Origin of the sequence: Streptomyces diastatochromogenes, from assembly GCF_002242805.1 — a bacterium.
Lineage (GTDB): Bacteria > Actinomycetota > Actinomycetes > Streptomycetales > Streptomycetaceae > Streptomyces > Streptomyces diastatochromogenes.
In genome coordinates, this window is record NZ_MCGQ01000016.1 from 1 (window position 1) to 228,565 (window position 228,565).

203 protein-coding genes, 4 tRNA genes and 2 pseudogenes (1 of these 209 cut by a window edge) are annotated in these 228,565 nt (G+C 70.8%); 107 read left to right on the forward strand and 102 right to left on the reverse strand.

Going from position 1 to position 228,565, the window contains the following annotated elements:
• Positions 1–3: 3 nt before the first annotated feature.
• From BEK98_RS50060 to BEK98_RS19525, 11 genes and pseudogenes are all read left to right on the forward strand, one after another.
• Positions 4–478: MMPL family transporter (locus tag BEK98_RS50060; protein ID WP_244201901.1), on the forward strand; the 475-nt coding region annotated here is incomplete at its 3' end.
• Positions 479–480: 2 nt separating this feature from the next.
• Positions 481–1,968: pseudogene (locus tag BEK98_RS19480) on the forward strand (MMPL family transporter); the annotation flags it as partial.
• 15 nt (positions 1,969–1,983) lie between these two features.
• Positions 1,984–3,171 carry a sensor histidine kinase gene (locus tag BEK98_RS19485; protein ID WP_094217865.1) on the forward strand — a complete coding sequence of 396 codons (1,188 nt, stop codon included), beginning with the start codon at positions 1,984–1,986 and terminating at the stop codon, positions 3,169–3,171.
• Positions 3,168–3,833: a response regulator gene (locus BEK98_RS19490; protein WP_094217866.1), complete on the forward strand. Its 666-nt coding sequence runs from the start codon at positions 3,168–3,170 to the stop codon at positions 3,831–3,833. The genes BEK98_RS19485 and BEK98_RS19490 overlap by 4 nt, the downstream gene beginning before the upstream one ends.
• Before the next feature lie 3 nt (positions 3,834–3,836).
• The gene (locus BEK98_RS19495) at positions 3,837–5,018 is read left to right on the forward strand and encodes a sialidase family protein (protein WP_094217867.1); all 1,182 of its coding nucleotides are present in this window, start codon (positions 3,837–3,839) and stop codon (positions 5,016–5,018) included.
• Positions 5,019–5,148: 130 nt separating this feature from the next.
• On the forward strand, positions 5,149–5,469 hold the full coding sequence (locus BEK98_RS19500; RefSeq protein ID WP_094217868.1) for a PadR family transcriptional regulator: 321 nt from the start codon (positions 5,149–5,151) through the stop codon (positions 5,467–5,469).
• Positions 5,466–6,311 carry a hypothetical protein gene (locus BEK98_RS19505; protein WP_094217869.1) on the forward strand — a complete coding sequence of 282 codons (846 nt, stop codon included), beginning with the start codon at positions 5,466–5,468 and terminating at the stop codon, positions 6,309–6,311. Before BEK98_RS19500 ends, BEK98_RS19505 begins: the two co-directional genes overlap by 4 nt.
• 304 nt (positions 6,312–6,615) lie before the next feature.
• On the forward strand, positions 6,616–7,395 hold the full coding sequence (locus tag BEK98_RS19510; RefSeq protein WP_143684136.1) for a hypothetical protein: 780 nt from the start codon (positions 6,616–6,618) through the stop codon (positions 7,393–7,395).
• Positions 7,392–7,979 carry a hypothetical protein gene (locus BEK98_RS19515; RefSeq protein WP_094217871.1) on the forward strand — a complete coding sequence of 196 codons (588 nt, stop codon included), beginning with the start codon at positions 7,392–7,394 and terminating at the stop codon, positions 7,977–7,979. The genes BEK98_RS19510 and BEK98_RS19515 overlap by 4 nt, the downstream gene beginning before the upstream one ends.
• A complete protein-coding gene (locus tag BEK98_RS19520; RefSeq protein ID WP_094217872.1) occupies positions 7,979–12,673 on the forward strand; it encodes a putative T7SS-secreted protein in 4,695 nt (1,564 codons plus the stop codon). Before BEK98_RS19515 ends, BEK98_RS19520 begins: the two co-directional genes overlap by 1 nt.
• 19 nt (positions 12,674–12,692) lie before the next feature.
• Positions 12,693–13,013: a hypothetical protein gene (locus BEK98_RS19525; protein WP_094217873.1), complete on the forward strand. Its 321-nt coding sequence runs from the start codon at positions 12,693–12,695 to the stop codon at positions 13,011–13,013.
• 409 nt (positions 13,014–13,422) lie between these two features.
• Here the strand turns inward: BEK98_RS19525 and BEK98_RS19530 are convergent, their stop codons facing one another.
• Positions 13,423–14,319 (reverse strand): RpnC/YadD family protein, encoded by an 897-nt coding sequence (locus BEK98_RS19530; RefSeq protein WP_094217874.1) that lies wholly within the window; start codon positions 14,317–14,319, stop codon positions 13,423–13,425.
• On the reverse strand, positions 14,319–14,723 hold the full coding sequence (locus BEK98_RS19535) for an ATP-binding protein (protein ID WP_094217875.1): 405 nt from the start codon (positions 14,721–14,723) through the stop codon (positions 14,319–14,321). The genes BEK98_RS19530 and BEK98_RS19535 overlap by 1 nt, the downstream gene beginning before the upstream one ends.
• Positions 14,724–14,925: 202 nt before the next feature.
• On the opposite strand from BEK98_RS19535, the gene BEK98_RS19540 reads away from it, so the two are divergent.
• On the forward strand, positions 14,926–15,777 hold the full coding sequence (locus BEK98_RS19540; RefSeq protein WP_094217876.1) for a helix-turn-helix domain-containing protein: 852 nt from the start codon (positions 14,926–14,928) through the stop codon (positions 15,775–15,777).
• A gap of 2 nt (positions 15,778–15,779) precedes the next feature.
• Positions 15,780–15,980 carry a DUF397 domain-containing protein gene (locus tag BEK98_RS19545; RefSeq protein ID WP_094217877.1) on the forward strand — a complete coding sequence of 67 codons (201 nt, stop codon included), beginning with the start codon at positions 15,780–15,782 and terminating at the stop codon, positions 15,978–15,980.
• Positions 15,981–16,007: 27 nt separating this feature from the next.
• Here BEK98_RS19545 and BEK98_RS19550 read toward each other — a convergent pair whose 3' ends face one another.
• From BEK98_RS19550 to BEK98_RS19580, 7 genes are all read right to left on the reverse strand, one after another.
• A complete protein-coding gene (locus BEK98_RS19550; RefSeq protein WP_244201902.1) occupies positions 16,008–17,129 on the reverse strand; it encodes a PP2C family protein-serine/threonine phosphatase in 1,122 nt (373 codons plus the stop codon).
• Between the two features lie 115 nt (positions 17,130–17,244).
• Positions 17,245–18,171 (reverse strand): dihydrodipicolinate synthase family protein, encoded by a 927-nt coding sequence (locus BEK98_RS19555; protein ID WP_094217878.1) that lies wholly within the window; start codon positions 18,169–18,171, stop codon positions 17,245–17,247.
• Positions 18,171–19,187, reverse strand: coding sequence for an oligopeptide/dipeptide ABC transporter ATP-binding protein (locus tag BEK98_RS19560; RefSeq protein ID WP_094217879.1), 1,017 nt, complete (start codon positions 19,185–19,187; stop codon positions 18,171–18,173). The genes BEK98_RS19555 and BEK98_RS19560 overlap by 1 nt, the downstream gene beginning before the upstream one ends.
• Entirely contained in the window at positions 19,184–21,154 is a 1,971-nt protein-coding gene (locus BEK98_RS19565; protein WP_094217880.1) for a dipeptide/oligopeptide/nickel ABC transporter permease/ATP-binding protein, read from the reverse strand. The genes BEK98_RS19560 and BEK98_RS19565 overlap by 4 nt, the downstream gene beginning before the upstream one ends.
• On the reverse strand, positions 21,154–22,110 hold the full coding sequence (locus BEK98_RS19570; protein ID WP_094217881.1) for an ABC transporter permease: 957 nt from the start codon (positions 22,108–22,110) through the stop codon (positions 21,154–21,156). Before BEK98_RS19570 ends, BEK98_RS19565 begins: the two co-directional genes overlap by 1 nt.
• Positions 22,111–22,114: 4 nt before the next feature.
• Complete coding sequence (locus BEK98_RS19575) at positions 22,115–23,749, reverse strand: ABC transporter substrate-binding protein (RefSeq protein WP_094217882.1); 1,635 nt, start codon at positions 23,747–23,749, stop codon at positions 22,115–22,117.
• A gap of 152 nt (positions 23,750–23,901) precedes the next feature.
• On the reverse strand, positions 23,902–25,281 hold the full coding sequence (locus tag BEK98_RS19580) for a (2,3-dihydroxybenzoyl)adenylate synthase (protein WP_244201903.1): 1,380 nt from the start codon (positions 25,279–25,281) through the stop codon (positions 23,902–23,904).
• Positions 25,282–25,489: 208 nt separating this feature from the next.
• On the opposite strand from BEK98_RS19580, the gene BEK98_RS19585 reads away from it, so the two are divergent.
• A complete protein-coding gene (locus BEK98_RS19585) occupies positions 25,490–25,705 on the forward strand; it encodes a hypothetical protein (RefSeq protein ID WP_094218243.1) in 216 nt (71 codons plus the stop codon).
• 266 nt (positions 25,706–25,971) lie between these two features.
• On the opposite strand, the gene BEK98_RS19590 is transcribed toward BEK98_RS19585, so the two are convergent.
• Complete coding sequence (locus tag BEK98_RS19590; RefSeq protein WP_094217883.1) at positions 25,972–26,976, reverse strand: ArsR/SmtB family transcription factor; 1,005 nt, start codon at positions 26,974–26,976, stop codon at positions 25,972–25,974.
• Positions 26,977–27,100: 124 nt separating this feature from the next.
• Here BEK98_RS19590 and BEK98_RS19595 point away from each other — a divergent pair, with 124 nt between their 5' ends.
• The 7 genes from BEK98_RS19595 (at position 27,101) to BEK98_RS19625 (ending at position 32,790) form a co-directional block, all read left to right on the forward strand.
• On the forward strand, positions 27,101–27,571 hold the full coding sequence (locus BEK98_RS19595) for a hypothetical protein (protein WP_143684137.1): 471 nt from the start codon (positions 27,101–27,103) through the stop codon (positions 27,569–27,571).
• Positions 27,572–27,606: 35 nt separating this feature from the next.
• Positions 27,607–28,062, forward strand: coding sequence for a peptidase inhibitor family I36 protein (locus BEK98_RS19600; protein ID WP_094217885.1), 456 nt, complete (start codon positions 27,607–27,609; stop codon positions 28,060–28,062).
• Positions 28,063–28,082: 20 nt separating this feature from the next.
• Positions 28,083–28,538, forward strand: coding sequence for a peptidase inhibitor family I36 protein (locus BEK98_RS19605; RefSeq protein ID WP_094217886.1), 456 nt, complete (start codon positions 28,083–28,085; stop codon positions 28,536–28,538).
• On the forward strand, positions 28,538–29,506 hold the full coding sequence (locus tag BEK98_RS19610; RefSeq protein WP_094217887.1) for a hypothetical protein: 969 nt from the start codon (positions 28,538–28,540) through the stop codon (positions 29,504–29,506). Before BEK98_RS19605 ends, BEK98_RS19610 begins: the two co-directional genes overlap by 1 nt.
• 302 nt (positions 29,507–29,808) lie before the next feature.
• Positions 29,809–30,558, forward strand: coding sequence for a DNA repair protein RecO (recO, locus tag BEK98_RS19615; RefSeq protein WP_094217888.1), 750 nt, complete (start codon positions 29,809–29,811; stop codon positions 30,556–30,558).
• A 17-nt stretch (positions 30,559–30,575) separates the two neighbouring features.
• Positions 30,576–31,424: an isoprenyl transferase gene (locus BEK98_RS19620; protein ID WP_094217889.1), complete on the forward strand. Its 849-nt coding sequence runs from the start codon at positions 30,576–30,578 to the stop codon at positions 31,422–31,424.
• A gap of 40 nt (positions 31,425–31,464) precedes the next feature.
• Entirely contained in the window at positions 31,465–32,790 is a 1,326-nt protein-coding gene (locus BEK98_RS19625) for a histidine-type phosphatase (RefSeq protein ID WP_094217890.1), read from the forward strand.
• Between the two features lie 85 nt (positions 32,791–32,875).
• Here the strand turns inward: BEK98_RS19625 and BEK98_RS19630 are convergent, their stop codons facing one another.
• The 4 genes from BEK98_RS19630 to BEK98_RS19645 are packed head-to-tail and all read right to left on the reverse strand — an operon-like array spanning position 32,876 to position 36,002.
• Entirely contained in the window at positions 32,876–33,289 is a 414-nt protein-coding gene (locus BEK98_RS19630; protein WP_094217891.1) for a Fur family transcriptional regulator, read from the reverse strand.
• Between the two features lie 60 nt (positions 33,290–33,349).
• Positions 33,350–34,252 (reverse strand): metal ABC transporter permease, encoded by a 903-nt coding sequence (locus BEK98_RS19635; protein ID WP_094217892.1) that lies wholly within the window; start codon positions 34,250–34,252, stop codon positions 33,350–33,352.
• Positions 34,252–34,998, reverse strand: a complete 747-nt coding sequence (locus BEK98_RS19640) for a metal ABC transporter ATP-binding protein (protein ID WP_094218244.1) — start codon at positions 34,996–34,998, stop codon at positions 34,252–34,254. The genes BEK98_RS19635 and BEK98_RS19640 overlap by 1 nt, the downstream gene beginning before the upstream one ends.
• 47 nt (positions 34,999–35,045) lie before the next feature.
• Positions 35,046–36,002 carry a metal ABC transporter substrate-binding protein gene (locus BEK98_RS19645; protein ID WP_094217893.1) on the reverse strand — a complete coding sequence of 319 codons (957 nt, stop codon included), beginning with the start codon at positions 36,000–36,002 and terminating at the stop codon, positions 35,046–35,048.
• 163 nt (positions 36,003–36,165) lie between these two features.
• On the opposite strand from BEK98_RS19645, the gene BEK98_RS19650 reads away from it, so the two are divergent.
• Positions 36,166–37,548 carry a glycine--tRNA ligase gene (locus BEK98_RS19650; RefSeq protein ID WP_094217894.1) on the forward strand — a complete coding sequence of 461 codons (1,383 nt, stop codon included), beginning with the start codon at positions 36,166–36,168 and terminating at the stop codon, positions 37,546–37,548.
• 88 nt (positions 37,549–37,636) lie between these two features.
• Here the strand turns inward: BEK98_RS19650 and BEK98_RS19655 are convergent, their stop codons facing one another.
• Entirely contained in the window at positions 37,637–38,749 is a 1,113-nt protein-coding gene (locus BEK98_RS19655; RefSeq protein ID WP_094217895.1) for an endonuclease/exonuclease/phosphatase family protein, read from the reverse strand.
• A gap of 195 nt (positions 38,750–38,944) precedes the next feature.
• On the opposite strand from BEK98_RS19655, the gene BEK98_RS19660 reads away from it, so the two are divergent.
• Positions 38,945–39,556, forward strand: coding sequence for a LysE family translocator (locus tag BEK98_RS19660; RefSeq protein WP_094217896.1), 612 nt, complete (start codon positions 38,945–38,947; stop codon positions 39,554–39,556).
• 29 nt (positions 39,557–39,585) lie between these two features.
• Here the strand turns inward: BEK98_RS19660 and BEK98_RS19665 are convergent, their stop codons facing one another.
• Positions 39,586–40,251, reverse strand: a complete 666-nt coding sequence (locus BEK98_RS19665; RefSeq protein WP_094217897.1) for a DUF4097 family beta strand repeat-containing protein — start codon at positions 40,249–40,251, stop codon at positions 39,586–39,588.
• 238 nt (positions 40,252–40,489) lie between these two features.
• Between BEK98_RS19665 and BEK98_RS19670 the strand changes: the two genes are divergently transcribed.
• A complete protein-coding gene (locus BEK98_RS19670) occupies positions 40,490–41,221 on the forward strand; it encodes a GbsR/MarR family transcriptional regulator (protein WP_094218245.1) in 732 nt (243 codons plus the stop codon).
• A 6-nt stretch (positions 41,222–41,227) separates the two neighbouring features.
• Here BEK98_RS19670 and BEK98_RS19675 read toward each other — a convergent pair whose 3' ends face one another.
• On the reverse strand, positions 41,228–42,280 hold the full coding sequence (locus tag BEK98_RS19675; protein ID WP_094217898.1) for a chitinase: 1,053 nt from the start codon (positions 42,278–42,280) through the stop codon (positions 41,228–41,230).
• A 176-nt stretch (positions 42,281–42,456) separates the two neighbouring features.
• Between BEK98_RS19675 and BEK98_RS19680 the strand changes: the two genes are divergently transcribed.
• Together BEK98_RS19680 and BEK98_RS19685 are read left to right on the forward strand one after the other, a co-directional pair.
• Entirely contained in the window at positions 42,457–43,467 is a 1,011-nt protein-coding gene (locus tag BEK98_RS19680) for an aldo/keto reductase (protein WP_094217899.1), read from the forward strand.
• Positions 43,468–43,492: 25 nt separating this feature from the next.
• On the forward strand, positions 43,493–44,080 hold the full coding sequence (locus tag BEK98_RS19685; RefSeq protein ID WP_094217900.1) for a TetR/AcrR family transcriptional regulator: 588 nt from the start codon (positions 43,493–43,495) through the stop codon (positions 44,078–44,080).
• On the opposite strand, the gene BEK98_RS19690 is transcribed toward BEK98_RS19685, so the two are convergent.
• The 4 genes from BEK98_RS19690 to BEK98_RS19705 form a co-directional block, all read right to left on the reverse strand.
• Entirely contained in the window at positions 44,073–45,194 is a 1,122-nt protein-coding gene (locus BEK98_RS19690) for a PQQ-dependent sugar dehydrogenase (RefSeq protein WP_094217901.1), read from the reverse strand. The two genes, BEK98_RS19685 and BEK98_RS19690, sit on opposite strands and share 8 nt — an antisense overlap.
• A gap of 127 nt (positions 45,195–45,321) precedes the next feature.
• Positions 45,322–46,467, reverse strand: a complete 1,146-nt coding sequence (locus tag BEK98_RS19695; RefSeq protein WP_094217902.1) for a serine hydrolase domain-containing protein — start codon at positions 46,465–46,467, stop codon at positions 45,322–45,324.
• Positions 46,468–46,548: 81 nt separating this feature from the next.
• Entirely contained in the window at positions 46,549–46,773 is a 225-nt protein-coding gene (locus tag BEK98_RS19700; protein ID WP_094217903.1) for a hypothetical protein, read from the reverse strand.
• Between the two features lie 113 nt (positions 46,774–46,886).
• Positions 46,887–48,314, reverse strand: coding sequence for an MFS transporter (locus BEK98_RS19705; RefSeq protein WP_094217904.1), 1,428 nt, complete (start codon positions 48,312–48,314; stop codon positions 46,887–46,889).
• A 101-nt stretch (positions 48,315–48,415) separates the two neighbouring features.
• On the opposite strand from BEK98_RS19705, the gene BEK98_RS19710 reads away from it, so the two are divergent.
• Positions 48,416–49,300 (forward strand): helix-turn-helix transcriptional regulator, encoded by an 885-nt coding sequence (locus BEK98_RS19710; RefSeq protein ID WP_094217905.1) that lies wholly within the window; start codon positions 48,416–48,418, stop codon positions 49,298–49,300.
• A 67-nt stretch (positions 49,301–49,367) separates the two neighbouring features.
• Here BEK98_RS19710 and BEK98_RS19715 read toward each other — a convergent pair whose 3' ends face one another.
• Positions 49,368–50,819, reverse strand: a complete 1,452-nt coding sequence (locus BEK98_RS19715) for an MFS transporter (protein WP_094218246.1) — start codon at positions 50,817–50,819, stop codon at positions 49,368–49,370.
• A 104-nt stretch (positions 50,820–50,923) separates the two neighbouring features.
• Between BEK98_RS19715 and dusB the strand changes: the two genes are divergently transcribed.
• Entirely contained in the window at positions 50,924–52,090 is a 1,167-nt protein-coding gene (gene dusB / locus BEK98_RS19720) for a tRNA dihydrouridine synthase DusB (RefSeq protein ID WP_094217906.1), read from the forward strand.
• Positions 52,091–52,108: 18 nt separating this feature from the next.
• Here the strand turns inward: dusB and BEK98_RS19725 are convergent, their stop codons facing one another.
• The 3 genes from BEK98_RS19725 to BEK98_RS19740 all read right to left on the reverse strand — a co-directional run bounded on the left by BEK98_RS19725 (position 52,109) and on the right by BEK98_RS19740 (position 57,833).
• Positions 52,109–53,719: a sulfatase-like hydrolase/transferase gene (locus BEK98_RS19725; protein WP_094217907.1), complete on the reverse strand. Its 1,611-nt coding sequence runs from the start codon at positions 53,717–53,719 to the stop codon at positions 52,109–52,111.
• Between the two features lie 683 nt (positions 53,720–54,402).
• A complete protein-coding gene (locus BEK98_RS19735) occupies positions 54,403–56,340 on the reverse strand; it encodes an amylo-alpha-1,6-glucosidase (RefSeq protein WP_094217909.1) in 1,938 nt (645 codons plus the stop codon).
• Positions 56,337–57,833 carry an MGH1-like glycoside hydrolase domain-containing protein gene (locus tag BEK98_RS19740; RefSeq protein ID WP_094217910.1) on the reverse strand — a complete coding sequence of 499 codons (1,497 nt, stop codon included), beginning with the start codon at positions 57,831–57,833 and terminating at the stop codon, positions 56,337–56,339. The genes BEK98_RS19735 and BEK98_RS19740 overlap by 4 nt, the downstream gene beginning before the upstream one ends.
• Positions 57,834–57,953: 120 nt before the next feature.
• Here BEK98_RS19740 and BEK98_RS19745 point away from each other — a divergent pair, with 120 nt between their 5' ends.
• Positions 57,954–59,174 (forward strand): ROK family transcriptional regulator, encoded by a 1,221-nt coding sequence (locus tag BEK98_RS19745; RefSeq protein ID WP_208643159.1) that lies wholly within the window; start codon positions 57,954–57,956, stop codon positions 59,172–59,174.
• Positions 59,175–59,633: 459 nt separating this feature from the next.
• A complete protein-coding gene (gene ppdK / locus BEK98_RS19750; protein ID WP_094217912.1) occupies positions 59,634–62,354 on the forward strand; it encodes a pyruvate, phosphate dikinase in 2,721 nt (906 codons plus the stop codon).
• A 155-nt stretch (positions 62,355–62,509) separates the two neighbouring features.
• On the opposite strand, the gene BEK98_RS19755 is transcribed toward ppdK, so the two are convergent.
• The gene (locus BEK98_RS19755; RefSeq protein WP_094217913.1) at positions 62,510–63,469 is read right to left on the reverse strand and encodes an NAD(P)H-dependent flavin oxidoreductase; all 960 of its coding nucleotides are present in this window, start codon (positions 63,467–63,469) and stop codon (positions 62,510–62,512) included.
• 104 nt (positions 63,470–63,573) lie between these two features.
• On the opposite strand from BEK98_RS19755, the gene BEK98_RS19760 reads away from it, so the two are divergent.
• Complete coding sequence (locus tag BEK98_RS19760; protein WP_244201904.1) at positions 63,574–64,038, forward strand: DUF7878 domain-containing protein; 465 nt, start codon at positions 63,574–63,576, stop codon at positions 64,036–64,038.
• Positions 64,039–64,111: 73 nt separating this feature from the next.
• Here the strand turns inward: BEK98_RS19760 and BEK98_RS19765 are convergent, their stop codons facing one another.
• Positions 64,112–64,645: a DUF4232 domain-containing protein gene (locus BEK98_RS19765; RefSeq protein ID WP_094217914.1), complete on the reverse strand. Its 534-nt coding sequence runs from the start codon at positions 64,643–64,645 to the stop codon at positions 64,112–64,114.
• Positions 64,646–64,773: 128 nt separating this feature from the next.
• Positions 64,774–65,241, reverse strand: a complete 468-nt coding sequence (locus tag BEK98_RS19770) for a hypothetical protein (RefSeq protein WP_094217915.1) — start codon at positions 65,239–65,241, stop codon at positions 64,774–64,776.
• Between the two features lie 210 nt (positions 65,242–65,451).
• On the opposite strand from BEK98_RS19770, the gene BEK98_RS19775 reads away from it, so the two are divergent.
• From BEK98_RS19775 to BEK98_RS49060, 5 genes are all read left to right on the forward strand, one after another.
• A complete protein-coding gene (locus BEK98_RS19775) occupies positions 65,452–66,375 on the forward strand; it encodes an oxidoreductase (RefSeq protein WP_094217916.1) in 924 nt (307 codons plus the stop codon).
• 86 nt (positions 66,376–66,461) lie between these two features.
• Complete coding sequence (locus BEK98_RS19780) at positions 66,462–67,709, forward strand: ABC transporter substrate-binding protein (protein ID WP_208643160.1); 1,248 nt, start codon at positions 66,462–66,464, stop codon at positions 67,707–67,709.
• Complete coding sequence (locus tag BEK98_RS19785; RefSeq protein ID WP_094217917.1) at positions 67,706–68,608, forward strand: carbohydrate ABC transporter permease; 903 nt, start codon at positions 67,706–67,708, stop codon at positions 68,606–68,608. Before BEK98_RS19780 ends, BEK98_RS19785 begins: the two co-directional genes overlap by 4 nt.
• Positions 68,601–69,434 carry a carbohydrate ABC transporter permease gene (locus tag BEK98_RS19790; protein ID WP_094217918.1) on the forward strand — a complete coding sequence of 278 codons (834 nt, stop codon included), beginning with the start codon at positions 68,601–68,603 and terminating at the stop codon, positions 69,432–69,434. The genes BEK98_RS19785 and BEK98_RS19790 overlap by 8 nt, the downstream gene beginning before the upstream one ends.
• A gap of 142 nt (positions 69,435–69,576) precedes the next feature.
• Positions 69,577–69,741: a hypothetical protein gene (locus tag BEK98_RS49060; protein WP_167444211.1), complete on the forward strand. Its 165-nt coding sequence runs from the start codon at positions 69,577–69,579 to the stop codon at positions 69,739–69,741.
• Positions 69,742–69,751: 10 nt separating this feature from the next.
• On the opposite strand, the gene BEK98_RS19795 is transcribed toward BEK98_RS49060, so the two are convergent.
• The 9 genes from BEK98_RS19795 to BEK98_RS19835 form a co-directional block, all read right to left on the reverse strand.
• Positions 69,752–70,519, reverse strand: coding sequence for an SDR family NAD(P)-dependent oxidoreductase (locus BEK98_RS19795; RefSeq protein ID WP_094217919.1), 768 nt, complete (start codon positions 70,517–70,519; stop codon positions 69,752–69,754).
• Between the two features lie 73 nt (positions 70,520–70,592).
• The gene (locus BEK98_RS19800; RefSeq protein ID WP_094217920.1) at positions 70,593–71,177 is read right to left on the reverse strand and encodes a TetR/AcrR family transcriptional regulator; all 585 of its coding nucleotides are present in this window, start codon (positions 71,175–71,177) and stop codon (positions 70,593–70,595) included.
• Positions 71,087–72,217, reverse strand: a complete 1,131-nt coding sequence (locus BEK98_RS19805; protein ID WP_208643161.1) for a Vgb family protein — start codon at positions 72,215–72,217, stop codon at positions 71,087–71,089. Before BEK98_RS19805 ends, BEK98_RS19800 begins: the two co-directional genes overlap by 91 nt.
• Positions 72,218–72,437: 220 nt before the next feature.
• Positions 72,438–72,788: a nitrite reductase small subunit NirD gene (gene nirD / locus BEK98_RS19810; protein WP_094217921.1), complete on the reverse strand. Its 351-nt coding sequence runs from the start codon at positions 72,786–72,788 to the stop codon at positions 72,438–72,440.
• Entirely contained in the window at positions 72,785–75,391 is a 2,607-nt protein-coding gene (nirB, locus tag BEK98_RS19815) for a nitrite reductase large subunit NirB (protein WP_094217922.1), read from the reverse strand. The genes nirD and nirB overlap by 4 nt, the downstream gene beginning before the upstream one ends.
• Positions 75,391–76,605: an NAD(P)/FAD-dependent oxidoreductase gene (locus BEK98_RS19820; RefSeq protein WP_094217923.1), complete on the reverse strand. Its 1,215-nt coding sequence runs from the start codon at positions 76,603–76,605 to the stop codon at positions 75,391–75,393. The genes nirB and BEK98_RS19820 overlap by 1 nt, the downstream gene beginning before the upstream one ends.
• A 129-nt stretch (positions 76,606–76,734) precedes the next feature.
• The gene (locus BEK98_RS19825; RefSeq protein ID WP_094217924.1) at positions 76,735–77,355 is read right to left on the reverse strand and encodes a class F sortase; all 621 of its coding nucleotides are present in this window, start codon (positions 77,353–77,355) and stop codon (positions 76,735–76,737) included.
• 153 nt (positions 77,356–77,508) lie between these two features.
• Complete coding sequence (locus BEK98_RS19830; protein WP_094217925.1) at positions 77,509–78,063, reverse strand: hypothetical protein; 555 nt, start codon at positions 78,061–78,063, stop codon at positions 77,509–77,511.
• Between the two features lie 287 nt (positions 78,064–78,350).
• Positions 78,351–79,076 carry a TetR/AcrR family transcriptional regulator gene (locus tag BEK98_RS19835; protein ID WP_094217926.1) on the reverse strand — a complete coding sequence of 242 codons (726 nt, stop codon included), beginning with the start codon at positions 79,074–79,076 and terminating at the stop codon, positions 78,351–78,353.
• Positions 79,077–79,230: 154 nt separating this feature from the next.
• On the opposite strand from BEK98_RS19835, the gene BEK98_RS19840 reads away from it, so the two are divergent.
• Positions 79,231–80,727 carry an MFS transporter gene (locus BEK98_RS19840; protein ID WP_094217927.1) on the forward strand — a complete coding sequence of 499 codons (1,497 nt, stop codon included), beginning with the start codon at positions 79,231–79,233 and terminating at the stop codon, positions 80,725–80,727.
• A 65-nt stretch (positions 80,728–80,792) separates the two neighbouring features.
• Here the strand turns inward: BEK98_RS19840 and BEK98_RS19845 are convergent, their stop codons facing one another.
• The gene (locus tag BEK98_RS19845; RefSeq protein WP_094217928.1) at positions 80,793–82,442 is read right to left on the reverse strand and encodes a M4 family metallopeptidase; all 1,650 of its coding nucleotides are present in this window, start codon (positions 82,440–82,442) and stop codon (positions 80,793–80,795) included.
• A 164-nt stretch (positions 82,443–82,606) separates the two neighbouring features.
• On the opposite strand from BEK98_RS19845, the gene BEK98_RS19850 reads away from it, so the two are divergent.
• On the forward strand, positions 82,607–83,038 hold the full coding sequence (locus BEK98_RS19850) for a gamma-glutamylcyclotransferase family protein (protein WP_244201905.1): 432 nt from the start codon (positions 82,607–82,609) through the stop codon (positions 83,036–83,038).
• A gap of 1 nt (position 83,039) precedes the next feature.
• On the opposite strand, the gene BEK98_RS19855 is transcribed toward BEK98_RS19850, so the two are convergent.
• Complete coding sequence (locus BEK98_RS19855; RefSeq protein ID WP_094217930.1) at positions 83,040–83,870, reverse strand: arylamine N-acetyltransferase family protein; 831 nt, start codon at positions 83,868–83,870, stop codon at positions 83,040–83,042.
• Between the two features lie 274 nt (positions 83,871–84,144).
• Here BEK98_RS19855 and BEK98_RS19860 point away from each other — a divergent pair, with 274 nt between their 5' ends.
• A complete protein-coding gene (locus BEK98_RS19860) occupies positions 84,145–84,630 on the forward strand; it encodes a hypothetical protein (RefSeq protein WP_094217931.1) in 486 nt (161 codons plus the stop codon).
• A gap of 5 nt (positions 84,631–84,635) precedes the next feature.
• Here the strand turns inward: BEK98_RS19860 and BEK98_RS19865 are convergent, their stop codons facing one another.
• Complete coding sequence (locus tag BEK98_RS19865) at positions 84,636–86,819, reverse strand: molybdopterin oxidoreductase family protein (protein ID WP_094217932.1); 2,184 nt, start codon at positions 86,817–86,819, stop codon at positions 84,636–84,638.
• Positions 86,820–86,922: 103 nt separating this feature from the next.
• Complete coding sequence (locus tag BEK98_RS19870) at positions 86,923–87,600, reverse strand: SanA/YdcF family protein (protein WP_094218249.1); 678 nt, start codon at positions 87,598–87,600, stop codon at positions 86,923–86,925.
• A gap of 181 nt (positions 87,601–87,781) precedes the next feature.
• Between BEK98_RS19870 and BEK98_RS19875 the strand changes: the two genes are divergently transcribed.
• From BEK98_RS19875 to BEK98_RS19895, 5 genes and pseudogenes are all read left to right on the forward strand, one after another.
• Positions 87,782–88,642: a sirohydrochlorin chelatase gene (locus tag BEK98_RS19875; protein ID WP_094217933.1), complete on the forward strand. Its 861-nt coding sequence runs from the start codon at positions 87,782–87,784 to the stop codon at positions 88,640–88,642.
• Positions 88,643–88,790: 148 nt separating this feature from the next.
• Positions 88,791–90,065 (forward strand): deoxyguanosinetriphosphate triphosphohydrolase, encoded by a 1,275-nt coding sequence (locus BEK98_RS19880; protein WP_094217934.1) that lies wholly within the window; start codon positions 88,791–88,793, stop codon positions 90,063–90,065.
• Positions 90,066–90,169: 104 nt separating this feature from the next.
• Positions 90,170–91,435, forward strand: a complete 1,266-nt coding sequence (locus BEK98_RS19885) for an NAD(P)/FAD-dependent oxidoreductase (RefSeq protein WP_094217935.1) — start codon at positions 90,170–90,172, stop codon at positions 91,433–91,435.
• Positions 91,436–91,464: 29 nt separating this feature from the next.
• Complete coding sequence (dnaG, locus tag BEK98_RS19890) at positions 91,465–93,369, forward strand: DNA primase (protein WP_094217936.1); 1,905 nt, start codon at positions 91,465–91,467, stop codon at positions 93,367–93,369.
• Positions 93,370–93,512: 143 nt separating this feature from the next.
• A pseudogene (locus tag BEK98_RS19895) lies at positions 93,513–94,752 on the forward strand (RNA polymerase sigma factor).
• 49 nt (positions 94,753–94,801) lie between these two features.
• Here BEK98_RS19895 and BEK98_RS19900 read toward each other — a convergent pair.
• The 4 genes from BEK98_RS19900 to BEK98_RS19915 form a co-directional block, all read right to left on the reverse strand.
• On the reverse strand, positions 94,802–96,730 hold the full coding sequence (locus BEK98_RS19900) for an ABC transporter ATP-binding protein (protein WP_094217938.1): 1,929 nt from the start codon (positions 96,728–96,730) through the stop codon (positions 94,802–94,804).
• Positions 96,730–98,463: an ABC transporter ATP-binding protein gene (locus tag BEK98_RS19905; protein WP_094217939.1), complete on the reverse strand. Its 1,734-nt coding sequence runs from the start codon at positions 98,461–98,463 to the stop codon at positions 96,730–96,732. Before BEK98_RS19905 ends, BEK98_RS19900 begins: the two co-directional genes overlap by 1 nt.
• A 131-nt stretch (positions 98,464–98,594) precedes the next feature.
• Positions 98,595–100,037, reverse strand: coding sequence for a xylulokinase (locus tag BEK98_RS19910; RefSeq protein ID WP_094217940.1), 1,443 nt, complete (start codon positions 100,035–100,037; stop codon positions 98,595–98,597).
• A gap of 73 nt (positions 100,038–100,110) precedes the next feature.
• Entirely contained in the window at positions 100,111–100,416 is a 306-nt protein-coding gene (locus tag BEK98_RS19915; protein ID WP_094217941.1) for a hypothetical protein, read from the reverse strand.
• A 159-nt stretch (positions 100,417–100,575) separates the two neighbouring features.
• On the opposite strand from BEK98_RS19915, the gene BEK98_RS19920 reads away from it, so the two are divergent.
• The 3 genes from BEK98_RS19920 (at position 100,576) to BEK98_RS19930 (ending at position 100,980) form a co-directional block, all read left to right on the forward strand.
• Positions 100,576–100,648: transfer RNA gene (locus BEK98_RS19920), tRNA-Asn, on the forward strand.
• 6 nt (positions 100,649–100,654) lie between these two features.
• Positions 100,655–100,727 (forward strand) — tRNA-Asn (locus tag BEK98_RS19925).
• 176 nt (positions 100,728–100,903) lie between these two features.
• Positions 100,904–100,980 (forward strand) — tRNA-Ile (locus BEK98_RS19930).
• Positions 100,981–101,250: 270 nt separating this feature from the next.
• On the opposite strand, the gene BEK98_RS48580 is transcribed toward BEK98_RS19930, so the two are convergent.
• Positions 101,251–101,607 (reverse strand): hypothetical protein, encoded by a 357-nt coding sequence (locus BEK98_RS48580; RefSeq protein WP_143684138.1) that lies wholly within the window; start codon positions 101,605–101,607, stop codon positions 101,251–101,253.
• 88 nt (positions 101,608–101,695) lie between these two features.
• Between BEK98_RS48580 and BEK98_RS19935 the strand changes: the two genes are divergently transcribed.
• The 6 genes from BEK98_RS19935 to BEK98_RS19960 all read left to right on the forward strand — a co-directional run bounded on the left by BEK98_RS19935 (position 101,696) and on the right by BEK98_RS19960 (position 109,423).
• Positions 101,696–103,426, forward strand: coding sequence for a GMC oxidoreductase (locus BEK98_RS19935; RefSeq protein ID WP_208643162.1), 1,731 nt, complete (start codon positions 101,696–101,698; stop codon positions 103,424–103,426).
• A gap of 2 nt (positions 103,427–103,428) precedes the next feature.
• The gene (locus tag BEK98_RS19940; protein ID WP_094218251.1) at positions 103,429–104,100 is read left to right on the forward strand and encodes a hypothetical protein; all 672 of its coding nucleotides are present in this window, start codon (positions 103,429–103,431) and stop codon (positions 104,098–104,100) included.
• A 4-nt stretch (positions 104,101–104,104) separates the two neighbouring features.
• Positions 104,105–106,042, forward strand: a complete 1,938-nt coding sequence (locus tag BEK98_RS19945; RefSeq protein ID WP_094217942.1) for a GMC oxidoreductase — start codon at positions 104,105–104,107, stop codon at positions 106,040–106,042.
• Positions 106,039–107,211 carry a ferritin-like domain-containing protein gene (locus BEK98_RS19950; RefSeq protein WP_094217943.1) on the forward strand — a complete coding sequence of 391 codons (1,173 nt, stop codon included), beginning with the start codon at positions 106,039–106,041 and terminating at the stop codon, positions 107,209–107,211. Before BEK98_RS19945 ends, BEK98_RS19950 begins: the two co-directional genes overlap by 4 nt.
• Positions 107,208–108,125 carry a hypothetical protein gene (locus BEK98_RS19955; RefSeq protein ID WP_094217944.1) on the forward strand — a complete coding sequence of 306 codons (918 nt, stop codon included), beginning with the start codon at positions 107,208–107,210 and terminating at the stop codon, positions 108,123–108,125. Before BEK98_RS19950 ends, BEK98_RS19955 begins: the two co-directional genes overlap by 4 nt.
• A gap of 80 nt (positions 108,126–108,205) precedes the next feature.
• Positions 108,206–109,423 (forward strand): serine/threonine-protein kinase, encoded by a 1,218-nt coding sequence (locus BEK98_RS19960; RefSeq protein ID WP_094217945.1) that lies wholly within the window; start codon positions 108,206–108,208, stop codon positions 109,421–109,423.
• Between the two features lie 237 nt (positions 109,424–109,660).
• Here BEK98_RS19960 and BEK98_RS19965 read toward each other — a convergent pair whose 3' ends face one another.
• Positions 109,661–110,698 (reverse strand): rod shape-determining protein, encoded by a 1,038-nt coding sequence (locus BEK98_RS19965; protein WP_094217946.1) that lies wholly within the window; start codon positions 110,696–110,698, stop codon positions 109,661–109,663.
• Between the two features lie 127 nt (positions 110,699–110,825).
• Positions 110,826–111,188, reverse strand: a complete 363-nt coding sequence (locus tag BEK98_RS19970) for a CU044_2847 family protein (protein WP_094217947.1) — start codon at positions 111,186–111,188, stop codon at positions 110,826–110,828.
• Between the two features lie 211 nt (positions 111,189–111,399).
• Between BEK98_RS19970 and BEK98_RS19975 the strand changes: the two genes are divergently transcribed.
• The gene (locus BEK98_RS19975; RefSeq protein ID WP_094217948.1) at positions 111,400–115,017 is read left to right on the forward strand and encodes a S8 family serine peptidase; all 3,618 of its coding nucleotides are present in this window, start codon (positions 111,400–111,402) and stop codon (positions 115,015–115,017) included.
• Position 115,018: 1 nt separating this feature from the next.
• Here the strand turns inward: BEK98_RS19975 and BEK98_RS19980 are convergent, their stop codons facing one another.
• Genes BEK98_RS19980 through BEK98_RS19995 form a run of 4 tightly spaced genes read right to left on the reverse strand, consistent with a single transcriptional unit; the run spans position 115,019 to position 119,554 of the window.
• On the reverse strand, positions 115,019–116,371 hold the full coding sequence (locus BEK98_RS19980; protein ID WP_094217949.1) for a carboxyl transferase domain-containing protein: 1,353 nt from the start codon (positions 116,369–116,371) through the stop codon (positions 115,019–115,021).
• A complete protein-coding gene (locus tag BEK98_RS19985) occupies positions 116,364–117,812 on the reverse strand; it encodes an acyl-CoA synthetase (RefSeq protein ID WP_094217950.1) in 1,449 nt (482 codons plus the stop codon). The genes BEK98_RS19980 and BEK98_RS19985 overlap by 8 nt, the downstream gene beginning before the upstream one ends.
• 52 nt (positions 117,813–117,864) lie before the next feature.
• The gene (locus BEK98_RS19990) at positions 117,865–118,470 is read right to left on the reverse strand and encodes an O-methyltransferase (RefSeq protein ID WP_094217951.1); all 606 of its coding nucleotides are present in this window, start codon (positions 118,468–118,470) and stop codon (positions 117,865–117,867) included.
• Positions 118,471–118,480: 10 nt separating this feature from the next.
• Complete coding sequence (locus tag BEK98_RS19995; RefSeq protein WP_094217952.1) at positions 118,481–119,554, reverse strand: MerR family transcriptional regulator; 1,074 nt, start codon at positions 119,552–119,554, stop codon at positions 118,481–118,483.
• Positions 119,555–119,692: 138 nt separating this feature from the next.
• On the opposite strand from BEK98_RS19995, the gene BEK98_RS20000 reads away from it, so the two are divergent.
• Positions 119,693–120,568, forward strand: coding sequence for an ATP-grasp domain-containing protein (locus BEK98_RS20000; protein WP_094217953.1), 876 nt, complete (start codon positions 119,693–119,695; stop codon positions 120,566–120,568).
• Here BEK98_RS20000 and BEK98_RS20005 read toward each other — a convergent pair.
• A complete protein-coding gene (locus BEK98_RS20005; RefSeq protein ID WP_094217954.1) occupies positions 120,559–121,464 on the reverse strand; it encodes a LysR family transcriptional regulator in 906 nt (301 codons plus the stop codon). The genes BEK98_RS20000 and BEK98_RS20005 overlap by 10 nt on opposite strands.
• Positions 121,465–121,562: 98 nt before the next feature.
• On the opposite strand from BEK98_RS20005, the gene BEK98_RS20010 reads away from it, so the two are divergent.
• On the forward strand, positions 121,563–122,393 hold the full coding sequence (locus BEK98_RS20010) for an oxidoreductase (protein WP_094217955.1): 831 nt from the start codon (positions 121,563–121,565) through the stop codon (positions 122,391–122,393).
• Between the two features lie 6 nt (positions 122,394–122,399).
• Here BEK98_RS20010 and BEK98_RS20015 read toward each other — a convergent pair whose 3' ends face one another.
• A complete protein-coding gene (locus tag BEK98_RS20015) occupies positions 122,400–122,987 on the reverse strand; it encodes a hypothetical protein (protein WP_425276614.1) in 588 nt (195 codons plus the stop codon).
• Positions 122,988–123,118: 131 nt separating this feature from the next.
• Between BEK98_RS20015 and BEK98_RS20020 the strand changes: the two genes are divergently transcribed.
• Positions 123,119–123,892 carry an IclR family transcriptional regulator gene (locus BEK98_RS20020; protein ID WP_094217957.1) on the forward strand — a complete coding sequence of 258 codons (774 nt, stop codon included), beginning with the start codon at positions 123,119–123,121 and terminating at the stop codon, positions 123,890–123,892.
• A complete protein-coding gene (locus BEK98_RS20025) occupies positions 123,889–124,734 on the forward strand; it encodes an SMP-30/gluconolactonase/LRE family protein (protein ID WP_094217958.1) in 846 nt (281 codons plus the stop codon). The genes BEK98_RS20020 and BEK98_RS20025 overlap by 4 nt, the downstream gene beginning before the upstream one ends.
• A 151-nt stretch (positions 124,735–124,885) precedes the next feature.
• Here the strand turns inward: BEK98_RS20025 and BEK98_RS20030 are convergent, their stop codons facing one another.
• Genes BEK98_RS20030 through BEK98_RS20040 form a run of 3 tightly spaced genes read right to left on the reverse strand, consistent with a single transcriptional unit; the run spans position 124,886 to position 128,113 of the window.
• Positions 124,886–126,289: an NAD(P)/FAD-dependent oxidoreductase gene (locus BEK98_RS20030; protein WP_208643163.1), complete on the reverse strand. Its 1,404-nt coding sequence runs from the start codon at positions 126,287–126,289 to the stop codon at positions 124,886–124,888.
• The gene (locus BEK98_RS20035) at positions 126,282–127,511 is read right to left on the reverse strand and encodes an MAB_1171c family putative transporter (protein ID WP_094217960.1); all 1,230 of its coding nucleotides are present in this window, start codon (positions 127,509–127,511) and stop codon (positions 126,282–126,284) included. Before BEK98_RS20035 ends, BEK98_RS20030 begins: the two co-directional genes overlap by 8 nt.
• A complete protein-coding gene (locus tag BEK98_RS20040) occupies positions 127,508–128,113 on the reverse strand; it encodes a toxin-antitoxin system, toxin component family protein (RefSeq protein ID WP_208643164.1) in 606 nt (201 codons plus the stop codon). The genes BEK98_RS20035 and BEK98_RS20040 overlap by 4 nt, the downstream gene beginning before the upstream one ends.
• Positions 128,114–128,336: 223 nt before the next feature.
• Between BEK98_RS20040 and BEK98_RS20045 the strand changes: the two genes are divergently transcribed.
• The 5 genes from BEK98_RS20045 to arfA are packed head-to-tail and all read left to right on the forward strand — an operon-like array spanning position 128,337 to position 134,000.
• The gene (locus BEK98_RS20045; protein WP_094217961.1) at positions 128,337–129,695 is read left to right on the forward strand and encodes an extracellular solute-binding protein; all 1,359 of its coding nucleotides are present in this window, start codon (positions 128,337–128,339) and stop codon (positions 129,693–129,695) included.
• Positions 129,692–130,639 carry a carbohydrate ABC transporter permease gene (locus BEK98_RS20050; RefSeq protein WP_094217962.1) on the forward strand — a complete coding sequence of 316 codons (948 nt, stop codon included), beginning with the start codon at positions 129,692–129,694 and terminating at the stop codon, positions 130,637–130,639. The genes BEK98_RS20045 and BEK98_RS20050 overlap by 4 nt, the downstream gene beginning before the upstream one ends.
• Complete coding sequence (locus BEK98_RS20055; RefSeq protein WP_094217963.1) at positions 130,636–131,487, forward strand: carbohydrate ABC transporter permease; 852 nt, start codon at positions 130,636–130,638, stop codon at positions 131,485–131,487. Before BEK98_RS20050 ends, BEK98_RS20055 begins: the two co-directional genes overlap by 4 nt.
• 12 nt (positions 131,488–131,499) lie before the next feature.
• Positions 131,500–132,465 (forward strand): arabinan endo-1,5-alpha-L-arabinosidase, encoded by a 966-nt coding sequence (locus BEK98_RS20060; protein ID WP_094217964.1) that lies wholly within the window; start codon positions 131,500–131,502, stop codon positions 132,463–132,465.
• Positions 132,466–132,479: 14 nt separating this feature from the next.
• Positions 132,480–134,000 (forward strand): arabinosylfuranosidase ArfA, encoded by a 1,521-nt coding sequence (arfA, locus tag BEK98_RS20065; RefSeq protein ID WP_094217965.1) that lies wholly within the window; start codon positions 132,480–132,482, stop codon positions 133,998–134,000.
• A gap of 6 nt (positions 134,001–134,006) precedes the next feature.
• On the opposite strand, the gene BEK98_RS20070 is transcribed toward arfA, so the two are convergent.
• The gene (locus BEK98_RS20070; RefSeq protein WP_094217966.1) at positions 134,007–136,976 is read right to left on the reverse strand and encodes a glycoside hydrolase family 35 protein; all 2,970 of its coding nucleotides are present in this window, start codon (positions 136,974–136,976) and stop codon (positions 134,007–134,009) included.
• A gap of 75 nt (positions 136,977–137,051) precedes the next feature.
• On the opposite strand from BEK98_RS20070, the gene BEK98_RS20075 reads away from it, so the two are divergent.
• A complete protein-coding gene (locus BEK98_RS20075; RefSeq protein WP_094217967.1) occupies positions 137,052–137,510 on the forward strand; it encodes an RrF2 family transcriptional regulator in 459 nt (152 codons plus the stop codon).
• A gap of 4 nt (positions 137,511–137,514) precedes the next feature.
• On the opposite strand, the gene BEK98_RS20080 is transcribed toward BEK98_RS20075, so the two are convergent.
• Positions 137,515–137,979 carry a hypothetical protein gene (locus tag BEK98_RS20080; protein WP_094217968.1) on the reverse strand — a complete coding sequence of 155 codons (465 nt, stop codon included), beginning with the start codon at positions 137,977–137,979 and terminating at the stop codon, positions 137,515–137,517.
• Positions 137,972–140,749 (reverse strand): CHAT domain-containing protein, encoded by a 2,778-nt coding sequence (locus BEK98_RS20085; protein WP_167444212.1) that lies wholly within the window; start codon positions 140,747–140,749, stop codon positions 137,972–137,974. The genes BEK98_RS20080 and BEK98_RS20085 overlap by 8 nt, the downstream gene beginning before the upstream one ends.
• A 257-nt stretch (positions 140,750–141,006) precedes the next feature.
• On the opposite strand from BEK98_RS20085, the gene BEK98_RS20090 reads away from it, so the two are divergent.
• Positions 141,007–141,654: a DUF4360 domain-containing protein gene (locus BEK98_RS20090; protein WP_094217970.1), complete on the forward strand. Its 648-nt coding sequence runs from the start codon at positions 141,007–141,009 to the stop codon at positions 141,652–141,654.
• Between the two features lie 69 nt (positions 141,655–141,723).
• Here the strand turns inward: BEK98_RS20090 and BEK98_RS20095 are convergent, their stop codons facing one another.
• Complete coding sequence (locus tag BEK98_RS20095; protein WP_094217971.1) at positions 141,724–141,909, reverse strand: DUF397 domain-containing protein; 186 nt, start codon at positions 141,907–141,909, stop codon at positions 141,724–141,726.
• The gene (locus tag BEK98_RS20100) at positions 141,906–142,691 is read right to left on the reverse strand and encodes a helix-turn-helix domain-containing protein (protein WP_094218253.1); all 786 of its coding nucleotides are present in this window, start codon (positions 142,689–142,691) and stop codon (positions 141,906–141,908) included. The genes BEK98_RS20095 and BEK98_RS20100 overlap by 4 nt, the downstream gene beginning before the upstream one ends.
• Before the next feature lie 171 nt (positions 142,692–142,862).
• Here BEK98_RS20100 and BEK98_RS20105 point away from each other — a divergent pair, with 171 nt between their 5' ends.
• The 4 genes from BEK98_RS20105 to BEK98_RS20120 all read left to right on the forward strand — a co-directional run bounded on the left by BEK98_RS20105 (position 142,863) and on the right by BEK98_RS20120 (position 147,369).
• Positions 142,863–143,300 carry an ATP-binding protein gene (locus BEK98_RS20105; protein ID WP_094217972.1) on the forward strand — a complete coding sequence of 146 codons (438 nt, stop codon included), beginning with the start codon at positions 142,863–142,865 and terminating at the stop codon, positions 143,298–143,300.
• Between the two features lie 195 nt (positions 143,301–143,495).
• Positions 143,496–144,926, forward strand: coding sequence for a family 2B encapsulin nanocompartment shell protein (locus BEK98_RS20110; protein ID WP_094217973.1), 1,431 nt, complete (start codon positions 143,496–143,498; stop codon positions 144,924–144,926).
• Between the two features lie 5 nt (positions 144,927–144,931).
• On the forward strand, positions 144,932–146,443 hold the full coding sequence (locus BEK98_RS50885; protein WP_279635470.1) for a family 2 encapsulin nanocompartment cargo protein terpene cyclase: 1,512 nt from the start codon (positions 144,932–144,934) through the stop codon (positions 146,441–146,443).
• A 50-nt stretch (positions 146,444–146,493) separates the two neighbouring features.
• Positions 146,494–147,369, forward strand: a complete 876-nt coding sequence (locus tag BEK98_RS20120) for a geranyl diphosphate 2-C-methyltransferase (RefSeq protein ID WP_244201906.1) — start codon at positions 146,494–146,496, stop codon at positions 147,367–147,369.
• Positions 147,370–147,430: 61 nt separating this feature from the next.
• Here the strand turns inward: BEK98_RS20120 and BEK98_RS20125 are convergent, their stop codons facing one another.
• Positions 147,431–148,195, reverse strand: a complete 765-nt coding sequence (locus BEK98_RS20125) for an intradiol ring-cleavage dioxygenase (RefSeq protein WP_094218256.1) — start codon at positions 148,193–148,195, stop codon at positions 147,431–147,433.
• 185 nt (positions 148,196–148,380) lie between these two features.
• Between BEK98_RS20125 and BEK98_RS20130 the strand changes: the two genes are divergently transcribed.
• Positions 148,381–149,337: an arabinan endo-1,5-alpha-L-arabinosidase gene (locus tag BEK98_RS20130; RefSeq protein ID WP_094217974.1), complete on the forward strand. Its 957-nt coding sequence runs from the start codon at positions 148,381–148,383 to the stop codon at positions 149,335–149,337.
• 129 nt (positions 149,338–149,466) lie between these two features.
• Here the strand turns inward: BEK98_RS20130 and BEK98_RS20135 are convergent, their stop codons facing one another.
• The 8 genes from BEK98_RS20135 to BEK98_RS20170 all read right to left on the reverse strand — a co-directional run bounded on the left by BEK98_RS20135 (position 149,467) and on the right by BEK98_RS20170 (position 159,769).
• Positions 149,467–151,188 (reverse strand): pyridoxal phosphate-dependent aminotransferase, encoded by a 1,722-nt coding sequence (locus BEK98_RS20135; protein ID WP_094217975.1) that lies wholly within the window; start codon positions 151,186–151,188, stop codon positions 149,467–149,469.
• Positions 151,189–151,320: 132 nt separating this feature from the next.
• On the reverse strand, positions 151,321–152,484 hold the full coding sequence (locus BEK98_RS20140) for an aldose epimerase family protein (RefSeq protein WP_094217976.1): 1,164 nt from the start codon (positions 152,482–152,484) through the stop codon (positions 151,321–151,323).
• Positions 152,485–152,542: 58 nt separating this feature from the next.
• Positions 152,543–153,787, reverse strand: a complete 1,245-nt coding sequence (gene mmsB, locus BEK98_RS20145; RefSeq protein ID WP_094217977.1) for a multiple monosaccharide ABC transporter permease — start codon at positions 153,785–153,787, stop codon at positions 152,543–152,545.
• Positions 153,784–155,334, reverse strand: a complete 1,551-nt coding sequence (mmsA, locus tag BEK98_RS20150) for a multiple monosaccharide ABC transporter ATP-binding protein (protein WP_094217978.1) — start codon at positions 155,332–155,334, stop codon at positions 153,784–153,786. The genes mmsB and mmsA overlap by 4 nt, the downstream gene beginning before the upstream one ends.
• A 44-nt stretch (positions 155,335–155,378) precedes the next feature.
• Positions 155,379–156,488, reverse strand: a complete 1,110-nt coding sequence (gene chvE / locus BEK98_RS20155; protein ID WP_094217979.1) for a multiple monosaccharide ABC transporter substrate-binding protein — start codon at positions 156,486–156,488, stop codon at positions 155,379–155,381.
• Positions 156,489–156,524: 36 nt separating this feature from the next.
• Positions 156,525–157,493, reverse strand: a complete 969-nt coding sequence (locus tag BEK98_RS20160; protein ID WP_094217980.1) for a hypothetical protein — start codon at positions 157,491–157,493, stop codon at positions 156,525–156,527.
• A 114-nt stretch (positions 157,494–157,607) separates the two neighbouring features.
• Positions 157,608–158,612, reverse strand: a complete 1,005-nt coding sequence (locus BEK98_RS20165) for a zinc-dependent alcohol dehydrogenase (protein WP_094217981.1) — start codon at positions 158,610–158,612, stop codon at positions 157,608–157,610.
• Positions 158,609–159,769, reverse strand: coding sequence for a mandelate racemase/muconate lactonizing enzyme family protein (locus tag BEK98_RS20170; protein ID WP_094217982.1), 1,161 nt, complete (start codon positions 159,767–159,769; stop codon positions 158,609–158,611). The genes BEK98_RS20165 and BEK98_RS20170 overlap by 4 nt, the downstream gene beginning before the upstream one ends.
• A gap of 201 nt (positions 159,770–159,970) precedes the next feature.
• On the opposite strand from BEK98_RS20170, the gene BEK98_RS20175 reads away from it, so the two are divergent.
• Together BEK98_RS20175 and BEK98_RS20180 are read left to right on the forward strand one after the other, a co-directional pair.
• The gene (locus BEK98_RS20175; RefSeq protein ID WP_094217983.1) at positions 159,971–161,017 is read left to right on the forward strand and encodes an SCO2400 family protein; all 1,047 of its coding nucleotides are present in this window, start codon (positions 159,971–159,973) and stop codon (positions 161,015–161,017) included.
• 205 nt (positions 161,018–161,222) lie between these two features.
• On the forward strand, positions 161,223–162,380 hold the full coding sequence (locus tag BEK98_RS20180) for a serine hydrolase domain-containing protein (RefSeq protein ID WP_094217984.1): 1,158 nt from the start codon (positions 161,223–161,225) through the stop codon (positions 162,378–162,380).
• A 184-nt stretch (positions 162,381–162,564) separates the two neighbouring features.
• Here BEK98_RS20180 and BEK98_RS20185 read toward each other — a convergent pair whose 3' ends face one another.
• Together BEK98_RS20185 and BEK98_RS20190 are read right to left on the reverse strand one after the other, a co-directional pair.
• Complete coding sequence (locus BEK98_RS20185) at positions 162,565–162,984, reverse strand: organic hydroperoxide resistance protein (RefSeq protein WP_094217985.1); 420 nt, start codon at positions 162,982–162,984, stop codon at positions 162,565–162,567.
• Positions 162,985–163,092: 108 nt separating this feature from the next.
• A complete protein-coding gene (locus tag BEK98_RS20190) occupies positions 163,093–164,091 on the reverse strand; it encodes an NADP-dependent oxidoreductase (protein ID WP_094217986.1) in 999 nt (332 codons plus the stop codon).
• A gap of 90 nt (positions 164,092–164,181) precedes the next feature.
• On the opposite strand from BEK98_RS20190, the gene BEK98_RS20195 reads away from it, so the two are divergent.
• Both BEK98_RS20195 and BEK98_RS20200 read left to right on the forward strand, forming a co-directional pair.
• Positions 164,182–164,619: a MarR family winged helix-turn-helix transcriptional regulator gene (locus tag BEK98_RS20195; RefSeq protein WP_094217987.1), complete on the forward strand. Its 438-nt coding sequence runs from the start codon at positions 164,182–164,184 to the stop codon at positions 164,617–164,619.
• A gap of 39 nt (positions 164,620–164,658) precedes the next feature.
• A complete protein-coding gene (locus BEK98_RS20200; RefSeq protein WP_094217988.1) occupies positions 164,659–165,450 on the forward strand; it encodes an EI24 domain-containing protein in 792 nt (263 codons plus the stop codon).
• Here BEK98_RS20200 and BEK98_RS20205 read toward each other — a convergent pair.
• Positions 165,440–166,696 carry a pyroglutamyl-peptidase I gene (locus tag BEK98_RS20205; protein ID WP_094217989.1) on the reverse strand — a complete coding sequence of 419 codons (1,257 nt, stop codon included), beginning with the start codon at positions 166,694–166,696 and terminating at the stop codon, positions 165,440–165,442. The genes BEK98_RS20200 and BEK98_RS20205 overlap by 11 nt on opposite strands.
• A gap of 202 nt (positions 166,697–166,898) precedes the next feature.
• On the opposite strand from BEK98_RS20205, the gene BEK98_RS20210 reads away from it, so the two are divergent.
• Positions 166,899–167,231, forward strand: a complete 333-nt coding sequence (locus tag BEK98_RS20210; RefSeq protein WP_244201907.1) for a YrdB family protein — start codon at positions 166,899–166,901, stop codon at positions 167,229–167,231.
• 3 nt (positions 167,232–167,234) lie between these two features.
• On the opposite strand, the gene BEK98_RS20215 is transcribed toward BEK98_RS20210, so the two are convergent.
• On the reverse strand, positions 167,235–167,816 hold the full coding sequence (locus tag BEK98_RS20215) for a TetR/AcrR family transcriptional regulator (RefSeq protein WP_094217991.1): 582 nt from the start codon (positions 167,814–167,816) through the stop codon (positions 167,235–167,237).
• 104 nt (positions 167,817–167,920) lie between these two features.
• Between BEK98_RS20215 and BEK98_RS20220 the strand changes: the two genes are divergently transcribed.
• Positions 167,921–170,359 carry a beta-glucosidase H gene (locus tag BEK98_RS20220; RefSeq protein ID WP_094217992.1) on the forward strand — a complete coding sequence of 813 codons (2,439 nt, stop codon included), beginning with the start codon at positions 167,921–167,923 and terminating at the stop codon, positions 170,357–170,359.
• Positions 170,360–170,441: 82 nt separating this feature from the next.
• On the opposite strand, the gene BEK98_RS20225 is transcribed toward BEK98_RS20220, so the two are convergent.
• Both BEK98_RS20225 and BEK98_RS20230 read right to left on the reverse strand, forming a co-directional pair.
• Entirely contained in the window at positions 170,442–171,413 is a 972-nt protein-coding gene (locus BEK98_RS20225; RefSeq protein WP_094217993.1) for an aldose epimerase family protein, read from the reverse strand.
• Between the two features lie 15 nt (positions 171,414–171,428).
• Positions 171,429–172,325 carry an SGNH/GDSL hydrolase family protein gene (locus BEK98_RS20230; protein ID WP_094217994.1) on the reverse strand — a complete coding sequence of 299 codons (897 nt, stop codon included), beginning with the start codon at positions 172,323–172,325 and terminating at the stop codon, positions 171,429–171,431.
• A gap of 254 nt (positions 172,326–172,579) precedes the next feature.
• Between BEK98_RS20230 and BEK98_RS20235 the strand changes: the two genes are divergently transcribed.
• On the forward strand, positions 172,580–173,074 hold the full coding sequence (locus BEK98_RS20235; RefSeq protein WP_094217995.1) for a DUF3145 domain-containing protein: 495 nt from the start codon (positions 172,580–172,582) through the stop codon (positions 173,072–173,074).
• Between the two features lie 58 nt (positions 173,075–173,132).
• Here the strand turns inward: BEK98_RS20235 and fabF are convergent, their stop codons facing one another.
• From fabF to BEK98_RS20260, 5 genes are all read right to left on the reverse strand, one after another.
• Entirely contained in the window at positions 173,133–174,395 is a 1,263-nt protein-coding gene (gene fabF / locus BEK98_RS20240; protein ID WP_094217996.1) for a beta-ketoacyl-ACP synthase II, read from the reverse strand.
• 87 nt (positions 174,396–174,482) lie between these two features.
• Entirely contained in the window at positions 174,483–174,731 is a 249-nt protein-coding gene (locus BEK98_RS20245; protein ID WP_094217997.1) for an acyl carrier protein, read from the reverse strand.
• Positions 174,732–174,811: 80 nt separating this feature from the next.
• On the reverse strand, positions 174,812–175,843 hold the full coding sequence (locus tag BEK98_RS20250; RefSeq protein WP_094217998.1) for a ketoacyl-ACP synthase III: 1,032 nt from the start codon (positions 175,841–175,843) through the stop codon (positions 174,812–174,814).
• 15 nt (positions 175,844–175,858) lie between these two features.
• Entirely contained in the window at positions 175,859–176,806 is a 948-nt protein-coding gene (locus BEK98_RS20255) for an ACP S-malonyltransferase (RefSeq protein WP_094217999.1), read from the reverse strand.
• Positions 176,807–176,895: 89 nt separating this feature from the next.
• A complete protein-coding gene (locus BEK98_RS20260) occupies positions 176,896–178,101 on the reverse strand; it encodes a PucR family transcriptional regulator (RefSeq protein WP_094218000.1) in 1,206 nt (401 codons plus the stop codon).
• A gap of 74 nt (positions 178,102–178,175) precedes the next feature.
• Between BEK98_RS20260 and BEK98_RS20265 the strand changes: the two genes are divergently transcribed.
• Positions 178,176–178,829: a pirin family protein gene (locus BEK98_RS20265; protein WP_094218001.1), complete on the forward strand. Its 654-nt coding sequence runs from the start codon at positions 178,176–178,178 to the stop codon at positions 178,827–178,829.
• 415 nt (positions 178,830–179,244) lie between these two features.
• On the opposite strand, the gene BEK98_RS20270 is transcribed toward BEK98_RS20265, so the two are convergent.
• Positions 179,245–180,066 carry a serine hydrolase domain-containing protein gene (locus BEK98_RS20270; protein ID WP_094218002.1) on the reverse strand — a complete coding sequence of 274 codons (822 nt, stop codon included), beginning with the start codon at positions 180,064–180,066 and terminating at the stop codon, positions 179,245–179,247.
• 18 nt (positions 180,067–180,084) lie between these two features.
• Positions 180,085–180,555 (reverse strand): GNAT family N-acetyltransferase, encoded by a 471-nt coding sequence (locus BEK98_RS20275; protein ID WP_094218003.1) that lies wholly within the window; start codon positions 180,553–180,555, stop codon positions 180,085–180,087.
• A gap of 95 nt (positions 180,556–180,650) precedes the next feature.
• Between BEK98_RS20275 and BEK98_RS20280 the strand changes: the two genes are divergently transcribed.
• Positions 180,651–181,094 carry a MerR family transcriptional regulator gene (locus BEK98_RS20280; protein WP_094218004.1) on the forward strand — a complete coding sequence of 148 codons (444 nt, stop codon included), beginning with the start codon at positions 180,651–180,653 and terminating at the stop codon, positions 181,092–181,094.
• Here the strand turns inward: BEK98_RS20280 and BEK98_RS20285 are convergent, their stop codons facing one another.
• The 3 genes from BEK98_RS20285 to BEK98_RS20295 all read right to left on the reverse strand — a co-directional run bounded on the left by BEK98_RS20285 (position 181,095) and on the right by BEK98_RS20295 (position 183,946).
• On the reverse strand, positions 181,095–181,943 hold the full coding sequence (locus BEK98_RS20285; RefSeq protein ID WP_094218257.1) for a DUF4429 domain-containing protein: 849 nt from the start codon (positions 181,941–181,943) through the stop codon (positions 181,095–181,097). It lies immediately after the preceding gene.
• A 66-nt stretch (positions 181,944–182,009) separates the two neighbouring features.
• Entirely contained in the window at positions 182,010–183,227 is a 1,218-nt protein-coding gene (locus tag BEK98_RS20290; RefSeq protein ID WP_094218005.1) for an alpha/beta hydrolase, read from the reverse strand.
• Between the two features lie 92 nt (positions 183,228–183,319).
• Complete coding sequence (locus BEK98_RS20295) at positions 183,320–183,946, reverse strand: TetR family transcriptional regulator (RefSeq protein WP_094218006.1); 627 nt, start codon at positions 183,944–183,946, stop codon at positions 183,320–183,322.
• 67 nt (positions 183,947–184,013) lie between these two features.
• Between BEK98_RS20295 and BEK98_RS20300 the strand changes: the two genes are divergently transcribed.
• Positions 184,014–185,633, forward strand: coding sequence for an MFS transporter (locus BEK98_RS20300; RefSeq protein ID WP_094218007.1), 1,620 nt, complete (start codon positions 184,014–184,016; stop codon positions 185,631–185,633).
• Positions 185,634–185,907: 274 nt separating this feature from the next.
• On the opposite strand, the gene BEK98_RS20305 is transcribed toward BEK98_RS20300, so the two are convergent.
• Together BEK98_RS20305 and aceE are read right to left on the reverse strand one after the other, a co-directional pair.
• A complete protein-coding gene (locus BEK98_RS20305; protein WP_094218008.1) occupies positions 185,908–186,651 on the reverse strand; it encodes a potassium channel family protein in 744 nt (247 codons plus the stop codon).
• A 74-nt stretch (positions 186,652–186,725) separates the two neighbouring features.
• A complete protein-coding gene (aceE, locus tag BEK98_RS20310; RefSeq protein ID WP_094218009.1) occupies positions 186,726–189,473 on the reverse strand; it encodes a pyruvate dehydrogenase (acetyl-transferring), homodimeric type in 2,748 nt (915 codons plus the stop codon).
• Between the two features lie 404 nt (positions 189,474–189,877).
• Here aceE and BEK98_RS20315 point away from each other — a divergent pair, with 404 nt between their 5' ends.
• The 6 genes from BEK98_RS20315 (at position 189,878) to BEK98_RS20340 (ending at position 194,528) form a co-directional block, all read left to right on the forward strand.
• Complete coding sequence (locus BEK98_RS20315) at positions 189,878–190,318, forward strand: DUF3052 domain-containing protein (RefSeq protein WP_067314036.1); 441 nt, start codon at positions 189,878–189,880, stop codon at positions 190,316–190,318.
• 161 nt (positions 190,319–190,479) lie between these two features.
• Positions 190,480–190,938 carry a peroxiredoxin gene (locus tag BEK98_RS20320; RefSeq protein ID WP_094218011.1) on the forward strand — a complete coding sequence of 153 codons (459 nt, stop codon included), beginning with the start codon at positions 190,480–190,482 and terminating at the stop codon, positions 190,936–190,938.
• Between the two features lie 140 nt (positions 190,939–191,078).
• Entirely contained in the window at positions 191,079–191,654 is a 576-nt protein-coding gene (locus tag BEK98_RS20325) for a calcium homeostasis/redox stress adaptation protein (RefSeq protein ID WP_094218012.1), read from the forward strand.
• Between the two features lie 105 nt (positions 191,655–191,759).
• Entirely contained in the window at positions 191,760–192,338 is a 579-nt protein-coding gene (locus BEK98_RS20330) for a TerD family protein (RefSeq protein ID WP_094218013.1), read from the forward strand.
• A 163-nt stretch (positions 192,339–192,501) separates the two neighbouring features.
• On the forward strand, positions 192,502–193,647 hold the full coding sequence (locus tag BEK98_RS20335; RefSeq protein WP_094218014.1) for a DUF475 domain-containing protein: 1,146 nt from the start codon (positions 192,502–192,504) through the stop codon (positions 193,645–193,647).
• Positions 193,648–193,793: 146 nt separating this feature from the next.
• Complete coding sequence (locus BEK98_RS20340; RefSeq protein WP_094218015.1) at positions 193,794–194,528, forward strand: TerD family protein; 735 nt, start codon at positions 193,794–193,796, stop codon at positions 194,526–194,528.
• 26 nt (positions 194,529–194,554) lie between these two features.
• On the opposite strand, the gene BEK98_RS20345 is transcribed toward BEK98_RS20340, so the two are convergent.
• On the reverse strand, positions 194,555–195,352 hold the full coding sequence (locus BEK98_RS20345; protein WP_094218016.1) for a TerD family protein: 798 nt from the start codon (positions 195,350–195,352) through the stop codon (positions 194,555–194,557).
• Between the two features lie 175 nt (positions 195,353–195,527).
• Here BEK98_RS20345 and BEK98_RS20350 point away from each other — a divergent pair, with 175 nt between their 5' ends.
• The 3 genes from BEK98_RS20350 to BEK98_RS20360 are packed head-to-tail and all read left to right on the forward strand — an operon-like array spanning position 195,528 to position 200,036.
• Entirely contained in the window at positions 195,528–196,694 is a 1,167-nt protein-coding gene (locus BEK98_RS20350) for an HpcH/HpaI aldolase/citrate lyase family protein (RefSeq protein ID WP_094218017.1), read from the forward strand.
• Between the two features lie 22 nt (positions 196,695–196,716).
• Positions 196,717–199,224: a phosphoribosyltransferase gene (locus BEK98_RS20355; RefSeq protein ID WP_094218018.1), complete on the forward strand. Its 2,508-nt coding sequence runs from the start codon at positions 196,717–196,719 to the stop codon at positions 199,222–199,224.
• Positions 199,224–200,036 carry an HAD family hydrolase gene (locus BEK98_RS20360; protein WP_094218019.1) on the forward strand — a complete coding sequence of 271 codons (813 nt, stop codon included), beginning with the start codon at positions 199,224–199,226 and terminating at the stop codon, positions 200,034–200,036. The genes BEK98_RS20355 and BEK98_RS20360 overlap by 1 nt, the downstream gene beginning before the upstream one ends.
• A 5-nt stretch (positions 200,037–200,041) precedes the next feature.
• On the opposite strand, the gene BEK98_RS20365 is transcribed toward BEK98_RS20360, so the two are convergent.
• Positions 200,042–200,263 (reverse strand): FmdB family zinc ribbon protein, encoded by a 222-nt coding sequence (locus tag BEK98_RS20365; protein ID WP_094218258.1) that lies wholly within the window; start codon positions 200,261–200,263, stop codon positions 200,042–200,044.
• Between the two features lie 237 nt (positions 200,264–200,500).
• Here BEK98_RS20365 and BEK98_RS20370 point away from each other — a divergent pair, with 237 nt between their 5' ends.
• The 3 genes from BEK98_RS20370 to BEK98_RS20380 all read left to right on the forward strand — a co-directional run bounded on the left by BEK98_RS20370 (position 200,501) and on the right by BEK98_RS20380 (position 205,347).
• Positions 200,501–202,729, forward strand: a complete 2,229-nt coding sequence (locus BEK98_RS20370; RefSeq protein WP_425276615.1) for a transglycosylase domain-containing protein — start codon at positions 200,501–200,503, stop codon at positions 202,727–202,729.
• Between the two features lie 50 nt (positions 202,730–202,779).
• Positions 202,780–204,060: a polysaccharide deacetylase family protein gene (locus BEK98_RS20375; RefSeq protein WP_094218020.1), complete on the forward strand. Its 1,281-nt coding sequence runs from the start codon at positions 202,780–202,782 to the stop codon at positions 204,058–204,060.
• 108 nt (positions 204,061–204,168) lie between these two features.
• On the forward strand, positions 204,169–205,347 hold the full coding sequence (locus tag BEK98_RS20380) for an amidase domain-containing protein (protein ID WP_208643165.1): 1,179 nt from the start codon (positions 204,169–204,171) through the stop codon (positions 205,345–205,347).
• Here BEK98_RS20380 and BEK98_RS20385 read toward each other — a convergent pair.
• Entirely contained in the window at positions 205,335–205,883 is a 549-nt protein-coding gene (locus tag BEK98_RS20385) for a DUF4383 domain-containing protein (RefSeq protein ID WP_094218021.1), read from the reverse strand. The genes BEK98_RS20380 and BEK98_RS20385 overlap by 13 nt on opposite strands.
• Before the next feature lie 77 nt (positions 205,884–205,960).
• Complete coding sequence (locus BEK98_RS20390; RefSeq protein WP_094218022.1) at positions 205,961–207,337, reverse strand: hypothetical protein; 1,377 nt, start codon at positions 207,335–207,337, stop codon at positions 205,961–205,963.
• Positions 207,338–207,543: 206 nt separating this feature from the next.
• Between BEK98_RS20390 and BEK98_RS20395 the strand changes: the two genes are divergently transcribed.
• Positions 207,544–207,618: transfer RNA gene (locus tag BEK98_RS20395), tRNA-Val, on the forward strand.
• Positions 207,619–207,667: 49 nt separating this feature from the next.
• On the opposite strand, the gene BEK98_RS20400 is transcribed toward BEK98_RS20395, so the two are convergent.
• Positions 207,668–208,021 carry a hypothetical protein gene (locus tag BEK98_RS20400; protein WP_094218023.1) on the reverse strand — a complete coding sequence of 118 codons (354 nt, stop codon included), beginning with the start codon at positions 208,019–208,021 and terminating at the stop codon, positions 207,668–207,670.
• A gap of 82 nt (positions 208,022–208,103) precedes the next feature.
• Positions 208,104–209,000 (reverse strand): ketopantoate reductase family protein, encoded by an 897-nt coding sequence (locus BEK98_RS20405; RefSeq protein ID WP_094218024.1) that lies wholly within the window; start codon positions 208,998–209,000, stop codon positions 208,104–208,106.
• A gap of 93 nt (positions 209,001–209,093) precedes the next feature.
• Here BEK98_RS20405 and BEK98_RS20410 point away from each other — a divergent pair, with 93 nt between their 5' ends.
• From BEK98_RS20410 to BEK98_RS20435, 6 genes are all read left to right on the forward strand, one after another.
• Positions 209,094–209,327, forward strand: a complete 234-nt coding sequence (locus BEK98_RS20410; protein WP_094218025.1) for a DUF2277 domain-containing protein — start codon at positions 209,094–209,096, stop codon at positions 209,325–209,327.
• Positions 209,328–209,386: 59 nt separating this feature from the next.
• A complete protein-coding gene (locus BEK98_RS20415; protein ID WP_094218026.1) occupies positions 209,387–210,331 on the forward strand; it encodes a MerR family transcriptional regulator in 945 nt (314 codons plus the stop codon).
• Between the two features lie 29 nt (positions 210,332–210,360).
• On the forward strand, positions 210,361–210,939 hold the full coding sequence (locus tag BEK98_RS20420) for a GNAT family N-acetyltransferase (protein WP_094218027.1): 579 nt from the start codon (positions 210,361–210,363) through the stop codon (positions 210,937–210,939).
• 145 nt (positions 210,940–211,084) lie between these two features.
• Complete coding sequence (locus BEK98_RS20425; RefSeq protein WP_094218028.1) at positions 211,085–213,007, forward strand: FAD/NAD(P)-binding protein; 1,923 nt, start codon at positions 211,085–211,087, stop codon at positions 213,005–213,007.
• 117 nt (positions 213,008–213,124) lie between these two features.
• The gene (locus BEK98_RS20430) at positions 213,125–213,580 is read left to right on the forward strand and encodes a DoxX family protein (protein ID WP_094218029.1); all 456 of its coding nucleotides are present in this window, start codon (positions 213,125–213,127) and stop codon (positions 213,578–213,580) included.
• A gap of 199 nt (positions 213,581–213,779) precedes the next feature.
• Positions 213,780–214,382: a DedA family protein gene (locus BEK98_RS20435; RefSeq protein ID WP_167444213.1), complete on the forward strand. Its 603-nt coding sequence runs from the start codon at positions 213,780–213,782 to the stop codon at positions 214,380–214,382.
• 130 nt (positions 214,383–214,512) lie between these two features.
• Here the strand turns inward: BEK98_RS20435 and BEK98_RS20440 are convergent, their stop codons facing one another.
• A complete protein-coding gene (locus tag BEK98_RS20440) occupies positions 214,513–215,157 on the reverse strand; it encodes an HNH endonuclease family protein (RefSeq protein ID WP_094218031.1) in 645 nt (214 codons plus the stop codon).
• 377 nt (positions 215,158–215,534) lie between these two features.
• Between BEK98_RS20440 and BEK98_RS20445 the strand changes: the two genes are divergently transcribed.
• On the forward strand, positions 215,535–216,116 hold the full coding sequence (locus tag BEK98_RS20445) for a TMEM165/GDT1 family protein (RefSeq protein WP_094218032.1): 582 nt from the start codon (positions 215,535–215,537) through the stop codon (positions 216,114–216,116).
• Between the two features lie 145 nt (positions 216,117–216,261).
• Positions 216,262–216,918 (forward strand): HAD-IA family hydrolase, encoded by a 657-nt coding sequence (locus tag BEK98_RS20450; protein ID WP_094218033.1) that lies wholly within the window; start codon positions 216,262–216,264, stop codon positions 216,916–216,918.
• A gap of 86 nt (positions 216,919–217,004) precedes the next feature.
• Here the strand turns inward: BEK98_RS20450 and BEK98_RS20455 are convergent, their stop codons facing one another.
• Entirely contained in the window at positions 217,005–217,940 is a 936-nt protein-coding gene (locus BEK98_RS20455) for a peptidoglycan-binding domain-containing protein (protein ID WP_094218034.1), read from the reverse strand.
• A 161-nt stretch (positions 217,941–218,101) separates the two neighbouring features.
• Here BEK98_RS20455 and BEK98_RS20460 point away from each other — a divergent pair, with 161 nt between their 5' ends.
• Complete coding sequence (locus BEK98_RS20460; protein WP_094218035.1) at positions 218,102–220,141, forward strand: MDR family MFS transporter; 2,040 nt, start codon at positions 218,102–218,104, stop codon at positions 220,139–220,141.
• Here the strand turns inward: BEK98_RS20460 and BEK98_RS20465 are convergent.
• Entirely contained in the window at positions 220,128–220,652 is a 525-nt protein-coding gene (locus tag BEK98_RS20465) for a GNAT family N-acetyltransferase (protein ID WP_094218036.1), read from the reverse strand. The two genes, BEK98_RS20460 and BEK98_RS20465, sit on opposite strands and share 14 nt — an antisense overlap.
• A 92-nt stretch (positions 220,653–220,744) precedes the next feature.
• On the opposite strand from BEK98_RS20465, the gene BEK98_RS20470 reads away from it, so the two are divergent.
• The 3 genes from BEK98_RS20470 (at position 220,745) to BEK98_RS20480 (ending at position 222,556) form a co-directional block, all read left to right on the forward strand.
• Positions 220,745–221,464, forward strand: a complete 720-nt coding sequence (locus BEK98_RS20470) for a helix-turn-helix transcriptional regulator (protein ID WP_094218037.1) — start codon at positions 220,745–220,747, stop codon at positions 221,462–221,464.
• Between the two features lie 88 nt (positions 221,465–221,552).
• Complete coding sequence (locus BEK98_RS20475) at positions 221,553–221,966, forward strand: nuclear transport factor 2 family protein (protein WP_094218038.1); 414 nt, start codon at positions 221,553–221,555, stop codon at positions 221,964–221,966.
• 65 nt (positions 221,967–222,031) lie between these two features.
• Positions 222,032–222,556, forward strand: a complete 525-nt coding sequence (locus BEK98_RS20480; RefSeq protein ID WP_244201908.1) for a hypothetical protein — start codon at positions 222,032–222,034, stop codon at positions 222,554–222,556.
• A gap of 4 nt (positions 222,557–222,560) precedes the next feature.
• On the opposite strand, the gene BEK98_RS20485 is transcribed toward BEK98_RS20480, so the two are convergent.
• Positions 222,561–223,004, reverse strand: coding sequence for a DnaJ family domain-containing protein (locus BEK98_RS20485; protein WP_094218039.1), 444 nt, complete (start codon positions 223,002–223,004; stop codon positions 222,561–222,563).
• A 126-nt stretch (positions 223,005–223,130) separates the two neighbouring features.
• On the opposite strand from BEK98_RS20485, the gene BEK98_RS20490 reads away from it, so the two are divergent.
• Positions 223,131–223,523: an FHA domain-containing protein gene (locus tag BEK98_RS20490; RefSeq protein WP_094218040.1), complete on the forward strand. Its 393-nt coding sequence runs from the start codon at positions 223,131–223,133 to the stop codon at positions 223,521–223,523.
• Positions 223,524–223,541: 18 nt separating this feature from the next.
• Here BEK98_RS20490 and BEK98_RS20495 read toward each other — a convergent pair whose 3' ends face one another.
• Both BEK98_RS20495 and proP read right to left on the reverse strand, forming a co-directional pair.
• Complete coding sequence (locus tag BEK98_RS20495) at positions 223,542–224,213, reverse strand: O-methyltransferase (RefSeq protein WP_094218041.1); 672 nt, start codon at positions 224,211–224,213, stop codon at positions 223,542–223,544.
• 216 nt (positions 224,214–224,429) lie between these two features.
• The gene (gene proP, locus BEK98_RS20500) at positions 224,430–225,812 is read right to left on the reverse strand and encodes a glycine betaine/L-proline transporter ProP (RefSeq protein ID WP_094218042.1); all 1,383 of its coding nucleotides are present in this window, start codon (positions 225,810–225,812) and stop codon (positions 224,430–224,432) included.
• A 334-nt stretch (positions 225,813–226,146) separates the two neighbouring features.
• Between proP and BEK98_RS20505 the strand changes: the two genes are divergently transcribed.
• A complete protein-coding gene (locus BEK98_RS20505; RefSeq protein WP_167444214.1) occupies positions 226,147–228,174 on the forward strand; it encodes a bifunctional glycosyltransferase 87/phosphatase PAP2 family protein in 2,028 nt (675 codons plus the stop codon).
• Here BEK98_RS20505 and BEK98_RS20510 read toward each other — a convergent pair whose 3' ends face one another.
• Positions 228,175–228,565 carry the end of a hypothetical protein gene (locus BEK98_RS20510; RefSeq protein WP_094218044.1) on the reverse strand. Its footprint extends 1,625 nt past the window's final position, so 391 of the gene's 2,016 nt are visible here — the last part of the coding sequence; its start codon lies off the right edge, out of view; it ends in the stop codon at positions 228,175–228,177.

A 228,565-nucleotide genomic window follows, 5' to 3' on the forward strand; every position in this document is an offset into this window, starting at 1 on the left:
GCCCTGCTGGCCGTGGCGGGGCCGTTCGCCGCCAAGCTCGCCGACGTCCAGCACGACCGGGCGACCGACTACCTGCCCGCGTCCGCCGATTCCACCCAGGTGGCCAAGCTGCAGGACCGGCTGCCGGGCGGCGAGACCACCGAGCTGGTCCTCGTCTACCACCGCGCGGGCGGACTCACCGCCGCCGACCGGACGACGGCCGCACGGCAGGTGGCGACGATCGCCCACCGCCACACCCTGACCGCCACCCCGCGGGGCGTCCCGTCCGCCGACGGCACCACCCTGATGTACCCGGTCACCAGCAACGAGCCCGGCACCGACGAGAAGAAGCGCGATGCGCTCGTCGACGACGTTCGTCAAGTCGCCCATGAGCGGGGTGGGATGGCGGTCGAGGTGGGCGGTCCGGCGGCCCTCGCCACCGACGCGTCCGGCGTGTACGCCTCTCTCGGCGGACCCCTGCTCTACACGACGGTCGCCGNNCTGTGGCTGGTCCCGCTCGTCGTCGCCGGGCTCGCCGACTTCCTGGCCAGGGCCGCGGCCTACGCCGTCAACCAGGCCTTCGGCACCGCCGTCTCCGGCCAGAGCGCGGGCATCATGACGATCCTCGTCTTCGGCGCCGGCACCGACTACGCCCTGCTCCTCGTCTCCCGCTACCGCGAGGAGCTACGGCGCCACGAGCGGCCGTACGACGCCATGCGGGCCGCACTGCGCGGCTGCGGGCCCGCCGTGCTGGCCTCCTCCGGCACGGTCGCCGCAGGGCTGCTGTGCCTGCTCGCCGCCGACCTCAACTCCAGCCGGGGCATGGGCCCGCTCGGCACGGTCGGGGTGCTGTGCGCGCTGGCCGCGATGCTGACCCTGCTGCCCGCCGTCCTGGTGCTGCTGGGCCGCCGCGTGTTCTGGCCGCTCGTGCCCGCCTACGGCAGCACGCCCAAGGCCGCCCGCCGCTCGCTGTTCGCCGCGATGGGCTCCTCCGCCGGGCGCCGCCCGCTGACCGTCCTCGCCTCCGGCGCCGCCCTGCTCGGCGCGCTCGCACTGGGCGCGCTCAACCTGCCCGGACCGCTGAAGCAGCTGGACACCTTCGTCGACCGGCCCGAATCCGTCACCGCCATGGAGACCCTGGCCAAGGCCTACCCGCAGCGGTCCGCACAGCCCATCGAGATCCTCACCCCGGCCGACCGCGCCGACGCCACCCTCGCGACGGCCGAGGGCACCCGGGGAGTGGCGGGCGCGACGGAGGGCCGTACCGGCGGAGGCTGGACCGAGATCACGGTGACCGCGTCCGCGCCGCCCCAGTCCGCCGCCGAGACCGCCACCATCCAGGCGCTCCGGCACCGGCTCACCGGCTCCTACGTCGGCGGGCCGAGCGCCCAGCAGCTGGACCTGGCGGACACCAACGCCCGGGACCGGACGGTCGTCGTACCGATCGTGCTGCTCTCCGTGCTGCTGATCCTGATCGCCCTGCTGCGCTCCCTGGTCGCGCCGCTGATCCTGGTGGCCGCCGTGGTCGCCGTGTGGGGTGCGGCGCTCGGCCTCGGCGGGCTGGTCTTCGAGCCGCTGTTCGGCTTCCACGGCACCGATCCCGGCCTCGGCCTGCTCTCCTTCGTGTTCCTGGTCGCCCTCGGCGTCGACTACGGCATCTTCCTGATGCACCGCATGCGGGAGGAGTCCCTCAAGGGCGCCGAGCCGGCACAGGCCGCGCTGACGGCACTGCGCACCACCGGCGGGGTCATCGCCTCCGCCGGGCTCGTCCTCGCCGCCACCTTCGCCGTGCTGACCAACATGGGCCTGGTCCCGCTGGTCGAGCTGGGCTTCGTCATCGCCGTCGGTGTGCTGCTGGACACCTTCCTCGTCCGCACCTACCTGGTGACCAGCGCGAGCGTGGCCCTGGGGCGGTGGGTGTGGTGGCCGGGCCGACTGTCCAGGACGCCCGAGGTGCCGAGGAAGCGCACACCGGAGCCCGTGGCCTGACCCCCGTACCGGAAGATGAACCCCGTGCAGGCAACCATCAGCGCTCCCCGGCCCCGGCTCGCGGCGCTCTCTCCCGACCCCCTGCGGCAGGACGCGTACCTCGCCGCCGGCCTCGCCGCCCTGGCCTCCGCGGTCGCCGTGACCGTCGGCAGCGGACGGCACCCGGACGCGCTGGGCTGGGCCCTGCTGCTGGGCCTGCACGTGCCGCTCGTCTGGCGCCGGCGGGCGCCGCTGACCGCGCTGGCGATCATGATCCCGCTGATCGCGGTCTACCACCAGCAGGACTACAACCACTCCGCGCCGACCGCCGCCTCCATGGTCGTCCTCTACACGGTGGCGGTCACCAGCGGCCCCCGGCGCACGGCGGCCATCGGCTGTGCCGTCGTCGCGCTCATGGTGGTCCTGAAGATCGACGAGGGCATGGCCGGGCTCACGGTGTCCTTCCAGATCACCGGCTGGATCGTCTCCATGCTCGTCCTGGGCGGCTACATCCGCGTCCACCGGGAGAACGCGGCCGCCGCCCTGGAACGCGCCGAGCGGGCCGAACGCACCCGCGAGGAGGAGGCCCGCCGCCGGGTCGCCGAGGAACGCCTGCGCATCGCCCGCGACCTGCACGACCTGCTCGCCCACAGCATCACCCTGATCGGCGTGCAGACCTCGGTCGCCGCCCACGTCCTGGCCGCCGATCCCGGCCGCCTGGACCGGGCCGCCGTCGCCCAGGCCCTCGACGAGATCGCCGAGACCTGCCGCACCTCCCGGGGGGAACTCCGTACGACCCTGGACGTGCTGCGCGACCCCGGCTCCCCGGACGCCCGCGGCCCGCTGCCCGGCCTGCACGGCCTGGCCGACCTCGCCCGCTCGACCGTGGGCGCCCAGGTGAAGCTCACGGTCACGGCGGACGAGGTGCCGCCCGCCGTGGGGGCCGCCGCCTACCGGATCGTGCAGGAGGCGCTCACCAACGCCGTACGGCACGGCGGCCGGGACGACCTGACCGTGCGGGTGCGGGTGTACGAGGACGAGGGGACCCTCCGCGTCCACGTCACCGACGACGGCGCCGGCGCCGCGGACGGCACCCCCGGCTACGGGCTGGTCGGCATGCGGGAGCGGGCGCGCAGCGTCGGCGGCACGCTGGCCGCCGGGCCGCGCGAGGACACCGACGGCTTCGAGGTGACGGCCGTACTGCCGCTGGGAGGAACCAGATGAACCCCGTCCGGGTGCTGCTCGCCGACGACCAGACCCTGGTGCGGGCCGCGTTCGCGATGCTCGTGGAGTCAGCGCCGGACATGGTGGTCGTCGGACAGGCCGCCACCGGCCGCGAGGCCGTCGACCTCGCCCGCACCGAACGCGCCGACCTGGTGCTGATGGACGTCCGCATGCCCGACCTCGACGGCATCGAGGCGACCCGGCTGATCGCCGCCGACGAGGATCTCGCCGGGGTGAAGGTGCTGGTCCTCACCACCTACGACACCGACGAGAACATCGTGGACGCGCTGCGCGCCGGCGCCTCCGGGTTCCTGGTGAAGGACACCCGTCCGGGTGATCTGCTCGACGCGATCCGGACGGTCGCCGCGGGCGAGGCGCTGCTCTCCCCGGGGCCGACGGCACGGCTGATCGAGCGGTTCCTGCGCAGCCCCTCGGCGCCCGTGACGGGCGGCCCTGAGTGCCTGTCGGACCGGGAGCGGGAGGTGTTGACGCTGGTCACCCGGGGCCTCAACAACACGGAGATCGCCGAGGCGCTGGGGCTGAGCCCGCTCACCGCGAAGACCCATGTGAGCCGGATCATGGGCAAGCTCGGGGCGCGCGACCGGGCCCAGCTGGTCATCGTGGGCTACGAGTCGGGGCTGGTGATTCCGGGGAGCATGTGAGGCGTGATCCCGCTGAGCCGCGCGCTTCTCGTCGCCACCGCGTTCCTCACCCCGCTCACCGCCCTGCACCCGGCCCACTCCACGCCCGGCTGCGTCTCCTCCGTGCCGTACGTGGGCGGGAAGGGCGGCTACGCCACGTACCGCATCCCCGCGACCGTCGTCACCCGGCACGGCACGGTCCTGGCCTTCGCCGAGGGCCGGCGCACGAGCGCCGCCGACACCGGTGACATCGATGTCGTCCTGCGCCGCTCCACCGACGGCGGCTGCACCTGGGGCCCGCTGACCGTGGTGGCCGCGGGGGAGGGCGACACCCGGGGCAACCCGGCACCCGTGGTCGACCCGCGCTCCGGCGCCGTCGTCCTCGTCACCTCGTACAACAGCGGGGTCGTGACGGAGGACCAGATCATGCGCGGCGAGGTCACGCCCGAGCAGAGCCGCCGGGTGTTCGTCCAGCGCAGCAGGGACGACGGCCGCCACTTCACACCTCCGCGCGACATCACGGCCGAGGTGAAGCCACCGGACTGGCGCTGGTACGCGACCGGCCCCGGCCACGCCCTGGCCCTCACCCGCGGCCCGCACGCCGGCCGCCTCCTCGTCCCCGCCAACCACTCCACGGCCCCGCTCCCGGGCTCCCCGGACACCGGCCAGGGGCCCGGATACGACGGCGGCCACGCGCTCTACAGCGACGACGGCGGCCGCACCTGGCACCTCGGCTTCGTGGACGACACCTACGACGGCGGGACCAACACCAACGAGACCAGCGCCGCCCAACTCCCGGACGGCCGCGTGTACTTCAGCGCCCGCGACCAGTACGGCAGCGCCCCCGGCAACCGCCTCGACACGTACTCCAGCGACGGAGGCGCGACCCTCGACCGTCCCTTCCGCGTGCAGCACACCCTCGACGCCGTGCCGGTGGTCGAGGGCAGCGTCCTCCAACTCCAGGGCCGTGACGCCCCGTTGATGTTCTCGGCCCCCTCCGAGCCCACGGCCCGCCGAGCCATGGCCCTCTGGTCCAGCACGAACGCCGGCCACACCTTCACCAAGCTGCTCACACTCTCCGGCCGCCGCCCGGCCGCCTACTCCGACCTGGCCCAGCTCGGCCGGGGCACGGTCGGCCTCCTGTACGAGACAGGGGCGAAGGGGGCGTACGAGACCATCGAGTTCCGGCGGGTGCGGGTGCCCTAGGCGTGTCCTGAGTTCTGATCAAGGCGTGGATAGGGATGGGGAGTTGATCGAGCCGTTCTTGATCGATAACTACTACGTACTACGCAGTATCGTATAACGTAGTAGTCGGGAGGAACGAAGGAGGTGCCCGATGCCACGTCAACGGGACCGCGTCGGATGGGCCGAACCCGCGCTGCTGATCCTGGCCAGCCTGGCCGACGGCCCCAAGCACGGCTACGCGATCACCAAGGACGTCGAGGAACAGACATCCATCAGGCTGGGACCGGGCACGCTGTATGCCGCCATCGCGCGGCTGGAGGAACGCGGCCTGGTCGCGCCGCTGGACGAGGACGAGCGTCGGCGGCCCTACCGCATCACCGCGGAAGGCCAGGCCGTACTCGACGAAAAACTCCGGGCGATGGCCCGCTTCGCACGTACCGGGTTGACCCGACTGGGGGTAGCAAACGCGTGATCGACATGGCAGCCCGGCTGGCCTTGCGGGCATACCCTCCCTCGTTCCGGGAGCGCTACGGTTGCGAACTTGAAGCGCTGGTCGAGGACACCGGCGCCCGCCCGAGCGTCGTCGCGGACCTCCTTGTCGGCGCGCTGCGGGCATGGCTTCACCCGGTGATGCCCGATCAGTCCGCCGAACGGCACCGCCGCCGTATGCAGGCAAGCGTCGCCACCACCTGGGTCGCCTGGTGCGCCGCACTGTATGCCCTGCCGATAGTGAACTTCATCCTGTCCGAGGGACCTTGGCCGACTCCGGACCTGGTGCGCCGACTGCTCGACGTTGCGGAGTACGCCATGTACGGCGCTGGGCTCATCCTGCTGGTCGGTGCCCTCGCGCTCCTTGTGGAAACCTCCAGAGCCGGCGACTGGACCGCGTGGCGCCCGCTGGTGGTTCTCATCCCGACGCTGCCCACGTGGCTGATCGCGCCGTTGCTCCTGGCGTTCGCCTCCATCGATCCGATCTCCTATTGGGTCGGGGCCTTGGCGGTGCTCGGGCCGGCAGCGTTCCTCATTTCCGTGGCGGTGACGCCTGCTGTCGTCGTCACCCGGTGCCGACCATCTGCCAAGGTCTTGCGGTTGCTTGCCCTGTCCGGGGTTGCGGTGGCGTTCGCTGTGACGACGACAGGCATCGCCTGTGTTGCGGCGCTGATCACGAATACCGCTGACGCGGCCCAGCTGGTCACGATGCCCATACTCGCCGTCACTGTTGCCGCTTCCGCAGCAGCCCTGGTCAGCTCTGGTCGCGGAGCCAAGGCTGCGCTCCACAGGGAGCATCCGGTGGAACTTGAGGGTGACGTGTGAGTGACGCTGCGATGCTCCCGCTCCAGGGTGCGCTTCGAGTCCTCATCACGTGGCCGGCTCGGGACGCGGGCCGGATCTGCCAATGATCTCAACTGGAGACAGCCCCTAGCAGGTCGGCAGGAGACGCCTTCTGCCCGTGCTCCCTCCGAGACGGACGAGGTTGGGGCGCCAATTAACCGACTTTTGCCCATTGTTGATCGGTTGGGCGTTGCTCGCGTCAACCCACGCATGTGAGTGTTGAAGGTCGTTCACTGAGTGAAAGCAGTGAACGGAACAAGACACCACCGGTGAGGGGGAAGGCGCCGTGGGCAGCGCTGAGCCGACGGGATCGGCGGGGGCGACGGACGAGACCGAGGTGCATCGGCCCAGGTCGGCGCTGTCGGACATTGCGGAGCAGACGGTTCTGCACGCGAGCCGTGCACCATCGCCTCCGGCCGATGTCTCCTCTGAAGCTCAATCGCACCCGAAATTCGCCACATTCGCCATCGCGAGGCGTGCAGCAGCGGCGACGGAAATGACGGCCGGGCCTGCGACAACGGCCGCCCCGGAATCCGTAGCCGCCCAGTCGGCCGACCGGCACAACGCGCCACTCTCCGCGGAACAGGCCGTCCAACTCAGAATTCACCGGCGCCGGTTCCGTACGCGGCTCGGTGAGTTCCGGCGTCGTCGCGTCCTCGTCCCGTACGGGGAGAACGGTGCCGCCCTGACGGTGGAGATGCACGGGGCGCGGTGGCTGCTCGCGTTCACCGATGAGGCGGCGCTCGCGCGGTATGCGAGGGCGCGCGGGGAGGACGGCCGGACCTGGCGGTACCGGGCGGTGTGGGGTGCCGCGGTGCTGGACGCCGGTGTACCGGCGGTGGCGGGGACCGGGCTGCCGTGCGGGGTCTTGGTGGATGCCGGTGACGGCGAGCGGGGCCTGGTGCTGCCGCCGGTCGTCGGGATCGTGCCGGAGACGGTCGCGGTGGATCGGCCGGAAACCGGCACAGGCGGGGAAATCGGAACCGGAACAGGCACGCCTGGCGTGCTGGACAAGGACTCGGGCGCCGAGACCGCAGGACTGACGACGGGGGAGGGGCAGCAGTGACGTCACCGAGCGGGGGCGGGCAGCCGGATCTGCAGGTGCAGGGGCTGAAGTCGATCGCCGAAGGCATCAACAAGGCGCTGAGCGAGATGGATTCGCTGGGTGGGATGAAGGGCTGGGCGGGCGCGGGTCGCGGTTTCACCGGCCTGGAGATGGACGGCATGGACGTCGGCGACGACCAGCTGGGCGCGATGCTGCACACCTTCTGCGAGCGCTGGCAGTGGGGAGTGCGCGATCTGATGCAGGAGGGCAACGCGCTCGCGGAGGGGATGGGGCTGGCAGCCGGCACCTTCCACCAGACGGACGAGTACGTGAAGGGCTCGCTGAAGGTCGCCTACAACTCCGTGGTCGGAGATCCCTTCGCCTCCAACGACAAGGTGGAGAAGCAGAGCCTGGATCAGATCAACCATGCCGCACAGACGACGGGTTACGGCGAGAAGGACCGCGACAACCTGGTGAAGACCGTGAAGCAGACCGGGAAGGGCATGCTCACGGACGTGGAGACGAGTGAGGGCGCGCCGGGGAGCCCGATCCCGATCACACCGTCCATCGTGCGGGACGTGACGGGGACCGGTGACGGCAACTGATGTCTCTCACGGGGAAGTTCAACAGTGCCCTGGGGTCACTGAAGTCCGGCTACGACCACGTCAAGCGGGCAACGGGGCATGTCATCGACGAGGGCGCCCATGGCGTGGGTGACGCGCTCGACTGGGCCGGTGCGCACGGCGCGGCCGACAAGGTCGACGACTGGGGCGACTCCACCGCGTCCAAGCTGGGCGCGCATGTGGACGAGCAGCAGCTGGATGAGACCGAGGACCCGAAGGAACTGATCCACGGCAACCCGGCGAAGCTCCGCGAGACGGCGGGACATCTGCGGAACTTCGCGACGTCCTTCGGCGCTGTCGCGGCAGGTATGCAGCAGCTGGACTCGTCGGACTTCAAGGGCGAGGCCGCCGACGCTTTCCGTAAGAAGTTCGCCACGCACCAGGTCAAATGGCGTCAGGCCGCCGAGGCTTGCGGTGAGGCCTCCTCGGCCCTGGAGAACTTCGCGCACACGGTGGAATGGGCGCAGGCTCAGGCACGGGAGGCGGTGGCGAAGTACCGCGAGGGCAAAGCCGCCTCTCAGACCCATCAGCAGAATGTGCAGACGTACAAGGACGCCGTCGAGGCGGGCAAGAAGGACCCTGGACCGAAGCCCTCGGAACAGGACCCGGGCGACGAGGCCAAGCACGCGGCCGAGCAGATCCTGACCGCCGCCCGACGCCAGCGCACCCACCTCGCCACGGAGGCCGCCGACCGCCTCAAACACGCCCTGCAGCACGCCCCGCATGAGCCGTCGGCCCTCAACCAGCTCAAGCTCGACGGCGCCGACGTCCTGGACGCCGCCAAGACGGAGGACATGCGCTTCTTCGGCGGTTTCATGCGCGGCCTCGGCGACCTGAACAACCTGGCCCGCAACGCGAACCCGCTCGATCCGTACGCGGTCACGCATCCCTACGAGGCGCTCCAGGCCAAGGTGGAACTCCTGGGCGGCGCCGTCCACATGGTCACCCACCCCACTTCGACCGCTGACGGTCTGTGGAAGTCCTTCCTCGAAGACCCCGGCGGGGTCGGCGGCGAGCTCGCTCCCCAGTTCCTGATACCGGAGGCGGGGGCCGAGGGGGTGGCTGCGGACGGTGTCCGGGTTGCGGAGGACGGGGCAACGGGGGCCGAGGAAGCGGCGGCCGGTGAAGGCGGTGCGGCGGAGGGTGCGGGCGGGAACACTGCCCGCGGGGAGGTGGACGACAACCCGCAGGACCACTCCCGCCAAGAGAACGCCGTGGAGGACTGCGGCGATCCGGTCGACGTGGCCACCGGAAAGATGTTCCTGCCGCAGACCGACGTCCCCCTCCCGGGTGTGCTGCCGTTGGTCCTCAAGCGGCGGGTGGAGTCCGGCTACCACCTGGGGCGCTGGTTCGGCCCCTCTTGGTCCTCCACCCTGGACCAGCGTCTGGAGATCGACGCGAAGGGAGTCGTCTTCGTCACGGAGGACGGCCTGCTCCTGGCGTACCCGCACCCGGCCCCGGGCCTGCCCACCCTCCCGTCCCACGGCCCCCGCTGGCCCTTGGACCGCGTGGCCGACGGCTACACGATCACCGACCCGCACACGCTCCGCACCTGGCACTTCGCGGACCGGGGCGAAAACGTGGCGGTGCTGGAGCAGATAGACGACCGCAACGGAAACTGGATCACCTTCGAGTACGACGAGGAGGGAACGCCGCTGGCCGTAGTGACGAGCGCCGGCCAGGGCGTCCGCATCACGACGCACTCGGGCCGCGTGACGGCCTACCACCTGGCGGCGACCGGCCAGGAGCTGAAACGCTTCGGCTACACGGACGGCAACCTCACAGAGGTCATCAACTCCTCGGGGCTGCCCCTCCGCTTCACCTACGACGACTCGGGCCGGGTCACGTCCTGGACGGACACGAACGACCGCAGCTACACGTACGAGTACGACGAGCAGGACCGCTGCATAGCCCAGACCGGCTCCGCGGGCCACATGGCTACGCGCTTTTCCTACGCAGCACCGGACCCGGAGACGGGCCTGCGTGTGACCACGGCGACCAACGGCGAAGGCCACAGCAGTCGCTACCTGGTCAACGACGCCCGACAGGTCGTAGCCGTGATCGACCCGCTCGGCGCCGAGACCAGATACCGGCGTGACCGCTACAACCGCCTGCTGTCCCAGACGGACCCGCTGGGGCACACAACGACGTTCCGCTACGACGAGGCGGGCAACCTCACGTCGGTCGTCCGCCCGGACGGCCGTGAGGCGCGGGCTGAGTACAACGAACTCGGTCTTCTGGTGAAGATGGTGAATCCGGACGGCACGGTGATCCGGCGGGGATTCGACGAGCGAGGCAACCGCACGTCGGTGACGGACCCGGCGGGCCAGGCGACCCACTTCACGTACACGGAGGCCGGCCACCTGACGTCCGTGACGGATCCGTTGGGCAACACGACAAGCGTCGTGTGTGATCGTGCGGGTCTCCCGGTGCAGGTGACGGATCCGCTGGGCGCGGTGACGCGCTACGTACGGGACGCTGTCGGCCGCGCGATCACGATGACGGACCCAATGGGTGCGGTCACGCACCTGGAGTGGACGGTAGAAGGCCACCCGTCGAGCCGTACGGCCCCAGACGGCACGACCGAGTCATGGACATACGACGGTGAGGGCAACTGCACAAGCCACACGGATGCGCTGGGCGGCATTTCACGCTTCGAGTACACCCACTTCGACCTGCTGACGGCACGCACCGGCCCGGACGGGATCCGCTACGAGTTCGACCACGACAGCGAACTGCGTCTGACGAAGGTGACCAACCCGCAGGGCCTGACGTGGACGTATGGGTACGACGCGGCAGGCCGCCTTGCGACGGAAACGGACTTCGACGACCGCACCCTCACCTACACGCACGATGCAGCAGGTCGCCTTACCTCGCGCAGAAACGTTCTCGGCGAGGTGGTGTCCTTCGAGCGGAACGAACTGGGCCAGGTGACTCGCAAGGATGCGGTCGGCCAGGTTACGACGTACGCCTACGACTTCACGGACCAACTCGCTCAGGCCATCGGTCCGGACGGCACGACGCTCACGCTTCTACGTGATCGCTACGGCCGTCTGCACTCGGAATCGGTCAACGGCCGTACCCTGACGTACAAGTACGACGCGCTGGGTCGCTGCACCGGCCGCACGACCCCCACCGGAGCCACGACGACTTGGTCGTACGACGCCGTAGGGCGCCGCATCGGCATGACGGCCTCAGGCCACGCCATCGACTTCGCCTATGACGAGGCAGGCCGCGAGCTGTCCCGTCACATCGGCGGAACGATTGTCCTGGAGCACACCTTCGATACTCTGGGCTGCCTCACCAGCCAGTCGGTGACCGGAGTGGGCGGCCGAGCGGTTCAACACCGGGCGTACTCCTATCGAGCCGACGGCAACTTGATAGGCGTTGAAGACAGCCTCAACGGCTCCCGCCGCTTCGACCTGGACGCGGCGGGCCGGGTAACGGCGGTGCACGCGGCGAACTGGACGGAGCGCTACGCCTACGACGACGCAGGCAACCAGACCCAGGCGAGCTGGCCGACGGACCACCCGGGCCAGGAGGCAGTCGGAGCCCGCACCTACACAGGCACCCGCATCACCCGGGCCGGTAACGTCCGCTACGAACACGACGCCCTCGGCCGCATCACCCTCCGCCAGAAGACCCGCCTATCCCGTAAGCCGGACACCTGGCGCTACGAATGGGACGCCGAGGACCGCCTGACGTCGGTAGTGACTCCGGACGGCACCCGCTGGCGCTACACCTACGACCCACTGGGACGCCGTACGGCAAAACTCCGCTTGGTGCCGGACGGCGAAACGGTAGTCGAGCGAGTCGACTTCACCTGGGACGGCACCACCCTCTGCGAACAGACGACGAAAGCCCCGGAACTGCCGAACCCGGTCACGCTCACCTGGGACCACCAGGGCCTGCACCCTGTCGCTCAGACGGAACGCGTCACCACGGCCCATGCGCCCCAGGACGAGATCGACTCCCGTTTCTTCGCCATTGTCACCGACCTCGTCGGCACGCCCAGCGAACTCATCGACGAACAGGGCGACATCGCGTGGCGCACACGCAGCACCCTGTGGGGCACGACGGCGTGGGCGGCGAACAGCACCACTTATACGCCGCTACGCTTCCCTGGTCAGTACTACGATCCTGAAACTGGCCTCCACTATAACTACTGCCGTCATTACGACCCGTCGACAGCCCGGTACCTCACGTCGGACCCGCTCGGCCTGGAGCCCGCGCCTAATCCCGTCGCATACGTGCTCAACCCACATGCGTGGGTTGATCCGCTCGGCCTGACTCCCTGTCCGCCTCGTATCAAGGACGGCGGCTGGGACCTGAGGAACCACAATCCGCTTGACATCATTCCTGATGACGCCGAGATGCGAGTACTCAAACCGGACCCCAACGGTGGCGCACAAAAAGGGGTCGAATACAAGTGGAAGGATCCCGAGACAGGAAATACGGTTCGACTCAGGGTGCACGACAAGGACGGGACCGCCCCGGCGGGTTCGAATGCGGCAAACGGTGACGTCTATCGCATCTCGATCGGCGGAAAATATCAGGATGAGGCGGGGAACTTGTACCATCGACAGGTCCACAACCCGAACAGTCCGCACTATAATCCGGATGCGGCCAACGGTACGCACATTCCCTGGCCGAGCCAGTTCCCGCTACCGTATTGATCTAACTAGGTGTCTACACGTGAAATCCCTTGAATTCATCGACATGGTTCGCAAGGTCCTGGATGCCGAACCGGCTGTTCGGGAACGCGCCGCTGACGAAGTGACCGACAGGTTGAGCGCCTATTCGCCGGCCCAGGCTTCCGCGTTGGCAACGCTGCTTTCAGCCGCTGCGGCCTCCGAGGAGGATAATTCGGCGCTGGAGTCCGAACTCCACGCGATCCTCGAACTGATGTCGACTGGTCATGTCATCATGGGCCATGTCGCACCACTGCGAGAGATCCGGCTGGGGGAACTGCAGCCTGAACTCCGCGAGTACGTTAGCGACTTGCTTGAAGACTGAGAGGCATCTCGCACGCGAACAGAGAACGGGGATATCTCGATCGGTGACGCAGTGAGTATTGAAACGGTTGGGAATTCGCTACCGTATCCGCGTCGCTCCGACCGCACCCTCGTTCTTTCTTTGAGGCCCGCAATGGGGGATCCCGTCCTATGGAGCCGGCATGACTGGTCCCCTCGAATGCATGGTCCGGGGTACCAGCTCGAGGCATCGACAGACCACTGACGTCAGTGCGGACCGGTGGTCCCCGGGCAACACGGAAACTGTCCCGACCTGGGCGCCCTCGCCTGAGGCCACCAAGGTCTTCGCCCAGTCGGAACGGATAACTGCGCCGAACGCCCCCCAGTAGGAGGTCGACTCCCGCTTCTTCGCCGGTGATCGGCTCTGCGGAATGTCCTCTCACTCAATTCCGTCACCCTTCGGCGAACAGTTCCTCCGCGTCCGTGGCGTGTACCGCTCGCTGAGCCCAGCCCTCGAGCTGGTCCAGGTCCGTGCACGCCTCCACGCGCTCGCGGACCGCGTCTGTCACCTGAATGCCACGCCACTCCAGGATGTGGAGCACCATCTCGGCCTTGGCCTCGACCCGCCCCTGCTCCAGTCCCTGCTCTCGCCCCTCCTCGCGCACTTGCTCTGCGAGCGGGTGTCGCCAGAAGTACTGGATCGCCGTCATCAGGTCCCTCCACATCTGCTTCGCCTGGGGGTCGGCCAGGCATGAATCGACGAACTGCACGAAGACCGCGGCACTGTCGGGGTCGATGGTCCGCAGGGCGGAGGCCAGGGACTCCAGTATGGCTGCGGCTTGCGGGCCACGCCCGTGTGTCATTGCCGAGAGCACCGCAAGGGGTACATCCCGTTCCGCCTGCCGCTCGTCCACGATCACCGGGACGTTGTCCGGGCCCAGGACCAGGGGTCGTACCGTCAACGATTCCCAGCCCGGGAAACCCAGCCGGATCGGGCGGGACGCCCACCGTGCCGTAGCGCTGTTCTGCGTGACCACGATCAGCACCGGCTCGCAGCGGTACTTCTCGTGCAGGTAGGACAGGTAGTACGGCCAGCTGCCCTGTTTGCGGTCGTCCACCTTCCCCTGTGACTCGACCACCAGGAGATACGTCCCCTCGTCCGTCTCCGCCCGCAACAACGTGTCCACCCGCCGCTCGACCGGCTCGATCTCCGTCAGGTCCACGTTCAGCGCGGCGATCTCCCGCGGCTCGGGAAACGGCACGTCCAGCACCTGCTGTAAGGCCCGAGTCAGTAACGCCGGGTCCTTCTGGAAGATCCGGTGCAGCGCCTCGTGTGACGAGCTGACCATCACGCCGCCCCCAGCTCACACCACACGAACTTCCCCCGGTTCCCGAACCTCGCCGACGGCTGCCAGCCCCAGTAGTCCGCGCAAGCCCGGACCAGCGCCAACCCCCGCCCCTCCTCCAGCTCAGCAACCTGCTCCAACGGTCGCGGAGGCTCCGGCGGCCCGGGGTCCGTGTCCCACGCCCCGATCCACACGACTCCCTCCGGGGAGCGGCGCACCCTCAGCGCAGCCGGCCCCTTCGTGTGTCGTACCGCGTTCGAGATCAACTCCGTTGCGAGGAGTTCCGCCGTGTCCACCAGCCCGACCAGTCCGTGCAGCGTCAGGATCAGGCGCAGGGTGCGACGACAGACGGTTACGGCTCTGAGGTCGTTCGGGATGTAGAGCGTGTAGTCCCAGGTTTCAGGCATGCGTCAACTCCGTTCAGAGGGAGGGGATTTCACGCACGGTGGCATTGCCACAACCGTCATGGCAGGGCGAAGCGGTGCACTTCCGTTGCGTGTGCGCTTGGTCACTGACGGTAGGTCATAAATTTCATTCGCTGCAAGCGGGTCGCGTAACCTGACCCCGAACGAGGAGCCTCACCACAGCCGTTGAGGAAAGAAGGACGCCGTGCCAGCACGACGGCACCCCACAGCACGCCAGGTGCGTTTGGGGACCGAACTCCGGAGACTCCGCGAAGCCGCCGGGCTCAAAGCCACCGAGGCGGCCGGCCTCCTCGGGGTGAACTCCGTCCAGATGAGCCAGATGGAGTCCGGGGTCGCAGGGGTGAGTGAGCAGCGTGTGCGGCGGCTCGCCGCCAACTACGCATGTTCGGACGAAGGGTTGATCGATGCCCTGGCGGCAATGGCGACCGACCGCACGCGCGGTTGGTGGGAGGACTTCCGGGGAGTCCTGCCTGCCGCCTATCAGGACCTCGCCGAACTGGACCATCACGCGAGATTCCGCCATGACGTGGCGGTCATCCACGTACCTGGGCTGTTCCAGACAGAGGACTACGCCCGAGCCCTCTTTGCCTACCTGAACCCGGAGTTCCCAGACAGTGAAGTCGACCTCCGAGTGGAACACAGGATGAAGCGAAGGGTCGTCATCAACGGACCTGCCCCTATCCCGTACGAGACCGTGATCCACGAGGCGGCGCTCCGCATCAGGGTGGCCGGACGTGCAGCCTCACGGGCTCAACTGAACCGCATTCTGGAGGTGTCCGAGGCCGCCCATGTCACGGTTCGGGTCATCCCGTTCGGGCTGGATGACTTCGCGGGAGCGGGTAGCACCATGGTTCACCTGGGGGGAGCGGTTCCCCGGCTGGATACCGTCGTGCGCGACGCTCCGCACGGCACGGCGTTCGTCGACTCCGAAGCCCAGCTGGAGCACTTTCGAAAGCTGTTCCATAAGGTGAAGGGGGAAGCGCTGGCCCCGCAGCAGTCGCGCGAACTCATCCACCAGTTGGCCAAGGAGCTGTGAGCATGCCGACCCCATATATCTGGCAGAAGTCGTCCTTCTCCGGTGGAGGTGAGGGCAACGACTGCGTCGAGATCGCGGACCTGGACACCCACATAGCCATACGCGACTCCAAGACCCCAGCCAGAGCAACCCTCACCTTCCCGACCGCGGCCTTCACCCCCTTCATAGACGCCCTGAAGGACACTCGCCCCACGTCCACCTGACCCTGGCCGGGACGCAACGCCCGCCGATCAGAGGCTCGGGCGCCGCCGGGCGACGAGGGCGGCGATGTCGTCGTCGAGGGCGCCGCCGCTGTAGGCGATCAGATCGCGGTGGAGATGGTCGAGGAGCTGGTGGGGGGCGTCGCCGCTCCATGAGCGGACGCGTTCGGCAAGGGGGTAGAAGGTGCCGGACCGGTCGCGGGTCTCGGTGACCCCGTCGGTGTACAGCAGGAGCTGGTCTCCGGGGTGGAAGGGGGTGAGGTCGACGTGGTAACCGTCGCTCACCAGGTCGCCGAGGTTGAGTGGCGGCGAGGGGGCGGCGGGCTGCAGCTCCCGTACCTCGCCGCGGTGCAGCAGCAGTGGGGGAGGGTGGCCGCAGGTGACGGTCCGGACGACCGGTTCGTCGTCCGGGATCTCGGCGAGGAGCGCGGTGGCGAAACGTTCGGCGATCTCCGAGCCAGGGATCTCCGGGGTTTTGGAGGCGTTGCGGTTCACGCTCGTCTCCAGGCGGCATGCGAGGTGGGGTAGGTCGGGCGCGTCGTGGGCGGCCTCACGGAAGGCGCTGAGCAGCATCGCCGCCGCCTGCATCGCGAGCAGGCCTTTGCCGCGTACGTCGCCGATGAGCAGCCGTACGCCGTGCGGGGTGCGTATCGCTTCGTACAGGTCGCCGCCGATCCGGGCTTCCGCCGCAGCGGCCAGGTACAGGCTCTCGAGTGTGACGTGACCGAGGTGTCGTGGAATCGGATGCAGCACCGCCAGCTGGGCGGTCTCGGCCACTGAGCGGACCTGAACCAGCTGATGGGCGCGTCGGTCCAGCAGGCGGTTGAAGAAGACCGCGAATACCGCAATCGCCACGAGGGTGGCCAGCTCGGAGTAGGCGGTCGCATCCTGCAGCGCGTCGAAGTCGGCCATCAGGCCGACGAAGATGCCGCACGCGCCCACTCCGGTGAGCACGGTCCCCCACAGGGGCAGCAGTGCGGCGCCGGCGATCATGGCTGTGGCGAGGAAGGCATCCGGCCTGACAGCGCGGGGTGTGAAGAGGCCGATGAGCAGGCCGATGAGCAGCAGTAGAGCGGGCAGGAAGGGCAGCAACCTGCCCCGCACACCAGCGCTGTGCGGGACTCCGCGTTTCTCAGGAGACCTCGCCGTCATTTGGGTAATTTTATCGCTTCTCGCCCTGCAGTCCCTAAGCATCGCGTGAGCGGTGGTGACGCACAGGCATCACGGGGTGCCGGTACCAAGGGCCGACTGATCCGAACGAAACCGCCTAGAGCAACCCGGACCCCGCCAGGAACTTCCCCACCTTCGCCACCTCGTCACCGGACAGCGGCACCTGCGGCTCCGCCGTCACCGGGCAGTCGATGATCCCGCGCATGTGCAGTGCCGCCTTGAACGCGCCGATCGCCGACGAGCTGCCGCCCATCCGTGCCGGGTCCCCGACGCCGACCATGCCGAACAGTGTGCACAGTCGTTCCTGTTCGCTCCGGGCGCCCTCCCAGTCGCCCGCCCGGGCGGCCCGGTAGAGGCGGACGTAGCCCTGCGGGTCGACGTTGCCGAGGCCCGGCACCACGCCGTCGGCGCCGAGCGCCAGGGCCGAGTCGACGATCAGTTCGGAGCCGGTCAGCACGCTGAATCCGTGGTGGGCGCGGGCACCGGTGACGACTTCACGGAAGGCGGCCAGGTCGCCGCTGGAGTCCTTCAGGCCTGCCAGTACGCCGTCGGAGGCGAGGCCCAGCACCAGCTCGGCGGGGAGCTTGGTGTGCACGGCGACGGGGATGTCGTAGGCGATCACCGGGACCGGGCTCGCGGCCGCGAGCCGGCGGTAGTGGTGGACGATCTCCGAGGGGTGGGTGCGGGCGTAGAAGGGGGCCGTGACGACGACGGCCTCGGCGCCCGCCGCGGTGACGGCGCGGACGTGGTCCAGGACGCGCGGGGTGGTCATGTCGATGGCCCCGGCGAGAACGGGCAGCTGACCGGCCACGTGGCCGACGACCGCCTCGACCACCAGCCTGCGCTGCGCGTCCGTCAGGAAGGCCGCCTCCGAGGTCGAGCCGAGCAGGAACAGGCCGTGCACCCCGCCCTCCACCAGGTGCTCGACCAGCCTGAGCAGCGAGGGGACGTCCACCTCGCGGTCCGGTGTCAGGGGGGTGCAGACGGGCGGGACGACACCGGTCAGCGGGGCGGGAAGGGTCATCAAGGCTCCTGGGGCAGGTTCTGGCGGACCAGGTCGCGGGTCGACCGGTCCTCCTCCACAGGATGGTGACAGCGGTAGCGGTGTCCGGGCTGTGACGCGGCCGAGAACGCCGGCATCGTGTCGGCGCAGCTCTCGTCCGCCTTCCAGCAGCGGGTGCGGAACGGGCAGCCGCTCGGCGGGCGGGTCGCCGAGGGCACCGGGCCGGTCAGCGGGATCGGGTCGATGGGGTCGAGCAGGCCGGGCGTGGCGGAGAACAGGGCGCGGGTGTACGGGTGCCGGGCCTGGTCGGTGACCCGGCCGGCCGGGGTCTCCTCCACGATCCGGCCCAGGTACATGGTGATCACCCGGTCGCTCATTCGCCGTACGGTCTGGATGTCGTGCGAGACGAACACCAGGGCGAGACCGAGGCGTTCCTTCAGATCCAGGAGCAGGTTGAGGATCTGCGCGCGGACCGAGACGTCCAGGGCGCTGGTCGGTTCGTCGGCGACGACGAGACCGGGGTCGAGGGCGAGGGCGCGGGCGATGGCCACGCGCTGGCGCTGGCCGCCGGAGAGCTGGCCCGGCAGTGCGTCGGCGAGGGCTCGGGGGAGACCCACCAGGGACATCAACTCCCGTACCCGGTCCTCCCGTTCTGCCCTGGTGCCGCGCCCGTGGACGTCCAGCGGGTCGCGCAGGACACGGCGTACCGTCAGCCGGCGGTTCAGGGCCGTCGACGGGTCCTGGAAGATCATGCCGGTGCCCGCGCCGACCGTGGCCCGGCGTTCGGCGGGCGGCATCAACCACAGGTCGCGGCCCTGGTACGACACCGTCCCCGAGGTCGGCCGCTCGATGCCCACCAGCACCTTCGCCAGCGTCGACTTCCCGCACCCCGACTCGCCGACCACGCCGACCGTCTCGCCGGGCGCCACGCTGAGGTCGGCGCCGGTCAGGGCGTACACCCGGTCGCGGGTGAACAGGCCGCCGCTGCGGGCCTTGTGGACGACATGGGCGTCCCGGACTTCCACGACAGCGGTCACTGCAGGGCCCCCTCGCTCTCCGCCGACGTGAGGTCCACCGCCGGGTGGTGGCAGGCGGCCGTGTGTGTGGGCGTGCCCGTGAGGACGGGCGCGGTCGTGTGGCACACCGCGGTCGCCAGCGGGCAGCGGTCGGCGAAGCGGCAGCCCGCCGGGAAGTCGGCGGGGGACGGTACGACCCCCTTGATCTGCGTCATCCGCTCCTCGGCCGACTCCAGCGAGAGCACGCTGCCGAGCAGGCCGCGCGTGTAGTGGTGGGCCGGTGCCTCCACCAGGTCGGCGGTCACGCCCGTCTCCACGATCTGTCCGCCGTACATCACCACCACCCGGTCGGTGACGTCGGCGACCAGCGCCAGGTCGTGCGAGACGAGGATCAGCGCGAAGCCCAGTTCCGCGCGCAGCCGCAGCAGCAGCTCCATGACCTGGGCCTGCACGGTGACGTCCAGGGCGGTGGTCGGCTCGTCGGCGACGATCAGGGCGGGGTCGCGGGAGAGGGCCATGGCGATCAGGACGCGCTGGCGCTGCCCGCCGGAGAGTTCGTGCGGGTAGCTGCGCAGGGTGCGCTCGGGGTCGAGGCCGACCAGCGCGAGGAGTTCCCGCGGGCTGCGGTGGCCACCGCGCCGGACGAGCTGCTTCAGCTGGGCGCGGATGGTCATCGCCGGGTTCAGCGAGGACAGGGCGTCCTGGTAGACCATCGCCATCTCGTGGCCGAGCAGCCGCCGCCGCACCCGCATGGGCTCGGCGAGCAGGTCCCGCTGGTGGAAGCGGACCTGGCCGCGCACCCGGGCCTCTTTCGGCTGCAGGCCCATGACGGTGAGCGCGGTCAGCGACTTGCCGCAGCCCGACTCGCCGACCAGGCCCAGCACTTCGCCGGGGTGCACCTCGAAGCTGACCCCGTCCACGATGTCCACGCCCCGGTGCCGGTCCGGGAAGCCGATGGCGAGGTTCTCCACGGCGAGCACCGGTGGTCCGGCCCGGTCGGGCCCGGGGCGGGCCCGGGAGCGCAGGCGGCGGGCGGCCTCCGTCAGGCCGGGGAGCGGGAGCACGTCGCCGGGTTCCGGTGTCTCCAGGCGGTCCTCGGGCGCAGCCACCTCCCGGGCCGCCGGGGCCGCCCAGGCGTCCGAGACGCCCTCGGAGAGGATGTTCAGGGACAGCACGGTGAGCAGGATCAGCAGCCCGGGGAAGACGGTCGCCCACCAGCCGCCGGTCAGCACCATGTTCTTGCCGTCGGCGATGACACTGCCCCAGGAGGGGTCCGGGGGCCGCACACCCGCGCCGATGAAGGACAGCGACGCCTCGAAGACGATGGCCTCGGCGACCTGGACCGTACAGAACACCAGCACCGGGGCGGCACAGTTGACGGCCACGTGCCGCAGCACGATGTGCGGGGTGCGTGCGCCGATCACGCGCTCCGCGGTGACGTAGTCCTCCCCGTACTGGTCGAGCACGTTGGCCCGTACCACCCGGGCGACCGGCGGGGTGAACAGGAAGGCGATCGCGCAGATCAGCACGCCGATCCCGCCGCCGAAGACGGCGACCAGCACGGCCGCGAGCGCGATGCCCGGGAACGCCATCACCACGTCCAGGCAGCGCATCAGCGTCTCGTCCACGGCCTTGCGGGAGGTGGCCGCGAGCGCCCCGAGCAGCGCGCCCACGACCAGCGCCAGCGCGGTCGCGCCCAGACCGATGGCCAGGGACCAGCGGGCGCCGTACATCAGCCGGCTCAGGACGTCCCGGCCGAGGCTGTCCTGGCCCATCCAGTGCGCGGCCGACGGGTGTCCGGTGCCGCCGACCGGGTCCTGCTGGTCGAGCGGGTCGTCCGGGGCGAGCACCGGGGCGAGTACGGCGACCAGGACGACCAGGGCCAGGAAGCAGACGGCGGCCTTCGACAGCGGCGGCAGCCGGCGCAGGCCGCGGAGCCGGACGCCGGGCCGGGAGAGCCGCTCGGTGAGGCTCGCGCGCGTGACCATCAGGCCGCCCTCAGACGTGGGTTGACGAGCAGATAGAGGATGTCGATGACGAGGTTGACGACGACGAACCCGGTGGCCGTGGTGAGGACCACCCCCTGCACCACCGCCGGGTCGCCGTTCTGCACGGCGTCGATCATCAGCTTGCCCATGCCGGGCAGCGAGAAGATCGTCTCGATGACGACGGCACCGCCGAGCAGATAGCCGACGCGCAGGCCGAGCACGGTCAGCGGATTGACCAGGGCGTTGCGCAGCACGTTCCGGCCGACCACCACCCGGGGCGGCAGCCCGCCGCCGATCGCGGTGCGCACGTAGTCCTTGTCCAGCTCCTCCACCACCGACGTCCGCACGATCCGGGTCAGCTGGGCGGCCACCGGCAGGGACAGCGCGAACGCGGGCAGGGCCATCGTCTTCAGCCAGCCGGTGAAGGAGTCGGCCGGGTTGATGTAGCCGCCGGTCGGGAACCAGCCCCGGTCCACCGCCAGGTACTGGATCATCAGCAGCGCCAGCCAGAAGCCGGGCGCGGCGACTCCGACGAGGGAGACGACCCGGATCACCTGGTCCGGCAGCCGGTCGCGGTAGACGGCGGCGGTGACCCCACCCGCCAGCGCCAGGACGACCGCGATGCCGAGGCCGAGGAAGGTCAGCTGGAGGGTGAGCGGCAGCGCGGTGGTGACCTGGTCGACGACCGGGGCCCGGGTCAGGGCGCTGGTGCCCAGGTCGCCGTGGAGCAGGTCGCCGACGAAGTGGACGTAGCGCACCGGCAGCGGGTCCAGCAGGCCGTTGCGCTCCCGGAAGTCGTGCAGCTGCCGCGTGGTCGGGTTCGCGCCCTGGAAGAACGCGGACGCCGGGTCGACGTCCGAGAACCGCATCACCAGGAACACGAACAGCACGATCCCGAGCAGCAGCGGCACGAGCAGGGCGACACGGCGCAGCAGGATCCGTACGACGGCCGTCATACCGTCAGGTCCACGTGGCCTGGAGGAGGTTGATGCCCGGGTAGGGCTGTGCCCTTATGCCGGTGAGTTTGCGCGGGTCCCAGGCGGTCATCAGCTCGTTGTGGACGACCGGGTAGAGCACGGCCTGTTCGGCGACGACGTCGACGTAGTCCTGGATCATCGCCTTCTTCTTCGCCGCGTCCGGCTCCCGGGTCGCCCGGTCCATGTCCTTGAAGAGCTGCTTGGCGACGGGGTCGTCGGCCCACCGCGTGTACTGCATCCACAGGTTCTGGGGGCCGTAGTTGTAGTGCATGATCAGGTCGGCGTCGAGCCCGAACTGGTTGGGGTTCGAGGCCGCGGCCACCACCTGGTAGTCCTGCTTCTGGTCCATCTTGGTGAACACGGCCGTGGTCTCCTGCGGTGCCAGGGTCGTCTCCACGCCGATCGCGTCCCAGGAGGACTTGATGGTCGGCAGACAGTCCACGATCCAGCTGACGTTCACGGCGAGGATCTCGATCTTCAGGCCCTTGACCCCGGCGGCCTTCAGCAGCGCCTTCGCCTTCTCGGGGTCGTAGTCGTAGACCGTCCTGGCCCGCCGGTAGCTGGGGTTGCCCTCGTTGAGGAACGAGGACGCGGGCTTCCCGTGCCCCTTCAGCGCGACCTGCACCATCTTCTCGGTGTCGATCGCGTAGTGCAGTGCCTGCCGCACCCGCACGTCGTCGAAGGGCTTGTGCCGGGTGTTGAACATCAGGAACAGGTTGTTCATCCCGGCGCCGCCGGCGACCTTCAGACCGCCCTGCTCCAGTCTCGGGATGTTGGCGTAGGGGATGTTGTCGGCGATCTGCGCACCGGCACCCGTGCCGGAGATCTTGGCCACGCGCGGGGCCGCGTCCACGATCGTCAGCCAGTTCATCCGCTTGAAGGCGGGCTTGCGCGGGCCGTTGTAGGCGGCGAACGCCTCGAAGGTGGTGTTCGACTTCGGGTGGTGCGCGGTCTGCCGGTACGGCCCCGAGCCCACCGCGAGCCCCTTGATCGCGTCGTCCCAGGCGCCGGGCCGGGAGAACACGTGCTTCGGCATGACCTTGGCCAGGGTGAGCCGGGCGAGCCCGTCCGGGAACGGGAACCTCAGCACCAGCTCGACGGTCTTCGCGTCGACCTTCCGCGCCTCCTTCAGCCAGCTCACGAAGAAGCCCTTGCCGAGGGTCTGGGTCTTCGGGTCGAGGATCCGGTCGAAGACGAAGACGACGTCGTCGGCCGTGACCGGCTTGCCGTCGTGGAAGGTCGCACCGGACCGCAGCGTGAACCGCCAGGTGGTGGCGTTCGGGTCCTTCGGCACCTCGGTGGCGAGCCCCGGATACGGCACCCGGGAGATCGGGTCGGTGTCGAGCAGCCCCTCGTAGATGTGGTTGTTGGCGGCCATGGCGAACGCGGACGCCGTCTGCGTCGGATCCCAGCTGCCGTCGTTGCCGTAGCCGATCACCGCGGTCAGCGTGCGGTCCTTGCCGCTGCCCCCGCTGCCGGTGTCGTTCGTGGACTCCGGGCCGGCGGAACAGCCCGCCAGTACCGGCGGTAGGGCGGCGGCCGCGCCCAGTGCCCCCGTGTACTTCAGGAACGACCGGCGGCGCGGTGCCGGCCCGTCGTGGGTCACGTCGTCGCGCACGGTTCCTCCAGCGAGGTCGGGGGGAGGGGGAGGTACGACGTCCTACGTCCGATCGGTCAGCGTGACCATAAGAGCGGCTGTGGGGGCGGTCAAGAGATCGCACACGAATGGCGTAGTCGCCACAGGTCGCACCAATGACGGCGTGAAGTGCGCTATGGGCAGGGCGAGTTGACGCAGGTGGGGCCGGGCTTCCGGCCGCCGCCGCTGTTGGCGGCGTCCTGGACGCGGCCCTCGACCACCAGGTTGCCCTCGGCGGTGAGCCGGGCGAGGACGCCGGTGCGGTGGAAGCCGTCGGGCGTGAACGCCCGGGCGTTGTGCTCGGGGGACCGGTAGTAGCCGCGCGGGGTGTACGGACCGCGGACGAGGAGTTCGCCGGCCTGGCCCCCGGGAGCGTCGATGCGGATCTCGTCGGCCGGCGAGACCGGGCGTCCCTGGGTCGTCAGGACCACGTCGTCCGGGTCGTCCAGCCGGGTGACGGTGACCAGTCCCTCGGCCCTGCCGAACACCTGCTGCAGCCGGCAGCCGAAGCCGGGCTCGACGCGTGCGGCCAGGTCGGGGTGGAGACGGCCGCCACCGATCTGCATCACCCGCAGGCTGTCCAGGCCGGCCCGCGCGCCGTCGAGGGCGTCCAGCCACCGGGCGGCGACGGTGGGCACGACCGAGGTGACGGTCACCTTCTCCCGTTCGATCGCCCGGAAGGCGGCGTCCGGCGCGGGGTCGTCGAGCAGGACCACGGTGCCGCCCACGGCGAGCGTGCCGAGGATGCCGGGACAGCCGAGGGTGAGGTTCGACTCCGTGGGCAGGGCCGCCAGATAGACATCCTCGGCGCCGAGGGCGAGCGGCTCGGCGGTGGCGCGGAGCTGGTAGGCGTAGTCGTCGTGGGTGCGGCCGATGAGCTGGGGCGGCTCCGTCGTTCCGTCGGACAGCAGGAAGAACGCCACGTCGGAGGCTTCGGTGTGCCGGTCCGGTACGGGCGCCTCGTCGACGGTGTGCAGCGGGAAGGCCAGGCAGCCGCCCGGCAGCACGGAGAAGCCGCCGGTCTGCTCCCCGGGCGCGAGGAGTGTGAAGATCCGCCGCAGCGACGTCGACTCGGCGGCGATCCGGGCGGCCATGGCGGTGTGGTCGAAGCCGTGGTGCACGGCCGGGCCGACGTAGCCGACGGCCTCGGTCGCGGCGACCAGGTGGGCGATCTCCGGGTCGCGACGGGCCGTCGGAGACAGTATGGGGATCGCGCCGGCCCGCATCAGCGCGAACACCGTGATCACGAACTCGGGGGTGTGGGGCAGCTGGACCACCACCCGCCTGCCGGGCTCGATGCCCCGCAGCCGCAGGCCCGCGGCCATGCGGTTGACCCGGCGGTTCAGCAGGGCGTACGTCAGCCGGGTGGCGCCGTGCACGAGCGCCGTGCGCGGGGCGTACGCGGCGGCCCAGTCGTGCAGCAGGTCGGGCAGTGTGCGGCCCTGCCAGTAGCCGGCGCGGCGGTAGGCGGCGGCGGTGTCCTCGGGCCAGGGGGTGAAGCCGTCAAGCAGCACGGGCCGTACCTTCGGGGTCGTGTTCGTTGCAGCGCTTCAACATATTGTTGAAGCGCTGGCCTCGTAAAGAGAAGAGGACGGCGAGGCTGCTGGGAACAGCGGGCCCGTCGGGAACACAGACTCCGGCCGAGTCTAGGCACGCTGGGCCACCAGTGGCATGCGAAGAGTGAAATTGCCGGGGGCAGGGGAGCCACCGGAGGTGGACGCGATGAAACTCCCGGTCGGCTCCTGTGCCGTCGACACCCGTTCCGGACGCCTCGGCATCGTCATGGGACACGAAGGGCCGTATGTGCAGCTGCGGCCGTACGGCGGTGGACGGGAGTGGGACGCGAGACCGGAGGCCGTCCGCCAGGCCACCCCGGCCGAGCGACTGAGCGCCGCGACGGCCCACGCGAATGCGCGCAGCAGGGGAGAGGTGCCTTGAAGAGAGGCCGGCACCCCTGGGATGTGGCACGTCCCGGGCCCGCGATGGAGCTGGGGTGAGGGGCTTGGGGCAGTGAGTGGTGGATCCGTCCCGCCCTTCGGGCGGGCGCATCCCGTCACTGGCCCGACCGGCCCCGGCCCGGAGCGCGGCGCACCCCACACCGCAAGCTCACCTCGGCCCCCACGGCTCCGATGAACCTGTTCGGGCGGCCGACCTGAACAGGAGTGCAGCTCCGCCCGGCATCGGGGCGGGGCGGGTCTCGGCTTCTACCCGGACTGCTCGGGGATGAGAGGATCGCCGCCGCCGAGCAGGGCGAGACCCAGCTCGGTGACGGTGTGCAGCACGGTGTTGCGGTGGCGGTGACTGGAGATCAGGGCCGTCTCCCGCAGTGCCGCGATGTGACGGCTGGCGTTGGGTGCGGTGGTGCCGGCCCGGCGTGCGAGTTCGCCGGTCGACGAGGTGCCGTCGGCGACGGCGTGCAGGAGGGCTGACCGTGTCGGCCCGATCAGCGCGGTGAGCGCCTGGCCGTCGGCCGAACCGGCCTGCGGGGACGCCCAGTTGACCTGATGCTCGATCGGGTACACCAGGACCGGCGGCAGGGTCGGATCGGCGAAGGCCGTCGGCGCGTGGCGGCAGAAGAAGGAGGGCTGGAGGAGCAGACCGCGTCCCATGAGACGCAGCTCCTGGTCTACCGGGTAGTCGAGTTGCAGGACCGGGTACTCCCAGCGCGCCGACGGATGCAGTGTGCTGAGGACCGCGTCCCAGCCACCGTCCAGAAGGGTGGTGGAGCGGCGCGACCGGTCCCGGCTCACCTGGGCCCGTACGCGGTCCCAGTACGGCGCGAGGACGGCGGCGAAGTACGCGTCCGCGGCGTCGGCGATCCTGCCCAGACCCGACGCCTCACCGGTGACCAGTTCGCGGCACCACGAGGGCAGCCTCCGGGTGGGGTGCCGTCGGCCGAACTCCCCCAGGTCCGTGTGGACTTGCCGGAGCGGTGTGGAGCGCAAGGCCTCGGTCCGGTCGCTGACGCCGCCGCCGGTGGCCGCGGTGAGGAAGTCCACCGAGTAGCCGACGGGCGGAGCCAGGGCGGTCAGTACCCGGGTGGAGGCCGGCACGCGCGGCAATGTGTCCTTCAGCCAGGACCCGAAGATCACCCCCGCGTCCCGCCTGCGCAGCCGGTTCAGGCTGATGAGCAGTTCCCAGAGAGGGTCGGGCTCGGGGGCGATCCGGATGCGGGCCAGGTCCTCGCCCGTGAAGTGAATTCGCAGCACCTCAGGTCGCCTGACCTGGGCAATTGCGTTCCAACGCACACAACTTCACAGCACGCCCCCCGGATCCGCAGACTCAAGCCGGTAGTGGCTTGAGCGGCACACATCAATGCGGGAAGGATCATAAATGCGAAATATCATGATGTCGACGCGGCGCGTCGGACGTGCGGCCGCTCTGGCGGGCACGACCGCTCTGCTCATGGCAGGCGGAATCGCGACCGCGCTTCCGGCTTCGGCCGGCCCCAACTGCCCGGCGGGCTACCACTGCGCGTTCGCCGGGAGCATCGAGGGCAACAGCAAGCACGCCTACTTCAACAGCGACTCCGACTTCACCAACGACACGTTCGACTACGGTCCCGACTGGATGAAAGTGAACGACAACGTCGAGGCCGCCAGCAACTCCAGCACCGGCGGCTACGAGAGCCACTACTACTACGACATCAACTACGGTGGCGGGCTGGTGTTCTGTGTGAACCCAGGCAGCTCGGTGGACTACTACCAGCTGTCGGACGACGGCGTGCCCGGCAACCACAACGGCCAGCGGGACGAGGCCAGCTCCCTCCTGCTGCGCGGCACGACCACCATCCACTGCTTCTGATCCGAACCCTTCCGATTCACAAGGGACGTATCTCCATGTCATTCATCAAGCGCATCGCCATGGCCGCGGGGGCCGCGGCGCTGCTCGTCGGCGGCACCGTGGTGACCGCCGGACCCGCGTCTGCGGGGGACTACTGCTCGCCGGGGTACCACTGTGTGTTCATGGGGGCCCTCGGCTCCGAGAAGCACTCGTACTTCAACAGCGACGCCAACTTCACCGACGACAGGTTCAACGAGATCTGCGACGGCTGCACCAGCCAGATCGTGAACGACAACGTGTGGTCGGCCAGCAACTCCAGCACCGGCGGCTACGAGAGCCACTACTACTACGACATCAACTACGGCGGCGGCCTGGTCTTCTGCGTCAACCCCGGCAGCCAGGTGAACTCGGGCCAGCTGACGGACGACGGCGTCGACGGCAACCACAACGGTCAGCGGGACGAGGCCAGCTCGCTCCTGCTGCGTCCCTCGACCACCATCCACTGCTTCTGATTCGCAAGGGACTCGTATCCATGTCATTCATCAAGCGCATCGCCATGGCCGCGGGCGCCGCGGCGCTGCTCGTCGGCGGCAGCGTGGCGACCGCCGGACCCGCGTCTGCGGGCAGCTACTGCGCGGCGGGGTACCACTGCGTGTTCTGGAAACAACTCGGCACCGCGAAGCACTCGTACTTCAACAGCGACCCCGACTTCACCGACGACTTGTTCGAGGAGTCCTGCGGCGAGGGCTGTTACCAGAGGGTGAACGACGACGTGCGGTCGGCCAGCAACTCCAGCACCGGCGGCTACGAGAGCCACTACTACTACGACATCAACTATGGCGGCGGGCTCGTCTTCTGCGTCAACCCCGGCAGCCAGGTCGACTCCAGTCAGCTGTCGACCGACAACGTCACCGGCAACCACATCGGCCAGTGGGACGAGGCCAGCTCGCTCCTGCTGCGCGGCACGACCACCATCCACTGCTTCTGATGTTTCCGAAGCACCACGATCGTGACCGGCCCGGCGACCACAAGGGTGCGCCGGGCACCGGCCGGGCCGCGCTCGTACTGACCCTGGTGCTGGCCGCCGTCGGCGCGGCCGGCTGCGCGGGGACCGCCTCCCCCACGACCGCGAAGCCACCGAAGACCCACACCGAGGCGCAGCTGTCCGCCCTGCACCGGCGGCCTCCCGTCACCCGGCTTCTGTTCACCCCGGACGCCGAAAGCGCCGAGGCCCAGCGGAAGTCCGCCATCGACTGCATGGCCAGGAGCGGCTATCACTACGCTCCCGCGACGGTGGAGAAGTCGTCGGACGACGCCGATCAGCTGCCGCAGACGTTCGGCCTGGAGTCCGCCCCGCCACGACACGCCACCGCGCCGGCGACCCCACCGGTATCCGAGGCGCCGCCCAAGAAGGGCAGCCCGGAGAGCACCGCGGCGTACGCGAAGGCCCTGTTCGGGGACGAGTCCAAGCGGGTCACCGCCAAGGGTGTCCGCATGCGTGTGTCCCGTCCGGGCAACGGCTGTCTGGCGGACGCCGAGAAACGCCTGCTCGGCGACGGACGCATGCGATGGCTACAGGTGCGGATCATGCTCTTCGAGGCGCAGGATCAGAGCCGCAGGGACGTGGAGAAGGACACCGCGTTCCGGGTCGCGACCCGGCGTTGGCGGCAGTGCATGAAGCAGACGGGGTTCACGGCGGAGGATCCCGTACGACTCCTCGGGTCCCTGCGCACGGAACAGGCGCGGCTCGCCAGTCCCGCCGTGCCCGCGGACCTGCGTTGCAAGGCGGAGACGGGGTACCTGACCACGGCGTACACCCGGCTTGCCGCCGTACAGCAGCGGTGGCTGGACAAGCACCCTGACGTCGCGAGGGACTTCACGTCGCTGCTGGCTCGCCAGCAGAAGGCGGCGCGCGAAGTACTCGGGAAGGGCAGCGCCGATACCGTCCGGCGGTGAAATCAAGCAAACCTCCCGGATTCGGGCAGGCGTTGGGGGCGCTGTGTGCCGGCGTGGCCGCTGTGGCGGCCTCGCTGGTGGGCGCGCCTCTAGAAGAGCGGCACTGGTCTGGACGGGAGCCTCAAGTGTGACGGCAGTCACTCAGCCTCACGGAGGACCTCTCCTACAGCCAGGCGTCCGGCCGGCTCTGGGGCCTGAACGAGTACACGAGCCACCGGGTGATCTTCAGCATCGACCACCGTGACCGAGAGACGCACACGGGCCCGGCCCGGCCCGCCGCCGCGTGAGGGCAGAATGGAGCCATGAGCCTGTTCCGCGACGACGGCATCGTCCTGCGCACCCAGAAGCTGGGAGAAGCGGACCGGATCATCACGCTGCTCACGCGCGGGCACGGGCGGGTGCGGGCCGTGGCTCGTGGGGTGCGGCGGACCAAGTCGAAGTTCGGGGCCCGGCTGGAGCCGTTTTCCCACGTCGACGTGCAGTTCTTCGCTCGGGGCAGTGAGCTGATCGGGCGCGGGCTGCCGCTGTGCACGCAGAGCGAGACCATCGCTCCGTACGGTGGCGGGATCGTGACCGACTACGCCCGGTACACCGCCGGGACCGCCATGCTGGAGACCGCCGAGCGGTTCACGGACCACGAGGGCGAGCCGGCCGTGCAGCAGTACCTGCTGCTGGTGGGCGCCCTGCGCACCCTCGCCCGGGGCGAGCACGCCCCGCACCTCGTCCTCGACGCCTTCCTGCTGCGCTCGCTGGCCGTCAACGGCTACGCGCCCAGCTTCGGCGACTGTGCCAAGTGCGGGATGCCCGGTCCCAACCGCTTCTTCTCGGTGGCCGCCGGCGGCTCCGTCTGCGTCGACTGCCGGGTGCCCGGCAGCGTCGTACCCTCGCCCCAGACCCTGGTACTCCTCGGCGCGCTGCTTACGGGAGACTGGGAGACGGCGGACGCGAGCGAGGCGCGCTACGTCCGGGAGGGCAGCGGGCTGGTGTCCGCCTACCTGCACTGGCATCTGGAGCGGGGGCTGCGCTCGCTCAGGTATGTGGAAAAGACGTAGAGGGAGACGAGAAGCACATGGTCGTACGCGGGATCCTGGGGCGCCAGCGGCGCGAGTACAAGGCACCGGAACCGCATCCGTCCGGTGCGCGTGCGCCGAAGCTCCCCGGCGAGCTGGTCCCGAATCACGTGGCCATCGTCATGGACGGCAACGGCCGCTGGGCCAAGGAGCGCGGCCTGCCCCGCACCGAGGGCCACAAGGTCGGCGCCGAGCGGGTGCTCGACGTCCTCCAGGGCTCCATCGAGATCGGCGTCCGCAACATCTCCCTGTACGCCTTCTCCACCGAGAACTGGAAGCGCTCGCCCGACGAGGTCCGCTTCCTGATGAACTTCAACCGCGACTTCATCCGCAAGACCCGCGACCAGCTCGACGAGCTGGGCATCCGGGTGCGCTGGGTGGGCCGTATGCCCAAGCTGTGGAAGTCGGTCGCCAAGGAGCTGCAGGTCGCCCAGGAGCAGACCAAGGGCAACGACCGGCTGACCCTGTACTTCTGCATGAACTACGGCGGCCGCGCCGAGATCGCCGACGCCGCACAGGCTCTCGCCGAGGACGTGAAGGCGGGCCGCCTCGACCCGTCCAAGGTCAACGAGAAGACCCTCGCGAAGTACCTGTACTACCCGGACATGCCGGACGTCGACCTGTTCCTGCGCCCCAGCGGTGAGCAGCGCACCTCCAACTACCTGCTCTGGCAGAGCGCCTACGCCGAGATGGTCTTCCAGGACGTGCTGTGGCCCGACTTCGACCGCCGTGACCTGTGGCGGGCCTGCATCGAGTTCGCCTCCCGCGACCGGCGCTTCGGCGGTGCCGTCCCGAACGAGGAACTCCTCGCCATGGAGGCCGCCATGAAGGGCGAGTCCACCTCCTAGCCATCGGTGGTTCACGCGGGCCGCCGAGGATGCGGGTCTCATGAGACGTCTCACGCCTGTACTCGCCCTCGGCGCCCTGCTGCTCACCGCGCTGCCGGCGCACGCCGCCGACGGTCCCGCCCACCGGGACTCCTACGGCACCAAGGCGCCCTACTCGCCCGGGCAGAACCCGCGCACCTACCAGCGGCCCCCGGCCGGCTACACCCCCGTCTTCACCGAGAACGTCTCCCGGCACGGCTCGCGCACAGCCACCGACAGCGAGGACGGGGACCTGATCCTCGCCCTGTGGGACAAGGCCGAGACGGAAGGCCAACTGACCCGCAGGGGCGAGGAGTTCGGGCCGACGGTCCGCGCCCTGCAGGCCGCCATGGCGAAGGTCGGCTACGGCAACCTCAGCGGACGCGGCAAGCAGGAGCTGAAGGACACGGCCGTACGCCTGCAGCAGCGGCTGCCCTCCCTGTTCGGGACCATCGCCGCGAACGGCGAGAAGATCGACGTGGTCAGCTCCGGCCAGGGGCGGGCCGTCGACAGCGGCAACGTGTTCGCGGGCGCCCTCGCCGACACCGACCCGGCGCTGAAGCCGCTGATCGGGCCCACCCGCACCGACAAGGACCTGCTGTACTTCCACAAGGCGGCGGGCGGTGCCGCCTACCGCGACTACATCGCGCACGACCAGCGCCTCGCGGACACCCTGAAGTCGATCACCGACCAGCCCCGGACGCACGAGGCCGCCCACAGCGTCCTGCGCAGGATCTTCAAGGACGCCTTCGTCGACCAGATCGCCGACCAGGTCCCGGCCGCCCAGGCCGTCTACAACCTGTACGCCATCGCGCCCGCGATGAGCGAGGAGAGCCCCGACGGGCAGGGCTGGGGCATGGAGCGGTACATCTCCCGCTCCGACGCGGCCTGGTTCGGGTACCTGAGCGACGCCGAGGACTTCTACGAGAAGGGTCCCGGCTTCGCCGACAGCGACATCACCTACAAGATGGCCGGCGTCCTCCTGGACGACTTCTTCCAGCAGGTGGAGGCCAAGCGGGACGGCACCAGCGACCTCGGTGCCGAACTCCGCTTCACCCACGCCGAGGAGATCATCCCGCTGGCCGCGCTGATGGACCTGCCCGGCAGCACGAAGCCGGCGACGCCGGGGGAGCCGTACACGTACGCCGACAATCCCTGGCGGGGAGCCTCGGTGTCCCCGCTGGGCGCCAACATCCAGTGGGACGTCTTCCAGAACGGCAACCGCTACCTGGTCCGCATGCTCTACAACGAGCAGGAGACACCGTTCAGGGCGGGCTGCCGTCCGATCGCGAAGGGCAGTGCGTTCTACGACGTGGATGAGTTGGAGCGCTGCTTCGGACGAGCCTGAGCAGCAACTCCCAAGGGGCGCGGGGAACTGCGCGACCAGCCACGACGGACCCGCAGCCGCCCACCGACCGCACTACCCGCGGCGCTCAACGCTTGGCGGCGCACTCCGCACAGGTACCGAAGATCTCCACGGTGTGCGCCACGTTGACGTAACCGTGTTCCGCGGCGATCGCCTCGGCCCACTTCTCCACCGCCGGGCCCTCCACCTCCACCGCCTTGCCGCAGCCGCGGCAGACGAGGTGGTGGTGGTGTTCGCCGCTGGAGCAGCGGCGGTAGACGGACTCGCCGTCGGAGGTGCGCAGGACGTCGACCTCGCCGGCGTCGGCGAGGGTCTGGAGGGTGCGGTAGACCGTGGTCAGGCCGACCGAGTCGCCCTTGTGCTTGAGCATGTCGTGCAGTTCCTGCGCGCTGCGGAACTCGTCGACCTCGTCGAGGGCCGCCGCCACGGCTGCGCGCTGCCGGGTGGAGCGGCCCTTCACAGGCGGTCCAGCGGTCGTCACCGTCGTCTCCTCACGTCTCGCGTCTGCCCGGGCCATTGTGCCAGCCCGGGCTGTGCGCGGTCAGACGCCGACCTCGTCGCCCGCCCCCCGCGTGACCGGGATCGAGCACTCGGCGGGGTCGCCGGCGGGCTGTGCCGCGGCGGCCGCGCGGGCGCGTCGGCGGGCCAGGGGGGTGGCCAGGGCGGTGAGGACGACGAACGCTCCGATGGTCAGCAGGACGATCGTCGCACCGGGCGGAACGTCCTGGTAGAACGAGGTGACCGTGCCGCCGATGGACACGGTGACGCCGATCGCGACGGCGATCGCGAAGGTCGCGGCGAAGCTGCGGGTGAGCTGCTGCGCGGCGGCGACCGGTACGACCATGAGCGCGGAGACCAGGATCAGGCCGACCACCCGCATGGCGACGGTCACCGTGACCGCCGCCGTGACGGCGGTGAGCAGGTTCAGGGCGCGCACCGGCAGCCCGGTGACCCGCGCGAACTCCTCGTCCTGGCTGACCGCGAAGAGCTGGCGGCGCAGTCCCAGGGTCACGGCGACCACGAACGCGGCGAGGATCATGATCGCGGTCACGTCCGAGGGGGCGACCGTCGACAGCGAGCCGAACAGGTATGACATCAGGTTGGCGTTGGAGCCGCCCGGCGCGATGTTGACGAACATGACGCCGCCGGCCATGCCGCCGTAGAAGAGCATCGCGAGGGCGATGTCGCCGCGTGTCTTGCCGTACCAGCGGATCAGTTCCATCAGGACCGAGCCGAGGGCGGAGACGGCCGTGGCCATCCACACCGGCGAGGCGTTCAGCAGGAAGCCGAGGCCGACGCCGGTCATCGCCACGTGCCCGATGCCGTCGCCCATCAGGGGCTGGCGGCGCTGGACGAGGTAGATGCCGATCGCGGGCGCGGTGATGCCGACCAGGACGGCCGCGATGAGCGCCCGCTGCATGAAGGCGTAGTTCAGGAGGTCCATCAGCTCAGCAGTCCCGTGCGGATCGGTTCGGCGCCCGCGGGTGCGTGCGGGTGTACGTGGTCGTGGCCGGGCAGGGCGTGCTGGCCGACCGCCCGCGGGGGCGGGCCGTCGTGCAGGACGCAGCCGTCGCGCAGGACGACCGCCCGGTCGATCAGGGGCTCCAGCGGGCCCAGTTCGTGCAGGACCAGCAGGACCGTCGTACCGGCCGCGACCTGTTCGCGCAGCGTGCGGGCGAGCACCTCCTGGCTGGCCAGGTCGACGCCCGCCATCGGCTCGTCCATGATCAGCAGCTGGGGCTCGGCGACCAGGGCGCGGGCGATCAGCACCCGCTGGTGCTGGCCGCCGGAGAGCGCGGTCACCGAGTCCTTGGCGCGGTCCGCCATGCCGACCAGCTCCAGGGCGCGCTGTACGGCCGCTCGGTCCGCCTTGCGGAAGACGCCGAAGCGGGTGCGGGCCAGGCGGCCCGAGGAGACGATCTCCGTGACCGTGGCCGGGACGCCGCCCGCGGCCGTGGTGCGCTGCGGTACGTACCCCACGCGCGCCCAGTCCCGGAAGCCGCGGCGCGGGGTGCCGAACAGCTCGATCGTGCCGCCGCTGACCGGCACCTGGCCGATGATGCTGCGCACCGCCGTCGACTTGCCGGAGCCGTTCGCGCCGAGCAGCGCGACGACCTCACCGCTGCGCACGGTGAGGTCGATGCCGCGCAGGACGGGGCGCGAGCCGAGTTCCGCGGTCACACCGCGCATGGCTATGACGGGCTCGCCCACGGTGTCGTCCTCCGTCTCTGTGCCGGTCACTTGGTGCCCAGGGCCTGCTGGAGCGCCTTGAGGTTGGCCTCCTGGACCGAGAAGTAGTCCTTGCCCCGGGACTTCTCGGTGATGCCCTCGAGCGGGTCGAGGACGTCCGTCTTCAGGCCCGCGTCGCCGGCGATGGTCTTCGCGGTCTTGTCGCTGACGAGCGTCTCGTAGAAGACGGTGGTGACGCCGTCGGCCTTGGCCATCGTCTCCAGGTCCTTCACGCGCGCGGCGCTGGGCTCGGACTCAGGGTCGAGGCCGTTGATGGCCTCCTCGGTGAGGCCGTAGCGCTCGGCGAGGTAGCCGAAGGCGGCGTGCGTGGTGATGAAGACCTTGGTCCTCGTGTTCGCGAGGCCGTCCTTGAACTGGGTGTTCAGGTCGTCCAGCTTCTTGACCAGGGCGGCGGTGTTCTTCTTGTAGTCGGCCGCGTGGTCCGGGTCGGCCTTCTCGAAGGCCTTGCCGACGCCCTCGGCGACCTGGGCGTAGCGCACCGGGTCGAGCCAGATGTGCGGGTCCCTGCCGCCGGCCTCCTCGCCCTTGTGGGTGTCGTGCGCGGCCGCGTGGCCGCCGACCTCGTTGCCGTGCTGCTCCAGCGTGGTCAGGGAGGCCGCGTCGATCTTCGTCTTCACCGGGGACTGGGCCACCGCGTCGTCGACGGAGGGCTGGAGGTTCTTCAGGTACAGGACCGCGTCGGACTCCTGGAGCCCCGCGATCTGCTGCGGGCTGATCTCCAGGTCGTGCGGTTCCTGGCCGGGGGAGGTCAGCGTGGTGACGTGGACGTGGCTGCCGCCGATCTGCTCGGCGAGGAAGGTCAGCGGATAGAACGACGCGACGACGTCGAATTTGCCCGTGTTGCCCGCGGCGCTCGCGCCGGAGCAGGCGGTGAGGGTGGCGAGGCCGAGGGCGGTGACCGCGGTCGTCGCCACCGCGGGTATGAGCTGTCGTCGTACGTTCATGACAGTCATTTTCAACAAACATGGAAACCGTTGTCAACAAGGCTGGTGAGGGCCCCAAGACAGGGGGGCCGATTTGGCCGTGGGGGAGCCTGCGCCGGTAACCTGAATCATTCGCTGGAAGCATCTCGCTTCAACGCCCGTCGTCGTTAATGAAGAGAGCACCGTGGCCGCCGACAAGATCGACACCATCGTCAGCCTGAGCAAGCGCCGTGGCTTCGTTTTCCCCTGCAGTGAGATCTACGGCGGACAGCGTGCCGCCTGGGACTACGGACCGCTGGGTGTCGAGCTCAAGGAGAACATCAAGCGCCAGTGGTGGCGCTACATGGTGACGTCGCGCGAGGACGTGGTCGGTATCGACTCGTCCGTCATCCTGGCCTCCGAGGTCTGGGTCGCCTCCGGCCACGTCGCCACCTTCACGGACCCGCTGACCGAGTGCACCTCGTGTCACAAGCGGTTCCGTGCCGACCACCTGGAAGAGGCGTACGAGGAGAAGAAGGGCCACGCCCCGGCGAACGGCCTGGCCGACATCAACTGCCCGAACTGCGGCAACAAGGGCCAGTTCACCGAGCCCAAGCAGTTCTCGGGTCTGCTCTCCACCCACCTCGGCCCGACCCAGGACTCCGGTTCCGTCGCCTACCTGCGCCCCGAGACCGCCCAGGGCATCTTCACCAACTTTGCCCAGGTGCAGACCACCTCGCGCCGCAAGCCGCCGTTCGGCATCGCGCAGATGGGCAAGTCGTTCCGCAACGAGATCACGCCGGGCAACTTCATCTTCCGCACCCGTGAGTTCGAGCAGATGGAGATGGAGTTCTTCGTCAAGCCGGGCGAGGACGAGACGTGGCACGAGTACTGGATGGAGCAGCGCTGGAACTGGTACACCGGCCTGGGTCTCCGGACTGAGAACATGCGCTGGTACGACCACCCGAAGGAGAAGCTCTCCCACTACTCCAAGCGCACCGCCGACATCGAGTACCGCTTCCAGTTCGGCGGCAGCGAGTGGGGCGAGCTGGAGGGTGTCGCCAACCGCACCGACTACGACCTGGGTGCGCACTCGAAGGCGTCGGGCCAGGACCTCTCCTACTTCGACCAGGAGGCCCAGGAGCGCTGGACTCCGTACGTCATCGAGCCCGCGGCCGGTGTCGGCCGCACCATGCTGGCCTTCCTGCTCGACGCCTACGTCGAGGACGAGGCGCCGAACGCCAAGGGCAAGATGGAGAAGCGGACGGTGCTGCGCCTCGACCACCGTCTGGCCCCGGTGAAGGTGGCGGTTCTGCCGCTGTCCCGCAACCCCGAGCTGTCCCCGAAGGCCAAGGGTCTCGCCCAGGCGCTGCGCCAGCACTGGAACATCGAGTTCGACGACGCGGGCGCCATCGGCCGCCGCTACCGTCGCCAGGACGAGATCGGTACGCCGTTCTGTGTGACCGTCGACTTCGACACGCTCGACGACAACGCGGTGACCGTGCGTGAGCGGGACTCGATGAAGCAGGAACGCGTGTCGCTGGACCAGATCGAGGGGTACCTGGCCAGCCGACTGATCGGCTGCTGAGGCCTGCGGCGCTTCACCTGAATCGCCCACCCACCACCCGACTCGGTCGGCTGGTGGGTGGGCGTTCTGGTTCACCGGTCCAGGTCGTCTACAGGTCCAGGTCCACGTACAGCGCCGCGTGGTCGGAGGCGGCGTTGCCCTTCGACGTCACGGTGTCGAAGGACTTGATGCCGTCCGCGAAGATTCCGCGGGTCTCCACACCGACGTGCTGCACCTCGGGCCACAGCGACGGCGGGAGCAGCAGGTAGTCGATCTTGTCGTCCTCGCGGCTGCAGTCCCCGTGGGTGCCGGGCACTCCGCGATAGGAGTGGTGGCTCATCACGTCACGCAGACCGGTTTCCCCCAGCTCCACGGCAGGCGCGCTGTTCGGGTCGTCGTTGAGGTCTCCGGCGACCATGACGTGCGGGGTGCGCTCCAGCGCGGCCTGGTAGATCTCCGCGACCCGCCTCGCCTGGGCCAGCCGCAGCTCCGGGTTGTCCTGGAACTTGCTCTTGAGATGGTTGCCGAGGATCACGAGCGGGGACCCGTCGAGCTGGATCTCGAACTCGGGACAGTCGCGGCTGAAGAGACGGTTCTCGGGGTGTTCCGGATCGGTGTCGAAGATGTGGGTCCGCACGGTGGTGATCGGGTGCCGGCTGAGGATCCCGATGTCGATGCCCCGGGGGTCGTTGCCGTCGATCAGCAGGTTGTAGGGGTACGGCCGCCTGCCGAGCGCCCCCTCCAGGATCTGCTTGTTGAAGCGCTCCAGGGTGAGCCGGTCCTCGACCTCCACCGTCAGCAGGATGTCGGCGTCGACCTCGGAGACCACCCGTCCGGTGTTGCGCACCACGTCCAGATCGAGGTCGTCCTGCCCCAGTTCGACCCAACCGGCCCACCCGGAGCGGCCCTTGGCGAGGAACTCGATGGTGGTGTCCTTCCCCGACCCGTGCGTCCTGAACAGCCCGGAGCCCTCGCCCGGGCGGGACTGGTTCACGAAGATCGACGGCGGGTCCTTCGGGTCGACGGCGTACGCCCGGTACTTCAGGATGAGCCGGGTGATCTCCGTCTTGTCCGTTTCCTGATACACCGGCAGGTCGAGGAGAGCGACCAACTTGTTGAAGTCGCTGAGGACTTCCTCGCTCTTGGCCGGGTTCGAGAGGCGGAACGCCGTGGGCCGGCGGAAGAGGTTCTCCATGTTGAAGGTGGCGATACGGATGCTCATCGCGGGCCTCCTCGGCGGCGCAAGAGCACCGCACGGCCGACGGCAGGCGCCGCCTGAAAGACTGCTCGCCGACAACTCCCATTCTCCGAGCACCGCTGAACGGTGTCCAACGGAGCCGGCTTCCCGGAATTGGTCCTCCATGAAGGCGGGGGATTGGCCCTGTCCGGGGATCGGCCGGGTCAGCAGGGTGGCGGCATGAGTCTCGCCTTTCTGCTGACCACCCTTGTCGTCGTCGCCACCCCGGGTACCGGTGTCGTCTACACCCTTGCCGCCGCCCTGTCCCACGGCCGCCGCGCGAGCGTGGTCGCCGCGTTCGCCTGTGCGCTCGGGATCGTGCCGCACGTGCTCGCCACCGTCACCGGGCTCGCCGCGCTGCTGAACGCGAGCGCCGCCGCCTTTCAGATCGTCAAGTACGCCGGTGTGGCGTATCTGCTCTACATGGCGTGGGCGACGCTGCGGGACAAGGAGGCGCTCGTCGTCGAGCAGGACAGCGGGCCCCGGTCGGCGGGGCGGGTGATTGTCCGGGGCGTGCTCATCAATCTGCTCAATCCCAAGCTGACGATCTTCTTCTTCGCCTTCCTGCCCCAGTTCGTCAGCCCCGACGAGCCGCACGCGCTCCCGCGCATGCTGGGCCTGAGCGGTGTCTTCATGCTGCTGACCTTCGTCGTCTTCGCCCTGTACGGGGTGCTGGCCGCCTCCGTACGCAGCCACGTCACGTCCCGACCGAGGGTCATGACCTGGCTGCGGCGGAGCTTCGCGGGTTCCTTCCTCGCGCTCGGTACCAAGCTCGCGTTGACGGCTCGGTAGCGGCGGCTCGACCTTGACGACAGCTGCCTTCAGAGGCTGCGGGCGGTGATGTCGCCGGCGGAGGTGGTGGCCCGGATGTCGAGTTCGGCGGTGCCGTCGTTCTTGAGGGCGTTGCTGACGCGGCCGTAGGCGGTGCCCGCGTCCAGGGTGGCCGAGACACCGGCCGTGGCGCCGACCGTGATGTCGCCGGACTGGGTGCGGAGCACGACCGTGCCGCGTACGGCCTCGGCGATCCGGATGTCGCCCCGTGCGGTGCTGATCTCCGCGGGGCCGCCCAGCCGGCCGACCTCGACGTCGCCGTCGGTCGCGGTGAGGCGGACGCTCGCGGCCTCGTCGATCTTGATCTGGCGGTACGCGCCTTCGAAGACGACGTCGCCGAGGCGTCCGACACCGCGCAGCTCGCAGCTGGCGGTCTTGGCCTCGACGCGGGAGCCGGCGGGCAGTTGGACGGTGACCTCCACGGATCCGGAGGGGCCGAAGAGCTGGTTGCCGGGGGTCGGGGCCGCGATCCGCAGGACGCCGTCGGCGTAGGAGACGGTGATCTCCTCGGCGGCCTTGGTGTCGCGGCTCTTGGCGGGGTTGGCGGGCCGGACCTCGACGGTGGTGTCGCCGCGGTCGGCGGCGATGAACTGCACGCGTCCGGCGGGGATGTCCAGGACGGCGGAGATCGCGGCGGGGGTGTCGAACTTCTGCATCGTGCTCTCCCGTGTTCGTGCGTGGTTTCTGACAACGGAAACGCTACGTTGCTTTCCATGTTTCGACAACGCACTTGTTGCACCGAATTGACATCTGTGCAGGTGAGAGTAGAGAAACTGTTGCAACGGCCTTGGGCGGTAATGCAACGGCCCTCTCCTTGTCGTTGCAATGGATGAGGAGTGAACGCTATAGTGGGGGGATCAGGGACCGTCGCGAAGAATGACCGAGGAGACCGCGATGCCGGGAGGCAGGCTCACCCAGCAGGACCGCCAGCAGATCGCGCTGGGGCTGGCCGACGGCCTCCCCTACGCCGAGATCGCCCGACGCCTCGACCGTCCGACCTCGACGATCACTCGTGAGGTGATGCGCAACGGCGGCCCCACCGCCTACCGCGCCGACCTCGCCCACCGCGCCACCGAACGCCGCGCCCACCGACGCGGGCCCGCCGCCTCCCGAGGGCCGGAGTCGGTCGCCCAGCCGCACGGACGCGACGCCGAGGCCGTGCGCGAGTACGAGGAGACGCTCACCACCGTCTTCATGCAGTCGGGTACGCCCAAGATGATGGCCCGGGTGCTGGCCTGTCTCTGCATCAGCGACGCGGCCAGCCTCACCGCGTCCGAACTCGTCCAGCGTCTCCAGGTCAGCCCGGCGTCCGTCTCCAAGGCGGTCGCGTTCCTCGAAGAGCAGGGTCTCGTCCGCCGGGAGCGCGACGAACGCCGCCGCGAGCGCTACTTCGTCGACGACGACGTCTGGTACCAGTCGATGATGGCCAGCGCCCGCGGTACCGCCCAGGTCGCCGAAACCGCGCGCCAGGGCGTCGCCATCCTCGGCCCGCACACCCCCGCCGCCACCCGCCTGGAGAACATCGGCCGCTTCCTGGACTTCGTCAGCGAGAGCATCACCCGCGCCGCCGAACAGGCCCGCGAAGTCCTCCACACCAAACCCGGGGAATCGCGGGGTTCCAGCTGAGCGGGCTCAACGGCCCTGCAGTGCCTTCACGTTGTCGCCGAAGGTCCAGTTCTTCGAGCCGTCCCAGTTGATCGACCAGGTCATCAGGCCCTTGAGTGAGGTGCCGTAGTGCTTCCAGGCCTGGGAGACCAGGGACGGGGTCATGTAGCCACCGCCCGCGCCCGACTGTGCCGGCAGCCCCGGCACCTGCTTGTCGTACGGCACCCTGATCGTCGTACCCTGCACGACCAGGCCCTTGTTGAGGCAGTCGGTCTGGGCGGTGAAGCCCGCGACGGTGCCCGCCGAGTAGGAGTCGCCGGAGCAGCCGTACATGCTGCCGTTGTAGTACTGCATGTTCAGCCACCACAGGCGGCCGTTGTCCGCGTACTTCTTGATGATCGGCAGGTACGCGCCCCAGATCGAGCCGTAGGCGATGCTGCCGCCGGTGACGTAGGCGGTCTCCGGGGCCATGGTGAGCCCGAAGTTGGACGGCATCTGTGCCAGCACCCCGTCGATGATGCGGATCAGGTTGGCCTGGGACGTGGACAGTTGGGCGATGTTCCCGCTGCCGACCAGGCCCGTCTCGATGTCGATGTCGATGCCGTCGAAGTTGTACTTCTTCAGGATCGGGACGATCGTCGCCACGAACCGGTCGGCGACCGCGCTGGAGGAGAGGTCGATGCCGGCCGCCGCGCCGCCGATCGACAGCAGGATCGTCTGGCCGGACGCCTTGGCCGCGCACATCTCGGCGGGCGTGGCCACCTTCACGCCGCTGTCCATGCCGTCCTCCCACAGGGCCGTGCCGTCCGAACGGATGACGGGGAAGGCCGCGTTGACGACGTTGTAGCCGTGCGCGGGGATGCGGGAGTCGGTGATGGGGGTCCAGCCGAAGGGCGGGTGGACGCCGTTGGCCGAGCCGTCCCAGTTCTCCCAGTAGCCCTGGAGCACCTTGCCGGTCGGGCGGGACTTCACGGCACAGGTGTCGGCGGCCGAGGCGGTGGGGGCGGCGGCGATCGCGAGCGGGGCGAGGACGGCCGTGGTGAGCGCTGCGGTGAGCAGCCTGAGCGTGCGGCGGAGCATGCGGAGCCTCCCGGTGGGGTCGGGGTGGGTGCATACAGGTGTCGTAGGCATGACAGTGCATGTGGTCCAGACCTCTCGTCAATAGGTCTGGACCAAGCCGTGACGCAGGGGGTGTGCTGACAAGTATGGACTGACAGATATTGAAATCTGTCAGCTGTCATGCCAAGCTGGAGGACATGACGATGCGAACCCGAACCCTCGGAACCACCGGCCCCCAGGTCTCCGCCCTCGGCCTCGGCTGCATGGGCATGTCCGCGCTGTACGGCGACGCCGACCGCGCGGAGTCCGTCGCGACCATCCACGCCGCCCTGGAAGCGGGCGTGACCCTGCTGGACACCGGCGACTTCTACGGCATGGGCCACAACGAACTGCTGATCGGCGAGGCCCTACGCACCGCTCCCGCCGCCCGGCGCGAGCAGGCGCTGGTCAGCGTGAAGTTCGGCGCCCTGCGCGGCCCCGACGGCGGCTGGACCGGCTACGACGGCCGCCCCGCCGCGGTGAAGAACTTCGCCGCCTACTCCCTGCAGCGCCTCGGCGTCGACCACATCGACGTCTACCGGATCGCCCGCCTCGACCCCGACGTGCCGATCGAGGAGACCGTCGGCGCGATCGCCGAACTGATCGAGCAGGGGTACGTGCGGCACGTCGGCCTGAGCGAGGTCGGCGCCGAGACCATCCGGCGGGCCGCCGCCGTCGCGCCGATCGCGGACCTGCAGATCGAGTACTCGCTCATCTCCCGCGGTATCGAGGAGTCGATCCTGCCGACCACCCGTGAGCTGGGCATCTCCGTCACCGCGTACGGAGTCCTCTCCCGCGGCCTGATCTCCGGCCACTTCTCCCGCGACCGGCAGCTGGCCGCGAACGACTTCCGCGCCTACTCGCCCCGCTTCCAGGGCGACAACCTCCAGCACAACCTGAGCCTCGTCGACGCGCTCCGCAAGATCGCCGAGCAGAAGGGCGTGACGGTCGCGCAGATCGCCATCGCCTGGGTGCTCTCCCGCGGCGAGGACATCGTGCCGCTGATCGGCGCCCGCACCCGCGAGCGGCTGGACGAGTCGCTGGGCGCGCTGGACGTGACCCTGGACGAGGCCGACCTGACGGCGATCGAGCAGGCCGTGCCGGCGGACGCGGCGGCCGGCGACCGCTACCCGACCGCCGCCATGGCCCACCTCGACAGCGAGCGCTGACCAGGGCGCCGGGTACGGTCTAGCCATGGCACCGCCCACCGAGACCCTGACCGCCGAGCGCATCCTCGAAGCGACCGAGGAGGTGCTGCGCCGCCACGGCCCGGCCAAGGCCACCGTGGTCGACGTGGCCCGCGCGCTCGGCGTCAGCCACGGCAGCGTCTACCGGCACTTCCGCACCAAGGCGGCGCTGCGCGAGGCGGTCACCAAGCGGTGGCTGGACCGGACCTCGGAGAAACTCGCCGTCATCGTCGCCGGGGACGGCACCCCCGAGGACCGGCTGCGGGCCTGGCTGGCGGCGCTGTTCGAGGCCAAGCGGCACAAGGCGGGCGACGACCCCGAGCTGTTCGCCACCTACACGGTGCTGACCGACGAGAGCGGCACGGCGGTCGGCGAGCACCTCGCCGACCTGACCTCCCAGCTGACCCGGATCATCCAGGACGGCGTCACCGCCGGCGCCTTCACCGCGCCCGACCCGGCCGCCACCGCCCGCGCGGTCTTCCAGGCCACGGGCCGCTTCCACGACCCGGGCTACGCACGCGAGTGGCAGCAGCCCGGAGTCGAGGAGGAGTTCACCGCGGTGGTGGACCTGCTGCTGCGCGGTCTGCTCACCTGACGGTGACTTTGAGGATCCTGTCGAGCTGGTAGCCGTTCCGGGCGGTGGCGAGCCAGAGTTCGTTCGCGCCGGGGACCTTGACGAGGGCGCGGAGCTTTCCGTAGGCGCCGCTGTAGAACGAGGTCAGCTTGCCGACGCTCTTCCCGTCGGCGTTGATCGGCAGCCGCCACAGCCGCGCTCCGCGGATCGTCGACGCGTAGACGGCGTTGTCGACGACGGCCAACTGGGCGGGCACGCCTCCCTCGCCCGGCTTCCACACCGCCTTGGGGCCGGTCATCCCCGCGGTGGAGCAGGCCCCCTCGCAGGTGGGCCAGCCGTAGTTGGCGCCCGGCTGGACGAGATTGAGTTCGTCCCAGGCGTCCGCGCCGATCTCGGACTCCCACAGCCTCCCCCGGGCGTCCCAGGCGAGACCCTGGGGGTTGCGGTGGCCGAGGCTGTAGACACGGTTGCCGAACGGGTTGCCCGGCGCCGCGGCGCCGGTCCTGGTGATGCGCAGGATCTTCCCGTTGAGCGAGTTCCTGTCCTGCGCCAGGGCACCTTGGCGGGCCTCGCCGGTGGTGACGTACAGGTATCCGTCGGGGCCGAAGGCGATGCGGCCGCCGTTGTGGTCGCCGCCCCGCTTGATTCCGCCGAGGACGACGGTGTAGCCGCTGAGCGAGGTGCCGTCGAAGCGCATCTTCGCGACCCGTGTGTCGGCGGCGGCGGTGTGGACGAAGAACACGTCCTGATCCGTCGTCCCGTTCCAGGTGGGGGAGGGGGTGACGCCCAGCAGTCCGCCGTTGCCCACGCCGGCGCTAGCGGTGCCGTTGACCGTGTTCGGCACCGTGCCCACCTTCTTGCGGGAGCCGTCGCGCCCCTGGAGCCACACCGTGTGGTTGTGACGCTCCGTCACCAGCGCCTTCTGTCCGTCGGGCAGGAAGGAGATGCCCCAGGGCTCCGACCACCCGGCGGACAGGGTGGAGACGGCCGACGGCGCGGTCCCGTCGGCCGGGGCCTGAGCCGCCCCGGCCGCCGGTGCCCACTGCACGGCGCAGACGGCGAGGAGGGCGGTGGCGGTGGTGAGGGCGGCTACGCCCGGGCGGACACGATGCGCCGAATGCGCGAAGCGTGACATTCTGCTCCCTTTTCTGGCGAGATGCGGGGCAATGGCCATTGGAGTATCGAAGGCCCGTGGAGACGCGGGCCACTTGAACTCCCCCAACCGGCGGCCCCGGTTTCCCCGCACGGACGACGGCCCGGCCCTAGCCGCCCGCCGCACACCGCCAGAAGTCCCGCATCAACGGTGTCGGTGTCGGGTCGGCCATGCCGACCTGGGTGAGGAGCAGTGCGATCGTGCCGGTGGCCGGGACGAGGTGGGCCGTGGTGCCGGTGCCGCCGACCCAGCCGTAGCGGCCGGGTACGTTCCAGGGGTCGCACGGAGTGACGTCGACCTGGCCGCCGTAACCCCAGCCCTGGCCCTCCAGGAAGAGGCGGCCGATCTCCCGCTGGTGGGCGCTGAGGTGATTGCTCGTCATCCGGCTCACCGAGGTGGGCGACAGCAGCCGCCGACCGTTCGCCTCACCGGCACCCAGCAGCATCCGGGCGAAGGCCAGGTAGTCGTCGGCCGTCGAGACGAGCCCCCCGCCGCCGGACGGGAAGGCGGGGACCCGGCTCCACTCGCCGCCCGGGGTGTCCGCGACCTCCAGGGTGCGGCCTGCGCCCCGCCGGTAGTACGTGGTGAACCGGTCCCGCTCGGCCGCCGGCACCTCGAACGCCGTGTCCGTCATGCCCAGCGGCTCGAAGATCCGCTCGGCCAGGAACTCCGGGAGGCCCCGGCCCGACACCCGCGCGATCAGCACACCCTGCAGATCGGAGCAGGTGCCGTAGAGCCAGGCCTCGCCCGGCTGGTAGAGCAGCGGCACCCGCGCCAGGTCGGCCAGCCAGACGTCCGGGGCCGGGTAGGCCTGTGGGGCGCGGCCGTCCTTCTGGACCTCGAACAGCGCCCGCACCGCCGGCAGGGCGAAGTCGGAGGGGAAGCCCCAGCCGGCCCGGGAGGAGAGCAGGTCCTCGACCGTGATCGGACGGGCCGCCGGCACCAGGTCGTCCAGCGGACTCGCGGGCGTCCGCACGGCCATCGGCTTCGCCAGCTCCGGCAGCCACGCGTCCACCGGATCGTCGAGACCGATCCGGCCCTCCTCCACCAGCATCAGCACCGCCGCCGCGGTCACCGGCTTGGTGATCGAGGCGATCCGGAAGAGCGAGTCCCGGGCCATGGGTGACTCGCCCCCGACGTCCGCATGGCCGACGGCCACCACCTCGACCTCGTCCCCGCGGGCGACCAGGGCCACCGCGCCGGGCACGGTCCCGTCGTCCACGTACCGGCGCAGGGTGTCGTGCAGTGCGGTCATGGTCCTGGGCCCTCCGGTCAGCCGTCGTCGTCGTACGTACGACTCCTGCCGCCGCCGGAAGTCATCGCCCGTACCCGGACGTCAGCGGGACGGCTGCCGGGTGGCCGCCGGGTCCACCGTCGCCTGATGGGCCTCGGCCAGATGCTCCTCCGCCTTCAGCCAGGGCAGGAACTGGGCGCCCTTGCGCCAGCCGCAGGTGTCGCACTTGATCGTGCGCTGCACACCCGTGCGCTGCACCCGGACCACGTGCTCCCGGCCGTGCTGGTCCCACCGGCTGACCTTGCTCGTGCTGTTGTCCTGCGGCATGACGCCTCCCTGCGTCGGGCACACCTCGACCACACCTCGACGGCAGGAGTGTGCAGCAGGACCAACATCGACAGGGGGTCATTCACAGCGAGTTGGCCAAGCCGTGTCCCGGCTCAGCCGACCGTGCGGGGCAGCCGCAGGCTGAGCAGGCCGGTCAGGACGATCCCGGCCAGCTGCACCAGCAGGGTGATGACCAGCGCGTCCCGCATGCCCAGGTGCGGGACGAGGGTGAGGAAGAGGGTGCCGAGGGTGGCCACGCCCAGGGCGAGGGCGGACTGCTGCGTGGTCACCATCACACCGCTGCCGACGCCCGCCCGGGCCGGCGGCATCTCGGACATCACGATCCGCATCACGTTGGGGAGCTGGAGTGCCTGCCCGGCACCGGCGACGGCCACGCCCGGCAGCAGCGAGACGAGGTCCAGGTGCGGCCAGTCCCGCCACGCGGCGAGGACGATCAGCAGCACGCCCACGCCCTGCAGGACGGAGCCGGCGGTGACCACCCGGGTGCCGTACCGGGCGATGAGGCGCGGCCCGGCGAGCGAGACGAACAGGAACACCACGGCCATCGGCGCGAGCGCGAGCCCCGCCCGCACCGGCCCGAGCCCGGCCCCCTGCTGCAGCGCCAGCGCGATGACGAACATGAACCCGCTGAAGCCGATCGAGAACGGCAGCATCAGCACCAGCCCCCGCCGCAGCGACGCCAGCGCGAACAGGCTCGGCGGCACCAGCGGGGTCCGCCCCTGCCGGTCCGCCCGCCGCTCCACCGCGTAGAACGCGGCCGCGGCGATCGGGAACGCGGCCAGCGACAGCCACGTCCACAGCGGCCAGCCCGCCGCCCGTCCCTCGGTGAGCGGGGCGAGCAGCGTCAGCAGGGACACCGCGAGCAGGACGGTGCCGGGCCCGTCGACCGGCTCCGGGCGCTGCGACCGGGTCTCCGGTACGAACCGCACGGCCAGCACCAGCCCCAGCAGCACGACCGGCACGTTGACGAGGAAGATCGCCCGCCACCCGCTCCCGGCGAGGTCCGCGGCGACCAGCACGCCGCCCAGGATCTGCCCCGCCACCATCGACAGCCCGGCCGTGGCGCCGTACAGACTCATGGCCTTGGCCCGCCGGCCGCCGCTCGTGGCGGCCTGGATGGTGGCGAGCACCTGCGGCAGCATGGCCGCCGCCGACGCGCCCTGCGCGACCCGCGCCGCGACCAGGCTCCAGGCACCCGGTGCCAGCCCGCACGCCAGCGAGGTCAGCCCGAAGGCGGCCATGCCCCCGAGGAACAGCCGGCGCCGCCCGAACAGGTCCCCGAGCCGCCCGCCGAGCACGAGCAGCACGGCGTAGGCGACCCCGTACCCGGCCACGACCAGTTCGAGCACGGCCTCACCCGCGGCGAGATCGGCACCGATGGTGGGCAGGGCGACATTGACGATGAAGAAGTCGACCAGCGGCAGCGCCGCGGCCAGCAGCACGGTGAACAGCCCCGGCCCGCTCAGCACAGGGGATACCGCCCGGGCACGGACGGCAGAAGTCGTGACGGTCTCTGTCATGCCTCCGAGCCTGCGCGCGCCCTCAGACTGGTACCAGAGTCTTCTTGTCCTGGTACAAGAACCACCTGGAAACAGCTTCAGCGCGGAGGCACCCTGTACGTATGACCACCATGGCCCAGGAGACCGCCGCCCCGGTGACGCGAGGTTCGGAGATCCGCCGGCACGAGCTGGCCGCCTTCCTGCGCAGCCGGCGTGAGCGCATCGCCCCCGAGCAGGTCGGGCTGCCCCGCGGCACCCGGCGCCGCACCCCCGGCCTGCGCCGGGAGGAGGTCGCCCAGCTCTCCGCGGTCGGCGTGACCTGGTACACCTGGCTCGAGCAGTCCCGCGACATCCAGGTCTCCGTGCAGGTCCTGGACGCCCTGGCCCGCACCCTGATGCTGGACGCCAGCGAGCGCGCCCACCTCTTCCAGCTGGCCGGCGCCACCGACCCGACCCCCGCCGCGAGCTGCCCCAGCGTCACCCCGGCCCTGCGCGAGGTGCTCCGCGCACTGGAGCCGATCCCCGCCTGCATCCAGAACAGCCGCTACGACATCGTCGCCTACAACCGCACCTATGCCCTCCTCCTGGGCGACCTGGACGAGGTCCCGCCGGAGGACCGCAACTGCATGCTGCTCGCGTACACGAACAGCGACTGGCGCGCGGCGATCGTGCACCGCGAGGAGACCCTGCGGCTGATGGCCGCACGCCTGCGCGCCTCCATGGCCGGCCACCTCGGCGAGCCCGCCTGGAAGATGCTCCTCAAGCGCCTGGAAGCGGAGTCCCCCGAGTTCCGCGAGAACTGGGAGCGCTACGAGGTGGTGGGCACCCGCACCAAGACCAAGGAGTTCCTCAACCCGTACGTGGGCCTCCTGATCCTGGAGCACACGGATCTGTGGCTGGGGCCGGAGGCGGGGGCCCGGATGGTGACGTACAGCCCGAAGAACGAGGAGACACGAGAGCGCCTGGAGAAGCTGCACGACATAGCAAAGGGCAAGCTGACTCCCTAAGGGGCGCGGGGCTGTATCAATTTGCGGCTCCGCCGCGTGGGCGCGACCAGCCACGAACCACCCGCAGCTAGGCCCGCTCAGCAGCCCCCACAACCTGTCGCACCTCAGCCGACTCCAACTTCTCGGCCGTACGCTCAGCAGTCCCCCGAGCCCACCGCCCACTGGTGACAAAGCCCAGCACCAGCACGGCCAGCCCACACCCCGTAAGCACCCACCACCCGGGCCGGGCGGCCGAAACGAACACGTCCCCGTACGACGACGAGCCGATCCCGGCAGCAAGCACCGCTCCCACTATCGCCACCCCCAACGTCTGCCCCAACTGCCTGCTGGTGGAGGCAACCGCAGCCGCGACCCCCGCCTGAGCCCGCGGCATCCCCGACACCGCCGTGTTCGTGATCGGCGCGTTGACGAACCCGAACCCGATCCCGAACAGCACATACCCGGCGAACAGCGTGGCATTGGATGTCTCCGCCTCGAACGCGGCGAACAGCACCCCAGTCGCGGTCATCGCGGCGCCTGCCACCAGCAACGGCAACCGCGGCCCCCGGCTGCCCACCAGCCGTCCGGACAGCGGCGCGCACAGGAAGCACGGCGCGGCCATCGGCAGCATCCACAGGCCCGCGTGCAGGGCGTCGAGGCCGCGCACGTTCTGCAGGTACAGCGTGGACAGGAACAGGAAGCCGCCCAGCGCGGCGAACGCGCTGATCGCGATCACGGTGGCCCCGCTGAACGGAGCGGAGCGGAAGAAGCGCAGGTCGATGAGGGGTTCGGCGCGCCGGGGCTCGTACCGGAGCAGCGCGAGCAGAGCGGCGCAGGCCACCACGGCGAAGGGGACGACCGTGCCGGGGCCCGAGTCCGGGGCCTCGATGATCGCGTAGGTCAGCGAGCCGAACAGGGCGATCACCAGCACCTGGCCGACCGGGTCGGGGCGGCGGGCCCTGGGTGCTCGGGACTCGGGGACGAAGCGCAGGGTGAGCAGCAGGGCCGCGAGGCCGACCGGGAGGTTGACCCAGAAGATGGAGCGCCAGCCGACCGACTCCACGAGCAGGCCGCCGGCCAGCGGTCCGGCCGCCATGGAGATGCCGACCACACCACCCCAGACGCCGATCGCGCGGGCGCGCTCGCGTGGGTCGGTGAAGGTGTTGGTGATGATCGACATGGCGACCGGGTTGAGCATCGAGCCGCCGACCGCCTGGACCATGCGGAAGACGACCAGCAGTTCCAGGTTCGGCGCGAGCGAGCACAGCAGGGAGCCGATGGAGAAGACGACCAGGCCCGCCATGAAGACCTTCTTGCGGCCGATCCGGTCGGCCGTGGAGCCCGCGAGCATCAGCAGCGAGGCCAGTACCAGGGTGTAGGCGTCGATCGTCCACTGCAGGCCGGAGGTGGGGGCGTCCAGGTCGCGCTGCACCGAGGGCAGCGCCACGTTCAGGACGGTGTTGTCGAGGCTCACGATCAGCAGGCTCATGCAGCAGATCGCGAGCACGAGCAGACGTCGGCGGTGGCTCAGCTCGGGCATGGGGCCCATCGTAGCCGATTTCGATAGTGTTGCTAACTAATGAGCCCGTGCCGAAGGCACTGATGGATGCGTCATGATCACTGCCGATACGCGACAATGGGGCAATGCCCATGCCCGAGTCCCCCTTGCAGATCGGCCCGCACACCGTGCAGCCGCCCGTCGTGCTCGCACCCATGGCGGGGATCACCAACGCGCCCTTCCGCACCCTGTGCAGGGAGTTCAGCGGCGGCAAGGGGCTGTTCGTCAGCGAGATGATCACGACCCGGGCGCTGGTCGAGCGCAACGAGAAGACCATGCAGCTGATCCACTTCGACGCGACCGAGAAGCCGCGCTCGATCCAGTTGTACGGCGTCGACCCGGCGACCGTCGGCAAGGCCGTCCGCATGATCGCGGAGGAGGACCTCGCCGACCACATCGACCTGAACTTCGGCTGCCCGGTCCCGAAGGTGACGAGGAAGGGCGGCGGGTCCGCCCTCCCCTACAAGCGGAACCTGCTGCGCGCGATCCTGCGCGAGGCGGTCTCCGGCGCCGGTGACATCCCGGTCACGATGAAGATGCGCAAGGGCATCGACGACGACCACATCACCTACCTCGACGCCGGCCGCATCGCCGTCGAGGAGGGCGTCACGGCGATCGCGCTGCACGGCCGCACGGCTGCCCAGCACTACGGCGGCACGGCCGACTGGGACGCCATAGCCCGCCTGAAGGAGCACGTCCCGGAGCTCCCGGTGCTCGGCAACGGCGACATCTGGTCGGCCGAGGACGCGCTGCGGATGGTGCGGGAGACCGGCTGCGACGGGGTGGTCGTCGGACGCGGGTGCCTGGGACGGCCGTGGCTGTTCTCGGACCTGGTGGCGGCGTTCGAGGGGCGGACGGAAGCCCGTGCCGGAGGCACTGATGGACACAGTGCGCGTCCCGCTCTGCGTGAGGTGGCCGACGTCATGGTCCGCCACGCCACCCTCCTCGGCGAGTGGATCGGTGACGAGTCCCGGGGTGTCATCGACTTCCGCAAGCACGTGGCCTGGTACCTGAAGGGCTTCGCGGTCGGCTCCGAGATGCGCAAGCGGCTCGCGATCACGTCCTCGCTGGAGGAGCTGCGGGCGGGACTGGACGAGCTGGACCTCGACCAGCCCTGGCCGACCGGCGCGGACGGGCCTCGCGGCCGTACGTCCGGCAACAACCGGGTGGTGCTGCCGGACGGCTGGCTGAAGGACCCGTACGACTGCGCGGGCGTCAGCGAGGACGCGGAACTGGACACGTCCGGAGGCTGACCGCTCCGAGGACTGGTCTCACCCCTTCTTCGGGTGCGGAGTCGAGCCGTACGCCGTCAGGAACTTGTCGCGGAACGCGCTCATCTTCCAGACCGGCGCGTCGTGCGCGGGGCGCAGGCCGTCGGTCCAGCCCCAGTCGGTGATCTTGTCCAGGACCTTCGGGTCCTTGGCGACGATCGAGATCGGTACGTCACGGCTGGCGTGGTTGCCGCTGACGCGGGCGATCGGCTGGTGGTCGCCGAGGAAGACGAGGACGGTGTCGTCGGTGCCGTAGCGCTCCAGCCACTCGGTCAGCGCGGTCACCGAGTACTGGATCGACTTGCCGTACTCCTCGCGGGACTTGGTGGTGTCGGCGATGACGTCGGCCGGCTTGTTGCCCGCCGCCTGGATGCCCTTGAAGATCGAGCCGTCGCCCAGCTGGTCCCAGCCGACCATCTTCGGGATCGGCGCCCAGGGCTGGTGGCTGGAGGTCAGGATGAGTTCCGACATCATCGGCTTGTCGTGCTTCCTGCCGTGCACCCGCTGCTGGAACTGCTCCAGCGCGTACTGGTCCGGCATGGTCGACCAGCTGAACTTCGGTCCCTTGTAGCCGAGTTCGAAGGCGTTGTAGACCTTGTCGAGGCCGTAGAAGCTCTGCTCCGGCCAGGCCTTCTGCACGCCCGGCATGACGCCGACCGTGTCCCACGCGCCGGTCTTCTTGAAGGCCTTGGTGAGGCTGAGGTGGTCGCTCGCCATGACCGTGCGGTAGCGCTGCTGGTTGTTGATCCACAGCCCCGACAGGGTGGTGGAGTGGCCGAGCCAGCTGCTGCCGCCGTAGGTCGCCGAGGTCAGCCAGCCGCTCTTGGCGTGGTAGCCGGCCTTGGCGAGCGCCTTGGTGCGCGCGTCCAGGGTGCTGTCGACGCCGGGCGCCATGATCGGGTCCTCGATGGCGCTGCGGCCGTAGCTCTCGATGAACGTGAAGATCATGTCCTTGCCGCGCAGGTCGGGCACGAGCTGGGCGGCGGGGGTGTTGCCGAAGGCGTCCACCTTGGCCACCTTCTGGAACTCCGCCTCGTCCCTGAGGGTGTCCGCCACCCGGCGGGCCTGGATCTTCACGGCGGTGGCGGTGCGGTCCGAGGCGAGCGGCACGCCGGAGATCTGCAGGCCGAGGGAGGAGCAGGTGATCCAGACGACGCCCGCGATCAGCGTGCCGCGGGTCGCGGTGCCGGTGTGCCGGGCGAGGAGGTTGCTCAGCCGGACCGTGGACAGCGCCAGCAGCACGAACAGCAGCAGGACGACGGCGATGACCCCGCCGGCGGCGGCGAGGGTGGCCGCGCGGCCCAGCGAGTCCTCCAGGTACGACTCCGCGTCGCCGAGCAGGCTCCAGTCGAGGACGAGATTGAAGCTGCGGCCGAGGTACTGGTTGAACCCCATGTCGAGCAGGTTCAGCACGGTCATCGCGCCCAGTGCGACCCCGGACACGGCGGCCAGCACGATCCGGGGCCGACGCGGCAGAGCGAGCATCAGCGCCGCGCCGATGACCGCCTCGCCGGGTATCCGCAGAAACTTCTCGGGCCCGAGCCGGACGACGCTGTTGGGCATCACGAGCGCGGCGACGACGAGAACGGCGGCGAGCACGTTGACACTCACGGAGAGGGTCCGCGCGGCGGTCGGGTGCGCTTCCCGCCAGCGCCGCGTCCGGGCGGACCAGGCGGACCAGGTGCGGCGGGTGGGGCGGGGGGTGGCTATTTCAGCGGCTTGTTCAGCGGCTTTTTCGGCGGGTTCCTCGGGCGCCTTCTCGGGGGTCTCCGCAGTGGGTTCCTCGGCTGGTTCCTTGAGGGTTTCCGCGGCGGTTTCCTCGGGCGTCTCCGGGGCGGGTTCCTTGAGGCTTTGCGCAGCGGCTTCCTCGGCAGGTTCCTTGAGGCTTTCCGCGGCGGGCTTCTCGACAGATTCCTCAGCCGCTTCCTCGGCTATGGAGTCCGCGACCCCGGCCGCCGACGCGGCCTCTTCAGGGCTGACTTCCGTGGCCTCCGTGGAGCCGGCGGCCTCCGCCGCCGGCGTTCGTTCCTCGTCCCGTTCGTCGAGGACAGCCTCGGCTCCCCCGGCCGTACCCGATGACTGGCGCGTGCTCGTGTGCTGAGGCAACCCGGAGGTCCTTCCGTGCGAGACCCGTGGCGGAGTCGGCGGGCCACGCTGGGGAGGCTGGGCAGGGCCGGAGAAACCCCGGCCCGCCTGGCCCGCCGTCATCCGGTACGGCTCGCCCGAGTCCGCTGTTCACGGCGCTCGGCAAACACCGGGCAAACGCCTGGTCAAAGTCGGCCTGGCGCCCCCGACTAGGCGCCTCCTACTGCGGTCAGCAGCGCGAGCGGAGCCGCTGCCGAGCGGGACTCGCGGATGCAGGCGTGCGGGTACGGGACCGGCTCGGGGTGGGTGTCGCGGCCGTAGCCCGCCAGCACCTCGGGCAGCCGGTGCCCGGCGGCCGTCGCCGCGTCGACCAGGGCGTGCGCCACCGTGCGGGCCTCGTCGTGCAGGCCGTAGCGGGCCAGGCCCAGCGTGATCAGCGCGTTGTCGTGCGGCCAGACCGAGCCCCGGTGGTAGGAGAGCGGGTGGTACGCCGACTGGCCGGAGGCGAGGGTGCGGACGCCCCAGCCGGAGAAGAAGTCCGCCTCCAGCAGCCGCCGGCCGACGACTTCGCCGTACTCCTTGTCCAGCAGCCCCGACCACAGCAGATGCCCCGCGTCGGACGCCAGCGCGTCGACCTGGCGGCCCTCGCCGTCCAGCGCGAGCGCCGGGAAGGACCGCTCCCGCATCCAGAAGTCCCGCTGGAAGCGGTCCCGCAGGTCGGCCGCCGCTTGTTCCAGCAGCGAGGCGTACGTCTCGTCGGCCCACACCGTGCGCGCCACCCACGCCGTGCGGCGCAGCGCGTCGTACGCGTAGCCCTGGGCGCCCGCCGCCATCACCGCGCCGGTGGGCCGGGTGCCGTCGGACCAGCAGATCGCGCCGGGGGAGTCCTTCCAGTTCTGGTTGGCGAGGCCGCCCTCGTCGGCGCGGTAGACGAGGTAGCCGCGCGAGGTCAGCCCGCCGTGGTCCAGCATCCAGCCGATCGCCGCGCGGGCGTGCGGTTCGAGGCGGCGGGCGAGGACGGCGTCCCCGGTCTGTTCGACGTACGCCCCGAGCAGGATCAGGAACAGCGGGGTCGCGTCGACCGAGCCGTAGTACCGCCCGAACGGCACCTGCCCGAAGTGCGCCAGCTCGCCGTGCCGCACCTCGTGCACGATCTTGCCGGGCTGGGCGACCCTGGACGCCCCGGTCCCGGTCGCCTGGGTGGCGGCCAGCGCGGGGAGCGTGGCCGCGGCCAGCTGCGGGCGGTACGGCAGGGTGAACAGGGCGGTGAGCAGGGCGTCCCGGCCGAGCAGGGTGAGGAACCAGGGGGCGCCCGCCGCCGGGACGCGCAACTCCTCGCCGTCCGGTCCGGTCGCCGGGACCTGCAGCGCGGCCAGGTCGGACAGTCCGCGGGCGCAGGCCGCCGCCAGCTCCGGCCAGCCGGTCGGGAAGGCCACGCCCTCCACGAACCGCTCCTCCAGTGCGAGGACGTGTTCGTTGACCGAGGCGGGGGAGCGCGGCACACGCAGGGCGCGCTTGTCGCCGTGCGGGCGGGCCATCACGCGCAGCACCAGCTCGGCCGTGCCGTGGGGTTCCAGGTCCAGGGTCCACACCAGCCGGCGGGCGCCCGTGCCGGTCTCCTCGACGGCGTCGGGGGCGGGGTCGGCCGTGATGGTCGTACAGGACCGCCATTCGGCCCGCCGGTAGGTGAACTCGATGCCGTCGTCCAGGACCTGGCGGGAGCGTACGGCGCCGGCCTTGACGTAGGTGCGGTGGTCGGAGCGCAGCTCGAACTGGTCGGTGAAGTCGGCGTCGGCCGTGATGGCGAGCCGGACGGTGGTGGGTGTGGGGCGGTTGCTGGTCACCCGCAGGGACTCGACGAACGAGCTGTCGCCGACGGCCTGTTCACGGAACAGGGTGTGCGCGGGCGGCTCCTGCCGGCCGCCGCGCGGCACCAGCACACAGCGGGTCGCGTCGCCGTCCGCGACCGGGGTGAGCACCTCGGGCACCGCGCCGTCGACGGTGAGCTGCCAGCGGCTGAGGTGCCGGGCGTCCCGTACGAATAACCCGTCCGGGGAGCCGCCGCCGCGCACCCCGCTGATGTCGCCCCGGTCGCTCACGGCGGCGAACGTCGCCCCGTGCACGAGCAGATGATGCCGGTCCGTCATGCCCGGTCCCCTCCCTTGTCACTCCTGTCGAACGTGCCGGGGCCCGTGGGGGACACGCTGGGTCCCACGGGCTGGTGGAGCAGATCGAGCGCGAGTGCGGCGGTCCAGCCGAAGCCGGTCGCGCCGCATGCCTCGCCGGTGTACGGGTCGACGTACTCGGCGAAGTCGGTGGCGTCGGCGGTGTGCAGGATCGCCCTGCGCAGGGCGTCGGCCCGGCCGCGCTCGCCGTGCAGCCGCAGGCCTCGCTCCAGCAGCCAGCTCGTGTTGAACCAGGCCGGGCCCCGCCAGTACCGGTGCGGGTCGAAGGCCTCGCCGAGCAGGTCGTAGCTCGGTACGAGGCGGGTCGTGCCGCCGAGGCCGAAGTGTGGTCCGCTCGTCGTCCGCACCAGGGTGGCGGCAATGTCGCGCGGCAGCGTGGGCAGGAGCAGCGGGATCAGCCCGGAGACGCTGCGCTCGGGGATCAGCTCGCCGCGCGGTCGGCCGCCCGGGGCCGTGCCCGGCTGCCCACCCTCCTCGCCCGGGCTTCCGGCCCGTACACCGCTCACGTCCCGGCAGAAAAACATCCCCTCCGCCGGGTCCCACAGCCGCTCGGTCAGTGCCGCCGTCAGCCGCTCCGCGCGCGCGTGCCGAGCGGTTCCGGCCGCGCCCAGCTCCTCCGCGATCCGCGCCAGCGCGTGCTCGGAGGCGATCAGCAGGGCGTTGAACGCCGGGTCCTCGACGGCGAACTCCCCGTCTCCATCGGCGTATTCACGGTCCCGGTAGTCCGTGGCCAGCCGCACGTACCGCCCGTAGTCCAGATCGGTCGGCCGGTCCTCGGCGGCGCCGTGGTCGAGGTCGGCGCGGCGGAAGGAGCGGGCCGGGGCCGGGGTGATGCGGGAGAGCGGGGCGTCCCAGCAGGGGCTGTTGTCCATACCCTGTTCCCAGGGGTGCACGACGGACACCAGCCCGCCTCCGCCCAGGTCGCGCCGGTGCAGCAGATACCGGTGCCAGGCGGCCAGCCGCGGATACACCCCCGCGAGGAAGCCGCGGGCCCGCGACAGACCGGGGTCGGCGCAGTGCACCAGCCAGGCCGCCAGCGCGTGCACCGGTGGCTGCACGATGCCCGACGTCTGTACGGTGCGCGGGGCGCCCGCAGCGCGCCCCGCGGTCGAGGACCGCCAGAAGTCGGGGCTCGGGAAGTAGGCGTCGAGCGGTACGGAGGGGTTGAAGACGATGTGCGGGACGCGCCCGTCGCCCCACTGGGCCGCCAGCAACGTCTCCAGCTCGGTCTGCGCGCGCAGTGGCGAGAGGTGCCTCAGGCCGATCGCGATGAACGCCGAGTCCCACGACCACTGGTGCGGATACAGGCTCCGGGAGGGCACGGTCGAGGCCCCCGTCCAGTTCGCCTCCAGCACCCGGGCCGCCCTGACGTGCAGGGACGTGTCCGGGGCCGGCGGATCGTATGCGATCTCGCGCTCCGTGACACGGGCAGTGAGCTGGGCAGTGCGATCCACTCGGGGCTCCCCGAAGACGTCCGGCCGACCTGGTTTGGTTGTGGCTACCGTAGGGTTACGTCTATTTAACACGCAAAACTCAATATGTAATGCAAACTTGAGAAACACAAGGGGGTGCGCATGACCGGACGGCCCGGCAGGACCGGCAAGGGCAGCAGTCAGGCCAGCGCCGGAGATCTGCTCGAACTCGTGCGCAGCGGGCGAGCCGTGACCCGCGGCGCGCTCCAGCAGGCCACCGGGCTCTCCCGCGCCACCGTCGGCCAGCGCCTCGACCGGCTGTTCCGGGCCGGCTGGCTGCGCGAGGGCGCCGGCGGCCCGGTCGACTCACCGCTCGGCGGACGCCCCTCCATCACCCTGGAGTTCGACGACTCCCACGCGATCGTGCTCGCCGCCGACCTCGACACCCGGCACGCCCGGGCGGCCGTCCTCACCCTGACCGGCGAGATCCTCGCCGAACACTCCGGCACCCTGGTCGTCGAGGACGGACCCGAGGTCGTCCTCGGCGAACTCGGCCGCTGGTTCGCCGAGTTGCTGACCAAGGCGGGGCACCTGGCGGAGGAGGTGTGCGGCATCGGGCTCGCGGTGCCCGGACCGGTGGACAGCGAGACCGGCCGGGTGGTGCAGCCGCCGATCATGCCGGGCTGGGACGGCTACGACATACGAGGCCGCCTCTCCCGCGCCTTCACCGAGCACACCGGCGCGCCCGCGGTGGCGGTCCTGGTGGACAACGACGCCAACCTCATGGCCTACGGCGAACAGCGCACCGGACACCCCGACTGTTCGGCGTTCGTGCTGGTCAAGGTGTCCACGGGTATCGGTGCCGGGGTCGTGGTCGACGGCTCGATCTTCCGGGGCGTCGACGGCGGCGCGGGCGACATCGGGCACATCCGGGTGGGCGCCGAGGCGCTGTGCCGGTGCGGGTCGTACGGCTGTCTCGCCGCCGTCGCCAGCGGCGGTGCCGTGGCCCGGCGGCTGGCGGAGTCCGGGGTGCCGGCCGCGTCCGGCTCGGACGTACGGGACCTGCTGGCCTCCGGGCACCCGGAGGCGGCCGCGCTGGCCCGGGAGGCCGGGCGCAGGGTCGGGGACGTGCTGGCGACGGTGGTGACCCTGCTCAATCCGGGCGTTCTGATGATCGCCGGGGATCTGGCCGGAACCCCCTTCCTCACCGGCGTCCGCGAACTGCTCTACCAGCGGGCGCTGCCCCGCTCCACGGCCCACCTGGACGTCGTGACGTCCCGGCTGGGTGAGCGGGCCGGGCTGCTGGGGGCCGGGGCGCTGGTCGTGGAGCATCTGTACGCGCCGGAGCGGGTGGAGGAGCGGCTCGGCGCGCTGGGCGTGTGACGCGCGGCCGGGCGGCGTATGACGTGCCGCTGGGCGTGTGACGTGTGCGTTTCCATCTGTTTGCGGTCCCAGGAACCCGTCCGCATGGTGAAATCCGGCCGCCTGTGGCAGCGTGATTATCGCCACCCTTGATAAGGGTTGCGCTCAGATGAGCGGATCATGGGCGACTGCACTTCTCCAAGGGGTGGCACTCGGTGCCACCCCTTGATCGTTCATCGATCGAAATCAGATGTGCTGGGGATCCGCTCATCTGAGCGGAAAACCGCCCCTGTGGGCACTGTTGCCTTCAAGAAGTGAAAACATCCACGCCGCTCTGCTTGTCAAGCTTTGACTTTCGATCCGCTGGCGGACGACTGGTTACAGGCCCATGACGCGCAAGTGGACGTACCCAGACGCCTTCGATCTGGGTATGTTCCTCGCCGTCAGGGCAGCCACCGCGGCCTCAAGGAGTCGAGACCCGTGTCGGAAAACAAAGAACCCCACGTAGCGAAGTTCGTTTACGACTTCACCGAGGGCAACAAGGACCTCAAGGATCTCCTCGGCGGCAAGGGTGCCAACCTCGCCGAGATGACCAACCTGGGCCTCCCGGTCCCTCCCGGGTTCACCATCACCACCGAGGCCTGCAAGGTCTACCTGGAGAGCGGTACGGAGCCCGCGGCACTCCGTGACGAGGTGAGTGCGCACCTCGACGCCCTCGAGCAGCGGATGGGCAAGAAGCTCGGCCAGGCCGACAACCCCCTCCTCGTGTCGGTCCGCTCCGGTGCCAAGTTCTCCATGCCCGGCATGATGGACACCGTCCTGAACATCGGCCTCTCCGACAAGTCGGTGCAGGGCCTGGCCAAGCAGGCCGGCGACGACCGGTTCGCGTGGGACTCCTACCGCCGCCTCATCCAGATGTTCGGCAAGACCGTCCTCGGCGTCGACGGCGAGCTGTTCGAGGAGGCCCTCGACGCGGCCAAGGACGCCAAGAAGGTCACGGTCGACACGGACCTCGAAGCGGCCGACCTGAAGAAGCTGGTCACCAAGTTCAAGAAGATCGTCAAGACCGAGGCCGGCCGGGACTTCCCGCAGGACCCGCGCGAGCAGATGGACCTCGCCATCAAGGCGGTCTTCGACTCCTGGAACACCGACCGCGCCAAGCTGTACCGCCGCCAGGAGCGCATCCCCGGCGACCTGGGCACGGCCGTCAACGTCTGCTCGATGGTCTTCGGCAACCTCGGCCCCGACTCCGGCACGGGCGTCGCGTTCACCCGTGACCCCGCCTCCGGCCACCAGGGCGTCTACGGCGACTACCTGCAGAACGCCCAGGGCGAGGACGTGGTCGCGGGCATCCGCAACACCGTCCCGCTCGCGGAGCTGGAGCAGATCGACAAGAAGTCGTACGACCAGCTCATGCAGATCATGGAGACCCTGGAGAACCACTACAAGGATCTCTGCGACATCGAGTTCACCATCGAGCGCGGCCAGCTCTGGATGCTCCAGACCCGGGTCGGCAAGCGCACGGCGGGCGCGGCCTTCCGCATCGCCACCCAGCTCGTCGACCAGGGCCTGATCGACGAGACCGAGGCGCTCCAGCGCGTCACCGGCGCCCAGCTGGCGCAGCTGATGTTCCCGCGCTTCGACGAGCACGCCAAGGCCGAGCAGGTCGGCCGGGGCATCGCGGCCTCGCCGGGCGCCGCGGTCGGCAAGGCGGTCTTCGACTCGTACACCGCCGTGAAGTGGTCCCGCTCGGGCGAGAAGGTCATCCTGGTCCGCCGGGAGACCAACCCCGACGACCTCGACGGCATGATCGCGGCCGAGGGCATCCTGACCTCCCGCGGCGGCAAGACCTCCCACGCGGCCGTCGTCGCGCGCGGCATGGGCAAGACCTGTGTGTGTGGCGCCGAGGAGCTCGAGGTCGACACCAAGCGCCGCCGCATGACGGTCCCCGGCGGCCACGTGGTGGAGGAAGGCGACCTGATCTCCATCGACGGGTCGAGCGGCAAGGTGTACCTCGGCGAGGTCCCGGTGGTCCCGTCCCCCGTGGTGGAGTACTTCGAGGGCCGGATGCACCCGGGTGCCGACGAGGCCGACGAACTGGTCGAGGCCGTGCACCGCATGATGGCCTTCGCCGACCGCAAGCGCCGCCTGCGGGTGCGCGCCAACGCGGACAACGCCGAGGACGCGCTGCGCGCCCGTCGCTTCGGCGCGCAGGGCATCGGCCTGTGCCGCACGGAGCACATGTTCCTCGGTGAGCGCCGCGAGATGGTCGAGAGGCTGATCCTCGCGGACACCGAGGAGGTGCGCGAGGCCGCCCTGCGGGAGCTGCTGCCCCTGCAGAAGAAGGACTTCGTCGAGCTGTTCGAGGCGATGGACGGCCTCCCGGTGACGATCCGTCTCCTGGACCCGCCGCTGCACGAGTTCCTGCCCGACATCACCGAGCTGTCGGTCCGCGTGGCCCTGGCCGAGTCCCGCCAGGAGCCGCACGAGAACGACCTGCGCCTGCTCCAGGCGGTCCACCGCCTGCACGAGCAGAACCCGATGCTGGGCCTGCGCGGCGTCCGCCTCGGCCTGGTCATCCCCGGCCTGTTCACCATGCAGGTCCGCGCCATCGCCGAGGCCGCGGCCGAGCGCAAGAACGGCAAGGCCGACCCGCGCGCCGAGATCATGATCCCGCTCGTCGGCACGGTCCAGGAGCTGGAGATCGTCCGCGAGGAGGCCGACCAGGTCATCGCGGAGGTCGAGGCGGCGACGGGTACGAAGCTGAAGCTGGCGATCGGCACGATGATCGAGCTGCCGCGAGCGGCCCTCACGGCCGGCCAGATCGCGGAGGCGGCGGAGTTCTTCTCCTTCGGCACGAACGACCTGACCCAGACGGTGTGGGGCTTCAGCCGCGACGACGTCGAGGCCTCCTTCTTCACGGCCTACCTGGAGAAGGGCATCTTCGGAGTCTCCCCCTTCGAGACGATCGACAAGGACGGCGTGGGCTCCCTGGTGAAGGCGGCCGCCCAGGCCGGCCGGGCCACCCGCCCCGACCTCAAGCTCGGCGTCTGCGGTGAGCACGGCGGCGACCCCGAGTCGGTCCACTTCTTCCACGAGGCCGGCCTGGACTACGTCTCCTGCTCCCCGTTCCGCATCCCGGTCGCCCGCCTCGAGGCAGGCCGCGCGGCCACCCAGTCGGAGGGCAGCGACCACCGCTGATCTCCGCCGGAGGCCTGGCCTCCCCCGACCCCGGAGCCGTCGTCGGTCCCCGACCCTCAGACCGATCGACGACGGCTCCGGCGCACGAAAGAGAAGGGGCGCCACCCTGTGCGGGGGTGGCGCCCCTTCGGCGTTCCGTTCCGGTCAGTCCCCGGTCAGTCCCTCCCCGCCCGGGCCAGGGCATCGTCGGCCTGAGCGGCCAGGGCGGTGACGAGGTCGGCCGCGGGGGGCAGGTCGGTGACGAGGTCGACGGCCTCGCCCGCCCACACCGGGAGCGCAGGGATGTCGCCGCGGGCCACGTCCGCCTGATAGGCCAGCCGAGCCTCGGGGTTCGCCGCGAGTTCGGCCTCCCGGTCCCGCCACTGGTCGAGGTAGGGATGGCCGAGGGTGCGAGCCGTGTACTTGGACGGCCAGCGGGCCCCTCGGGCGATGTCGAGGACACGGTTGCGCTCGGTGTCCTGCCCGCGCCCCTCGACGATCGCCTTGGCGACCGAGGGGTCGACCAGGGACTCGGCCGTGGCCTGGAAGCGGGTGCCGATGAGCGCGCCGGCGGCGCCGAGAGCCAGGGCGGCGGCCACGCCACGGCCGTCGGCGATCCCACCGGCCGCCAGCACCGGCACCGGTGCCACCAGATCCACCACGACCGGCACGAACGGCAGCGTGGATCGCCCGAGCCGGGCACCGTGCCCCCCGCTCTCCGTGCCCTGCGCCACGATGACGTCGGCGCCCAGGTCCACCGCCTGCCGGGCTTCCTCCAGATCGGTGACCTGGATGATCAGCGCCGCACCGGCCGCGCGGACACGTTCGGTGAACGGACTCGGATCCCCGAAGGACAGCATCACCGCCCCGGGGTCGTGCTCCAGCGCATGGTCCACCGCACCGACATCGATCGCCCAGCTCAGGAACCCCACACCCCACGGCTGCCCGGAATCCGCCACGATCGGCAGCTCGCGCGCCAGCCAGTCCCGGTCCCCGTACGCGCCACCCAGCAGTCCGAGCCCGCCCCCACGGGAGACGGCCGCCGCCAGCGCACCCCCGGCCGATCCGCCCATCGGTGCCAACGCGATCGGATGCCGCACACCGAACAACTTCGTGAACGCCGTCGACAATGCCATGACCGCCATCATCCCCTGGGCGGCCCGTGCAGGGAGCCGCTTGTTATGGTTTGCGGCTCGGAAGGCCCGCACGTCAGCGGCCCTTGGGCTCTGGGGAGGGCCGGATGACGGTGAAGTTCGCGTACGAGAACGTCGGGGCGCCGGACCTGGAGCGGCGCGGCCTGCGTCCCGAGACCGCGCCCACGGCCGTGCTGCTCGTGGACATCGAATCCGACCTGATCATCCGGGACGGGGACCGTGTGGTGATGGCGGAGGGGCTGTTCCCGGTGGCCGAGCTGGCGCGAGCGCTGGTGGGTTGGCTGGGGCGGCCGGCCGGTGCGCGTGGTGATTTCGAGTTCGACTCGATGTCCTACGCGGATGTGGGTGAGGTGCGGATCTCGCGGATCCCGCGGATCTCGGGATCTTCCGAAAGATGGCGGGTCGGCTCCGTCTCCGAGCCGGACTCGTGGACCTCAGCGGTCGGCTGGGAGGTGCTCGTCGCGGAGATCGAACGGTTCGTGAGCGCCGTACGCGAGGACGTGGTGGCGCTGGGCGCCGACCCTGGCCTGATCCCCGATCTGCCGGTCTGATCCCCGATCTGTCGGACAGGGCTCGTCGGGGCGGCGGCACCCGCGCGGGGACACCGCCGCCCCGACGGCACTGTCAGAGCGTGCCTTCGTTGTTGACCGGGCCGACCTGGAAGACGCCGGAGCAGATGGTCCAGCGAGCCGGGACGAGGGCCGCGGTGTGCGAGGCCGGTGGATAGATCCTCAGGTAGGAGCCGGTGCGGAGGCAGGGGCCGCCGATGGGGCCGTTGGTGGTGCGGATGACCGCGAAGGTGGAGCGGGCGGGGGCGAGCGTCACCGTCGAGTAGGACTCACTTGTGCGGGTGGCGGCCGCTCCGATCTGGTGATGGGCGGTGTCCAGGACGCTGACGCCCGGGTAGCCGCGCAGGGCGCACTTGGTGGTGCTGGTGTTGGTGAATCGGATGGTCCAGTAGAGCGATCCGGCCGCGCCTTCCTTACGGCCCATGGAGAGGTAGAGATCACTCACGGCACAGGTACGGGCCCCGGCCGACGCCTGCGCCGCCGTCGAGGTCACGCCCCATGCGGCTCCGCCGGCCGTGAGCCCGGCGAGCGCGGCGGTCAGCAGGGCGACCGTGCCGCGGCGGGAGAAGTGGTGAGAGTGCAGAGACATGGCGCATCCGCCTCCATCGGGCGAATGGGTGGATGTAGGTCATTGTGTTGGATGCGCCCTCGCCGGAAAAAGTTGTGCAGTTCGCCGGGAAAAGTCCCGCCCGGCCACGGGTGCCTCCCGGCCGGGGCTCACCACCCCTCGACACCCTTCGCGAGCCGCCGATGCCACCAAGGCGCTGCCGGCCCGGCCAGCGGGTCGGGAAGCGTGAGGCGCAGGTAGCGGCGGTCCAGCGGCGTCACCGCGCGCCGCAGCTCGGCCCGTGCCCGGGGAGGGAGCAGGGGCAGGATGTCGGCCAGGGCGTCCCGGGCCTGGCGTACGTCGTCGAGGGCGCAGCCCGGGCAGCTGGGGCAGTAGGACTCGCGGGGGTAGCGGGGGCGGTTTCCCGGAGGGTGGAGAAACGCGCGGTAGCGCCGCAGGGCGGTCTCGGTCGCGCCGCGCGAGAACCAGAAGCCGGGGGAGAGGCGCTCCGCGCGGTGGATGGCGAGGCTGGTACGGGCGGACAGGCCGGGTATGCGGGCCGGAGGCGGCTCTTTCCAGAAGCGGGGGCCGGGGGCGGGTCGTGCGCCGCGCAGGGCGCCGGGCCGGTTACGCGGCATCGGCCTTTCGGGGTGTGGTCATGAACTCCATGGTGCCTTACGGGACTTCGTGACGTCGCTGCGGGCTGCCCCGAGCCCGGACAGTGATCCGCGCCAAGGGATCGGGCACGGCGTCACGGGAAACAGGGCCCCCACGCCTACCCTGGACCCGTCAGCCCAGGGCCGGCCCCCGGTCCGCCCGTCCCGTCGAGCACCGCGAGGAGGAGCCCCATGGGCTGGACCGCGCAGGACATCCCCGACCAGACCGGCCGCGTGGCCGTCGTCACCGGTGCCAACAGCGGGCTCGGGTACGTGACCGCGCGGGAGCTGGCCCGCAAAGGGGCCCGTGTGGTGCTCGCGTGTCGGAGTGAGGGGCGGGGGCGTGTTGCCCGGGAGCGGCTCGTGGTGGAGGTGCCGGGGGCCGAGGTCGAGGTGGAGCGGCTGGACCTCGGGGATCTGGCGTCCGTGCGGGACTTCGCGGAGCGGGTGCCGTACGAGCGGATCGATCTGCTCGTCAACAACGCGGGCGTCATGGCGCCGCCGTACGGGACGACGGCCGACGGGTTCGAGACGCAGTTCGGGGTCAATCATCTCGGCCACTTCGCGCTCACCGGGCTGCTGCTGCCCGCCCTGCTGGCCACCCCGGGCGCGCGCGTCGTGACCGTGTCCAGCATGATGCACGCCCTCGCCAACATCGACCTCCACGACCTCAACAGCGGGCGAAAGTACCGGCGTTGGACCGCCTACGCCCGGTCCAAGACCGCCAATCTGCTCTTCACCCATGAGCTGGCGCGGAGGCTGGCCGCGCACGACACCGGCCTCGTCGCGGCCGCCGCCCACCCGGGCTATGCCGCCACCAACCTCCAGACGGCTGGGCCGCGGGCCGAGGGGCGCAGGGGAGCCGAGCGGGCCATGGAGATCGGCAACCGGGTCTTCGCCCAGCCGGCGGAGGCGGGCGCGCTGCCCACGCTGTACGCGGCGACCGCGGACGAGGTCCGGCCGGACTCCTTCTTCGGGCCCTCGTTCGCGATGTGGCGGGGTGCGCCGGCGCCCTCCTGGCGGGCGCCGTGGACGCTCAATGACCAGGCGGCCGACAGGCTTTGGGATGCCTCGGTGCGGCTCACGGGCGTGGACTTCGGCGCCCTCAAGGTGTGACACGCCGCCGCAACACCCCCTTCGTAATCCCGGCGCATGGTTGATCGTTGGGCCGTGCATCGATGACGAACGTCAGGGGGCACATGATGAGGGGCATCAGTCGCAGGGCGCTGCTGGCGGCGGGCGTGGGTGGCGGACTGGTCACGGCGTGCGGTTCCAACACCGGACGCGGGGGCGGCTCGGGGCCGGCGCTGTCGCAGTGGTACCACCAGTACGGCGAGGCCGGCACCCAGCAGGCCGTGCAGCGGTACGCCGCCGCGTACCGGAAGGCCGACGTCGGGGTGCAGTGGCGGCCGGGCGACTACGACCAGCAGACCGCCGCCGCCCTGCTCACCGACTCCGGGCCGGACGTCTTCGAGGGCAGTCCCACGCTCGACCAGATCCAGGGCGGTCAGGTCGTCGACCTCACCGATCTCCTCGACGGGGTCAGGGACGACTTCAACCCGGCCGTCCTCACGCCGAAGACGTACGAGGGGAAGATCTGGGGCATCCCCCAGGTCATCGACATGCAGCTGCTCTACTACCGCAAGAGCCTCCTCGCGGACGCGGGAGTCGAGCCGCCCACCACCCTGGACGCCCTCATCGACGCCGCCGGGAAACTCACCAGCGGCAAGGTCAAGGGGCTCTTCCTCGGCAACGACGGGGGAGCGGGGGTGCTCGGCGGAACTCCCTTGTACGCGGCCGGACTTCGACTGGTGACCGACGACGGCAAGGTCGGCTTCGACGACCCCTCCGCCGCCCGCACCCTCGGCAAACTGCACCGGCTCCACGCCGACAGGTCCCTCCTCCTCGGCGCACCCGCCGACTGGTCCGATCCGTCCGCCTTCCTCCAGGGGCTGACCGCCATGCAGTGGTCCGGGCTGTGGGCGCTGCCCCAGGTCCAGAAGGAACTCGGCGACGACTTCGGGGTGCTTCCCTTCCCGAAGGACGGCGCCCACGGCCGACCCTCCGTTCCCGTCGGCGCGTACGGCGCCGCCGTCAGCGCGCGCAGCAGGCACAAGGAGGCCGCCAAGGCGTACGTGAAGTGGCTGTGGGTCGAACGCACCGACTACCAGGAGGACTTCGCTCTCTCCTACGGCTTCCACATCCCCGCCCGGATCTCCCTCGCCAAGAAGGCCACCGAGTTGAGGTCGGGCGCGGCCGCCGACGCCGTCCGGTTCACCACCGAGTACGGCTATGCCCAGCCCCTGCTGTGGACCCCGGCGGGCCAGACCGCCTACCAGGACGCGCTAAGCCGGATCATCAAGGACGGTGCGAGTCCGGAGAGCGAACTGCGTGCGGTCGTACGGAAGGTGTCGGCCGAGCTGGACCGGGTGAAGAAGAAGTCGTCGTGAGGCGCAACCGGGCGCTCTGGTTCTGGGTCTTCGTCGGGCCCTTCGCCCTCGGCCTCGCCCTGTTCACGTACGTCCCGCTGCTGTGGAGCGTGGCGCTCAGCTTCTTCGACGCGCACAACACCGTCACGCCCACGCGCTTCGTCGGCCTGGACAACTACACGGCGATGCTGCGGGACGACGCGTTCGTCGACAGCCTGCGGACCTTCCTGGTCTTCACCGCGTTCATCGTGCCCGTCACGTACGTGTTCTCCCTCTCCCTCGCCCTGATGGTCAACCGCGTCGGGCGCGTCCGGGCCTTCTTCCGGTCCGTGTTCTTCCTGCCGGCCGCGTGCAGTTACGTCGTCGCGGCCCTCGTCTGGAAGATGTCGCTCTTCAGCGGGGTGCGGTTCGGGCTGGTGAACACGGTGCTGGGGTGGTTCGGCGGTGATCCGGTCGCCTGGCTGTCCACCACGGAGCCGCCCTGGTACTGGCTGGTCATCGTCACCGTACGGCTGTGGTTGCAGACCGGGTTCTACATGATCCTGTTCCTCGCCGGGCTGCAGCGGATCGACCCGGCGCTGTACGAGGCGGCCGCCGTGGACGGGGCCCGGCCCGGCTGGACCGTGCTGCGGCACATCACCCTGCCCCAGCTGCGGGCCACCTCGGTCGCGGTGGTGCTGTTGCTCGTCGTCAACGCCTTCCAGGCCTTCGACGAGTTCTACAACCTGCTGTCCGACGCCAGGGGGTACCCGCCGTACGCCCGGCCACCGCTCGTCTACCTCTACTACACCGCCCTCGGGCAGGGGCAGAACCTGGGGCTCGGCAGCGCGGGGGCGGTGATCCTGGCGCTGGTCGTCGCCGTCGTCACGGTGGGACAGGCGCGGTGGCTGAGGCTGGGGAGGACGGACGCCGATGGATGACGCCCTGGTGCGGGCCGGGCGGGCGCTGCGGCTGGTGCTGCTGATCGCGCTCGCCCTGCTCTTCCTGATCCCCTTCTACCTGCTGGTCCGCAACGGCCTGTCGAGCGAGCAGGACATCACCTCGCCCGAATGGACCTTCGTGCCGGGGGAGTTGAGGTGGGGGAACGTCCGGGAGCTGTTCGACGATCCTTCCGTCCCCTTCGCCCGCTCCCTCCTCAACAGCGCGCTGATCGCCGTCGCGACCACGCTCGGCACCCTCCTCCTCGCCTCCCTCGCGGGCTACGGCCTCGCCCGCATCCCCTACCGGCACGCGAACAAGGTCTTCTACGGCATCCTCGGCACCCTCCTGGTCCCGGCCGCCGTGACGTTCGTACCGAGCTTCGTGCTGGTGTCGTCGCTGGGCTGGATCTCCACGCTCCGGGGCCTGATCGTCCCGACCCTGTTCTCGGCCTTCGCCTGCTTCGTCTTCCGGCAGTACTTCCTGGGATTTCCCCGGGAGTTGGAGGACGCGGCACAGGTTGACGGGCTCGGGTACTGGCGCACCTACTGGCTGGTCGTCGTGCCGAACGCCCGGCCCGTGTTCGCCGCCGTCGGGACCATCGTGTTCCTCGGCGCGTGGAACTCCTTCCTGTGGCCGCTGGTCATCGGGCAGGACCAGAGCGCCTGGACGGTACAGGTGGCGCTGTCGTCCTTCACGACGTCCCAGGTGATCCGGCTGCACGAGCTGTTCGTGGCCGCCGCCGTGTCGATCCTGCCGTTGCTGCTGGTGTTCCTGTGCTTCCAGCGGTGGATCGTGGCGGGGGTGGAGCGGTCGGGGATCGACTAGGGCCCGTATGGTTCCCGGCATGCGGTGCTGGATATGCGGTTCGGACCGGCTGAGCCCGGTCGGGGAGCTGACCTCGGGTGAGCGATGGGGCGAACGCCTTCGGCTCAAGTTCCGCCGCCCGGGAATCCTGAAACCTCGGCCGGTGTTCGATGCCGGACTCGCGCGGGCCTGCCGGGACTGCGGAGCCCTGTTTCCGTTCCTCGACGAGTACGCCCGGCAGGAGCTGGACGCGATCGGCGACGATCTGACCGATGTCGAAGGCGCCCAGTCGCACCACTACGGGGTGTCGGACGGCTCCGGCCCGTGAACCCGCCCGCTCACAGCGAGCCGCCGCTGTCCACCACCAGGTCGGTGCCGACGAGCGAGGGCGCGTCGTCGGAGGCCAGGTAGAGGACGGCGGCGGCGACCTCCTCGGTGGTGGAGATCCGGCCGAGCGGGAGGGTGGCCTTCGCGCGTTCGGTGCGGCCGGCCTCCGTCTCGCCGGGGCGGAGCGACATCGAGGTGGCGGTGGCGCCCGGGCTGACCACGTTGATGCGGACGCCTTCGCCGATGTGGTCCAGGGCGGCGCCCCGGCTGAGGGCGGTCACGGCGGCCTTGGTCGCGGAGTAGGCGGCGGCTCCGGGGGAGGTGGCGTGCAGGCCGAACGTGGAGGACACGTTCACGATCGCGCCGCCCGACGGCTGGGTGCGCATCCGGCGGATCTGGGCCTGGAGGGCCAGGTGGACGCCGGTGACGTTGACGGCGAGCTGGGTGTGCCAGTCCTCCTCCGGCAGGTCGGCGAGAGGCTGCCCGCCCCGGAAGACGCCGGCGTTGTTGACGGCCACGTCCAGTGAGCCGAACTGCCCGACGGCGGCCCGGACCAGCGCCTCCGCGTCGTCGGCACGGGAGACGTCGGCGGTCACCGCGAGGGCCTTGCCGCCCCGCTCCTCGATCAGCCGGACGGTCTCGTCCAGGGGCTCCCGCCGGCGCCCGGCGACGACGACCTGAGCGCCCTCCGCGGCGAGCGCGAGGGCGACGGCCCGTCCGATGCCGGAGCCGGCGCCGGTGACGAGGGCGGTCCTGCCGGTGAAACGGGTGGTGGTCATGATCTCCCCTTATTCTTGACCGATCGGTTCAGTATGAGGCAAGCAAAGAGGCCCTCCGGTGGAGGGCGGTGTGTCAGTCGAGCAGGGTCAGTGCCTGCTCCGCCGCTTCCCGTACCCGGGCCGGGTCCGAGGACGCCTTGCCGACGACCCGCAGGCCCTGCATCAGCACCAGCAGCGTGCGGGCCAGGGCGAGCGGGTCGCGGTCGGACGGCAGCTCGCCCTGGGCCCGGGCGCGCACCAGCGTGGTGTGCAGGACCGTCTCCAGGTGGTCCCAGTTGCGCTCGACGCGCCGGGCGGCGGCGGGATCGTGCGGGGCCAGCTCGGCCGCAGTGTTGGTCACCAGGCAGCCGTTGAGGCGCAGTTCCCCGTGGGCGGACTCGTCCGCGTAGCGGCGTACGACCGCTCGTACGGCGGGCAGTGCGGGGCCCGGCTGGGACAGCTCGTGCACGATCCGTGCGAGTCCGGTCTGCTCGTACCGGTCGAACGCCTTCAGGTACAGCTCGTGCTTGTTGCCGAACGTCGCGTACAGGCTCGCCCTGCCGATGCCCAGGTGCTCGACCAGGTCGGTCATCGAGGTCGCCTCGTAGCCGCGCCGCCAGAACAGCTCCAGGGCTGACTGAAGTGCGGCGTCGGGGTCGAACTCCTTGGTCCTGGCCATGTGACGCAGCCTAGGGAGTTCTGGAACGATCGGTCAAGCAATTGTTGCGGTGGCGTCGCGACGTGACCCGGGGCCGGTTTCGTGGCGCGGCCGGGCAGAGCCTGGACGCGGCCGATGGCGTTGCCGATCAGTTCCGTGAACCACAGGTGCCGGTCGGGGCCGGCCGCGATCTGGAAGGGAACGTCGTCCGCGCCGCCCGGCACCGGGAACTCGGTGATCACGCCGGCCGGTGTCACCCGGCCGATGCGGCCGGACTGCTCGGCGAACCAGAGGCTGCCGTCGGGGCCGGGGGTGATGCCGTCCGGGCCGGCGTCGGCGGACGGCAGCGGGAACTTCGTGATGTGCCCCGCGTGGTCGATCCGCCCCACCGCGTTGGCGCCGGGCGCGGTGAACCACATGGCACCGGGGCCCGCGGTGATGTCGAAGGGGAAGTCGAAGTCTCCCAGGGGGAATTCGGTGACCCGGCCGTCCCTGCCGACGCGGCCGATCTTGCCGCTGATCGTCTCGGTGAACCACACGGTGCCGTCCGGCCCGGCGGCGATGCGGTAGGGGTCGCTGTCCGGCGTCGGGATCGGGTACTCGGTCACGGTGCCGTCGGATGCCCTCCGCCCGATCTTGTTGGTCCCGGTCTCGGTGAACCACAGCGCGCCGTCCGGGGCGCTGGTGATCCCGGTCGGGCCGCTGTTCGCGGTCGGCAACGGGAACTCGGTCACCTGGCCCTTCGTGGTGATCCGGCCGATCTTGTTGCCGAAGATCTCGGTGAACCACAGGGCGCCGTCGCGTCCCCGGGTGATGTCGAAGGGAAAACTGTCCGGGGTCGGGACCGCGTAGTCGCTGACGGTACCGCCGGTCGTGATGCGCCCGATCCTGGACACCCCCGACTCGGTGAACCACAGCGCCCCGTCCGGCCCCGCCGTGATGGCGGCGGGGAAGCTGTCGGCGATGGTGGTGATCGGGTACTCCGTCACGCCCCCCACGTCGGCCCGGGCGGGGGCGGCCACCGCTGTGGCGCCGATCAGACCGCCGACGAACGCCGTCATCAGTCGGGGCGTACGTCGTCGGGACCTCGGGCGGTCGGGCATGGGGGGCAACCCTTCTCCAGGAACACCGAATCCGGACATGCGGTCAGGAATCTGACTGTATGTCCGGATTCAGGCTAGGGTTCGCCCCCGGGCCGCACGAGCCGGTTGATCCAAGTGGCTGACCGGCTCCCGGTCAGGCGGCCCGTACTGCGCGCGTCAGGCGCTGCGCACGTTGCTGTCAGGTGCTTCGCACCTGGTACGTCGCCACCCGCACCGACTCGTCGTCCAGGCACTGCCCGGTCTCCAGGTCGAAGCGCTGCTTGAGCAGCGGGGACGCCACGAACGGGCGGCCCTGATGGGTGCCGGTCAGGCCGCGGGAGAGGACCGCCGCGCCGCCGAAGGGATCGCGGTTGTCGATGCCGTACAGCCGGCCGTCGCGGTCGCGGAACAGGGCGACCTGGCGGCCGTCCGGCAGCAGGGCGGCCACGCCCCGGCCGGGCAGCAGCCGGCTCAGGTCGCAGACCGTGAACCATTCCTCCGCGAGCCGGAGCTGCACTTTCAGGTCGGTCGTCTCGGGTGCCAGGGTCATCGCTGGGCGCTTCCTTCCAGGGGACGGTGGCCGATGGTCAGCAGCGGCAGGTCGGGCTTGATCTGGTCGCGCTCGGGCACGAAGCCGACGACCGGGTCGGGGGTGTCCGGCGCGTTGACGAAGGACACGAACCGGGCGAGCTTCTCGGGGTCGTTGATGGTGGTCGCCCACTCGTCGGCGTAGTGCGCCACGTGGTCCGCCATCAGGGACTCCAGCTCCTCGCAGATGCCGAGGGAGTCCTCCACGACCACGTCGCGCACGTGGTCCAGGCCGCCGGGGATCCGCTCCAGCCAGGTGGAGGTGCGCTCCAGCCGGTCGGCGGTGCGGATGTAGAACATCAGGAACCGGTCGATCAGGCGGACCAGTTCGGCGTCGGTGAGGTCCTGCGCCAGCAGGTCCGCGTGGCGCGGGGTGGCGCCGCCGTTGCCGCCGACGTACAGGTTCCAGCCGTTGGAGGTGGCGATCACGCCGAAGTCCTTCGACTGGGCCTCCGCGCACTCGCGGGCGCAGCCGGAGACCGCCGACTTGAGCTTGTGCGGGGAGCGCAGGCCCCGGTAGCGCAGCTCCAGGTCGATCGCCATGCGGACCGAGTCCTGGACGCCGTAGCGGCACCAGGTCTGCCCGACGCAGGACTTCACCGTGCGCAGCGCCTTGCCGTAGGCGTGGCCCGACTCGAAGCCGGCGTCCACCAGGCGGGTCCAGATCAGCGGGAGCTGCTCGACCCGCGCGCCGAACATGTCGATCCGCTGACCGCCGGTGATCTTCGTGTAGAGGCCGAAGTCGCGGGCGATCTCACCGATCACGATCAGGCCCTCGGGGGTGATCTCACCGCCGGGGATGCGCGGGACGACCGAGTACGAGCCGTTCTTCTGGAGGTTGGCCAGGAAGTGGTCGTTGCTGTCCTGCAGGGCCGCCTGCTCGCCGTCCAGGACATAGCCGCTCGCGCCGATCGTCGGGGCGAGGGAGGCGATGATCGACGCCACTGCCGGCTTGCAGACCTCGCAGCCGCCGCCGCCCCGGGCCTCCTCGCGGCCGTAGCGGTCGAGCAGGTCCTGGTAGGTGTTGATGCGCAGGGCGAGGACGATCTCGTACAGCTCCTCGCGGGTCTGCCCGAAGCAGCCGCACAGGCCCTTGTCGACCTCGACGCCGGAGGCCTCCAGCTCGGCGGTGACCAGCTGGCCGAGCACCTTGACGCAACTGCCGCAGCCCGTACCGGCCTTGGTGCACTTCTTCACCTCGGGCACGGTCGTGCACCGGTGGTCGGTGACCGCGCCGCGGATCGTGCCCTTGGACACGTTGTGGCAGGAGCAGATGATCGCCTCGTCCGGCAGCGCGGACGGGCCGAGCTGGGCCCCCGAGCCCGCTCCGGCGGGCAGGACGAGCGACTCGGGGGAGATGGGCGGGACCGAACCGGTCAGGGCGCGCAGGGTGCCGTACGCGTCCGCGTCGCCGACCAGGATGCCGCCGAGCAGCGTGCCGTCCCGGCCGATGACCAGCTTCTTGTACAGGCCCGCGCGGGAGTCGGAGTAGACGACGTCCAGGCAGTCCTCGGTGGCGCCGTGCGCGTCACCGAAGGAGGCCACGTCCACACCGAGCAGCTTCAGCTTGGTGGACAGGTCGGCACCGGTGAACGTCAACTGATCAGCCTCGTCGGCGGCGATGGTCGCGGCGGCCGTCGCGGCCTGCTCGTAGCCGGGGGCCACCAGGCCGTAGACCCGGCCGTCGGCGGCCAGCGCGCACTCGCCGATCGCGAAGACGTGCGGGTCGGAGACGGTACGGCACTGCTCGTCGACGGCGATGCCGCCGCGCTCGCCGACGGTCAGGCCGCAGTCGCGGGCCAGCTGGTCGCGGGGGCGGACACCGGCGCTGAACACCACCATGTCGGTGGCGAGTTCGGAGCCGTCGGACAGCTTCATGCCGGTGACGGCACCGTCCGAGCCGACCACGATCTCCTGCGTGCCGACGCCCGTGTGGACGCTCAGGCCCATCTCCTCGATGGTGCGCAGGAGCGCGGCGCCGCCGCCCTCGTCGACCTGGACCGGCATCAGCCGGGGCGCGAACTCCACGATGTGGGAGGTGAGTCCGAGCCCCTTCAGCGCACCGGCCGCCTCGAGCCCCAGCAGACCGCCGCCGACCACCGCACCGACCGTGGCCTTCGACTTCGCGTACGCCTCGATCGCGAGCAGGTCCTCGATCGTGCGGTAGACGAAGCAGCCCTCGGCGTCCTTGTTGGGGACGGGGGGTACGAAGGGGTACGAGCCCGTGGCGAGGACGAGGGCGTCGTACTCGAAGACCTGGCCGGACCTGGCGGTGACCTTCTTCGCCTCGCGGTCGATGGTCTCCGCGGGGTCACCGACGTACAGCTCGATGCCGTGCGTGGCGATGAACTCCATGTCGGTCATGGAGAGGTCCTCGGGCGTCTTGCCCGAGAAGTACGAGGTGAGGGCGACGCGGTCGTACGCGGGACGCGGCTCCTCGCACAGCACGACCACGCGGTGCGTGGCGGTCAGGCCGCGCTCGGCGAGCGCTTCGAGGAAGCGCTGGCCGACCATGCCGTGGCCGACGAGCACGATCGTGGGGGTGGCCCCCAGGGTGGCGGTCATCAGGAGCCTCCATCGTTGGTGAGCAGGTGGAGCAGGGGGCCGTCGTCGGGGAGCGGCTCTGCTCCCTCCCAGGCGCGGGCGAGCGCGCCGACGGTGCCGAGTTCGCCGACGAGGACCCCGCCGACCAGGCGGTCGTCGCGGACGACGACCTTGCGGTAGGTGCCCCGGGTGGCGTCGGTGAGCTGCACGACGTCGTCGCCGGGGCGGGGTTCGGTCTCGCCGAACGCGGCGAGGTCGAAGGGGGAGTCGGGACCGGTCAGGGTCAGCCGGGTCAGGGCGCGGGTGCCCGTGTAGCGGGCGTTCGCGTCTCCGGCGAGCAACTCGGCGAGCAGGTCGGCTTGTTCGAGGGCCGGGGCGGCGAGGCCGTAGACCGTGCCGTCGTGCTGGGCGCAGTCGCCGATGGCGTGGATGTGCGGGTCGGAGGTGCGCAGCTCGTCGTCGACGAGGACGCCCTTGTGGACGGCGAGGCCCGCCTGCTCCGCCAGACCCGCGCGGGGCCGTACCCCGCAGGCGAGGACGACGAGGTCGGCGTCGAGGGCGTACCCGTCGGCCATCTCCACCGAGCGGACCGCGCCGCCGACGCAGCGCACGTCCCGCACCCGGCACTCGGTGTGCACCTCGACGCCCAGGTCCTTCAGGTGCCGCAGCACCAGCCGGGAGGCGTTCGGGTCGAGCTGGCGCTCCATGAGCCGCTCGGCCTGCTGGGCGAGGACCACCTGGGCGCCGCGCACGGCCAGCGCGCGGGCCGCGGAGACCCCGAGCAGCCCGCCGCCGATGACGACCGCCCGCACCCCCGGGCGTACCGCCTTGGACAGGCCCAGGCAGTCGTCCATCGTGCGGAACGCGTGCACGCCCTCCGGGAGCTGGTGGTCAGGGGTGAACAGGCCGCGCAGCGGCGGCAGCACGGGGTTGGAGCCGGTGGCCAGCACCAGCGTGTCGTATGCGATCGAGGTGCCGTCGGCGCACTGCAGCTGCCGCGCCGTGCGGTCGATGCCGGTGACCCGGGTGCGCACCAGGCCGCCGGGCGCGGGGAGGGCGATCACCTCCGGGGCGTACCGGCGGGCCAGCACCTCGGCGAGCAGCACCCGGTTGTACGGCCGGTGCTCCTCGTCGCCGACGAGCAGCGCGGGCGTGCCCAGCTCACCGAGCCGCCGGGCGAGCCGTACGCCCGCGAGGCCGGCGCCGATCACCACCACACGCGTATTCGAGGTCATGTAAAGGAGCGTGCGGCCCCGACGTTACCCGGCCGCATCACTCCTGTTTCCCACGAGGAACGCTGCCCTCAGCGGGGGCGGAGCGGGGGTGTGAGGGTCCCGTGCGGGCGGCTGGGGGCGCTGTGAGGTTCAGCGGCTGCCCGTCAGATGGGCGAAGACCACCACGTTGCCCTGGTAGCCGGTGGCCTTCGAGTAGGTGCCGCCGCAGGTGATGACCCGCAGCTCGGGGCGCGCCGCCGCGCCGTACACCTTCTCGTCGGGGAAGTTCCGGGCCGCGTACACCTCCACCGCGTCCACGCTGAACACCGCGGTGCTGCCGTCCTTGCGGTCCACCTCGATGACGGCGCCCCGCTTCAGGGCACCGAGGTTGTAGAAGACGGCGGGGCCCTCGGTGTTGTCGACGTGGCCCGCGACGATCGCGGTGCCCGTCTCGCCGGGCGTGGTGCCGGCCTCGTACCAGCCGGCCAGGTTCTTCTCCGCGGCGGGCGGCACGTCCAGGCTTCCGGCGCTGGTGAGCGCGAGGCCCATCAGCGGGGCGTTCACCTTGATCGTGGGGATGCGGATCCGGGTGGGCGGGGACGGGTCGAGCGCGGGTGACGTGAGCCGCTCCTCGCCGGGGTCGGGGCGGCCCTCGGCGGCCGTCGGCTGCGGCGGCGCGTGCGTCGCGGCCCCCGCGCCGAGCAGCCACACCGCCGAGCCGAGGGCTACGACGGTGATCGCGGCTATGGCGGTGTCCCCGATCCTGCGCATACGAAACCCCTCTCCCGGAGGCGAGCCTCCCGCGAGGCGGGACTTGGGTGGATCCCTGATGCGGACCCCCGTCCCCCTCCGAGCCGCGAGGGGCATCGGACCCGGAGGGGGCGGGACTTGCGGTACCGGCGGACGGACAGCGGAGGGTGTCCGTCAGATCCCGTCGCCTCTCGCCCGGCGATGCAGGAGCCAGGTACCGCCCGCGGCGGCGACGGCCAGAGCCGCCACACCCGCCGTGGTCTGCACGGGGTCGGTGCCGAGTGCGCCGCCGACCCCCGTCTTCACACTTCCGCGCGGCTGCACCTGCTCGTGCGCCGCGCCCAACGCCACGACCAGGTCGCCCGTGACCTGCTTGGCGCCCTCGGCGCACTTCGCGACGATCTCGTACGTCCCCGGCTGCGCGCTCGACGGCACCCGGAACTGTCCGATCGCCTCGCCCTCGTGCGTGCTGGGTGCCAGCGGGAACGTCCCGGCGCCGACCGCGCCCGCGTCCCCGACCGCCATGCCCTTGTCCCCGCAGGCCGCCGTGTTCACGGTGACCTGGGTGCCCGGCAGGGTGGTGGACGGGTACACCTGCAGACTGCCGGCGAGGGAGCCGAAGGGGCGCGCCGCCGTGTCTACTGCCTCGCCGTAGGCCGGTGCCGTGGCGAGTCCCGCCGCGGCGACGGCGAGCGAGGTACCGGTCAGCAGACGGGCGGTGCGTCGCATGGTGCTCCCCAGGGCTGGTCCGACTCGTTGATCCGACTCGTACAGGGGCGCGCCCCTGCCCTTCCGAGGTAAGTCGCACTCGAGCCCGTCCGCTTCCTGAAACACCGTCAGAAATGCGATGAACGGGTGGCGCCCGCGACCCCCGCGCGGCCTAGTGGGGGCCGAGTTCCGGCAGGTCGCGGGCGTGCGCGAGAGGTCGTATGAAAAAAGCACAAATGGCACCCCGGTCGGCGGTGAACGGGTGACCGGGGGTGGCCGCGTGACGCTGCCTCACGAAACTCCCGCGGCTAGCGCGGCAGTCGCAGGGCCAGTCCGTCCAGGACGACATCCAGTCCGTAGGCGAACTTGGCGTCCCGGTCCCGGGCGGGGTCACGGGGCGTGGGCTCGGCGTAGGAGGCGGCGAGATTGGTGTGGCCGGCGGCGGCCTCCTGGGCGGCGGGCATCAGCCGGTCGATGAACTCGGCCTCCGTCTGCCCGGACCGGGCGACCGTGGTGAGCCAGGCGGCCTCGGTGGTGCTCATGCCGAGCGTGTACGCCAGCAGGGTGCTGATCGCCTGATCGGGCTCGGGGAAGCCGGCCGAGGTGAACAGCGCGGCGAGCCGCTCGGAGAACGACATCAGGTTGGGGCCCAGGTAGACGAGTCCGGCCTGGCCCATCACCGAGGACACCCAGGGGTGCCTGAGGGCGGTCGCGCGGAAGGACTGCGCGGCCTCGGCCACGGCGGCCCGCCAGTCGGGGTCGGCGCCGGCCGGCACCCGGATCTCGGCCGCGACCTCGTCCACGGCCAGCTCCATCAGCTCGTCCTTGGTGGCCACGTGCCGGTACAGGGAGGTCGCGCCGGCGTTCAGGCGGGCGCCGAGCTTGCGCATGCTGAGCGCCTCGACGCCGTCCGCGTCCAGCATCGCCACCGCCTCGCGCACGATCGACTCCCGGCTGAGCGAGGGCTGTTCGGGTTCGCGCCGCTCCCGGGCCCACACGGAGGGGATCGGGTTCGGCTTGGTCCTGGCGGCCATCGGCGGACTCCTCTGGGTGCGTACTTCGTGCGCATCCAGCGTACAGCGTTCAAGGGTTGCGCACACTGTTCCGGGCTGCGTACAGTGTTCGCATCGCAGCCCGGAACGCTGTACGCATCACCGGAACGGTGTGCGCAAGAGAAGAGGGAACCCCATGGAAAGCCGCAATCCCCGACGCTGGTGGATCCTCGTCGTGCTCTGCCTGAGCACGCTGGTCCTGGTGATCGACAGCATGGCGCTCACCGTGGCGGTGCCCGCGATGACCGAGGACCTCGGCGCGAGCGCCCAGGACGTCCAGTGGATCCTCGACTCCTACGTCCTGGTCTTCGCCGGCCTGCTGCTCACCTCCGGCAGCCTCGGTGACCGCTTCGGCCGCCGGAAGGTGATGCTGATCGGCCTGCTGCTGTTCGGCGCGGCCTCACTGGCCGGCACGTTCGCCGCCGATCCGGCCCAAGTGATCGCCGTACGTGTGGCGATGGGCGTCGGCGGGGCGCTGGTCATGCCGTCCACCCTCTCCATCCTCATCACCGTCTTCGACGAGGAGGAGCGCGGCAGGGCGATGGCGGCGTGGGGCTCGGTGTCGATGCTCGGCCTGGTCGGCAGCCCGGTGCTGGGCGGCGTGCTGGTGGACCACTTCTCCTGGCACTCGATCTTCTTCCTCAACGTCCCCGTGGTCGCCCTGGCCGTCCTCGCCGGTGTGACCCTGATGCCGGAGTCCAAGGCGCCGTGGCAGAAGGCCGACCCGCTGGGCGCGGTGCTGTCGGCGGCCGGGATGACCGCGCTGGTCTGGTGGATCATCGAGATCCCGCAGCACGGTGCCTTCGGCGGCCGTTCCCTGGTCAGCCTGTCAGTCGCGGTCGTCGCACTCGCCGCCTTCGTGGTCTGGGAGAACGTCAGCGCGTCCCCGATGGTCCCGCTGGTCCTCTTCAAGCACCGCAACTTCAGCGGCGGTTCGCTCTCCCTGGCCCTGGTCCAGATCGGCAACGGCGGCCTGCTGCTGGTCCTCACCCAGTACCTGCAGTTCGTCCTCGGCTACTCGCCCATCAAGGCGGGCCTGGCCTTCCTGCCGCTGGCCGTGACCGCGATCATCGGCAACACCGCGGGCGTGAAGCTGGCCGCGAAGATCGGCAACCGCTTCGTGATCCTGACCGGCATGCTGATCATGGTGGCCTGCTTCGCCCTGCTCACCACGGTCGACGCGGGCTCCGGCTTCACCGTCCCGGCGATCGCCCTCGGCCTCCTCGGCCTGGGTGCCGGTGCGGCCATGCCGGCGGCGGTCGGCGCCCTGATGAGCACCATCCCGGCGGACAAGGCGGGCGTCGGCTCGGCCCTGAACGACACCGTCCAGCAGGCCGGCACCGCCCTCGGCATCGCGATCCTCGGCTCGCTGCTCTCCAGCGGCTACGCCGACCGGATGCCCGCGGGCGCCCCCGCCCAGGCCCGCCAGTCCATCGCCGGCGCCGTCGCCGCGGCCCACCCGGACCTCCTGCGCACCGCCCGCGAGGCCTTCACCTCGTCGATGTCCACCACCTTCGCGCTCAGCGCGGTCGGGGTTCTGGCGGCGGCGGTGCTGGCTACGGTGGTGATGCGGGACGGCAAGCCGGGGGAGGCGGCGGAATCCCCGGCCCAGGAGCCGGAGTTGGCCGTCTGACCGGAGTGCACAGCGGAAAGGCCGGTGCCCGAGCGGGCACCGGCCTTCCGGCGTCGTCGTGGGGCTCAGTTCACGTTGACCGCGCTCCAAGCCGCCGCCACCGCGTTGTACTCCGTGCTCCCCGCGCCGTAGAGGTCCTTCGCCGCGTTCAGGGTCGCCGTCCGGGCCCCCGCGTAGTTCGTGGAGGACGTCATGTAGACCGTCAGTGCCCGGTACCAGATCTTGCCGACCTTGTCCCGGCCGATGCCGGTGACCGTCGAGCCGTTGGAGGTCGGCGAGTCGTAGCTGACGCCGTTGATGGTCTTCGCGCCGCTGCCCTCAGCGAGCAGGTACGCGAAGTGGTTGGCGACGCCCGAGGAGTAGTGGACGTCGAGGTTCCCGACCGACGAACTCCAGTAGTCGGCGGAGTTCCCGTCCTTGGACGGCTTGTCCATGAAGCGCAGGGCGGGCTTGCCGAAGCCGGACTTCACGATCTTCTCGCCGATGAGGTAGTCACCGGGGTCGGAGGGGTTGTTCGCGTACCACTCGACCATCGTGCCGAGGATGTCGGAGGTGGCCTCGTTGAGGCCGCCGGACTCGCCCGAGTAGGTCAGCGCCGCCGTCTTGGAGGTGACGCCGTGCGTCATCTCGTGCCCGGCCACGTCCAGCGCGACCAGCGGCCCGAAGGTCGAGCCGTCACCGTCGCCGTACGTCATGCAGAAGCAACTGTCGTCCCAGAAGGCGTTGTTGTAGTTGCTGCCGTAGTGGACGCGGTTGTACGAGCCCTTGCCGTCGCCCGCGATGCCGTTGCGGCCCTGGACGTTCTTGTAGTAGTCCCAGGTCTCGTTGGTGCCGTACTGGGCGTCGACGGCGGCCGAGGAGCGGTCGGCGGTGGCGCCCGTGCCCCAGTGGTTGTCGGCGTCCGTGAACAGGGTCGCGGGGGCCCGGCTGAAGCAGATGCCGAAGAAGCACAGGTCGGTCTTGTTCTCGGCGTCACCGGTGTAGGTGTTGCCGCGCGTCGGGTCCTTCAGCTGGTACGACGACCCCGACTGGGTGGTCTCCAGCGGAACCGTCCCGCTGTACAGCGACTTGCCGTCGCCGGTGGCCGTCTCGATGCTGTCCCAGGCGTCGATCTGGGCGCCGGTGCGGGCGTCGGTCAGCACGGTCCGGGCGACCGGGTTGCCGAGCGAGTCCTGGGCGACGGCGTTGGTGCGCCAGGCGAGCTTCGGGGCGCCGTGCAGGGCGTCGACGACGAGTTCAGGCTTGGCCTTGATCTGCTTCAGCGCGTCACCGAGGTTGGCGGCACGCAGCGCGTTCACCGCGAGGTCGGCGGCCCTGGGGCCCGACACCTTGGGGACGATCGAGGACAGGGCGATACGGCTCCTGGTCGCCCGGTCGGCGCTGCGGAAGGCGCCGCTCGGAGCGAGGTGGACCACGAAGTCGCCGCCGAGCACCGGGAGTTGGTGGTAGGTGCGGTCGTAGCGGACGTGCTGGGTGCCGTTCTTGTCGACGATCACGTCCCGGACGCTGGTGTCCTGGGCGGAGGTCAGACCCAGGCTCGCGGCGTGCGCGAGGAGGGCCGAGGCCGCGTTCTCGACGGCACCGGCCCGGGTGGGCCGGCCGTCGGCGTGGGCGGCGGGGGAGAGGGCGGCGGCCAGCAGGGTCGCGGTGGTGACGGCGACACCGGCGGTGGCGAGACGACGGGTTCCTCGGACGTGCTGACGTATCCGACTCATCTGTCTCCTTGGGGAGGCGCCTTCGAGGCGTGGGGGTTAGGCGTGGGGGTGAGGCGTAGGGATGGCGCTGATGTCGACTGAGATTTAAGAGGGCATGACATGTCATGTCCATAGCGCCGCCATGGAGATGTGTGCGGAGTCGAAGGGGGTACAGAATCGTTTCCGTGATCACTCCGGACCACCGAGACCCGCTGCCCTTCTTCGTCTACGGCACCCTCCGCCCCGGCGAGGCCAACCACGACCAGTTCCTGCGCGGCCGCACGCACACGGAGGAACCGGCCCGCCTCCCGGACGCGGTGCTCTACGACGGCCCCGGCTACCCCTACGCCGTCGAGGCACCCGGGGAAGCGGTCAGCGGCGACCTGATCACCGCGCTCCCGCAGGCGTACGGCCGGCTGCTCGCGGAACTGGACCGGCTGGAGGAGTACACCCCGGGCGACCCGCGCAACCTGTACGAGCGCGTCGCCCGGGACGTCGTACGCGCCGACGGCACGGCCGTCCGGGCCTGGGTGTACGTGGCCGCGCCGCGCATCGCCGCCCGGCTGCGGGCCGGCGGGCGGCTGATAGCGGGCGGGGACTGGCTGGCCCGCCGCTGACTCAGCGCAGCAGCGTGAGCCCCTCGGGCACGGCGATCCCGAACTCCTCCTCCACCACGCGCCGCGCCTCCGCCTCGTCGGTGAGCTTGCGCTCGGTCACCGTGCCGTCGGCCCGGGTCTCGACCAGCCGGGCGCCGTCGAGCGCGAGGTGCCGTTCGGGGGTGGTCCGCTGGAGGTAGGGGCGCTGGGTGAAGGGGGAGCGGGGGTTGGTGCCGATGTGCCAGTTGATCACTTCGTAGTCGGGCGCGAAGAACGGCTCCAGCGTGAACGCGTACTGGCTCACCCAGTCCCGCGCGTCCCGGTCGTACGCCTGCAGCGCCCACAGCTCCAGCGGCCCGCCGTACGGCAGGTGCACGAGCCGGTGCCGGCGCCCCGCGCCCTCGAACTCCTCGCCGACGGTCAGCGGCACGGGCTGCAGCAGCGCCCCGGCCGCCCCGAACCCGACGTCCGCCAGATACGGCTGCGGATCGCCCGGCACCTCCACGCGCAGCATCATGTGCGTACGCGGACGGCTCTCCACGGTCTCCGCGCCCAGCACCACCCGCCCCGCCAGCCCGGTCACCCCGAAGCCGAGCGCCTCAAGGGCCAGCCTGAGCAGGGTGTTGTGCTCGTAGCAGTAGCCGCCGCGACGGCCCCGGACCATCTTGGCCATCAGATCGGCCGGGGCGAGCGACGGCGCCCTGCCGGACCAGGCGTCCAGGTTCTCGAAGGGGAAGGACAGCGCATGGGCCAGATGCACACCCCGCAGGGTCGCGAGATCGGCCCGCCTGCCGCCCTCCCACCCGATGCGCTCCAGATAGGCGTCGAGGTCGAACTGCTCGGTGTCGGACATACGGCGAACCTACGCGAGCCCGGCCTTCAGGCAGCACCCGGAACGACACTGGACGCAAGATCGTGGGATCGGCCATGATCCCGGCGTGCACATACCGAGACGATACGCCGAGGTCATCGCCGCAACCTTTCTGACGGCAGTGCTGGCCGGCTGCTCAACGCCAAGCTCCCAGCCCTCGCCGGCGGCCATGCGCTCGGCGGCTTCATCTCCGTCGGCCCCCGCAACCCCCTCCTCGGCCTCGGGCGCACCTGCGTCTGGGGCGGGAGCACAGCTCATGGCCGCCATCCTGCCGGTACCGGCAGGCGCGCATGCCTGGACCGACCGCAACGGCCCGCTGGAGTTGAACGGCTTCGCCCACGAGCTCTTCAAGCCGGACGCCGTCTCGCGGGAGAAGGCCGTGCTCGTACGCCGGCGCTTCGTCGCGGCCGCGCGGCAGGGCTGGATCAGCCCCGATGCAAGCCAGGCCGACATCTTCCTCGTTCGGTTCGCCGCGCCCACCGGCGCCGAGAGCATGTACAAGTCCATGGCACACACCTGGCAGACCAGCAGCACGCCGCACCAGAAGACCTTCGCCGACCCCGCGGACCACGCCACCGGCTCCGCCATCAGCGATCTCGACAAGCTCGGCAACGCCAGTGTCAAACTGATCAGCGTCCGCAAGAACCTGTTCGTCTACATCCACTACTTCACCGCCGCGACCCCCGACCGCAGCGAGGCGCAGGATCTCCTCCATCGCCAACTCGACGCCCTTGACAAGTAGGTCCGTCACACAGGCCGTACCGCCTCCACCCGTACCGCGCACACCTTGAACTCCGGCATCCGCGAAGTCGGGTCCAGGGCCGGGTTGGTGAGGGTGTTGGCGCGGCCCTCGCCCGGCCAGTGGAAGGGCATGAAGACCGTGTCCGGGCGGATGGCGGTCGTGATCCGTGCGGGGGCCACGGCCCGGCCCCGTCGCGAGACCACCGCCAGCGGGTCGCCCTCGTCCGCTCCGAGCCGGGCCGCGAGCCGCGGGTGCAGCTCCACGAACGGGCCCGGCGCGGCCGCGTTCAGCTCCGCCACCCGTCGCGTCTGCGCCCCTGACTGGTACTGCGACACCACCCGGCCGGTCGTCAGCAGCAGCGGGTACTCGGCATCCGGCTCCTCCGCACTGGCCCGGTGCGCCACGGCGACGAACCGCGCCCGGCCGTCCTCGGTGGCGAACCGGTCGAGGAAGAGACGGGGGGTGCCCGGGTGTACGTCGGGCACGGCGCTCTCGGTGTCCCCGGCCGGATCGTCGGGCAGGGCGTCGAGCACCGTGTCCTCGCCGTCCTCGCCGTCCTCGCCGTCTTCGTCCGTCACACCGGTGGTCGCCGGGCACGGCCAGAACACCCCGTTCTCCTCCGCGAGCCGTCGGTAGGTGATCCCGGAGTAGTCCGCCGGACCGCCCGCGCTGGCCCTGCGCAGTTCCTCGAAGACCTCCTCCGGGTCGGTCGGGAAGCCCTTCTCCACGCCCAGCCGGGCGGCCAGCTCGTGCAGGACGTGCAGGTCGCTGCGGACGTCCGGCGGCGGGGCGATCGCCTGCCGGCGCAGCAGGACCCTGCCCTCCAGGCTGGTCGTCGTGCCCGTCTCCTCGGCCCACTGGGTGACCGGCAGGACGACGTCCGCCAGCTCCGCCGTCTCCGACAGGACGACGTCCGCCACCGCGAGGAAGTCCAGTGAGCGCAGCCGCTCCTCGATGTGGGCCGCGCGCGGGGCCGACACCACCGGGTTGGACCCCATCAGCAGCAGCGTCCGGATGTCCGTGCCGAGCGCGTCCAGCAGCTCGTACGCGCTGCGCCCCGGCCCGGGCAGCGAGTCGGGGTCCACGCCCCACACCTCGGCCACGTGCCGCCGCGCCGCCGGGTCGTCCAGCTTGCGGTAGCCGGGCAACTGGTCGGCCTTCTGGCCGTGTTCCCGCCCGCCCTGCCCGTTGCCCTGCCCGGTCAGACAGCCGTACCCGGACAGCGGACGGCCCGCGCGGCCGGTCGCCAGGCACAGGTTGATCCACGCGCCCACCGTGTCCGTGCCCTTGGCCTGCTGCTCCGGCCCGCGCGCGGTCAGCACCATCGCCGACTCCGGCTCGCAGAACAGCCGCACCGCCTCCCGCAGCTGTGGCACGGACACCCCCGTGATCCGCTCCACGTACTCCGGCCAGTGGGCCATCGCGGCCGCCCGGGCCTCCTCCCAGCCGGTCGTGCGCTCCTGGATGTACGCCTCGTCCGTACGGCCCTCCGCCACCACCAGGTGCAACAGACCGAGCGCGAGCGCCAGATCGGTGCCCGGGCGGGGCGCCAGGTGCAGGTCCGCCTGCTCGGCGGTCTTCGTACGGCGCGGGTCGACGACGATCAGCGTGCCGCCGTTCTCCCGCAGCTCGCTGAAGAAGCGCAGCGACGGCGGCATGGTCTCGGCGAGGTTGGAGCCGACGAGGATCACGCACCCGGTCCTCGGGATGTCCTCCAGCGGGAAGGGCAGCCCCCGGTCCAGCCCGAACGCCTTCGTGCCGGCGGCGGCCGCGGACGACATGCAGAAGCGGCCGTTGTAGTCGATCTGCGAGGTGCCCAGCACCACCCGCGCGAACTTGCCGAGCGTGTACGCCTTCTCGTTCGTCAGCCCGCCCCCGCCGAACACCCCCAGCGCGTCGGGGCCGTACCGCTCCCGCGCCGCCCCGAGCCGCTCGGCGATCAGATCCAGCGCGTCACCCCAGGCGGCGGGCACCAGCCGGCCACCCGACCGCACCAGCGGCGAGGTCAGCCGCACCGCCGACGACAGCACCGCCGGGGCCGTACGACCCTTGCCGCACAGCGCGCCCCGGTTCACCGGGAAGTCGGCGCGTTCGGTCACCTCGACGCCCCCCTGCGGCAGGGGCGTGATGTTCATCCCGCACTGCAAGGCGCAGTACGGGCAGTGGGTGGGCGTCGAGGTGGTCTCCATGCCGACCAGCGTGCTTCGGGCGTGTTACGTCCCGTGACGGCTCCCTGTTACACGGCCGGGAAGCCGACCTCCCCGCGCCCACGCGAGCGCCGTGAGGCAGCCGTCAGCGCCCCGCGGCCAGCGCCCGCGCCACCCCGGGCTCCCGCGGCCCGAGGAACGTCGGATCCGGATGGAACACCGCGTCCAGCGCCGCCTTGCCCGCCGCGAACACCTCGCGCGTGCCGCCGTAGTACCAGGTCGCATCGTGTTTGGCGGCCACCCCGATCCCGTACGACGCCACCCCCGCGGCCTCGCACAGCGCCACCGCCCGCCGGATGTGGAACCCCTGGCTGATCAGCACGGCCCGGTGCACCCCGAAGATCTTCCTGGCCCGCACACAGGAGTCCCAGGTGTCGAAGCCCGCGTAGTCGCTGACGATCCGGTCGTCCGGCACCCCGTGCTTCCCGAGGTACGCGCGCATGGCGTCCGGCTCGTCGTAGTCCTTGCGGCTGTTGTCCCCGGTGACCAGCACGACCTTGATCCGGCCCGCCCGGTACAGCTTCGCCGCCGCGTCCAGCCGGTGCGCCAGATACGGCGACGGCTCCCCGTCCCACAGCCCGGCCCCGAACACCACCGCGACATCGGTGCGCGGCACGTCCGCCGTCGTCCGCAGCCGGTCCGCCGTCGACACGTACAGCCAGGTGGCCGGCAGCAGCGCCAGCACACACACAGCCATCACGACCTGCACCAGCCGCCGCTGCCCCTTACGGGTGCGCGGCAGCCGCGGTCGACGGATCTTCATACGGCCCCCAGTGATCGGTCCCCCGGTGATCGGTCCCCAGTGATCGGTTCCGACCTTGGAGGACGCGAGGAACACCGATCCGGTTCGCCTCACATCGTCCATACGTACGACGTGAACGCACGGAAAATACCCGTGACGGCCCGGCAACGGCGGCGCAACCTCCCCGCGCCAGGATCCTTCCATGACGGCGTCGAACCCTCCCCGCGACGAGCCCCGCATCCACCTCGACAGCACGGCGCACCTCATGAACAGCATCAGCAGCCAGCTCGCCGGCCAGCTCCGGCTGGTCTCCCCGATCGGCCGCCGCCGCCCGGCCCCGCCCGCCCTGGTCCTGGTCGCCCACGGCAGCCGCGACCCGCGCGCGCTCGACACGGTACGGGCCCTGATGGCCCGGGTACGCGAGCTGCGCCCCGCCCTCCCCGTGCACCTGGGCCACATCGAGCTGAACGAGCCCCTGCTCCCCGACACCCTCGCCGCCCTCGGCGACACCCCCGCCGTCCTCGTCCCCCTGCTCCTGAGCCGCGGCTACCACGTCAAGCAGGACATCCCCGAGATGGCCGCGGCCGCCCCGACACGCGCCCGCGTGGCCGCCCCGCTCGGCCCGCACCCCCTCCTGGCGGACGCCCTGCACACCCGCCTGATCGAGTCCGGCTGGCCCACCACCATGGACCGCACCACCCGCCGCTCGACCGCCGTCGTCCTCGCGGCAGCGGGCTCCCGCGACCCCGACTCGGCCACGGACACCCGCCGCACGGCCCGCCTCCTCGCCGACCGCCTGGGCGTCCCGGTGGTCCCGGCATACGCCTCGGCGGCGACCCCGACGGTGGAGACGGCCCTGCGCGCCTTGGCAGCGCGAGGCCGGCACCGGGTGGCCATCGCCTCCTACTTCACGGCCCCGGGCCGCTTCGCGACACAGTGCGCGCAGCAGGCCCCGTGGATCGCCTCCGCTCCCCTGGGAGCCCAGAAGGCAATGGCCCACCTGATCCTCCACCGCTACGACCAGGCACAGGCGACGACGGAGGCGGAACTCGCCTCAGCTTGAAACAGGCGCAGGCGGAAACCCCCTGAGGGGCGCGGGGAACTGCGCGACAAGCCACACACAACCCGCACCCGCCCGAAAACAGGACTTGGCAGACGACTAGGCGCACCGCCACCACCCAATTGTCACTGCCGACCCGTACTGTCGAATCATGGAAGGCACCGCACCCGAGACCAGTTACGACCCGACGTCAGTCGACCGCTGGGCCCCCGAGCCCGACAAACGCCCAGGCCGCACAGCCTTCCAACGCGACCGCGCCCGCATCCTGCACAGCGCGGCACTGCGTCGCCTCGCCGGCAAGACCCAAGTGGTAACGCCCGGCACCCGCAGCCAGGCCTGGGACGCGAGCCCGAGAACACGACTGACCCACTCCCTGGAGTGCGCCCAGGTCGGCCGAGAGCTGGGCGCAGCCCTCGGCTGCGACCCCGACCTGGTGGAGGCGGCCTGTCTCTCCCACGACCTCGGCCACCCCCCGTTCGGCCACAACGGCGAACAGGCGCTGAACGAGTTCGCCGACGACTGCGGAGGCTTCGAGGGCAACGCCCAGTCCCTCAGACTCCTCACCCGCATCGAGCCCAAGCGCTTCACCCCGGAGGGCTCCGTCGGCCTCAACCTCACCCGCGCCGCCCTGGACGCCGCCACCAAGTACCCCTGGCCGCGCGGCGCCCATCCCACCGACCCGGCGTCCCCGAAGTTCGGCGTGTACGAGGACGACCGCCCGGTGTTCGACTGGGTCCGCAAGACCGCCCCCGGCACCCGCACCTGCTTCGAGGCCCAGGTCATGGACTGGTCGGACGACGTGGCCTACTCGGTGCACGACGTCGAGGACGGTCTGCACGCCGGCCACATCGACCCCAATTGCCTGCACGCCGAACCCGAGCGGCAGGCGGTGTTCGAGGTGGCCATCGGCCGCTACGTCCCCGCGGACACCGACCGGGCGGAGCTGGCCGCCGCCCTCGACCGCCTCCAGGACGAGGAGTGGTGGCCGCACGGCTACGACGGCACGGCCGTCGCCCAGGCCCGCCTCAAGGACGCCACCAGCCAGCTCATCGGCCGGTTCTGCCTGGCCGCCGAGACCGCCACCCGCGCCGCGTACGGCACCGGCCGGCTCACCCGCTACGGCGCCGAACTCGTCGTACCCCACGAGACCCGCATGGAGTGCGCGGTGCTCAAGGCGGTCGCCGACCGGTACGTCATGCAGCGCGCCGAGCAGGAGCGGCTCCGTGCCGACCAGCGGGTGGTCGTCGCCGAGCTGGCCGACGCGCTCACCGCCCGGGCGCCGGACGGTCTGGAGCCACAGTTCCGGGCACTGTTCGAGGAGGCACCCGACGACCATGCGCGCAAGCGGGTGATCGTCGACCAGATCGCCTCCCTCACCGACGCCTCCGCACGCTCGCTGCACGCGAGACTGACAGGGCATATGTGAAGGGAACGTGACCCTGGGTGGCCTGATCGGGGCACTCCCTCTTCCCGCATCACGCTGCGTGCGGGACGCTCGCATGTGGCGGCACCCTTACGAGGAGGCATCAAGTGGTCGACGCGGATCAGACATTCGTCATCGTCGGAGGCGGTCTCGCCGGCGCGAAGGCGGCCGAGACGCTCCGTGCGGAGGGCTTCAGCGGCCGGGTGATACTGATCTGCGACGAGCGCGACCACCCGTACGAGCGCCCGCCCCTGTCCAAGGGCTTTCTGCTCGGCAAGGAGGAGCGCGACAGCGTCTTCGTGCACGAGCCGGGCTGGTACGCGCAGAACGACGTCGAGCTGCACCTGGGCCAGACCGTCGACCGGATCGACCGCACCGCGAAGACCGTCCGCTTCGGCGACGACGGCACCCTCGTCCACTACGACAAGCTCCTGCTCGCCACCGGCGCGGAGCCCCGCCGCCTCGACATCCCCGGCACCGACCTCGTGGGCGTCCACCACCTGCGCCGCCTCGCCCACGCCGAGCGCCTCAAGGGTGTCCTGCACCACCTCGGCCGGGACAACGGGCACCTCGTGATCGCGGGCGCCGGCTGGATCGGCCTGGAGGTCGCGGCGGCGGCCCGCGAGTACGGCGCCGAGGTGACCGTCATCGAGCCGCACCCGACCCCGCTGCACAGCGCGCTCGGCCCGGAGCTGGGCAACGTCTTCGCCGAGCTGCACCGCGAGCACGGCGTCCGCTTCCGCTTCGGTGCCCGGCTCACCGAGATCGTCGGCCAGGACGGCATGGTCCTCGCGGTGCGCACCGACGACGGCGAGGAGCACCCGGCGCACGCCGTCCTCGCGGCGATCGGCGCGGCGCCGCGGGTCGCTCTCGCGGAGTCGGCGGGGCTGGAGCTGGTCGACCGGGCGCAGGGCGGCGGGGTCGTGGTGGACGCGGGGCTGCGGACGTCCGACCCGGACATCCATGCGGCCGGTGACGTCGCCTCCTTCCCGCTCGCCCTCTTCGACGCACGCATCAGGGTCGAACACTGGGCCAACGCCCTGAACGGCGGCCCGGCCGCGGCCCGCGCGATGCTCGGCAAGGAGGTGACCTACGACCGGGTGCCCTACTTCTTCACCGACCAGTACGACCTGGGCATGGAGTACAGCGGCTGGGCGCCGCCGGGCTCCTACGACCAGGTCGTCATCCGGGGCGACGCGGGCAAGCGGGAGTTCATCGCGTTCTGGATCAAGGAAGGGCGCGTCCTGGCCGGGATGAACGTGAACGTGTGGGATGTCACAGAGCAGATCCAGAACCTGATCCGCTCCCAGGCCCAGGTGAACACGGAGTCCCTGGCGGACCCGCACGTTCCGCTAGCAAGCCTCGTCCCTTGAGTGTCGGTCCACCCCCGTAGAATTCATGCGTGGCAGGACGGATCAACGACGAGGACGTGAAGGCGGTACGGGACGCGGTCCCGATCGACGCCGTGGTCTCCGAGTACCTCCAGCTGCGCAACGCCGGTGGCGGCAACCTCAAGGGGCTGTGCCCCTTCCACGACGAGAAGTCGCCGTCCTTCCAGGTCAGCCCGAGCAAGGGACTCTTCCACTGCTTCGGCTGCCAGGAGGGCGGCGACACCATCACCTTCGTCATGAAGGTGGACCACCTCTCCTTCTCGGAGGCGGTCGAGCGGCTGGCCGCCCAGGCCGGCATCACGCTGCGCTACGAGGAGGGCGGGTACAACCCCGCCCACCAGCGCGGCGAGCGTATCCGCCTGGTCGAGGCGCACAAGATCGCCGCCCAGTGGTACGCCGAGCAGCTCGCCACCAGCCCCGAGGCCGAGACCGGCCGGATCTTCCTCGCCGAGCGCGGCTTCGACCAGGCCGCCGCCGTCCACTTCGGCGTCGGCTACAGCCCCCAGGGCTGGGACCACCTCACCCGCTTCCTGCGCGGCAAGGGCTTCACGGACAAGGAGCTGGTCCTCTCCGGCCTCTCCCAGGAGGGCCGCCGGGGCCCCATCGACCGCTTCCGTGGCCGCCTCATGTGGCCCATCCGGGACATCGGCGGCGAGGTCGTCGGCTTCGGCGCCCGCAAGCTGTACGAGGCGGACAACGGCCCGAAGTACCTGAACACGCCCGACACGGCGATCTACAGGAAGTCCCAGGTCCTGTACGGCATCGACCTCGCGAAGCAGCACATCGCCAAGGCCAGCCGGGCCGTCGTCGTCGAGGGCTACACGGACGTCATGGCCTGCCACCTCGCGGGAGTCACGACCGCGATCGCGACCTGCGGCACCGCCTTCGGCGGCGACCACATCAAGATCCTCCGCCGGCTCCTCATGGACAACGGCTCGGCCCGGGTGATCTTCACCTTCGACGGCGACGCGGCCGGCCAGAAGGCCGCCCTGCGCGCCTTCGAGGACGACCAGAAGTTCGCCGCCGAGACGTACATCGCCATCGCGCCCGACGGCATGGACCCCTGCGAGCTGCGCCTGGCCAAGGGCGACGAGGCGGTCGCCGACCTGACCGAACCCCGCACCCCGCTCTTCGAGTTCGCGCTGCGCCAGATCGTGAGCCGCTACGACCTCGACACCCCGGCCGGCCGCGCGGCCGCCCTGGACGAGGCCGCGCCGATCGTCGCCCGCATCAAGAACAGCGCCTCCCAGCACGAGGTGGCCGTCGAACTCGCCGGCATGCTCGGCATCCTCGACACCCAGTTCGTGGTCAAGCGTGTGGGCCAGCTGGCCCGCTGGGCCCGCGAGGGCGGCGGCAAGGGCGGTCCGCAGCAGCCCCGCACGCCCCAGCAGCAGTGGGAGACCGGCCCCCGCCCCGGCCCCTCAGGCCCGGCCCTCACCCTGCGCAACCCCGTCTTCGCCGCCGAGCGGGAACTCCTCAAACTCGCCCTGCAGCGGCCCGAACTGGTCTCCCCGGCCTTCGACGCGTACGGCATCGACGAGTTCACCGCCCCGCCCTACGCCGCCGTACGCCAGGCGATCGCGGAGGCGGGCGGTGCCGAGTACGGCATCCCGGACTCGCAGGAGTACCTGGTCCGCGTCCGCGAGGCCGCGCCCGACGACGTCGTCCGCGCGATGGTCACCGAACTGGCCGTCGAGCCGATCCTGCGCCGCACCGTGGACGAGACGTACTCCGGCACGGTGCTGGTACAGATCCGCCGCCGCGCCGTGGAGCGCCGCATCCACGACATCCAGTCCCAGCTCACCCGCCTCTCCACCGGCGGCGACCCCGCCCAGCTGGCCGCCGTACAGAACGAGATGTGGGTCCTCCAGCAGTACGACCAGACACTCCGCGAACGGGGCGCACAGGCGCTGTAGCGCACCGCGCGGGATCAGTCCTCCCTGCCTCGACTCGGCGCGCCCCAGGGCTCGCATATGCCACTCGGATGGTCCAACGACCTGAGTAACGGGCCGGTCACGGACCGGATGCAAAAAGTCACCGCAAGCCCCTCGTGGCGGGGATGTGTCTTCCCCCACACTGGGGGCGGTGCCCGAGTCCGCGGAGCGCAGGCCGTCGACTCTTCGCTCCCGAAGTACCGCTGCCGCACACCTTGAGCAGCGATCATCCTGGAGGTCGCCCCCGTGCAGACCCAGACCCTCACCCAGACCGACAGCAGCACCAGCACCACCGCCGACGAGCCGGACGCCGAGTCCGAGGTCCTCGTGGCCGTGCCCCCGCAGAGCCGCGCCCACGGCCACCCGGAAGGGGTCCCCCCGGAGGAACCCGACGCGCCGGAGGAGGCCCCCGAACCCGTCGAGGCTCCGGTCGCCGCCCGTGCCGACAGCGCCGGGCCCTCCTCGGACCTGTTCCGGCAGTACCTGCGCGAGATCGGCCGCATCCCCCTGCTCACCGCGGCCGAGGAGGTCGAACTCGCCCGCCGGGTCGAGGCCGGGCTGTTCGCCGAGGAGAAGCTGAGCAACACCCCCGACCTGGACAGCGAGCTGGCGCTCGACCTGGACCGGCTGGTGGTGATGGGGCGGATGGCCAAGCGCCGTCTCATCGAGGCGAACCTGCGGCTCGTGGTCTCCGTGGCGAAGAGGTACGTCGGCCGCGGGCTGACCATGCTCGACCTCGTGCAGGAGGGCAACCTCGGGCTCATCCGGGCCGTGGAGAAGTTCGACTACGCCCGCGGCTACAAGTTCTCCACCTACGCCACCTGGTGGATCCGGCAGGCCATGTCCCGCGCCCTGGCCGACCAGGCCCGCACCATCCGCGTCCCCGTGCACGTCGTGGAACTCATCAACCGGGTCGTGCGCGTGCAGCGCCGCATGCTCCAGGAACGCGGGTACGAGCCGACGCCCGAGGAGGTCGCCGCCCACCTCGAACTGCCCCCCGAGCGGGTCTCCGAGGTGCTGCGCCTGGCCCAGGAGCCGGTGTCCCTGCACGCCCCGGTCGGCGAGGAGGACGATGTCGCCCTCGGCGACCTCATCGAGGACGGCGACGCCACGAGCCCCGTCGAGTCGGCCGCGTTCCTGCTGCTCCGCGAGCACCTGGAGGCCGTGCTCTCCACCCTCGGCGAACGGGAACGCAAGGTCGTCCAGCTCCGCTACGGCCTGGCCGACGGCCGCCCCCGCACCCTGGAGGAGATAGGGCGCCTGTTCGGCGTGACCCGGGAGCGGATACGGCAGATCGAGTCGAAGACCCTGAACAAGCTCAGGGACCACGCCTTCGCCGATCAGCTGCGGGGGTACCTGGACTGACAAGGGGTCGCTCACCGAAGTGAGCGACCCCCCGAGCATCACCCTGGGGTCAGTCGACCTCGGCCACAGCCTGCGCGAACTGCGCCTTGTACAGCCGTGCGTACGCCCCGTCCGCCTCCAGCAGCTCCGCGTGGGCGCCCTGTTCGACGATCGAGCCGTTCTCCATCACCAGGATCGTGTCCGCGTCCCGGATGGTGGAGAGCCGGTGCGCGATGACGAACGAGGTCCGCCCGTCGGCGAGTTTGGCCATCGCCTTCTGGATCAGTACCTCGGTACGGGTGTCCACGGAGCTGGTCGCCTCGTCCAGCACCAGGATCGTCGGGTCGGACAGGAACGCCCGCGCGATGGTGATGAGCTGCTTCTCACCGGCGCTGACCCCCGTGCCCTCGTCGTCGATCACGGTGTCGTACCCCTCGGGCAGCGTACGGATGAACCGGTCCGCGTGGGCCGCCCGCGCCGCCTCCTCGATCTCGCCCCGGGTGACCTCGCGCGCGGCGCCGTAGGCGATGTTGTCCGCGATGGACCCGCCGAACAGCCAGGTGTCCTGCAGCACCATGCCGATCCCGGCCCGCAGTTCGTCCCGGGACATCTTCCGGATGTCCACACCGTCCAGGGTGATCCGCCCGCCCGAGACGTCGTAGAACCGCATCAGCAGGTTGACCAGGGTGGTCTTGCCGGCACCGGTCGGGCCGACGATCGCCACCGTCTGCCCGGGCTCCACCTTCAGCGACAGGTCCTCGATCAGCGGCTTCTCCGGGTCGTACCGGAAGGACACGCCCTCCAGCGCCACCCGCCCGCGCAGCTGCTCCGGCCGCTCGCCCGGCACCGGATCCGCCTCCTGCTCCTCCGCGTCCAGGAGTTCGAAGATCCGCTCGGCCGAGGCGACACCCGACTGCACCAGGTTCGCCATCGACGCGACCTGCGTCAGCGGCATCGAGAACTGCCGCGAGTACTGGATGAAGGCCTGCACATCACCGATGGACAGCGCGCCCGACGCGACCCGGAGGCCACCGACGACCGCCACCAGCACGTAGTTCAGGTTCGACACGAACATCATCAGCGGCTGCATCACGCCGCTGTTGAACTGCGCCTTGAACCCGGCCTCGTACAGCGCGTCGTTCTGCTCGGCGAACTGCTTGGCCGACTCCTCCTGACGCCCGAACACCTTCACCAGGGTGTGCCCGGTGTACATCTCCTCGACGTGCGCGTTCAGCTTGCCGGTGGTGCGCCACTGCTGCACGAAGTGCGGCTGCGACCGCTTGCCGACCCGGGTGGCGACCACGAACGACAGCGGTACGGTCACCAGCGCGACCAGCGCCAGGATCCAGGAGACGTAGAACATCATCGCGAGCACGCCGATGATGGTCAGCAGCGAGTTGATGAGCTGGCCCATCGACTGCTGGAGTGTCTGCCCGATGTTGTCGATGTCGTTGGTGGCCCGGGAGAGCACCTCGCCGCGCTGGCGCTTGTCGAAGTACGACAGCGGCAGCCGCGACAGCTTCGTCTGTACGTCCTCGCGCATCCGGTACATCGTGCGGTTCACGGCCCGGTTGACCAGCCGGGTGGCGACCGCCATCAGCAGACCGGCGACCAGGAAGGTGCACAGCGCGAGCAGCAGTACGTTCCCGACGGCATCGAAGTCGATGCCCTTGCCGGGGGTGAAGTCGGTGCTCTTCAGCATGTCCGCGACGGTGCCCTGGCCCCGCTCGCGCATCGACTGGAGCACCTGCTCCTTGGTGGCCCCGGCCGGCATCTGCCGGCCGATGATGCCGGCGAAGACCAGGTCGGTGGCCTTGCCGAGGATCTTCGGTCCGATCACGTTCAGGGCCACGCTGACGACCACGCACAGCAGCAGGGCGTAGATGGTGACCCGTTCGGGCTTGAACTGGGCGACGAGCCGTTTGCCCGACCCCTTGAAGTCCATCGAGCGCTGGTCGGGGCCGCCCCCGGCCATCATGCGTCCCATGGGCCCGGCCATCAGGCAGCCTCCGCTTCCGTGAGCTGGGAGAGCACGATCTCCCGATACGTCTCGTTGGTCGCCATCAACTCGTGGTGCCGGCCGGTGCCGACCACCAGGCCCTCGTCCAGCACGACGATCCGGTCCGCGTCCCGGATGGTCGCCACCCGCTGGGCGACGATGACGACGGTCGCCTCGGCGGTCTCGCGGCCCAGTGCGCTGCGCAGAGCGGCGTCCGTCGCGTAGTCGAGGGCGGAGAAGGAGTCGTCGAAGAGGTAGATCTCCGGGCGCTGTACGAGCGTGCGGGCGATGGCGAGGCGCTGGCGCTGACCGCCCGACACGTTCGTGCCGCCCTGCGCGATCGGCGCGCCCAGGCCCCCCTCCAGCTTCTGCACGAAGTCCTTGGCCTGCGCCACCTCCAGCGCGTGCCACAGTTCCTCGTCGGTGGCGTCCGGGTTGCCGTAGCGCAGGTTGGTCGCGACCGTCCCGGCGAACAGGTACGGCTTCTGCGGTACGAGCCCGACGGTCTTCGCGAGCAGGTTCGGCTCGACCTCCTGGACGTCGACGCCGTCCACGAGGACCGTGCCCTCGGTGGCGTCGAACAGCCGCGGGACAAGACCGAGCAGTGTCGACTTGCCGCTGCCGGTCGAGCCGATGACGGCGGTCGTCTCACCGGGCCTGGCCACCAGGTCGATGGACTTCAGCACCGGCTCCTCGGCACCCGGGTAGCGGAAGCCCGCGCCCCGGATCTCCAGATGCCCGTGCCGGCGCAGCTCGGTGACCGGCGCGCGCGGCGGCACCACGCTGGAGTCGGTGTCCAGGACCTCCTGGATGCGCTCGGCGCACACCTCCGCGCGCGGCACCATCATGAACATGAAGGTGGCCATCATCACGGACATGACGATCTGCATCAGATAGGCGAGGAACGCGGTCAGGTCGCCGATCCGCATCCCGCCGCTGTCGATGCGGTGCGCGCCGAACCACACCACAGCGATCGACGACAGGTTCACCACCGTCATGACGATCGGGAACATCAGGGCGAGCATCCGGCCGGTGGCCAGCTGCATCTCGGTCAGCTCGCCGTTCGCCTTCCCGAACCGGCCCTGCTCGTACTCGTCCCGGACGAAGGCGCGGATCACCCGGTTGCCGGTGATCTGCTCGCGCAGCACCCGGTTCACCGTGTCCAGACGGACCTGCATGGACCGGAACAGCGGCCGCAGCCGGCGCACGATCAGCGTCACCGAGATGCCGAGCACGGGAACGACGGCGACGAGCACCGCGGACAGCGGCACGTCCAGGCCGAGCGCCAGCACGATCCCGCCGACACACATGATGGGCGCCGACACCATCAGGGTGAACGTCATCAGGGCCAGCATCTGGACCTGCTGTACGTCATTGGTCGTACGGGTGATGAGCGAGGGCGCCCCGAAGTGACCCACCTCACGGGCGGAGAAGGACTGCACGCGGTCGAAGACGGCACCGCGCACGTCCCGGCCGAGCGCCGAGGCGGTGCGGGCGCCGTAGTACACGGCGCCGATGTTGCAGACGACCTGGGCCAGCGAGATGCCGATCATCAGGGCGCCGAAGGTCAGGATGTAACCCGTGTCACCCTTCACGACACCGTTGTCGATGATGTGGGCGTTGAGGGTGGGCAGGTAGAGGGTGGCGCAGGTCTGCAGGAACTGCAGCAGCACCAGCAGAGCTATGGGTTTCTTGTAGGGCCTGAGATAGGTCCGCAGAAGTCGTATGAGCACGCTACGTCTCTCGGAGTCGGCGGTAGGGGCTGGTCGGTTGCCCCTGGCCCCTATCGTCGAACACTCCACCCGCGTTACCTCAACTGATTAACCCAACGGCGGTGCTCGCGCGTTCTGTCGGGTCTACGGCATTACGGGCGAAATGCCCCCGGGTGGGTCTGCTCCCGCACCGACACGAACTGCTGGCGTACGGCCTGACCCACGGCCAACTCGTCGCCCGGCTCCAGGACCTGCGCGGCCGGCCCCGGCCAGGCCGGCGGGGTGCGCGGGTCGAGGGTGCCCTGCGACACACCGAGCGCCCAGGCGGCCTGCCGGGCCGCGCCGATCGCCGCGTAGTCGGCGGGCTGCGGTACGACGACCTGCGCGCCGAACAGCGAGGGCGCCGCGGCCTGCACGGCGGGCAGCTCGGCGGCCTGGCCCAGCAGGAAGACCCGCCGCACCTCCACGCCCCGCCCGCGCAGCACGTCCAGCGCGTCGGCCAGCCCGCACAGCATGCCCTCGAACGAGGCCCGCGCCAGATGCTCGGGCTTCATCGACTCGCGCCGCAGCCCGGCGAGGGTCCCGGCGGTGTGCGGCAGACTCGGCGTCCGCTCGCCCTCCAGATAGGGCAGGAGCACCAGCCCGTGCGCCCCCGGGGTCGACTTCATCGCCAGGTCGGACAGGCTCTCCAGGTCCGACAGGCCGAGGAGTTCGGCGGTGCCGCGCAGGGTGCGCACGGCGTTCAGGGTGGTGACGACCGGCAGGTGCATGCCGGTGGCGTCGGCGAGGGACGTGATCATCCCGGTCTGGTCGGCAAGTGCCTCCGGGTGCACGGCCATCACGGACCCCGAGGCCCCGAGTGACACGACCGCGTCCCCGAGCCCGATGCCCAGCCCGAACGCGGCGGCCATGGTCTCCCCGGTCCCGGCCGAGATCAGCAGCCCTTCCGGGGTCGTACCGGCCGCGTCCGCCGGGCCGATGACCTCGGGCAGCATCGCCTGGTGGCCGAGCGCCAGCTCGACCAGGTCGGGCCGGTAGCCGCCGGTGGCAGCGGACCAGTACCCGGTGCCGGAGGCTCCGCCGCGGTCGGTGGTCCGGCGCACGGGCCGCCCCAGCAGCTGCCACACCAGCCAGTCGTGAGCCTGCAGGAGCATGGCGATTCGGCGGGCGCTCTCCGGTTCGTTCTTCGCGAGCCAGCGCAGCTTGGTGACCGGCTGCGCGGCCTGCGGCACACAGCCGACCGCCTGCGCCCAGGCCTCCCGGCCGCCGAGCGCGTCGACCAGGTCGGCCGCCGCGACCTGCGCCCGCTTGTCGCCGCCGACCAGCGCGGGGCGCACGGTGTTGCCCTGTGCGTCCAGCGGGACCAGCGCGTTCTGCTGCGAGGAGACCCCGATGGCCTGCACACCCTCCAGCAGGCCGCCCCCCGCGGCCTCGCCCAGGGACAGCAGCCAGGCCTGCGGGTCGACGTCGCTCGGGCGACCCTCCTCCATCGGGTGCGGGGCGTACCCCTGGCGGAGCACGGCACCCGTGTCCGCGTCACAGACCACGATGCGCGTGAAGTCCGGTGAGCTGTCCAAGCCTGCGACTATCCCCATACCGAGAATTTTGCCGTACCGCGGCGCTTGCTTCGGCCGTGGGCGCCGTGGGGATGTGGGTGTCAAAGGTCCCCTACGTGTTGCTCGTGCCCCAGTCGTCCTCCGGGAAGCCGTTGGTGTTGCGTTCGCGGAGGGAGCGGACTCGCTGGGTCACCGAGTCGGGGACGTGGTCGCCGACCTTGTGGGTGACCGTGTGGAAGGCCTTGCCGGCGTAGACGCGGCCCTGCTGGGCGGCGGTCTCGGCGGTGTTGCGGACGGCGGGGTTCTGCGCGATCTGGCGAGCGGACTTCTTCAGCTGCTCGTAGCGCTCGCGACCCGCCCTCGTGCCGAGTACGTAACCGAGGGCCAGTCCGGCGACGAATGTGAGCCGGTAGCGCATGGCTGCCACCCTTCCCTGGGGGTAGGTCTCTGGTGCGACGTCGGGACCGGGGGATACCGATTGGCGGAGCACCCCCCTGCTTGCGCTAATGTATGTGTCGCAGCGAGCGAGCGCCCCCTGGCGAATACCCAGGTAGGTACGTTCGATGCAACGAGGCGATCCTCCGTAGCTCAATTGGCAGAGCAGCCGGCTGTTAACCGGCAGGTTACTGGTTCGAGTCCAGTCGGGGGAGCTTCGGTCCTCCGTAGCTCAATTGGCAGAGCAGCCGGCTGTTAACCGGCAGGTTACTGGTTCGAGTCCAGTCGGGGGAGCACGCTGAACGAGGACCCTTCGGGGTCCTTTTTCATGTCCGCGGGAACCACGGCGCGCGCGCCGAAGTCCTCAAGGTCAGGAAGCAGCCCAGAAGCCGACCATCCGAAGCAGGAGATCGTATGAGCGGCTATGCTGCGGCAGACGGCGCGCACACATGTACGCGACACGCCGCTATGGGGCGGTAGCTCAGCCGGTTAGAGCAGCGGACTCATAATCCGTCGGCCGTGGGTTCGAGTCCCACCCGCCCCACCAGGCGCCACAGGCGCAGAAACGATGTGACGGGTTGTAGTCACATGGCTTCATGGCGTGACCGCCGGCGGCACCATCAGCTGCCGGGCGTACTCGTCGAACGACGACTCCGCACGGCCTTCAGCCGTAGCCGTCTCTCCTCCTCTTTCGTGATCTAGAACGGCGGGGCACCGGCTCGGACGTGGACTGCCCGGCGCGGCCGGGTGACGTGGTCGTGGTCATGGGCTCATGGTCACGACCGTTCCGCCGGTGATCGCCACGGAACGGTTCCGCTCACCTGTTCGGAGGGTCCGCCGCCACCCGCATGCCGCAACCGCGGCGGACTCCTCCGTGAGCGCGCAGCGGATACTCCTTGTTGTTGTGCTTCACGGTGGGGAAGTCGTCGTGCTCGGGGTACTTCCAGCGAAACTTGCCCGCATCGGGGCGCCGAGCGTGCGCAGTCGCATAAGCACCCTTTCTCGCGCTCATGCGTGGTGTCTTCGTCACGTACGGATGAATGTGGATGCGCGCGCGTTCGGTATTAACCCACATTGATGAATGTGTCAGCGGGGTGGGCACCCATAGGTCGGTCAGGAAAAGCGTTTCCCCCGGAGAGCGGACTATGCCGGGACGTTTCACCGAATTGATCACGCGTTATCCACAGCCATTGCCGGGTGATTGCCGGACGCGCAGAATCCTTCGGCACAGTGATTGCGGCTCGTCGTAAGGAGGTACGCCCGTGCCAGGTTCCGATTCCGACCCGCCACCGGTGATCGCGCAGGGGACGACGCTGCTCGATGTCGCCGACGCGCCGCGCGCGGTGGTCCCACCCGTGCCGGCCGACCGGGATCCGGTCGCCACGTACTACTGCAAGACGCTGAAGCAGGTCCGCGACGTCGCGTACGACATCGTGATCGTCGGGGGCGGTGCGGTCGGCGCGGCCGTCCTCGACCGGCTGATGAGGCGTAAGAAGAGCGCGGCGCTGCGGGTGCTCGTGTTCGAAAAGGGAAGTTTTCTCCTTCCCGAACATGTGCAGAACCTTCATCCCCGCTATCAGCGGCTGATGAAGGACGCCGTCGCCCGGCCCTGGCGTCGCGCCACCGGTACGACATTCGATCTGGCGCCGCAAATCCCTTACCTCGGCGGCCGTGCCCAATTCTGGAGCACCTGGATCCCCCGGCCGAGCGATGAGCAAATGCCCGAATGGCCCGCATCGGTGAAGGTTTCGCTCAAGCGTTACTGGGATTCCGCCGACGCGTTCCTGGGTGCCGTCAAGCCCAGTCATATGGGCGAACAATTCAAGGTGTTCCAGTCCGAACTGCTGAAACAGCTCAAGGCGAAGCTGAGCGGTATCGGGCATTTCCCGAACGATATCCAGGCCCACGGCCTCGAGGTACCGCTCGCCTCGCGGGCGACCACCTCCAGCCTCGGCTACCGCAAGTTCAGCCCCGTTCCGGTGCTGATCGAGCTGGCCGAGTCGTACCCCGGCCAGGTGGACCTCGTCACCGGATGCGAGGTGCTGGAGATCCGGCACAGCGCACCGGCCGCCGGCGAGGCCGGGCCCGTGTGCCGGGCCACCGAGATCTCCACCACCCAGGGCGTGTTCAGGCTGGGCCCCCGCACGGACCTGGTGCTGGCCAACGGCATCGTCGAGCCCACCGGGCTGCTGCTGGACTCCTTCGCCGACGTCCTGCCGCCGTTCGCCGGCACCAACCTCGGCGGACACGTGGCCTCCTGGTTCTCGGCCCGGGTGCCGCGTGCGGCCTGGCAGGGCCTGGAGGGCGAGGGGCTGCAGGTCGCGTGCATGTACCTGCGCGGCCGGGTCGAGAACGGAGGAGGGCAGGGGGCGCGTGACTTCCACATCCATCTGATGGGCGCCTCCAACCCGTCACCCGACACAGCGGTCCCGGACCTCTACCGCCTGATCCCCGACTCCTTCGACCAGGAGTTCCTGCAACAGCTCAGCGACCGCGAGCACATCGGCTTCCTTGTCCACTGCCTCGGCGAATGGCGCAGCCGTCCCAAGGACGTCAAAGGCAGCCGGGTCTACGTCGAGAAGGGCGACACCGTGCTCGACCTCAGGCCGGGCGAGACGGACCTCAAGCTCCGCACGACCATGGACCAGCAGGCCCAGCAGGTCGTCCAACGGATCCTCGCCAACGGGCTGGACGCTTCGGAGATCACGTACTGGCACCCCGGCGAGAACGGAATGCCCGGCGCCTGGGAGGCGCAGATTCCCCCCGGCCGGCTCAAGGACGCCCTGGTCCACGAGTCCGGAACGCTGTGGCTGGGAGAGAGCCCCGCCGAGTCGGTGACCACCACCGACTGCCGCCTGCACCAGGTCGCCAACGTGTACGTCGGCGGCGCGGCGACCTTCCCCACCTCGGGTTCCTGGAACCCGACCCTGGCCGCGGTCGCCATGGCCCAGCGGCTGGCCGACCATCTCCTCGACCGCCGGAAGAAGGGGTGACCATGCACACCTCCGACACCACCTCGCCCGACCCCGAACTCCGGCGGTTCGTCGAACTGTCGATGCCGCTCACCGGCTTCGCCACGTACGACCTGTACGCCACCGGCATGGCGCAGCTGTACCTCGACACCGTGCGCGGCCAGCTGGGCGCAAGCCGTCTGACCGACTTCCTCGACACCTGGCAGCCGGCCCTCGCGACCGTCGAGGGAGCGCGGCAGCTCTCGCCCCTCGACCGGGAGATCGCCCGCGCGGTGACCTACCTCTGGTACACCGGCGGCTGGCCCCGGCTCGCCCCGGCCGCCCACGCCGCACTGCGCCGCGAGGTGCCCAACACCGAGTTCGTGGCCTCGCCCAGCAGCTACCCCGAAGGACTCGTCTGGCGCACCTTCGCCGGGCACCCGGCCGGAGCCAAACCACCGGGCTTCGGCACCTGGGCGAACGAGCCACCGGCACTGCCGACCCTGGAGGAGATCGTCGAGGAACTGCGGGCCGCCGCCGAGGACCCCGCGGTACAGGCCGCGTGCGCCCCGGCCGCGTACCGAGCAGAGGTGCCGTCCGGCAGCGTCCCCGTCCATCTGATGCCCGGGCCGCGCCCCTCCCGCGCCGTCGCCCCGTCCGCCGTTCCGGCCGCCGCCGCGCCGCCGGACACGGAACCCGAGGAAGCGAGTGAGTGAAGCGATGACCGTGACCACAACGGGTTCCGCCGTCAACGGCCGCCGCTACGACGTCATCATCGTCGGCAGCGGCTGGGCCGGCAGTCTGGTCGCCCGGCACCTCGGCAAGCAGGGCTGGCAGGTCCTGGTGCTGGAGGCCGGCAACGGCGGCACCGACACCTGGGCCGGCTACCAGGACACCGTCGACACCTTCTCCGGCGCGGTGATCAAGGTCCCCAACGCCGCCTACCGGCGCAACGCGGCCGCCCCCTTCCCGGACGTCCTCGACCTGAGCCCCACCGCCGACCCGCCCGGCTACACCACCACCGGACACTTCGTCCAGACCGGCCCGCTGCCCTACGGCACCGACTACATCCGCGCGCTCGGCGGAGCGGCGATGCACTGGCTGGGCGCGGTACCGCGGATGCACCCCGAGGACTACGCGACCCGCGACCGCTACCGCTACGGACGCAACTGGCCCGTCTCCGCAGCCGAGTTGGAGCGCCATGTCCGCGAGGCGGAGCTGCTCATCGGCTCCGCAGGCGACGCGACCGCACAGTGGGGGCTCGGGGTCGTACCGGACCCCGACTACGAGTACCCGATGGAGGAGATCCCCTGGAGCCACCAGGACTGGATCTTCCAGGACCGACTCGACGGCAAGACGGTACGGGACGCCCTGGCGGGCGTCGACTACGCGCTGAAGGTGTACGGGCTGCCGCAGGGCCGCAACAGCACCCCCAACCCGCTGTTCGACGGCGGCTACCGCCCGCGCGGTACCGTCGGACGGCCCAACTTCGGCGAGCGGTGCGTGGGCAACTCCAGCTGCACCCCGATCTGCCCGGTGCAGGCCAAGTCCTCACCGCTCAGGCTCCAGCAGGACTTCACCGACTCCGTCCATCTCGCCACGCGCTGCGTGGTCAGCCGGGTCCTGCCGGGCCGCGGCAACACCGTGCGCGGGGTGGAGTTCCGGGAGTACGGCGATCCGGCCACCCCGGTGAGCACCCCGTACACCGCCGAGGCGGACATCGTCGTCCTGGCGGCACACGCCATCGAGAACGCCGTACTGCTGCTCGCCTCCGAGATGGCCAACAGCAGCGGCTACGTCGGCTGCCACCTCATGGACCACCCCACCATGCTGGCCTGGGCCAGGATGCCGCAGGGCGTGCCCGTCGGACCGTTCCGCGGCCCCGGACACACCACGGGCCTGGAGTGCTTCCGGTTCGGTGACGGACGCGGCAAGCGCGCCCCGTTCCGCATCGAGATCGGCAACTGGGGCTGGGGCTGGGCGACCGGCGCCCCCCTGAGCAACGTCGGCGCCATGCTGGGGCTCGGCGGCGACGCCAAGGGAGAGATCAAGAAGGAGGGGGTCTTCGGCCCGGAGCTGCGCAACCGGCTGGGCGACGAGATCAACCGCCAGGTACAGCTCCAGATCGCCGTCGAGCAGCACGCCGACCCCGCCAACCGGGTCACCATCGACCCGCGCAGGCACCGCGACGGCGTGGGCAACCCCAAGCCCATCCTCCACTACGACCTCGACAAGCGGGTCCGGGACGGGGTCTTCGCCGCCCGCAAGGTCTCCCAGAAGATCTTCGCCGCGCTCGGCGTGGAGAAGGACTTCACCCACCACGGCCCGGGCCCGGACGGCGTCGCCCCCGTGGGCTACTTCAAGCACCAGGCCGAACCGGGCGGCGAGGCACTGGACCTGGCGTACCACGGTGCCGGGCACGGCGCAGGCACCCACATCATGGGATCCAGCGCGGGCTCGTCGGTGGTCGACTCCTACCAGCGCACCCACGACCACCCCAACCTCTTCGCCGTGGGCTGCGGCAGCATGCCCTCCATCGGCACCAGCAACCCGACGCTCACCATGGCCGCGCTCGCCCTGCGCAGCGCCGAGAAGATCCACCGCGACCTGGCCGAGCTGCACCAGCCGGTCACCCTGGCGACGGAGGGCACCCGATGATCACCGCCTACGCGCTCACCCGGAGCGGCCCCAAACCGCCGGCGGACGTCGAGGAGCTGCGGACCTACCTCCAGGCGGCCCTGGAGGTCGAGCACCTGACGATCCCCGTCTACATGACGGGGATGTACACCATCAAGCCCGGCACCAACCGCTACGCCCACGACGCCATTCGCAGCGTGGTCCTGGAGGAGATGCTGCACCTGACGCTCGCCGCGAACCTGCTCAACGCGGTCGGCGGAACGCCGAACGTCGACAACCCCCGGTTCGTCGCCGGATACCCGGCACAGCTGCCGTTCAGCGACCCGAGCCTGCCGAAGATCCCGCTCCAGCACTTCTCGCCGCAGGCGCTCGACACCTTCATGCTCATCGAGCGCCCCCGCTCGTTCGTGCCCTCGAAGCCGGGGCAGACCGGCTGGACGTCCATCGGCCAGTTCTACGACCTCATCCGGCAGGGCCTGATCGACCTGGAGGAGCAACAGCGACGCGACCACCGGGACCGCGGGGCGGCCTCGCCCACCATCTTCACCGGCCCCCCGGAACGCCAGGTGGGCCCCGAGGACTTCTACAACTCGGGCGGGGAGGTGTTCGCCGTCACCGACCTGAAGAGCGCGCTCCTGGCCGTCGAGGTGATCAGCGACCAGGGCGAGGGTGTCGCCGACACCATCTGGGACAGCGACGACACCCTCTTCGGCGAGGAACGCCAGGTCGCCCACTACTTCCGCTTCAAGGAGATCCGGGTCGGCCGCCGCTACGGCCGCCACGACCTGCCGCGCACCGAGCCCAGCGGCCCGCTCATCGACGTCACCTGGGACGACGCGTACCCCATCGACGGGGCGGCGAAGGTGCGGGACTACCCCGAGGGCTCCCAGGTCCGGCGGCAGGCACAGCACTTCAACCAGCGGTACGCCTACCTGCTCACCCTGCTGCAGCTGGCCTTCACCGGCCACCCGGGCGTCATGGGGGACGCGGTCCCGGTGATGCTGGAGATGCGCGACCTCTCGGAGCGGCTGTACCGCAACCCGTACCCGGACCCGCACCTGGCGGAGCTGGACCTCCACGCCGGCCCCACCTTCGAACTCGTGGAGGAGTACTTCGACGCGGCACACACCGAGGCCGCCGAGACCATCCGGGCACGCCGCACCGCCACCACCGAGGAGTACACGCCATGAGCGACCGGAAGGCCCGCCACGACCTGCCACCCCTGCCCCAAGGCTTCACCCTGCCCTTCTTCTACGGCACCTTCACCAACATCGGCTTCGACTACCTGCTGGACGACGCCGACGAGCACCAGGCGGTGAAGGCCCTGCTCCGGGAGGACGCGGCGGGCCGGTACCTGTCGCCCGCCGTCTTCGAGGGCAGTGTGTGCCTGTCCTTCAACTACCAGCTGTACTTCGCCCAGTTCGGCAGCGGCACCGGCGTCACGCAGGAGATCGAGCTCAACGTCGTCGCCCACCCCACGGCCGAGGCCCACCGGGTGCCCAGGCTCACGTACACGCAGTACGCGCACGGCGAGGACCAGACGCGCATCCTCGGGTTCTGCCGTGTCCACGTGGCGTGCGACAGCGACATCGCCATCAAGGCGGGCGTGGAGCTGTTCAACGAGCCCAAGCACAAGGCGGGTTTCCGGCACACCCTTCCGGTGCCCAACGCCACCACCGTCGACCCGAAGGCGGTCGACCAGTGGAAGGTGGTGTGCGGCAAGTACGGCACGGCGGCGGCCGACGGTTCCTTCACCCCGGCCAACACCTACTTCTCCTTCGAGGCCGACCTCAGCGGTCTGACCTCGCAGCCGGTCAGCGCGGCGCCGTTCACCGAGTACGGCAGCGGGCATGTGCACAAGGACGAGGAGAGCCCGCACTTCCGCCCGCTCGCGGCACCGCTCAACGTCCTCTCGCCGTACGCCTGGCACGACCTGAGAGACGGCGAGGAGCCACTTGAGCTGGCCCTCGGCCAGGCCGACCCCCAGGGCCGGAGCAAGGCCTTCCTCGACCTGATCGTGGACAAGAGCCCGGCGGGCGCGTGGGTCTACCAGTCGCCGCCCGTGGCGGCGCAGAACCGGCCGTACTGGGTCAGGAAGGCCTGAGACCCGGATCCCGTGGCCGGCACCCGGCGTGACCGTGGGCTCGCTCCAGGGCCGCCGGGGCCGGCCGCCATACTGTGCGCATGGAACGCATAGGGGGCTACCTCGTCGAGCGGAAGCTCGGTGAGGGAGGGATGGGGACCGTCTTTCTCGCGCGGACGCGGGGCGGTCGTGCGGTCGCGCTGAAGGTCGCCAAGGCCGAGCTGGCGGCGGACCCGGTCTTCCGCGAGCGGTTCCGCAGCGAGGTCGAGGCGGCCCGCGCGGTCGGCGGCTTCCACACGGCGCCGGTGGTGGACGCGGACGTCGACGGCGATCCGCTGTGGCTGGCGACCGCCTACATTCCCGGACCCACTCTCGCGGCCCGGCTCGCCGCCCAAGGCGCCATGGACGAACCGCAGTTGCGGGCACTGGCCGCCGCACTCGCCGAGGCGCTGGAGTCCATCCACTCCTGCGGTCTGGTGCACCGCGATCTCAAGCCCGGCAACATCATCATGGCCGAGGACGGGCCGCGGGTCCTCGACTTCGGCATCGCCCGGGCCGTCGAGTCCACCCGCCTCACCGCCACCGGCACCGCCTTCGGCACGCCCGGCTTCCTCGCCCCCGAACAGGCCCTCGGCAACGATGTGACCGGCGCCGCCGACGTGTTCGCCCTCGGCGCCGTCCTGGTCGCCGCGGCCGGCGGCAGCGCCTGGGGCGAGGGCACGCCCATGGGGCTGATGTACCGCTCCGTGCACGAACCGCCGAACGTGTCCGCCGTACCCGCCGCTCTGGTGGACCTGGTGTCGGCATGCCTGGCCAAGAACCCCGCGGACCGGCCGACGCCCACCGCGCTGCTGGACCGCCTGACCGGCCCACCGCAGGAGCAGACCCCGCCGACCGCGCCGCCGTACACCCCGACGGTCGCCGCACCCACGCCGCCCACGCCGCATCCGCACGTCCCGGCGACGCCCCCGTACCTCCCGCCGCCGCCCGTGACGGCGCCTCCGGTCGCGTACGGGTTCGGGCCGCCGCTTCCGTACGGCCCACCCGAGGCCGTGCTCGCCGACCGGGAGTCCCGGGTCGTCGTGAACGCGACCGGGGTGATCCTCGAAGTCGCCGGTGTCGCGGCGGACTTCGAGTGGGCGGAGATCGCCGGTGTCGTCCGTACGCCCTCCACACTCGGCAGCCGGCTCACCGTGACGGTGCGGTTGTGGGACGGCGGTGTGTACGCCTGCGAGCTGAACGCCCGCCGGTCGGCCCGGCTCGCCGAATGGATCGCACACCTCGACCCCGTCCTCGGCCGCTACCTGGCCGGCCGGTAGCCGTTCAAGAACCAATACGTGGCCTGTACTTGGCTTGGACATGCCCTGTCCTGGGCACGGACCTCCTAGGAGCCGCCGCGGGGGCGGTGCCGGCAGAAGGAGGGCGTCATGGACCGTCGCATCCGGGTACGTGTCAGTCGTCGGCCCGCCGCCCCGCGTGGGCAGGAGATCGACCGCAGGACGCCCTCGGGGCGCATCCTGCCGTACTGACGGCCCGAAGGATCGGGGGGCTGGGGCTCAGGCGGCCAGTGGGTCGAGGAGCAGCGGGTCGATCCGGCCCTCCAGCATGGCCCCGAGACCCTGTACGGCGCACACGTCGGGCCGTTCGGCGATGTGCACCGGAATGCCGGTCGCCTGGCGCAGCATCTGGTCCAGGCCGGGCAGCAGCGCCGAGCCGCCGACCATCATGATCCCGCGGTCGGCGAGGTCGGCCACCAGGTCGGGCGGGCAGTCGCGCAGCACCTTGCCGATCCCGTCCAGAACGGCCGTCAGCGGGGTCTGGATGGCGTCGCGCACGGCGGCGGTGTCGACGTGCACGCTGCGCGCGAGTCCGGTGGCCACGTCCCGCCCGTGGATCTCCGTCGAGGCCGGCCCGTGCGGGGTGAGCCCGTTGCCGGACAGGGCGAGCTGCAGCGGCCGTACGGCCTGGCTGGGCAGCATCAGCTCGTGACGGTGCCGCAGATGCTGCACGATCGCGTGGTCCACGGCCTCCCCGCCGACCGGGATCCGCTCGGCGGTGACGATGGACCCCAGCGACAGCACCGCCACCTGCGTGGCAGCCGCCCCGCACACCATGATCATGGTGGCCTCGGGCCGCTCCACGGGCAGCCCGCACCCCACCGCGGCCGCGATGAGCGTGTCCACCAGCTCCACCCGCCGCGCACCCAGCCCGACCAGCGTCTCGATCGTCGCCCGCTGGGCCAGCGGGTCCGCGTCGTGCGGGGTGCAGGCCGCCGCGCGCAGCCGGGGCTTGCGGCGCAGCGTACGGCGCATCTTGTCGCCGAGCAGATGCCGCAGCATGCGCTGGGCCATCTCGATGTCGACGATCGTGCCACCGGAGATGGGCCGTTGAACCCTGATGTAACCCGGCGTCTTCCCGGTCATCTTCTCCGCGAACTCACCCACCGCGATGAGGCCACCGGTACGGGTGTTCACGGCCACGACCGAGGGCTGGTCGACGACGAGACCGGCACCCTTCACATACACCCGGGTACGGGCCGCACCCATGTCGACGGCGAAGTGGCAACGGCGCAGCAGCTCCAGACTGACGGTCACGGCAGATCCTCCCGAGTACGCAGGTCTTGCGGCCGGACGGCGGCTTCTTTCGCATCCTCTGGGGGATTCCGACGGCGCGCCTGCGGGAGGGGGCCGGGCGGGGCGCGGCTGAATGGGGGGTTTCCGGTCAGCGGGTCCCCGTGTCGTCCGTGGCCGCCGGTGTCGCGTCCTTCGACGACCAGCTCAGTTTGACGACCAGCTGTCCCTCGGCCGCTCCCTTGGCGATGACCGCCCCGGCCTCCGCGCTCAGCTTCACGCCGAACTCCAGCTCCACGGAGTCGGGTCGCAGCGTGCCGTCGCGGAAGACCCGGAGCGCGGACTGGGCGGCCGAGCGGACGCCGTCCAGGGTGCCCTCGAAGGTGCGGGCGGCCTGGGCCGCCGGGCCGCCGCCCTCGCCGCGGGAGACGAGCCGGGTGCCGCCGGTGCTGTCCGTGGCCTCCACCACGACGACGGCGCCGTCCTCCGTGGTGAACTCCATCAGCTTGTTCATGGCGCCTTACCCCCGTGTTCCTGGCCGATGTGCCAACTCCATTGTCGCGGACGGGGAGTGGGGATGTCCCCGCTTCAGCCCGTGCCCCGCGGCGCCGTTGGCGGGAAGCCGCCAGGACGCCTTTCCGCCACCGACGGTCAACACCCCCGCAACACGCGGCACATGACACTCGTCCCAGCACTCGACGCGCTCGACACGAGAAGAGGCGTGGATGACCAGAGGACCAGTCAGACGCGGGGCGGCGCTGCTCGCGACAGGGCTCGTGATCGCCCTGTCGCCGACGGCCCCGGCGGTCGCGCAGCAGGCCGTCACCGCGGCCCCGCGCACCCCGGACGCCGCCACCACCGTCACCCTCGTCACCGGCGACCGGGTGACCGTCACCGACCTCGGGCAGGGGAGGAAGACGGTCACCGTGCAGCGTCCGCGGGGCGCCACCGGCGCCGTACGCACGCAGGTCGGCGACGGCGACATCACCGTCGTACCGGACGAGGTGCTGCCCTATCTGCGGGCCGGCACCCTGGACCGGCGGCTGTTCGACGTGAGCGGTCTGATCCGGCAGGGGCTCACGGACGCCAAGGCCGACGCGCTGCCGCTGATCGTGACCTATGCGAAGGGCGCGCGTGCCGTCACCCCGGCCGGCGCCGAGCAGACCCGGGCGCTGCCGAGCCTGCGTGGCGCCGCCGTCGAGGCGGACCGGGGCCGCACCTTCTGGCGGTCCTTCACGCACCGCCACACCGTCGGCAAGGTCTGGCTCGACGGGCGGGTCAAGGCCGACATGGCCGAGAGCAACGCGCAGATAGGCACCCGGGCCGCCTGGGACGCGGGGCTCACCGGCAAGGGCGTCACGGTCGCCGTCCTCGACACCGGCGTCGACCTGAGCCACCCCGACCTCAAGGACCGGGTCACCGCCACCAGGAGCTTCATCGACGGGCAGGAGGTCGCCGACCGCAACGGGCACGGCACCCATGTCACCTCCACCGTCGGGGGCAGCGGGGCGGCCTCCGACGGCAAGGAGAAGGGGGTCGCGCCCGGCGCCACCCTCGCCGTCGGCAAGGTGCTCAGCGACCAGGGCTCGGGCAGCGAGTCCCAGATCATCGCGGGCATGGAGTGGGCGGCGCGGGACGTGCACGCCCGGGTGATCTCCATGAGCCTCGGCTCCACCGAGGCCAGCGACGGCACCGATCCCATGGCCCAGGCGGTGAACACCCTCTCCGAGGAGACCGGCGCCCTCTTCGTCGTCGCCGCCGGCAACACCGGCTCCCCATCCTCCATCGGCTCGCCCGGCGCCGCCGACGCGGCCCTCACCGTCGGCGCGGTGGACTCCGCCGACCAGGCCGCCTACTTCACCAGCGCCGGACCCCGGTACGGCGACAACGCCCTGAAGCCGGACCTCTCGGCCCCCGGCGTCGACATCCTCGCCGCCCGCTCCCAGCTCGTCTCCGGCAGCGGCTACTACACCTCCATGAGCGGTACGTCCATGGCGACCCCGCATATCGCGGGAGCGGCCGCCCTGCTCGCCGAGGAGCACCCCGACTGGACCGGCGCGCAGCTGAAGGACGCGCTGATGTCCAGCTCCCAGCAGCTCGACGCGTCCGCGTACCTGCTGGGCGCGGGACGGGTGAGCGTGGCCGACGCCGTGAAGGCGGACCTCACCGCCACCGGCAGCGCCGACCTCGGCTTCTACAGCTGGCCCTACGCGGCGAACCAGCCGGTCACCCGGACCCTCACCTACCGCAACTCGTCCGACCAGGACGTGCGGCTGAAGCTCTCCGTCCAGGGCGGCCCGGACGGCGTCGCCACCCTCGCCGACCCCACCCTCACCGTCCCCGCGCACGGCACCGCGTCCACCACCGTCACCGGCGACGGATCGAAGGCACCGGTCGGGGAGAGCAGCGGGCAGATCGTGGCCTCCGCGCCGGACGGCACCCCGCTCGCGCACACCGTGTTCGGGCTGGTCAAGGAGGAGGAGCGGTACACGCTCACCGTCCATGTGAAGGACCGCGACGGCACGCCCACCGCCGCCGACCTCGCCGTACAGCGGCTCGCCGCGGCCGAGGACGCCCAGCCCGCGCACGTCGGCGACTCCGGCACCCTCAAGCTGCGCCTCAAGCCCGGCACCTACAGCCTGGCCTCCTTCCTCGACGTGCGCGGCAGCCACGGCGCCGACTCGCTCGGCCTCGGCTTCCTCGCCGCCCCCGAGATCACCCTCGACCGGGACCGCGACGTCACCCTCGACGGACGCAAGCTGCGGAAGGTCAAGGCGGACGTCGACCGCCGCACCGAGACCCACCAACTCCTCATGGAGTACGACCGGACCGCGAACGGCGCCGACCTGTTCGGCGCGGTCCAGGTGCCCCTCACCTACGACAGCGTCTTCGCCGCGCCCACCGAGAAGGTCACCCAGGGCGGCTTCGAGTACCGGACCGTGTGGCGGCTGGCCAAGCCGATGCTGCAGGTCAAGGGGGTCGGCGAGGCGACCGTACAGGCGGGCGGCACGCTGATCGACGGACACACGAAGCTGCCCCTGGCCGACGTCGGGGACGGGCCGTTCACCGGAGTGGCGGGCAAGGCGGTGCTCGCCCACCTCACTGACGGCGCCGACCCGGCCGCGCTGGCCCAGGCCGCCCAGGACGCGGGCGCCAAGGCGCTGTTCGTGACGGACGACGCGCCCGGCCGCCTGATGGCCTGGTGGGGCACGGACGACAACGCCGACCGGCCGCTGCAGATCGCCACGGTGAACCGGGCCGACGCGGCCCGGCTGCGGGCGGCGGGACGCGTCGACATGACCGGCACCCGTAACTCGCCGTACGTGTACGACCTGTCGGAAGGGCACCGGGGCGCGATCCCGGACCGGGACCTCACCTACGCCCCCTCGAAGAGGCAACTGGCCGCCGTGCACGTGAAGTTCCATGCCGCCCAGCCGGTGAGCGGCGGCGAGTTCCGGTACTCGATCACCGGCGCCTTCCCGATCGGCCTGGGCTTCCAGGAGCGCGTCGACCTGCCCGCCGAGCGCACCGACTACGTCTCCACCGGCCCCGGCCAGCTGTGGCACGAGTCCGTCACCGCCCGCGACGGGGCACTGGAGGAGCGGAGCGGGCTGGTGCGCTACGAGGGCGGGTCGCGGCCTGAGCTGAACTGGTTCCGTCCCGTGTGGCACCCGTGGCTGGGCACCGGTCTCGGCTGGGGCCAGCAACGCGCCGGGAACCAGATCCAGTTGAACACCCCCGGCTGGGGCGACTCCGGGCCCGACCACACCGGCTTCGGCGACGTGTGGAGCGACGGGAGCGGGATGAGCCAGACCACCGCCGTCTACCTGGACGGCACGCTGGTCGACCGGCGCACCAGCTCCGGCGTCTACGTCTGGGACGCGCCCGCCGACGAGCACACCTACAAGGTGGTCACCGACACCGCCCTGGACGCCGGCCACTGGCAGCCCGCCACCAAGGGCCACACCGAGTGGACCTTCCGCTCGGCGGCCACCCCGGAGGACCGCTGGACCTACCTGCCGCTGATCAACCTCGCCTTCGACCTCGACACCGACCTTTCCGGCCGGGTGCGCGCGGGGCAGCGCATCCCGGTCGGACTCGGCGCCGAGTACGTGGCGAAGGCGGCCGGCACCGGCACCCTCGGCGGCGGCCGCCTGGAGGTGTCGTACGACGACGGCACGACCTGGCGGACGGTCCCCCTGACCACCGGCCCGGGCGCCTCCTGGCGCGGCACGCTGACCGTGCCGCGCGGCGCCGCCCGTGTCTCCCTGCGGGCCTCGGCCCACGACGACAAGGGCGGCTCGGTGACCCAGGAGATCATCCGTGCGGTGGCGGTGCGGTAGCTCAGGGGCGGGGGTGGTCCGCGGCTTCGACGATGCCTCGGACCACCCCCAGCTCCACCAGGTCCTGAGGCCGGATGCGCAGCTGGTCGGCGGTCGCCTCCACCTCCTTGGGCGGGCGCTTGAGGATCGCCGCCGCGAGTTCCGGGGCGATCACCGAGAAGTAACTGTCCGGCGTGGCCCAGGTGTTGCCGGGAGCGGCCAGCGCGAGCGCACCGCCGGAGCCGCCCTCACCGACGACCAGCGTGGTGATCGGCACCCGGGCGGCGGCCACCGCCCCGAACACCTCGGCGATCGCCGCCCCGGCCCCCTGCCGCTCCGCCTCGGCGTCGTTGGCCGCACCCGGCGTGTCCACCAGCGTCAGTACCGGGATGTCCAGCCGGTCCGCGAGCCGGATCAGCCGGGCCGCGGTGCGATACCCCGCGGGCCGGGTCGCCGCCCCTGTCTGTGCCGCGTACGCCACGGTACGGCCGTCCCGCTCACCGAACCCGCACAGCATGCCGTCGGGATCCGTACCGCCACAGCGGTCGCCGCTCAGGGAGACCCGGCGGGTGAAGTAGGCGTCCAAGTAGGCCTGCGCACGCGGACGTTCGGGGGCGCGGGCGCGCCGCACGGCTTCCCAGCCGGTGGCGGGCAGGTCGGGGGTGCCGAGGGCGTGCGGTGCCGCGGCCTCCTGCGCGGGAGTGGTGAGCAGCCGCAGCCATGCCCCCAGGGTCTCCCGCAGCTCCTCCGGCCGTACCACCGCGTCCGCCGACCCCACCGCCACCTGTGCCTCCGCGGTGTAGGCGGCCGGGTCCGCGTCCGGGGGCCGGACCCGGGAACCCGCGAAGCCCACCTGGGCGCCCGGGAGCGCCAGGATCACATCGGCCCCGGCACCGAGGGTGGCCCAGCCGCCGCCGGTCGTGGGGTCCCGCAACACCGCGATCTGCGGCAGGCCCGCCTCCCGGGTGAGCGCCGACTCACGGGCCACACGCTGCAACTGGGTCAGCGCCAGCATGCCCTCCTGCATCCGGCTGCCGCCGGTGGCGACCAACGGTACGACCGGGAGCCGGTGGGCCCGGGCGTGGTGGTACGCCGCCTCCAGCCGGTCGCCGGTGCGCTCGCCCAGGGATCCGCCGAGGAAGCCGAACTCGAACGCGATCAGCACGGCCCGGGTGCCCCCGACGCGCGCGGTGCCGCAGACGACCGACTCCTCCTCGCCGGTGCGCTCGGCGGCACGGGCGCGCGAGGCGTCGTAACCCTGCCAGCCGAGCGGGCCGTCGGCCTTCGGATTCCTTATCCTGCCCGGGAGTTCCTCGAAGGTCGCCTCGTCCGCGACCAGCGCCAGGATCTTCCGCGCCGACAGTCGCTCAGGCATCGGCCACCAGCGCCCGCTTCATGATCTTCCCCATGTCGTTGCGGGGGAGCGCCTCCAGGTAGCGGACCACCCGCGGCCGCTTGTGCGGCGCCAGCCGCCGGGCCACATGACCGGCCAACTCCTCGGCGGCCGGCGGCGACTGCGGGTCCGCCGGGACGATCCACGCCACGATCCGCTCGCCCAGGTCCGCGTCCGGCTCCCCGGTGACCGCCGCCTCCCGCACCCCCGGATGCTCCAGCAGGGCGTTCTCGATCTCGCCGGCCCCGATCTTGTAACCGCCGCTCTTGATGAGATCGGTGGCCTTGCGCCCGACGATCCGCACGTACCCGTCGCTCTCGCGCACCGCCATGTCACCGGTGCGGAACCAGCCGTCGGCGGTGAAGGCGGCGGCGGTCGCGTCGGGCCGGTTCAGGTACTCGGTGAACAGGTTCGGGCCGCGCACCTGGATCTCGCCGACGGTCTCCCCGTCGTACGCGGCCACCTCCGTGCCGTCCTCCTCCACCAGCCGCAGCTCGACCCCGGGCAGCGGCACACCGACGGTCCCCGCGCGGGCCTCCCCGTCGGCCCGCACGCTGGTGTTCATCAGCGTCTCGGTCATGCCGTACCGCTCGATCACCCGCCGCCCGGTCGCGGCCGCGATCCGCTCGTGGTCGTGCACGGGCAGCGCGGCCGAGCCGGAGACCAGCAGCCGGGCCCCGGCCAGGGCCTTGGCCAGTTCCGGGTCGCCGGGGAGGGCCTCGGCGATGCGGTGGTACATCGTCGGCACCCCGAACAGCATGGTCGCGCCGTCGTTCAGCTCCCGGGCCACGCCCTCGGTGGTGAACCGCCCCAGGTGCCGCACCGAGCCGCCGCGCCGCAGCGGGCCGAGGATCCCCAGCACGAGCCCGTGCACATGGAACAGGGGGAGCCCGTGCACCAGCACGTCGTCCTCCGTCCACTGCCAGGCGTCGGCGAGCGCGTCCAGGGTGGCGGCGAGGGCTCGGCGGGGGATGACGGCGCCCTTGGGGGGACCGGTGGTGCCGGAGGTGTAGACGATAAGGGCGGGGGTGGTGTCGGAGGGCTGGTCCTCGGGGGTGGCGCCGGTGGCGGACGCGTCTACGTCGAACCGGTCCAAGTCGCTCAGAACGGAAGGGAGTTCGGCGCCGGGTGCGGCCAGGATCAGGTCCGGCGCGCTGTCGGAGACGATGTGCGCCAGCTCCTTCTCGCCCGACTTCGGGTTGAGCGGCACCGCGGCCACCCCGGCGAGCAGTGCGCCGGTCACCGCCACGGCGGTCTCCAGCTCCGGGGTCGCCCAGACGGCCACCCGGCCGGCCCCGTGGATCCGTGCGGCGAGCGCACCGGCCGCGCCCGCGAGTGCGCCGTACGTCAACGACCGTTCGCCGAACCGCAGGGCGCACCGGTCACCGGGGCCGTCCGCCAGGGCGGGAAAGAGGGAGGACACGCGGCGCACTCCTTGGCTGTCTTGGCTGTCGGAAAGGCTCTCGGCACCCTTCCTACACCAGGAGCCTCGTTCCCACGACGGTGCTCAGATCGGGCGCGAGGCGCAATTCCGTCGCGCGGAGGGCGGGATGCTCCAACCAGTGCAGCCGGGCGAGGTCCGGGGTGCCCTCGTGCAGCGGCGGCCAGCCGGTCGCCGGGGTGAAGTCGTCGACGACGACCGTTCCGCCGGGTGCGAGCAGGCTCTCGACGCCGGCGGGCACGTCGCCGGGGACCTTGCCCTGCCCGCCGCCGTCGAGTACGAGCAGGTCGAAGGGGGCGTACTCCTCGATCCGCCGCCAGTCACCGGTGAGCACGGTGACTTCGGGACGGCCGGCGAAGACCTCGGCGGCGAGCCGGGCCCGCTCCGGGTCCCGCTCCACGCTGTACAGCCGCACGCCCGGCCCTGCCCCCGAGGCCAGCCAGGCCAGGCCTACGCCCAGCCCCGTCCCCGTCTCCCCGATCCGAGCCCGGGCGCCGCCCGCCAAGGCGTGCAGCAGGCGGCCCTGTTCGGGGCGGCAGGAGTAGGGGAAGCCGGAGGCGCGGGCAGCGGTGAGGGCCTGCCGCACGAGGGGCGGGAGGCCGTCCGTGCCGGTGTACGAGTCGGTACCGAGAGTCGCCATACAGCCACTTCTATCCGACGGACACGGGTGGATGGGTGGGCAGGACGACATCGGCGACGACACAGCTCACGTTGTCGGGTCCGCCCGCGGCATTGGCCTCGTCGATCAGCGCCCGACCCGGGTCCTCGCCGGCGAGCAGCTCCCTGATCCGCTCGTCCGGGACGACACCGGTCAAGCCGTCGGAGCACAGCAGGTACCGGTCGTCGGCCCGGGCCTCGTGCAGGCGCAGGTCGGGAGTCGGGGCCGCATCGCCGGTCAGGGCCTTGAGCAGCAGGGTCCGCTGCGGGTGGCTCTCGGCCTCCTCCGGCGTCAGGCGGCCCTCGTCGATCAGGGACTGGACGACGCTGTGGTCGTGGGTGATCCGGAACAGCTCGCCGTCCCGCAGCAGATACGCCCGTGAGTCCCCGATGTGGACGAGGGCCAGCTGCGATCCCGTCCACAGCAGTGCGGTGAGGGTGGTGCCGATGGCGGCGCTGCCCCCGGCGACGTCCTGGACCGCCTCGGTCGCCCCGCGCACGGCGTCCTCCAGCAGGTTCAGCACATTGCCGGCGGCGATCTCCTCTCCCTCTTCCAGGAACTTCAGCGCTTCCACGGCCGCGCTGCTCGCCGGCGCCCCCGCCGGACCGAAGCCGTCGGCCACGGCGAGCAGCCTACGGCCCGCGTACACCGTGTCCTGATTGGCCGGGCGGACGTGCCCACGGTCGGAGTGGGCGGAGTAACGGAGTTCCAGCATGGTGGTGTGGTCCCTTCTCGATTCGCCGGTCAGCTGGTCGACGAGGAACGCGGCGAGATCCCGCCGTACGGCCGTCTCCGCCTCGACCCGGGCCCAGTACGCCCGGATCTCCCGCGCGGCGTCCGCCGGGCTCAGGGCGCACACCGCGCGGATCTCGGCCAGCGGCATGCCCAGCCGTCGTAGCCAGGCCACGAGGCGGGCCTGCTGGAGCTGTGCCCTGGCGTAGTACCGGTAGCCGGTGTCCGGGTCGACCCGGGCGGGCCGCAGCAACTCCAGCTCGTCGTAGAGCCGCAGGGCCTTTGGGGACAGCCGGCTCGCCTTGGCGAAGGCTCCGATCGTCAGCAAGTCCATGAAGCTCCTCGCGCTCCTCGTCGTCTGCCACCGATGCTGGGGCTTCACCAAAGGTGAAGGTCAAATGCGTTGTCGTGGTTCCTGTCGCGCTTGTTAGCCTCACAGCCGATCGGACCGTCGTACGACAGGGAGCCCGCCGTGCCCCGTATCGCCCTCGCCACCTACGACCCCGGAGCCGAGCCGAGCAAGGACAGCGACCTGCCGGTGCTGGTGCGGGCCCTGCGGGAGGCGGGGGCCGAGGCCGAGAGCCGGGCCTGGGACGACCCGGACACGGACTGGGGCGGCTACGACCTCGTCGTCATCCGGTCGACCTGGGACTACAGCTGGCGCGCCGAGGAGTTCGAGGCGTGGGTGGAGCGGGTCGGCGCCGTGTCGCGCCTGGCCAATCCGCCCGCCGTGGTGCGCTGGAACTCCGACAAGCGGTATCTCGGGGAGCTGGCGGCGGCCGGTGTGCCCACCGTGCCCACGCGCTACATCGCTCCGGGCGAGCCCGCTGACCTGCCTCTCGATCACGAGTACGTGATCAAGCCGACCTCCGGTGCGGGCGCCCGGTTCGCCGCCCGCTATGCCCCCGGCGAGCGCGAGACGGCCGTACGGCAGCTGGCGCGGATGCACGCGGAGGGGTTCACGGCGATGGTGCAGCCGTATGTGCGGGGCATCGACGTCAGCGGGGAGCGGGCGCTGCAGTTCTTCGGCGGCGGCCTGCTGCACGCCAGCCGGAAGGGTGCCGTCCTCTCGCCCGGTACCCCTTACGACGCCGACAAGGTCGCCCACCCCGACCTGGAGCCCTGGCAGCCCACGGACGCCGAACTCGCGGTGGCGGAGAAGGCGTTGACCGTCGTGCCCGGTGGTGCCCCCGAGTTGCTGTACGCGCGCGTGGACCTTGTCGACGGGGAGGACGGGCAGCCGCGGGTGATGGAACTGGAGCTGGTGGAGCCGAACCTGTTCCTGTTCCTGCACCCGGGCTCGCTGCCGCGCGTCACCGAGGCGGTCCTGGCGGCGGCTCAGGACTGACCGACGGTGGCCCGGCAGGCCTCCGCGTACGCCCTGACCAGCGGGCGCCCCTCGTCCTCGCGGCGCCACGCCAGGGCGTAGCGGCTGGGGCCGATGCCCCGGACCGGGCGGGTGGTGACACCGCCCAGGGTGATCAGCGGGGCGTTGCCCTCGGCGAGCAGGCAGACGCCGAGGCCGGCGACCAGCGCCTCGTACGTCTCCTCCACCCCGGCGATCTCGGCGCCGATGCGCGGCGGGCGGCCCGCCCGGGCGTCCAGGGCGAGCCAGTAGTCGCGCAGCGGGCCCGCGGTCCTGGGGAGAGCGAGGAACGGCTCGTCCAGCAGGTCCGTGAAGTCGATCTCGGCGCGGGCGGCGAGGGGGTGTGTGTCGGGGAGGGCGACCAGGCGGGGTTCCTCGGCGAGGACGGTCCAGGCGTAGCGCTCCTCGTCGGGCAGCGGCAGCCACACGAAGGCGACGTCCGCGCTGCCGTCCGCGAGGCCCGCCGTCGGGTCCTCCCAGCTCACCTGGCGCAGCCGGGCGGTGGCCTCGGGGTGCGCGGCGGTGAAGCGGGAGCGGATGGCCGGGAGGAGCCCGCCCCGGCCGGGGCTGGTGCTCATGCCCACCGTGAGCGTGCTGCGCTGCGTCGCCTTGGCCGCCTCCACCGCGGCCGCGCCCTCCTCCCACGCGGCCAGCACCTGCCGGGCGTGCGGCAGCAGCGCCTCGCCCGCGGCCGTCAGCGCCACCCCGTGCCGGTCGCGGTGCAGCAGCTCGGCCCCCAACTGGCGCTCCAGCGCCCGGATCTGCTTGCTGAGCGCGGGCTGTGACACATACAGCCGCTCGGCGGCGCGCGTGAAGTGCAGCTCCTCGGCGACGGCGACGAAGTAGCGCAGGTCCCGGGCATGGACGTCCATGGTCATAACCGTTGGCTATCACCGTGAGTCTTGGACGGGCAACGGCATTAGGCACCAAGGTGGTTCGTGTCAGGACACACACGAGGTGGATACGGGGAGTTGCCGTGAACAAGGTATGGCTGGTTACCGGTGCGAGCAGCGGGTTCGGGCGGGCGATCACCGAGGTGGCGGTCGCCGCGGGTGATGTGGTGGTCGGCGCGGCCCGGCGTCCCGAGGCGCTGGACGACCTGGTGGCCGCGCACCCCGACCAGGTGGAGGCGCTGCGGCTGGACGTCACCGATCCGGCCGCGATCGAGGAGGCCGTACGGGACGTAGTGGCCCGGCACGGGCGGATCGACGTGCTGGTCAACAACGCGGGGCGTACGCATGTCGGTGCCGTCGAGGAGACCACCGACCAGGAGCTGCGGGAGCTGTTCGACCTCCACTTCTTCGGCCCGGCGGCCCTCGTGCGGGCGGTGCTGCCGCACCTGCGGGAGCGGCGCTCGGGCGCGATCGTGCAGATGAGCAGCATGGGCGGGCAGATGTCCTTCGCGGGCTTCGGGGCGTACAGCGGGACGAAGTTCGCGCTGGAGGGCATGTCCGAGGCGCTCGCGGACGAGGTGCGGGAGTTCGGCATCAAGGTGCTGATCGTGGAGCCGGGCGGCTTCCGGACCTCGCTGATGGACCCCGCCCGGGCCGGGGTCAGCGCGGACAGCGGGACGTACGCCAGGGTGAGCGAGACCCGCGGGCTCGTCGCGGGCGGCGACGGTACGCAGCCCGGTGACCCGGCCAAGGCGGCGGCCCTCATCCTGGCCGCGCTGGAGGCGGAGCGGACCCCGCTGCGGCTGCCGCTCGGCGACGACGGGGTGAGCGCCGTCCTGGGCCACCTCGACCAGGTCCGCGAGGACGTCACCGCGTGGGAGAAGCAGGCCAGGGCTACGGCCTTCGACGCCTGAGCCCGCTCAGGTGCGGATCGCCGTCCGCTGGAGCAGCCCCCAGGTGAACTCGGCGACGACCTCGTGTCGTACGCCGTCCCCGTCGGGGGCCGTGAAGGCCAGGCCTGGGGGTCCCCCCACGCCATTCGGGCAGTGGGGGAGGGTGGGGGCCGTGCCCTCCAGCGGGCGGGCCGGGGCGAAGGCGCGGGCGGCCTCGTCCACCGTGCAGGACCACGGGGTGAGGTCGTCCAGGGTGCGCAGGGCCGGGGCCGGGGCGCCCGGCGCGCGCACCAGCCACTCGTTCCAGACCGCACCGTCGGGGGAGACCAGCACCTCGAAGCGCAGGCCGGGCCAGAGGGGCAGCGCCCACTGCCGGGCCTCGCAGTCGACGTCACCGAGGCGGCGCGGGACGACGGCCTCGGGCGCGCCGAGGACCGACCGGTACCGGGCGGCGGCGGACCGCGACCTCGGCGACCGGACCATGGCCTGCCAGCGCTTGTTGGCCTCCCGCATGTCCGCGATCGACGCGCCCAGCGTGCGCCGGGCGTTCTCGACCAGGTCCGGGTTGTGGTCGGCCATGCGGCGCAGCAGCACCAGCTGGAAGTCGAGTTGCATGGCACCCATGGTGCCCGGCTCGCTCCAGGCCATTGCCCGCGCAACCCTGCATGACTAGCCTGTGTTCGTCATGCCGATCGTCTGTTGAAATCTCGAACACAGACGCTTAGACCCAAGGGAGGGGGCCGGACGTGGGACGCCTCGTGCCTGCCGTGACCCGGGCTCTGGACATTCTGGAGCTTTTCCTGGACGGGGACGGGACTCTCTCCGCCCCCGACATCGTGCGCAAGCTGCAGCTGCCGCGCACCACCGTGCACGAGCTGGTCACCACGCTCGCCGCACGCTCGTACATCGTGCAGGTGCCGGGACAGCCCGGACGGTACCGGCTCGGCGTACGCCCGTACCAGCTCGGCAGCCGCTACGCCGAGCAGCTCGACCTCGCGGCCGAGGGCCAGCAGGTGGCCCGCTCGGTCGCGGAGACCTGCGACGAGACGGTCCACGTGGCCATCCTCGAGGGCACCGACGTCATCTACATCGCCAAGGTCGACTCCACGCACGCCGTGCGCATGGTCTCGGCCGCGGGGCGCCGGCTGCCCGCCCACTGCACCTCCGTCGGCAAGATGCTGCTGGCCTCGCTGCCGGAGCAGGAGCTGGCGGCGCGGATCCCGGACGATGCCGAGCTGACCGCGATGACGCCCAACAGCATCACCGATCCCGGCGCGCTGCGCGAGGCCCTGGCGGAGATCCGGCAGCGGGGCATCGCGGTGGAGAGCCGCGAGTCCAACCCGGACGTGTCGTGCGTGGCGGCCCCGGTGCGCGACCGCGCAGGTCACGTGGTCGCGGCACTCTCCATCTCGGTCCCCATGATCCGCTGGAGCGACGAGCGGCGGGACGAGCTGGAGCAGCTGGTCGCCAAGGGCGCGGCGGAGCTGTCGGAGCGGCTCGGCCACCGGAGCGTGGCATGACGGCGTACGAGGTCGCCGTGCCCGCGGAGGCGACGCTCGGCGAGGGCCCCACCTGGGACTCGGCGACCGGCCGCCTCATCTGGCTCGACATACTGGGCATGCGCGTCCACACGTACGACCCCTCCTCCGGCCGCCGGACGAGCCGTACGACGGAGCAGCACGTGGGCGCCGCGAAGCCCCGCGCGGGGGGCGGCCTGGTGCTGAACCTGCGCGACGGCGTCGGCCTGCTGGACCCCGACGACACCTTCCGCTGGCTGCACCACGAGCCGGTGCCCGGCCGCCGCGCCAACGACGCGGCCGTGGCTCCCGACGGGGCCCTCTGGGCGGGCACGATGCGGTACGACGAGGCGGCGGGCGGTGGCACGCTGACCCGCCTGACCGGGGACGGGGACGTTCGTGTCGCCCTCCCCGACGTCACCGTCAGCAACGGCACCGGCTGGAGCCCCGACGGTCGCCTCCTGTACTACGCCGACACCCCGACCCGGCGCGTGGACGTCTTCGACTACGACGACGAGGGCATCCGCAACCGCCGCACGCTGACGGAGATCGAGGAGGGGGCCGGCTTTCCCGACGGGCTGACGGTCGATGCGGAGGGATGTGTGTGGGTGGCGCTGTGGGACGGGGGAGCGGTGCGCCGCTATACCCCGTCCGGTGACCTGGACCGCGTGATCACGTTGCCGACCCCGCGTACGACTGCCTGCGCCTTCGGTGGCCCCGACCTGACCGACCTCTACATCACGACGGCTCGCATCGGGCTGTCGGCGCCCCATCCGATGTCGGGCTCGCTGCTGGTGGTACCCGGGGCGGGGAAGGGGTTGCCCCAACCGGCATTCGCCGGCTGACCGGAACCGGGGCATGCCGCCCCAGCGGCACGACTGCCCGCAGTTACGGACGGTGCTATTGCGGCCGACGGGGCTGCAACTCCCCAGGGGCGCGGGGAACTGCGCGACCAGCCCCCACCGGCCCGCACCCGGCAACGGACCGTAGCCCCGCCTAAAAGACCCCCGCAGCCTTCCGTTCCTCCACAGTGAGCGGCGGAGCCGTGAGCGGCGGCTTCAGTGGCCCCACCGCGGCAGCGACAAGCACGCTCGGTGCCAGCAACGCCTCCGCCCCCCGCTGCAGCGCCGTCACGTCCGTCATCCGGCGGGCCACACGGCCGTTGCCCGTCGCGGTGTACAGGAGGCGGCCGACGTAGGCGGACAGGAGACGGTCCCGCAGGGTAGGGCCCGTCTCCGTCGCGCCGGGATAGAAGACGTCCGCCCCGATCGCCAGGTCCCACGCCGCCCGCACCGTCCGCCCCACCGCCTTCTGGATGTGACGGGACAGGCCCGGGGTGCTGCCGAGGGGACCCTGGCGGCGGATCACATCCCGCAACGCCAGCGCGGATTGAGCCGACACCGCCATTCCGTGGCCGTACACCGGGTTCAGCGCACACACCGCATCCCCGAGCACCACGAAGTTCTCCGGCCACACCGGCATCCGCTCGAAGAAGTAGCGGCGGTTCGCGGTGGTCCGGGTGGTCGTCACCTCGGTCAGCGGCTCCGCGTTCGCCAGCAGCTCGCCGATGAGCGGATGGCGCAGCTCCTTGAGGGCGTACCGGTCGAAGTGGTCGGGGTCCTTGGGGATGTCGTCGCCTCGGCCGCCGAAGAGCGTGACGATCCACCGGCCGTCCTCGACCGGCATCAGCACGCCCCCACGCCCGGTCCCCGCACCCCGGGGATCGGGCTCGATGTTGACGATCGGGAAGCCGTCCCGTGCCGCCTGCTCCGGCGCCCGGAACAACCGGCTGGCGTACACCAGCCCCGAGTCGACCTCCCGCCGCTCCGGCCCGGGCAGCCCCAGCTCGGTCAGCCAGTGGGAGGCCCGGGAACCGCGGCCGGTGGCGTCGACGACCAGGTCGGCCGACAGGGTGCGCTCGGCGGCGTCGTGGGCCCGGATCCGTACCCCGGTCACGCCCGTGTCCGTGCCCGTGAGGGCGACCGCCTCGGCCCGCTCCACCAACTCGATGTCCCCGTGGGCCAGGGCGAGTTGCCGTACCACCCAGTCCAGCAGATCCCGGCTGGCCGGCAGCATGAACGCCGACTCGGACCACCGCCGGTACCAGCCGTGCGGCGACAGGGCCACCATGTCCGTGGTCATCGGCACCCGGCTCACCCCGGCCGCCCGCAGCCGCCCGATCGCCCCGGGCAGCAGCTGCTCCAGTGCCCGCGCCCCGCCCGACCACAGCTGGTGCACATGCCGGGCCTGCGGCAGCCCCTTGCGCGGCTCGGGCCCCGCGGGCAGCGCGTCCCGCTCGACCACGGTCACCCGGGCGCCGGTCGAGGCCAGGGCGCGGGCCGCGAGCAGGCCGGCGAGGGAGCCGCCGAGCACGACGGCGGCGGGCTTGCGTTCACTCATGTACGGCAACGCTCTCTGCTGGGACGGCCGCACGCGCGCGGACCGTCTCGATGTCGTCGGGACGGCGCAGGGCCCGGGAGACGGCCCCGATCTCCTGGAGCAGGTTGGTGGTGTCGGGCCCGGCGGCCGACTCCGGCGGCTCGGGGTCGCGGGCCTTCGCCTCGATCGCGTCGAGGATGCTGACCGCGGCCGCCAGGGCCCGGGCCTGCTCCGGCGGATGCCCGAGGGCGAGCGCGGCGTCGTACGACCGCCTGCCCAGGCCGGTGTCGATGTGCCGGGCCAGTGGCAGCAGCACGTCCCGGATGAACGTCTCGCGCCGGGTCAGCCGCAGCTCGGGCGTGGCCCGCAGCACGAACGGCACGCCCTCCCCGCTCACGGACCGCATCAGCTGGTACAGGGGCCGCAGTTCGCGGTGGGCGAGCCGGACCCGCCAGCGGTCGTGCAGGTACTGGCCGGCGTGCGGCAGGATGAAGCCGACGGCGATCAGGATGGCGGACAGGGCGGCGACCGGCGGGGCGAGGTTGGTGCTCAGCCAGTCCAGGTCCTGCCCGCACCAGCGCGCGGCGACGGCGATCAGCTTGGTCGCGTCGAAGATCAGGTTCAGCACATAGCCGGCGCCCAGCAGCTTCAGCCCCCAGCGCAGCCAGGCGTCCAGGCCCTCGGCGCGCACCCAGTTCCAGATCAGCCTGGAGGTGATCAGGCAGGCCACGGCGTGCGCGACGAGGTAGAGCAGGATCTCCTCGCGCATGAACGGGGTGGTGGCGTAGTACGTGTCCAGGTCCCGCAGCCGCTCCTCGGGCGCGTCGGCGAGCAGGAACAGCACCCACAGCGCGACGACCACCCCGGAGTAGACCGAGATCACCCAGCGCATCGCACGCCGGGTGGCTGCCGAGCGGTCGGACAGGCCGTTGCGCCAGGTGATGATCAGCAGCAGGCAGGACCCGCAGAACGCGGTGATCAGCGAATAGCACCAGGGCGCCGAGATGTTGGGGACACCGGTGAGCCGGTTGACGGCGGCGATCGTGGACGGGGTGCAGAAGACGAACACCCCGCAGGCGAGCAGCAGCAGTCCGCCGACCGCGCGCAGCAGCGGGTCCCGCCACAGCCGGATGATGGAGGGCAGCTTGATCACCAGGGCGGCGGTGAGCACCGCGGTGGGGATCCAGAAGGAGATGTAGAACTCGCTGAGGAAGTCCGAGGGGTCCAGCGCCAGCAGGGTCACCGCGCGGCTCCTCCTCGTCCGCGGTAGCCGAGGGAGCGCTGGACCGGGTCGAGGGGCGTGCCGGGGCCGGGACCGGTGAGGTAGGGCCGGAACAGGGTGGCCAGGCGGTGGCCGAAGTCGTCGGCCTCGGCCTCGTCGACCTCGCGGGAGCCGTTGCGGGCGGCCACCGTCAGGGCCATGTCCCGCCAGCGGGGCTCACCCGCGAGCGCGCGGGCCGCCGCGGCCCCGGCCAGGTGGTGGTGCCGGTGCCCGGCGTGCAGATGCCACAACTCATGGCCGAGGATGACGAGTTGCTGCACGGCTTCGGCCCGCTCCTCCACGATGACCAGGTCGAAGTCCTGGAACTCCACCCACAGGCCGGTGACCTCGATCTCGTCCGGGAAGCGCTCGAAGCGCAGCTCCACCGGCCGCCCGGCCCGCCGTGCGGTCATCTCCTCGCACAGCGCCCGGCACAACTGCCCTACGTCGTCCGGTGGTTGCGGTCGCGCGCGAACGGCGGCGGCGAGGTCGGCGGCCAGGGCGCGCATCGCCGGGCCCGGGCGGGCGCCGTACAGCCACGCGGCCAGCCGTGCCGCCCGCTGCCGCGCACCCGCGATGGTCATCGCTCCCCCTTCTCACCGCCGGTGTGCGGTTCGTCCGAGCGTACGCGCCTGGATGTGTTCGCGTCAGGTGATCCGACGGCCGTTGTTCAACGAGGAACGACCGCTTCCGCTCCCGGGGCCCGGCGAAAGTCTGCGTCCAACCCATTGACGCGCAAGCGCTTCGATTCTACGGTCCGTTCGAAGTTACGAGCGTTATTCGATATACCGAACGGTGGGGCAAGGTATGGGACAACCTGGCCTGAATCGCAGGCAACTTCTAGGGGCGGCAGGCGGATTGGCGGTAGCCGCGAGCTTCGGCTTCGCGGCCCTGGGCAGCGGAGCCGACGCGCTCGCCTCCAGTGCCCGTACGCGGGTGCGCTACTGGAACCTCTTCAGCGGCGGCGACGGCGGCAACATGGTCGCGATGGTGGACGCCTTCCACAAGGCCAACCCGGACGTCGCGGTCAAGGCCTCCACCCTGACGTGGGGCGGCCCCTACTACACCAAGCTCGCCATGGCCGCCGCCGGCAACCGCGCCCCGGACCTCGCGGTCATGCACCAGGGCCGTGTCCCCGGCTTCGCGCCGGGCCGCCTCCTGGACCCCTGGGACATGGACCTCCTCACCAAGTACGGCGTCAGGGAAGCCGACTTCAACCCCGTGCTGTGGAAGCGCGGCATCGTCGACGGCAAGCTCTACGCCCTGCCCCTCGACATCCACGTCCAGCTGAACTTCTACCGCAAGGACGTCTGCGAGAAGGCGGGCCTGCTCGACGCCGACGGCCGGCTGCCGGCCGCGACCTCCCCCGACGACTGGTTCGAGATCCTCAAGGCGGCCAAGGGACAGCTCAAGAAGGGCCAGCAGACCCTCGGCCTGCACGCCAACGACCAGAACTTCTCCTGGTGGTTCTTCGTCGCCTTCTACCAGCAGCTCGGCGGCACCTACTTCAACGACGACCAGACCCAGGTCACCTTCGACACCGACAAGGCCACCCAGGTCCTGGAGTTCCTCCGAAAGAACGTCACCGAGGGCTATGTCACCGTCGGCGCGGCGGACGGCGAGGCCTTCATCGCCGGGTCGCCGTTCACCTGGGAGGGCAACTGGTCGGTGCCCTACTTCAACGGGGAGAAGATCGCGTACGGCGCCCAGCCGCTGCCCCCGGTCTTCGGCACCCCGGCCACCCACGCCGAGTCGCACTCGTTCGTCCTGCCCCACCAGGCCGATCGCGGCGGCGCCGCCAACGAGGGCGCGCACATGCTGGCCGCCTACATGGTCAAGCACGCCACCGCCTGGGCGGGCGGCGGTCACGTCCCCGCCTACCTGCCCACCTTCAAGGACCCGGCCTACCTCAAGCTGACCCCGCAGAACGAGTACTCCAGGCCCGCCATGGAACACCCGGCCACCGAACCCCACATCTGGTTCGCCGGCTCCACCGGCGTCCTCGCCCAGCGCATCGGCCCGGTCGTCGCCGCCTCCAACGTCGGCTCCGCCAAACCGGACGCCGCCGCCCGCCGCATGAAGTCCGAACTGCGGAAACTGCTTGCCGCCAAGAACCCGATGGACGGCCGGACCGCCGCCCAGGAGCTGAAGGGAGCGGGCGCATGAGCAGCACCACCGTCGTGGGCGCCAAAGCGGTGCGCCCTCGTACCGCGACCGCCACCGACTCCGCCCGGCTGCGCTGGGGCCGCCGCCTCCAGCACGGTGGCTGGTTCGTCGCCCCGTTCTTCGTCCTGTACGGGCTGTTCGTGATCGTGCCCGTCGTCCGCGGTCTCTACCTCAGCTTCACCGACGCCAACATCTCCGGCGACCACACCAGCTTCATCGGCCTCTCCAACTACCGTGAGGCCCTCAAGGACCCCCTGGTGTGGGACTCGCTGTGGCACAGCGTCCAGTTCACCCTCGAAGTCGTGCCGTGCATCGTCGTCGTGGCGCTGCTGATGGCACTGATCGCCCACCACACCGTGCACTTCAAGTGGCTGTGGCGGCTGTGCTTCTTCGCCCCTTTCCTCCTCCCGTCGGCCGTCGTCGGCAACCTGTGGTGGTGGCTGTTCCAGCCCACCAACGGCATGGTCAACCACGTCCTCGGCCTGGACACGCCCTGGCTGACCCAGAAGTCGACGGCGATGCTCGCGGTCGTGATCGCGACCCTGTGGTGGACGGTCGGCTTCAGCTTCCTCCTCTACCTGGCGGCCCTGCAGAACATCCCGCAACACCTCTACGAGGCCGCCGAACTGGACGGAGCCAACGCCTTCCAGCGCATGCTGCACATCACCGTGCCGAACCTGCGCAACATCACCGGACTCGTCTTCGCCCTCCAGATCCTGGCCTCGCTCCAGGTCTTCGACCAGGCCGTGGTCATGTACCAGTTCGGCCCCGGCCCGGAGGAATCGACCCGCACCTTCGTCCAGTACACCCTCGAACAGGGCTTCACCAGCTACCGCGTGGGCTACGCCTCCGCGATCTCCTTCATCCTCTTCCTCATCATCGCCGTCGTCGCACTCGGCCGGATGTGGCTGCTGCGCAACCGCGAGGAGGGCGCTGCCCGATGACCACTCCCGTCCTGCGCAAGCCCCGCAGCACCTGGACCCCGGGCCAGATCGCCCTCACGATCGTGGCCGCGGCCCTGTCCCTGATCTGGGTGGCGCCCCTCGCCTGGGCCCTGTCCACCTCGCTGAAGACCCCGACCGAGTCCGTCACCTCGCCGCACTGGATCCCGGACCACTTCACCCTGGACTCCTGGGACAAGGTCTTCGAGGCGGGCAACATCCCCAACTGGTTCGTCAACTCGGTCGTGGTGTCCGTCTGCGTCACCGTGATCGTGCTGCTCGTCGCCTCCCTCGCCGGATACGGCTTCGCCCGCACCGAGTTCCGCGGCAAGTCGGCCCTGCTGGCCCTGACGATGGCCGGCCTGATGTTCTCCCCGGCGATCCTCGGCGTCCCGCTGTTCACCACCGTGCAGTCGCTGGGGATGGTCGACACCTACTGGGGCATGATCCTCCCCCAGTGCGCCCCGGCCGCCATGGTCTACATCCTCTACAAGTTCTTCCAGTCGCTGCCGAAGGAGCTGGAGGAGGCCGCGTTCATCGACGGCGCCGGCCGCTGGCGGATCTTCTTCACGATCGTCCTCCCGCTCTCCAAGCCGTCCCTCTCGGCGGTCGGCATCTTCACCTTCATCGCCTCGTGGAACAACTTCATCTGGCCGTACATGGTGACCAACAACCCCGACCTGATGACCATGCCCAACGGCATCGCCACCGTGCAGAACGCCTTCGGCATCGTCTGGCCCCAGCTCATGGCCGGCGGCCTCATCGCGGGCCTGCCGCTGATCATCGTCTTCGTCTTCTTCCAGAGCCAGATCGTGCGGGGCGTGGCCCACACGGGCCTGGCCGGCCAGTAAGGAGAGAGTGAGTTGAAGCGCCTCAGACTCGCCGCACTGTTCGCCGCGGCCGCCCTCGCCCTGCTCCCCACCACGGCGTCCGCGGACGTCACCTACCCGGACCCGATCCCCCTCGCCGGCCAGCAGATCATCCACGACCCCACCGTCCACCAGCTGAGGAACGGCCAGTACGTCGCCTACTCCACCGGCGGCATCATCGGCGCCCGCCTCTCCACCGACCTCCACCACTGGGACGACGCGGGCAACGCCTTCGCCACGCCGCCGAGCTGGTGGTACGACTACAACTCCACCGCCGACCCCTGGGCCCCGGACCTCAGCTACCGCGACGGCCGCTACTGGCTCTACTACGCGGTCTCCTCCTGGGGCACCAACCACTCCGCGATCGGCGTGGCCACCTCACCCACCGGCCTCCCCGGCACCTGGACCGACCACGGCAAGGCCTTCAGCTCCGAGAAGACGGACACCTGGAACGCCATCGACCCGGCCCTGATCCACGCCGACGGCAAGCTGTGGATGGCGTTCGGCTCGTACTGGACCGGCATCCGCATGGTCGAACTGGACCGCAGAACCGGCAAGGCCCTCCCGGACGCCCCGGTCCACCACCTGGCGACCCGCCCCGACGCCCCCTACGCCGTGGAGGGCGCCTCGATCCTCCACCACGGCGCCTACTACTACCTCTTCGCGTCCTACGACGCCTGCTGCGCGGGCGTGAACTCGACGTACAAGATCAGGGTGGGCCGCTCGACGTCGGTGACCGGGCCGTACGTGGACAGCACGGGCAAGCCGATGCTGGAGGGAGGCGGCGACCTGTTCCTCGCCTCGCACGGCCGCTACATCGGCCCCGGCGGCGAGTCCACGTTCCGCACCCACGGCAAGACCTGGCTGGCGTACCACTACTACGACGCGAACGACAACGGCACCCCGAAGCTGGGGCTGAACGAGCTCGGTTGGCGTGCAGGCTGGCCTGTTTTCAAGTGACACGAAAGGGACCCATGAGCAAGAGCACCGCCCGCTTCACCCTCGACCCAGCCTTCACCATCGGCGAGGTAAACCCCCGCCTCTTCGGTTCCTTCGTGGAACACCTCGGCCGTTGTGTCTACACGGGCATCTATGAGCCGGACCATGCGACGGCAGACGAGGCGGGACTCCGTACCGACGTCCTCGACCTCGTCCGTGAACTGGGCGTCACCACCATCCGCTACCCGGGCGGCAACTTTGTCTCGGGCTACAAGTGGGAGGACTCCGTCGGCCCGGTGGAGGAGCGCCCCCGCCGCCTCGACCTTGCCTGGCACTCCACCGAGACCAACCGGTTCGGTCTCTCCGAGTACATCGCCTTCCTGAAGAAGATCGGCCCCCAGGCCGAACCCATGATGGCCGTCAACCTCGGCACAAGGGGGGTAGCAGAGGCGCTGGAACTCCAGGAGTACGCCAACCACCCCTCAGGCACGGCCCTCTCCGACCTCCGGGCGGCCCACGGCGACAAGGAACCCTTCGGCATCAAGCTCTGGTGCCTCGGCAACGAGATGGACGGTCCCTGGCAGACCGGGCACAAGACGGCCGAGGAGTACGGCCGTATCGCCGCCGAGACGGCCCGGGCCATGCGCCAGATCGACCCCTCCGTGGAACTGGTGGCGTGCGGCTCCTCCAGCCAGTCCATGCCCACCTTCGCCGCATGGGAGGCGACGGTCCTCCAGGAGGCGTACGAGCTGGTCGACCACATCTCCCTGCACGCCTACTACGAGCCGATCGACGGCGACCTGGACTCCTTCCTGGCCTCCGCCGTCGACATGGAGTCCTTCATCGAGAACGTGGTGGCCACGGCCGACCACGTGGGCGCCCGCCTCAAGTCCAAGAAGAAGATCAACCTCTCCTTCGACGAGTGGAACGTCTGGTACCTCTCCCGCTGGGAGGAGTACGCCAAGACCATCGACAAGACCGGCTGGCCCGAGGCCCCGCGCCTGCTGGAGGACAACTACAGCGTCACCGACGCGGTCGTCTTCGGCTCCCTGCTCATCGCCCTGCTCCGGCACGCCGACCGCGTCACCGTCGCCTGCCTCGCCCAGCTGGTCAACGTGATCGCCCCGATCATGACCGAGCCGGGCGGCCCGGCCTGGCGGCAGACGACGTTCTTCCCGTTCGCGCAGGCCTCCCGCCACGGCCGCGGCGAGGTCCTCGACGTGCGCGTGGACTCACCGACGTACGAGACGAGGAAGTACGGCGAGACGGACCTGCTGCACGCCACCGCCGTCCGCGCGGAGGACGGCACGGTCACCGTCTTCGCCGTCAACCGCAGCCGTACCGAGCCGCTGCCGCTCGAAGTCGCCCTGAACGGCCTCGACCTGACGTCCGTCACCGAGCACAGCGCGCTCGCGGACGCCGATCCCGACGCCCGCAACACCCTGGACGACCCCGAGCGGGTCACCCCGCACCCGGTCGAGGGCACCGCCCTGCGGGACGGCACCCTCACCGCCGTACTGGAGCCCCTGTCCTGGAACGTGATCAGGCTCGCCTGAGCGGTCTCAGCGGCCGGGGGAGGGCACCGGAGCCACCGGTGTCCCCCCGGCCGCCCGGCCCAGCAGGGTCAGCTGGACGTTCCCCGGGCCGGACTGCGAGGTGAACTCCGAGAGGACCGCCAGCGCGAGGGTGTTGGTGCCCCGGGTGCGCAGGATGCCGTTCGGCAGGACGAAGGTGTGCTGCGGGCCGACGTTGTTGATGTACTGGCCCATGTTCCAGCCGTTGAGGAAGATCTGCGCCCGGTAGGCCCGGTACGGGTCGTCCTCCAGGGTCAGCCCGATCGACGCGTCGATGTCGGCCGGCACCGACAGCCGGAAGGTCGTCCGGTACCAGGTCACGCCCTGCCGCCGCTCGGCCCGCGGGAAGGTCACCGCCTTCCAGTCCCGGTCCCGGAAGCCGGGCAGGTGCCAGCCTTCCCGCTCCCCGTACAGGCCGCCGTTGTTCTGCGGCCCGCGCACCGGATCCGGGGCCGCCTCGCCCTGGATCCGCCAGGTCACCTCGGGTGCGGCCCCCTTGAACAGGGCGGCGGTCAGTCCACGCGCCACCTTGTGGGTGTCGAGCCCCTTGCCGTCCTGGTCGTGCTGCATGCGCCGGACCAGGACCGACAGTACGTGCCGGCCGGGCGAGCGCAGCTTCTCGCCCACCGGGAAGGCGGCGGTGGCGTCCCAACTGCCCTGCCTGACGGTGGTGTTCTTGTCCGGCACGGGCATCCGGTGGGTGCCCAGCGGCTCCCCGTCCAGCCATGCCATCAACAGGCCCTGCGTACCGGTGGTGTAGGCGAGGGAGACCTCGTCGATGCCGGAGGAGTCGGTGAACGTGCCCCGATACCAGACGTCTCCGTAGTGGAAGCCGTAGTCGTCGGCGAACAGCACGGGCTGGCCGTCCGGGACCGGCGTGACGCTGTACGACGACGTCTTGTCCGCCTTCTTCCACGACGAGTCGTCGAAGTTGGGCCCGGCCTCCGGGGTCTCGGTCCGCATCCGCCAGCGGCCCAGCCGGGGCAGCACCACCTCCGGCACGGAGGGCAGCATCCCGGTCGTCATCAGGCTTCCGGACAAGGTGACCCGGGTCGGTACCTTCCGTCCGTTCCAGACCAGGCTCGCGATCCCGCGCGGTCCCCACACCTCCAGGCTGGTCTCCCCGATGACGTCACCCGTCAGGTGGACCTCGGAACCGCGCAGCTCGGCGTGGCGCAGCAGCGACGGGCCGTACACCAGCAGGGTTCCGGACGGGGTGTCGTACGGGAAGATGCGCACGGCGGTGGCGTCGTCGGCGAAGAGCAGCAGCAGCGGGATCTCGCTCTCGCCCTTGGCGACCAGCACCCGGGTGAGACCGCCCTGCCCGAGGGGCGCGTTGACATGCAGTTCGTCGCCCTCGAACGCCCAGGCGGCCTCCGGGTCGAGCCGGGTGACGAAGGGCTCCTCCGGGCACTTCAGGACCAGGTCCGCCATGTCGTCCCGGCGGCCCGCGAACACGGCGATGTCCTGCCGTCCGGCCGTCAGGCACAGCATGGGCTGCGCGGTGGAGTACTTCAGCGTCCGCTTGCCCAGCGGGAGCCCGGTGGTCAGCATGCGGGCGTCGTGCGCGGGCACGGTGATCCGCAGGTTCCCCGCGTCCGTGGGCAGGTCGGTGGTGACCGGCTCGGTGCCGTCGTTGCGGGCCACGTACACCTGGGTGCCGGTGTCCGGGTTGGCGAGGTGGTAGACCTTCACGCCCTCCGCCTTGACCTCCGCCGCCCGGTCGAGGCGGGCGAAGTCGGGCACGCGCTGCAGCAGATGCCCGAGCTGGTGCATCGGCGCGATCTTCTCCGTGACGTTCCGGCCCTCGTCGATGGCGGCGCCATAGTCGTACGACGTGTAGACGACCGGTGCGGGCAGCCAGCCCCACGACGTCCCGCCGAACGTCATGTACACGTTGTGCAGGGTGATCCCGTTGGCGAGGTTGGTGAGGTAGAAGCGGCGCTCGTAGGCCGCGTCCCGGGTGCGCCGCGACTCGGCGTACCCCTTGCCGTCGAACCAGGAACCGCCCCACGGGTCGAACCAGCCGCCCCCGAACTCGGGCATGAACCCGGGCGTGCGCGGCGAGGCGGTGGACCCGCCGGTCGCCCCGCCGGGCCCGAAGGTCCCCCAGTCGGGCGGCGTCTGGGACGGCGACGGATACCCGTCGAACCCGTACAGCCAGCCGCCCTTCTCCCCGTCGGTGTCGAACGAGTCCGGCACCCAGTGGCCGTTGCGGCCCTTGTCGTTGTGGAAGAGCGGGACGTCGATCCCGTCACCCCGGACCTTCTTGTACAGATGGGACATATAGTCCCGCCCGGTCGGCTCCCCGACGTGGGCGTCGTACTCGTTCTCGATCTGGTAGAGCAGGATCGTGCCCTTGCCCTGGGTGAACAGGTGCCGCCGGGCGATCCGGTTCACCTGGGTCAGCCACTCGTCGACGTGCGACAGATAGGTCGGGTCGGCGGTGCGGGCCGTCCCCTTCGTCGCCGTCAGCCAGCCCGGGAAGCCGCCGCCGTCGATCTCGGCGTTGATGTACGGGCCGGGCCGCAGGATGACGTACAGCCCGGTCTCGGCGGCCGTGCGCAGGAAGAGATCGAGATCCCGGACCCCGGAGAAGTCGTACTGCCCGGGCGCGGGGGAGTGGTAGTTCCACGACACGTAGATGCTCACGGCGTTGTACCCGTGAGCCCGCATCTTCTGCAGCACGTCCCGCCACAGGGACGGGCTCGGCAGCCGGAACGGATGCATCTCGCCGGACCACACGACCAGCCGGCGGCCGTCGACCAGCAGCGAGTAGTGGTCGTACCCGATGGTGTGGCGCTCTCCGTCGGCGCTCGGCGGGGCGGGCGCCGGGCCGGTCGGCACACTGCGCGCCGCGTACGCCGAGGGCGCCCCGGGGCCGCCGCTGCCACCCAGGGCGAAGCCGAGCGCGGCCGAGCCGGCCAGGGCACTGAAGGTACGTCTGCTGAGCGCCAAGGTGGATCCTCCCGGGCGATCTTACGGGGGCGCGGTCCGGCCATTCTCCACGGAGATACGCCCCACAATGGACCCATGAGGATCTCGGCGCGGGCGGATTACGCGGTACGGGCGGTACTGGAGCTGGCCGTACGGGAGGGTGACGGCCCGATGAAGGCCGAGGAAATCGCCGCTGTACAGGACATTCCGCACAAGTTCCTGGAGGGCATCCTGGGTGACCTCCGGCGCGCCGGAATCGTCGACAGCCGACGCGGCGGGGGCGGCGGCTACCGGCTGGCCCGCGCCGCGGCCGCCATCACTGTGGCGGATGTCATCCGCGCGGTGGACGGCCCGATCGTGTCGGTACGGGGAGAACGGCCCACGGGCCTCGCCTACACCGGCACCGCCCAGCCGCTGCTGCCGCTGTGGATCGCCCTGCGGGCGAACGTCCGACGCATCCTGGAGGGCGTCACGCTCGCCGACCTCGCGGCGGACGCCCTGCCGGAGCCGGTACGGGCCCTGGCGGCGGAGCCGGCGGCTTGGGAGAACCCGTGACCCCTCAGCGGGGCGCCGCCTCGTCCAGCTCGGAGCGCCAGCGGGACTGGGCCGTGTCGTAGTGCAGGGGGCCGAGGCGGTACTGCGCGAGGTCGAGGGCGAGGAGCTGTTGGTAGGCCTCTGGGGGAAGGTCGGGCTCCAGCACGATGCGGAGGCTGTTGTCCGGGTCCTGGAGGACGACCGGGCGGGGTGTCTCGTCGCTGCGGTTGCGCAGCGCTCGGACGGCTTCCTGGAGGCAGCGGTAGGCGTCGGTCGCGGCCTTGTCGGCGACCGCCCTCAGGAACGTGTGCAGGGGGACGGAGACCAGGACCATCCAGACGAGCTGGCCTGCCGCGCGGCGGCGGGGGAGTTCACGGACGCGGGGCGTGAAGCCGAGGGCGGCGAGGGCGGTGGTGAGGAGGGTCTCCTGGTCTCGGGGGAGGCGGGGATCCACGACCACGTCGGCGGTGTGAAGGGCGGACTCAGTCACGTTGCAGCAGCTCCTTGAAGTCGTAGACGCGGACCGTGCACTCACCGCCGGTGGCGAGTCGGTGACCGTCGCGGCTGAACGCGATTCCCGAACCGTTGTAGTGCGGAAGCGTGAACACCTCGCGCCCGGTGTGGGTGTCCCAGACCTGTGCGGTGCTCCCGCCGATGGTGGCCAGGTGCCGATCGTCCGGGCTGAGCGCCAGGGCCCGCACCTCCGCCCCGTGGCTCACTTTCAGCAGTGGTGCGCCGGATTCGGCATCCCGGATCGATGCCATGCCGTTGCTGCCGCCGGCGGCGAACCGGCGCCCGTCACTGCTGAACGCCACGGTGAACACGGAGCCGCCGTGCTTGCCCTTCAGCAGTGTGGTGGCGCTCTCGGTGTCGCACACCCACACGGTCCGGTCCGCGCAGCCGCTGACCAACCGGCGACCGTCAGGGCTGAACGCGAGGCTGTGGACCGAGCTGGAATATCGCAGGCGCAGAAGTTCCGCGCCCGTCTTCGCATTCCAGATCCGAACGTGGGCGTCGTGGCCGGCGGTGGCGAGGCGCTCCCCGCCGGGGCTGAATGCCAGCGCGAGCACGGGCGCGCCCTGGTCGACTTCCATGAGCTGAGCGCCGGTCCGCGCGTCCCAGATCCGAGCCGTGTTCCCTGCCGCGGTCGCGAACCGTACGCCGTCGGGGTGGAAGCAGACATGCCGCACAGTGGCGCACAGCCGCCCGTGCCGGACCGTGACGCGATGCCCACCGCCGGTGTCACTCACCAGCGCGGTCCGCAGGGTCATGGCCGTGGCCAGGCGCTCCCCGCCGGGGCTGAACGCGATCGCCTTCACGCGGTGGGGCACGGTGAACTGGGTCCACGGGGCCGAGGGCGGCTGTGTCGGCCGAGCGGGCAGCCATGCGGGCCGAGCGGGCGGCTCTGTCGGCCGAGGGGGCGGCTCTTTCGGCTCGGCCGCGGAGGCTTTGCTGCGCACCCGCTCGACCAGTAGCGCGCTGTCCCGGTAGTCCGGGTCGATGGCCTGTACCGCGTCCAGCGTTTCCAGCGCCCGCGCCCAGTCGCGGTCCTCGATGTGGTCGAGTGCCTCGCGGTAGTGGCGCCTCAGCTCCTCCTCCCACGCGATCTCCTCCAACGCCGCCCGGGCGGCGCAGACCATGGCCTCCACTTCCGGGTCGGGTGCCGTGTCCGCCATGTCCAGCTCCCGCAACCGCTCGGCAGCTGCCACGACCGCCTGCCACTGGCCCCGCTCGTGCAGGTCGCTGATCTCCTCCCGGAGCTGCGCCCGGATCCGCTCCTTGCGGGCCAGCTCCAGCAGCGCGGCGGCGTCCTTGTAGTCGGCCTCGGTGGTGACGACGGCATCGAGGTGCTCGATCGCCCTGTCCCAGTCCCGCTCCGCCACCGAGGCGGCGCCGGCGTCGTACAGCGCGGCGAGCCGTTGGTGGTGGCGGGCCTGGGCGAGCTTGGCCTGGGCGTCCCGGTAGTCGCGGTCCCAGGCGACGACCGTACGGAAGGCCTCGACGGCTGCGTCCCATCGGTCGGTGAAGTAGGCGGCGAGCCCTTCGGCGTACAGGTCGGCGAGGTCCGGCCGGTGGACTGGAGGTGGGATGCCGGTCCCCTCCCGGGGCACCTTGGACTCGTCCGACGTGCCCGAGAGCCTGAAGATGTGACCGTCGTAATCGAGGGAGCGCATGTGCAGCACCGGCGTGCCCCACTCCAGCGTGCCCGGACGCGCCAGGGTCATGGCCTGGCGGGCCTCCATGACGGCCACGTCGATGGGCAGCCAGCGGGACAGGGCGTCGTAGAAGGCGTGAGCACACTCCAGGGCGGCGTTCTCGCTCACCTCGTACTGCATGGCGAGTACGGCGGGTATGCCCTTGCGCATCAGCGCGCCCGCCACGCTGGAGTAGGGGTTCAGAACATCCGCCCGGCCGGTCTCGCAGGCGTTGAGTACGGCCAGCCGCAGCGAGGGGTGGTCGGCGAGCAGCATCGCCAGCTGGCCCGCGCCCAGCCAGTAGGTGCCGCCCTGCTCACCGGTCAGAGCAAGGGTGCCCTCCTGGGCGCGGGTGTCATACCCGCCGTGTCCGATGAAGTGCAGCACGTGGCAATCGCCCCGACGACTGCCGCTGCGCACGTCCCGGCGAACAGCCTCGCGGAGGTCACGCCAGGTCTGCCCCGTCACCCACCGCAGTGCGACCAGGCCCTCCGCCTTGAGGTCGGCCAGGGCCTCATCCAGCCGCCGCTGCTCAGTGTGCGCGGACAGTGACTCTTGGTCGTCGGGCAGGGCTATCATGCCCAGGATCCGCAGCGGCGGCGTGATGCTCAGCGGCTCCTTGGACCGGGCCACCTGCGGATGGCGCACCAGCGGGGTCTCCAGACACACGTAGCTGTCCTCGCTGGAGTCGAACATGAACTCCCAGGGCAGCCGGGCCAGTTCGGGCGGTTGCACGCGGAACACCATGCGCACCTGCCCGCCTTGCCGCGCGGCGCGGTTGCGCGTGGTCAGCAGGAATGTCTTGCCGTCGTCCTCCAGCAGCGCGTCGAACAGCAGCCGTCCCAATTCCCGGACCGGTGCCTCGCCTTCCGCCACGGCGCGGCGCACCTGCGCGGACGACGCGATCACCGCGTCCGGCACCCGCGCCGCCAAGGCCTCCAGTTCATGGCTCGGCGGCAGGCGCAGGGTTCCGGAGGTCTCTACGCCGTCCGTCGTGCGGAAAACAACCGGGTAACCGTCGGCACCGGGGGGTCCGATCTCGACCCGGAAATCGACATCCACCACAGTTCCACCTGGCCCAGGGGCAACGGGCCGCGACAACGTCTGTGCCGCCTCTTCCACGCTACGACCATTCAGGTGCGGCGTCCTGGTCGGCATGTGAACGGCCCGAAGTGAATGGCCGGAGTTCGCCCTGCCGGGGTGGAGTGGGGCTTCCTACGATGCCCACGCCTCCCCATCCTTCACAGGTTCCACACAGTTTCTTCAATGTTGAACGGATGGGTCGGAGGTCGAACCCCCCCACTCGACAACCTGGAGAAACCATGGCTGGTGGACTCCTGCTGAGCGGCGCCGTAGCCGCTCTGCTCACCACCGCGATACCGGCTTCCAGCTCCTCTCCCGTCTTCGACGACCCGCCCCCGGACAAGATCGTCATCGACGTCGCCACGGTGAACGGCTCGGGCTGTCCGCAGGGCACGGCCGCCGTGGCCGTCTCCCCGGACAACACCGCCTTCACGGTGACCTACAGCAACTACCTCGCCCAGGCCGGCGGCAACTCGGACCCGACCGCCTTCCGCAAGAACTGCCAGCTCAACCTGGTCGTGCACGTCCCGCAGGGCTTCACCTACGCCGTCGCCAGCGCGGACTACCGGGGCTTCCTCTCGCTCCAGCCGGGCGCGTCGGGCACGCAGAAGGCGTCGTACTACTTCCAGGGCTCCTCGAACACCGCGGCCAAGAGCCACCCCTTCAGCGGCCCCTACAACGACGACTGGCAGGCCACCGACAGCACCGACTGGGCCCAGCTGGTCTGGGCGCCCTGCGGCGTCCTGCGCAACTTCAACATCAACACCGAGCTGCGGGTGTCCGCGGGCAGCACCCCGAGCAAGGTCAGCTTCATGACGATGGACTCGACCGACGGGGACATCAGCACGGTGTACCACTTCGCGTGGAAGCACTGCCCGGGCTCGTAGCCGGGTGTGACGCGTGACCGCGTCGCTCGGCCGGTGATGCTGGTGGTGCCGGGCGGCGCGGGCGGTTCCCTAACCGGCGGTGTATGTGAGGAAGTTGGCCCAGGTGGTGGGGGAGAGGGTGAGCGTGGGGCCTTCCTTGGCCTTGGAGTCGCGGATGTGGATGGTGGTGGGGGTGTGGGCGACTTCGACGCAGTCGTCTCCGGATGCGCTGCTGTAGCTGCTCTTGAACCAGGTCAGTTCCGAGTTGCTGCTCATAAGTCCTCTCGCATCCGCCGCAACAGGCTCACGGAATCCTGCATGGTGAGAGCCTGTGAGCGCATCCTGGCATACCGAGCCTGAAGAACGCTGACCACTTTCGGGTCGGAGATCAACTGGCCGCTTTCCTGGCCCTCGTTGTAAGCAGACCACTTGTTCGCCGGGGTTTCCAGCAAGCGGATGGGCCCTTGTAGGCCGGCGTGCCTCTCCTGGACCAGTGGCATCACCTGGATCTCCGCGTTGCGCAACTCGGTGATTTCCAGTACGTGGTCGATCAGTCCCCGCGTGACCTCGATGCCACCTGTGCGCCGCAGGAACAGGTGCTCTTCGAGGATGAAACTGAACGCCGTGTTGGGCCGCTCGTGCAGGAGCCGCTGCCGGTCCAGGCGAGCGGCCCACAGTTCCTCGATCTCTGCGTCCGACAGCGGTGGCAGCTGGTCGGCGGCCAGAGCTCGTACGTACAGTTCCGTCTGTAGCAGCCCAGGGATCATGCGGCACTCGTACGTGTAGAGGTTGATCGCGGTCGTCTCCAGCTGAGCCCACCGCCGGAACCAAGCCGCCAACCCAGGCTGCCGCTCCAGGCACTCCGCTGCCTTCCTCAGCACCCCGGTGTTGCCCAGAACCCTCTCCGCCGCCTCCACGAACCCCACATCCGGCATCCGCCTCCCCAACTCCACGGACGCCACCGTGTGTTTGGAGTACCCCACAAGCCGGCCGAACTCCTCCCTGCTCAACCGGTGATATTCGCGAAGCGCCTGCACCACCGCCCCGAACGTCCGCATGCTGTCCGAAGACTCCGGCTCGCCCACCCGCCCGTCGACCACCTCGGTCACCTCCCGGGCCCATGGTTACGGCCAGTCACGAGTACTGTCCAGTCCGTGACCGCGTACGCTCGCGCAGCGTACGCGCGCCGCACCTGGTGAACCCCGCTGCACACCCTCCACATTGGGCACATGACGCTCACTCAGCGACTCAGCCCGACTCCCCGCGGCGCCCGCCTGGCCCGGCATCTCGCCCTCGCCCAACTCGCCGCCTGGGGCATCCCGCACGGCACCGAGACCGCCGACGCCGTGGCCGTGATCGTCGCCGAGCTGGCCGCCAATGCCGTGATTCATGGGCGCGTTCCGGGGCGTGACTTCGAGTTGCGTGCCTCCCTCCTCCCCGGACGTGTGCGGATCGAGGTGACCGACACCCGCGCCGAACACCGCCCGCCCGGCCCCCGGGACCTGCACCCGCCCGCACCCCTCGCCAACGCGGGGCGCGGTCTCGTGCTGGTCGACGCGGTGGCTGATCGGTGGGACGTGGTCGACCGTGATCCGCCGGGGAAGACGGTGCGGGCCGAGGTGGACCTGCCGTTGGCGCGGCGCGCATCGATTACTGTGAGTATTTGACGCCGCGAGGGTGGTGCGTGGTCAACGGTTGACCCTCGATCGATCTGAGCAGCCATTCTTGGTGGTTGGGGCGCGCGGGAGCGCGGATCGTGCACGGGAAACCCTTCGCGCGCCGACCGTCTTGCTTACTCAACGTGACGAAGACTCTGGTAGTCCTGTGCCCACAGCATGTGTCACGGGATACGAGGGAGAGTCATGCCACTCGAGACGACGACGGCACCGGCCGCAGGCGCGGAGTCGGTCCAGCAGCGGGAGCAGCAGAGCCTCAGCACCGCGGCGGCGCGCAATCTCGCCACCACCACCAAGTCCGAACCCCAGATGCAGGGCATCAGCTCCCGCTGGGCGACCCGGATGCTTCCCTGGGTGAACGTGCCCGGTGCGACGTACCGGGTCAACCGCCGTCTGTCGTTCACCGTGGGCGACGGCCGGGTGTCCTTCGTGAAGACCGGCTCGAAGGTCCAGGTGATCCCCGCCGAACTGGGCGAACTGCCCCTGCTGCGCGGCTTCTCGGACGCCGACGTGCTCGGCGTGCTGGCCGACAAGTTCGTGCAGAAGGACTTCACGCCGGGGCAGGTCATCGTCCAGGCGGGACGCAAGGCCGATCACGTGTACCTGATCGCGCACGGCAAGGTCGAGAGGATCGGCGAGGGGCCGTACGGGGACGAGTCCGTGCTCGGACTGATGGCCGACGGGGACACCTTCGGCGGTCGGGTGCTGGCCGGACAGGGCAAGAAGTGGGAGTTCACGGCCCGCGCGATGACCGCCACCACGGTGCTCGCGCTGCCGCTGACGGCGTACAAGACGGTCGCCGACCGTCATGAGGCGCTGCGTACGCACGTGCAGCAGATCAGTTCCAACGGGCACCGCAAGCTGAACCGGTCGGGCGAGGCGGCGATCGAGATGAGTGCGGGGCACGTCGGCGAGGAGACCCTGCCGCAGACCTTCGCCGACTACGAACTCTCGCCGCGTGAGTACGAGTTGAGCGTGGCGCAGACGGTGCTGCGGGTGCACAGCCGGGTTGCCGACCTCTACAACGAGCCGATGAACCAGACGCAGCAGCAGTTGCGGCTGACCATCGAGGCGCTGCGGGAGCGGCAGGAGCACGAGCTGATCAACAACGAGGAGTTCGGTCTGCTCCACAACGCCGACTTCGAACAGCGGATCTCCACCTACTCGGGCCCGCCGACCCCGGACGACATGGACGAGCTGCTGAGCATGCGGCGCAAGACCCGCTGTTTCCTCGCCCACCCCAAGGCGATCGCCGCGTTCGGCCGCCAGTGCAACAAGCGGGGCCTCTACTTCGGCGGCATCGAGCTGCACGGCAACCACCTGCCCGCGTGGCGCGGGGTGCCGCTGCTGCCGTGCGGCAAGATCCCGATCAGTGAGCAGGGCACGTCGTCGATCATCGCCATGCGCACCGGCGAGGACGACCAGGGTGTCATCGGCCTCTTCCAGACCGGGATCCCGGACGAGGTGGAGCCGGGCCTGAACGTGCGGTTCATGGGCATCGACGACCAGGCGATCATCTCCTACCTGGTCAGCAGCTACTACTCGGCCGCCGTCCTGGTGCCCGACGCCCTCGGCGTCCTGGAGAACGTCGAGATCGCCCGTACGAACGGGAGCTGACGACGGTGTCGTTGATCTCTCGGGTCACGGCACCCGCCGCGGCCCACGACGTGGCGGGGCTGGTGCGGGCCCTGCTCTCGGCGCCCCCGCCGTCCGCCCCGCCCGAACCGAGACTGCCTACGGGCCCTACCGGGCCGGGTACGTCGGCGGCGCGCATCCCCTCCGGAACCGCGTCCACACCGCACGGCGCACGGAACGGCAGCGCGGCGCCCTCCGCCACGGCGCTCTTGCTGCCACTGCCCCTGCCGACTCCGGCGATCGCGCATCAGCCCGCGGTGGTGCATCCGGCGGCGGCCGGGCAGCCAATGGCGGCAGAGTGGCCGACGGTGGCGGGCCGGCCGGTGGCGGCCGGGCGGCCATCGGTGGGCGCGCCTCCGACCCTCGCCGTGCCGCCAACCGGTCCCATGGGTCAGGGCGCTTCGGCGGCGGCCCCCGGTCCCACGGGTCTGGGCACATCCGCGGCAGCCCTCAGCCGTACTGCTCCCGGCGCATCGGCGGCAGCCGGCCGTACCACCACCCCCGAGCCCCGCCGGGAGGCGTCGGCATCCGCCTCCGATCCCGGCCCCCGGCTCCACTGCCCGCCCGCCCTGCGCGACGACCCCGCCCTCGGTGCGGCCGTCACCGAAGGGCTGGTCGAGTGGGCCGAGGAGATCGGGATCTACCCGGGCCAGCTCGACAAGATCCGTGCCGCCGACTTCGGCCGGCTGATCATGCTGGCGCACCCCGAGTCGGACGACCCCGACCGGCTGCTCGCGGCGGCCAAGTGCGCGCTGTCGGAGTGGGCCGTGGACGACCACTGGGTGGACGGCGATGTGGAGGTGGCCCGGCACGACCTGCTCGGCCAGCGGCTCGCGCTCGCCCACTCGGTGGTCGACCAGGCGCACCTGCCGCTCGCCTACGCCCCCCAGCTGGAAGAGGTCGTACGGGCGGACCCGGTCATGCGGGCCCTGCGCGACAGCCTGCGCAACCTCCACTCGTACGCGACGACCTCCCAGGTGCGCCGGCTCCGCCACGAGCTGGGCATCATGTTCATCGCCTACAACCAGGAGGGGTACTGGCACACCGCCGGGCACACCCCGCCGGTGTGGGAGTTCCTGATGCACCGGCACGAGAACAGCTTCGTCCCGTGCATGGTGCTCGTCGACGCGGTCGCCGGATACGAGATTCCCTACGGCGAGTTCGCCGACCCCCGGGTACGGCGCGCGTTCACCATGGCGGGCACCGCCAGCGTGATCGTCAACGACCTCTACTCCATGGGCAAGGAGGACCCGACGGACTTCAGCCTGCCCCGGCTGATCGCCCGCGAGGACGGCTGCTCGCTCGAAGAGGCCGTCGACCGCACCGTCGAGATCCACAACGAGCTGATGCACACCTTCGAGGCGGAGGCGGCCGCGCTCGGTGCGACCGGCTCCCCGGAGCTGCGCCGCTTCCTGGCGAGCACCTGGGCCTGGCTCGGCGGCAACCGCGAGTGGCACGCGGGCAGCGCCCGCTACCACGCCGACGCGCAGGCCGCCTGACCCCGCCCCGCCGCACGGCATCCCCCCACTCCAGTAAGGAACGACCGACCATGTCCAAGATCTCCACCCAGATGGAAAGCATCGCCATGCGCGACGTCCTGCGCACCGACTACCAGAGGTCGGTCGCGGAGTACTGGAACAGGGAGAAGGACCCCGTCAACATCAAGCTCGGCGAGGTCGACGGCCTCTACCACCACCACTACGGCCTCGGCGACTGGGACCCGTCGGTGCTGGCCGGCCCGCCGGACACCCGTGACCAGCGCATCATCGAGGAACTGCACCGCCTGGAGACCGCCCAGGCCGAGGTGCTCCTCGACCACCTGGGTGACATCAACCCGGACGACCGCCTCCTGGACGCCGGTTCCGGACGCGGCGGCACCAGCTTCATGGCCAACGCCCGCTTCGGCTGCCACGTCGACGGCGTGAGCATCTCCGAGCAGCAGGTCGCCTTCGCCAACGACCAGGTCAGGCACCGCGGGGTCACCGACCGGGTCCGCTTCCACTTCCGGAACATGCTCGACACCGGCCTCGACACCCGTTCGCGCCGCGCGATCTGGACCAACGAGACGACCATGTACGTCGATCTCTTCGAACTCTTCGCGGAGTTCGCGCGCCTGCTGCAGTACGGCGGCCGCTACGTCTGCATCACCGGCTGCTCCAACGACGTCACCGGCATGCGTTCCAAGGCCGTCAGCCGGATCGACGAGCACTACACCTGCAACATCCACCCGCGCAGCGAGTACTTCAAGGCGCTGGCCGCCAACAACCTGGTGCCGATCCAGGTCGTCGACCTGACCCCCGACACCATCCCCTACTGGGAACTGCGCGCCAAGTCCTCCGTGGCCACGGGCATCGAGGACCCGTTCCTGACCGCCTACAAGGAGGGCAGCTTCCACTACCTCCTCATCGCGGCCGACCGCATCTGACCCACGCGTCCCCCGGAACCGGGCGCGGCTCCAGGGGACGGTCGTCTCAGCGCGCCTTCGGTCAGCCGGAGACGCCCAGGGCGAGGGTGCCGGTGTAGCCGGAGGAGGCCGAGCTGCCCAGGGCGGTGAGGGTGAGGAGGCCGGAGGAGGCGCCGCCGCCGTCGTAGATGGAGTCCTGGGAGAGGGTGGTGCGGGTGACCGTGTTGGTCGAGTACGGGGAGACCTTCGCCACCGCCGTCGTGATCGTCTCGCTGAAGAAGAGCTGGCCGGTGTGGACGGTGGAGCCGCCGGTGAAGGAGCCGTCGGAGGTGAGCGTGACGCCGGTGTGGACCTTCACATGGATGTGGACGCAGCGGCCCCGGTACCAGCCCGGGTAGACCGTGGTGAGGTTGGCGACCCCGCTGGAGTCGGTGAGGACGCCGCCGCGCAGGAAGGTGCCGTCGTCCGACTCGTGGTGGCCGTTGTTGCCGACGTAGCCGGAGTACTCGCCGAGCGCGTCGGCGTGCCAGATCTCCACCAGGGCGTTGGCGAGCGGGGTGCAGGCGGAGTTGACGACGGTCAGGGCGAGTTTGAGCGGGGCGCCCGCCTTGCCTTCGGTGATGTCGGAGCGGACGAGCGCTCCGTCGAGGTAGTAGGGGCCCTGGGTCATCTCCTTCGTGAGGGTGCAGACGGCTGCGGCGACTGCCGGTGTGGTGTCGGGGGTGCGGGTGGCCGCGGGGGCCTGCTGGGCCGTCGCGGCGCCCACGGCCAGGGCGGCGGCCGTGGTGCCGGTGGCGATCAGTACGGTGCGGCGCCCGACCGTGCGGGCATCTGAGTTTTCTGTCATGGACACGGCACCGTAGAAACGCTTGCTGTCCACAGGCTGTCAGTTGGGCAAAGTGACGGACCGTCAAGATGCCTGATGAGACAGGAGAGTTGTTGTGAGAACTGTTGACTCGCAAACCATTCGATTCTACGGTCCGTCCGAATTGCCGATCGGAGTTCGATATACCGAATAAACAGGAGGCTGGAATGAAGCGCACCGCACTCCTCGCCGTCCCCGCCGCCGTCCTGCTCGCCCTCGTCCCGAGCAGTGCGTCGGCGTACCCCAACCCGGGCACGGTCACCGGTGACGTGGTCGTCCACGACCCGACGATGATCCGCACGTCGGGCGGCCGCTACCTGCTGTACGCGACGGGCGGCGGCCTGGCCTACAAGACCTCCACCGACCGCGTCTCCTTCACCGCCGGCTCCGACGCCTTCTCCACCAAGCCGGGCTGGTGGTCGTCGTACGCCACCGAGGCCTGGGCGCCGGACATCTCGTACCACGGCGGCAAGTACCTCATGTACTACGCGGTCTCCACGTTCGGCTCCAACAAGTCGGCGATCGGACTGGCCGGTTCGACGACGGGACTGCCGGGCTCCTGGAGCGACTACGGCGTCGTCTACACCTCCACCACCTCCAGCGACTACAACGCCATCGACCCCAACCTCTTCGTGGACTCCGACGGCAAGTGGTGGCTGTCCTTCGGTAGCTGGTGGACCGGCATCAAGATGATCCGCGTCGACCCGTCCACCGGGAAGCAGTACGCCGGCGACACCACCCGCTACTCCCTCGCCTCCCGCCCGACCGGCAGCAAGGCCGTCGAGGCGCCGTACGTCGTCAAACGGGGCAGCTACTACTACCTCTTCGCCTCCTACGACGTCTGCTGCCAGGGCACCAGCTCGACGTACAAGGTGAAGGTCGGCCGCGCCACCTCCGTCACCGGCCCCTACTACGACAAGAACGGCGTCGCCATGACCGACAACGGCGGCACCCCGGTCCTGGAGTCGCACGGCAGCGTCATCGGCCCCGGCGGCCAGTCGATCATGAACGACACCGACGGCGACCTGATCGTCTACCACTACTACGACGGCAACGACAACGGGACACCCAAGCTTGGCATCAACTTGCTGAACTGGAACAGTGGTTGGCCCGTTGCGTATTAATCCTGGTCAGGGGCAGTCAACCTAGGGGCGCGGGGCTGTGTCGATATGCGGCTCCGCCGCGTGGGCGCGACAAGCCACGACGGCGCCGCAGTCGCCCAGGCAGAGCACCTTCTACGGCGAGACGGCGAATCAACCGGCCTGTCCCATCCCCGCCGCGTTCGGCCAGCTCTGTGCGTTGGGCCAGCCGGTCGCCGGGGCCGGGGTCAGACCGGCGGCCGGCATGCCCGGGGCCGTCATGCCGCGTACCTGGGCCGCCGTGAGGCCCCCACGGGCCGGGACGCCCGGCGGGGTGGGGCCGAGCGCGGCGGCCGGGGCCGGGGCGGGGGCGGGGGCCATGGGGGCAGGTGCGGGTGCGGGTACAGGTACCGGTGGCGGGAAGGGGGCCGGTGCCGGAGCAGGTACCGGAGTCGGGACAGGGACCGGTGCCGGTGCAGGCGCCACCGGCTGCTGTACCGGCACCGCGGCCACCGGCTGGGGCATCGCCGCCACCGGCTGCTGTACCGGCATCGGCATCGCCTGAGCTGCCGCCGGCATCGGCATCCCGCCGCCGGTCGGCGCTGCGGCGGCGGGGAGCGGCATGCCGGTGCCGGCGGCCGGTGCGACGCCGGCGCCGACGGCTTGCGCGGCAAGCCCCAGCATTCCGGCGCCGTTGGTCTCGCTCACCAGCCGGTCCACGGCCGCCGTACCCGAGCTGTAGCTGGTCCCAGTGCCCAGCTCGGGTACGGCGGCTCCCCTCCTGGTCCCGTAGAGCACCTGCTCCAGGCCGGACACCAGGCGACGCACGTCGACCTGGGGGCGCACCACGAGTCTCAGGAAGCGGCTGGAGGAGCCGATCTTGTTGCCGCACTCGCGGACCAGAATCCGGTGCTCGGTGAGCATCCGGTCCCGGACCACCGTGCCCTCGGCTCCCACGGGGAGGCGCACGAACAGAAAGTTGCCCTGGGAGGGGTAGACCGTGAGGCCGGGCAGGGCCGCGAGGTGGTTGGTCATGTCCAGGCGGTCACGGCGTACCTGCATCAGGCTCTGCGCGTACTCCATGCCGTGCTCCTTCAGCATGAACACCACGTGTTCGGCGAAGGAGTTGAGGTTCCACTTCGGCAGCATCGAGCGGACCTTGCCCGCCAGTGCCGGGTTCGCGACCAGGTAGCCGAAGCGTATGCCGTGCAGGCCGAAGTTCTTGCCGAGGCTGCGCAGCACGACCACGTTGGGGCGGAGCATCGCCTCCTGGACGACGCTCGGGTCGGCCTCCGCGTCGGCGAACTCCAGGAACGACTCGTCCACCACCACCAGGTCCAGGTCCGCCATCGCGTCCATGAACTGCACGACGGACTGCTTGCGCAGATAGCCGCCGTCGGGGTTGTTCGGGTTGCAGATGACCGCCACGCGGGTGCCTCGGGCGCGGATGAACTCCGCGTACTGGGCCAGGTCCAGCGCGAAGCCGTTCGCCTCCTGGAGCGGGAACATGTCGACCCGCTTGCCGGTCTCCATCGGCTGGTCGGTCCAGCGGCCGAAGGTGGGGACGGGGATGGCCAGGGACTCGCGGACCAGGAGATGGTCGATCCAGGTGATCAGTTCCGTCGAGCCGTTGCCCATCGCCACGCACTGCGGCGGCAGCTGGAGCAGGCTGCACAGCTCGGCCGTGATGGTGTCGGCGCTGCTCGGGTAGTACGTGATGATCTCGCGCAGCCGGACCGCCATCTCCTCGAACATGGCGGGAGTGGGGAAGTACGGGTTGCACGGGATACAGAAGTCCACCGGGCCCGACCCGTCGCCACCCTCGCGCGTCAGCGCCGCCATCGAGGGGCTGTGCGCGGCGGTACCGCGGAACAACGAGGTGACGTTGTCGGGCAAGGGAACCTCCGTCGAAGGGTGGCCCGTGCGGGGGAGCACGGGCCACCCTTGGATACGGAGGGGACGGCAGTGGCGTTCAACTCACCCGCTGTGTGAGCCGCTTCACGCCAGGGACGTCCAGGCCGGGAACGTTCAGGCCGAGAACGTGTGGATCGTCGTCGTCCGGTACGTCTGGCCGGGCCGCAGCACGGTCGACGGGAAGTCGGCGTGGTTCGGCGAGTCCGGGAAGTGCTGGGTCTCCAGGCACAACGCGTCACCCTGGCGGTAGGTGCGGCCGCCGGTGCCGGTCAGGGTGCCGTCGAGGAAGTTGCCGGAGTAGAACTGCAGGCCCGGCTGGTCGGTGGCGATCTTCAGGGTGCGGCCGGAGCGCGGGTCGCGGAGGGTGGCGACGTGCTCGGGCTTGGCGGTGATGCCCTTGTCCAGCGCCCAGTTGTGGTCGTAGCCCTTGGCCTGCACCTGCTGCTCATGGCCGGCGCGGATGTCGCGGCCGATCGGCTTGGCGTGCCGGAAGTCGAAGGGGGTGCCGCCGACCTTGGCCAGTTCGCCGGTGGGGATCAGGCCCGAGTCGGTGGGGGTGTAGCGGGCGGCGGCGATGCGGAGTTCGTGGTCCTCGATCGTGCCGCTGCCCTCGCCGGCCAGGTTCCAGTAGACGTGGCTGGTGAGGTTGACGACGGTCGCCTTGTCGGTGGTGGCCTCGTAGTCGATGCGCCAGTCACCGTGCTTGGTGAGGGTGTACGTCACCTTCGCCTTGAGCGTGCCCGGGTAGCCCATCTCGCCGTCGACGCTGGTGTAGTGCAGGTGCAGGCCGACGTCGGAGCCCTTGGTGAACGGCTCCACGTCCCACACGTGCTTGTCGAAGCCCTGCTTGCCGCCGTGCAGGCTGTTCACACCGTCGTTGACGGAGAGCTGGTAGCTCTTGCCGTCGAGGGTGAACTGGCCCTTGGCGATGCGGTTGCCGTAGCGGCCGATCAGGGCGCCGAAGTACGGCGTCTTCGCCACGTAGTCGTCGATGTTGTCGAAGCCCAGCGAGACGTTGGCGTAGTGGCCGTGCCGGTCGGGGAGCTCCAGGCTCTGGACGACACCGCCCCAGTTGAGGACCTTCAGCCGGGTGCCGCCGTTCTCCAGCGACCAGCGGTAGATCTTCGTGCCGTCGGCGAGCTTGCCGAAGGGTTCCTTCACCGGCTTCCTTCCCGAGGCCGAACCGGTAGCGGCCTGGGCGTTGCCCGTGCCGAGGGTGGTGGCGGCGAGGCCCGCGGCCGCCGCGCCTGCTATGACCGTACGTCTGTTCAGTTCCATGTGCGGCTCCTGCACAAAGGAGGGGCCCCACCGGCTTTCCGGTGGGGCCCGATCTGACTTACGAACCGGACTTGCGCTTGTTCCACACGTCGAATCCGACCGCCACCAGCAGGGCGAGGCCCTTGATGACCTGCTGCCAGTCGGTGCCGACGCTGAGGAGGTTCATGCCGTTGTTCAGCACGCCGAGGACGAGACCGCCGATGATGGCGCCGAGGACGGTGCCGACACCGCCGCTCATGGACGCGCCACCGATGAACGACGAGGCGATCGCCTCGAGTTCGAAGTTGACGCCCGCCTTCGGAGAGGCCGCGTTCAGACGGGCGGCGACCACCAGACCCGCCAGGGCCGCGAGCACGCCCATGTTCAGGAAGACGTAGAAGGTGACCTTCTTGTCCTTGACGCCGGACAGCTTGGCCGCCGGCAGGTTGCCGCCGATCGCGTAGATGTGGCGGCCGAACACCGCGTTGCGCATGACGTAGCCGTAGCCGACGACCAGCGCGCCGAGGATGATCAGCACGATCGGGGCGCCCTTGTAGCTGGCGAGCAGCATCGTGAGGCTGAGGATCGCGGCGACCAGGGCGACCAGCTTCAGCAGGAAGAGCCGGGTGGGCAGCACCTCCAGCGCGAACTCCTGCTGGCGGCTGCGGTCGCGGACCTCCTGCCAGACCACGGCCACGATCAGGGCGAGCCCGAGCAGCAGGGTCAGGTTGTGGTAGTTGGTGTTCGGGCCGACCTCGGGGAGGAAGCCGTTGCCCATCTTCTGCAGACCGTCCGGGAACGGGCCGAGGGTCTGCCCCTTGAGCAGGATCTCCGTCAGGCCGCGGAAGAGCAGCATGCCGGCCAGGGTGACGATGAACGACGGTATGCCGAGATAGGCGATCAGGAAGCCCTGGACGGAGCCCGCGGCCGCGCCGATCAGCAGGCACAGCACCAGCGCGATCGGCCAGGACACCCCGTGCTGCACGGTCAGTACGGCCGCGAAGGCGCCGACGAACGCCGTCAGCGAGCCGACCGACAGGTCGATGTGGCCCGCGATGATGACCAGCATCATGCCGATCGCGAGGATCAGGATGTAGCTGTTCTGCAGCACCAGGTTGGAGACGTTGCGCGGCAGCAGCAGGTCCCCGTTGGTCCAGACGGTGAAGAGGACGACGATCAGACCGAGCGCGATCAGCATGCCGTACTGGCGCATGTTGCGGCGCAGACCGTCCAGCATCAGCTGGAGCAGGCCGGCGCCGGAGGCCGATCCGCTCTTGCCCGGCGGCGCCGAGGCCGGGATCTTGTCGGTGACATCGGTGCTCATCGCGTTACCTCTTTGTCCTTCGTCATCTGGCGCATCAGCACTTCCTGCGTGGCCTCGGCCCGTGGCACCTCACCGGTCAGCCGTCCGGCGGCCATCGTGTAGATGCGGTCGCACATGCCGAGCAGTTCGGGCAGCTCGGAGGAGATGAAGACGACCGCCTTGCCCTCGGCGGCCAGCTGGTCGATGACCGTGTAGATCTCGTACTTGGCGCCCACGTCGATGCCGCGCGTGGGCTCGTCCAGGATCAGCACGTCCGGACCCGCGAAGATCCACTTGCTGAGGACGACCTTCTGCTGGTTGCCGCCCGACAGCTTGCCCACCCGCTCGAAGACGGTCGGCGCCTTGATGTTCATGGACTTGCGGAAGCCCTCGGAGACCTGCCGCTCCCCGTGCTCGTCGACGATGCCCCGCTTGGCGACCTTCTTCAGCGCGGTCAGCGAGATGTTGCGGTTGATGGTGTCGATGAGGTTGAGGCCGTAGTGCTTGCGGTCCTCGGTGACGTACGCGATGCCGTGGTCGACCGCCTCCGCGACGGACTTCGTACGGATCTCCGTGCCGTCCTTGAGGACCGAGCCGCCCGCGTACCGGCCGTACGTCCGCCCGAACACGCTCATCGCCAGCTCGGTGCGGCCCGCGCCCATCAGGCCGGCGATGCCGACGATCTCCCCGCGGCGCACGTTGATCGACACGTCGTCGACCACCTTGCGCTCCTGGTCGATCGGGTGGTGCACGGTCCAGTTGCGGATCTCCAGGGCCGGGGCCGCGTCCGCCTCGCCGTCGTACGACGTGCGCTCGGGGAAGCGGTGGTCCAGGTCGCGGCCCACCATGCCGCTGATGATCCGGTCCTCGGTCGTCTCCGGCGACTTCACATCCAGCGTCTCGATGGAATGACCGTCGCGGATGATCGTCACCGAGTCGGCGACCTTGCGGATCTCGTTGAGCTTGTGGGAGATGATGATCGAGGTGATGCCCTGCTTCTTCAACTCCAGGATGAGGTTGAGGAGTTTGTCGCTGTCCTCGTCGTTCAGCGCTGCCGTCGGCTCATCCAGGATGAGCAGCTTCACCTTCTTCGACAGCGCCTTCGCGATCTCCACGAGCTGCTGCTTGCCCACGCCGATGTCGGCGACGCGGGTCTCCGGGTGGTCCTCCAGACCGACCCGGCGCAGCAGCTCGGTCGCGTGCCGCAGGGTCTCCCTCCAGTCGATGAACCCGCTCTTGGCGTGCTCGTTGCCGAGGAAGATGTTCTCCGCCAGGGAGAGGTACGGCGACAGTGCCAGCTCCTGGTGGATGATCACGATGCCGTGCTGCTCGCTCGCCCGGATGTCCTTGAAGCGGCAGACCTCTCCCTCGAAGAGGATGTCGCCCTCGTACGTGCCGTGTGGATGGACTCCGGAGAGCACCTTCATCAAGGTGGACTTTCCGGCGCCGTTCTCGCCGCAGATGGCGTGGACCTCGCCCTGCCGGACGGTCAGGGTGACGTCCGACAGCGCCTTGACACCGGGAAAGGTCTTGACGATCGAGCGCATTTCCAGGACGGGTCCCGCCATGGTCGTGCCTTCCAATCAGTGTTGTTCGGCCGGGTTCGTCTGGATTACTTGAGTTCGGCGTCCGTGTAGTAGCCGCCCTTGACCAGCACGTCCTCGTAGTTGGACTTGTCGACGCTCACCGGCTGGAGCAGGTAGGCCGGGACGACCTTGGTGCCGTTGTTGTACGTCTTGGTGTCGTTGACCTGCGGCTTCTTGCCCTTGAGCGCGTCGTCGACCATGGTCGCGGCGACCTTGGCGAGCTGGCGGGTGTCCTTGTAGACGGTCTGCGTCTGCTCACCGGCGATGATCGACTTCACCGAGGCCAGCTCGGCGTCCTGGCCGGTGATGACGGGCAGCGGCTGGCTCTTGGAGCCGTAGCCGTCCGACTTCAGCGCAGCGAGGATGCCGATCGAGATGCCGTCGTACGGCGAGAGCACCGCGTCGACCTTGCCGCTCTTGTAGGAGGAGGTGAGGATGTCCTCCATGCGCTTCTGCGCGGTCGCGCCGTCCCAGCGCAGGGTGGTGACCTTGTTCAGCGCGGTCTGGCCGGACTTGACCACCAGCTGCTTCTTGTCGATGTACGGCTGGAGCACGCTCATCGCGCCACCGAAGAAGTACTTGGTGTTGTTGTCGTCGTTCGAGCCGGCGAACAGCTCGATGTTGAACGGGCCCTTCTTGCCGCTGTCCAGGCCGAGCTTGTGCACGATGTACGTGCCCTGCAGCACGCCGACCTTGGTGTTGTCGAACGAGGCGTAGTAGTCGACGTTCTTGGTGCCGAGGATCAGGCGGTCGTAGGCGATGACCGGGATGTTGGCGTCCGCGGCCTCCTGGAGCACGTTGTTCAGGGACTTGTTGTCGATGGCCGCGACGATCAGGCCCTTGACGCCCTGCGTGATCAGGTTCTCGATCTGGGAGACCTGGGTGTCCGGGTCGTCCTCGCCGTAGACCAGCTTGGTCTTGTAGCCGGCCGCCTGGAGGTTCTTGACGACGTTGTTGCCGTCGTTGATCCAGCGCTCGGAGGACTTGGTCGGCATCGCGATGCCGATGGTGCCGCCCTTGGCGCTGCCCTTCTCCTCCTTGCTGCCGCCGTCACTGTTCTGGCCGCAGGCGGACAGGGTGAGGGCGAGGGAGGCGGCTCCGGCTATCGCGGCGAGGGCGGCTCTGCGGTTGCGCATGTGATCAGTCCTTGTTCGTCTCGTCGTTGAGAGGGGTCACGCGTTGATGGGGAAGCGGTTGAGCGACCCCGGCAGCCGGGAGCCGAGCGGCGCCATGTCGCCGTCCGCGCCGTGCCGGGCGAGCAGGTCCAGGGCGAGCCGGCCGCGCCGCACCCGCTCCCGGGCGGTGTCCAGGGTCACGTCCCGCAGATGGGTGCCCCACGGGTAGATGCCGGGAGCCTTGGACAGGCCGAACTTCAGGTAGAGCGGTGCGCCGCGCCGGATCAGCTCGGCGACCTCGTACATCCGCACATAGCCGCCGAGGTCGTCGGGAGCTTCGATGTACATGTCCATGGGGGCGCCGGACACCCGGCGGATCTCGGTGAGGTGATCCAGCGTCAGATCGCTGGGCACGTTGACGGAGTCGGCCCCCAGCCCCTCGTACACCGCATACGAGGCGGGGTTGACCGGCCCGATCAGCGCCGAGACCTTCAGGGTGGTGTCGGCCGGGATGATCCCCGCCTCGCGGGCCCGGTGCAGGGTCCACAGCACGCCCTCGTCCGCGACGAGGAGGCACTTGACGCCCAGCTCGGTGGCGCGGACGGCGTCCTCGACACAGCCGGCGACGGCGTCGTGGCCGCGGGCGCGCAGTCCGGCCCCCCGCGAGTCGGAGCGCACCGAGCCACCGATGTCCCAGGTGCCGCGCGGGCCGGTGAACAGGCAGAGTTCGATGTCACGTTCGTCGGTCGCGTCGACCATCTCGGTGATCTCGGCGTCGGTCAGCATCCACACGCCGCTGCCCTGGCTGATCCGGTGGATCGGCACGTCGAGGCGGGAGGCCTCCTTCAGTACGACCGCCAGCGCCTCGGGACCCTCGCACGAGGGGATCTCGGTGCGCCAGCGGCCGCCTCCCGGGAAGCTGTGGGCGGAGGTGTCGGCGGGGTCGAGCGCGGGCGCGCCCAGGCCGAGTGCGGCGAGCACCTGCTCGCCGGGCCTGCGGGCTGCCGGGGCGGAAGCGTCGGTCACAAGCTGTCCTTCGTGTTCGATATTTCGGACAAGGTTCGCGGCTCGGGGTAGAAAAAAGACCTTGGTGGTACGCCGGTCAGGGCGCCGTCAGGTAACGCCCTGACCGGCGTACGGTCAGGGGCGGAGCAGCACCTTGCCCACCTTCGGATCGCCGGCTCCCACCAGCTCGATGGCCTGCGGGAACTCGGTCAGCGGCAGCTCGTGCGTGACCAGCGGCAGCGGGTCCAGCAGCCCGGCGCCGAACACCCGCACGGTGTGCGCCCAGGCGTCCGGCGGCGCCCCGAAGACGGTGTGCACCTCCAGCTGCCGTACGACCAGATCGGTCGGGTCGAGCCCGTCGGCGCCCGCTGCCGGGATGCCCGTCAGGACCAGGCGTCCGCCGCGCCTGAGCAGGGAGGCGGCGGTGCGCGCGGCGGACGCGGACCCGGCGGTCTCGATCACTACGTCGAAGTCGTCCGGGAGGTCCTGGCCCTTGAGCCGGAAGTCGGTCGCCCCGAACTGCCGGGAGAGCGCCTCCCGGTCGTTCCGGGTGCCCACCACCAGCAGCTCCACCGGCGAGATCGCCTTCAGGAACTGCACGGCGAACATCCCGAGCGTCCCGGTACCCACCACCGCGACCCGCTCGCCCGGCTGGGCCTTCGCCTTCAGCGCGGCGGCCGCGATGCACGCGGCCGGCTCCAGCAGGGCGGCGGCGGTGAGGTCGGCGTCGTCCGGCAGCGGGTGCAGCAGCCGGGCGGGCAGGGTGAGCGTGGTGGCCATGGCACCCGGCTGGGTGAACCCGGTCTCCTCGTACCCGGCCGTGCACAGCGTGGTCTCGCCCGCGTGGCAGCGGTCGCAGACCTGGCAGTTGCGGAAGCCCTCGCCGACGACCTTGCGGCCGACCAGCGTCGAAGGCACCCCGGCACCCACGGCCCGCACGGTCCCCGACCACTCGTGGCCGGGCGTGAGCGGGTAACGGACGTACCCCTCGGGCCGGTTGCCCTGGTACACCTCGCGGTCGCTGCCGCAGATGCCCACCGCGTGCACGGCGACCAGCGCCTCGCCGGGACCGGGGTCCCGGGGCGTGTGCTCCTCGACCCGGTGGACGCCCGGCGCCTCGATCAGGACCTGGGAACTCACTTCGTGCTGCCCTTCGGCTTGCGCTGCTCCCAGCCCTCGGCCCACAGGTCGAACCGGGCCTGCTGCTGCGGGAACTCGGCGGCCGCGTCGGCGTCGAACTCGACGCCGAGACCAGGCGCGTCGGACAGGTGGAAGTACCCGTCTACGACCTGCGGCGCGCCCTTCACGATCTTCTTGATCTCCGCGTCCGCGAAGTCGTTGAAGTGCTCAAGGATCTTGAAGTTCGGGGAGGTGAAGCCGACCTGGAGCGAGGCGGCGGTCAGCACGGACCCGCCCACGTTGTGCGGGGCGACGAGCATGTAGTGGGTCTCGGCGGTGGCGGCCAGCTTCCGGGTCTCCCAGATGCCGCCGATGTGGCCGACGTCCGGCTGGATGATGTCGACGGCCTGGCTCTCGAACAGCTCGCGGAACTCGATCCGGTCGTGGATGCGCTCGCCGGTGGCGACCGGGATGTCCACCTTGGCGGCGACTTTCTCCAGCGCCTTGAGGTTCTCCGGCGGCACCGGCTCCTCCAGCCAGGCCGGCTTGAAGGGGGCCAGCTCCTTCGCCAGCCGTACGGCGGTGGCGGGGGAGAAGCGGCCGTGCATCTCCAGCATCAGCTCGGCGTCCGGACCGATCGCGTCGCGCACGGCCTCGATGAGCGAGACGGCGTACAGGGTCTGGTCGTGGTCCAGCTCGAAGTGCCCGGTGCCGAACGGGTCGATCTTCAGCGCCTTGTACCGGCGCTCCATCACCCCCTGGGCGGCCTTGTGGTACGCCTCGGGCGTTCGCTCGGTCGTGTACCACCCGTTGGCGTACGCCTTGACCTTGTCGGTGACCTTGCCGCCCAGCAGCTGCCACACCGGTACGCCGAGGGCCTTGCCCTTGATGTCCCAGCACGCCATTTCCACGACCGCGATGCCGGACATGACGATCTCGCCGGCCCGGCCGTAGTCGCCGTACTTCATACGGCGGACGAGGTCCTCGACAGCGAACGGGTCCGATCCGAGAATGTGGTTGGCCTCGGCCTCCCGCAGGTAGCCGATCAGCGCGTCGGTGTGACCGAGCATCCGGGTCTCGCCGACTCCCGTGATGCCTTCGTCGGTGTGCACCTGGACGTAGGTCAGGTTGCGCCACGGCGTACCGACCACGTGCGTGCTGATTCCGGTGATGCGCACGGCAGTTGCCCCTCAGCTGTTCGAGATTTCGTCACACGTTCGAAATGCTGGCGTGACAGTAAGGATGGTGCGGCGGGGGTGTCAATGGGTCGAACGGGTAACGGTTTCGACAAGACTTTCGAGAACCTTTTCGGTCCCGCACCAAACCTTCACAGCGGCGCCTAGGAACGTGACCGGCTTGGAATCTAGTCTTCCGGCGTCATGGACTTCTGCTACCCGTGCCAACGGCACCTCAACGGCGCCCTGGCCTGCCCCGGGTGCGGCGCGCCGGCGCCCTCTGTCACCGCGCGCGCGGACATGCCCGTCGCGCACGGGCACGCGGGCGCGACGGCGGGTCCATACGGTCAGGAAACCTTCACGAGTGCAGCGGCCCAGCCGTACGCCGGGCAGGCCGCCTACTACCCCCACGACGCCGTCCGCGTGCCCCCGCAGTACACCGCGGCCCAGGCTCCGGACGCCTATGCGGGCGCGGGCGCGGCCGAGTACGCGTACGACGGCCCGGGCGACTACGCCGGCCAGGACGAGGCTCACGGCGACGCTTATCAGGCTCATGAAGAGGCTCATGGCGACGCTTATGAGGCTCATGGCGACGCTCGCGACGACGCACACGGCGACGCCGATGACACCCCCGACGAGCCCGTGGGCCGTGCCGCCCGGCGTCAGTCGCGCGGCCGGGGCCGCGGTGGAGCCACGGGCGGCGGCGAGGAGGAGAGCGGCCCTGCCGCCGCCGACGCCAGCCGTCGCGATCGCAAGGCCGCCGCGCACCGGCGCCGCCGGCGTCGTACCGTCCTGATCGCCGCGGGCTTCGTGCTGGCGGCGGGCGGTCTCAGCGTCGCCGAACTCGGCACGGACGCCCCCTTCTCCCCGTTCTCCAGCGACGAGCCGGCCACGTCCGGGGACACGTCGGCGGACGGCGGCAGCTCCTCCGCGTCCCCGGACCGTACGGCGAACCCCCTCGACGACGCCTCGGGCACCGCGGGGAACGCGGGCGCCTCCGCCTCCCCGGGCGCCTCGGCCTCGGCCTCCGCCTCCAAGTCCCCGAAGGACAAGGCCTCCAAGTCCCCGTCCGCCTCGGACCAGGCGCAGCAGTCGGCGACGTCGGGCGCGGGCAGGCCGACCACGGCGCCGACCGCCCCCGCCACGTCCCAGCCGGCGTCCACCCCGACGGCCGACCCGACGACCTCGGACCCGACTCCGCAGCCGTCGCCGACGAAGACGTGCAACCGCTTCCTGTGGTGGTGCACGTAGGCAGGTCGCCTCCCCGCGATCCCTCTCCGTCACGTACTGCCCCGGGCCATGGGCCATCCGGGGTCATCGATGACACCAACCCGCTCCTGAGACGGTTGAGTCGGACAGGTACATCTCGCCGTACACGATCACGGGAACGCCCGACGGCGGAACGGGCGTTGTGCACAGGGGGAGCAGCGAGCAGCGGCTCAGTCGAGGAGAGCGGATGACGCACAGGACCACCGTGCACGGCACGGTCGCCGAGGGATTCGAAGCGGTGCGCGAGGAGTTCACCGCCTTCGTCGTCGAGGAGCGGGACGACTACGAGGGCCAGTTGTGCGCCTACGTCCACGGCCGGCGGGTCGTCGACCTGTGGGCGGGCGAGGGCGCCGAAGGGGACTCGCTGTACGGCGTGTTCTCGTCCACCAAGGGTGCCGCCCATCTCGTCGTGGCCCTGCTCGTGCAGGACGGCACGCTGGAACTGGACCGCAAAGTCACCTACTACTGGCCGGAGTTCGGCGCCGAGAGCAAGGGCGCGCTGACCCTGCGCGACCTGCTCGCGCACCGCGCGGGCCTGGTCGGCACCGACACCGGCTTCAGCGCGGCGGAGCTGGCCGACGACCGCGCGCTGGCCGAACGCCTCGCCGACCAGCGGCCGTTCTGGCGGCCGGGCACGGCCTTCGGCTACCACGCCCTGGTGATCGGCGCGCTGACCGGCGAGGTGGTCCGGCGGGCGACGGGCCGTACGATCCAGGAGCTGTACGAGGAGCGGGTGCGCGCCCCGTACGCCCTGGACTTCCACCTGGGCCTGCCCGTCTCCCGCGAGCCCCGCTTCCGCACGGTCCAGCCGATGCTGCCGACCCCCGAGCAGCAGGCGGTGCTCGACGCACTCCCGTCCGGACCGCACACCCTCGCCGCCATCGCCTTCAACCGGCACACGCCCGACCCGACCGACCTGGCCGCCCTGCCGAACGAGCGCGGCGTCCGCGCCAAGGGCCCGGCCTCGGTGGGCGGTGTCTCCTCGGCGCGCGGTCTGGCCGGGATGTACGCGGCGATGATCAGCGAGGTCGACGGCAAGGCACCGCTGCTGAAGGAGGACACGGTCGCGGAGTTCGGCCGGCTGCACTCCGTCGGGTACGACCTGGTGGCCCGCACCCACAAGTCGTACGGCCTCGGCTTCCAGGCCACGGCCGACACCTGGCACCCGTTCCTCGGCGCCGGCACGATCGGCCACAGCGGCGCGGCGGGCAGCCAGGCCTTCGCGGACCCGCGCAGCGGCTTGGCGTACGGCTACACGCGACGCCGGTTCGCGTTTCCGGGAGGGGCGGCACCGGAGAACGAAAGACTGGTGCTGGCGACACACCGGGCGGCGCTTGCAAACTAAGGGCGCGGGCAACTCCCCAAGGGGCGCGGGGCTGTGTCGATATGCGGCTCCGCCGCGTGGGCGCGACCAGCCACAGCGCACCCGCACCCGAACTCTCACCGCACCCGGCAGACGCGACCGCCGCAAAACGACAGCCGCACCCCACGTCCAAGGATGCGGCTGCCGCTATACGCAACGACGGTGATCAGACCAGCGTCACGGTGATGTTGCCACGGGTCGCCTTCGAGTAGGGGCACACCTGGTGAGCCTTCTCGATCAGCTCCCGCGCAGTGGCCTCGTCGACGTTGGGAATCTCCGCGGAGATCTCCACGATGATCCCGAACCCCTCCTCGTTCCGCCCGATCCCCACCTTCGCGGTGACGGTCGAGCCGGAGACGTCGGCGCCCTCCTGACGGGCGACCACACCGAGCGCGCCCTGGAAGCACGCGCTGTACCCGGCGGCGAACAGCTGCTCGGGGTTGGTGCCGGCGCCGTTGCCGCCCATCTCCTTGGGCGGGTTCACGACGACGTCGAGCCTGCCGTCGTCGGTGGCGACGCGGCCGTCGCGGCCGTTCTCGGCGGTGGCGACAGCCGTGTACAGGACGTCGGACTGCTGAATGGGCATGCGGTTGTCTTCCTCCTCGGTCCGCCGCGACTCGCGCCCACGATCGACGACGGATTTCGGAAAGAAGTTACCGCATGCCGGAAAGCTCAGGCCAGGGGTCAGGGCTCGTCAGAGCTTGACGATCATCTTCCCGGTGTTGTCGCCGCGCAGGACCCCGAGGAACGCCTCCAGGTTGTTCTCGATGCCCTCGACGACCGTCTCGCGGTACTTCAGCTGACCGGAGGCCACCCACGGGCCGACCTCGGCCACGAACTGCGGCTGCAGGTCGTAGTGGTCGCCGACCAGGAAGCCCTCGATACGGCCGCGGGTCTGGATCAGCCGGGCGAGGTTCCTCGGGCCGGGGGCGGGCTCGGTGTTGTTGTAGACGGAGATCATGCCGCAGACCGCGATCCGGCCACCCTGGTTGAGCGAGCCGATCGCCGCCTCCAGGTGGTCACCGCCGACGTTGTCGAAGTACACGTCGATGCCGTCGGGAGCGGCCTCGCGCAGCTGCTCGGCCACCGGGCCGTTCTTGTAGTTGAAGGCGGCGTCGAAGCCGTACTCCTCCACCAGCAGCTTGACCTTCTCGTCGGAGCCGGCCGAGCCGATGACCCGCGAGGCGCCCTTGAGCTTGGCGATCTGCCCGACCTGGCTGCCCACGGCACCCGCCGCGCCGGACACGAACACGACGTCGCCCTCCTTGAAGGAGGCGGTGCGCAGCAGGCCGGCGTAGGCGGTCAGGCCGGTCATGCCGAGCACGCCGAGGTACGTCGACAGCGGCGCGGCCGCGGGGTCGACCTTGACGGCGTGCTTCGCGTCGATGGCCGCGTACTCCCGCCAGCCGAAGAAGTGCAGGAGGTGGTCGCCGACCGCGACGCCCTCGGCGTTGGAGGCGACGACCTCGCCGACCGCGCCGCCCTGCATGACCTTGCCCAGCTCGAACGGGGCGGCGTACGACTTCGCGGCACTCATCCGGCCGCGCATGTACGGGTCCACGGAGAGGTACTTGTTCCGTACGAGAACCTGGCCCTCACCCGGCGTCGGGACCTCTGTCTCGACCAGGGCGAAGTCCTCGGGCTTCGGCCAGCCGACCGGGCGGCTGAGGAGGTGCCATTCGCGGTTGATCATGACAGTGCCTTTCGAGATTTACTTCAGTACCTGAAACAACCATGCGCCTGAATATTTCAGGATGTCAAGTAACCGGGTATCCTGGAGTCCATGTCCACCCCACAGAAGACCCGCCGCCCCGACGCCCTGACCATGGAGGTCGTCGAGCTGATCGGGGACGTAGTGGCCCGGTTCTACGAGGACTACGAGCTGGCGGCCGGCGAGCACGCGCTGACCGGTCCGCAGGCGCGCCTGCTCAGCCTGCTGTCGCTGGAGCCGCTGCCGATGCGCAAGCTGGCCCAGAAGCTGAAGTGCGAGCCGTCGAACGTGACCGGGATCGTGGACCGCCTGGAGGCACGCGGCCTGGTGGCGCGCCGCCCCGACCCCGCCGACCGCCGGGTGAAGCTGGCCGCCGCCACCGACGAGGGCCTCCAGGTCGCCCGCGACCTGCGCGAGGGCCTCCGCTTCGCCCGCGAACCCCTGGCCGGCCTCACCGACGAGGAGCGAGGCTCCCTGCGGGACCTGCTGCGCCGGATGCTCGACGCCTGAGGTTCTTCCCGTTCGGATCCGCTCGGTAAAGTCTTCGCCATGCGCGATCTCGGGGTGGGTTTCGGTTATCTCCTCAAGGGCCAGCGGTGGGTGGGCCGGCACGGCAAGCAGTACGGCTTCGGCCTGCTGCCCGGCCTGATCACGCTGGTCCTGTACGCGGCGGCGCTGGTCGCGCTCGGGGTGTGGGGCGAGGACGGCGTCGCCTGGGCGACCCCCTTCGCGGACGACTGGTCGAGCCCCTGGCAGGGACTGTTCCGTGGTTTCCTCACGGTCGTCCTCTTCGCCCTCGGCCTGCTGCTGGCCGTCCGCACCTTCACGGCCGTCACCCTGCTGATCGGCCAGCCCTTCTACGAGAACCTGTCGGAGAAGGTCGACGAGGACGTCTCGCCCGACGGCACCGCACCTCGGTCCGGCCTCCCGCTCTGGCGCGAGCTGTGGATCTCCGCCCGCGACAGCCTGCGGATCCTGGTCCGGGCCCTGCTGTGGGGCGTCCTGCTCTTCGCCCTCGGCTTCCTGCCCGTCGTCGGCCAGACGGCCGTCCCGGTGATCGGCTTCTTCGTCACCGGGTTCTTCCTCACCGAGGAACTGACCGCCGTGGCCCTCCAGCGCCGTGGGGTCGACCTCCGCGCCCGCCTCGCCCTGCTCCGCTCCCGCAAGACCCTGGTCTGGGGCTTCGGCACGCCCCTCGGCCTGGCCTTCCTGGTCCCGTTCGTCGCGGTGTTCCTGATGCCGGGCGCGGTGGCGGGCGCCACGCTCCTCGCCCGTGACCTGCTGGGCGAGGAGAGCGCCGAGGAGGAGGACGTGGAGGACGGCGAGCGGGTCACCTCCTGAGCGTGGCCTCGGCCGCCACCGTCACGATCGACCGCACCTGCGCGATGATGTCCAGCCGGTTGCGGACGAACTCCGGGTCGGTCACCGTGCCCGTCGCCGGGTCGGTGTTGCCCGTGCCGAACTGCAGCACGGGCGTGTGCACATGGCCGCCCGGCAGCGTGTCGTGCAGACCCAGGCGGTCCCGGAGTAGCGTCGCGCGGTAGGCGATCTCGTTGGAGAGGTAGTTGCCGCCGCCGCCCGCACGGGCCGTCGAGCCGGCGGTCGGGCCGTCCGGCCGTACGACGGGATCGGTGCCGCCCGCCGGGATCTCGGTCACCTCCGTGTGGTCGTACACCGGGAACCGGCCGGTGTCCGCTGCCGTGATGGCGGTGTACGGCAGGGTCGTCGTCGTCCACTGGGGCTGGGTGGCCGGATCGGTGACGGGGACGGTCTCGGTGCGGGAGGCGTTGTCGTTGTCCGGGAAGCCGCCGCGCCAGGCCCCGTTGCTGCGCTCGATGTCGAACCGCCCGACCCGGCCCTGGCTCACGGTCGTGAACAGGTCGACCTTCGGCAGCCAGGGCCGCAGCGTCCGCTCCACCGTGCCGTCCGCGAAGTCCGCCCAGCGCACGGGGAACAGGGCCGTCTCCACCCGGGCCGGACCCTCGGCCGTCTCGATCACCGTGCCGTCCAGCGCCAGCGCGCTCGCCCCGGAGGGGTTGGAGATACGGATGTCCCGGTCGAGCGTGAAGGGGTCGAAACCGGTGAGGAGTACGCGCTTGAGGTGCGGCTGCCCGGGATAGCGGATGTCGGTCTGACCGCGTGAGGTGCGTTCCACCTGCTGGAGCAGAGCCGTACGTTCGGTGCCGGCAAGAGTGAACTGGGGCTCCCAGGTGCGAACTTCCCGGGTCATCCCCAGACGCGCCCAGTACAGCGGCCGGTCGTCGTCCCGGCTGAGGTCGCCGCCCGCCGGGCCCCGCCCCTGCGCCCGCTCCACGGCCCGCCGCCACAGCGCCGAACCCTCGCGTACGACGAGGCGACGGGCCTGCGCGTAGGAGCGGGCGCGCTCCAGGGCGGCGGCGAACTCCGGTGCCACGTCGTCGAATCCGGAGCGGCGGAGGATCTCCTGCGGTACGGCCTTGTCGAGCCGTTGTTCCTCGACGGTGGGGGAGGGGGTCGCCGGTGCGGCGCAGGCCGTGGTCGTGGGAGCCGACAGACCGGCCAGCAGGGCGATGCCGAGCACGGCGGTCCGTATGCGGAGCGAGGTCACGGGAGTTGGGGTCCTTCCGTCGCTGTGGGGCGCGTGGTGCGGGGGACGGCGGAAGTATCGCGTGCGGGGAGTGGTCTACGCCATGGTGCGGGGGAGCCGCGCGGCCTCGCCGAGCAGACTCGGGGCGTCTGTTTCGGCCGGAGGCGCAGGTGGAGATCGAAATCGTGGCGGCGGTGCCGGGCGGTGGGTGATACTGCCGCGCGTGAAGGCAGCTAAGGCCGTGAACCTCGGCGTCATATTCCTGCTGGAGTTGGGCGTCGTCCTGTCCCCGTGGTACTGGGCGTACGAGAGCGGCTCCGACTCGGGTCCTCTGCTCGCGCTCTTCGGGGCGACCGCCCTCGGTTGGGTCTGGGGCCTGTTCGGTTCCCCGAGGGCGAGGTTCAAGCTCCACGGCGTGCCCCGAGTCGCCTTCGAAGCGCTCTGGTTCGGAGCGGGCGCCGCGATGCTGTACGCCGCCGGGGCACACGCCTGGGCCGTCGCCTTCGCCCTGGTGTGCCTGGCCGCCAAGTCCCTTGCCTACGCCTGGAACCAGTGACCCTCACTCCACCGGCTCGCCCAGCAGTCGCAGGAAGTCGCGGAACGCGCCCGGCATGTCGACCGACTCCGGGTCCAGCAGCCACTGGTACTGCAGGCCGTCCATCACCGCGACGAGCAGGGGGGCGGTGTGCTCCGGGGTGAGGCCGTTGGGCAATCGGTCGCCGTACTCGGCGCGCAGCACCTCCGTCATGGTCGCGCGGACCTGGGCGTAACGCTGCGTGAAGTAGGAGCGCGCCGGGTGCCCCTCCGTCACGCTCTCGCCGAGCAGCGCCGAGAAGGTCTGGATGATGGCCGGGCGCATCGCGTTGTACTCGACCAGTGAGGCCAGCAGGTCGACCCGCCACCGGGTGTCCGGCACCGCGTCCCACCGGTCCCGCTCCTGGAGCACGGCCACCAGCAGGGCGTCCTTCGTCGGGAAGTAGTGCAGCAGCCCCTGCTGGGTCAGCCCGACCCGCTCGGCCACCGCGGCCAGGCTCGCGCCCCGGTAACCGCGCTCGGCGATCACCTCCAGGGCCGCCCCCACGATCTCCGCGCGCCGCTCCTCGCTCCTGACCCTCGCGTTCATGACGTCACCGTACGACATCCCCACCCCTCGAATATAACGGCAAGATAACAAAACCTACCGCTCTACAGGTAACGCGTGCAGGATGAGAGGGATCCCAGGCACTTCAGCGAGGAGGTACCGCCGTGGCGGAGACAGACAAGGCGCGCGCAGACGAGGCCCGCGCAGCGGTCGTGGAGGCCGCACTGGGCCGGCTCGAACTCGACGCCAAGGCGCGGCTGCTGGCCGGCCAGGACATGTGGACCCTGCCCGCCCTGCCGGAGATCGGCCTGAAGTCCCTCGTCATGTCCGACGGCCCGATCGGCGTGCGGGGCGTGCGCTGGACCGCCGACGACCCCTCCGTCGCCCTGCCCTCGCCGACCGCGCTCGCCGCCACCTGGGACCCCGCGCTCGCCCGCCGCGCAGGCGTGCTGCTCGCCCAGGAGGCCCGCCGCAAGGGCGTCCACGTCCTGCTCGCCCCCACCGTCAACCTGCACCGCTCACCGCTCGGCGGCCGCCACTTCGAGGCCTACAGCGAGGACCCGTACCTGACCGGCGAGATCGGCTCCGGCTATGTGACCGGCGTCCAGTCCGGCGGCGTCGGCACCACCGTCAAGCACTTCGTCGCCAACGACGCCGAGACCGACCGCTTCACCGTGAACAACCTGGTCTCCGAACGCGCCCTGCGCGAGCTGTACCTGGCCCCCTTCGAGGCGATCGTCGCGAACGCCCACCCCTGGGGGATCATGACGGCCTACAACCAGGTCAACGGCACGACGATGACCGAGCACCACCACCTGGTCAACGAAGTCCTGCGCGGCGAGTGGGGCTTCGACGGCTTCAACGTCTCCGACTGGATGGCCGCCCGGGACACCGTCGGTGACATCGAGGGTGGCCTGGACGTCGCCATGCCCGGCCCCCGGACCGTCTACGGCGCCGCCCTCGCCCAGGCCGTCCGGGACGGCCGGGTCGCCGAGGCCACCGTCGACGCCGCCGTACGGCGCGTGCTGCGGCTCGCCGCCCGGGTCGGCATCCTGGACGGCGCCGAACCCGTCGTCACCGAGCCGCCCGCGTCCGTCGACGGCGAGGCCCTGGCCCGCGAGATCGCCCGCCGCTCCTTCGTCCTCGTGCGCAACGAGAACAGCGCACTCCCGCTGAAGGCCGGCACGGTCGCCCTGATCGGCGCCGCCGCCCGCGACGCCCGCGTCCTCGGCGGCGGCTCCGCCACCGTCTTCCCGGCCCGGATCGTCTCCCCGCTCGACGGTCTCACCGCCGCCCTCCCCGAGGGCACCCTCACCTACGCCGTCGGCGCCGACCCGGCCACCGAACTCGCCGTCGCCGACCAGGGATTCAGCCTCAGGGCCGTCTGCCGGGACGCCGACGGCACCGTCATCGGCACCCGCTCCGCCCCCAACGGGCTGATCCAGTGGATGGGCTCCGACCTCCCCGAGGGCGTCACGCACGACACCCTCCACACCGTGGAACTGACCGGCACCTTCACCCCGCGCGAGTCCGGCCCGCACACCTTCGGTGTCAAGGGCGTGGGCGCCTTCACGCTCACCGTCGACGGGACGACGTACTACGACGACGTCCAGCGCCCGGACAAGGACGACCCCTTCGAGGCCTTCTTCGGCGCCCCCGTACCCCGCGCCCAGGCCGAACTCACCGCCGGTGAGCCGGTCGAGGTCTCCCTCACCCAGGTCGTCCAGCTCCCCGACGACATCCCGATGAAGGTCGTCACCTTCGCCCTCGCCCACTCCGCGCCCCAGCGCGACCCCGACGAGCTGATCGCCGAGGCCGTCGAGGCCGCCCGCGGCGCCGACACGGCCGTCGTCATGGTCGCCACCACCGACCGCGTCGAGTCCGAGGGCTTCGACCGCACCGACCTCCGGCTCCCCGGCCGCCAGGATGAACTGGTCCGCGCCGTCGCCGCCGCCAACCCGAACACCGTCGTCATCGTCAACTCCGGCTCCCCGGTCGAACTGCCCTGGCGCGACGAGGTCGCCGCCGTGCTGCTGACCTGGTTCCCGGGTCAGGAGGGCGGCGCCGCCCTCGCCGACGTCCTGACCGGTGCCCACGAGCCCGGCGGCCGCCTCCCCACCACCTGGGGCTCCCTCACCGACGCCCCCGTCACCCAGGTCGTCCCCGCCGACGGCGAGCTTCCCTACACCGAGGGCGTCTTCATCGGCTACCGCGCCTGGGAGCAGGCCGGCCGCACCCCGTCGTACCCCTTCGGCCACGGCCTCGGCTACACCGACTGGGCCTACGAGTCCCTGGAGACGGACGGCACCACCGCCCGCGTCCGCCTGCGCAACACCGGCCAGCGGCCCGGCCGCGAGGTCGTCCAGGTCTACGTCTCCCCGGCCGAGCCCGACACCGAGCGCCCGGCACACCGGCTGGCCGGATTCGCGGGCGCCGAGGCCGGACCCGGCGAGAGCGTCGAGGTGACCGTCGAACTGCCCCGCCGCACCTTCGAGGTCTGGGACGACACGGCGAAGGCGTGGGCGTTTGTGAAGGGTTCGTACGAGATCACCGCCGCCCGCTCGATCTCGGACCACAGGCTGACCGCGACGATTAACGTCTGATCCGGGACAGTCCCCACACACCGCGGACAAAGTCCCCACATACAGCCCCGGTCCGGGACCTGACCCCTGGACCGGGGCTCACTCAGCGGACCGAGAAGCCGTACACCGTCTCCGAGCGGAAGACCCCGCCCGGCCGCAGCTCGGTGCTGGGAAAGTCCGGGTGGTTGGGGGAGTCCGGGAAGTGCTGGGTCTCCAGGGCGATGCCGTCGCCGGGCGCGAAGGGGGACGTGAGGTGGTCGGCGGTGTAGAGCTGGAGGCCCGGCTCGGTCGTGGCCACGGTGACCACCCGCCCCGAAGCCGGGTCGTACAGCTCGGCCACCTCCTCGGCCGACTCGGTCACGCCCTTGTCCAGCACGAAGTTGTGGTCGTAGCCGGAGCCCACCTTGCGGGCCGTACGGAAGTCGAAGCGGGAGCCGGACACCTCCGCAAGCGCTCCGGTCGGGATCAGGTCGGCGTCCACCGGGGTGTAGCGGGAGGCGGCCAGCCGCAGCTCGTGGCCGCCCGCGTGACCGGAGCCGCTCAGGTTCCAGTACGTGTGGTTGCTGAGGTTGACGACGGTCGGCGCGTCCGTGACGGCCTCGTAGGCGATCCGCAGCGCACCGGACGCGTCCAGCGTGTACGTGGCCGTCACCTCCAGCCGGCCCGGGAACCCCTCCTCGCCGTCCGGGCTGACCCGGCTCAGCCGCAGCCCGTGCTCGACCGGCTCCACGTCCCACACCCGCTTGTCGAAGCCCCGCTCGCCGCCGTGCAGCGTGTTGGGCCCGCTGTTCGGCTCCAGCGCGTACGCGCGGCCGTCCAGCGGGAAGCGGCCGCCCGCGATGCGGTTGGCGTACCGGCCGACCAGAGCGCCCAGATACGGCTCCGGGTGCTCCCGATAGCCGTCGAGCCCGGGGAACCCGAGCACCACGTCCGCGGTACGCCCGTCCCGGTCCGGGACCTCGACCGACTGCACGATCCCGCCGTACGACAGCACCCGCACCCGGACCCCGGCCCGCTCCAGCGTCCAGCGGTGCACCGGGGTGCCGTCGGAAAGTGTGCCGAAAAGTTCGCTCATGTGGGAAACCCTAGGTCACGGTCGTTCCGCGGTCACCGTGCGGTAGGCGATCTCGGCGAGCCGGGCCTGGCCGTTCCGGCTCGGGTGGAACCAGTCCCAGTGGCTCAGCTGCTCCGTGTCGAAACGGAAGTCGAAGACCGCGTTCCGGTCGAAGCGGCAGCGGCGGTCCTTGGCGCACACGTCCTTCAGCACCGTGTTGTAGGCCTCGACCCGCTTCTGCACCTTGTCCCGGCGCAGCGTGGCCTTGCCGGTCAGGTCGTCCGCCTCACCCAGCATCGACGGGCAGATGCCCAGCTTCCACACCTGCTTGCCCAGCGGGTTCGCCCGGCCCTCGGACCACAGCCGCTTCAGGTTCGGCACGCTCGCCACGTACACCTGCGTCTTCGGCAGCGCCGCGCGCAGCGTGGTCAGCGACTCCTCGAAGTCCGCGCGGAAGGAGGCCACCGAGGTCATCGCCCGGGCAGAGGAGCGGCACGCGTCGTTCGCGCCGATCATCACCGTCACCAACTCGGGGGCGCGGGCGGCCGCCTGGGTCATCTGCTCCGGCAGATCGGCCATCCGGGCACCGGTCACCGCGTAGTTCCAGCTGCGCTCCGCCGCCCCCGTCACGCCCAGCAGCCGCACCGCCAGGCTGTCGACCTTGGCGTCGCTGCCCGTCGCCCACGACACCTCGGGGCAGTCGGAGAGCACCGTGCACGCGTCGAACCCGCGCGTGATGGAGTCCCCGACCGCGGCGATCGAGTCCGGGCTGCGGTTCCACACCGGCGCGGGCCGGGCCGAGGGGCGGGACGCGCTCGCCCCGGAGTCCTTCGTACCGCCGCCACCACCGAAGGCGTCACACCCCGCCATGCTCAGCACGGCCGCCGCCACGACGGCAAGGGCAGCCCGGTCACGGCGGCTTCGCTTCCGCATCCCTGCTGATCTCCTCGCTCGATGTGGAGTGGTCGCTCTTATAACAACGCGCGAGGGTTCCCGGCCCGGGGACCTTGGAACGGCGCACCCCCGTACAAGCGTCCCCCTGGGTGAATGGCGGGAGTTTCCTGGCACTGGGACCGACGGTACGTCACACTCCTTGCGCCGCCGCACGGTAGCCTCGCCATCAACGCGGCCGTCGCGCCACTGCCGCCCCCAGTCAGCAAGATGTCCCGCTCTGCCCGGAGGTTCCGGTGACGACACGTGGAGTTCTGTACGTGCACTCCGCGCCGCGCGCGCTGTGCCCGCACGTCGAGTGGGCCGTCGCCGGGGTGCTCGGCACGCGCGTCAGCCTCGACTGGATCCGGCAGCCCGCGGCCCCCGGCACCTGGCGCTCGGAGTTCTCCTGGCAGGGCGAGGTGGGCACGGCCTCCAAGCTCGCCTCCGCCCTGCGCGGCTGGCACCTGCTGCGCTTCGAGGTCACCGCGGAGCCCTGCCCCACCGCCGAGGGCGAGCGCTACAGCTGCACCCCCGACCTCGGCATCTTCCACGCCGTCACCGGCATCCACGGCGACATCCTCATCCCCGAGGACCGCCTCCGCGCGGCCCTGCTCCGCAGCCAGCGCGGAGAGACCGACCTGGAGGCCGAACTCTCCAAGCTCCTGGGCAAGCCCTGGGACGACGAACTGGAGCCGTTCCGCTACGCGGGAGAGGGAGCACCGGTGCGCTGGCTGCACCAGGTGGTGTGAGCACCGGGACATGAGGAAGGGCCCCCGCCTGCCGGCGGGGGCCCTTCCCTTACGTCTCTCAGATGGTCCGGAACGCCAGGACCACGTTGTGCCCGCCGAAGCCGAACGAGTCGTTCAGCACGGCGATACGGCCCTCGGGCAGCTGACGCGCCTCACCGACGACGACGTCCGCGTTCACCTCGGGATCCAGCTCGCGCACGTTGATGGTCGGCGGAGCCGTACGGTTCACCAGCGCCAGGATCGACGCGACCGTCTCGATACCACCGGCACCACCCAGCAGGTGACCCGTCATCGACTTGGTCGCGGAGATCGCCATGTGGTCGACGTCGTCGCCGAACACCTTCCGCAGCGCCTTGATCTCGGCCACGTCACCCTGCGGCGTCGAGGTGGCGTGCGCGTTCACGTGCACGATCTCGGCCGGCTTCAGATCCGTGCTGTCCAGCAGGTTCTGCAGCGCGTGCGCGATCCCGTTGCCGGACGGCTCGGGCTGCGTGATGTGGTGGGCGTCGGCGGAGATGCCCTGGCCGATCGCCTCCGCGTAGATCCGCGCGCCGCGGGCCTTCGCGTGCTCCTCGGACTCCAGGACGATCACACCGGCGCCCTCACCGAGCACGAAGCCGTCACGACCGGAGTCGTAGGGACGCGAGGCGCCCTCGGGGTCGTCGTTGTTCTTGGACATCGCCATCATGTTGCCGAACGCGGCGATGGGAAGCGGGTGGATGGCGGCCTCGGTACCACCGGCCACGACCACGTCCGCACGCCCGGTGCGGATCATCTCGATCGCGTACCCGATGGCCTCCGCGCCCGAGGCGCAGGCCGAGACCGGGGTGTGCACACCGGCGCGGGCACCGATCTCGATACCGACGTTGGCCGCCGGGGAGTTGGGCATCAGCATCGGCACGGTGTGCGGGGAGACACGGCGTACGCCCTTCTCCTTGAGCACGTCGTACTGGTCCAGGAGCGTCGTCACACCGCCGATTCCGGAGGCGATGACCGCACCCAGCCGGTCGGGGTTCACGGACGCGTCCTCACCGGCCTTGGCGGTGAAACCGGCGTCCTTCCAGGCCTCCTGAGCGGCGATCAGCGCGAACTGCGCGGACCGGTCCAGCTTGCGGGCCTGCGGGCGGGGGATGATCTCGCCCGGCTCGACGGCGATCTGCGCGGCGATACGGACCGGCAGTTCGGCCGCCCAGTCCTGCTCGAGGACGCTGACGCCGGACTTGCCGGCGATCAGGGCCTCCCAGAACGAGGCTGCGTCGCCACCCAGCGGTGTGGTTGCGCCGATACCGGTGACGACCACGGTGCGATTGGTCGGGCTCACGGGAATTCTTTCTCCAACGGATGCGGGATTCATACGGCGCCACCGCCGGGTGGCGGGGCCTTGCAGCCCTCGGGCCTAAGGGGTGGCTCAGGCCTGGTGGTCGAGGATGTACTTGGTGGCGTCGCCGACGGTCTTGAGGTTCTTGACGTCCTCGTCGGGGATCTTGACGTCGAAGCGCTCCTCGGCGGCGACGACGACCTCGACCATGGACAGCGAGTCGACGTCCAGGTCGTCGGTGAAGGACTTGTCCAGCTGGACGTCCTCAACCGGGATGCCGGCGATCTCGTTCACGATCTCGGCGAGACCTTCGACGATCTCTTCCTGAGTGGCGGCCATGTTGGCGCTCCTTCTTCGATAAGTCAGACGGTTTGTGGCAGATGATTCCGCACCGGTTCGCATGATCCGGCACGGAGTGCCTAGGGGAGGGTAACGACCGTGGCGGCGTAGACGAGACCCGCCCCGAATCCGATGACGAGCGCGGTGTCGCCGCTCTTCGCCTCCCCGGTCGCCAGGAGCCGCTCCATCGCGAGCGGAATCGAGGCGGCCGAGGTGTTGCCGGTGGTGCGGATGTCACGGGCGACCGTGACGTGCTCCGGCAGCTTCAACGTCTTCACCATCGAGTCGATGATCCGCACGTTGGCCTGGTGCGGAATGAAGACGTCCAGGTCGTCCGGGGTGATTCCGGCCGCGTCCAGCGCCTGCTGGGCGACCTTCGCCATCTCGAACACGGCCCAGCGGAACACCGCCTGGCCCTCCTGCGTGATCGCAGGGAACTTGATGTTGCCCTCGCTGTCGAGGGGCAGGGTGGAGACGTCACCGACGGCGAACCGGTCCCAGGGGACGGTCTGCTTGATGGTCTCGGACTTGTCGCCCTCGGAGCCCCACACGGTCGGGCCGATCGCCGGCTCCTGGGAGGGGCCGACCACGACCGCGCCGGCGCCGTCACCGAACAGGAAGGCCGTGGCCCGGTCCTCCAGGTCGGTCAGGTCGCTCAGCCGCTCCACGCCGATGACGAGCACGTACTCGGCGGAGCCTTCCACCACCATGCCCTTGGCGAGCGTGAGGCCGTAGCCGAAGCCCGCGCAGCCCGCCGAGATGTCGAAGGCGGCGGCCTTGTCGGTGCCCAGCTTGTCGGCGATCTCGGTGGCGACGGCCGGGGTCTGGCTGAAGTGCGAGACGGTCGAGACGACCACGGCGCCGATCTGCTCGGCGTCGATGCCCGCGTCGGCGATCGCCTTGCCGGAGGCCTCGATGGCCATCGCGGCGACCGTCTCGTCGGGGCCGGCCCAGTGCCGGGTCTCGATTCCGGAGCGCGAACGGATCCACTCGTCGGACGAGTCGATCTTCTCCAGGATCACCTCGTTGGGCACGACCCGGGTCGGCCGGTAGCCGCCGACACCGAGGATGCGCGCGTACGGGGCGCCCTTGCTGGGCTTGATCTTCGCCATGATCGGTACGGCTCCTTAGGCGGTGTGCTCGGAGATCAGCTCGCGGGCCGCTTCGAGGTCGTCGGGGGTCTTCAGGGCCAGCGTCTTCACGCCCGGCAGGGCCCGCTTGGCCAGGCCGGTCAGCGTGCCGCCCGGGCACACCTCGATGAGCGCGGTGACGCCGAGCGCCTTGAAGGTCTCCATGCACAGATCCCAGCGCACCGGGTTGGCGACCTGGCCGACCAGCCGCTCCAGCACCTCGGCGCCGGTCGCGACGGCCTGGCCGTCCTTGTTGGAGACGTAGGTGACCTTCGGGTCACCCGGGGCCAGCTCCGCGGCCGCCTTGGCCAGCGCCTCCACGGCAGGAGCCATGTGGCGGGTGTGGAAGGCGCCGGCGACCTTCAGCGGGACGACCTTGCGGACGCCCTCGGGCATGTCCTCGTTCAGCGCGGCGAGCTGCTCCAGCGTGCCCGCGGCGACGATCTGGCCGGCGCCGTTGACGTTCGCCGGGGTCAGGCCCAGCTTCTCCAGGTGCGCGACGGAGACCTCGGGGTCACCGCCGAGCAGCGCGGACATGCCGGTCTCGGTGATCGCGGCGGCGTCGGCCATGGCCAGACCCCGCCTGCGGACGAGGCCGAGCGCGGCGGTGTCGTCCAGGACGCCCGCGAAGGCCGCGGCGGTGATCTCGCCGACGCTGTGGCCGGCGACGGCGCCGGGAGCGATGTCGGTGCCCGCCGCGTCAGCGGCAAATGAATAGGCACCCAGTGCCGCGGCGGACAGGATCCCGGCGGCGACCAGCAGCGGCTGCGCCACCGCGGTGTCGCGGATGGCGTCCGCGTCGGCCTGGGTGCCGTAGTGGACCAGGTCCAGTCCGATGGCGTCCGACCATGCGGCGACACGGTCGGCGGCACCGGGGAGGTCGAGCCAGGGAGTCAGGAAGCCGGGCGTCTGGGCGCCCTGGCCGGGAGCGACGAGTACGAGCACTCTCACACTCTCTCTTGGGGACGGCCAGGGCCGCCCGTGGGGACAGGGACGAAGAACACGGGAGGCTTTTGTGGGGCCCCGACAAAAGCCTAGGGTTGGGCGTCTCCTTCGGCCAGACGCCCCAGGATCAGCGCGATCCGCAGTGTGAAGGCGGATCGTACATCCGAAGGCGACCAGCCGGTGACGTCTGTCACACGTCGGAGCCGGTAGCGCACGGTGTTCGGGTGAACGAAGAGCATCCGGGCCGCGCCCTCCAGACTGCTCGCCTGCTCCAGGTAGACACTCAGCGTTTCCAGGAGCGCCGAGCCGGCCTCCTCCAGCGGTCTGTAGATCTCCTCCACCAGCTGGTCTCGGGCGCCCGGATCGCCCGCGATGGCACGCTCCGGCAGGAGATCGTCCGCCAGCACCGGCCGCGGAGCGTCCTGCCAGGCAGAACACGCCTTCAGCCCCGCGGCGGCGGCCTGCGCGGACCGGGTGGCGGCCAGCAGATCGGGTACGACGGGCCCGGCGACGACCGGCCCCGCGGCGAACGGGCCGATCAGCGACTTGGCGACGCCGAGCGGATTGGCGCTGCCACCCGCGATCACGACGAGCCGGTCGCCGAGCACCCCGGTGAGCACCTGGAGCTTCGCGTGCCGCGACGCCCTCCTGATCGCCTCCACGGTCAGCTCGCTGTCCCCGTCGGGCGCGGTCCCGAGCACGACACACACATGCTCCGGCGAGTTCCAGCCCAGGGCGGCGGCCCGGCTGACGGCCCCCTCGTCGGCCTCCCCGCTCAGCACGGCGTTGACGACCAGCGACTCCAGCCGCGCGTCCCAGGCACCGCGTGCCTCGGCGGCCTGGGCGTACACCTGGGCGGTCGCGAAGGCGATCTCCCGCGCGTACACGAGCAGGGCCTCGCGCAGCACGCTCTCGTCCCCCGGAGCCGCCACCTCGTCGATGGCGCTCTCCATGACCTCGATGGTGGTCCGCACCATCTCCACGGTCTGCCGGAGCGTGATGGCCCGGGTCAGCTCACGAGGCGCCGTCCCGAAGACATCCGTCGAGATCGCCTGTGGGGCATCGGGATGCCGGAACCACTCGGTGAACGCGGCGATGCCCGCCTGGGCCACGAGCCCGATCCAGGAACGGTTCTCCGGGGGCATGGCCCGGTACCACGGCAGGGTCTCGTCCATGCGTGCGATGGCCTGCGCGGCGAGACTCCCGGAGGACTTCTCCAGCCGCTTCAGGGTCGCGGAGTGCGGGTGGACGGCGTGTACTGCGGGTTCGCTGTGACGGGATTCGGGTTCGGGCACGTGGACAAGACTGCCTTATCCGGACGGGAGCGTGCGCTGCCGGGTCGGTACTGCGGTCTACGGTGGTGTGCGTGATGGACGTCAGGCGCGCCGCCGAGCGCTACCCAGGGGGCGATCCGGAGGCCGGGATCGAGTCCCGCCACGCCTTCTCCTTCGGCCCGCACTACGACCCCGACAACCTGCGCTTCGGCGCGGTCATCGCCTGCAACGAGGAGCGGCTCGGCCCCGGCGCCGGCTTCGACGAGCACCCGCACAGCCACACCGAGATCGTGACCTGGGTGGTGGAGGGCGAGCTGACCCACCGGGACTCGGCGGGCAACGAGACCCGGGTCCGCCCGGGAGACGTGCAGCGCCTCAGCTCCGCGGCGGGCGTCCGCCACGTGGAGCGCAACGACGGCACGGTCCCCCTGACCTTCATCCAGATGTGGCTTGCGCCACTGGAGCCGGGCGGCGAACCGTCGTACTCGATCATCCCGGGCATCGCCGACTCCACCCCGTACGCCGTCCCCGAGGCCGGAGCCATGCTCCACGTACGCCGCCTGGCGCCCGGGGAGCGGACGGCGGTGCCCGACGCGGCATACGTGTACGCGCACGTGGTGCGGGGCGAGGTCCGACTGGCGGGGGAGCGTTTGGCCCCGGGCGACTCGGCACGGATCACGGGGGCGGAGGGTTTGGAAGCGGTGGGTGTTACGGCGGCGGAATTGCTCATGTGGGAGATGGGGCCGTAAACGGGGGCCGTCTGTTGGCTGCGGGCCGGTGGGGGCTGGTCGCGCAGTTCCCCGCGCCCCTAGGGAGTTGCGGTGCCGTCGGCTGCACAGCCGCCGCAGCCACGCGGCCGCAGCCGACCGCGGGCCCACCGTCCCCACGTAGCTGCGGGCAGTCGTGCCGCACGAGCGCCCACCAGGCAGCGGCCGTCATTCCCGCGTAGCTGCGGGCAGTCGTGCCGCTGGGGCGGCGCCCACCCGGCGGCTGTCATACCTGCGTAGCTGCGGGCAGTCGTGCCGCACGAGCGCCCACCCGGCGGCGGCCGTCGTACCCGCGTAGCTGCGGGCAGTCGTGCCGCTTGGGGCGGCACGGGTGGGCGCAGCGGCACCCCGCAAGCGCGGGTAAGCGGAGCCCACCCCCGGCCAATAGAGGCGAGGCTCAGCCCCGCAGCTCCGCGAGCACAGCATCGGTGAACACCGGCCACGCCTCGACCGCCCACGGCCCGAACGCCCGGTCCGTCAGGGCGACCCCGGCCACACCCGCATCCGGGTCGATCCACAGAAACGTACCGGACTGTCCGAAATGCCCGAATGTGCGCGGCGAAGACGAAGACCCCGTCCAGTGCGGCGACTTGGAGTCACGGATCTCGAAACCCAGCCCCCAGTCGTTGGGATTCTGGTGCCCGTACCCCGGCAGAACCCCCTTCGTCCCCGGATACTGCACGCTCATCGCCGCAGCGACCGTACGCGGATCCAGCAACCGCGGCGCCTGCACCTCCGCCGCGAACCGCAGCAGGTCCTCCACGGTCGAAACCCCGTCCTTGGCGGGGGACCCGTCCAGCGAGGTCCGCGTCATGCCCAGCGGCTCCAGCACCGCCTGCCGCAGATACTCCCCGAACGGAATGTCCGTCGCCTTGGCGATGTGATCCCCGAGCTGCTCGAACCCGGCGTTGGAGTACAGCCGCCGCTCCCCGGGAGCCGCCGTCACCCGGTGCTCGTCGAAGGCCAGCCCGGAGGTGTGCGCGAGCAGATGGCGGACGGTCGCCCCGGGCGGGCCCGCCGGCTCGTCCAGCTCGACGGCACCCTCCTCGTACGCGACCAGCGCCGCGTACGCCGCCAGCGGCTTGGTCACCGAGGCCAGCGGAAACCGGTGCCCGACGGGCCCATGCGTCCCGAGGACGGTCCCGTCGGCCCGTACGACACCCGCCGCGGCGGAGGGGACCGGCCAGTTCTCGATCAGCGCGAGGCTCTTCAGCGACATGCCGTCGAGCCTAAGCGCTCAGAGCTTCAGCTCCATCAAAGGGTCGGGCTTGGGCAGGAAGCCGAGGGCGGCGTAGAGCGGCGCGGCCTCGGCGGACGCGGTGAGATGGACGCGACCGGCGCCGCGCTCGCGGAACCACTCCAGCAGCGTGTCCATGCACGCGCGCGCGTACCCGCGGCGGCGCGTGCCCGGGTCGGTGGCGACACTGAAGACGAACCCGACCGTCCCGAACGGATCGCCCGCCTTCCCGATCCGGTAGTCGACCGTCCCGGCCACCAGCGCGGCCAGCGCCCCCGGCCGCTCCGGGTGGTCCACGACGAAGGCCGCGAAGTCCCCGTCCGGCTCGCCCAGCCGGGCCCGCAGCCCCGGCAGGGACTTCTCGTGCCAGTCGGTGGAATGATCGGCGTCGGCCATCGAGTCGATCATCACCTGCCGCAGTCGCAGAAGTTCTTCGGCATCCTCGGGCAGCGCCCGGCGTACGAGACTCATGTCCCGCACGCTAACGACCGCGCCGCGGGCCGTCGTGGGATTTCTTACCGGGTTCCGCTTGCTTGGAGTGCACTCCAAGGCCATAGCGTGGGGCCATGACGGTGATGCAGACCGAGGAGAACGCGAGCAGTACCGACATCTGCGCAGCCCCGCCCCGGCGGCACCCGCGCCCCGACGGCCAGGACCGCTACACGATCAGCGAGGTCGTCGCCTTCACCGGCCTGACCGCGCACACCCTGCGCTGGTACGAGCGGATCGGGCTGATGTCCCACATCGACCGCTCCCACACCGGCCAGCGCCGCTACAGCAACCGCGATCTGGACTGGCTGGACTTCGTGACCAAGCTCCGCCTGACCGGCATGCCGGTGGCGGACATGGTCCGCTACGCGGAACTGGTCCGCGAGGGCGAGACCACCTACGCGGAACGCCAGGCCCTGCTGGAGTCGACCCGCCGCGATGTCCTGTCCAGGATCGCGGAGCTGCACGACACTCTCGCGGTGCTGGACAGGAAGATCAGCTTCTACGCCACGGAGCGCTGACTACAGCTCCGCCAGCAGTTCGGCCTTCTTCGACGCGAACTCCTCGTCCGTCACCAGCCCCGCCTGATGCAGCTCGCCGAGGTGACGGATCCGCTCCGCGATGTCGGCGGGATCCCGACGCGCCGGGGCCGGTACCGCCGGTACCGGCCCTCGCGAGCGCACCCCGGCCAGGACAGCCGCGGCGAACGGCAGTGACTCGTGCACCGGCCCGTACCCGAGCCCGAAGACGACGGACGCCGGATCCTGGTCGGGCTGGGTCGGCCGGGCGGAGCCGCCCTCGCGGGGCAGCAGCCGTAGATGCCCCTCGAAGACCTCCGGCGACCGCCACTCCACTCCGCTGAGGCCGGCGACCGCGAAGCTCTGGTCCCCGGCCTTCCACTTCGTCGAGGACGCCCCGGTCCAGGACCACCGGAACTGCACGGTCGTCCCGTCGAAGGACGCCTTCCCGTCGTACGCCTTGAACTGCAGCGGCGCCTCGGGCGCGGCCACCAGATAGCGGTCGGTGGGCCCGGACTCGGTCAGCAGCCCCTTCAGCTCGTCGGCGTAGTACTCGGCGAGCGTCGACCGCTCGGCCGGCAGCGCCAGCCGGTACGGATCGGAGCCCTCGCGCAGCTGCCCGGCCGCCGCCTCCATCACCGGATCGGCGCCGGGGCGCGGCCGCAGCCGCAGCGCGACGGTGCCGCGCTTGCCCTGCGTGAGGGTCACCTCCTCGACCGCGGACAGCGGGATCCGCCGTTCGCCCAGCGCCTGGAACAGCTTCGGTGTCCGAATCCCCCGTTCGTAACGGATGAGCACGGAGTCGGACTCGAACTCCCAGACGGCATGAAAACCCGCCAGTACGTCACCCATGCGGCTCATCGTATGCGGCACGTGCTCCTCCGTCGCCACCCGCGCAGACCGCACTTCCTGCTGTTTCTACGCGCGTTGGGCCGTCGACGTGCGGGGCAGATCGGCCCGGCACGCATCGTTCTCGCGTGCGCACGTGACGGCGTCGTACGCGCCCACCCCGATGTCGGCGAGGTTGCGCAGGCTGTCCGTGCCCGGCTGGAAATAGCCCGCGTGCCCCTGTGCGTCCCGCGCCGACAGCACTCGCGCGCCGAACGACGAGGACACCGGGTCGGCACCGTGCCCGAGCCCGCCGACCTCCAGGTACGGCACGTCCTGCACCCAGTCGGTGGCGTCCCGCATCGCCCACACCCGGGCCGAGGTGCCCAGGCGGGAGGCCTTGCTGACGCGCATGCCGGGGCTCGCGGCCACCGCTATGTCGGTCACCCGGCGGGGCATGTGGTCCGCGGCGACCCCGCAGACCACCGAGCCGTAGCTGTGGCAGAACATCGACACCGGCGCCCGGCCGGGCAGGGCGTCCAGCAGTGCGTTCAGGCGCAGGGCGCCCTCCGCGGCGCGCAGCCCCGTGGCCGCGTCCACGCCGAGCCCGTCCGGCGCGGTGTAGTCGGCCCAGGCGATCACGGCCGTACGGGTCGTGGGGCTCTGTTCCCGCTCGGCCGCGTACAGGGCCTTGGCCATGCCGACCGGGGCGCTGTACCTGCGGTTCGTGCGCTGGAAGGTGAGCAGGTCGGTGTCGACGCCGGGGACGACGACGGAGATCCGCTCGGCCTTGGTGAGGTTCCCGAACACCTCGGCGACCCGGCCGGAGCCCTCGGGGTCGAAGGCGAGGATGTGCCGCTTGGGGTTCAGCAGCGACTCGTAGCGGTGCATACGGCGGCCCGCCTCCTGCTGACCGGCCGTGCTGAGCCGGCTGTCGTGCATGCGCTTCTTCTCGACCTTGCGCGCCTGGTCCAGCGCGACGTGGTTGGCGCGGTAGCGCAGCCTGACGGGGGCGCCGTTCATGTTGCCGACCGCCAGGGGGTAGCGGTGGGCGAGGCGGTCCTGCTCGTGCGGGGTGAGCGAGGCGAAGAAGCGCGCGAGCCGCGCGGGGGATGCCTGGGGGTCCGGCAGGTGCAGGCCGTGGATGCTGCCGTGCTCCCACTTGGCGAGCGAGGCCTGCAGGGCGGTCGACTCCCGGTGGGTGCGCAGTGCGGTCCAGCCGGTGGTCGCGAGCATCACGAACACCACGGCCAGCGCGAGCAGCATGCGCCAGACGTTGAGTTGCGGGGAGGTGTCGAAGGAAGTCACTGGGAGGACACACTAGGAGAACGGGAGGGTCTCGGGGTAACCGAGTGACAGGTATCACGTTTCGTGAAGCGTCGAACGAACCGCGAACGACCTCACGTGACGCGCCAGTTCCCGGTGAGTGCCGAACCCACCTGATCGAGGTACGACGCGGTGAGTTCGCGGATCGCCTCCAGGCTGAAGTCGTCGCCCGTGCACCACTGCCGTTCCGTGACCCTTATCACTCCGCCGAAGACGGCCACAGCCAGCCGCGGCCGCGGGTCGGCGTCCACGTCGACACCCTCCCGTTCGGCGAGCAGCCGCGCGAGGGTCTCCTCGGTGGCCGCGGAACGCAGCAGATGGGCGGCGAGCAGGGACGGGGTCGACTCGATCGCCCGGTACATGCGCACGTACAACTCGACCGGTACGACGGCCTCGATGGCCTCGCTCAGCCCGTCCCAGCCCTCCAGCACCGCCTGCCGCAGCGTCTCCATCGGGGCCTCGTGCGGCGGTCGTTCCCGCACCGCCGCCACGAAGCGGGCCTCCGCCATGTCCTGGACCGCGAAGGCCGCCTCCTCCTTGCCGGCGAAGTAGCGGAAGAAGGTGCGCTGCGAGACGCCGACGGCCTCGGCGATCTCGTCGACGGTCGTGTGCTCGTACCCCTGGGTGGTGAACAGTTCGAGGGCGGAGCGCAGCAGGGCGTCCCGGGTGCGCTGCTTCTTGCGCTCACGCAGAGTTTCCATAATGTGTCAGTTACCGACTTGTGATTTCGTTTGTCAATTGTCAGTGGCTGTCACTAGCCTCGCGCGCATGACTAGTCAGACCACCATCGACACGACGGGGCCGGGGGACAAGGCGCCGGCAGCCCCGTCGGAGGCGACCCCGGCCACGGGGCTGCGCGGCCACCCGTGGCTCACCCTCATCACCGTCGCCGTAGGGGTCATGATGGTGGCCCTCGACGGCACCATCGTGGCGATCGCCAACCCGGCCATCCAGAAGGACCTCAAGGCGAGCTTCGCCGACGTCCAGTGGATCACCAACGGGTACTTCCTCGCCCTCGCGGTCTCCCTGATCACCGCGGGCAAGCTCGGGGACCGCTTCGGCCACCGGCAGACCTTCCTCATCGGCGTGACCGGCTTCGCCGCCGCGTCCGGCGCCATCGGACTGTCGAACAGCATCGCCGCGGTCGTGACCTTCCGTGTCTTCCAGGGCCTGTTCGGCGCGCTGCTGATGCCGGCCGCGCTCGGTCTGCTGCGGGCCACCTTCCCGGCCGAGAAGCTCAACATGGCGATCGGCATCTGGGGCATGGTGATTGGCGCCTCCACCGCGGGCGGCCCGATCCTCGGCGGCGTCCTGGTCGAGCACGTCAACTGGCAGTCGGTGTTCTTCATCAACGTGCCGGTCGGTCTGCTGGCCCTGGTCCTGGGCGTGCTGATCCTGCTCGACCACCGCGCCGAGAACGCGCCGCGCTCCTTCGACATCCTCGGCATCGCCCTGCTGTCGGGCGCGATGTTCTGCCTGGTGTGGGCCCTGATCAAGGCGCCGACGTGGGGCTGGGGCTCCGGCGAGACCTGGGCGTTCATCGCCGCCTCGGTGCTGCTCTTCGGCCTCTTCGCCTTCTGGGAGACGAGGGTCGCCGAACCCCTCATCCCGCTGGGCCTGTTCCGCTCGGTGCCGCTGTCCGCGGGCGTCGTGCTGATGGTCCTGATGGCGATCGCCTTCATGGGCGGCCTGTTCTTCGTGACGTTCTACCTCCAGAACGTGCACGGCATGAGCCCCATCGACGCCGGTCTGCACCTGCTGCCCCTCACCGGCATGATGATCGTCGGCTCCCCGCTCGCGGGCGCCGCGATCACCAAGCTCGGCCCGCGCATCCCGCTGGCCGGCGGCATGGCCGCGACCGCCATCGCCATGTACGGCATGTCGACGCTCGAGGCCGACACCGGCAGCGGCGTGATGTCCATCTGGTTCGCCCTCCTCGGCTTCGGCCTCGCACCGGTCATGGTCGGCGCCACCGAGGTCATCGTCGGCAACGCGCCCATGGAGCTGTCCGGTGTCGCGGGCGGCCTCCAGCAGGCGGCCATGCAGATCGGCGGCAGCCTCGGTACGGCGGTGCTGGGTGCGGTGATGGCCTCCAAGGTCGACAGCGACCTGCCGGGCAACTGGACCGGTGCGGGGCTGCCGCAGCTGACCCCGGATCAGCTGGACAAGGCCTCCGAGGCCGTTCAGGTCGGCGTGGCCCCGGTCGCCAAGGGCACCCCGGAGCCGATCGTCGCGAAGATCACCGCCGTCGCCCACGACACGTTCATCTCCGGCATGAGCCTCGCGTCCCTGGTGGCGGCGGGCGTGGCGGCGGTCGCCGTCCTCGTCGCGCTGCTCACCAAGCGGGGCCAGAACGCGGAGGCGGGCGCGGGAGTCGGCCACATCTGAGGGGAGTTTCCCCTATCAGGGTGACTCCCCTAAAGATCCCTCGCCCTCGACGCGCGCCGCAGGTCACAGTGGGTCAAGTCCTCCGCAGGGCATAGGAGGACGACCGGGCCGCGGCGCGCGCTGCGGAGGGGGCGGCGCGCGCCTTCGCCTTCGGCGATTGGGCTGTGCTTCGTCTGCGGCCCGGTGGGGGCTGGTCGCGCAGTTCCCCGCGCCCCTTCGGGGCGCTCGTAGCTGCGGGCACCCACCCCGCCCAGCATCGGCACCGGGTGCCAAGTCAACTCCGCTGTGATTCGCGGTCCGCGGCCAGCCGAGCCACTTCCGCCCGCAGCAGCCGAACCTCCTCCGCCAAAGAAGCGATCGCCTCCGTCTGCCGCCGCTCCTCCACGTCATCCTTCTCGAACCGCGAGATGAACCACGCGGCGATGTTCGCGGTGACGACACCCAACAGCGCGATCCCGGACAGCATCAGCCCGACGGCGATCATCCGCCCCAGCCCGGTGGTGGGCGCGTGATCCCCGTACCCCACGGTCGTCATCGTGGTGAAGGACCACCACACCGCGTCACCCAGCGTCCGGATGTTCCCGTCCGGCGACTCCCGCTCCACCGACAGCACGGCGAGCGAGCCGAACATCAAGAGCCCGACCACCGCCCCGCCGACATAGGTCGTGAGCCGGATCTGCGAGGCCATCCGCGCCCGCCGCCCGACCAGCAGCAGCGTCGACACCATCCGCAGCAACCGCAGCGGCTGCAGCAGCGGCAGCACCACGGCGCACAGATCTATCCAGTGCGTCCGGACGAACTCCCGGCGCCGCCGGGTGAGCGCCAGCCGTATGACGTAGTCCACGGCGAACGCCCCCCACACCGCCCACTCCGTGGCCGTGCAGGCAACTGTCAGGGACCGGCTGGCGGGGTTGTCCACGATCGGTACGGCATACGCGACGGCGAACGCCACCGCGAGCGCCAGCAGCGGTCGTTGGGTGCGCTGCTCCCAACGGGCCTGCGCCGACTGTTCGTTCATGGCCGCATAGTAAAGAAAAAGTAACGGGGGCGGTGCACAGGCACCGCCCCCTTGACCGCTCAAGCCGCGCAGGGCTACGCGTCGCCGCCCGCGGCCCCCGGATGCGCCGCCGAGACGTCCAGCAGCTGGTACCGGTCGATGGCCTGCTTCAGCACGGACCGGTCGACCTTGCCCTCCCGGGCCAGCTCGGTCAGCACCGCCACCACGATCGACTGGGCGTCGATGTGGAAGAAGCGGCGGGCCGCGCCACGGGTGTCCGCGAAGCCGAAGCCGTCGGCGCCCAGCGACTGGTACGTGCCGGGCACCCACCGGGCGATCTGGTCCGGAACCGAGCGCATCCAGTCCGACACGGCCACGAACGGACCCTCGGCACCGCTCAGCTTCTGCGTCACGTACGGCACCCGCTGCTCCTCCTCCGGGTGCAGCAGGTTGTGCTGTTCCACGGCCACGGCCTCGCGCCGCAGCTCGTTCCAGGAGGTCGCCGACCAGACGTCGGCCTTCACGTTCCACTCCTCGGCGAGGATCCGCTGGGCCTCCAGGGCCCACGGCACCGCGACACCGGACGCCATGATCTGCGCCGGGATGGAGCCCGCCGTGGCCTCACCGATCCGGTGGATGCCCTTGAGGATGCCCTCGACGTCCACGTTCGCCGGCTCGGCCGGGTGCTGGATGGGCTCGTTGTAGACCGTGAGGTAGTAGAAGACGTCCTCGCCGTGCGGGTGCTCGGCGTCGGAGCCGTACATCCGGCGCAGACCGTCCTGCACGATGTGCGCGATCTCGTACGAGTACGCCGGGTCGTAGGCCACGCATGCCGGGTTCGTCGAGGCGAGCAGCTGCGAGTGGCCGTCCGCGTGCTGCAGACCCTCGCCGGTCAGGGTCGTACGACCCGCGGTCGCACCCAGCACGAATCCGCGCGACAGCTGGTCGGCCATCTGCCAGAACTGGTCGCCGGTGCGCTGGAAACCGAACATCGAGTAGAAGACGTAGACCGGGATGAGCGGCTCGCCGTGCGTGGCGTACGCCGAGCCCGCCGCGATCAGGGACGCCGTGCAGCCGGCCTCCGAGATGCCGTCGTGCAGCATCTGGCCGGTCGGCGACTCCTTGTACGCGAGCAGCAGATCGCGGTCGACCGCCTCGTACTGCTGGCCGAGCGGGTTGTAGATCTTCGCGCTCGGGAAGAAGGAGTCCATGCCGAACGTGCGGTACTCATCGGGCGCGATCAGCACGAACCGCCTGCCGATCTCCTTGTCCCGCATGAGGTCCTTGAGGAGCCGGACGAAGGCCATGGTCGTCGCGATGGACTGCTGACCGGTGCCCCTCTTCACGGTCGCGTACGTCTTGTCGTCCGGCAGCGCCAGCGGCTTGGAGCGCACGACGCGGGTCGGGACGTACCCGCCGAGCCCCTTGCGCCGGTCGTGCATGTACTGGATCTCCTCCGAGTTCCGGCCCGGGTGGTAGTACGGCGGCACGCCGGACTCCAGCTCCTTGTCGGAGATCGGCAGGTGCAGACGGTCCCGGAAGCCCTTGAGGTCGTCGACCGTCAGCTTCTTCATCTGGTGCGTGGCGTTGCGGCCCTCGAAGTTCGGGCCCAGCGTCCAGCCCTTGATCGTCTTCGCGAGGATGACCGTGGGCTGGCCCTTGTGCTCGACGGCCGCCTTGAAGGCCGCGTAGATCTTGCGGTGGTCGTGACCGCCGCGGCCCAGGTGCAGGATCTGGTCGTCGGTCATGTTCTCGACCATCGCGCGCAGCCGGTGGTCGTCGCCGAAGAAGTGCCGGCGGATGTAGTCGCCGGACTCGGTGGCGTAGGTCTGGAACTGGCCGTCCGGGGTCGTGTTCATCTTATTGACCAGCACGCCGTCGCGGTCCTGGGCGAGCAGCGGGTCCCAGGTGCGGTCCCAGACCAGCTTGATCACGTTCCAGCCGGCGCCCCGGAAGACCGACTCCAGCTCCTGGATGATCTTGCCGTTGCCGCGCACCGGGCCGTCCAGGCGCTGCAGGTTGCAGTTGACGACGAAGGTCAGGTTGTCCAGGTTCTCGCGCGCGGCGATGGTCAGCTGGCCGAGCGACTCCGGCTCGTCCATCTCGCCGTCGCCGAGGAACGCCCACACGTGCGACTTGGAGGTGTCCGCGATGTCGCGCGCCTGCATGTAGCGGTTCATCCGCGCCTGGTAGATCGCGCCCAGCGGGCCGAGGCCCATGGAGACGGTCGGGAACTCCCAGAAGTCCGGCATGGAGCGCGGGTGCGGGTAGCTGGACAGCGCGTTCGGGTACTTCGACTTCTCCTGGCGGAAACCGTCGAGCTGGTCCGAGGTGAGCCGGTCGAGCAGGTACGCGCGCGCGTAGATGCCGGGGGAGGCGTGGCCCTGGAAGAAGACCTGGTCGCCGCCGTCGCCCTCGTCCTTGCCGCGGAAGAAGTGGTTGAAGCCCACGTCGTACAGGGAGGCGGAGGAGGCGAAGGTGGCGATGTGGCCGCCGACGCCGATGCCGGGGCGCTGCGCGCGCGAGACCATCACGGCCGCGTTCCAGCGGGTCGCGTTGAGGATCCTGCGCTCGATCTCCTCGTTGCCGGGGAAGAACGGCTCGGCGCGGGTGGGGATCGTGTTGACGTAGTCCGTGCTGCGCATCTCGGGCACGGCCACGCGCTTCTCGCGGGCCCGCTCGATCAGGCGCAGCATGAGGTAGCGGGCCCGCTCACGGCCGCGCTCGTCCACGGCGGCGTCGAGGGAGTCGAGCCACTCCTGGGTCTCTTCGGGATCGAAGTCAGGAACCTGACTCGGAAGGCCGCCAATGATGATCGGATTGCGATCGGATCCGGAAGCCACGCTGTTCCTTACCTGTCAGAGGGCCACTTTTTCCTGGTGCCTACACCGTTCCCCATCGTGTACCTCGGGAAGGCGCACGTCACCTCTACCGTGGGGTAACCGAGGCGCGGGCCGGTCAAAACGCAACGATACGCCCGGGGTGTGACGGGCATGGCAAAGTGTTCGAGGGTCGTATCGCCGGATGATTCCGAACCGCACAAAGCGGGCGCATCGGTGTGATGTGGGCCACGATGAATCGGGGTACGGTGCCAGAGGTTGCGGCGACACGGCCGGGATCGTCACCGTTTCGGCGGTCTGAACGGCCGGGTACTTGCGCGATCCGTCCCGCCCGTGTGGACTACGGCCAATGCTTCGCGCACGCGCGTGGCTGAGATATTCACCAAGACATGATCAGGAGGCAACCCGTGAGCGCGACCGCGGACCACGCGGAGGAGCGGACCAACCCTGCCGCCAGGCTGGGTTTCCAGCCCGGGCAGGTGGTCCAGGAGATCGGCTACGACGACGATGTCGATCAGGAGCTCCGCGAGGCCATCGAGGAAGCCATCGAGAGCGACCTCATGGACGAGGACTACGACGACGTGGCCGACGCCGTCGTGCTGTGGTTCCGTGACGAGGACGGCGACCTGACCGATGTACTCGTCGACGCCACCACGTACATCGAAGAGGGCGGCGCCATCCTGCTGCTCACGCCGAAGACCGGCCGTACGGGGTACGTGGAGCCGAGCGACATCTCGGAAGCCGCGACGACCGCCGGTCTGACCGCGTCCAAGAGCGTCAGCGTCGGCAAGGACTGGAGCGGCTCGCGTCTGGCGACGCCGAAGGCCGCGAAGTCCGGCAAGAAGTAGCCCGGCACGAAGCAAACCGCCCCGTCCTCGGGGCGTCGGACGGGCCGGGAGCACCCGGCCCGTCCGAAAGTCCGCGCCGAACCCGCGGTGATCGCTGCGTAGGGTGGTTCCGAGCGTCGCTGTGCGCTCACCCGATCAGCCCACCGAAGGGATGCACGACGATGGCGATCCAGGTCGGCGACAAGGCGCCCGACTTCGAGCTCAAGGACAACCACGGCCGCACCGTGAAGCTCTCCGACTTCCGCGGCGAGAAGAACGTGGTGGTGCTCTTCTACCCCTTCGCCTTCACCGGCGTGTGCACCGGCGAGCTGTGCGAGCTGCGCGACAACCTGCCGAAGTTCTCGGACCGCGACACCCAGCTGCTCGCCGTCTCCAACGACTCCATCCACACCCTGCGCGTCTTCGCCGAGCAGGAGGGCCTGGAGTACCCGCTGCTCAGCGACTTCTGGCCGCACGGCAACGTCTCGCGTGCCTACGGCGTCTTCGACGAGGACAAGGGCTGCGCCGTCCGCGGCACCTTCATCATCGACAAGGAGGGCGTCGTGCGGTGGACCGTGGTCAACGGCCTGCCGGACGCGCGCGACCTGAACGAGTACGTGAAGGCGCTCGACACCCTGTGATCCGGCCTCGGGGCCGACACCTGTGATTGCTCGGGTCCAGGGTCTGCGGGGGGCGGGAACCCGTCACTAGGATCTGCACGTTGATCCCATATCCGAAGCACGACGGGGCTCCCCGCCCCTGGACACCACATGGAGGACTCGTGGGAGTCAGCCTCAGCAAGGGCGGCAACGTATCGCTGACGAAGGAGGCCCCCGGCCTGACCGCCGTCATCGTCGGTCTGGGGTGGGACGTGCGCACCACGACCGGCACGGACTTCGACCTCGACGCCAGCGCGCTGCTGCTGAACACCTCCGGCAAGGTCGCGAGCGACCAGCAGTTCGTCTTCTTCAACAACCTCAAGAGCCCCGACGGCTCGGTCGAGCACACCGGTGACAACATCACCGGTGAGGGCGAGGGCGACGACGAACAGATCAAGGTCAACCTGGCCGGCGTCCCGGCCGACGTCGAGAAGATCGTCTTCCCGGTGTCGATCTACGACGCCGAGAACCGCCAGCAGTCCTTCGGCCAGGTCCGCAACGCGTTCATCCGCGTCGTCAACCAGGCCAACCAGGCGGAGATCGCCCGGTACGACCTGAGCGAGGACGCGTCCACCGAGACCGCCATGGTCTTCGGCGAGCTGTACCGGCACGGCGCGGAGTGGAAGTTCCGCGCCATCGGTCAGGGCTATGCCTCCGGCCTGCGCGGCATCGCCCAGGACTTCGGCGTCAACGTCTGATCCCGGCAGGGTTCCGACACCCCTACCGTCCGGCGCCGCACCGTTTACGGTCGGCGCCGGACGCGCAGGACAACAGGGAAGCACCACTAGGGGAGGACCAGCATCATGGGCGTCACGCTCGCCAAGGGAGGCAATGTCTCCCTCTCCAAGGCCGCACCGAACCTCACCAACGTCCTGATCGGGCTCGGCTGGGACGCGCGCTCCACCACCGGCGCCCCCTTCGACCTGGACGCCAGCGCCCTGCTGTGCGGTGCCGGGAACCGGGTGCTGGGCGACGAGTGGTTCGTGTTCTACAACCAGCTCACGAGCCCCGACGGCTCGGTCGAGCACACCGGTGACAACCTCACCGGTGAGGGCGAGGGCGACGACGAATCGATCCTGGTGGACCTGACCAAGGTCTCGCTCCAGTGCGAGAAGGTCATCTTCCCCGTCTCGATCCACATGGCCGACGAGCGTGGCCAGACCTTCGGCCAGGTCTCCAACGCCTTCATTCGCGTGGTCAACCAGGCCGACGGCCAGGAGCTGGCCCGCTACGACCTCAGCGAGGACGCCTCCACCGAGACCGCCATGATCTTCGGCGAGCTGTACCGCTACCAGGGCGAATGGAAGTTCCGCGCGGTGGGCCAGGGGTACGCGTCCGGGCTGCGGGGCATCGCCCTGGATTTCGGGGTCAACGTCTCGTAGGACCGCACAGGCCTTCGGACACACCCCTCGGGACCTGTGGCTTTTCCGTGTACGTCGCCCTGGCGGGGATCGCGGACAGGGCGCCCCTCTAGACTCGTGGTCAACGTTTAGCAAAGCTGAGTACGGCGCGGGGGAGACCCGTACCAACACGATGGGGTAGCCAGTGCTTCTGAAAACCTTCGGCTGGTCGTTCGCGGTCACCGCGATCGGTCTGGTCGCTGCGGTCTTCTACGGGGGGTGGGAGGCCTTCGGCATCGTGGCGATCCTCTCCGTCCTCGAGATCTCGCTGTCGTTCGACAACGCGGTGGTCAACGCCGGAATCCTGAAGAAGATGAACGCCTTCTGGCAGAAGATCTTCCTCACGGTCGGCGTCCTCATCGCGGTCTTCGGTATGCGGCTGGTCTTCCCCGTCGTCATCGTCGCGATCAGCGCCAAGATGGGCCCGATCGAGGCCGTCGACCTCGCCCTCAACAACAAGGACCACTACCAGGAGCTGGTCACCGACGCCCACCCGGCGATCGCCGCCTTCGGTGGCATGTTCCTGCTGATGATCTTCCTCGACTTCATCTTCGAGGACCGGGACATCCAGTGGCTGCGCTGGATCGAGCGGCCCCTGGCCAAGCTCGGCAAGGTCGACATGCTGTCGGTCTGCATCTCCCTGATCGTCCTGCTCATCACCTCCTTCACCTTCGCCACCCACGCCCACCAGCACGGCGGCGCCCATGTCGACAAGGCGCAGACGGTCCTGATCGCCGGCATCGCCGGCTTGATCACGTACATGATCGTCGGTGGTCTCTCCGGCTACTTCGAGGACAAGCTGGAGGAAGAGGAGGAGCGCGAGCACGAGGAGGAGGAAGAGGCCGCGCGCAGCGGGAAGAAGCGTTCGCCGGTGGTCCTGGCCGGCCAGGCCGCGTTCTTCATGTTCCTCTACCTCGAGGTCCTGGACGCCTCCTTCTCCTTCGACGGTGTGATCGGCGCCTTCGCCATCACCAACGACATCGTCCTGATGGCGCTGGGCCTCGGCATCGGCGCGATGTACGTCCGTTCGCTGACGGTCTACCTGGTCCGCCAGGGCACCCTCGACGACTACGTCTACCTGGAGCACGGCGCCCACTACGCGATCGGCGCCCTGGCCGTGCTCCTCATGGTCACCATCCAGTACGAGATCAACGAGGTCATCACCGGTCTCGTCGGCGTCGTCCTGATCGCCTGGTCCTTCTGGTCCTCCGTCCGCCGCAACCGCGCCCTCGCGGCCGCGGAGGGGGAAGCGGGCTCGGACGAGAAGGCCGAGATCCCGTCCGGCGTCTGACGTCCGGCAGGCCCTGAGCGCCCCCTACGGGCAAGATCAGGGACGTGACGGGGTGTGGCATCCCGTCCGGTGAGGAACGCTCTGTTCGGGGCGGCCGACGTGGTCGGCCGCCCCGACGGCGTTGGGACGAGTACGTGGGGGCGGGAATGGGGTTCTTCGACGGGCTGCGGGGCGGCCGGGCCGAGTTCGACTCGGGCAGCGCCGCGAGCAACGCGATCGAGCTGACCAGGCGGCACCACCAGGTGTCACTGACCAAGCAGGACGCGGCCACCGGGCATCTGCGCATCAACCTGACCTGGCGGATGCGGACCTCCGACTTCGACAGCAACCAGCGCACCAGTCTCTTCCGGCACCCCTTCAAGGCGCTCAAGCCGCCGGAGGTGCTCGGGCACGGGCAGAGCATGGTCAACGTCGACCTCGACCTGGGCTGTCTGTACGAGCTGACCGACGGCACCAAGGGGGTCGTCCAGCCGCTCGGCGGCTACCTCGGCGATGTCAACGCACCGCCGTACATCAAGCTCAGCGGGGACGACCGCTTCGGGTCGGCGTCCGGCGAGACGATGTACGTCAACCTGGACCACCGGGACGCGATCAAGAGGCTGCTGGTCTTCGTGTACATCTACGACCAGACGCCGGCGTTCGACCGAACGCACGCGATCGTCACTCTTTACCCGAGCAACGGCCCTCGAATCGAGATAGGACTGGACGAGCGGCATCCCCAGGCTCGGTCATGTGCGGTCGTGATGATCGAGAACGTGAAGGGGGAGCTGGTCGTCCGACGCGAGGTGAAGTTCGTGTACGGGTTCCAGGGCGAGCTGGACCGGTTGTACGGGTGGGGGCTGACCTGGGGGCGGGGATACAAGACGAAGGTGGAGAAGTAGTCCCCGCGCCCCTGGGTGGGCTGCCCTCAGCGCCCGATGAACTGTGGCCCTTGGGGCGGCAGCTGGAAGTTCGGGTCCGGAGCCGTCAGGGCCGGCTGGGGCTGGGGATAGCCGTAGGCGGGCTGGCCGGCCGGCTGGGGATAGCCGTACGCCGGCTGCTGGGGTGACGTGGGCTGCGGGTATCCGTAGGCCGGCTGGGCGGGGACCGACGTCGGCTGCTCGGGGGGCAGGGGCTGGGACGTGGTCTCGGGCAGGGGGTGGCGCGGTTCCTCCTCCGGCTCCGACTCGTCGACCGAGATGCCGAAGTCCGTGGCCAGACCCTTCAGGCCGTTCGAGTAGCCCTCGCCCAGCGCGCGGAACTTCCAGCCCTCCCCGCGCCGGTACAGCTCGCCGCAGAGCATGGCGGTCTCCGCGCCCGTCTCCGGCTTGATCTCGAAGTGGGCCAGCGGCTCACCGTCGGTGACGGCGGCGTCGTACAGCAGGATGCACAGGGCCGGGACGCGGTCGAAGGACACCCCGTCCGCGGAGGCGACCACCAGGATGCGGCCGACGCCGGGCTCGACCCCGGAGAGGTCTGACTGGATCGTGTCCGTCAGGCCCTCGGTGATCCGCTTCTTGCCCAGCCGCCAGACCTTGCCCGAGGGATGCCGGGGCTGGTTGTAGAAGACGAAGTCCTCGTCGGAGCGCACACGGCCGTCGGTGCCCAGCAGCAGCGCAGAGGCGTCCACGTCCGGGACCCCCTGCCCGGGTGTCCAGCGCAACACGGCGCGCACCGTGGTGGCTTCGAGCGGGACGTTGGACCCCTTCAGCATCGCGTGCGTCATGCCGTCATCCTGCCTTCTCGGTCCTGGCCACGACAATGCGGGGGGTGTTGTCGCCGACACGGGCGAGTTACCGGAAATTCATGCCCGAGGGGAACCTTCGACATGGATCCCTACGTACTATTACCGGCCACCCTTTACCGAATCCACAAGCTCGGCTTGCGCACTGAGGAGTGCTATGCGTCATTTCGGGCACATCGCCCCCGAGGTGCGGCAGCGCCTCTTCCACCAGGAGCCGTGCGAGTTCACCGTCGACTCCTCGGCCCGGCTGCTCTCCGCGGCCCTGGGCGCCACGCTGTACAGCCCGGCAACCCGGCCGCGGCTCGCCGACGACATCGTCAAGCAGGCCGGCAATGGCGTGGTCTCGATGGTGCTGTGCCTGGAGGACTCGATCGACGACGCGGACGTCGTGGCCGGCGAGGAGAACCTCGTCCGGCAGTTCGCCGACCTCGACTCCCGCGCGGGGGTGGAACCGCCCCTGCTCTTCATCCGGGTGCGCGTCCCCGAGCAGATCCCCGACCTCGTACGGCGCCTGGGCGACTCCGCGCGGCTGCTGTCCGGGTTCGTCATGCCGAAGTTCACCGAGGAGCGCGGCATCCCGTTCCTGGAGGCCCTCACCGCCGCCGAGGCCGAGAGCGGGCGCCGGCTGTTCGCCATGCCCGTCCTGGAGTCGCCCGAGCTGCTGTACCGCGAGTCCCGCGTGGACACCCTGGAGGGCATCGCCCGCGCGGTCGACAAGTTCCGCGACCGCGTGCTGGCCCTGCGCCTCGGCGTCACCGACTTCTGCTCCTCCTACGGCCTGCGCCGGGCCCCCGACATGACCGCCTACGACGTCCAGGTCGTCGGCTCCGTGATCGCCGACGTGGTCAACATGCTGGGCCGTGCCGACGGCACCGGGTTCACCGTGACCGGGCCCGTCTGGGAGTACTTCCGGGTCCCCGAGCGCATGTTCAAGCCGCAGCTGCGGCAGAGCCCCTTCCTGGAGGTACAGGCCGTCGAGCTGCGCGAGAAGCTCATCGAGCACGCCATGGACGGCCTGCTGCGGGAGATCTCCCTCGACCAGGCCAACGGCCTGCTCGGCAAGACCTGTATCCACCCCTCCCACGTCCTGCCCGTGCACGCACTGTCCGTGGTCAGCCATGAGGAGTTCAGTGACGCCCAGGACATTCTGCGGCCGGAACGCGGCGGCGGGGGTGTACTCCGGTCGGCCTACACGAACAAGATGAATGAAGTGAAACCGCACCGCGCCTGGGCCGAGCGGACCCTGCTGCGCGCCGAGGTCTTCGGCGTCGCGGGCGAGGACGTCGGCTTCGTGGAGCTGCTCGCCGCCGGGATACCCGGCTGACCCGCATCAACCCAAGGAACGCATGAAGAACGCAGTGAACGACGGGGTCTGGTCCGGCACCTGGGTCGCCGAGCGGCTCGGGGTCGGACTGGAGGGCGACGACGGGCTCCAGGCCCTGCTCGGGCTGGCGCTGCGCCGCAACCCCAAGCGGGCCCACCTGCTGGTCTCCCACGTGCTCGGCAAGCACGTACCGCAGTCGCCGTCCGTGGTCTACGGCCACGGGTTCCGCCTCGGCCGCCGGGTCCGCGAGCTGCTCGGCGAGACGGAGGCCGCGTCGGCGGTCGTCCTCGGCTACGCGGAGACCGCCACCGGCCTCGGCCACTCGGTCGCCGACGGGCTGGGCCTCGCCCCGTACCTGCACTCCACGCGCCGCCCGGTGGCCGGGGTCGCCCGGGCGGGCGGCTTCGAGGAGTCCCACTCCCACGCCACGTCCCATCTGCTGCTTCCCGAGGATGCGGGGCTCCTGGCCGGAGATGGGGCGCTGGTGTTGGTCGACGACGAGTTCTCGACCGGTAACACTGTGCTCAACACCATCCGTGACCTGCATGGACGCTATCCGCGGCGGCGGTATGTGGTGGTCGCGCTGGTGGACATGCGTTCGGCCGAGGACACGGAGCGGCTTCGGCGGTTCGCGGGTGAGATCGGGGCGCGGGTGGATGTGATTGCCACGGCGTCCGGGACTGTGCGGCTGCCGGAAGGTGTCTTGGAGAAGGGGCAGGAGCTGGTTGCTCGGTACGCGTCTGCCGATGGCGCGTCGCCGGCCGGGTGCGGGTCCGATGTGGCTGGCCGCGCAGTTCCCCGCGCCCCTGAAGGGGCGCACCAGCGCAGCGGAGACATCACCCGCGTCGACCTCCACTGGCCCCCCGGCCTCCCCGACGGCGGTCGGCATGGCTTCACCCCGGCTCACCGGGCCCGGCTGGAGGCCGCGCTGCCCGCCATGGCCGCTCGGGTCGCCGAGGCGTTGCCCGCGGACGCTCGGCGCGTGCTGGTGCTCGGGTTCGAGGAGCTGATGTACGCCCCGCTGCGGATCGCCCGTGAGCTGGAGCAGGTGGTCACCGCCGAGGTGCGGTTCTCCACCACCACCCGTTCGCCCGTCCTCGCGGTCGACGACCCCGGGTACGCGATACGCAGCCGCCTGGTCTTCCCCGCCCATGACGACCCGGCGGACGGCTCCGGCGAGCGGTACGCCTACAACGTCGCCGGTGGCGGCTTCGACGCCGTCGTCGCCGTGGTCGACTCGGTCGCCGACACCCCGGCACTGCACGCCCCCGACGGCCTGCCGGCCCGTCTCGCCGCCCACACTCCGCACGTTCTGCTCGCGGTCGTCCCCTCGTACACCCCCGAGCCCCTCGCCTCCCCCGAAAGGCCGGCCATGCTGCCCGAGCCCCTCCGCGGCCCCGCCTTCTCCTCGTACGCCCCGGAGGAGGTCGGCTGGCTGCTGCAGGATCTCTCGGACGTGACCCTGGAGGCGCCGACCGAGGAGCGCGAGGAGGCCATCCAGAGCGGCGGCGCCCACTACGCCGAGTCGCTGCCGGTCGAGTACCAGCCCAGTGAGCAGTACCAGGAGCTGTTCCACTCCGCCCTGGACGTCTCCGCCGCCCGGATAGCCCAGGCGGTCGGTGTCGTGACCGAGACCGTCATCACCGAGCGGTCGCCCCGCCCGGTGCTGGTCTCCCTGGCCCGCGCCGGCACCCCGGTCGGCGTGCTGATGCGCCGCTGGGCCCGGTTCCGGCACGGCCTCGACCTTCCGCACTACGCCGTCTCGATCGTCCGCGGCCGCGGGATCGACGCCAACGCCCTGCGCTGGCTGGCCGCCCACCACGACCCCCGGGACGTCGTCTTCGTCGACGGCTGGACCGGCAAGGGCGCGATCACCCGCGAACTCACCCAGGCCATCGAGGAGTTCGAGGCCGCCGAGGGGATCACCGGCTTCGACCCGGAGATCGCGGTGCTGGCCGACCCGGGCTCCTGTGTGCGGACGTACGGCACCCGCGAGGACTTCCTCATCCCCTCCGCCTGCCTCAACTCGACCGTGTCCGGGCTGATTTCACGTACGGTCCTGCGCGCGGACCTGGTCGGCCCGAACGACTTCCACGGCGCGAAGTTCTACCGCGAACTCGCCGGTGCCGACGTCTCGGTGGCCTTCCTCGACGCCGTCTCCGCCCGCTTCGCCGAGGTCGCGGACACCGTCGACGCGGCGGCCAAGGAGCTGATGGCCGAGGACCGCACCCCGACCTGGGAGGGCTGGCGGGCCGTCGAGCGGATCAGCGAGGAGTACGGCATCCACGACGTGAACCTGGTCAAGCCCGGCGTCGGCGAGACCACCCGGGTGCTGCTGCGCCGGGTACCGTGGAAGATCCTCGCCAAGGCGGGCGCGGGTGCCGACCTCGACCATGTGCGGCTGCTCGCCGAGCAGAGAGGAGTCCCGGTGGAGGAGGTCGGCGAACTGCCGTACACCTGTGTCGGACTGATCCACCCTCAGTACACCCGGGGCGCCACGGGTGCCGACGGCCGGGCGGTGAACGTCTGATGCCGGTGCTGGTGGCGAGCGACCTCGACCGCACGCTGATCTACTCCTCGGCCGCCCTCGCGCTGACCATGCCGGACGCGCGGGCGCCCCGGCTGCTCTGCGTCGAGGTGCACGAGAGCAGGCCGCTGTCCTACATGACCGAGACGGCGGCCCAGCTGCTGACCGACCTCGGCGACTCGGCCGTCTTCGTGCCGACCACGACCCGCACCCGCAAGCAGTACCAGCGCATCAACCTGCCCGGCCCCCAGCCGGCGTACGCCATCTGCGCCAACGGCGGCCATCTGCTGGTCGACGGCGTCACGGACCAGGACTGGCACGCCCAGGTGCTGGCCCGGCTCGCCGACGAGTGCGCGCCGCTGGACGAGATCCGCGAGCATCTGATGGCCTCCGCCGACCCCGCCTGGCTGCGCAAGCACCGGGTCGCCGAGGACCTGTTCGCCTATCTCGTCGTCGAACGCGAGCTGCTGCCCGAGGAGTGGGTGAAGGAGCTGGCGGCGTGGGCGGAGAACCGGGGCTGGACCGTCTCGCTCCAGGGCCGCAAGATCTACGCCGTCCCCAAGCCCCTGACCAAGAGCGCGGCCGTACGCGAGGTCGCCCGCCGCACGGGCGCCCACCTCACCCTGGCGGCCGGGGACTCCCTGCTCGACGCCGACCTGCTGCTGGCCGCCGACCAGGGCTGGCGCCCGGGGCACGGCGAGCTGGCCGACAGCGGCTGGAGCGCACCGGCGATCAGCGCGCTTCCCGAGCGCGGGGTGCTGGCCGGGGAACGCATCGCACGGGAGTTCCTGAGGGCGGTACGGCAGCCCGTCTAGCGGAGCTACCCGCAACAGCCCCCACCACAGCAACCGCCCCCGCCCCCGCCCGCCCGGGGCGCCGGGGCGGGCGCGGCGGACGTGCCGCCCACCGCCACCGTCGACAGCAGCTTGACCGTGTCGTCGTGCCCCGCAGGGCACGCGGCAGGGGCGGCGGACTCCGCCATCGGACGGCTCAGTTCGAAGGTGTCACCGCAGGTACGGCAGCGGTACTCGTAGCGAGGCATGCGCACAGGCTAACCGGAGTGGCGCTTGTCACAACACTTCAAAGTTTTATGAGTGTTCGCTTCTGCCCGAAACTTGTGCGGAGATTTTGAAAAGATCGCTGATAACTTAGCTGAGCCGCGAGGGCCGTAAGACCGGGGGAAAGAGCGGGTTCACCGCGCCGCGATGACCACGCGGCCGTGTCCATCTGCTGTGTCTGAACCACGCGCGCAAGGACCAGTGCGAGGGGAGACGCAGCCTTGGCCGAGTCATGGCAGCGATCGGATGGCCGCGGGGGAAACGACCGGCCCGGGGAGCGGCAGCCACAGGAGGCGGACGCCACCCTGCATCTGAAGGTCGACGCCCTCCGCGCCGACGTCACCATGCAACTGCGTGTCCCCCCGCCGCCGCCGGAACCTTCCGCCACCGGTGGCCGCGCACAACGGCGGCGCAGCGCCCGCCGATCGGTGCGCGCCCGCCTCACCGCCGCCGCCGGCTCCGCCCTCGCCCGACTGCGTGCCGCCGCGGGCCCCCGGCTCGCGCCGCTCGCCCCGTACGCCCGTCGCCTCAGACCGCGGTACCCGCGCCCCGGCCGCAGCGGCTGGCGCCGCTGGATACCCTCCTGGCGCCAGTGGGTGGGCGGCGTGCTGTCGGGCTTCGTCGTGCTCAGCCTGTCCCTGTTCGTGGCCTACGAGTTGACGGACGTTCCGAAGAACCTCAACTCCTTCGCCACCCAGCAGGACAACGTCTACTTCTGGTCCGACGGGACGCCGATGGCCCGCACCGGCTGGGTGCGCCGCCAGGACATGCCGCTCAAGGACATACCGGAGCAGGTCCGTTGGGCGGTGCTCGCGGCGGAGAACGCGGACTTCTACTCCGACCCCGGCATCTCGGTCGAGGGCATCACCCGCGCCCTGTGGCGGACCGTCGGAGAGGGGGACACCGAGGGCGGCTCCACCATCACCCAGCAGTACGTCAAGAACGTCTATCTGACCCAGAACCAGACCGTCAGCCGCAAGTTCACCGAGGCGATGATCTCCCTCAAGCTCGACAGCAAGATGAGCAAGGACGAGATCCTGGAGGGCTACCTCAACACCAGCTGGTTCGGCCGCGGCACGTACGGCATCCAGCGCGCCTCCCAGGCCTACTACGGCAAGGACGTCAGCCGGCTCGACGCCAGTCAGGCGGCCGTGCTCGCCTCCCTGCTGAAGGGCGCCGCGCTCTACGACCCCACCCTCAGCAAGGCCAACCACAAGCGGGCCGTCGAGCGCTGGTCCTGGATCCTGGACCGGATGGTCGACATCGGCAAACTGTCGCCGGCCCAGCGGGCCACGTACAAGACCTTCCCCGAGCCGCTCAAGTCCGGCCGCACCTACGACACCGGCAAGCAGAGCGACTACCTGGTCGAACTGGCCCAGCAGTACGCCAAGAAGGCCGCCCACATCTCCGACCGGGACTTCGACCTCGGCGGCTACCAGATCTACACGACCTTCGACCGCAAGCGAGAAACCGCGCTGACCGAGGCCGTGGCCAAGGCCCGCGAGCAGGCGCGGAAGGACCACCCCGAGCAGGCGAAGACCGCCCACTACGGCGCCGCCTCGGTCACCACCGACGGCCGGATCCTCGCCGTCTACGGCGGCCCCGACCACCGTAAGCAGGGCTACAACGAGTCCAACGCGACCACCGTGCAGGCCGGTTCGGCGTTCCTGCCGTTCGTCTACGCCGCCGGTCTGGAGCACGGGGTCAAGAAGACCCGCGGCGGACCCGCGACGCCCGTCACACCCGAGACCGTCTACGACGGCGACGACGCCGTCGCCGTCACCACGCCCGAGGGCCCCTACTGGGACCGCAACGGCAAAGTGGTCGCCGCCCACAACGACGGCGGGAAGTCCTACGGGCGGATCACCCTGGACAAGGCCCTCGCCCGCTCGGTGAACACACCGTTCGTGCAGCTCGGCATGGACACGGGCCTGGACAACGTGAGCCGGACCGCGGTGGCGGCGGGCCTGCTCTCCTCCAGCATGGGCCCGCAGGTGCCCTCCCTGTCCCTGGGCAACTCCACACCCAGCGCGATCCGGATGGCGAGCGGGTACGCCACCTTCGCCGCCGCCGGCACGCACACCGAGCCGTACTCGGTGCGCCGCATCACCCGCAACGGCTCCCCGGTGCCCATGGCCACCCCGCGCCCGCAACGGGCGGTCGGCGCGGACGTCGCCGAACACGTCGAGCGAGCGCTGACGGAGTCCTTCCGTACCGCCCACCCGGCCGACGCGCCGGCTGCGGCCAAGGTGTCGGGCAAGGCCGGCACCGCCGAGGACGACAGCGCCGCCTGGTACGTCGGCACCTCCGCGTCCGTGTCCACCGCCGTCGTCGTCTACCGCATCGACCTGACCAAGTCCCTGGAACCCCTGTCGCTCGACGGCGTCGCCGGCACCACCGCCGACAGCGTCCCGTACGGCGTCTGGGCGCGAGCCACGGGCCTCGGCTGACCCCCGAGGCCCCGCGCCGACCCCCCACCCCTCGCAGAATGAGCCCCCCCATGAACAAGAAGCCGCCGACCGGCCGTCGCCGCCGGGCCAAAGCACGCCGCCGTCCCGCCGGACTCGGGATGCGGACCCTGGCCGCCCTCCTCGCCGTCGCCTCGGCGATCGCGGGCTTCCTGGTGCTCCACCGCCAGGACGGCACCACGCCCACGGCCTCCGCCAAGGACACCCCCACCTCGGCGCCGAAGGCCAAGCAGCCCGAGTGGGACGGCAGGACGAAGATCCTCGGCGACGGCTCCACCTCCTACACCGGCCCGCAGAAAGGGCAGTTGAAGGCAGAGCCGCTCAAACCCGGTGAGAAGCCGCCCCAGTTCGTCGTCTTCTCCTGGGACGGCGCACTGGAGGGCAGCGACCACCTCTTCTCGCACTACCGGGAGCTGGCCGAGGAGTACGACGCCCACATGACCTTCTTCCTCACGGGCATCTACCTGCTGCCCCAGAGCAAGAAGACCCTCTACCACGGCCCGCAGCACGCCCCCGGCGAGGCCGCGATCGACTACGCCACCGACGACCACATACGCACCACCCTGGACCAGCTCCGCCAGGCCTACGACCAGGGCAACGAGATCGGCACCCACTTCAACGGCCACTTCTGCGACAAGAAGGGCGGCGACGACTGGAGCGTCGAGGAGTGGAAGAGCGAGATCGACCAGTTCTACGGCCTCGTGGAGCGCTGGAAGACCCACACCGGCTTCAAGGACGTTCCGGCCCTGCCCTTCGACTTCAGGAAAGAGGTCACCGGCGGCCGCGCGCCCTGTCTGGAGGGCCAGAAGAACCTGCTGGAGGCCGCCAAGGGCTACGGCTGGCGCTACGACGCCAGCTCCACCGGCGACTTCCAGATCTGGCCCGCGAAGAAGAACGGCATGTGGAACTTCCCGCTCCAGCTGCTCCCGTACGAGGGCGGCAAGTACCAGGGCCTGTCGATGGACTTCAACTTCCTCGCCAACCAGTCCGACGGCGAGACCCACGGCAACCCCGCCGACTACCCGCAGTGGGAGAAGCAGACCGTCGACACCTACCTGGCCGGTTTCGACCGCGTCTACTACGGCAGCCGCGCCCCGCTGTTCATCGGCAACCACTTCGAGGAGTGGAACGGCGGCATCTACATGAAGGCCATCGACCAGGTCGTCAGGAAGGTGTGCACCAAGAAGGGCGTCAAGTGCGTCTCCTTCAAGGAACTGGCCGACTGGCTCGACGTGCAGAAGCCGGCGACCCTGCAGCGGCTGCGCGCCCTCGACCCGGCCCAGGCGCCCGACTGGTCCTCGGTGGTCAAGTGACGTATGTGCGCCGCGAGTTCCACTTGTGCAACCCCCTTCACAACGTGCACACACGTCATGCGAAGATGCCCTCGCCCGGCCGATGTGCCGGTGTAGAGGGGAACATCATTGAAATCCAGAAAACTGAGCCGTAAGGGGCGCCGCGCCGGCATAGTCACGGTGGCGGCCGCCTCGGTCGTCGCCGGAGTGGCCCTGGTGCCCAACTGGAGCGCGGGCGCGGCGGTCATCGACGACCCGACGGTGGACGCCGCGACCAAGGCGACCTTCCAGCGGCTGGCCGACGCGGTCTTCACCGACCGCACGGACGCCCTGGTGGCCCGGGGCGACCAGCACCGGGCCAAGCCGCTGGCCGCCGCCTTCTCCGGCGACGTCAAGCTGTCCGCCGCGCAGTCGCGCGAGGAGAACTCCGCGCTGACCGAACTGCGCGGCCGCCAGTCCCGTCTCGCGAAGCTGGGCGAGAAGTACAGCAAGGCCAGCACCCGTGTCACGCTGGACGCGACGCGGGTGACCGGCCGCCAGGCCAAGGCCGACGTCACCGAGACCACGACGCTGACCTACGCGAAGGCCACGGGCACCGAGCCGAAGACCACCGGCTTCCAGGCCCACCACGAGCTGACCTTCAAGGCCGACCAGCAGGGCAACTGGCAGCTGGCGAGCGTCCGCGACACGGACGGCGGCTACCTCGCCGTGAACCAGGTCGCCCAGCCGACCTCCGTGAAGGCCAGCCCCGCCGACGACAGCCCGCCCGTGGCGCCCCGCGCGGCCACCAGCTGGCCCGCTCCGGCCAAGCGGAAGAACATCACCACCGGCGCGTACAACTACAAGGCGATGGTGACGTACGCGACCAAGTACTGGAAGAACTACAACCCGGCCTACCCGGACTACAACGGGGAGGGCGCCGGCGGCGACTGCACCAACTTCGTCAGCCAGTCCCTGAAGGCGGGCGGCTGGAAGCACGTACCCGGCTACACGTACGACTTCCACAAGTGGTTCGGCAACGCCGACATCCAGTCGGACTCGTTCGTCGGCGTCAACGAGTTCTCCTGGTTCGCCCTGTCCTCCAAGCGCGTCACCAGCCTCGCCAACGTCTACCAGATGGACATCGGCGACGTGCTGCAGATGGACTTCAACAAGGACGGGTCCAAGGACCACTCCATGATCGTCACGTACCGCAGCCCGCAGGGCGTGCCGTACGTGACGTACCACTCCAACAACACGTACAACCGGTCGGTGGCGAGCCTCGTCGCGTCGTACCCCAACGCGGCTTACTACGCCTACCGCACCTGATCCCGGCCCTCAACGGCCCGCTGCTCCGGCTGCACCGCGTCGGGGTGGCGGGCCCGCCAGTACGGGTTGTCGTGCGGCAGGGTGGAACCGACCCTGCCGTACATCCCGAACACCATGAGCAGCACACCGACCACGAAGCTGAACAGAACGTTCTGGATCTTGAACGCCAGGAAGTTCTGCGAGGTGTCCAGCAGGCCCAGGTTCAGGAAGCCGCTGAGGATGAACAGGATCCCGAGGGTCATGTTCAGCGTCGACGCGAAGTTCCCGCCGATCACCATGCCGACGAAGAGCAGCAGCCCGACACAGACGGACAGGACACTGAGCGTGCCGTTGGTGTTCAGACCCATGGCGGTGTTCCCGCCGGTGTCGAAGAAGCCGATGTTGTTGGTCAGGCCGAGGATGCCGAAGGCGAGCAGGAACAGGCCCATCAGGCCCGCACCGATCCGGTAGACCCTGTTCAGACGGTGGTCGACCGGAAGATGATCATCGATCCGGATCCGATGCCGCGTCTCCCGGTGCACTGAATGTGTGGCCATATCCGCCTCCTTCGTGTGCCAGCGGTGGCCATACGTACGTCCCAATATCCGCCCGCCACGCCTGGACGGCAAACGGCTCAGTGGGCGCCCCCGCGCTCCTCCCGTATCTGCCCCACCACCCGGCCCACGGTCTGCCGCACGGCCTCCGTCTCGGTCAGGAAGTGCCAGTAGTCGGGGTGCCGGCCCTCCAGCGTGCCGATCGCCCGCTCCAGCCGGGCCACCGCGTCGTCCAGCGGCCGGGCGTGCCGCGGATCCGGGGTCGTACGGCCGGTCATGGCCAGCCGCTGGGCGTCCCGGATCGCGAACCGGGTCCGCTCGATCTCCTGCTGCGGATCCTTCTGCACGGCGTTCAGCCGGGTCAGCCGGTCACCGGCGGCCGACACGGCCTCGTCGGTGGTGTTCAGCAGTGCCCGTACCGTCGACAGCAGCGAGGTGGCGTCCGGCCAGCGCTGGGCGTCCCGGGCGGCCTGGGCCTCGCGCAGCTTCAGCTCGGCCTGCCGCACGTTCTCCTGGGCCTGCGCGGGCACCTGCTGCAGATCCTGCCAGCACGCGGCCGAGAAACGGCGCCGCAGCTCGCTCAGCACCGGGTCCACCTGCCCCGCCCGGGTGGTCAGCGCCTGCGCCCGGGTGCGCAGGCTCACCAGCCGGTGGTCGATCTCGGCCGCCTTCTCGGGCAGCCGCTCCGCCTCGGCCCGGATCGCCGCGGCCTCCCGCTGCACCCGCTCGGCCCGCTCCAGCGTCGGCGCGACCCCGTGCTGACCGGCCCCCTGGTTCAGCTTGGTCAGCTCGGGCGACAGCACGGCGAGCCGCGCGGCCAGGTCATCGGCCCTGAGGCCGTTCTCCCGTACGGCGTCCAGCGCGTTGCTCGCGCCCAGCAGCGCCTGCCGGGCGCGCTCCACGGCGGGGGCGAGCCGGGCCAGCTGGGTCTCGGCCTTGCCGAGCAGCGGCCCGAGCGAGCTGCCGAAACGGTCCAGCTCTTGCTTGACCCGGAGCAGTTCGTCCTTGGCCGCGTTCAGCTCGCCGCGCGCCCGGGCGGCCGTCGCGGCCTCCAGGTCGTCCCGGTCCAGGTCATGGGCGTCCACGGCCTGGATGTAGTGCTGACTGACCTCGTCGATCCGCCCGCCCAGCGCCGCGAAGTCGGCCACCGCGCGCCGGGCGGCGGGGGAGTCGTCGACGGCCGAGATGGTCTCGATGGAGATCCGGAGGTCCCGCTGGGCGGTGTCGAGTTCGTAGAACGCGGCCGCCGCGGCGTCCTTCGCGGCCTGGGCCTCGGCCCGCTGGCTCTCCGCGCGCCCGCCGAACCAGCGCCGGGTGCCGCCACCGGCGAACGCGGCGGGCAGCGCGAGCGCGGCGAGCAGCGGCAGGCTCATCAGGGTGAGGGTGTCCCGCAGAACCGAGGGGACGGCCGCCGGCGGGTACGACCGCTTCGCTGGCGTGCCCGGTGTCGCCGTCACATCCCTCTCCCGTGCTGTTGTTCGCCCTGGGTGGTGTCATTCTCCCACCCGTTGAAGACGAACACACGGGTCGGTCAGTTCGCCGTGCGCACCGTCACTTTCCTGTCCGGGCGGCGGCGGACCATGATCCCGCGTTACGGGTTTGCCGTGCACTGCCCCCGGCAAGGTACGCTGTCGACTCGTCCTGGGCACATGGCCTGGGGATCGGGTGCGTAGCTCAGGGGTAGAGCGCCTGCCTTACAAGCAGGATGTCGGCGGTTCGAAACCGTCCGCGCCCACCAGCACAAACGAGAAGCCCCCCGACCGGTCCCGGTCGGGGGGCTTCTCGCTTCACTCCTTGTCCGCGGTGTCCTCGGTGGCCTCTTCGTGGGCGTGCTTCAGCTTCGTGCGGGCCTCGACCCGCTCCGCCCCCGCGACCTCGGACCAGAACCGGTGGCCGCTGACGAACACCGCCAGCTCGTGCTCGCGGCGCCGCAGCTTCTCCACCTCGGCCTGCTCGTCCGCCGTCCAGCCGGGGGAGGCGGGCCGCTCCACCTTGCGCCAGCCGTTGTCGTCGCTGAAGCCGTCCATCGGCTCGACCGACCAGGGCAGCCGCTTGAGCAGGGCCGACAGCTCGGCCCGGACCTGATGCAGCTCCTCCTGACCGGCGAGGAGGTCACTGGGGAATTCATAGGTCGTAGCCACGCGGCAATGCTACGCCTGTTCGATTTTGAGTGGCGAGTTCGGTTGTGAGGTTCACGCGAACGGGTAGTGCCCGCGCGCCGGCTCAGTGGCCGGCGGCGCGCAGCTCCCGTACCAGGCGGGTCGTCACCGGCACCGGTACGCCGTGCCGGTCCGCCGCGCGCAGCAACGCCCCGCCGATGGCGTCGAGTTCGAGCGGGCGGCCCGCCTCGGCGTCGCGTTGCATGGAGGACTTGGCGGCGGGCGGGAAGGCGTCGTACCGGGCCAGGGCCTGGGCCGGGTCCGTGGGGGCGCCGCAGGCGCGGCTGACCGCGGTGGTCTCGGTGACCAGGGCCTCCAGCTCCTCGCGGTGGCGGGTGCGGATCTCGCCGAGGGGGAGGCCGTAGCGGGTGGTGAGCAGGGCGAAGGGGGCCAGGAAGGACATCTTCGACCAGAGGGCCGTCGTCTCGTCCTCCAGTACGCGCGTGGTCACGCCCGCGGTGGAGAGGACGGCGGCCAGGGCTTCGAGGCGGGGGCGGGGGGTCGTGTCCCCCGTCAGGTCCATCTCGACGAAGCCGCTGCCGTGTTCGATCATGCCGGGGGCCAGGCGGGTCGACTCCACGCGGATCACCGCGGGGGCCACGTGGTCGGGGCGGTAGCGGGTGCGCAGGGCCGCGGGGTGTTCGACGCCGTTCAGGAGCGGTACGACGAGGGCGTCGCCGAGGGCGGCGGGCGGGACGCGGGTGAGGGCGGCGTCCAGAGAGGTGTGCTTGACGGCGATCAGGCAGGCGTCCACCGGCTCGCGCAGCTCGGTGTCCGCCTCGACGGGGGCCGTGAAGTCGCCGAACTGGCGGCTGCGGACCTGGATGCCGGTACCGCGCAGGGTCTCGGCGGTGGCTTCCCGGGCCAGGCAGATGACGCGGTGGCCGGAGCGGGACAGGAGGGCGGCGAGGAGGCCGCCGGTACCGCCCGGGCCCAGGATCGCCACGGTGTGCTTCGTCATGAGGATGTTCCTCTCGTCGGTCGGCCCCGGGGTTCGGTGGCCGCCTTCGCCGCGATCTTCGCAGGGGCGCGATCCGTGCGTGAGACTGGGGGCATGTGCCGGAGTATCAAGACGCTGCGTCCGCCCGTACTGCCCGGTGAGGCCACCGAGGACGACATCCACGCCGCCGCGCTGCAGTACGTGCGCAAGGTCTCGGGGTTCCGGGCGCCCGCCGCCCACAACCGCGAGGCGTTCGAACGGGCCGTACAGGCCGTGGCGGAGGCCACGGCGGAGCTGCTGGGAGATCTGGAGGTGCGGGGGCAGTCCGTGCGAGGGGCGGCGGGGTAGGGGCTCGCGCGTTTCGACGACCTTGCGTCTCCCCCCGGGGGAGACCCGAAGGTGGGGGCATGGACGACGGCACCCTTTACTCGATCGGTGAGCTGGCCCGGCGTACCGGGCTGACGGTCAAGACGATCCGGCTCTACTCCGATCGCGGCCTGGTGCCGCCGGCCGACCGCACGCCCGCCGGTTACCGCCGCTACGGCCCGGACGCCGTCGCCCGTCTCGCCCTCGTACGGACCCTGCGCGAGCTGGGGCTCGGCCTCGACACGATCCGCCGTGTCCTGGACCGGGACCTCCCGCTCGGCCGGGTCGCCGCGGAGCACGCCGCTGCCCTGGACGCGCAGATCGGCATCCTGCGGCTGCGGCGGGCGGTGCTGGTCGCGGCGGCCGGGCGCGAGGCCACCTTCGAGGAGATGGAACGCATGCATCAGCTCGCCACCCTGTCCGAGGCCGAACGCCGACGCCTGATCGACGACTTCCTCGGCACCGTCTTCGGCGGCCCGGCGGATCGTACGGGCCCTGCCGCGGCCGCCCAGCGGTCGCTGACCCCCGAGCTGCCGGAGCGGCCCACGGAGGAGCAGGTCACGGCGTGGGTGGAGCTGGCGGAACTGTCCCTGGACCCGGACTTCCGGGCCCGGATGCGGGGGCTGGTCGAGGAGCATGCGAGCGCGCGGCCCGACGGCGCCGCCGTGCCGCCGCGGCCGCACGCCGTCGCCGTCACCCGTGATGTCGTGGCGGCGGCCGTGTCCTCGGGGGTCGATCCGGGGTCGCCGCAGGCCCGGCCCGTCGTCGCACGGCTCACCGCGGCCTGCGCGGTCGCCGTCGGCCGGCCCGACGACACCGAGCTGCGCGCCTGGCTGGTGCGTCACCTGGCCACGGCGAACGATCCCCGCCGGGACCGGTACGCCCGACTCCTCGCCCTGATCAACGGCTGGCCCGCACCGGATCCGCTGACTCCCGTGCTTGACTGGGCAGTTGAGGCGCTGAGCACCACGGGAACGGCCCGGTGACAGGGCCGTCGAGCGACCGAAGGGACCGCATGCCCACGGCACGGCTGGAAGTGGCCGCCACCCCCACGGGCCCCGCTCTCCTGCTCAGGCCGTGGCGCCCGGGAGACGCGGCCGCGCTGGTCGAGGCGTACCGCGACGGCGCCCTGCGCCGCTGGGCCAGCGGGGTGGTGGAGGACGAGGCGGGCGCGGCCCGGTGGATCGGGGAGCAGGCGCGCGGGTGGGAGGAGCGGCGCCGGTTCGCCTTCGCCGTCGTGGAGTCCGGTCCCGGGCCGGAACGGGTGCTGGGGCACGCGGTCCTGAAGTTCGCCGAGGCCCCGGGCGACTCCGCCGGGGTCGGCTACTGGACGGCGGCCCCCGCGCGCGGCCGGGGAGTGGCACCGCGCGCGCTGGACGCGTTGAGCGACTGGGCCTTCGCGGCCTTCGGCGGTGACGGGCTGACCCGCCTCGAACTGCTCCACCAGGCCGACAACGTGGCCTCGTGCCGGGTCGCGCGGAAGTGCGGCTACGAGTTGACCCGGCTGTTGCCGGCGGCGCCGCCCGCCTACCCCCTCGACGGGCATGTGCATGTGCGGGAGTACGGCCGGTCGCGCGAGGCCGTCGCGCCCTGAGTGTGCGCCCATGACCGTAATGACGGACAACTCGGGCCCGGAAAAGGGGTCCTGAACCGGACGGGCCCAGGGGTCTCCCCGCCCGGCGAGTTCCGGACAGGCATGATGAGGCGGACCGTCCGCTTCCTGTGGGCGGTCTGCTGCCATGCGCCCCACACGCCCGGGAGTCACGCCGTTGTCTGCACCGATCCAGGAATCCCCCACGGTCTCCGTCGCCCTGGTCGGGGCCGGACCCCGTGGAACCAGCGTCCTGGAGCGCCTCTGCGCCTCCGCACCGGAACTCCTTCCGCCGGGCGTCCGGCTGGCAGTCCACGTGATCGATCCGGCGCCGCCCGGCCCGGGCCGGGTCTGGCGGACCGCGCAGTCGGCCGAGCTGCTGATGAACACCGTGGCGAGCCAGGTGACGCTGTTCACCGACGCCAGCGTGGACTGCTCGGGCCCGATCCGCCCGGGCCCCAGCCTGCACGAGTGGGCGGACGGCGAGCTGGGCCCGGACGAGTACCCCACCCGCGCCCACTACGGCCGCTATCTGGAGTGGGTGTTCGCGCGGACCGTCCGTACCGCCCCGCGCGCGGTGCGCGTCGAGACCCATCGGGCCCGTGCCGTACGCCTGGACGACGGCCCCGACGGCGGCCAGGTGCTCACCCTCGACGACGGCCGGGTGCTGTCCGGCCTGGCCGCGGTGGTGCTGGCCCAGGGACACCTGCCGGCGGCCGCGGACGAGGAGCAGCAGCGCGCGGCGGGATACGCCGAGCGGCACGGCCTGCGCCACCTGCCCCCCGCCAATCCGGCCGACGTCGACCTCACCCCGCTCGCGCCCGGTGAACCGGTGCTGCTGCGCGGCCTGGGCCTCAACTTCTTCGACCACATGGCCCTGTTGACCACCGGCCGGGGCGGCCGCTTCGTCCGCGGTGCCGACGGCGTCCTGCGCTACCGACCCTCCGGACGGGAGCCGCGCCTGTACGCGGGTTCGCGGCGCGGGGTGCCGTACCAGGCGCGCGGTGACAACGCCAAGGGCCCGTACGGCCGTCACCTCCCACTGGTGCTCACCCCCGAGGTGATCGCGGGCTTCCGCAAGCGCGCCGACTCCGGTGAGGCGCCCGACTTCCTCGCGGAGATATGGCCGTTGGTCGCGAAGGAGGTGGAGACGGTCTACTACGGCGCGCTCACCGGCAGGCCCGACTTCGCCGACCGCTTCCTCGCCGTGCCGCACGGCGATCCCCGCGAGGCCGCGCTGCTGACGGAGTTCGGCGTCGGTGCCGAGGACCGCTGGAGCTGGGAGCGGATCTCCCGGCCGTACGGGGAGCGGGAGTTCGCGGATGCCGGGCAGTGGCGGGCGTGGCTGCTGGCGTATCTGCGGGAGGACGCGGCGCAGGCCGCCCTGGGCAACGTGCGCGGTCCGCTGAAGGCCGCGCTGGACGTGCTGCGCGACCTGCGCAACGAGATACGCCTGGTGGTGGACCACGGCGGCCTGGCCGGCGACTCCCGGCGTGCGCACCTGGACCGCTGGTACACCCCGCTCAACGCGTTCCTGTCCATCGGCCCGCCCCGGCGCCGGATCGAGGAACTGGCGGCGCTGGTCGAGGCGGGCGTGGTCGATGTGCTGGGTCCGGGTCTCAAGGTGCGGGCCGAGCAGGGGGCGTGGGTGGCGTACTCGCCGGACGTGCCGGGGACGGCGGTGCGTGTGACCACCCTCATAGAGGCGCGTCTTCCGGAACCCGATCTGCGGCGGACGGCGGACGAATTGCTCGCGGGACTGCTGGCGAGCGGCGGCTGCCGGCCGCACACGGTGGACGGTTACGAAACCGGAGGGCTGGATGTAACACAGCGGCCCTATCGTCTGATAGATCGTCAAGAACACGTCCACACAAGGCGGTTCGCGTTCGGTGTGCCGACCGAGGGTGTGCACTGGGTGACCGCCGCGGGCGCCCGTCCAGGAGTGGATTCGGTCACACTTTCGGACGCCGACGCGGTGGCGCGAGCCGTCCTACGTGCGGCTGTGGCCGATGCGGAACCGCAAGCGGAAGCGGAACCATGGCCAAATGTTGAACTTGCAAGCATCGATTAGGTCCGCCTAACCTGGGTCCCTCATTCGGTACCGCCGCCCCCACGACCGGCCCGGCATCGCTTTGTCCGGCAACGCCGGACGGCCTGGCCCACCGACACCGAAGAGGAGCAACCCCCCATGTCCGCACGCCTCAACTCCGCTCAGCCGTACGTCATCGGCTTCTTCCGCATCGTCATCGGCCTGCTGTTCGCCGTGCACGGCGCCGCCTCGCTCTTCGGCGTCCTCGGCGGCGCCGCCGGCACCAACGGCGGCACGATCCCGTCCGGCACCTGGCCCGGCTGGTACGCGGCCGTGATCCAGCTGGTCGCCGGCGGCCTGGTCCTGCTCGGCCTCGGCACCCGCGGCGCCGCGCTGATCGCCTCCGGCTCGATGGCGTACGCGTACTTCGACGTCCACCAGCAGGCCGCCCTGTGGCCCATCCAGAACGGCGGCGAGCTGTCGGCCCTGTTCAGCTGGACGTTCCTCCTGCTGGTCTTCACCGGCTCCGGCGCCTTCGGCCTGGACCGGCTCCTCACCCGGCGTACGGCGGCGACCCAGCAGCCGGCCGCGGAGCAGGCCCCGATAGCGGCCTGACCGCCCCCGCCCGCCAACGGCGCCCTTTCCTGCTGCGCGGGGAGGGGCGCCGTCGCGCATGAGCGGGTGCGTGAACAGGCCGTGCACGAGTACCTGTGTGAACACGCTGTGTCGATCACACGTGCCCCCCGCGAACCTCCTGTCACACCCCCCGCGTACGCTGTATGGCTGTCATCGGGGGAACAACGGGGGAGTTGTCGTGTGGGAGAGCGTGGGGTCACTGGCCACCGGCCCATGGATCTACGTCATGGTGGCCCTGTCGGTACTGCTCGACGTGTTCGTGCCGGTGCTGCCGAGCGGAGTGCTCGTCATCACGGCGGCCACGGCAGCGGCGGCGGGTTCGGGCGCGGCGGCGACCGGAGCGGCGCCGGACATCCTCGCCCTGATCCTCTCCGCCGCGACCGCCTCGGTCCTCGGCGATCTGGTGGCCTACCGGCTGGCCTGGCGCGGCGGTGAGCGCCTGGACCGCGCGATCGCCCGGTCCCGCCGCCTGACCGCCGCGCAGGAACGTCTCGGCGAGGCCCTGTCCCGCGGCGGCGGCGCCCTGGTCGTCCTGGCCCGCTTCGCCCCCGCCGGCCGCTCCATCGTCTCGTTCTGCGCCGGCGCCGCCCATCGCCGCGCCCGCGACTTCGTCCCCTGGTCCGCCCTGGCCGGCCTGTCCTGGGCCGCCTACAGCGTCGCCCTCGGCTACTACGGCGCCCGCTGGCTCGGCGCCACCTGGCTGGCCACGGGCGTGTCGGTGGCGGCGCTGTTCGGGGCGGGGGCCGCGGCGGGCTTCCTGGTCAGGCGGCGGCCGGCGTAGCCGCCCGGACAGCGGACCGCCCTCCACGACGGTCCGCCCGCGGGCGGTGGTCGAGGAGGGCGGAGAGGCGGCGGCGCTCAGCGGCTCACGAGGTGGGCGGCGAATCAGTAGCGCGCCCGGTGGGCGGCGATCAGCAGCTCGCCAGGTAGTTCGTCAGCGCGGTCTTCTCCGCGGAGTCGACCGAGAGGTCGTAGTAGTACTTCACCTGGACCCAGGCGCGGACGTAGGTGCAGCGGTAGGACGTGACCGAGGGCATCCAGGTGGCCGGGTCCTGGTCGCCCTTGGCCTGGTTCACGTTGTCGGTGACGGCGATGAGCTGCGGGCGGGTCAGGTCGTTGGCGAAGGCCTGGCGCTCGGAGGTGGTCCACTGGCTGGCGCCGGAGTCCCAGGCCTCGGCGAGCGGGACGAGGTGGTCGATGTCCAGGTCGGAGGCGGCGGTCCAGGTGGCGCCGTCGTACGGGGAGTACCAGGAGCCGCTGGTGGCCGCGCAGGAGGAGTCGGTGACGACGTTCGAGCCGTCCCGCTTGAGGACCGTCTCGCGGGTGTTGCAGCTGCCGCTGATGGTGATCCAGTGCGGGAAGAGGGAGCGGCTGTAGCCGGTGCGGTCCTCGGTGGCCACGGTCAGCTGGGAGAGGTAGCTGCGGGCGGTGGCGGCGCTGACCGGGGTCGGGAGGGCGGCGGAGGCGCTCGGGGAGTTGAACAGGGCGGCAGAGGCTATGAGTCCGGTAAGGACGGCGAGTATGCTCAGCCGTCGACGCGCGTAGAACTTCGGCATGCGAACTCCCTGGTGGGGTGGGGGTGTTGGGCGCGAGCGAGGGAATGCTCGCGGTGCCGTGTTGCCGGAAGGTGAGCGCTCGGTAAGAAACTAGTGACGTGTTCATGACACGACAAGCTCCAGGGCGGAACTTTCGCGTCGCGTACCATGGGATGCGCAGAAGGGGAGTAGCTCTTCGCCGGACCGTCGACATACTGCTCAGCCAGCCTGAGCCGGCGCCCGGAGGCGGGTCCTTCCAGGACCGCCCAGCGAGACCTTCGGCAAGCAGTGCACGCCCGTGCCCCACGGCACGGGCGCCGAGTGTGCTGCCATGCCGAGGTGTCTCATGTGAGGTTCAGCACTCTCGGTGGGGCAGCCCCCCGACCGATTGAGGAATCTTGATCAGCATCACCGTGACGGCGCTCGTCTTCGGCGTCATCTTCCTTGCCGAACTGCCGGACAAGACCGCGCTCGCCGGCCTCGTCCTCGGTACCCGCTACCGCGCCTCGTACGTCTTCGCGGGCGTCGCCGCCGCCTTCCTCCTGCACGTCGTGCTCGCCGTCGCGGCCGGCAGTGTGCTGACCCTGCTGCCCCAGCAGATCGTGCACGCGCTCACCGGTGTCCTCTTCCTGGGTGGTGCCGCGGTGCTGCTGATGAAGAAGGACGAGGACGAGGAGGAGATCCGCAAGCCGGCCGACCAGTCCTTCTGGAAGGTCGCGGGCACGGGCTTCATGCTCATCCTCGTCGCCGAGTTCGGTGACCTCACGCAGATCATGACCGCGAACCTCGCGGCCCGTTACGACGACCCGATCTCCGTCGGTCTGGGTGCGGTGCTCGGTCTGTGGGCGGTGGCCGGTCTCGGCATCGTCGGCGGAAAGGCACTGATGAAGCGGGTGCCGCTGCGGCTGATCACGCAGATCGCGGCGCTGCTGATGCTGGGGCTGGGCGCGTGGAGCCTGTATGAGGCCGTGGCGGGCTGACCTTAACGGTCGGTGAACCCTTGCCGGAGGCGGTGGCGGGATCGGGGCGGGTTTTGTACCGTGGAGGAACAAAGTGGCTCCCGCCCGTTTTCCCTGACCGGCGGGCGGGGCCGCCTTGTCCCGTTCTCCCCTTTTGGAGCTGCCGATGCCGGCCACCGTCCTCACCGCCCGCGCCCTCCTGCTCGACATGGACGGCACCCTCGTCAACTCGGACGCCGTGGTCGAGCGCATCTGGCGGCGCTGGGCCGAGCGGCACGGGCTGGACGGCGACGAGGTGATGAAGGTCGTCCATGGGCGGCAGGGGCATGCGTCGATGGCGGTGCTGCTGCCTGAGCGGCCGGTGGAGCAGAACCTTGCCGACAATGCGCGGATGCTCGCGGAGGAGACCGCCGATGTGGAAGGGGTGGTCGAGGTTCCGGGGGCGGCCGTCTTTCTCGCCTCGCTGCAGGGGCTTCCGCATGCGCTGGTGACCTCCGCGGACGTTGCGCTGTCCACGGCGCGGATGGCCGCCGCCGGGCTGCCGCTGCCCGAGGTGCGGATCACGGCGGAGTCGGTCGGGGCGAGCAAGCCTGATCCCGAGGGGTTTCTGAAGGGGGCCGCCGAGCTGGGGATCGATCCGGGGGACTGTGTGGTCTTCGAGGACTCCGGGGCCGGTATCGCGGCTGGGCGGGCTGCTGGGATGCGGGTGGTGGGGGTGGGGCCGCGGGCCGGCTCCCATGGGCCCGATGTCGTCGTGCAGGACCTCACGCAGGTGCGGGTCGAGGCCGTGGGGGACGGGGCCATCCGGCTGCACGTGGGCTGATGGGCAGGCCCACTTCCCAGCCCACCGCGTCGGGTGGGTGGGCATAGGCCGGGGGTCCAGGGGGCGGAGCCCCCTGGGACTGTGGGTCAGGGCTCGGTCGTCTCCGACTCCAGGCTCTTCCGGGTGGCCGCGCCGTACACGCCGAGGGGGTCGTCGGTGATGCCTCGGGCCCACTGGTAGTTGCTCACCGCGTCCTCCACGGGGCGGGTGAAGACGCCGCTCACCTGGTCGCCGTAGAGGTTCAACTGCTTGAGGCGGAGCTGGAGTTCGGTTACCTCCGGGCCCTTGTCGCCGCGTTGCAGCACGGGTGCCGAGGCGGTGGGCGCCGCGTTCGGGGTGCGGGCGAGCGTCGCCGAGGGGGTGGGGGAGGCGGAGGAGCGGGACGGGCTGGGGGATGCCGTGGGGGTCGGGGAAGCGGACGTGACGGTGGGGGTCGGGCTCGGGTCGGTCGAGGGTGAAGCGGGCGGCGCGGCGGGGTGAGGTGAAGCGGGGGGTGCGGGGGCCGACGAGGTGGCCGCAGGCGGCGACACCGGGACGCTCGGTCGTACCTCCTGGGCCGCCGCCCGGTCCCGGGCCGGCGGGTGGTACGCGAACAGGCCGCTCGCCATGCCGGCCGCCGCCACCACCGCGACCCCCGCACCCGCGACGGACAGCAGGACCGTACGGCGGGAACGGCGATGCCGGGGTTTCGGACTCGCCTCGGGCTCGTGCGGTGGCTCCGGCTCGAAGAGACGCAGGTCGGCGGTGTGCGCGCCGGGTACCGGGCGGAGCGGCAGGGTGGCCTCGACGGCCGGTAGCGAGTGGGTCTCCGCCGCCGCACCCTCGTCGGAGACGCCCGCGCCCGCGACCTCCACGTACGGGCGGATGCGCAGCGGGTCGAAATCCTCCGCCGCTGCCGCCTGTGCCGTACGCGCCTCGCGCAGGGCGTCCGACGCCCGCTGGGTGCAGTCGCAGGACGGGGTGTTGTCCGCCCCCCTCGGCGCCCCGCACTCCGGGCAGGTGTGTCCCGTCGGTTCCGTCACGCGTTCGTCCCCTCCCCTTGGGAACTCCCGAGTTTATGCAGACCTCCTCCACATCCGCCGAACCGGAACACGCGGCAAACCGGCCATACAGGGACCTCAACAGGCCATAAACGGCCACACCGCCGAGGATGGTAGGAGTACCCGAGCCCCGGGAGGTCTCCATGACCCTGGACACGCACGGCACGGAGAAGGAGGCGAAGGCCGCCGAGCAGGTTCCCGGCAACGTCTTTGTGTCGATCGGTGCGCTCCTGCTGGGGCTGCTGCTCGCCGCGCTCGACCAGACCATCGTGTCGACCGCGCTGCCCACCATCGTCAGCGACCTGGGCGGGCTGGAACATCTGTCGTGGGTGGTCACCGCCTATCTGCTCGCCTCGACCGCCGCCACCCCGCTGTGGGGCAAACTCGGCGACCAGTACGGGCGGAAGCGGCTGTTCCAGACCGCGATCGTCATTTTCCTGATCGGCTCCGCGCTGTGTGGGATGGCGCAGAACATGGGCGAGTTGATCGGCTTCCGGGCGCTGCAGGGGCTCGGCGGCGGCGGGCTGATCGTGCTGTCGATGGCGATCGTGGGCGACATCGTGCCGCCCCGGGAACGCGGGCGCTACCAGGGGCTGTTCGGTGCCGTGTTCGGCGCCACCAGTGTGCTCGGGCCGCTGCTCGGTGGGGTGTTCACCGAGCACCTGAGCTGGCGCTGGGTGTTCTACGTCAACCTGCCCGTCGGCGTCGTCGCCCTCGCCGTGATCGCCACCGCGCTGCGCATCCCGCGCCGGGCCGCCCACCACGTCATCGACTACCTCGGCACCTTCCTGATCGCCGCGGTCGCCACCTGTCTGGTGCTCGTCGCGTCGCTGGGCGGTACGACGTGGGCCTGGGGCTCGGCGCAGATCATCGGGCTCGCCGTGCTGGGCGTCGTCCTCGCCGTCGCGTTCGTCGCAGTGGAGCGCAGGGCCGCCGAACCCGTCCTGCCGCTCAAGCTCTTCCGTATCCGCACCTTCACCCTCGCCGCCGTCATCAGCTTCATCGTCGGCTTCGCCATGTTCGGCGCGATGACCTATCTGCCGACCTTCCTCCAGGTCGTGCACGGGATCTCGCCGACCCTGTCCGGTGTGCACATGCTGCCGATGGTGATCGGCCTGCTGCTGTCCTCGACCGCCTCCGGGCAGATCGTCAGCCGCACCGGACGCTGGAAGGTCTTCCCGGTCACGGGCACCGCCGTCACCGCCATCGGCCTGCTCCTGCTGCACCGGCTGGACGAGAACAGCTCGACCGCCGTGATGAGCGTCTACTTCTTCGTGTTCGGCCTGGGCCTCGGCCTGGTCATGCAGGTCCTCATCCTCATCGTGCAGAACGCGGTCTCGTACGAGGACCTGGGCGTCGCCACCTCCGGCGCCACCTTCTTCCGCTCCATCGGCGCCTCCTTCGGCGTGGCCATCTTCGGCACCGTCTTCGCGAGCGGCCTCGGCGACAAGCTCACCGACGCCTTCCGGGGCGTGCGCCTGCCGCCCGGTGTCTCGGCCGACACGCTCAAGTCGGACCCGCGCGGCATCGCCGCCCTGCCGCCCGCGCTGCGCCCGGCGGCCCTGCACGCCTACGCGTCCTCCATCACCGACGTCTTCCTGTACGCCGCCCCGGTCGCCCTCCTCGGCTTCGTGCTGGCGTGGTTCCTGAAGGAGGACCGGCTGCGCGGCTCGGTCACCGCGCCGGACGTCTCCGAGACCATCCCGCCCAACCCGGTCGAACGCTCCTCCTACGACGAGTGCTGCCGCGCGCTGTCCGTGCTCGGCACCCGCGAGGGACGCCGCGAGATCTACCGGAAGATCACCGAGCGGGCCGGGTACGACCTGCTGCCCGCCGCCAGCTGGATGCTGCTGCGCATCCGCAGGTACGGCTCGGTGGAGCCGGGGCAGCTCGCCGAGCGCACCGACGTCCCGCTGCAGGTCGTCCTCACCGCCGAACGCCAGCTGGAGGAGCGGCGCCTGGTCGACCGCCGGGGCCTGGACGTGACGCTCACCGAGTCCGGCCGCGAGGTCGCCGAACGGCTCCACAAGGCCCGCGAGGAGTCCCTGGCCGAGCTGCTCGGCGACTGGTGGCAGCCGGGCCGGTCCCCCGAACTGGACGGGCTGGTGAAGGAACTCACCGGCGAACTGTGCGGCTCGGAGCGCGAGCGACCGCGCGACGGGGCGGCGATCAGGCCCAGTTGACGGCCTCGGGGGCCGACAGGTCCTTGCGGAACCAGTGTTCGGCGTACTGGTCGTCGTTGTGGGGCCCGGTCTCCGTGTAGCCGAGGCGGGCGTACAGGGCGCGGGCCTCCACCAGGTCGCCGCGGGTGTCGAGGATCAGATGCCGGGCACCCAGGGCGCGGGCGGCCTCCTCGGCGGCGGCGACCAGGAGCGCCGCCCCGCCCCGGCCGCGCTGCCCCTCGTACACGAACACCCGGGTGAGTTCGGCCGTGTCCGCGTCGAGCAGCCGTACGCCCGCCGAGCCGGCCGGCTCACCGTCGTACCGGGCGATCAGCAACTGCCCGGTGGGCGGCGAGAGTTCGGAACCGGTCCGGGCCGCGATCTCGCGCTCCAGCTCGTCCGGGTCGGTGCGGCGCCCCTCGTGGAGGAGGTACCAGCGGTCGCTGACCTCCGTGTAGTACGCCCGCCAGAGCGCGGCGGCGGCCGGGGAGTCGTACGGTTCCGGGGTGATCGTCCAGGTCATGCGGGCCATTCTCAGACGCCGTCGCGGACCCTTCGCAAGTGAATATGGGTGACATCCGGGGAGTCCAGCAGCGGCGCGGGAATGTGCGGAGACTGTCCGTCGTGAACCGAACCGACCGTCTCTACGCCCTGGTTGAGGAGCTGCGTGCCGCCGCTCCCCAGCCGCGCAGCGCCCGTGCGCTGGCCCGGCGCTTCGAGGTCAGCGTCCGCACCATCGAGCGTGACCTGCTGGCGCTGCAGCAGTCCGGGGTGCCGATCCACGCCGAGCCGGGCCGCACCGGCGGATACGTGCTCGACCGGGAGCGCACCCTGCCCCCGCTGACCATCACCCCGGCCGAGGCGACCGCCCTGGCCGTCGGGCTGCACGCCCTCGCCGGGACGCCGTTCGCGGCGGACGCGCGCAGCGCGCTGCACAAGGTGCTGGCCGTCATGCCCGGCCGGGAGCGGCGGGCGGCGGCGGAGCTGGCCGGGCGTGTGCGGCTGCTCGTACCGGCCGCGCGCCCGGCCCGGAGCGCCGAGCCGGTGGTGCCCGCCGCGCTGCGGGAGGCGCTGTCGGCGGGGAAGGTGCTGCGGCTGGAGTACGCCGACGCGGCGGGCGCCGCCACCGCCCGTGACGTCGAGCCGCTCGCCTTCCTCGGCGGCGAGGAGCACTGGTACCTGGCGGCCTGGTGCCGGCTGCGGGGCGCCCCGCGCGGCTTCCGCCTCGACCGCATCCGTACGGTCGCGGCACTCGACGAGCGGGCCCCGGAGCGCGCCGTCGACCTGGCCGCGCTCGACACCCTCGGCTCGGACGTCGTTCCCCTCGGCGAGCTGGGAATGTGACGGCAATCACCGACAGGGGGGTGTCGCGGGCGGGGCGGAGGCTGGTGCCCGTTCCGATCAGCGACGACCCACACCGGAGACACCAGTCATGACGACCACGACATCCCCGACGGCCGGCACCCTCACCCCCGCCACCGGCAGCACCCTCTTCGAGCGCTGGACCGCCCTGTGGAACGGCGACTTCACCGAACCGGAGGCCTTCCTCGCGCCCGGCTTCCGCATCCGCTTCGGCAACGACCCCGAGAACGCGGCCACCGACGAGATCCACGGCCCGGCCGGCATCGTCTCCTACGTCGCCGCCTTCCGCACCCAAAGGCCGGGGCTGACGTACAGCATCGAGGGGACCCCCTCGGTGGACGGCACTCTGGGGCAGGTCGCCTGCCGCTGGTACGTGACCGGGCCGGGCGGGGTCCACAAGAGCGGCATCGACCTGTTCGAGGTGGTGGACGGGCGCATCGCGACCGTGTGGTCGGTGACCGGACTGCGTCGCTTCGCGCCCTGACGGCCGTTTGTGGCCTGCCTGTCGGGGTCACCCGGGGAGAGAACCGGCCGAAGGAGAGATGGGCCATGGTCAAGGACTGGGAGACCGGGCCGGTGCGGCCCGGGTCCGCTGCGGAGGGTCAGGCGGCGGATGCGCGAGGGGAGCAGGCCTCGAGCACGGCCGCGCCCCGTCGGAAGGCCGATGCGGTGGACGACGAGATGCCCGAGGACGGGCTCGGCGTGCCCTCCCCGGGTGGGATCACCGGGCGCGAGGCGGCGACGACGGAGGGCCGGGCGGCGGACGCCTGGCCGGCCCCGCCCGGCCCGATGGCCACCGGGCTGCGGGTCCCGCTGCTGCCGCACGCGGAGCGGGAGCAGTGGGAGACCCGGCTGCTGCAGACGGCCGCCGGATTCGTGGACGCGCCGCGCACCGCGGTCGAGGAGGCCGACCGGGAGCTGGAGGAGATCGCCACGCGGTTCACCGAGGCCGTGACGCGCCGCCGCCGGACCCTGCGCATGTCCTGGCAGGAAGGAGTGGAGAGCGACACCGAGCAGCTGCGTCTGGCCCTGCGGGACTACGAGGAGCTGGCCGGACGCCTGCTGCACTTCTGACCGGCTACCCCGCCGACCCCGCGGACCCCGGTACGTCCCCTGTGGCGGCGGCCCTGCGCTGCCGCCACTCCCGTACGACCTCCTCGACGTCGTACGGCTTCTTGCCCAGCGGCGGGCCGGGCGGCGGCTTGAGCATCATGTCGCGGATCTTCACGTTGACGTCGGTGATGATCTTCCGGACGATCCGCTCCGAGGGCGCCGCATAGGCCGCCGCGAGCGCGTCCTCGGCCTCCTTGCGCAGCGCCAGCGCCGGGGGCAGCACCGCCAGCCCCTCGCGGGCCATCTTCCGTTTGACCCACCACAGTTCGTCGTACGTGGAGTCGAGGTCGGCGGGCAGCGGTTCGCCCGCGCCGGTCAGATGGTCGAACTCTCCGCGCTGCTGGGCGTCGCGGATCTGGTGGTCGACCCAGGACTCGAACGGGACACCCGGTGGCTTTCGCTCGGTCATGAACCCATTGTGCCGGACGCGGCCCGGCCGGGCGTTTTATCATGCGGCGGCGGTACGGCAATCGGACCACCGCACAAGGACGTTTCCGACGTCGCGGCTTTTTCGGGTTCTCCAGGGGGAACGCACGTGCTCGAACTGACCATGGCCACCGTCTCCGGGGCCGACGCGGGCGCCACGGCCGGCATGACGATGGCCGACGCGCCCAGCGAGCCGGGAGCCGTGCTCCGGGTGGGCCGGGACGCGTCCGTGTGCCGGCTGGTCACGCCCGAGGACTGGCTGTTCGTCTCCCGGGTCCACCTGGAGTTCCTGTGCGGCCCCGACGGCGGCTGGCAACTGTCCTGGCTGCGCGGCTCGCAGGCCGAGCCGTCCGCCGAAGTGCGGCTGATCGTGGGCGAGTACGCGCAGACCGTCCCCTACGGCGGGCTCGTGGCGCTGCCGCGCGGCGGCTCCGGCGAGGTCGTCGTCCAGGACCGCACCGAGCCGCGCAGCATCAACGTGGGCTTCTACCACGAGGCGTGAGCCCCGGCCCGGCACGGTTCAGCCGAGCACCCGGGCCAGCGCGAAGCCGTCGTACCCCTTGCTGCCCACCGTCTGCACCGCCGTGCCGGTCAGCCTCGGGTGGGCGGCGATCAGCTCGATCGCGGCGCGGGTGCCCACGATGTCCGGTTCGGTGCTGTCGGCGTCGGCGATCTTGCCGCCGCGCACCACGTTGTCCACGACGATGAGGCTGCCGGCCCGGGACAGTCTCAGCGCCCACTCCACGTAGTGCCGGTTGTTCGCCTTGTCGGCGTCGATGAAGACCAGGTCGAAGGGGGGCGGGTTCTCGTCGGCGAGCTTGGGCAGCGACTCCAGGGCCGGGCCGACCCGCACCTCCACGATCCGGTCGAGACCGGCCCGGGCGAGGTTGCGGGTGGCCACGTCGGCGTGCTTGGCGCTGTACTCCAGCGAGATCAGCCTGCCGTCCTCCGGCAGGGCGCGGGCCAGCCAGATCGTGCTGTAACCCGCGAGTGTGCCGATCTCCAGGATGTTGCGGGCACCCTGGATCTCGGCGAGCAGCTGGAGGAACTTGCCCTGGGGGGCCGTGACGCTGATGTGCGGCAACCCCGCGGCCTCGCTGTCGCGCAGGGCCGCCTGGAGCGCATCGTCCTCCGGTGAGAGATGGCTGCTGAAGTAGAAGTCGACGTCGTCCCAGAGCTGCGACCCGCTCATCGCCTGCTGCCTTTCCCGAGTGTCCGCTGGAGTCCTTTTCCGAGACTCCTTGGCTTCACCTTGAATGGTCGCAGCCGAGGGGCCTTGACGGGGGCAACGACTGATCGTTGGGCGGGGCTACGGAGGGCGCCAATGCAGCGGACGGAGCTGCAACCCCCTAGGGGCGCGGGGAACTGCGCGACCAGCCCCCACGCACCCGCACCCGGCAGAAAACAGTTACCGCGCTCGGCGACTCTCCACTGCCGGGGCGGAACCCGGCAGTGGAAGCCCCGCCGACTCCGCCATCCGCCACACCGCGAACCCGCCCACCACAGCCGCGGCCATCATGTAATACGCGGGCATCATCATGTTCCCGGTCGCCCCGATCAGCGCCGTCACGACCAGCGGAGTCGTCCCGCCGAACAGGGACACCGACACGTTGAAGCCGATGGACAGGGAGCCGTAGCGCACCCGGGTCGGGAAGAGGGCGGGCAGCGCGGCCGGCATGGCCGCCGTGAAGCAGACCAGGAGCAGACCCAGCGCACCCATGCCGAGGGCGACGGCGAGCAGGCTGCCCTGGCGGATGAGCAGAAGGGCCGGGATGGACAGGAGCAGGAAGCCCGCACAGCCCGCCGCGATCACCGGCCGGCGCCCGACACGGTCGGTCAGCGCGCCCGCGAACGGCTGGACGATCATCATCAGGGCCATCACACCGAGCACGACCAGCAGCCCGTGCGTCTCGTCGTACTTCAGCTCACTCGTGAGGTAGCTCGGCATGTACGACAGCAGCATGTAGTCGGTGACGTTGAAGACCAGCACCAGGCCCATACAGATCAGCAGGGCCTTCCACTGACCGGCGACCATCTCGCGCAGCGGCACCTTCGGCCGGGCGGCCTCCGCCTTCTCGATCTCGGCGGCGAACGCCGGGGTCTCCTCCAGGCGCATCCGGAGATACAGCCCGATGATGCCCATCGGGCCCGCGATCAGGAACGGGATGCGCCAGCCCCAGGAGAGCAGGTCGTCGGAGGACAGCACGGCCGTCATCACCGTCACCAGACCCGCGCCGCCGATGTAACCGGCCAGCGTGCCGAACTCCAGCCAGCTGCCGAAGAAGCCGCGCTTCTTGTCCGGCGCGTACTCGGCGATGAACGTCGAGGCGCCCGCGTACTCACCACCGGTGGAGAAACCCTGCACCAGGCGAGCGGCCAGCAGCAGCAGCGGGGCGCCCACGCCGATCGTCGCGTACGACGGGATCAGGCCGATCGCGAACGTGCCCGCCGCCATCATGATCATGGTGAGGGCGAGGACCTTCTGGCGGCCCACGCGGTCGCCCAGCGGGCCGAAGACCATGCCGCCGAGCGGGCGGACCAGGAAGGCCGCGGCGAAGGCGCCGAACGTCGAGAGCAGCTGCGCGGTCGGGTTGCCCGAGGGGAAGAAGACCTTGCCCAGGGTGACCGCGATGTAGCTGTACACACCGAAGTCGAACCACTCCATCGCATTGCCCAGCGCGGCCGCCTTCACGGCGCGCTTGACGAGAGCGGGGTCGGTGACGGTGACGTCGGAGGCCTTCCGGGCCCCGGGGATCTTCAGGGACGGGGTGACTGCTGTGGCGGACGCCAAAACGGAACTCGCCTGCCTTTCGTCGGGGACGGGACGGAAAGCGACCCTAGGTGCACTTCGCCCTGTTACGTGGCGTACGTGAATCGATGCAGAGTGCAGCTAAATGCGGTGTACGCAGGTACGTGTGCCCGCTCCCACGGCCGCGAGCGGGCCCCGCACTGTGATCCTTGTCGCGCCCGGCCGGGGCAACCTCACCCCCCGCGCACCGGCGTCTTCCGGACCAAAGGCGGGCGGACGTCAGGTGAAGAGGGGGTTGCCTGCGTCTCCGTCCAGAGGGGGTGGGACCCTCGTAGGGTTCCCAGAGCGAGCGAACGGGGCGGGAGGCCGACGCGGCGTGGCGAACCTGGAGCCCAGCGGGGCATCGACGGAAGGTTTCGGGTCGGCGACAGTCGGAGCGCGCCTGAGAGCGACCCGGCTGGCCCTGTGGGCGGTGGCCGCGATCCTCGCGGTACGGCAGATGGCCGTCGTCCTCACCACCCCGAGCGGCGAACGCCTCACCGACCTGGAGACCTGGGTCGGGCCCAACGGCGTCCTGCACGTCAAGGGCTCGCTGTACGACTCCACGAGATTCACCGGCACCCCCTTCGGCGGGCTCGTGCTGAAGCCGCTCACCAAGTCCGCCGAGCAGGCCCTCGGCTGGGGCTGGACCTTCGGCACCCTGCTCCTGGTCGTCGCCCTCGGAGTGGTCGCCGCCCGGGCGCTGCCCAAGCCCGTCAGCCGGCGCACCTCACTGCTGGCCACACCGGTCGCGATCAGCCTGCTCATGGTGTCGCTGCCGGTCCGCAACACCCTGTGGCTCGGGCAGACCAGCATCATCCCGGTCCTGCTGGTGCTGCTCGGCTGCTTCGCCGCACGCGGGCAACGCGAGAGCGGCCTGTGCATAGGCCTGGCCGCCGCGCTCCAGCCGACCCTCCTGCTGTTCGCCCCGCTGCTGTGGTTCACCGGCCGCCGCCGGGCCGCCCTCACGACGGCCGCCACCTTCGCCGTGTGCACCGCGCTCGCCTGGGCCGCGATGCCGCACGACTCGTACACCTACTGGGTGCACCACATGGCCGGCGTCGGCCTCGGCGGCAAGGCCGACGCCCTCGCCAACCAGTCCCTGCACGGCGCCCTGCTCCGGCTGGGCCTCACCGGCAACCTGGAGATCGCCCTCTTCCTGCTGCTCGGCGTGGCCGTCGCCGCCCTCGCCCTGCGCCGCGCCGTCCGCCACGCCCGCGACGGCCAGCTGCTGCTCGCCGTCGCCATCACGGGCTGCGCCGCCGTCGCCGTCTCCCCGACCGCCTGGCAGCACCAGCTGCTGTGGGTGCTGCTCGCGGTCGTCGGCCGGGTCGGCAAGCGGGCCTCCGACCGCTACGTCTGGCCGGTCGCCGTCGTCCTGGTCACGACCCTGCCGGCCGAGATGATGCTGCCGCACATGTCGGCCCTGTACCCGCTGCGGGACAACATCGTGCTGCTCGCGGCCCTGGCCGCCGCCACCGCCGTACCGTTCCTGTCCCGCACCTCGCCGTACTACCAGCAGCCGATCCCGGCGCAGTACGCCCCGCCGGTCCCGGCCCGCTTCCGGAACATCCCCCTCCTTCCGTTCCTGCGCCGGGTCCTCACCCGCCCGAACCTCCTGCTGGAGCTGCTGCTCCTCCGCGTGGTGTACGCCGCCTACCAGCAGGTCCGCCTGGCCGCGACCGGCGGCAGCAACTCCAAGGGCCGCGCCACCGCCGAACAGCACGGCCACCTCGTCCTCGACCTCGAACGCTTCCTGCACATCGACATCGAGCACGCGGTCAACCACGCGGTGGCGAAGATCGACTGGCTGCGGGACTTCTTCGGCTTCTACTACGAGTCCTTCCACTTCGTCGTCCCGCTGACCATCCTCGGCGTCCTCTACTGGCGCCGTCCGGTCGACTACCGCTGGGCCCGTGCCTCCCTCGGCTTCGCCACCTTCCTCGCCCTGATCGGCTTCTGGCTCTTCCCGCTGGCCCCGCCGCGTCTGATGCCGACCCTCGGCATGATCGACACCGTCCACGGCGTCCAGGACTTCTCCCAGCCGGACTACGGCACCCTGACCGCGCTCACCAACCAGTACGCCGCGATGCCGTCCCTGCACTTCGGCTGGGCGCTGTGGTGCGGGATCGTCATCGTGCTCCTCGCCCCGAAGTGGTGGATGAAGGCCCTCGGCCTGCTGCACCCCCTCTTCACCGTCTCGGCCATCGTCGCGACCGGCAACCACTGGGTGCTGGACGCGGTCGGCGGCGCGGTGGTCGTCGCCGCGGGCTTCGGACTGTCGTACGTCTTCCAGGGGCCGCGGGCGCGGGTGGTCACGGCGGTGGCGGCCCAGGAGGAGCGGGAACCGGTGCGGGCCGGCTGATCACTTCGCCGGCCGGGCCAGCCGTTCCTGCAGCCGGGCGTGCCGGAACTGGTACACCGGGCCCGTCGCGCGCAGCAGGTTGCGTTCGTGGGCGTCTTTCAGGAAGGACATCAGGCGGACGGGGGTGCCCTCGCTCCGCGACAGCTGTACGGCGGTGAGGCTGGTGGCGACGGCGAGGTTGGGGACCACGCCGCACCTGACGGCGGGTCCGAGGCTCGTGATCACGCCGACGACGATGCCGGGCACGAGCCCGGCCGCGTCCCCGGCCACGCAGCCCCAGAACGAGCCGATGGCCGCGCCGACCATCAGGCCGAGCGGCAGCCGCAGCCGGACGTGGTGCCGCCACACGTCGCTCGGGTCGATCACCCGGCTCTCGGACGTCGGGCTCGGG

Coding starts and splice junctions, on each gene's coding strand:
- BEK98_RS19485 (WP_094217865.1), top strand. CDS start 1,984: ATGAACCCCGTGCAGGCAACCATCAGCGCTCCCCGGCCCCGGCTCGCG.
- BEK98_RS19490 (WP_094217866.1), top strand. CDS start 3,168: ATGAACCCCGTCCGGGTGCTGCTCGCCGACGACCAGACCCTGGTGCGG.
- BEK98_RS19500 (WP_094217868.1), top strand. CDS start 5,149: ATGCCACGTCAACGGGACCGCGTCGGATGGGCCGAACCCGCGCTGCTG.
- BEK98_RS19520 (WP_094217872.1), top strand. CDS start 7,979: ATGTCTCTCACGGGGAAGTTCAACAGTGCCCTGGGGTCACTGAAGTCC.
- BEK98_RS19530 (WP_094217874.1), bottom strand. CDS start 14,319: ATGGTCAGCTCGTCACACGAGGCGCTGCACCGGATCTTCCAGAAGGAC.
- BEK98_RS19535 (WP_094217875.1), bottom strand. CDS start 14,723: ATGCCTGAAACCTGGGACTACACGCTCTACATCCCGAACGACCTCAGA.
- BEK98_RS19545 (WP_094217877.1), top strand. CDS start 15,780: ATGCCGACCCCATATATCTGGCAGAAGTCGTCCTTCTCCGGTGGAGGT.
- BEK98_RS19550 (WP_244201902.1), bottom strand. CDS start 17,129: ATGACGGCGAGGTCTCCTGAGAAACGCGGAGTCCCGCACAGCGCTGGT.
- BEK98_RS19555 (WP_094217878.1), bottom strand. CDS start 18,171: ATGACCCTTCCCGCCCCGCTGACCGGTGTCGTCCCGCCCGTCTGCACC.
- BEK98_RS19565 (WP_094217880.1), bottom strand. CDS start 21,154: ATGGTCACGCGCGCGAGCCTCACCGAGCGGCTCTCCCGGCCCGGCGTC.
- BEK98_RS19570 (WP_094217881.1), bottom strand. CDS start 22,110: ATGACGGCCGTCGTACGGATCCTGCTGCGCCGTGTCGCCCTGCTCGTG.
- BEK98_RS19585 (WP_094218243.1), top strand. CDS start 25,490: ATGAAACTCCCGGTCGGCTCCTGTGCCGTCGACACCCGTTCCGGACGC.
- BEK98_RS19595 (WP_143684137.1), top strand. CDS start 27,101: ATGCGAAATATCATGATGTCGACGCGGCGCGTCGGACGTGCGGCCGCT.
- BEK98_RS19600 (WP_094217885.1), top strand. CDS start 27,607: ATGTCATTCATCAAGCGCATCGCCATGGCCGCGGGGGCCGCGGCGCTG.
- BEK98_RS19605 (WP_094217886.1), top strand. CDS start 28,083: ATGTCATTCATCAAGCGCATCGCCATGGCCGCGGGCGCCGCGGCGCTG.
- BEK98_RS19610 (WP_094217887.1), top strand. CDS start 28,538: ATGTTTCCGAAGCACCACGATCGTGACCGGCCCGGCGACCACAAGGGT.
- recO (WP_094217888.1), top strand. CDS start 29,809: ATGAGCCTGTTCCGCGACGACGGCATCGTCCTGCGCACCCAGAAGCTG.
- BEK98_RS19620 (WP_094217889.1), top strand. CDS start 30,576: ATGGTCGTACGCGGGATCCTGGGGCGCCAGCGGCGCGAGTACAAGGCA.
- BEK98_RS19625 (WP_094217890.1), top strand. CDS start 31,465: ATGAGACGTCTCACGCCTGTACTCGCCCTCGGCGCCCTGCTGCTCACC.
- BEK98_RS19635 (WP_094217892.1), bottom strand. CDS start 34,252: ATGGACCTCCTGAACTACGCCTTCATGCAGCGGGCGCTCATCGCGGCC.
- BEK98_RS19640 (WP_094218244.1), bottom strand. CDS start 34,998: ATGCGCGGTGTGACCGCGGAACTCGGCTCGCGCCCCGTCCTGCGCGGC.
- BEK98_RS19645 (WP_094217893.1), bottom strand. CDS start 36,002: ATGAACGTACGACGACAGCTCATACCCGCGGTGGCGACGACCGCGGTC.
- BEK98_RS19655 (WP_094217895.1), bottom strand. CDS start 38,749: ATGAGCATCCGTATCGCCACCTTCAACATGGAGAACCTCTTCCGCCGG.
- BEK98_RS19660 (WP_094217896.1), top strand. CDS start 38,945: ATGAGTCTCGCCTTTCTGCTGACCACCCTTGTCGTCGTCGCCACCCCG.
- BEK98_RS19665 (WP_094217897.1), bottom strand. CDS start 40,251: ATGCAGAAGTTCGACACCCCCGCCGCGATCTCCGCCGTCCTGGACATC.
- BEK98_RS19670 (WP_094218245.1), top strand. CDS start 40,490: ATGCCGGGAGGCAGGCTCACCCAGCAGGACCGCCAGCAGATCGCGCTG.
- BEK98_RS19675 (WP_094217898.1), bottom strand. CDS start 42,280: ATGCTCCGCCGCACGCTCAGGCTGCTCACCGCAGCGCTCACCACGGCC.
- BEK98_RS19680 (WP_094217899.1), top strand. CDS start 42,457: ATGACGATGCGAACCCGAACCCTCGGAACCACCGGCCCCCAGGTCTCC.
- BEK98_RS19685 (WP_094217900.1), top strand. CDS start 43,493: ATGGCACCGCCCACCGAGACCCTGACCGCCGAGCGCATCCTCGAAGCG.
- BEK98_RS19690 (WP_094217901.1), bottom strand. CDS start 45,194: ATGTCACGCTTCGCGCATTCGGCGCATCGTGTCCGCCCGGGCGTAGCC.
- BEK98_RS19695 (WP_094217902.1), bottom strand. CDS start 46,467: ATGACCGCACTGCACGACACCCTGCGCCGGTACGTGGACGACGGGACC.
- BEK98_RS19700 (WP_094217903.1), bottom strand. CDS start 46,773: ATGCCGCAGGACAACAGCACGAGCAAGGTCAGCCGGTGGGACCAGCAC.
- BEK98_RS19705 (WP_094217904.1), bottom strand. CDS start 48,314: ATGACAGAGACCGTCACGACTTCTGCCGTCCGTGCCCGGGCGGTATCC.
- BEK98_RS19710 (WP_094217905.1), top strand. CDS start 48,416: ATGACCACCATGGCCCAGGAGACCGCCGCCCCGGTGACGCGAGGTTCG.
- BEK98_RS19715 (WP_094218246.1), bottom strand. CDS start 50,819: ATGCCCGAGCTGAGCCACCGCCGACGTCTGCTCGTGCTCGCGATCTGC.
- dusB (WP_094217906.1), top strand. CDS start 50,924: ATGCCCATGCCCGAGTCCCCCTTGCAGATCGGCCCGCACACCGTGCAG.
- BEK98_RS19735 (WP_094217909.1), bottom strand. CDS start 56,340: ATGACGGACCGGCATCATCTGCTCGTGCACGGGGCGACGTTCGCCGCC.
- BEK98_RS19745 (WP_208643159.1), top strand. CDS start 57,954: ATGACCGGACGGCCCGGCAGGACCGGCAAGGGCAGCAGTCAGGCCAGC.
- BEK98_RS19755 (WP_094217913.1), bottom strand. CDS start 63,469: ATGGCATTGTCGACGGCGTTCACGAAGTTGTTCGGTGTGCGGCATCCG.
- BEK98_RS19760 (WP_244201904.1), top strand. CDS start 63,574: ATGACGGTGAAGTTCGCGTACGAGAACGTCGGGGCGCCGGACCTGGAG.
- BEK98_RS19765 (WP_094217914.1), bottom strand. CDS start 64,645: ATGTCTCTGCACTCTCACCACTTCTCCCGCCGCGGCACGGTCGCCCTG.
- BEK98_RS19770 (WP_094217915.1), bottom strand. CDS start 65,241: ATGCCGCGTAACCGGCCCGGCGCCCTGCGCGGCGCACGACCCGCCCCC.
- BEK98_RS19775 (WP_094217916.1), top strand. CDS start 65,452: ATGGGCTGGACCGCGCAGGACATCCCCGACCAGACCGGCCGCGTGGCC.
- BEK98_RS19780 (WP_208643160.1), top strand. CDS start 66,462: ATGAGGGGCATCAGTCGCAGGGCGCTGCTGGCGGCGGGCGTGGGTGGC.
- BEK98_RS19790 (WP_094217918.1), top strand. CDS start 68,601: ATGGATGACGCCCTGGTGCGGGCCGGGCGGGCGCTGCGGCTGGTGCTG.
- BEK98_RS19795 (WP_094217919.1), bottom strand. CDS start 70,519: ATGACCACCACCCGTTTCACCGGCAGGACCGCCCTCGTCACCGGCGCC.
- BEK98_RS19800 (WP_094217920.1), bottom strand. CDS start 71,177: ATGGCCAGGACCAAGGAGTTCGACCCCGACGCCGCACTTCAGTCAGCC.
- BEK98_RS19805 (WP_208643161.1), bottom strand. CDS start 72,217: ATGACGGCGTTCGTCGGCGGTCTGATCGGCGCCACAGCGGTGGCCGCC.
- nirD (WP_094217921.1), bottom strand. CDS start 72,788: ATGACCCTGGCACCCGAGACGACCGACCTGAAAGTGCAGCTCCGGCTC.
- nirB (WP_094217922.1), bottom strand. CDS start 75,391: ATGACCGCCACCCTGGGGGCCACCCCCACGATCGTGCTCGTCGGCCAC.
- BEK98_RS19820 (WP_094217923.1), bottom strand. CDS start 76,605: ATGACCTCGAATACGCGTGTGGTGGTGATCGGCGCCGGCCTCGCGGGC.
- BEK98_RS19825 (WP_094217924.1), bottom strand. CDS start 77,355: ATGCGCAGGATCGGGGACACCGCCATAGCCGCGATCACCGTCGTAGCC.
- BEK98_RS19830 (WP_094217925.1), bottom strand. CDS start 78,063: ATGCGACGCACCGCCCGTCTGCTGACCGGTACCTCGCTCGCCGTCGCC.
- BEK98_RS19835 (WP_094217926.1), bottom strand. CDS start 79,076: ATGGCCGCCAGGACCAAGCCGAACCCGATCCCCTCCGTGTGGGCCCGG.
- BEK98_RS19840 (WP_094217927.1), top strand. CDS start 79,231: ATGGAAAGCCGCAATCCCCGACGCTGGTGGATCCTCGTCGTGCTCTGC.
- BEK98_RS19845 (WP_094217928.1), bottom strand. CDS start 82,442: ATGAGTCGGATACGTCAGCACGTCCGAGGAACCCGTCGTCTCGCCACC.
- BEK98_RS19855 (WP_094217930.1), bottom strand. CDS start 83,870: ATGTCCGACACCGAGCAGTTCGACCTCGACGCCTATCTGGAGCGCATC.
- BEK98_RS19860 (WP_094217931.1), top strand. CDS start 84,145: ATGGCCGCCATCCTGCCGGTACCGGCAGGCGCGCATGCCTGGACCGAC.
- BEK98_RS19865 (WP_094217932.1), bottom strand. CDS start 86,819: ATGGAGACCACCTCGACGCCCACCCACTGCCCGTACTGCGCCTTGCAG.
- BEK98_RS19870 (WP_094218249.1), bottom strand. CDS start 87,600: ATGAAGATCCGTCGACCGCGGCTGCCGCGCACCCGTAAGGGGCAGCGG.
- BEK98_RS19875 (WP_094217933.1), top strand. CDS start 87,782: ATGACGGCGTCGAACCCTCCCCGCGACGAGCCCCGCATCCACCTCGAC.
- BEK98_RS19880 (WP_094217934.1), top strand. CDS start 88,791: ATGGAAGGCACCGCACCCGAGACCAGTTACGACCCGACGTCAGTCGAC.
- BEK98_RS19900 (WP_094217938.1), bottom strand. CDS start 96,730: ATGGCCGGGCCCATGGGACGCATGATGGCCGGGGGCGGCCCCGACCAG.
- BEK98_RS19910 (WP_094217940.1), bottom strand. CDS start 100,037: ATGGGGATAGTCGCAGGCTTGGACAGCTCACCGGACTTCACGCGCATC.
- BEK98_RS19915 (WP_094217941.1), bottom strand. CDS start 100,416: ATGCGCTACCGGCTCACATTCGTCGCCGGACTGGCCCTCGGTTACGTA.
- BEK98_RS19940 (WP_094218251.1), top strand. CDS start 103,429: ATGCACACCTCCGACACCACCTCGCCCGACCCCGAACTCCGGCGGTTC.
- BEK98_RS19945 (WP_094217942.1), top strand. CDS start 104,105: ATGACCGTGACCACAACGGGTTCCGCCGTCAACGGCCGCCGCTACGAC.
- BEK98_RS19950 (WP_094217943.1), top strand. CDS start 106,039: ATGATCACCGCCTACGCGCTCACCCGGAGCGGCCCCAAACCGCCGGCG.
- BEK98_RS19955 (WP_094217944.1), top strand. CDS start 107,208: ATGAGCGACCGGAAGGCCCGCCACGACCTGCCACCCCTGCCCCAAGGC.
- BEK98_RS19960 (WP_094217945.1), top strand. CDS start 108,206: ATGGAACGCATAGGGGGCTACCTCGTCGAGCGGAAGCTCGGTGAGGGA.
- BEK98_RS19970 (WP_094217947.1), bottom strand. CDS start 111,188: ATGAACAAGCTGATGGAGTTCACCACGGAGGACGGCGCCGTCGTCGTG.
- BEK98_RS19975 (WP_094217948.1), top strand. CDS start 111,400: ATGACCAGAGGACCAGTCAGACGCGGGGCGGCGCTGCTCGCGACAGGG.
- BEK98_RS19980 (WP_094217949.1), bottom strand. CDS start 116,371: ATGCCTGAGCGACTGTCGGCGCGGAAGATCCTGGCGCTGGTCGCGGAC.
- BEK98_RS19990 (WP_094217951.1), bottom strand. CDS start 118,470: ATGGCGACTCTCGGTACCGACTCGTACACCGGCACGGACGGCCTCCCG.
- BEK98_RS19995 (WP_094217952.1), bottom strand. CDS start 119,554: ATGGACTTGCTGACGATCGGAGCCTTCGCCAAGGCGAGCCGGCTGTCC.
- BEK98_RS20005 (WP_094217954.1), bottom strand. CDS start 121,464: ATGACCATGGACGTCCATGCCCGGGACCTGCGCTACTTCGTCGCCGTC.
- BEK98_RS20015 (WP_425276614.1), bottom strand. CDS start 122,987: ATGCAACTCGACTTCCAGCTGGTGCTGCTGCGCCGCATGGCCGACCAC.
- BEK98_RS20025 (WP_094217958.1), top strand. CDS start 123,889: ATGACGGCGTACGAGGTCGCCGTGCCCGCGGAGGCGACGCTCGGCGAG.
- BEK98_RS20030 (WP_208643163.1), bottom strand. CDS start 126,289: ATGAGTGAACGCAAGCCCGCCGCCGTCGTGCTCGGCGGCTCCCTCGCC.
- BEK98_RS20040 (WP_208643164.1), bottom strand. CDS start 128,113: ATGACCATCGCGGGTGCGCGGCAGCGGGCGGCACGGCTGGCCGCGTGG.
- BEK98_RS20045 (WP_094217961.1), top strand. CDS start 128,337: ATGGGACAACCTGGCCTGAATCGCAGGCAACTTCTAGGGGCGGCAGGC.
- BEK98_RS20050 (WP_094217962.1), top strand. CDS start 129,692: ATGAGCAGCACCACCGTCGTGGGCGCCAAAGCGGTGCGCCCTCGTACC.
- BEK98_RS20055 (WP_094217963.1), top strand. CDS start 130,636: ATGACCACTCCCGTCCTGCGCAAGCCCCGCAGCACCTGGACCCCGGGC.
- arfA (WP_094217965.1), top strand. CDS start 132,480: ATGAGCAAGAGCACCGCCCGCTTCACCCTCGACCCAGCCTTCACCATC.
- BEK98_RS20075 (WP_094217967.1), top strand. CDS start 137,052: ATGAGGATCTCGGCGCGGGCGGATTACGCGGTACGGGCGGTACTGGAG.
- BEK98_RS20090 (WP_094217970.1), top strand. CDS start 141,007: ATGGCTGGTGGACTCCTGCTGAGCGGCGCCGTAGCCGCTCTGCTCACC.
- BEK98_RS20095 (WP_094217971.1), bottom strand. CDS start 141,909: ATGAGCAGCAACTCGGAACTGACCTGGTTCAAGAGCAGCTACAGCAGC.
- BEK98_RS20100 (WP_094218253.1), bottom strand. CDS start 142,691: ATGCGGACGTTCGGGGCGGTGGTGCAGGCGCTTCGCGAATATCACCGG.
- BEK98_RS20105 (WP_094217972.1), top strand. CDS start 142,863: ATGACGCTCACTCAGCGACTCAGCCCGACTCCCCGCGGCGCCCGCCTG.
- BEK98_RS20110 (WP_094217973.1), top strand. CDS start 143,496: ATGCCACTCGAGACGACGACGGCACCGGCCGCAGGCGCGGAGTCGGTC.
- BEK98_RS20120 (WP_244201906.1), top strand. CDS start 146,494: ATGTCCAAGATCTCCACCCAGATGGAAAGCATCGCCATGCGCGACGTC.
- BEK98_RS20125 (WP_094218256.1), bottom strand. CDS start 148,195: ATGACAGAAAACTCAGATGCCCGCACGGTCGGGCGCCGCACCGTACTG.
- BEK98_RS20130 (WP_094217974.1), top strand. CDS start 148,381: ATGAAGCGCACCGCACTCCTCGCCGTCCCCGCCGCCGTCCTGCTCGCC.
- BEK98_RS20140 (WP_094217976.1), bottom strand. CDS start 152,484: ATGGAACTGAACAGACGTACGGTCATAGCAGGCGCGGCGGCCGCGGGC.
- mmsB (WP_094217977.1), bottom strand. CDS start 153,787: ATGAGCACCGATGTCACCGACAAGATCCCGGCCTCGGCGCCGCCGGGC.
- mmsA (WP_094217978.1), bottom strand. CDS start 155,334: ATGGCGGGACCCGTCCTGGAAATGCGCTCGATCGTCAAGACCTTTCCC.
- chvE (WP_094217979.1), bottom strand. CDS start 156,488: ATGCGCAACCGCAGAGCCGCCCTCGCCGCGATAGCCGGAGCCGCCTCC.
- BEK98_RS20175 (WP_094217983.1), top strand. CDS start 159,971: ATGGACTTCTGCTACCCGTGCCAACGGCACCTCAACGGCGCCCTGGCC.
- BEK98_RS20180 (WP_094217984.1), top strand. CDS start 161,223: ATGACGCACAGGACCACCGTGCACGGCACGGTCGCCGAGGGATTCGAA.
- BEK98_RS20185 (WP_094217985.1), bottom strand. CDS start 162,984: ATGCCCATTCAGCAGTCCGACGTCCTGTACACGGCTGTCGCCACCGCC.
- BEK98_RS20190 (WP_094217986.1), bottom strand. CDS start 164,091: ATGATCAACCGCGAATGGCACCTCCTCAGCCGCCCGGTCGGCTGGCCG.
- BEK98_RS20195 (WP_094217987.1), top strand. CDS start 164,182: ATGTCCACCCCACAGAAGACCCGCCGCCCCGACGCCCTGACCATGGAG.
- BEK98_RS20200 (WP_094217988.1), top strand. CDS start 164,659: ATGCGCGATCTCGGGGTGGGTTTCGGTTATCTCCTCAAGGGCCAGCGG.
- BEK98_RS20215 (WP_094217991.1), bottom strand. CDS start 167,816: ATGTCGTACGGTGACGTCATGAACGCGAGGGTCAGGAGCGAGGAGCGG.
- BEK98_RS20225 (WP_094217993.1), bottom strand. CDS start 171,413: ATGAGCGAACTTTTCGGCACACTTTCCGACGGCACCCCGGTGCACCGC.
- BEK98_RS20230 (WP_094217994.1), bottom strand. CDS start 172,325: ATGCGGAAGCGAAGCCGCCGTGACCGGGCTGCCCTTGCCGTCGTGGCG.
- BEK98_RS20245 (WP_094217997.1), bottom strand. CDS start 174,731: ATGGCCGCCACTCAGGAAGAGATCGTCGAAGGTCTCGCCGAGATCGTG.
- BEK98_RS20250 (WP_094217998.1), bottom strand. CDS start 175,843: ATGGCGAAGATCAAGCCCAGCAAGGGCGCCCCGTACGCGCGCATCCTC.
- BEK98_RS20265 (WP_094218001.1), top strand. CDS start 178,176: ATGGACGTCAGGCGCGCCGCCGAGCGCTACCCAGGGGGCGATCCGGAG.
- BEK98_RS20270 (WP_094218002.1), bottom strand. CDS start 180,066: ATGTCGCTGAAGAGCCTCGCGCTGATCGAGAACTGGCCGGTCCCCTCC.
- BEK98_RS20275 (WP_094218003.1), bottom strand. CDS start 180,555: ATGAGTCTCGTACGCCGGGCGCTGCCCGAGGATGCCGAAGAACTTCTG.
- BEK98_RS20280 (WP_094218004.1), top strand. CDS start 180,651: ATGACGGTGATGCAGACCGAGGAGAACGCGAGCAGTACCGACATCTGC.
- BEK98_RS20285 (WP_094218257.1), bottom strand. CDS start 181,943: ATGGGTGACGTACTGGCGGGTTTTCATGCCGTCTGGGAGTTCGAGTCC.
- BEK98_RS20295 (WP_094218006.1), bottom strand. CDS start 183,946: ATGGAAACTCTGCGTGAGCGCAAGAAGCAGCGCACCCGGGACGCCCTG.
- BEK98_RS20300 (WP_094218007.1), top strand. CDS start 184,014: ATGACTAGTCAGACCACCATCGACACGACGGGGCCGGGGGACAAGGCG.
- BEK98_RS20305 (WP_094218008.1), bottom strand. CDS start 186,651: ATGAACGAACAGTCGGCGCAGGCCCGTTGGGAGCAGCGCACCCAACGA.
- BEK98_RS20320 (WP_094218011.1), top strand. CDS start 190,480: ATGGCGATCCAGGTCGGCGACAAGGCGCCCGACTTCGAGCTCAAGGAC.
- BEK98_RS20330 (WP_094218013.1), top strand. CDS start 191,760: ATGGGCGTCACGCTCGCCAAGGGAGGCAATGTCTCCCTCTCCAAGGCC.
- BEK98_RS20340 (WP_094218015.1), top strand. CDS start 193,794: ATGGGGTTCTTCGACGGGCTGCGGGGCGGCCGGGCCGAGTTCGACTCG.
- BEK98_RS20345 (WP_094218016.1), bottom strand. CDS start 195,352: ATGACGCACGCGATGCTGAAGGGGTCCAACGTCCCGCTCGAAGCCACC.
- BEK98_RS20350 (WP_094218017.1), top strand. CDS start 195,528: ATGCGTCATTTCGGGCACATCGCCCCCGAGGTGCGGCAGCGCCTCTTC.
- BEK98_RS20355 (WP_094218018.1), top strand. CDS start 196,717: ATGAAGAACGCAGTGAACGACGGGGTCTGGTCCGGCACCTGGGTCGCC.
- BEK98_RS20360 (WP_094218019.1), top strand. CDS start 199,224: ATGCCGGTGCTGGTGGCGAGCGACCTCGACCGCACGCTGATCTACTCC.
- BEK98_RS20365 (WP_094218258.1), bottom strand. CDS start 200,263: ATGCCTCGCTACGAGTACCGCTGCCGTACCTGCGGTGACACCTTCGAA.
- BEK98_RS20375 (WP_094218020.1), top strand. CDS start 202,780: ATGAACAAGAAGCCGCCGACCGGCCGTCGCCGCCGGGCCAAAGCACGC.
- BEK98_RS20385 (WP_094218021.1), bottom strand. CDS start 205,883: ATGGCCACACATTCAGTGCACCGGGAGACGCGGCATCGGATCCGGATC.
- BEK98_RS20405 (WP_094218024.1), bottom strand. CDS start 209,000: ATGACGAAGCACACCGTGGCGATCCTGGGCCCGGGCGGTACCGGCGGC.
- BEK98_RS20410 (WP_094218025.1), top strand. CDS start 209,094: ATGTGCCGGAGTATCAAGACGCTGCGTCCGCCCGTACTGCCCGGTGAG.
- BEK98_RS20415 (WP_094218026.1), top strand. CDS start 209,387: ATGGACGACGGCACCCTTTACTCGATCGGTGAGCTGGCCCGGCGTACC.
- BEK98_RS20420 (WP_094218027.1), top strand. CDS start 210,361: ATGCCCACGGCACGGCTGGAAGTGGCCGCCACCCCCACGGGCCCCGCT.
- BEK98_RS20425 (WP_094218028.1), top strand. CDS start 211,085: ATGCGCCCCACACGCCCGGGAGTCACGCCGTTGTCTGCACCGATCCAG.
- BEK98_RS20430 (WP_094218029.1), top strand. CDS start 213,125: ATGTCCGCACGCCTCAACTCCGCTCAGCCGTACGTCATCGGCTTCTTC.
- BEK98_RS20440 (WP_094218031.1), bottom strand. CDS start 215,157: ATGCCGAAGTTCTACGCGCGTCGACGGCTGAGCATACTCGCCGTCCTT.
- BEK98_RS20450 (WP_094218033.1), top strand. CDS start 216,262: ATGCCGGCCACCGTCCTCACCGCCCGCGCCCTCCTGCTCGACATGGAC.
- BEK98_RS20460 (WP_094218035.1), top strand. CDS start 218,102: ATGACCCTGGACACGCACGGCACGGAGAAGGAGGCGAAGGCCGCCGAG.
- BEK98_RS20465 (WP_094218036.1), bottom strand. CDS start 220,652: ATGGCCCGCATGACCTGGACGATCACCCCGGAACCGTACGACTCCCCG.
- BEK98_RS20475 (WP_094218038.1), top strand. CDS start 221,553: ATGACGACCACGACATCCCCGACGGCCGGCACCCTCACCCCCGCCACC.
- BEK98_RS20480 (WP_244201908.1), top strand. CDS start 222,032: ATGGTCAAGGACTGGGAGACCGGGCCGGTGCGGCCCGGGTCCGCTGCG.
- BEK98_RS20485 (WP_094218039.1), bottom strand. CDS start 223,004: ATGACCGAGCGAAAGCCACCGGGTGTCCCGTTCGAGTCCTGGGTCGAC.
- BEK98_RS20495 (WP_094218041.1), bottom strand. CDS start 224,213: ATGAGCGGGTCGCAGCTCTGGGACGACGTCGACTTCTACTTCAGCAGC.